The following is a 230,686-nucleotide window of genomic DNA, read 5'->3' on the forward strand; positions in this document are numbered from 1 at the left end:
AAACTGACCACCGCTGTCACTTCGCTATAAATATTTACTTACTGACACCCCAAGCTCTTCGGACAGCATCTTAATACTCTCCTCTCTATCCAAACCGGATACGACCTCCATTGCCCTTAGAATCTGCCTCTTCACTAAAGGTTCATCACTTTGACTAATCGCGATCTTTGCAGAAAGAATTATGCCCTTTAGGTTTCCTGGTTCGATTTGTAAGGCAGCCTCCACCAGCCCCTCAGCTTTATTCAAACGTCCTTCGGCGGGATTATTGAAATACATAGTCGCAATATTTAAGTAAATACTGGCCACTCTTTTATCATAGCCGCTAAAGCCTTGAACATAAAAATCCGCCATGACTATTTCATACAATTTCTCAGAAACGGCAACATCGCCTTTCTCTGCAAAGCAGCCAGCTATAGTTGTGAGCAAGGGAAGCGTGCCATTGTTGTTTTTAAAATCTGGAAAAGCTTCTCTCAAAACCACCTCACACTCTCCATGTGAGGCCAATGCCGCATAGTAATTTGTTTTAGCAGTCGCCGAGCTAGGCTTTATTGACTTAACCCAATGCCAGAATGTGTAATCGTTAACCCAGAATGGAGTAACACTCCGGGTAACAGCGATAAGGAGAAGAACAACCAGACCACTTGCAAACCACGCGCCAGGGGTAAATCGTATCGACACCTTCCCAATCACAATCGCCAGCCCCAACAATGCGACCATAAGTGGGAAATATATGAACCGGAGATGGGCAAAGTTATCCCCAATGGACATCGGCATCAGATGAAGCACAGGAAAAATTGACGCCAAGAATAGCGCAAGTGGTAGCAAGATATTCCACTTACGCTTCAAAGCCGCGAAAGTGACGGTCATTATCAAGAGAGACCCTGCCGCAAAATAAACAAAATCGGTATTACTTGAAAATACCAACTTTGAATCAACAGGGTTGACAGGCGATATATCCCAAACCGGATACAGCAAATGCAATATATAGTACCCGATCGCTTTCACAATCAACCCTACTCTAAACGCAACACCTTCAGAATAAAGATCAACCCCGCTGGGAATGTACAAATACCCGAGAGTAAAATAGCGAATTAACAGGTAGGTTATTCCCGCAAAAAAGCATGCAGTATAAGTGCAGACCAAACGCTTCCGTTCAGACAACTCTTTCCAATTTAGCAGCCCCGCTTTCATTAGAAAAAAGTGCCACACGGGAAAAATCAGGACAAAAGCCGCGGCCATTTCCTTTGTAAGCGCCGCACAAAGATATAAGAAAAATATAAGGACAAGTCTCACCGAAGTTGATCTGGCGCGAAAATCAACCAGGAAAAGTAAAATAGCAAAAGTGGCAAAAAGCCCATCAAATATTCCAGAAATCCACGCCACAACCTCTGTGGTCACAGGATTTACGGCGAAAAATAAAGCAGCAATAAGGGCAACAGGTACTCGAAAGGAGCTATTCTTTAGCAATATGAGAAGCAGAGAAAATAGTAATAAGGTGTTTGCCAAGTGTATACAAAGCAACAACCAGTGATAAGGTGAGGCACTTACAGCATCATCCCCCACCAAATACAATACAATTAGAGGTAGAGGTCGATAGTAGTTCTGCGATACAAAGAACGGGCTTTGTAAAGCCTGCAAAAACAGATCGAAATTATGGAAGTACAATTCCGATTTTAGAAATTGATTATCATCCCATACAAACCCGAACCCCGTAACCGGCAGCCATACTAAAAGGGTAATTATTGCCAGTATACTCGCAGCTATAACTGTCTTATTTTTTTCAAACACCATCCGCAAAACCTCACCGCAAACAAAAAAGGGCTCCGTAGAGCCCTTTATATCTTACAACTGCTACGTCAAAGATTAACGGCAGTTTGCCGGCAAGAACTTTTCTTCAACGGTAGAACTGTTACAGGCCCACTTAACACCAGTTGCGGCATTACCAGTACCTACCATGACCAGGTTACCACTTGCCTGACTATTGCCGATACCGGAAGTATCGATGGCATAAGTAATAGTGGCCATCGTTCCACTACCAGTGAACGCAATACTAGACACATAATTGCTCTGGGCTGCAGAGGTATTTACACCGGCAGCATCGGCATCGGTAGGCATAGTACCCATTGACACGAAATATTCAGACACAGAGGTCTTGCTTGCTGCAGCCAAGCCCATTACTTCGGACATTTTGGCTCGGGTGGTGTAATCCTGGTACGCAGGCAGTGCTACCGCGGCCAGAATACCAATGATCGCAACCACGATCATCAATTCAATAAGAGTAAAGCCCTGTTGCTTTTTCATTGTAACCGTCTCCATACAGACTGTTGTTTTAAGATGAAATCCCGTGAGGAAGTCGGCTGTTACAATACCGGCAATGTGGCAAAACGCGCAAGCGGGTAAATTGCCTACACAATGCAGTTTGAGAGGAAAGTCATATCCAGAGCGGTTAATTGTTAGACAAAACTAGCAATTATCATGCAACCCTTGAAAGCCGGTGACACAAATTGTCAGGCCAGCCTAGCGACGACCGATATTTTGCTTTCGTTTCTTTTGCTGGTCACAAAGCCACGAGGCAGATTGCCCAACCCATTGGATCAAATCTTCAGAAAAAGCTGAGCAGGTGATTTGCACATTCAGAAGATGCCCAGTTCACAGGCTACGGCAATGGCTCCTCGGGATCATTGGCTGGCGGATACTTATTCGCTATATTGGCATACCTGCCAGTGACCAGTGGCAAATTCCCTTTACTGGCCGGCACTTAAGAACAAAATTTAAACAAAGATAATACATTCGGTACTCATACTAACGGTCCCCCATGAGCAGCACTCCACTGAGCGGCCTGGCCAAGCGGCTGGTTTCTGACAATGCTATCGATGAGGCTACTGCCCAGTCGGCGATCAAGGCGGCCAAACGTGAGGGGCAGACCTTTGCCCAGCACGCGGTGGAGGCCAAACTGGTCAAGAGCCGAGATCTGGCCAATATCGCATCAACGGCATTTGGTAGCCCCCTGTTTGACCTTTCGAGCTACAACTTTGACCTCCTTCCCAAGGATGTTGTTGACGAAAAGTTGATCAGCAAGCACTTTGCGCTCCCTCTTTATAAGCGCGGCAACCGGCTTTTTGTCGCAGTAGCAGACCCCACCAATCTCGCAGGCCTGGACGAAATCAACTTCAACACCGGCCTGAACACCGATGCCATCCTGGTAGAAACGGACAAGCTGGCCAAAGCCATCGAAAGTTATCTTGCTAATAGTGGCGACATAGGCGGTGGCCTGGAAGGGTTGGACGATGAGGACCTGGACAGTCTGGATGTTGAGAGCGGGGAAAACCGGCAGGATGACGATAAGGACCCCGGAGGGGATGAGGCCCCAGTTGTACGTTTTGTAAACAAGGTGCTATTGGATGCGATCCGTACCGGGGCGTCCGACATACACTTTGAGCCCTATGAAAAGCTTTATCGGGTACGCCTGCGCACCGACGGCGTACTTCATGAAGTCGCCCGTCCACCCATCCAGTTGGCGACCCGGATCTCTGCCCGCTTGAAAGTTATGTCCAAAATGGACATTTCTGAGCGCCGGGTACCCCAGGACGGCCGTATCAAGATGAAGCTGTCCAAGACCAAGGCCATCGACTTCCGGGTAAACAGCCTCCCGACTCTTTGGGGAGAAAAGATCGTTCTGCGGATACTCGACCCCTCTTCTGCCAAGCTGGGCATCGATGCTCTCGGCTACGAAGAGAGCCAGAAAAAGATCTATATGGATGCTCTTGCGCAGCCGCAGGGCATGATCCTGGTGACCGGCCCTACCGGCTCCGGAAAAACCGTATCGCTATACACAGGCCTGAATATTCTGAACACCCCGGAGCGCAATATCTCCACGGCGGAAGACCCGGTAGAAATCAACCTGGAGGGTATTAATCAGGTAAACGTCTCCAACAAGGTGGGACTTAACTTCGCTGAGGCGCTGCGCTCCTTTCTGCGTCAGGACCCGGATATTGTGATGGTGGGGGAGATTCGGGACTTGGAAACGGCAGAAATCGCCATCAAGGCGGCACAGACCGGGCACCTTGTACTCTCTACCCTTCACACTAACTCGGCCCCGGAAACCCTGACGCGACTGATGAATATGGGGGTTCCGACTTTCAATATCGCGACGTCTGTCAGTGTCATTATCGCCCAGCGTCTTGCACGACGGCTCTGCGGCGAGTGCAAGAAGCCGGTAGAGTTACCCGAGGAGGTATTGAAGGAGGAGGGTTTCGATACGGTCACCATCCCCGAAAGCGAGTGGCATATATTCCAGCCCGTCGGTTGCGAGCACTGTTCGAAAGGCTACAAGGGGCGCGTCGGCGTGTATGAAGTGGTTCGCATCACCGACGGAATCTCGCGCATTATAATGGAGGGTGGCAACTCCATTGAGATTGCCGACCAGGCCAGGAAAGAAGGCTTCAACAACCTCCGTACTTCTGCGCTGCGGAAGGTAGTAATGGGGGTTACAAGCCTTGAGGAAGCTAACCGGGTAACGAAAGATTAAAGCGAGTAATTCGTCATCTAAGGCCTAAGCCAGTTACCACTACCACAGTCATAGAGCCGGACACCAAGGCTAGTCCGGAATGGCAACAGAACGAATAATAGAATTTAGTGCGTGGTCGAATTGACCTCGTTTCCAAGACCAACGGGAATCACACCATGGCCAAAGCCGCCACCGCAGTCGCTTATATTTATAAAGGCGTCGACGCCAAAGGCAATAAAGTTGAGGGTGAGATCAATAGTACCAACCCTGCGTTGATCAAGGCCCAGCTGCGCCGCCAGGGGATTATTGCCAACAGGGTACAAAAGAAGCCGAAGCCTTTGTTTGGTGGCAAGAAGAAAGTGAAGCCCGGCGATATTGCTATCTTCACCCGCCAAATGGCGACAATGATGCGGGCCGGTGTGCCGCTGGTGCAGAGCTTTGAAATTGTAGCCGATGGCCTGGACAACGAGGGGCTGAAAGAGCTCATTTTCAAAATCCGTGATGATGTCGCTTCCGGGACCGCCTTCGCCGACGCCCTGCGCAGGCACCCGCTCTACTTTGATGACTTGTTCTGTAACCTTGTCGCCTCGGGCGAGCAATCCGGGGCGCTGGAAACAATGCTCGATCGGATCGCAACCTACAAAGAAAAGACAGAGTCACTGAAGGCAAAAATCAAAAAGGCCATGACTTACCCTATTGCGGTGGTTGTGGTGGCGATTGTGGTAACGGCTATTCTACTCGTAAAAGTTGTGCCGCAATTCGCTGAGACTTTTTCCAGCTTTGGCGCTGATCTGCCAGCCTTCACGCTTTTCGTCCTGGGCCTTTCCGAGTGGATGCAGGCAAACTGGCTTATCGCTTTTGTAGCACTGGTAGTCGGAGTGGGTGGAACTCTCGAAGCGAAAAAGCGTAACAAGAAAGTCGCCAACTTCTTTGACAAGCTGATGCTGCGCCTGCCGATTATTGGGCAGATTACCTACAATTCGATTGCCGCTCGCTTCGCTCGAACGCTGTCAACAACCTTCGCCGCGGGCGTTCCTCTTATTGACGCACTGAAGTCCGTAGCCGGTGCAACCGGGAATGTAGTTTACGAAGTAGATACCCTCAAAATTCGTGATTCTGTTGCAACAGGTATCCCACTTAATGGCGCAATGCGAGCATCGGGTCTCTTCCCTACCATGCTGGTACAAATGGCCGCGATTGGTGAAGAGTCTGGCGCGCTGGACGAAATGCTGGCCAAGGCAGCGGACTTTTATGAAGAGGCTGTTGACAATATGGTCGACAACCTTACAACGCTGATGGAGCCCATGATCATGGCGGTCCTGGGTATTCTGGTTGGCGGCCTGATGATTGCCATGTACCTCCCCATCTTCCAACTCGGTCAGGTTGTCTAATACATAAGAATACTGAGAATGTCAGAATATCTAGTTACCCACCAAGCGCTGCTAATAAGCAGCGCTTTTATTTTAGGCCTGCTAATCGGCAGCTTCCTCAACGTAGTCATACACCGCCTGCCCATCATGATGGAGCGAGAATACCAGCGGGATTTCTACAGCTACTTTGAGAAAACACCCTCTGCCGAGGATCAAAAAGAGCTGGCACAGACCTACAACTTGATACTGCCCCACTCCCACTGCCCCAAGTGCGAGACGGTGATCAAGCCCTGGCAGAATATCCCCATCATTAGCTACCTGCTGCTGCGGGGAAAATGCGGTAACTGCGATGCGCCCATTTCCAAGCGCTACCCGCTGGTAGAACTGGCCACGGGCATTCTTACTGCCGTGGTGGTTTGGCAACTGGGCTTTACCTGGCAGGCGCTGGCGGGGGTGTTTTTTACCTGGGCGCTGGTGGCACTGACCGGGATTGATTTCGACAAGCAGCTGCTGCCGGACAATATTACCCTGCCTCTGTTGTGGGCGGGGCTACTGATCAATATCTGGGGCGTGTTTGCGCCGCTGCAGGATGCGGTGATCGGCGCTATTGCCGGATATCTGGCGCTATGGAGCGTGTTCCATATCTTCAAGCTGGTGACCGGCAAGGAAGGCATGGGGGCCGGTGATTTCAAGATTCTGGCGGCCATCGGTGCCTGGTTTGGCTGGCAAGTGCTGCCGCTGGTGATCCTGCTCTCAGCCGCGGTCGGCGCACTGGCAGGTATTCTGTGGACGCTGGTTTCCGGGCGTGACAAGAACCTGCCGATCGCTTTTGGCCCCTACCTGGCCGGCGCGGCCTGGATCGCCATGTTGTGGGGCGAGCAGATTATGGGCTGGTATTTCCGTGTTTCAGGGATGAGCAGCTAACGCCATGTTTACGGTCGGTCTCACCGGTGGTATCGGCAGCGGCAAATCCGCCGCTGCGGCGCGCTTTCGGTTTCACGGGGTCAATGTGGTGGACGCAGACCTCGCTGCGCGGGTGGTTGTGGAGCCCGGGCGCCCTGCCCTCACCGAGATCGCAAGGCATTTTGGCGAGGGGGCGATACAGGCAGACGGGTTTCTGGATCGGGCGGCTTTGCGCAGACTGGTGTTCGACAATCCGGCGGAGCGCCGCTGGCTGGAGCAGCTGACCCACCCGCTAATCCGGGAGGAGATTATCTCCTCGCTGGCGGCGAGCCCCGACACCCACGCAGCCCCCTATGCGATCCTGGAATCTCCCCTGCTGGTGGAATCCGGCCAGTCGGCCCTGGTACAGCGGGTCTGTGTGGTGGACCTCCCGGAGCTACTGCAGCTGGAGCGGGCCAGTGCGCGGGACGGAAATAGTCCCGAGCAGATCCGCAAGATTATGGCCGCACAGCTGCCCCGGGCGGAGCGGTGTGCAAAGGCGGACGATATTCTGGATAATAGTGGCTCCCTGGCGGAGCTGGAGGCGCAGGTGGACACCCTGCACCAGATGTATATCAAGCTCGCCGCACAAGCCTGAAAGTTGTATTTATCATGTCTGACTGCCCATCCGTTGCCTGCCCCACCTGCAAGAAGCCCATCGAGTGGAGCCCCGAGAATCCACATCGACCGTTCTGTTGTGAGCGGTGCAAATTGATTGATCTTGGGGAATGGGCCAGCGAGGGCCACAAGATTCCGGGACAGCCAGTATATGATGATGTGCTGAGTGACGACCTGGATCCCACCAAGACGCGACACTGATCCAGTACCGGCCCGACGCTAGTCTGCGAGCCACATTCTCGCGGTCAATCCCCAGCGAGATGTCATGCCCGATGTCACGGTACTGACCTCGCCCTGCCGATTGACGATAGCAATGGTCGGGGTAACCCGCAGGCCCCAGCGATTGCTGAGCGCACCGCTGGGATCGTTGATTGTGGGGAAATTGAGTCCATGCTTTTGCTGGTAAGCGGCCACTTCCTCTGGACTGCCCGACTGCAGGGCAACTGAGATCACCTGGTAACCGTCCGATAGATCCGAGACTGCGGGTGACACCATCCGGCAGAAACCACACCAGGTTGCCCAGAAGTAGATCAGTACCGGCCCCTCTTCCGTCATGGCCTGCAAATCGATGAACTGGCCATCAATCGTCTGCTGCAACAGTTGCGGGGCCTGCCCCTTGGGCATATTGCGACTGTGATACCAGGAGACCGCACTAACGACCAGGACAGCGAGCAACAAAAACTTCGCCAGCGACCAGGCCGCGCTTCGCAGCTTCCCCCACAGGTTAATCGAATGCGCGCTTTGCCTGTTCATCGTGTGCGCTCATATTCGAGCTTTTCCAGCGCCACTACTTCTATCTCCTCCTGCACATAGCGCCACTGCAGATTGAAGCCGCACAGTTCCATCCCGTAAATACGCTCGGGATCCGGCTGCTGATAGGCCGGCTTGGGGTCCTGTGCCAGTACTTGCCGGATAAGCGCCACAAGATCCGTACCCAGGTTATCCCGATATGCCTGTGCGCGCTCCAAAATGAATTCAGGAATATGCACGGCTGCCTGTTGCGGAGGCTGCTCTGCAAGCTGGCTACTGGCTGAGGGGACGCTGTCTGCATAAGGGATATAGGGTTTGATATCCAGGATTGGGGTGCCGTCCAGCAGGTCTGCCCCGGCAACGATGAGCTCAACCTTCGGATGCGTACGCACTTCGATCAGGCGCACCACGGAAAGGCCGATATTGTTGGGCCTGAAAGGAGAGCGGGTGGCGAACACACCGAGCTTTTTATTGCCCCCCAGCCGCGGCGGACGCACCTTGGGGGACCACTGGCCAGCGACCTGGTGAAACTGCCAGGTAAGCCATAGGTGGGTGTGCTGATCCAGGCCCGCTACGGCATCGGGATCGTTGAACGGTGCCAGTAATTCGATGGCAGCCCGGCTGGCATCCGCCAGCAACGGCTGCCGGGGGATGCCAAATTTTTCCGAAAAGCAGGAGTGAGTGGTCGCAATCGGGACAATATTCAACTGCGCGTCCACTTCGGTATTCGCCGGTGCGTTCAAATCCCACCCATGCACAGGTATTTTATTTCGAGATAATCGTCGATGCCGTACATGGAACCTTCGCGGCCGGTCCCCGATTCCTTGATGCCGCCGAAGGGGGCCATTTCGTTGGAGATGATTCCTTCATTGATGCCGACCATGCCATATTCCAGGCCTTCCGCCACCCGCCAGATACGGCCGATATCGCGGGAGTAAAAGTATGATGCCAGGCCAAACTCGGTATCGTTGGCCATGCGGATCACTTCTTCCTCACTGGAGAATTTGTACAGAGGGGCGACCGGGCCGAATATCTCTTCCTTGAAGAGTTTCATGGTGTCGTCCACACCGGTCAGCACTGTGGGGGTATAGAAGCACTCACCCATGTCACTGGGGCCACCGTCATTCAGGTTTTTTGCCCCTTTGCTGACTGCATCTTCCACCAGCGCCTTGACGTCTTCCACGGCACCGGCATTGATCATGGGGCCGACTTCCACGCCCTCTTCCGCGCCGTTGCCCATTTGCAGCGCATTGACCGCGTCGGTGAATTTTTTCGCGAAGGCATCGTAGACACCTTCCTGAACAAAGATGCGGTTGGCGCACACGCAGGTCTGCCCGGCGTTGCGGTATTTGCAGATAATCGCACCTTTCACCGCTTCATCCAGGTCTGCGTCGTCAAACACGATAAACGGCGCATTGCCGCCGAGCTCCATGGAGGTTTTCTTGATGGTGCTGGCGCACTGGGCCTGCAGCTGCTTGCCCACGGCGGTTGAGCCGGTAAAGGTGAATTTGCGCACCAGCGGGTTGCCGGTCATCTCGGCACCGATATCCCGCGAGCTTTTGCCAACCACCACATTGAATACGCCTTTGGGCACGCCGGCCTGCTCCGCCAGCACAGCCAGGGCCAGGGCGGACAGCGGGGTTTCCGATGCGGGCTTGGACACAAAGGTACAGCCGGTGGCCAGCGCGGGTGCCACTTTGCGCGCGATCATGGCACTGGGGAAGTTCCAGGGAGTGATAGAGGCGGTGACGCCCACCGGCTGTTTGACGACGACGATGCGCTTGTCTTTGCTCGGAGGCGCGATGACGTCGCCGTATACGCGCTTGGCTTCCTCGCTGAACCATTCGAGGTAATTGGCGCCGTAGGTGATTTCGGTACGCGCTTCGGAGAGCGGCTTGCCCTGCTCGGCGGTGAGGATTGCGGCCAGGTCGTCGACGTTGTCGATAATCAGGTTGTACCAGTCCCGCAGGATCTTGGCGCGCTCTTTGACGGTGAGATCTCGCCAGGCAGGCCAGGCGGCGTTGGCGGCTTCGATTGCACGACGGGTCTCGTCGGCACCGCAGCTGGCAATGGTGGCGACCACTTCGCCATTTGCGGGATTGGTAACGTCCAGGGTATTGCCGGAATCCGCATCAGACCACTGGCCATTGATATAGGACTGTTTGCGCAGCAGGTCGGGATTTTTAAGGTTAAGCATTATTTGGGTCCTTGCCTTTTAGTTGCCGGCGAGCTCCGTGGCAGCGCAGCTGGCTGGGGCAACCTTGCCAGACACGCCGTGAACCCATCCCTGGGGGCTCGGCTGCGGCCGTCCTGGCCGCAGACGGTCTGGCAAGGTTGCCCCAGCCAACTGCACCTTCAATTCGAAGTTCAGTTAACCGGCAAGTTTAGCTTTGCGCCGAATTTATCGCCTTTACCTAAAGGGTATTGCGGCGCCCCGTGCCTATTTCAACCAGAGGTTTAACCGCGCGTTTACTTTTTCTTCTTCACAAACTTCATCAGGCGGCGTTTCTTGGCTTTCTGGCGATCGCTGAGCTTGTTCTTCTTGCCCGCATAGGGGTTATCGCCAGTACGGAATTCGATCTTCACCGGCGTACCGTGCAGGTCCAGCGCCTTGCGGTAGGTCTTTTCCAGGTAGCGCACGTAGTGATTCGGCACCTGTGCGGTCTGGTTGCCGTGGATCACGATTACCGGCGGATTCTGGCCGCCGGCGTGGGCGTAGCGCAGTTTAATGCGGTGACCGTTGACCAGCGGCGGCTGGTGCTCACTTACCGCCCACTGCAGGATACGAGTGAGGTGGTTGGTGGAGAGCTTGTCGGTAGCGGACTGGTAGGCGTCCTCGATGGACTTGTACAGGTTACCGACGCCGGTGCCGTGCAGTGCGGAGATAAAGTGAATATCTGCAAAGTCCACAAAGCGCAGGCGGCGCTCCAGTTCGGTTTTGACAAAGTCGCGGTGGTCCGGGTCGAGACCGTCCCATTTGTTCAGCGCCACTACCAGCGCGCGGCCCGCCTGGATGACACTGCCCATCAGGTGCATGTCCTGGTCCACCAGGCCTTCACTGGCGTCGATCACCAGTACGACGACGTTGGCATCTTCCACTGCTTGCAGGGTTTTGACGATGGAGAACTTCTCCACCGATTCCTTGACGTTCTTGCGTCGACGGATGCCCGCGGTATCGATAATGGTGTACGGCTTTTCGTCGCGGGTGTAGTTGATATACACGCTGTCGCGGGTGGTTCCCGGTTGGTCGAACACTACCACGCGGTCTTCCCCCAGCAGGCGGTTAACCAGGGTGGACTTGCCCACGTTGGGGCGGCCGACGATACCGATCTTGATACCGGTCGCTTCTTCCTGCTCTTCTTCCGCTTCCGGCTCGGGCAGCCCCTGCACGAGGCGCTCCATCAGTGTGCGCACACCGCGGCCGTGGGTAGCGGTGGTGGGGAACAGCTCGCCGATACCGAGTTCGTAAAACGGCGCCAGGGCGATATCCGGGTTTACCCCGTCTACCTTGTTGGCCACCAGCAGTGTGGGTTTGGAGCGGGTGCGCAGGCGCTCGGCGATCATATCGTCCGCCGGGGTCAGGCCAGCGCGACAATCCACCAGGAACAGCACGAAATCCGCCTCTTCGATGGCCTGCATGGACTGCTGGGCCATGGCGGCATCGATGCCTTCTTCGTCACCGCTGATACCACCGGTGTCCACCAGGATCATCTTGTGGCCCTCGAACTCCGCTTCACCGTATTTGCGGTCGCGGGTGAGGCCGGCGTAGTTGGCCACGAGGGCATCACGGCTTTTGGTAAGCCGGTTGAACAGGGTGGATTTACCCACATTGGGGCGCCCTACCAGGGCAATTACAGGCAACATAATCGGATCTACTCAGGGCAAAACAGTTTTGCCAGAAATACGAACGCCCGCAGGAGTGCGGGCGGTTCAGGTTCGCCTGCCAGGCAGGCGCCTAAAGCGGGCCCGAAGGCCCGCCAGATATCGGTGGATCAGCGCTGCAGACGCAGTGCAACCAGCTCGCCGTCATCGGACAGCGCAAACAGCAGGTCACCATCGGCCAGCAGCGGGATGCGCACCGGATCGCGGTCGATACGGGTACGACCCACGAAGCGACCGCTGGAGGGATCCAGGGCATGCAGGTAACCGTCGAGGTCGCCCACGACCACTACGTCACCAAAATAGGCCGGGCCGCTCAGCTGTCGACGCAGCAGCTCGCTGTTAGTCCACTGAATTTGCCCATTACCCACATTGTAGGCGTGGACACTGCCATCGGCGCCGCTCAGGAAAACCTGGCCCGCACCCACGGCGACTCCGTGGTTGGTTGAGGCGTCGCGCGCCCAGAGACCGCGGCCATCTTCCCGCGACAGGGCCACCGCGCGCCCCTGATAGCTGGCGGCGAAGACCAGGTCACCGCGCACCAGCGGCGTGCCGTCGATATCCACTACCCGGTCCAGTTCCGCAGAGCCCTGTGGAATCGCTACACGCTGCTCCCAGCGGGTAATACCGTCGGCGGCACTGAGGGCAATCAGCTTGCCGTTATCCAGGCCCGCAAAAACCACACCCGCAGAAATTACCGGGCTGGCGGTACCGCGCAGAGTCAGTACCGGCAGTACCGTATTGTGGCGCCAGCGCTGCTCGCCGGTACTGGCATCCAGGCCCAGCAGTTTGCCGTCAACGGTCTGCACTACCACCATGCCGGATCCTACCGCGGGGGTTGCAACGACCTCGCCACTAAGCTGGGTTGACCAGCGCTGGCTGCCATCATTCAGGTCCAGGGCAACTATACGGCCGCGGTAATCCGCGACCACTGCGATACCGAGGCCGACACCGACACCGCCGCCGATGGACTGGTCGATATCCACTTTCCACAGGCGTTTGCCGCTGGCGCGATCAAAGGCGTAAACATCGCCATCGCTGTTGGCGGCGATCACCTTGCCGTCAATGATGCCCGGCTTGAGCATGGCATAGCGCAGGGCGTCGATATCGCCGATATTCTGCGACCAGACTTCGCGCAGCTGTACGCTTTCGCTGATTTCCGTCAGCTCCAAGGGATCTGTGTCTTCCTTTTCATCGTTGGAAGCACAGGCACTGATCACCGCGGCCAGTGCCACAGCTGCAATCCGGTTAAGCGTCTTGCCCGCTCCTGTGCGCACGCCCATGTAAGTCCCTATCATTGCGCGTCCTTCTCTGTTTCTGCTTCAGTGTCTTCCGCTGCAGGTTCGTCCTGTGCATTTTCTTCGTCAGCCTGAGGTGCTTCGCCAAGGCCTTCAATTTTCAGGTCCAGCAGGCGGGAACCGGCGGCCTGTTCCGGCAGCAGCTGCGCGCGCGCTTCCTGGTAGGCGGCGCGGGCGGCGTCTTTATCACCCTGCTGAACCAGGATATCGCCGCGGGTTTCGGCGTAGAGTGCAGCGAAAGCCGGCGGTACGTCGCCTTTCAGCAGCGCCAGCGCTTCATTGGTTTCACCGCGGGCGGCCTTGACGGAGGCCAGGCGGCGCTTGGCAACCAGCGTCAGCGCGTCGTCACTGCTGTTATCCACAACCCACTGCAGTTCTTTGGCTGCGGCTTCCAGGTCGTTTTTCTCTACGGCCAGCGCCGCCAACTGCAGGGAGGCCTGAGCGGCGTAGATACGCTTGGCGTAGTCGTCTTTCAGCTCGCGCGCCAGGGATTGGGCGGTCGTCAGCTGCTTGTTGTCCGGTTTGCCTTCATTGGCAGAAACCGCTTCGACAAAACCCTGGTAGACATTGGAGGCCGCTTCAGCGTCGCTGCGCTCCTTGCCCTGCCACCACTGCCAGCCAAAATACGCGGCCAGTGCCAGCACAATACCGGTGACGATGCCGGAACCATTTTCTTTCCACCAACGTTTGATCGTTTCAATCTGTTCTTCTTCGGTCAAATGGTCAGCCATTTCTTATTCGCCTTATTCTTAAATCCAATTCGTAAATTCAGTCGTGCAATGCGTTTCTGTGCTTCAGGCCTGAAGGACTTTTGCCAGCTCCGCCAGGGCAACCGTCTGCTGCTCTGCGTCGGCGCGCAGGGATTTAACGGTCACCTGCCCTGCCGCGGCCTCGTCTTCGCCGATGATCAACGCGAAATCCGCATTGCTCTTGTCGGCCTTCTTCATCTGGCTCTTGAAGCTGCCACCGCCGCAGTGCGTCTGCAACCGCAACCAGGGCAGCTCGCTGCGCAATTGCTCCGCTGCCGCCAGGGCCGCGGATTGTACATCACCCACTGCGACCAGATAGGCGTCGACCTGCTGATCCAGGGTGTCCGGCAGTACTTCCAGAGTTTCCAGCAACAGTACCAGGCGCTCGACACCGAGACCAAAGCCCACCGCCGGGGTGGGTTTACCGCCCATCTGTTCAACGAGGCCGTCGTAACGGCCGCCGGCACACACGGTGCCCTGGGCGCCGAGACTATCGGTCACCCATTCAAAAACGGTCTTGCCATAGTAGTCGAGGCCTCGCACCAGGCGCGGATTTACCTCGTAGGCTACACCGGCTGCGTCCAGAAATGCCCGCAGCTGGTCAAAGTGCGCACGGGATTCCTCGTCGAGGAAGTCCAGTAGACAAGGCGCCTCTGCCAGCAGTTCCTGAGTCTGGGCATTTTTGCTGTCGAGAATACGCAGCGGGTTGCGTTCCAGGCGACGCTGGCTGTCTTCATCCAGCTGATCCTTGCGCGCAGACAGGTATTCCACCAGGGCATCGCGGTAGGCCGCGCGGCTTTCGCTGTTACCCAGGGAGTTCAGCTGCAGGGAGACATGCTCGGCAACGCCCAGTTGCTTCCAGATGCGTGCGGTCATCATCAGGATCTCGGCATCGATGTCCGGTCCCTCGATACCAAACACCTCCACACCAAACTGGTGGAACTGACGCAGGCGGCCTTTCTGCGGCCGTTCGTAGCGGAACATGGGGCCGAAGTACCACAGGCGCTGGGGCTGGATCAGCAGGTTGTTCTGGATCGCTGCGCGCACGGTGCCCGCGGTGCCCTCCGGACGCAGGGTAACGCTGTCGCCACTCTTGTCGTCGAAGGTGTACATTTCCTTTTCGACGATATCGGTGGCCTCACCCACTGCGCGGGCGAACAGCTGAGTCGCCTCCAGCATCGGGGTGCGAATTTCGCTGTAGCCGTAGCGGGCAAAGAGTTCGCTGAGGGTGCTTTCCACGTATTGCCACACGGGGGATTGGGTGGGCAAGAGATCGTTCATGCCGCGGATGGCGCGAAGTTGTTTCAACGGTCGTCCTTAATAGCTGTTACATCGTGGTACCGGCAAATACCGGCATCTCGAGTTATTCGATGGTTTCTTTGGCGATAATCTGGGCTTCCTGCGCTTCTTTGGCCGCGGCTTTTTCGCGGATCAGCTGCTCCAGATCATTCACCAGATTGTCATTCTTGAATTTGCGGTCCGGCTGACCGTCCACGTAAATCGCGTGGCTCGGGGTCCCGCCGGCGAGGCCGATATCCGCCTCTTTCGCCTCGCCCGGGCCGTTCACGATACAGCCGATCACCGCCACATCCAGCGGCGTGGTGATATCTTCCAGGCGGGCTTCCAGCTCGTTCATGGTTTTCACCACATCGAAGTTCTGGCGTGAACAGCTGGGGCAGGCAATAAAATTGATGCCCTTGGTGCGCAGGCGCAGGCTCTTGAGCAGATCCCAGCCCACTTTCACCTCTTCCACCGGATCTGCGGCGAGGGACACCCGCAGGGTGTCGCCGATACCGTCCAGCAGCAATGCGCCGAGGCCGATGGCCGATTTAACGGTTCCGGAGCGCAGACCACCGGCTTCGGTGATCCCCAGGTGCAGCGGCTGTTCGATCTGGGTCGCCAGCTTGCGGTAAGCGGCGGTCGCCATAAATATATCCGACGCCTTCACGCTGACCTTGAAGTCCTGGAAGTTGAGGCTGTCGAGAATGTCCACATGGCGCAGGGCGGACTCCACCAGAGCGTCCGGGGTGGGCTCGCCGTACTTTTTCTGCAGGTCCTTTTCCAGGGAACCGGCATTCACGCCGATTCGAATCGGGATATTCAGGTCCCGCGCCTTGTCCACCACCGCACGGATGCGTTTCTCGCGGCCGATATTGCCGGGATTGATACGCAGGCAATCCACGCCCAGGTCCGCCACTCGCAGCGCAATGCGGTAGTCGAAGTGAATATCGGCCACCAGCGGCACGTTCACCTGCTTTTTGATCTCGCCAAAGGCTTCCGCAGCGTCCATGGACGGCACGGAAACCCGCACAATATCGGCACCTGCCCGCTCCAGCCGCTGGATCTGGTCCACGGTGGCGGCCACGTCGCAAGTCTCGGTGTTGGTCATGCTCTGCACCGAGATGGGGGCACCACCGCCGACCGGCACATTGCCCACCATGATCTGGCGCGAGACGCGGCGAACTATGGGTGACTCGAATTGCATAGAGAGAACCTGCGTTGGCTATTAAGCGGGTTGATACCGATGGTCAAAAACGGGGAGGATTATAGAGAGATTGGGCGCAAACCTACAGAGGCTGCGCCCATGGAAGAGAATCGCAAAATGGCGCTATCAGCCGCCCACGGTAAGCTTGCGGGTGCGGCGGTTGCCCAGGGGCGCGCTATCGACCACTTCCCCGGCGTAGCTGACGGTCGTCGCCGCCGCATTGCCCAGCATCAGGCTGAACGGGGCCTGCCCCTCGAGCTCGACAGTGGAGCCGGCTGGCTGAAGCTTGGCCAGCAGCTTGTTGCCCGCAGCATCCGTGACTTCCACCCAGGATTCCTCGCTGAAGGAGATCTCCAGCACAGCGCTGGATACGGCACCGACCGGGACCTCATCGACCATGCTCGACGTTTCCTGCTGAACCGCGGGCTCTTCCACCGCAGCCACTGGCTCGGGAACCGGCGCTGCAACGGGCTGCGCAGCCATTTCTGGTACTGCCGGCTCCTCGACAGCCCCTTCTACCTCGGCGTCTTCACTCGCCAGGTCAGCGACATCCGCCAGCTGCACGTCGGTTTCCGGCACCACCTCTTCCGCGGCGACGTCCGTATCTGCACCGGCTACAGACAATGTCTGCGCATCCAGCGCACTGTCAGACTCCGCCATATCCTGAGCGATATCATCCACTTCGGTAGTAGCGGCGGGCTGTTCAACTACCTCCTGGGATGCCTGGGTCGCGACCGCTGGCGCCGGCATGGCACCGTCGTTACCGCGCATTTCGAACCACCAGTAGCCACCGGCAACAGCAATAGCCGCCACCAGTAGCATTGGACCAGACATGGACGCCCCGCTTCCGGAAACACTGCCGCCCATGACGGAACCCTTGGGAGGCTGGGCCACGCGCGGCGCTTCAGCCGGGACCTGGCGCACAAATGCTTCCAGCGCAGCGGTTTCGTCCACCCGCAGCTCTTTACAGACATTGCGGATGTAGCCGCGGATATAGGTGGCGCCGGGGAAAGCGTCAAACGCATCCCGCTCCAGCGCTTCGAGATTTTCTGTGGTCATGCACAGGCGGCGAGCCAGCTCTTCGCTGGTCAGCCCCGCCTGCTCGCGGGCCGCGGTCAACAGGGTGCCGACGGACGCCGCGGTACTTTCTGCGTTCTGGGTTTCTTCCTGTTCGGGCATCGGATTACTGCTGCTCATTTTCGGCCATCATCTGCTGGTATTTCAGGGTCTCCGCCGAGTACGGAAAGAGATTCTTCAGCGCCAGGGCGTAGCTCCTTTCCTTGTCCCGATTGCCAAAGATTTTTTCGATGCGGATTCCCAGCCACAGGGACTGCGGAATCTGCCGATTCTTTTCGCTGAATCGGTCCAGGTAATGTTTGGCCTGGGTGTAATCCTGCTTTTCAAACTTCAGCTCAGCCAGCTCCAGCAGCGCGACAGGCAGATCGGAACTGAGCGCCAGCGCCCTCTTGAATGCGCTCTCAGCGCCATCCAGGTTGTGCAACCTCAGCTCCGCGCGACCGAGGTTGGCCAGGGCGTAGGAACGGCGGTTGTATGTCAGGTCTTCGGAGGCAACGAGAAACTGGTCGCGGGCCTCCTGATAGCGCTCCTGCTGATACAGGAATGCACCGTAGTTCACCCGCGCCATGGAGAAATTCCGGTCGTAGCGCAGGGCTTTCTTGAAGTGGGATTCGGCTACAGGGATCTCGCCATCGGCCTGATATAGCAATGCGAGACCGTGATGGGCCTGGGGATCTTTCTTACCCAGTCTCAGGGCTTCCTGGAAGTGATGACGGGCCATCTCGCGATTGTCGCCACCGCTCTGCAGGTAGCGCAGCCCCAGCTGTACGTGGGTTTCACGGGCCTTGTCGAGATCGACCTGTCTGCCACCGGGACCGGTGGTTACACACCCTCCCAGCAGCACAACGAGTAACCCGGCAACGATGGCCGGATTGGAAATTCTTGCTAACACGAGCCTCACCTTGTAGTTATCGGGTGCGTACTACCAGCGCACGCCGGGTCCGTTCGGCGAAGCGAGATGCAAAGATCAGACCTGGTTCAGGATTTTCACCGGGCGTTCGGCGTTGCGGTAGCGCTCCGAACGACGGGTGCGGTCATTCACCTGACCGGCCAACTGACCACAGGCCGCAGCGATATCGTCGCCCCGGGTGGTACGCACGGTTACGGTATAGCCTTTGTCCAACAAAATCTGTTGAAAACGTCGCAATGCGTTGTTGCTGACCCGTTGATAATCGGACAGCTCAAACGGATTGAAGGGTATCAGATTTATCTTTACTGGCACATCGCGCAGCAATTCCGCCAGCTGTTCCGCGTGTTCCGGGCGGTCGTTCACCTCCCGGATCATGGTGTACTCGATGGTCATCTTGCGATGATTGTCCGGCATGTTCTCGATATAGCGCTTGGCGCTGTCGAGCAGCATGGCGATGGGGTACTTTTTGTTGATCGGCACCAGCACGTTGCGCAGCTCATCGTTGGGCGCGTGCAGGGAAATAGCCAGGCTCACATCGGTCACCTCTGCCAGGCGATCCAGGGCCGGCACCACACCGGAAGTACTCAGAGTCACCCGACGCTTGGAAATGCCATAGGCATTGTCTTCCATCATCAGGTTCATGGAGTCGACCACATTGTCGAAGTTGAGCAGGGGTTCGCCCATGCCCATCATCACCACATTGGTCACCTTGCGCGGACCGTTGGGCTGCAGTTGCCCGAAGGACTTACACGCAATCCACACCTGGCCGATAATCTCGGCCGCAGTCAGGTCCCGGTTGAAGCCCTGCTTGCCGGTGGCACAGAAGCTGCAGTCCAGGGAGCAGCCTACCTGTGAAGAAACACACAGGGTGCCGCGGTCGCCATCGGGAATGTAGACGGTTTCGATCACATTGCCGCCGGATACCTCGATCAGCCACTTGCGGGTGCCGTCGGAGGAGTCCATCTGCTTCAGGACCTTGGGGGCGCGGACTTCGGCGATTTCACCCAGCTTGGCACGCATGGCCTTGCTGACATTGGTCATCTGCTCGAAATCGTCCACACCATTCTGGTGGATCCACTTGAGCACCTGCACAGCGCGGAAGCGCTTCTCGCCCAGACCGGCAAAAAAGTCCGTGAGCTTGTCGACGGACAGCCCCAGCAGGTTCACTTTTTCGGTCTGTACAGTTTCAGGTTGTACAGTCTGTACGTCGCTCATGGATTCACCTTGCACCGGCTTCGATGCGGAATAGAGTGCGTTGTAGGATCCTGCCCGGCAGGGCAGGATCCTACGGGATTAATTGCAGAACAGTCGCAATTAACGTGCGCAGATTTCTTCAGCAGAGAAGAAGTAGTTCACTTCGCGCTCGGCAGAAGCTGCAGAGTCAGAACCGTGTACGGCGTTGGCGTCGATGCTGTCGGCGAAGTCTGCACGGATAGTGCCAGCGTCTGCTTCTTTCGGGTTGGTAGCGCCCATCAGGTCGCGGTTAGCCAGAATGGCGTTTTCGCCTTCCAGAACCTGTACAACAACCGGACCGGAAGTCATGAACTCAACCAGATCCTTGAAGAACGGACGCTCTTTGTGCTCAGCGTAGAAGCCTTCGGCTTTTTCCTGAGACAGCTGAACCATTTTCATCGCAACGATGCGCAGGCCGGCTTTCTCGAAGCGGCTCTCGATTTCACCGATAACATTCTTGGCAACGGCGTCCGGCTTGATGATGGACAGGGTACGTTCCTGGGCCATGGTTTTCTCCATTTCTAGGTTTTGCAAAAATTTGTCTTAAGACAGATACGAAAAGAGCAACTTCCGTTGCTCTTCCCTGAATTCTCTCAACGCGCGAACTGTCGATTAATTAACCAGCACAGGTCGCGGAGCGCGGATTATACGCGTAGTCGAGTGAAGTTTGTACTGTAGATGAGACTATTCGTTCTCTTCGATCCACGCGGCCTGAATGGCCTCCAGGATCTTTTCCCCGCAGCGATCGGGGTCGTCGTCGAATCCGGGTAAATCCACCACCCACTGGCGCAGATCAACGAAGTTGACCCGCAGTGGGTCCACTTCCGGATGAGCGTCACAGAGTTCGATGGCAATATCGTGAATATCCGTCCACTTCATGGGTGCATCCTCTTGTTCTCAGGCCGGCCCAGACCGGCCAGACCAGACTGGTTAGTGGCGCTCGGACACCTGGTTGATGGTGTACTTGGGAATCTCAACTACCAGATCCTCCTCATCGACCACCGCCTGGCAGGAGAGACGTGACTCAGGCTCCAGGCCCCAGGCCTTATCCAGCAGGTCTTCTTCCAGCTCGTCCGGCTCCCCGAGGGAATCGAAGCCCTCGCGCACAATCACATGGCAAGTGGTACAGGCACAGGATTTCTCGCACGCGTGCTCGATCTCCACCCCGTGCTGAAGCGCGGCATCGCAAACCGTGACACCCGGCTCCACTTCGATGACCTTGCCCTCCGGACACAATTCTTCGTGGGGCAGGAAAACAATCTTCGGCATACTCTCTTCTCTCAGTCGGCGACCGCCCTCAGGGGGTGTCGAATGGCCCCTCAGGGCTTGTCGAATGGCCCCTCAGGGCTTGTCGAATTCATCCAGGCTGTGGCCCTGCATGGCGCGCTTGATGGATTTGTCCATACGGCGCGCAGCAAAAGGCTCGGACAAAGTGTTCAGCTCGTCGATACGGCTGCGGATCTCTTCCGCCGTGCCGCCATTGTGGGCCAGACGCAGCGCTTCCATCGCCCGCTCCAGCTCGCCCAACTCGTGCTCGCTTAGCAGTTCCGCGCCATTTTCCTGCAGGGCCACCAGCATGGCCTCCAGGGTGCGCTCCGCTTCCACCTGAGCCTCGCGCAGCGCGCGCGCGGCGATATCCTCTTCGGCATTGGCGTAGGAATCCTGCAGCATGCGGGTGATATCGGAATCCCCGAGGCCGTAGGACGGCTTGACGGTAATTTCCGCCTGCACGCCGCTACTCTTTTCCAGCGCGGTGACCGACAGCAACCCGTCAGCATCCACCTGGAAGGTCACACGAATGTGGGCGGCACCGGCCACCATGGGCGGAATACCACGCAACTCGAAGCGCGCCAGGGATCGACAATCCTGCACCAGCTCGCGCTCGCCCTGCACCACGTGAATGGCCATGGCTGTCTGGCCGTCCTTGAAGGTGGTGAACTCCTGGGCCTTGGCCACGGGAATGGTGGTATTGCGATGGATCAGCTTCTCGGTCAGGCCACCCATGGTCTCGATACCCAGAGACAACGGAATGACATCCAGTAACAGCAGGTCCTCACGGGACTTGTTGCCCACCAGCACGTCCGCCTGCAGGGCCGCACCGATGGCGACAACCTGATCCGGGTCAATATCCGCGTGGGGCTCGCGATCGAAGAACGCCTGCACCTTTTCGCGCACTCGCAGGGTTCTGGTGGAACCGCCCACCAGCACCACTTCGGCAACCTCTTCCGCCGTCAGGTCCGCATCGCGCAGGGCCCGCTTGCAGGCGCGCAGGGTCTTGGCAATCAGCGGATCCAGCAGTTCGGCAAGCTTTTCCCGGCTCAGCTCACCGGACCAGTCCCCGTAACTGACCGGCACCACAGCTTCACTCGCCAGCGCCTCTTTGGCGGCACAGGCAGTATCCAGTAAATTACGCTGGGCTGCAGCATCGTGGTCGGTGCCCAGCCCCGCCTGCACGGCGATCCACTCGGCGATCGCGCGGTCGAAATCGTCTCCACCGAGGGCGCTGTCGCCACCGGTAGACAATACCTCAAACACACCCTTGGACAGGCGCAGGATGGAAATATCAAAGGTGCCACCGCCGAGGTCGTACACGGCAATGGTCTTATCCGCCACATCACCACCGTCATCCGGCTGGTCCAGCCCGTAGGCCACGGCCGCAGCGGTGGGCTCGTTCAGCAAACGCAATACTTTCAGACCCGCCAGCTTGGCGGCGTCCTTGGTGGCCTGGCGCTGGGCCTCATCGAAATACGCAGGTACGGTAATTACCGCACCGTCCAGTGGGCCGCCCAGGGAGTCAGCACCGCGCTGTGCCAGCACCTTCAAGATTTCCGCGGAAACCTGCACCGGATTCACCGCACCGGCGACCGTTTCAATCAGCGGCATGCCGCCGCTACCCTCTGCAGACGGATCAGCAAAGTGGTACGGCAGTTGATCGCCAAAGTTTTTGATATCCGCGAGACCGCGGCCCATAAACCGTTTGATCGAAATCAGGGTGTTGTAGGGGTCTTCACCGGCGGCGGCACGCGCCCCGTACCCTACTTCCACACCGGCTTCGGTGTAGCGTACCGCGGACGGCAGAATCACCCGCCCATCTTCAGCGGGCAGCGATTCTGCAGCGCCACTGCGCACGGTCGCTACCAGTGAATTGGTGGTACCAAGGTCGATACCCACTGCGCGCTTGCGCTGGTGGGGTTCGGGGGTCTGGCCGGGTTCGGATATCTGCAGTAATGCCATAGTGCTAACAACTAATTCGGTTCAGTCCAGTAAATCTTCTTCGAGCTCTTCAATCTGCCGCTGCAATTTGGCGAGAAACTGGAGTTTGAGTAACGCGCCTTTCGCCTCTTCCAGGGCATTGCCCTGCAGAGCCGTGGAGAAAGCCACTTCTTGAGCCTTGAATAGCTGGCTCGCCTCACTGCCCAGGTCTTCCAGCTCCCCTTCGGGATCGGCAGCGCTGCGCACGTCTTCGAGACGTTCGCGCAGGATCATCTGCTGCATCAGGAACTCACCATCGGCGGTAGTCTGCTCGGGGTTGATTTCCACCCCGGCCAGCTGCAGAAGATACGCGGCGCGGGCCACCGGATCCTTGAGGGTGTTGTTCGCCTCATTGATCTGTGCGGCATATTGCATGGACAGCATCTGCTCGCGCTCGGACTTTGCTGCAAACCGGTCCGGATGGAACTCCTGCTGCAGCTCGCGATAACGCTTGGCCAGCGCCTGCCGATCTACTGCGTAGTCGACGGGCAGACCAAAAATTTCAAAGTGATTTTGTTGCAGTTCCATAGTGGTCCAATAACAAAAAGGCCGGCATGCACCAGGCATCCGGCCGTCTGCTGCCCGAAAGCCCCGGTGTTAAACGTGGAAGCTTTCGCCGCAACCGCACTCGTTTTTTACATTGGGGTTTTTGAATGCAAACCCCTCGTTCAGGCCTTCTTTCACGAAGTCCAGTTCGGTGCCATCCAGGTAGGCGAGACTTTTCGGATCTACCACCAGCTTGACGCCGCCCGCTTCGAAGACTTCGTCTTCCGCCTCGGCGTGATCGACAAATTCCAGTACGTAGGCCATACCGGAGCAGCCGGCGGTCTTTACGCCGACGCGAATACCGATCCCCTTACCGCGGCTGGCCAATTGCTTGGCAACGTGGGCCTGGGCCGATTCGGTCATGGTAATTGCCATGTCGATTGCTACTCCTTACCGATCTTCACTCTTACCGGTATTCACTGTGCTGAGCAGTCTGCTCAGCCCGCTGCTTCTTCGGTTTTTTCACCGCGCTTTTCGCGAATGTTATTTACCGCTGCCTTGATCGCATCTTCCGCGAGTACAGAACAGTGAATTTTTACCGGCGGCAGCGCCAGTTCTTCGGCAATCTCGGTGTTCTTGATCTGCGCCGCTTCATCCAGGCTCTTGCCTTTGACCCATTCGGTCAACAGGGAGCTGGAAGCGATGGCGGAGCCGCAGCCGTAGGTTTTGAACTTGGCATCTTCAATAATACCGTCGTCGTTCACCTGAATCTGCAGACGCATTACGTCACCACAAGCGGGAGCGCCGACCATGCCGGTACCCACATTTTCCGCTTTGTCGTCGAGGCGACCAACATTGCGGGGATGTTCATAGTGGTCAATTACTTTATCGCTATAGGCCATGACAATACCCTCTCAAAATTCTCGATTTCTGCGCAGTCGCGTTAGTGTGCCGCCCACTCGATGGTGCTGAGATCAACACCATCCTTGTACATGTCCCACAGAGGCGACAGTTCGCGAAGTTTTTCCACTGCCTGTCTTACTTCTTTGGCAGCTGTATCCACGTCCTGTTCCGTGGTGAAACGACCGAAGCTGAAGCGCAGGGAACTGTGCGCCAGCTCGTCGTTCACACCCAGTGCGCGCAACACATAGCTGGGCTCCAGGCTGGCAGAGGTACACGCGGAACCGGAGGAGATTGCCAGGTCTTTCAGAGACATGATCAGGCTCTCCCCTTCCACGAAGGCGAAGCTCACATTGAGGTTACCGGGCACACGCTGCTCAACAGAACCGTTGATGTGCACCTCTTCCATATCGCTGATCTGACTCCAGAAGCGATCACGCAGAGCCAGCAGGCGCTTGGCCTCTGCGGCCATTTCTTCCTTGGCGATACGGAAAGCTTCCCCCATACCAACGATCTGATGGGTGGGCAGGGTGCCGGAACGCATACCGCGCTCGTGACCGCCACCGTGCATCTGCGCTTCAATACGTACGCGCGGCTTGCGACGCACATACAGGGCGCCGACACCCTTGGGGCCGTAAATCTTGTGGGCGGAGAAGGACATCAGGTCCACTTTCATTTCCGCCAGGTCGATATCGATCTTGCCGGCACTCTGGGCGGCATCCACGTGGAAAATGATCTTGCGCTCGCGGCACAGCTCACCGATAGCGGCGATATCATTGATTACGCCGATTTCGTTATTCACGTGCATCAGGCTCACGAGGATGGTGTCATCGCGCAGCGCTTCGGCCACCTGCTCCGGATAGACGATGCCGTCTTCCTTCGGGTTCAGGTAGGTTACTTCAAAGCCTTCGCGCTCCAGCTGGCGGCAGGTGTCGAGCACGGCTTTGTGCTCGATCTTGGACGTGATGATGTGCTTGCCGCGGCCCTGGTAGAAGTGCGCTGCACCCTTGATGGCCAGGTTGTCTGACTCGGTTGCACCGCTGGTCCAGACAATCTCGCGGGGGTCGGCATTGACCAGTTCCGCCACCTGGCGACGGGCATCTTCCACCGCTTCTTCCGCTTTCCAGCCAAACAGGTGGGAGCGGGAAGCCGGGTTACCGAAGTTGCCCTCCATGGTCATCTGCTCCGCCATCTTACTGGCGACACGCGGGTCTACCGGGCAGGTTGCCGAATAATCCAGGTAAATGGGAAGCTTCATAATCTTTGGTCTCCACTCGCCGACTTCATATCGGCGCCATACTGCTTTCGCGGGTTGCGCTCAAATTTCCATTGGCCAGGCCGCTTGCCTGACCGGGCGGCCGGCACCTTACTGCAAGCCGCCGACAATCGCCACTTTCTGTTCTACCACCTGATCCAGCGGATCCCTCACTGCACGCCCGTCCTGGCGACGGGCCACTTCCTGCACTTCGGCGCGCGCGACCATATCGGCCAGGCTGATGCCATTCAGGAAACCATGTATCTGATGGCTGAGATCTGTCCACAGGTAGTGCGTCAGGCACTGCTCGCCGGCGGAGCAGTCACTGTTGCCACCACAGCTGGTGGCATCTACGGATTCGTTAACTGCATCGATAATTTCCGCCACGCAAATCTCGGCGGTCGTGCGGGCCAGTCGGTAACCGCCGCCGGGACCGCGCACACTGGACACCAGCCCGGATTGGCGCAGGCGGGAAAACAGCTGTTCCAGATAGGACAGGGAGATATCCTGGCGCTTTGATATATCCGCCAGACTGATCGGGCCGCGTTCGGCGTGCAATGCCAGGTCCAGCATGGCTGTGACCGCATACCGCCCTTTGGTTGTCAAACGCATACTCTCTCCTGGCTCTTTCCTGGAAAGTCCCCCACCCGTCGCTCCGGTTTGCGGGCCCTTTAGCCCGAACCAGCACTGCTGAATCGGGGCGCGAGTATGGAATAACCGACTAGTTCAGTCAAGTATATAGCCGAGTGCAGTACTCGGGTATTTGGCGCCGAGTTAGACCCTTTAGTTATCGACCGCTCAGCGCCGGCTATATGCCAGCACCGGTCAGTCGGGCCGCCCCTTGCCGCCAGAGCGATGGATATGGTTCTGGATCGCGGTCAACATGCCGCGCAGGATACCCAGCTCCATATCGTCCGGACGCACGCGACTGAACAGTCTCCGCAAGCGAGTCATGGTCTGACGGGGATTGTCGGGATCGATAAAACCGAGCTCTCCGAGAGCCAGCTGCAGGTGGTCGTAGTAGAGTTCCATATCCCCCGCTTTGGCCGGTGGGCGGTCCCAGTCCGAGTAGCTCAGCGCCTCTCCTTTATCCGCCTCCAGCGCGGCCATACGCGCCTCGTACACCAACACCTGTACCGCAGTCGCAAGGTTGAGGGAACTGTATTCCGGGTTGGCGGGAATATGCACATGGAAGTTACACGCCTGCAGCTCTTCATTGGTCAGCCCGCGGTCCTCGCGCCCGAACACCAGTGCCACCGGGTGCGACTTTGCTTCCACCACAGCGCGCTCGCCACATTCCCGCGGGGTCAGCAGCGGCCAGGGAATACGGCGCTCGCGGGCACTGGTTGCGACCACCAGGCCACAGTCCGCCACCGCCTCCTCAAGGGTTTCCACAACCACCGCGCTGTCGAGCAGCTCGGCGGCGCCGGCGGCGCGCCACACCGCATTCGCGGCCGGGAACTCCCGCGGCTGCACCAGATATAACTGGCTCAGCCCCATATTCTTGAGGGCGCGGGCAGCGCCACCGATGTTGCCCGGGTGGGCGCTGTTCACCAGCACCACTCGGATATTGTCCAGCGCGGCCAACGCGCTCGGGGACGCCGATTTGGATGCGGTTTCGGAAGGAGAAGTCGCCATATGATTTACCCGGTCGGAGTGACTACAAGGAGTGGCTACACTAGGGCCTGTTACAAAACGGGCGCGGAGTGTAGCAAAATTGCACAGGAATCCATACAATCGCGCCGCCGGCTCGCCCGGCACTGCTTTTTACCAACCACAACTGATCGCGGAATTCCTATGGAACCCATGCTGAATATTGCCCTGCGCGCGGCGCGCAAGGCTGGTGAACTGATCGAGCGCGCCTGGGAGCGCGGCGACCTGATGAAATTTGAAGAAAAAGGCCGCAACGATTTCGTGACGGAAGTGGATAAGGCCAGCGAGCAGGAAATCATCTATCACCTGCGCAAGGCTTACCCCAAGCACAGCATCCTCGCCGAGGAAAGCGGTATTCAGGAGGGCGCCGAGCCCGAATACGAGTGGATCATTGACCCGCTGGACGGCACCACCAACTTCATCCACGGCATGCCCCACTTCGCGATCTCCATCGCCTGCCGCTACCGCGGCCAGATCGAGCACGCCGTGGTTCTCGACCCCATCAAACGCGAAGAGTTTACCGCCAGCCGCGGCCGCGGTGCGGCGCTCAATGGACGCCGCATCCGCGTATCCAGCCGTCAGGGACTGAAAGGCGCACTCATCGGCACCGGCATCCCGTTCAACGGCGAACCTCTGGAAAATATCGACGCCTACCTGGCGGTGATGAAGGAAGTTGCCGGCCAGACTGCGGGTATCCGCCGTCCGGGCGCCGCTGCACTGGACCTGGCCTATGTGGCTGCGGGCCGCTTTGACGGCTTCTGGGAAATGTACCTGAATACCTGGGATATCGCCGCGGGCTCCCTGCTGGTCAAGGAAGCCGGCGGCCTGATCAGCGACTTCCGCGGTGGTAACGAATACCTGGAGTCCGGCAACCTGGTTTGCGCGACGCCCAAGACTTTCAAGCCGCTACTGCAAATTGTGGGCAAACACCTGGGCAAGATTCGCCAGTAATCTTACCCTCCTGCCCCTCTTTCTTACTTGCGGGCAGATACTGAACCGGCGCCGCGCGCCGGTTCAGGCTTCCAGCTCCGTGGCTGCCAACTCCACGATTTCTTCCGCAACCTCGTTGTCGCCCACCTGCGCTGACGGCTGTGATACAGCTGCCCCCGCCTTTTTGCGCCCGGAAACCGCGCTCGCCAGGACTTCGTCCAGCGGCAGCGGGTGACCGATGTGGTAACCCTGCACGAGGTCGACGCCGATATTCCGCAACCGCTCTGCGGTCGCGGCATCCTCTACAAATTCCGCGATGGTGCGAGCATTGAGGCGATGGGCCACCTGATTGATGGACTCCACAATCATCAGGTCGACAAAGTTGGACTCCACCTGCCGCACGAAGCTGCCATCGATCTTGATGTAATCGATCGAAAACGCTTTGAGATAGTTAAACGAGCTGAGGCCGTTACCAAAATCATCCAGCGCGACCTTACAGCCCATTTCCCGCAGCGCGGTGACAAACTGGCTAGCGCTCTCCATTTCATTGATCATCGCGGTTTCGGTAATTTCAATCCCCAGACGGCGGGCCGGCAGCGCGGATTCTGACAGTAGCGAGATCAGCTTTTGCTGGAATGCGCCGTCGCCAATAGCCTCGGCCGAGAGATTCATGGCAAAGCTCAGGCCGCTGTGCATGGCTGCCTGCACTTTATTGTGCAGGAATTCGTGCATCACCCAGTGGTCAATCTGCAACATCAATCCATAGCGCTCGGCGGCGGGAATAAACGCGCCGGGCGCAATCAGTGAGCCGTCCGCATCCACCATACGCACCAGCAACTCATAGTGACTGATGACCGATGGCGACACCGCGCTGGCGATAGGCTGGGCAAAAAGCTGCAGGCGATTTTCGTCCAGCGCCTCGCGAATACGCGAAGCCATATGGATTTCCCGGTGCTGGTCGGCGGCAGCACTACTGTCCGCCTCGTAAACCACCACCATTCCACGCCCGGCATGCTTGGCTGAATAGCAGGCCACGTCCGCCTGGCTCATCAGGTCCGCTACGTGATTGTTGTCGCGGCGCACCTCGGTCACCCCCACACTGGCGCCCACATCGAACACCCGCCCCGCCCAGGGAAAGCGCAACGCAATGATTTTCCGCACCAGCTGCTCGCAGCGCACTCGCGCCTGCTCCTTGTTGCAGTCACGCAACAGGATGCCAAACTCGTCGCCACCAAGGCGCGCCACGCTGTCACTTTCCCGCAACTGCCCCTTGAGAAAGCGGGCCACATTACGCAATAGCGCATCACCGGCCTGGTGCCCGGCGCTGTCATTGATCACCTTGAAGCGATCCAGATCCATATACGCCAGGACATGAACGGTTTCGTTGTTGCGCACCGATGCCACTGCTTCCAGCAGATCGCGCTTGAAGGCCTCGCGATTGGGGAGGTGGGTCAGGTCATCGTGGTGGGCCTTGTAACGCAGCTGGCGAATCAGTTGTCGGGTTTCGGTCACATCCTGGAATACCAGCACCGCGCCGAGCAGTTGACCACTGCCGGTGCGCAGTGGAGAAGCAGAACATTTGATGTCATAGCTGCGCCCGGTACGGTTATGTAGAACCGTCCCCTCCGAGGAAAACACGGGGGTCATGTTTTTCAGGCTTTCGGTAATCGGGCAGGTCACCTGCACCCCTTCCCTGGCATTGGAAATCTGGATTACCGTGCGAATATTTTGCCCCTGCACTTCAGCCAGCCTCCAGCCGGTCAACTGCTCAGCCACAGGGTTCATAAAGGTAATACGCTGCTGGCTATCGGTTGCGATAACCGCGTCGGCAATCGCATTGAGGGTGACCTGCAGATGCTCTTTCTCCTCCTCGAGAAAACGCGCCATCTGCTTGTTCTCGGTGATATCCCGCAAAATACCGATCAATCGCAAGGGCCTGCCGTCGTCGCCAGACTCCATCACCCGCGCAAGTTCATGGATCCAGCGGGTATCACCAGCATCAGTGCGCACCCGGTACTGGCAATCAATATCCCGCGCCTCGCCATTGAAATGGGCCAGTTGTGCCCGCAGCAGAAGTTCGCGATCGTCAATATGCACCCGCGACAGCCAGTCCTGACGACTGCCAAGTTCCGCAGAGTCGATACCCACACCGCTCTGCAACCATTCCGAATAGAAGGTTTTTCCACTCACCAGGTCCCAGTCGTAAACCACCTGTCCGGTTACCGTCAGAGAAAATTTCCAGCGCTCTTCAGCCTTGGCAAGCTGCACCTCGCTGCGCTTGCGCCAGTCGATGTCCTCCACCTGCACCACCGCGTACAGGGGTTCATTCCTCGCACCTCTAGCCAGGCTGCAGGACCAGTGTCCCCAGACTTGTGCGCCGTTTTTACGCAAGAAACGCCACTCTGCGTCCTGCACATATCCCAGCTCAAAATCAAACAGCAGGCGATCCCGCCCCAGACCGAGGGGTTCCTGGTGCGCACTACCGCCCTCGATACAGATAACCTCGCGGATATTCATTCCGCGCAACTCCACCTCGGAGTAACCGATAAAGCGGCAAAAACTCGGGTTCGTCTGGATTATCCGGTTGTCCAGCGAAACCAGTAACATCCCGATACGGGATGACTCCATGGCTGTGCGGAAACTACTCTCGACCTCAACGATCCGCTGGCTGCGCTTGCGCTCGACACTCGAGGCAACCGCCATCACATATGCGGGTACCACACCCGCATACAGCGGCATGAAATCCAACGGGCTGTGAATCAAATTCAGCTCCGCGGGTAACCAGTGGCTGCCATTGATAAACACCACCAGCATCGCAAGCACTGCGGTAAATATCAGAAGCAACGCCTGCGCCAGCTCAAGCCTCGATGCCGCCCAGATTAACGGCAGGGCAATAAATACAAAGGGATAGGGGAAAACCTGTAGCACCAGGAAAATACTGGCGAGAGACAGTAACAATGCCGACATTAAACGTATCAGCGGGCGAAACGAAAATATTCTTTTCGCACTCTCGACATTGACCAGATGAAGAAATGGCAGGAATACGCTGATACCGATGGTGTCAGCCAGATACCAGAACAGAAATACATCGCCAAACGGCAAACCGCGAAACATCGCCGCGATAGTCGCCCCTACGCCCGCCCCCACCAGGGTAGACAGGAACGCGCCGAAGAAAAGAAATCTCAACCAGCGCCAGGTGCTGCCAAAAAAATCTCCATCCGCGCAGAAAAAACGCAGTAGTCCTGCAGCGACCAGTGCTTCCGCCGTACCCGCCGCCGAATACATCAGTGCGACATGCACAGGCAGGCCACTGGACCAGGATGCGGCAGCGGCGCCGATATAGGCTCCGGCAAGCAGCAACGGCCAGGATTTGTACGGATAACGGTACAGGACCGCGATGGCCAGTGCATCCGCGAGCCAGATCGCAGCGATTCCACCCTCGACGGAAAGAAAGTTCTTGCACAGAAATGCCAGGCAAAACGTGCCGATCACAAGCAATAGTACGGCGGGCACAGAACTGGCCTGTGCGCGGCCTTGCATGCTCGCGGTCTCGGGCGTGTTACTGCCGCTGGATAAATGAGAGAACATCAACCATAACGTCCTTTTGGTTGCGTTTATTCTTTGCCACCATCGATGGTAGCTATTGTTATATTCCTATCAATTTATTCCGGTGCAGCACGATTATGCGCTGCAATCCCACCGGCCACCGATTTAAGGCTCAGGCAATCGCGCAAGCCCTCGGCAAGCATGGCCAGGTCATAGCTCGTGGGCAGGCACACGTGAGCAAAGTCACAACGCCGATCCACAATCGCCATTAACGGCATATGTGCCGTTGCCTTATCTCCGCACAGGATTTCAGAAAAATCCCGCAGCGAAACACCGGGTAACTCTGCATCAAATACGATGATATCCGGCGCACCGGTACGCGCAGTGAAAATACCTTTCATTGCGTCGTCGACGACCTGTACCTCAACCTGTTGCACGGCGGCCAACACCGCTTTCAGGCGGCTCGCAGAAGCAGTTCTGCTCGTCACGTACAACAGTTTACAAGGCGGCAATGAACGCGTGTAATCAGGACGTGCAGCCATTTGCAGCACTTCGTCCGGGGCATCGTGCATCATGAACTCCACCCAGAATACCGAGCCCTGCCCCTCTTCACTATCAAAACCTATCCTGCCACCCATGGCCTCAGTCAGCTGCTTGGCTATCGCGAGCCCCACACCGGTTCCCTCGATTTTCCCCTGCTCGGCCCCAAGACGATTAAACGGCTCAAACACTCTGGATTGCATAGCACTGGCAATGCCGCTACCAGTATCCAGCACACTCAGGCGCAGCCAACCTTCCGCCTGCGGCGCAAAGGTGATTACAACCCGTCCGTTTTCGCGGTTGTACTTGATTGCATTGCCCATCAGATTGAGTACCACCTGCTTGAAACGGGTGGGATCCGCAAGCACATGGGCGCGCTCCCAGCCGAGAGGCTCAAAGGTCAGGCTTACCTTGCGGGTTTCCGCGAGCGGCTCGAGCAACTGACGGCAGTCCGCTACCAGTGTGGCCGGCTGCACCCGCTCAATAGATGGCGCCAGACGCTGGCTGTCGATGCGCGCCAGATCCAGCACATCACCCGCCAGATGCAGCAGGTGCTGCCCGGCCTTGCGGATCTCTGCCAGACGTCGGCGCTGATCCGGGTTGAGACTCTGATCCAGCTCCACCAGCTGGCTGTAGCCGAGAATGGCATTGAGCGGGGTACGCAATTCGTGACTAAGACTGGAAATCAAGTCGGCCCGGTCGACACTCTCCCGCTTCAAGCGTCGCAATTCCTGTTCCAGCTTTAGCTGTTTCTTCTTGCTCGCAGTAATATCCTGCAGCGTGCCCAGTACACGTACCGGTTCACCACCACTACTGCGCTGTACATTGCCACGGCAACGCACCCATACAGTACCACCCTCCCGATGCTTCAGGCGGAACTCAACATCCAGGGGTAATTGCTCGCGAACGTTGTCTTCCAGCGCCTGTTTCACGTCGGGGTAATCGTCAGCGACCATATGGGTCTTCCAGCGCGCAAGTGCAGCCCGTGCACCGCTATCACTCTGCCCACGGGTATAGCCCAGCATGCGCCAGCAAGTCGCATCGAGCACGACTTCGTCGGCGCGCAAGTCCCACTCCCATAGTCCGTCACCGACCATATCCAGTGCGTGGTGGAAGCGCTCGCCGGAAAAATAAGAAAAAGACTTGGAGGAGAAGGATTCGCTGTAGTCGGTACATCCACCCAGGAAAAACCGCTCGCCCCCGGGCGCGGTGAGCGCACGCGCCCACAGACGCAACCACAGAGGTTGGCCATCGCGGGCAAAGGCACGAATACTGGTATCCACAAAGGTGCCCTGCTCACACAGACGGGAGCGCAGCGCAATCAGGCCATCGCGATCATCGGAGTGCACCAGCGAGAGATCACCACTCCATACACCACACAGCGCTGATTCCGGATCCCGGTGCAGTCGCTGCCAAAGGTTGCCGGTTGCACGCTGGACGCCGGTAGACGGATGCCATTCCCAAACACCGCGATTGGTACTCAATAGAAGGCTGTGCAGATACTGCACTTGGGTCAGCGCCTGCGTCGGCTGCAGACCCTCGAGCTCGTCTGGCGTAGCGAGATTCAGGCCGCCTTCTTTTTTGTTGGGGGGATATGCGTTCGACACCATCTTGCCGTCAGGACCGCAGGCCAGTACCGGCCATTGACCTCTAGTTTTCCAGAGTAATCTACAGCTAGTGAATCACTTATCGGCGGATAAAAAAAGGCCCCGCAATGCGGGGCCCAAAATAGCGATGATGAGAGAAAACGGGAAATCACGCATTATTACGATTTGCCATAACCCGTGATGGATTCCCGGAGCGCAGGCCAATTGGCCTACACAATAGATATAGCAAGCGCTGTGCCAACTTTTTAAAAAATGCCAAAAATACGCTTTCACCGCCTTTTTTGAACAAAAATCGATCGGCAATGTCCCAGCTTAGCGAGAGGGGTTGTGCTATACCCCATGGCATTACCGAAAAATGACAGCGCTTGACCCAACAATGAACGCAAAATTCCTTTTTCGCACCACAACTGTGCGCCGTACCATTCAAACGGTGATAAACTGACTATTCGTCCTCAAAATACGCATTGCGGTCCTCTCCGGCACGTGTTCGTTCGGTCCATCTGCGGTAGCATCTGCCTTATGCTCCGGGCTCTATTTGCCCGGCCGCACTGCCCCCACGGGCGGAATTATCTGAAGACTCTGACAAGGTTGTATATATGAATGCTGCTCCCGAAGCCCCGCGCATCTGGCTGACGACGATTCTGTTCGCCAGTACAGCGCTGGCGGCACTGATCCTGGTTCCGCTGTACGGCGTACTTGTGGGCTACCACTGGTACCAGTGGCTGGCATTTGCGGTACTGGGCGCTTTCTGTGGCTTCTCCATCACTGCTGGATACCACCGCCTGTGGTCACACCGCACTTATGAGGCCCACTGGTCTCTGCGCCTGTTTTATGCGCTGTTTGGCGCCGCCTCGCTACAGAACAGTGCACTGATCTGGTGTTCCGGTCACCGCCGTCACCATCGCCACTGTGACGATAATGATCACGACCCCTATTCCGCCAAGCGCGGTTTCTGGTTTTCCCACATCGGCTGGATGCTGCGAGACTACCCCAGTGGCCAGGTCGACTTCGACAACGCCAAGGACCTGCAGCGGGACAAGATTGTAATGTGGCAGCACAACCACTATGTGCCGATCACCGTGGCGATGAATGTGGGCGTGCCCCTGGTACTCGGCCTGCTTACCGGCGATGTACTCGGTATGCTTCTGCTGGCAGGTGTACTGCGTATAGTGGTCAACCACCACACCACCTTCTTCATCAATTCTCTTGCCCATATCTGGGGCCGCCGCCCTTATACGGATGAAAACACCGCACGGGACAATGATCTGTTGGCATTTTTCACCTTTGGTGAGGGATATCACAACTATCACCATATTTTCCAGACCGATTACCGCAACGGCATCCGCTGGTATCATTGGGATCCCACCAAGTGGTTGATCAAAACCGCCAGCTGGCTTGGGCTGGCCCGAAACCTGAAAACAGTCCCGGCAATGCGTATCCAGCGGGCCATGCTGACCATGCAATTCAAGCGTGCGGAGCAGCAGCTCGAGCACTCAAAACACAAAGAGAGCTGGAAGCAGTTGCTAGAGCGCGAAGCCCAGGACTTCTCGGCCGCGCTTTCCGAGTGGAAAGAACTCCAGCAGAAGCGCTATGTGAATGCCCGCGAACAGCTGGTGAGCAAATGGGAAAATGCCACCATCCGCACCCGGGTGAAAGAACTGGAATACAGCCTCAAGATGCAGCGCAAGCGCCTGCAGATCATGATGGAACAATTCCACCTGGCGCCGGCTACGGCCTGACGCCAGACACAGACAAGGCGGCCCCCAGAGGCCGCTTTTTTTATGCCCGGGATTCGACGACGGCCGCCGGATATACCGGACGAGGACTTGAACGCCCGCGGATATGCACTATAAACATAAGAGAAAGAGGCCACTTCCCCCACCAACGGCCCCATTGGGAAAACTATAATTACACCAACCACCGAGAAGGCGCAGAGATGAAGACGTTCAAACAGGCCCACGAAGTTCTCAAAAACGCCCAGAAATTCCACCTGGATATGGCCGGGGTGTATCAGCAACTGCTGGATGGCGCCCAGGATAACCGCACTCGATTGCTGCTGAAGCACCTGCACGAGCACGAGTTGCGTATGGCCAACAACCTCAAGAACTACGGTGCCGTCGCACAGCAGAAAGCCATGCAGACGTGGCTGCAATACACCAACGAGGAGACGGCTGGCGACCTGGTAAAAAACCTGTATCTGAGCGACAAGCCAAGTATTGAAGAGATAAACCAGCTGGGACAGGAGGTGGATCGCTATTTTTCCGACCTGTATCACTCCGTCTACGGTTCGATCGAGTCAGCGGAGGTGAAAGAGGTGTTTGAGAACCTCAAGCAGATCCAGGATAAGGAACGCATCACGCTGTCCATGGCCACCAACTCGCTGTGGGATATGTAGGCCCACTCACCCCCAATTCGCCCTGTATACGCCCAGAACATATACGCTGTGCCGCATAGCGGCGCCCTTGGCTCATGCCCCCTTGGATGTGACAAAACCCGCGTATAGCCGCGAAACTGGCGTAAAAACCTCCCGAATCTAGAAATTCCTGTGGCCCGGTGTTGCTTACGAAAGTCCTCGTTGCTATTTTTGACAGCGATGTCATTTCGTGGCGCCGAGGTACTAGCGTCGAATTCCTATAAAAATAATCTGCCGCAAGGTGAACATTATATGATCAGCAACAAGCTCCGCTTCGGTCTGGTGACCGCAGCAATGCTATCCGCAGGCCACGGCTACGCCGCCGTAGACTGCACCTCCCTGCCCCTGTGGGAAATGGGCCCCTCTTATTCCACCGGTGCCCAGGTTCAGCACAACGACAATGCCTACGAGGCAAAGTGGTGGACCCAAAATCAGGATCCGGAACAGTACTCCGGCCAGTATCAGGAGTGGAAACTGCTTGGCGCCTGTAACGACGGCGAGGTTCCACTACTACCACCCGAGGGCTCAATCACAGCCCCCACCGCAGGCATTACCGCAAGCGAAAATGACAGCGTTGTCTTCAGCGTTTCCGCCTCTGATCCTGACGGCCAGGTGACCCTGGTGGAATTTTTTGTCGACGGATCCCTGGTTGGTTCCGATAGTGCGGCGCCCTGGGAGGTAACCTGGACTGCCGTTGCCGGCGAACCCACCCTCACCGCTCGCATTGTGGACAACGACAATCTGTCCACAACCACTGCACCGGTATCCATTAGTGTGGAAGAAGACGTCATCATTGGCCCGGTCCCTCCCAGCGTGACATTGACCGCTCCGGCGAACGGTTCCAGCCATACCACTGGTGACAGCCTGACCATTTCCGCGAACGCCACCGACAGCGATGGCAGCATCAGCAAGGTAGAATTTTTTGTCGATGGCAGCCTGATCGCCACCGACACCAGCGCACCTTATAGCACCCAATGGACCGCGGTCCTTGGTAGTCACACCGTTTCAGCGGTAGCCACGGATAACGATGATCTGAGCGACAGTGCCGAAGCCACCATCACCGTAGAAGATGAGCAGATCGTAGTCGGCGATTATCCCTGTCGCCCGGATGGCCTCTACACCACCCCGGGCACCGCCCCCAACTACTGCGACATCTACGACGCGGAAGGCCGCGAGGATATGGGCGCAGACCATCCGCGCCGCATCATCGGCTACTTCACCAGCTGGCGAAATGGCGCCAACGGGCAGCCCAGCTACCTGGTAAAAGACATCCCCTGGGGCAAGATCACCCACATTAACTACGCCTTCGCCCACGTGGGCAGCGATTACTCCGTCTCCGTCGGCAATACCGACAACCCGGACAACCCGGCAACCGGTATGGAATGGCCCGGCATCGCTGGTGCGGAAACCGATCCGGACTACCCCTACAAAGGCCATTTCAATCAGCTGTCCAAGTTCAAGGAACAGTACCCGGAAGTGAAGACTCTGGTTTCCGTGGGTGGCTGGGCCGAGACAGGCGGCCACTTTAACGATAATGGAGATCGCGTGGCCGATGGTGGCTTCTACACCATGACCACCAATGCGGACGGCAGCATCAATCACCAGGGTATCGAGGCATTCGCCAACTCCTCCGTCGAGTTCATTCGCCAGTATGGCTTCGACGGTGTGGATATCGATTACGAGTACCCCACTTCCATGAACGACGCCGGCAACCCTATGGATTTCGGTATCGCCAACCCGCTGCGCGGCTCGCTGATGGATTCCTACGTGGAACTGATGCGGGTACTGCGGGAAAAACTGGACCAGGCAGGTGAGCAGGACGGCACGCACTATATGCTGACCATCGCCTCCCCGTCCTCCGGCTACCTGCTGCGCGGCATGGAAACCATGCAGATCACCCAGTACCTGGATTACGTCAACATCATGACCTACGACCTGCATGGGGCGTGGAATGAATACGTTGGCCACAACTCTGCGCTGTTCGACAACGGCAATGATCCCGAACTGGCTGCGGCGAGTGTGTACAGTACTTCCCAGTACGGTGGTATCGGCTACCTCAATATCGACTGGGCGGTGAAGTACTTCCGCGGCTCCATGCCCGCGGGACGTATCAATGTGGGCATCCCCTACTACACCCGCGGCTGGCAGGGTGTTAGCGGTGGTACCAACGGCCTCGGCGGCTCGGCCCCACTTCCCTCTCAGTCCGAGTGCCCTGAGGGAACCGGCGGCGCTGCCGACTGCGGCAACGGTGCCATCGGTATCGACAATATGTGGCACGACAAGGACAGCAATGGCAACGAGATGGGTGCCGGCTCCAACCCCATGTGGCACGCCATGAACCTGGAGAACGGTATTCTCGGCAGCTATGTGACCGATTACGGCCTGGACCCGGTCAACGATCCGGACGACGCCCTGACCGGCACTTATGTGCGCAACTATGACAGTGTTTCCGAGGCCCCGTGGCTGTGGAATGCGGACAAGAGCGTGTTCATCTCCACCGAAGACGCCGAGTCCATGGACGCCAAGGTGCAGTACGTGATTGACCAGGGTGTAGGCGGCATCATGTTCTGGGAGCTAGCCGGTGACTACAGCTGGGATGCGGCCAAGGGCGAGTACTACATGGGCGACACCCTCACCACCGTCGCCTATGACAAGTTTGCCAACGCCTCCAAATATCGTCACCTGCGCACCGATCGCGCAGTACCGCAAGAAGCCCTGGATATCGGCATTGAAGTCACCGAGTTCAAACTCGGCGACCAGAATTACCCGCTGAATCCGAAGCTGTACATCACCAACAACACCGGTGGCACTCTGCCCGGTGGCACCGTGTTCGAGTTCGACATGCCGACATCCACTTCCAACATCATCACCGACCAGAGCGGTGCCGGCCTGGAAGTGATCGAGGACGGAGCCAATGCCGGTGGCGGCAACGTGGGTGGCCTGGAAAATGAATTCCACCGCGTGCGCTTCAGCCTTCCCGCCTGGCAAGACCTGGCGGACGGTGAAAGCTGGGATATGACTCTGAACTACTACCTGCCGGTATCTGGTCCTCAGGCCTATACCGCAACGGTCAACGGCACCACCTATGCGCTGGCATTCGAGTATCCGGATCTTCCGGTAGCCGAGCTGAGCACCGGTGGCGGCAGCTCCTCTGGTGGCAGTTCCTCCGGTGGTGGCGGCGAAACCTGTGCCGACGCAGGTGTCAGCACCAGTGGCCTGGTGACTTACCCGGAATGGCCGCGCAGTAACCACGCTGCCGGGGGTGATCGGATCATCCACGACGGCAGTGTGTTCGAGGCCAAGTGGTGGACCCAGTCGGTACCGGGCACCGCTGACGGCAGCTGGGCTTTCGTCTGCTCGATTTAAGATATTCAGGAAAGGATCTCAACGGCCGGCAACGCAGTGCCGGCCAATCTCACAGGATGGAAGTTGGTAGCAAGATAAGTGGTAAATACAGCTCTCTCTCTGCGTTGTGACTAATAGGAAACTCCTGTACAGGAAATGCTCCTATATTCGCCCCGGCTCCGGCCGGGGCTTTTTTCGTTTCTGGACACCGTGATTTCATTGCGGCAGGTGCCCTATCATGGTGCTCACAGAAAGATTGGTTTCTTTTTTTAATTGATTAGCAGTAACAATCATGGCCAACAAAAAACAAAGACTCGCTTCGGTAGACGCCCTGCGCGGCTTCGATATGTTCTGGATCATCGGTGGTGAGGCACTGTTCCTCCCATTATTTGCGCTTACCGGCTGGTCCATTTTTCAGTTCGGGCACGGGCAGATGCAGCATACCCAGTGGCACGGGTTCAGCTTCTACGACCTGATCTTCCCGCTGTTTATTTTCCTCTCCGGGGTAACCCTGGGATTGGCCAACAAGTCTCTGCGTGGATTGCCGTTGAGCCAGCGGGCTCCGGTTTATCGGAAATCGGTGAAGCGCCTGTTCCTGCTGATACTGCTGGGGGTCGTTTACAATCACGGCTGGGGCACGGGCATTCCTGCAGATCTGGGTGAAATCCGCTACGCCAGTGTACTGGCGCGCATTGGCTTCGCCTGGTTTTTCGCGGCGATGATTGTGTGGCACTTTGGCTTGGGCACCCAGTGCGCCATTGCCGCCGCCATTCTGATCGGCTACTGCCTGCTGCAAATGACGGTCGGTACCTTGACCCCGGACGGATCGGTCAATGCGTGGGTGGACCAGCACTTCCTGCCCGGTATCACTTACCAGAACCGCGCCTACGATCCGGAGGGTGTACTCTCGACGATTCCCGCTATCATCAATGCGCTGTTTGGTGTTTTTGCCGGTCGCTGGTTGGCACGATATGCGGGGGACCACGGGGCTATCCTGAAAGGGCTTTTCAGCAGTGCCGCGATCTGTCTGCTGGCAGGTTTTTTATGGCACTGGGTTTACCCGGTGAACAAGGAGCTGTGGACTAGTTCCTTTGTCTTGATCACCTCTGGTTGCTGTCTGTTACTGCTGGGGATTTTCTATCTGGTGGTCGATATGTGGCACTGGAAAACCTTCACTTATTTTTTCGCGGTGATCGGCTGCAATGCCATTCTGGTGTATATCGGTACCAGCCTGGTGAACTGGCAATACAGCAGTAAAAGTCTGTTTGGGGGAGTTGCTTCAGCCCTGCCAGACGCGGCGGGCACGCTATTGATCGCCTGCGGAGTGATTTTGCTGCAGTGGCTGGTGCTGAGATTTCTGTACAAGCGCGGGATTTTTATCAGTCCTTGATCACGCTTTGTGGCACCAGTTAGAAGGTGCGGTGGCGGCAGAGCACCGGGTATCCATTTTCGAAACCGCTGTAAATACGTCCCTGTACGCTGCGTCGGCGACATCCCTGTCGCCGACGCTTTCGAAAATGGATACCCGGCACTCTACCTTCAAATGAAATAGTGCGCGTTGCTCTAGCAATTGGGAATAACTTACGCAGTGATGTGATTTGAAGTGAAAGGGAAGAACTGGGTGCGGGTTTGCAGGAGCGTCGCAAACAGGACGTTTGCGCCGCAGCGCCCAGGGATGGGTTAACCGCGGTCCTGAAAACCCGCACCCAGTGCTTCCCTGCCAGCAAACTAGCTATAGAACTTGGCAGGGCTGGAATTAACTTAAGCGAGCTTGTAACGCCGTTACGATCGGCTGATTGGCATCCGGGAAGCGATACTCCGAGAGCTCCGCGACCGAGACCCAAGCCAATTCCTGTCCCTCAACTCCACGCTCTATACCCTCAAATTCGGTAATGCACCAGGTATCCAGAAATACCTGCTTGTCTCCGTAATCGTGACGGACTTCGATTAACGGCTCCATCGCCTTCACATCGATATCGAGCTCTTCCTTCAGTTCCCGGGCCATGGCCTGCTGAATGGATTCATCCTCTTCGACCTTGCCGCCGGGAAACTCCCAGCGCCCGCCCATATGCAAATGCTCAGGGCGCTTGGCCAGGAGAATACGACCATCAGCGCCCAGGATTACACCTACCGCCACATGAATATGCTTGATCCCGGAGCCGCCCATCAGGTGCGGTACTCTGCATTGATGGTCACGTACTCGTGCGAGAAGTCACAAGTCCAGATATGCTCGCAGGCATCACCCCGCTGTAAATCCACGGTAATGGTAAATTCTGGCTTGTCGAATACTGCCTGCCCCGCTTCCTCCGTATAAGTATCCGCGCGACCACCCGCATCCACGATCTGTACATCATCGAGATAAATGGAGATTTTGCCGGTATCCAGATTCTCCAGCCCCGCGTTACCGATGGCCATTACCAGCCGGCCCCAGTTGGGATCTGAAGCGTAAAGTGCGGTTTTAACCAGTGGTGACTCGCCAATCTCAAATGCGGTACGCAGGGCCTCGGCGGAATTGCCCGCGTTGTTGACCTGCACTGTGACAAACTTGGTCGCACCCTCACCATCTTTCACGATGGCCTGAGCAAGCTCGATATGTACCTCGACGATCGCCGCCTTCAACTGCGCATAGGCCTCGCTGTTAGCGTCTCCGATGACCTCACCGGTAACGCCACTGGCGATCAGCACGCAAGCATCGTTGGTCGAAGTATCCCCATCCACACTGATGCGGTTGAAGGACGCAGCCACTGCCTCTTTCACCAGGTTATCCAGCATCGGCTGGGGGATTGCCGCATCGGTCGCCACATACGCCAGCATGGTGGCCATATTCGGCTGGATCATACCCGCGCCCTTGGCGATGCCGGCAACGGTGAGGGTTTCGCCGGCAATCTCGACGGTTCTGCTCGCAGTTTTCGGGCGAGTATCGGTGGTCATGATGGCCTGCGCCGCAGCCTGCCAGGCATCAAACTGCAACTGGGCAGCGGCAGTGGGGATCGCATCCAGAATTTTCTGCACCGGCAGGTGCTCACCGATCACGCCGGTGCTGAACGGCAGAACCTGAGATGGCTGAATACCCAGGGCCTCTGCCACGCCTTCACAGCAGCGATTGGCATCCGCCACACCGCGCTCACCGGTGGCCGCATTGGCATTACCCGCATTGATTAACAGCGCGCGTATATTGCCACCGGCAATGTGCTTGCGCGCCACCAGTACCGGCGCTGCACAGAATGCATTCTGGGTGAAGGTCGCGGAGACATTGGCACCTTCGGCTACTTCGATTAACAGCAGATCGTCGCGTTGCCAGTTTTTTATCTTCGCCGGCACTGCAGAAAGACGGACACCGGGAATTTGCGGCAGGGACTGCGCCATGTTCTTCACCTTGCTGGGATCATTCGAATGATTGAAAGGAACGGAATTATATAAACGGCAGGCGTAAAACAAAAAGGCCCGCAATCTATGCGGGCCTTTTTGCTCTGTCAGCCTGAGCCGATCAGGACGGAGTGGAAGAAGTCAGCTTGCCATGACACTGCTTGTACTTCTTGCCAGACCCACAGGGACAGGGATCGTTACGCCCCACTCGCGGACCGCGTCGTGCGGGCTCCTGAGCGGCCTCTGCCTGGGCCTCAGCCTCCGGAATCGCGGATGCCTGCGCATGCTGGAGCTCCAGTTGCTGGCGACGCTGGGCTTCCAGTCGGCGCTGCTCCATCTCTTCCATCTGCTCGCGGGTCATCGGTTCCACATGGGCCAATACGCGGATAACTTCGTGCTTGAGATTATCCAGCAGGCTCTGGAACAAGTGGAAGGATTCGCGCTTGAATTCCTGCTTGGGGTTTTTGTTGGCGTAGGCGCGCAAACCAATACCCGCGCGCAAGTGGTCCATGCTGGAGAGATGCTCCTTCCACAGCTGGTCCAGCACCTGCAGCATCACCTGGCGCTCGATGGTCGGCATCAGGTTCTCGTCGCCGGTGCTCTCGGCAATACGCGCCAGTTTGTTCTGGTACGCCTGCTGTGATTCTTCGACGATCTTCGCCCGCAGGCTCTCCTCGTGCAGGGTGCGGTCTTCATCCAGCCACTGCTGAACCGGCAATTGCAGGCCCAGCTCCGCCGCCAGCTGCTGTTCCAGTGTGGGAATATCCCACTGTTCTTCAACGCTCTGCGGCGGAACATGAGTGGAAATCAGCTCATTCACCACGTCGTCGCGGATGGCTGTGATGGTGTCACTGATGGAATCCGCTTCGAGCAGCTCGTTGCGCTGGGAGTAGATCACCTGACGCTGGTCGTTGGCCACATCATCGTATTCCAGCAACTGCTTGCGGATATCGAAGTTACGACCTTCTACGCGGCGCTGTGCCTTTTCAATGGCATTGGAGACCATGCGGTGCTCGATGGCCTCACCGCGCTCCATACCAAGCATCTGCATGAAATTCTTCACCCGGTCAGAGGCGAAGATACGCATCAGGTTGTCTTCCAGAGACAGGTAGAAGCGGGTCACACCCGGGTCACCCTGACGACCGGCGCGACCACGCAGCTGGTTGTCGATCCGGCGCGATTCGTGGCGCTCGGTGCCGATGATGTGCAGGCCACCAGCCTCGATCACCGTCTCATGGCGTTTCTTCCACTCATCTTTGATCGCGTCGATTTCTTCTTTGCTTGCTTCACGCCCCTCGCGCTCCTGCAGCTCTTCGACTTCCGCTTCCCAGTTGCCGCCTAGCACGATATCCGTACCGCGACCAGCCATATTGGTGGCGATGGTGACGGTACCCGGGCGGCCGGCCTGGGCGATGATCTGCGCTTCTTTTTCGTGAAACTTGGCGTTCAGTACCTGATGCTCGATCTTGGCTTTCTGCAGCATGCGCGACATCTCTTCCGAGGTCTCGATGGAAGCAGTACCCACCAGGATCGGCGCCTTCTTGTCGCGGCAGTATTTGATGTCTTCAATGATCGCTTCGAGCTTCTCCTCCTTGGTGAGGTACACCAGGTCGTTCAGGTCGTCGCGCTGCTTGGGCTTGTTGGTGGGGATTACCACCACATCCAGGCCGTAGATCTGGCGGAATTCGAACGCTTCGGTATCTGCAGTACCGGTCATACCGGACAGTTTGGGATAGAAGCGGAACAGGTTCTGGAAGGTAGTAGAAGCGAGGGTCTGGCTCTCGCTCTGAATCTGAACATTTTCCTTCGCTTCCAGCGCCTGATGCAGGCCCTCGGAGAGACGGCGGCCGGGCATGGTTCGGCCGGTGTGTTCGTCGATCAGCACCACCTGACCGTTCTGCACGATGTAATCCACATCTTTGTGGAACAGAACGTGCGCACGCAGCGCGGCATTCACATGGTGCAGCAGGCCAAGGTTACCCGGTGCGTACAGGGATTCGTCCTCTTTCAGCAGGCCGCCGCGGGTCAGCAGGTCCTCGATCAGCTGGTGACCGTCTTCGGTCATCTCTACCTGACGGGATTTCTCGTCCACGGTGTAGTGGCCTTCGCCGCCCTCTTCCCCACGCTCGAGCTGGGGAACCAGCTTGTTCATGGCCATATACAGCTGTGAGGAGTCTTCCGCGGCACCGGAAATGATCAGCGGAGTACGCGCCTCGTCGATCAGGATGGAGTCAACCTCATCCACAATGGCGAAGTTCTGCGCGCGCTGGGTACGATCTTCCTTGCGCAATACCATGTTGTCGCGCAGGTAGTCGAAGCCGAATTCGTTGTTGGTACCGTAGGTGATGTCCGCCTGATAGGCAGCTTTTTTGTCTTCCGGGTGCTGCTGGGAAACCACGATACCCACGGTGAGACCGAGAAACTCGTACACCGGACGCATCCAGTTGGCATCCCGGCTGGCGAGGTAATCGTTCACGGTAACGATATGGACACCCTTGCCCTCCAGCGCATTCAGGTAGGCTGGCAGGGTCGCCACCAGGGTTTTACCCTCACCGGTGCGCATTTCCGCAATATGCCCTTCGTGCAGGGTCATACCGCCGATCATCTGCACATCAAAGTGACGCATGCCCAGTGCGCGGTCACTGGCTTCCCGCACCGCGGCGAAGGCCTCCGGCAGAATCTGGTCTAGGGTCTCGCCCTGGGACAGGCGCTGTTTGAATTCTTCTGTCTTGGCTTTCAGCGCGGCGTCATCCAGCGCCCTGTACTCATCTTCCAGCGCGTTGATCTTGGCGACCACCTTGCGCATACGCTTGAGTTCCCGGTCATTTTTTGAACCGAAGACTGTTTTTATCAGTTTGCCAATCATTATTCAGAAACCACATTAATGCTGAGTGTGCCCCGCTCTCCCTGATTCAGGGGGCGGCGCGAAAGGGTGCAAGTAAACAGGAAGGCGCCAACGCCCGCAACCATTCAACGCCAACCACCGGGCCCTGATGAAGCACAGGGCGCCAGGCGGTGCAGCGTTTCGAGCGCTGCCGCGCAATGATAGAGGATAGTTGTTATCTGCCGGTTCGGCGGATATAGGTGGCGGGGTCTACAGGACGGTTGTTCTTGTAGACTTCAAAATGGACATGAGGACCGGTGGAGCGACCACTGGACCCCATCAGGGCAATGACCTGCCCCTTCTTCACAATATCGCCCAGCTTGACCTTGAGCTCGCTATTGTGACCGTAGCGTGTTTTGTAACCGTTTCCGTGATTGATCTCCACCAGCTGGCCGTAACCGTAGCGGTCTTCCGCCCAGGTCACCACACCCGCGGCAACAGACACCACATCGGAGCCATTCTTACCGGCGAAATCCACACCCTTGTGCCAGGAGCGACGGCCACTGAACGGATCGGTGCGGTAACCGTATCGGGACGACATCCAGCCACGGGTAATCGGACGCCCGGCAATGAACTGCTCATCCTGCAACTGGCGGCGCGCCATCAGGGAATCCAGGGTGGAGAGTTGCATCTGCCGATCTTCGATCTGATCCGACAGGTCGCCAATCACCTCGAGGAATTCCGGGGGCTGGTAAGGAAGTTCGCTGGCGCCGCTGATGCCCGGATCTTCGGGACCACCGACTGCGGGTACGGCACCGAACTGAAACTCGCCTTCGTCCAGCTTGGCAATGGTGGTGAGACGCTCACCGAGGGCATCCAGGCGGGTCAGGCGCGCCTGCATCTCCGCAAGCTTGACCGTGAGCGCGGTAAGCTGCTCCCGCGCCTGTTGATCGGCGTCGTCGATCTGTTCCTGCTGCTTGCGCAGCGCCTTGCTCCATGCCTTGACCGCACGGGCATCGAAAACGTCGGATTCGGCGGTGGGCAGATTGGCACCCAACCACAGGGCACCAACCGGCAGGCCCAACAGACAAAGGCTGAGCAGCGCTTTGCTGAGCCCTCCGAAGTTGAAGCTGCGGGAGATACCTCCACGCTCATTGACGAGAATAATTTTCATATCAGGCGTGCAAGAATTGCGACATTATTTGTTTTATTTGGTTTAGTCACCGGGCCGGCTTTTGAAGGCATCGGACCGATGCGGGACTGTCGCTTCCTGCTGTCCCAAGGCCATCCCCATGGCCAGTGGCTGCCAGTCCCTCAAGGCGGCTGGCTACCGGAACCTACTACGTACCCTATGCAGGCACGTAAAAAAGCCGGCAATTTCTGTGCCGGCTTTTCCGTCTGCGCCTCTTACACCGCCAGAATCGGCTTGACGTAAGAGATAGGCGCTTCTTGTTCGTCCTCGAAGGTCACCATTTCCCAGGCGTCTTCCTGCGCCATCAGGGTGCGCAAGGATTTGTTGTTCAGTGCATGGCCAGATTTGAACGCCTTGAACTCGCCGATCACACTGGTACCCAGCAGGTACAGGTCACCGATGGCGTCGAGAATCTTGTGCTTGACGAATTCATCTTCGTAGCGGAGACCGCCTTCGTTGAGAATCCGGTACTGGTCGATAACAATCGCGTTATCCACACTGCCACCCTGCACCAGACCTTTGGAGCGCAGGTATTCGATTTCGTGCATGAAACCGAAGGTGCGCGCGCGGCTCACTTCCTTGACGAAGGAGGTACTGGAGAAGTCCACCGAGGAGCTGAGATTGCGCCCCTGGAAAACCGGGTGATCGAAATCGATGGTGAAAGACACCTTGAAGCCATTGAAGGGCAGGAAGCTGGCAACCTTATCGCCCTCTTCTACCGTAACCGGCTTCTTGATACGCAGGAATTTCTTCGCAGCGGACTGCTCCTGAATCCCCGCGGACTGGATCAGGAATACGAATGGGCCGGCACTGCCGTCCATGATCGGAACTTCCTGGGCGGACAGTTCGACGATCGCATTGTCGATACCCAGACCAGCCATGGCAGACAGCAGGTGCTCAACGGTGGCAATACGCACATCGCCCTTCACCAGAGTGGTGGAAAGCAGGGTGTCGCCCACGTTCTCAGCACGCGCTTCAATCTCAACCACCGGATCCAGATCGACCCGACGGAATACGATACCACTGTTTACCGGCGCCGGTTTCAGGGTCAGAACGACCTTTTTACCGGTATGCAGGCCAACACCAGTGGCTCGAATGGCATTTTTGAGAGTGCGCTGTTTGATCATCTATGTCTTGGTTCCCATTCGGTGAGCTGCGCACGAACCGCAGCGAGCCGGCGATAGTAACAGAAAATAAACGCCAAAACTACAAATAACGACCCGGTCATCCTTGTAGTCCAGGGCAGAGCTATTCAGCTCTGATCCCTGTAAGCATAGCCCAGTACGAGGACTGTAACGCCAAACTAGCGCACAGGAATGCCCTTAATTGTACGACCTGACCTATCAGCCGGTGGTTAAAAAATGTTAACCCTGAAGCCAAAACCCATTAGTCAGGGTATTGGTCACGATTTCTGGCACTGTTCTGATGCCACACCGGGCTGGAACTACTCGCGCGGGAACCTGGAAAAGGTTTTCGACTGACGATTCCCTTTTTGTGTGTGCCCGTCTTTAACTGCAATGAAATGACTTGCATTGACTTGAAACAATCAGATCAGTACCCCGGATTGTGCAGCGACGGGCTGAACACATCCTGAATGGGGCACCTCTTCTGGTGGCAGCTTCCCTGCGTCCACGACTTCATCCTGGCCCGGCGATATCGCGAGACAGCCCCCTTTACAGGGGGCATGTCCGGACACCGCACACCGGAGCGGGCGGAGACCCGGCCTGAAAGGCCGGGTGTAGACATGAGCAGATGTTTCCGCCCCACGACTCCGGTGGGTGCGGGACGGAATCAGTCTGCCTGGCGACGAAGGAAAGCGGGAATATCGAGGTATTCCATATCCTGATCGGCCGGGTTCAATGGCGGCATGGAGCGTGCCGGACGCTCCTTCTCCACCCGGCCACCGCGCACTTCCTGGGTGTCACGGGTGGCATCTGCCGGCGCAGCCGGGCGTGCCGCTTCACGGCTCTCCGGACGACGGGCAGTGTTGTCCACTACCTTGGTGGGACGGGCAACCTGGGCAGTAGCCTCGCCGAGACCCGCCGCAACTACGGTGACGCGCATTTCATCGCCCAGCTTGTCGTCAACCGCGGTGCCAATCACCACGGTGGCATCATCGGAGGCGATTTCCTGAACGATCTGACCCACTTCTGAGTATTCACCCAGAGTCAGTTCCTGGCAGCCACCCTCTTCGCTACCGGTAATGATGTTCACGAGGATACCGCGGGCGCCCTGAAGGTTGACGTTGTCCAGCAGCGGGCTGCGAACGGCTTTCTCAGCCGCTTCGCGCGCTCGGTTCTCACCAATGGCCGCACCGGAGCCCATCATCGCCATGCCCATCTCGGACATCACGGTACGCACATCGGCGAAGTCCACGTTCATGATGCCCGGGCGGATCATCAGGTCGGCAATGCCCTGCACCGCGCCCAGCAACACGTTGTCCGCCTCTTTATAGGCGGCCTTCATGGTGATCTTGTTGCCGAGCACTTCCAGCAAACGATCGTTGGGGATGGTAATCAGGGAGTCGACCTTGTCGCGCAACTCGAGAATTCCGTCTTCGGCAACCGTGGCGCGTTTGCGGCCCTCGATCATGAACGGACGGGTAACTACGGCAACGGTGAGGATACCCAGATCCTTGGCGATCTCCGCCACGATCGGTGCACCGCCAGTGCCTGTGCCACCGCCCATACCCGCGGTAATGAAAACCATATCCGCACCGGTCAGTACTTCCGCGATGCGCTCGCGATCCTCCAGCGCGGACTGGCGACCCACATCGGGGTTGGCGCCCGCACCAAGGCCGCGGGTAATGGTGTTACCCAACTGCAGGATGGTCTGTGCCTCGACATCCTTCAGCGCCTGCGCGTCGGTGTTTGCGCAGATGAAATCCACACCATTCACTTCGCTGGCAATCATGTGCTTGACGGCGTTACCGCCACCGCCACCAACACCAATCACTTTAATGACAGGCTTGTCCTGTACGCTATCTACGAGTTCGAACATTGCTGTTCCCCTTTTTTGCTCATGTCCAAATTTTAATTATCGATCCCGGTAATTATTTTCTGAATCAGAGGTTGCCCCTGAACCAGTGTTTGACCTTGTCCCACCACTGGTTTTCGCTGCGCTGAACCGTGGAGCTCTTACTGCCCTTGTTGTCTTCCACCTTGATCGCATACATCAACAGACCAACGCCAGTGGAATAAATCGGATTGCTGACGATATCCGTCAAACCGGCAATTCCCTGCGGTACCGCGAGGCGCACAGGCATATGGAAAATTTCCTCGGCCAACTCTACAGCGCCTTCCATTTTTGAAGAACCGCCGGTGAGGACAATTCCCGCTGCACACAGGTCTTCGAATCCACTGCGACGCAACTCCGCCTGCACCAGGGTGAACAATTCGTCGTAACGCGGCTCAACCACTTCCGCCAACGCCTGACGGGAGAGATCCCGCGGTGCGCGGTCGCCGACGCTGGGCACCTTGATGGTTTCCCCTTCCCGCGCCAGCTTGGCCAGGGCACAGGCATATTTAATCTTCAGTTCTTCCGCGTGCGGCGTAGGCGTGCGCAACGCCATCGCGATATCGTTGGTCACCTGATCGCCGGCAATAGGAATTACCCCGGTGTGGCGAATGGAACCGCCAGTAAACACCGCGATATCAGTGGTGCCGCCACCAATATCCACCATGCACACGCCCAGCTCTTTCTCGTCGTCGGTCAGCACCGCATAGCTCGATGCCAGCTGCTCGAGAATGATGTCTTCCACTTCCAGGCCGCAGCGGCGAATACACTTTTCAATATTCTGAGCGGCATTCACCGCGCCGCTTACCAGGTGCACCTTGGCTTCCAGGCGTACACCAGACATTCCTAGAGGTTCCTTGACCCCCTCCTGACTATCGATCAGGTATTCCTGCGGCAGGGTATGCAGAATTTTCTGGTCCGCCGGAATTGCCACCGCGCGCGCGGCATCAATCACCCGATCCAGATCCTGCTGGGTAACCTCACGATCCTTGATCGCCACGATGCCGTGGGAATTCAAGCTGCGAATATGACTGCCGGCAATCCCCGCATAGACAGAGTGAATCTCACAGCCGGCCATCAGCTCCGCTTCCTCAACCGCGCGCTGAATGGACTGCACCGTGGATTCGATATTCACCACCACGCCCCGCTTCATACCCGTGGAGCGATGAGAGCCGATACCGACGATATTCAGTTCGCCATCTCCGGTCACTTCACCGACAATCGCCACGACCTTGGATGTACCGATATCCAGACCGACGATCATGCGTGGTTCAGTTGTTTGTGTCATTGGATTTTCAACCTCGCTGGACAAATGCGCCGATCCACATTGAGCATGTCAGATCAGGGCCGGGCCCAGCTTTTTATCTGCCTGTTTTGTTGTCAGTTTTCTTTTGTGTCTTTTTGTTTCCATTGCACCGCAACTGCATTGTTATAGCGGGTGTCTACGCCCACAATTTTTTGCAGATGCGGCGCCAGTACGCCGCGCGTCAGGCTGAGAAAGCGATCTACTCGCTCCAGCAGTTCATCGTGCCCCAGCTGCAAGCGGATACCACTCACCAGCTCAAGCTGCCACCCCGCCAGGTCGTCAAACGACAGCCGACGTACTTCCATATCTTTTGTCGTGAGCAGCCCGGCCAGCGCCTGGTACTGCGCCATGATCCGCTCCACCAGTTCCGCATCCCCGGCCAGCTCCGGCAGACGCAATTCCTTCAAATTTTCCGGTCGCGGCAACAATTCACCGCTGGCAATCAAAAGCTGATTGCCGCCCCAGATGGCGAGAGGTTCGGCCTCTTCCACTACCACCTCGACACCGTTGGGCCAGCTGCGGCTGACCGAAGCATTCACAATCCACGGGTTGGCCATCAATGCCGCGCGCATCTCGCCGATATCCAGCGAGAAGAACCCTTTGCGCAAATACGGCAGCAGGATGTCTTCGACCTGCGTCTCCGTTACCGCGCGAAACGGCGCTTTTACCCGTACATTTTCCAGCGCATCCACACGGCTTAGCTCTACCGCCGGAGCCTGTTGCCACAACCAGCGAGCGCTGTAACCGAGCCCCGAGCCCACCAGCAGCAGGAATGCCAATGCCAGCAGCAGCCGCAACGGGCGCAGGCCCGTGTCCTCGTTAGGGTCCGGCAGTGCACGGGCACCCCGAGGCGCCGGCTTACCACGACCTTTTTTTTGCTGCTGGGCCTTTTTCTCTCTCGCCACGTTTACGCTTCGCCAAACCGGGTCATTGAGACCGATTACTGATCCGAGCCGGACTTATCGCCAAACCGCCATTCCGACAGCTGCTGAGCGAGGCCACCAACATTACCCGCCCCCTGGGTGAGTACGATATCGCCCGGCTCCAGCAAATCCGCCAGTACCGGCGGGACCTGCTCGACCTTTTCCACAAAGATCGGGTCTATCTGGCCGCGGTTGCGGATACTGCGCGCAAGGGTACGACCATCTGCACCAGGAATTACCGCTTCACCGGCGCTATATACATCTAGAAGAACCAGTTTGTCGACCTGAGAAAGCACCTGTACAAAATCTTCGAACAAATCCCGGGTACGCGTGTAGCGATGCGGCTGATACACCATCACCAGCCGACGCTCGGGCCAGCCATCTCGCACGGTTTTGATGGTCGCCGCCACTTCCCGTGGGTGGTGACCGTAATCGTCCACCAGCATCACCGGTTCGGCATCGCTGGCATCACTCACCGGGTACTCGCCATAAATCTGGAATCGACGTCCGACGCCCTGGAAACCATTGAGCCCCTCGCGAATTGCCGCGTCGCTAACACCTTCTTCGGTTGCCACTGCGATCGCCGCCGTCGCGTTCAGCACGTTGTGGATTCCGGGGATATTCACACACACATCCAGCACGCTGCCATCCGGGCGATGCACATTAAAGAAGCTGCGCAGCGGTTCCTGGCGCACATCACTGATGCGGAAATCATTGCCCTCGTCAAAGCCGTAGGTTGTCACCGGGCGCGCCATGCGCGGGATCACTTCCTGCACATTAGCGTCATCCCCACAGACCACTGCCAGACCGTAAAACGGCAGGTTGTGGATAAAATCAATAAAGATCTGTTTGACCTTTTCAAAGTCCCCGCCGTAAGTCTCCATATGATCCGCATCGATATTGGTCACTACGGTGACCATCGGCTGCAGATGCAGGAAAGAGGCATCACTCTCGTCAGCCTCCGCAACTAGATAGCGGCTCTCACCCAGGGCCGCATTGGCACCAGCGCTATTCACCAGTCCGCCGATAACAAAGGTGGGATCCTTGCCATCGGCGGCAAAGATCGACGCGATCAGACTGGTGGTGGTTGTCTTACCGTGGGTGCCGGCAACAGCAATACCGTAGCGGTAGCGCATCAATTCACCGAGCATCTCCGCACGACGCACTACCGGAATACGGTGGTCCCGCGCCGCGATCAATTCCGGGTTATCCCCATAGATCGCAGAAGAATTGACCACGACATCCACATCGCTGACATTTTCAGCACTGTGTCCAATCAGTACCTTGATGCCCAGGCTGCGCAGTCGCTCGGTCACCTTGCTCTCGCGCAGGTCGGAACCGGAAACTTCGTAGCCCTGGTTCTGCAAAACCTCGGCGATACCGCTCATTCCCGCACCGCCCACACCGATAAAGTGGATCCGGCGAATGCGGCGCATGGCGGGCACGTGGTAGCGACGATCGCCGTTGTCAGTCATATTTTTCTCAACAGTTTCTGAATTCTTTGATTCGCGAGACATATCAACACCCCATCTCTTCGCGACATACGTCCAACACCCGGTCGGTCGCATCGGGCTTGGCGACACGGCGAGCAGCCTCGGCCATTGCCAGTAATTTCTCCGGCTCAGCGAACAGTTCCGCGAGCAGCGCGGCAAGTTGGTCTGCGTCCAGCGCATCCTGCTGGATTACCCGCGCCGCACCGGCTTTTTCCAACCACTCGCCGTTTTTGGTCTGGTGGTCATCGATGGCAAACGGAAAAGGCACCATGATGGCACCGAGCCCCGCCGCGGCGATTTCAGACACGGTCAGTGCACCGGACCGACAGATCACCAGATCCGCCTGTGCGTAAGCGCCCGCCATATCACTGATAAAGGGAACTACCTGCGCCTCAACACCCGCACGCTCGTATGCTTCCTGCGCCAGGTCCAGGTGACGCTGCCCCGCCTGGTGCACCACCTGTGGGCGCTGGTCCGCAGATAGTTTTGCCAGCGCTTGCGGCACCAGCTCATTGATCGCGACGGCGCCGAGGCTGCCACCCAGTACCAGCAAGCGCAGCGGTGAGGACTTGCCCACCCGCTCAGCTGGCGCTGGCAGCTCTGCGATCTCAGCACGTACCGGATTACCCACTTCCTGTGCTGCAGGTAATCCGCTGGGGAATGCCTCCAGTACACGGTTGGCGATTTTCGCCAGTAAACGGTTCGTGGTGCCGGCCACCGCATTCTGCTCGTGAATGATCAGCGGTATCCCCGCAAGCCGCGCTGCGACACCGCCAGGCCCAGTGGCAAACCCGCCAAATCCCAGCACCGCATCCGGCTTTACATTGTTGACGACCTCGCGTGCCTGCCAGATCGCTTTGCTGATCTGGATGGGCGCTTTCAACAAAGCTGCAGCACCCTTACCGCGAATCCCTTCCACCGTAATGAAGTGCAGCGGTATCTCCGCAGCCGGGATCAGCTGTGCTTCGATACCGCGCATAGTACCGAGCCATTCCACGCTGCCGCCCTGCGCCTGCAAAGCGCGAGCAACTGCCAAGGCCGGGAATACATGGCCGCCAGTTCCACCTGCCATCACAAGAAATTTTTTGCCGGTAAACGGCGCGTTGTCAGTCTGTGTCATCACGCCGCCTCCCCGGTTTTTCGATCACCCAGCTGCAGGGGGTTGAAAATAGGCAGCTGTCGAATCTTGGCGATACTGCCCTCCGATTCCCTTGCATCACTGTTCAGTTCTTTTTGAGCGCGCCACGCCAGGCCAAACAGGGCGAAACAAACCACCAGGCTGGATCCCCCGGAACTGACAAACGGTAAAGTCAGCCCTTTGGTCGGCAACAACCCGGAAGCCACGCCCATATTGACGAAGGCCTGCCCTGCCAGTAGTACCGCAATTCCGAAAGTCAGCAGCGCAGTAAAAAATTCCTGCTTCGCCAGCGCTTTGCGTACCAGCCGCAGCAGCGACCAGGTAAGCGCCACATACAGGCCGATCACAACCAGACCACCGAACATGCCCCACTCTTCCGCCAGAATCGCAAACACAAAATCCGTATGCGCCTCCGGCAGGTAAAACAGTTTCTGCACACTGTTACCGAGACCGACACCGAACCATTCACCGCGACCAAAAGCGATCAGTGACTGGGTCAACTGGTAGCCACCGGCATACTGTTCGCCCCAGGGATCGAGAAATGTCGTCAGGCGCTGCAGACGATAGGGACTAACCAGTGCCATCAACACCAGACCACAGGCAGCGAGCCCCACCAGCAGAAATGTGTGTGGCAGGCGCGCGCCGGCGAGAAATACCATCGCCAAAGCGGTCCCGGAGATGACCACCACAGAGCCAAAATCGGGCTCCAGCAACAACAGCACCGCCACAATACCCAGCACGGAGATCGGCACCATAAAGCTGCTCCAGTGCCGCAACTTCTCGTGGCGCCGGGTCAGAAAGCTGGCGAAAAAAATCAGACAGCAAAATTTGGCAATCTCCGCAGGCTGTACGGTAATCGGACCCAGCGCAATCCAGCGCATACTGCCGTTGACCGCACGTCCCACACCGGGAATCAAAACCACCAGCAACATGCCGCAGGCGAAAATCAACAGGGTCCAGGACATATTGGACCAGGTCGCCAGCGAGACGCGGCTCACTACCAATGCGCCAAAGGCACCCGCAGCCAGGAACACCAGATGCCGCTTTAGGAAATACCAGGCATCGTTGTATACGTCGGAGGCAAACGCGATAGAAGCCGAAGCCACCATGACCACACCGATACTGGCGAGTGCCAGCACACAGAACGGCAAGACCCAGGCGAACTCATCGACCTGCTCATTGGCCGCCGCTTTCAAATTGACCTGTTCCTTGCGGCTCACTGCACACCTCCTGCGCCCTGCGCAGTATTGGCGTCATCACTGGAGGCTGCGATCCGCTCATCGACCACACGACGAAAATCTTCGCCGCGCGCTTCAAAATTGCGGTACATGTCAAAACTGGCGCAAGCAGGCGACAGCAATACAAAATCACCGCTGCGTGCCATGGCGGTCGCTGCCGCGACCGCTTCGTCCATATTCGATGCCGCGGCATGAGTCACTTTGCCAGAGAAGGTTTCCGCGATTCTGGGGCCGTCCACACCGATGGTCACCAGTCCACGCAAGGTGTGCGCAGCAGCCGCCAGCGGGGAGAAATCAGCTCCCTTGCCATCGCCTCCGGCGATCAACACGATCTTTCGCTCACCTTCTGCGAGGCCGTCCAGCGCCGCTCGGGTAGCACCTACATTGGTCCCCTTGGAATCATTTACGAAGGTGATGCCATCGCGGTCCGCCACCCGTTCACAGCGGTGGGCCAACCCGGTAAATGTGCGCAACACCTCCAGCATGGTAACCATGGGCAAGCCAACCGCATTACCCAGTGCCAGTGCAGCCAGGGCGTTGGCCACATTGTGACTGCCCACCATGCCCAACTCGGCAGTCCGCATCAGCTTGTCGGCCCCCTGTGCCAGCCAGCTCTCACCATCGGCGTAGATAACACCAAATTGCTGCAGGTCGGGACGATCCAGCCCAAAACTCCACTCGCGGCTTTCGCGCGACAGGGGCCCACGAGTCAGCGGATCCGCGCGATTGATTACGAACTGGCGTGCGTGGCGATAAACCCGCTGCTTGGCCTGGTGATAGGCAGCCAGATTCTCATAGCGGTCCATATGGTCGGCACTGATATTCAGAATCGTCGCAACTTCGGACTGCAGCGAGTAAGTGGTCTCCAGCTGGAAGCTCGACAGCTCCAGCACAAACAGTTCCGGAAGCTTTTCTTGCGCGGCCAGCAGATCCAGTACCGGCACCCCGATATTGCCACCCACACGGACGTCCACGCCGGCTGCTTCTGCCATCATTCCCATCAGGGTTGTTACGGTGGTCTTGCCATTGGAGCCGGTAATCGCAATCACTTTTGGCGCAGGCTCGGCGTTAGCCAGCTCGCGGGCAAACAGCTCGATGTCGCCAATCACCGGAATTTCAGCTGCCACTGCCGCAGCAATCGCAGGCTCCGCCACGCCAATACCCGGGCTCGCGATAATCTCACTGGCCGCCAACAGCGTCTCGCGTTTCAGAGGGCCGCACTCGACAGGCACGCCGGGAAACTCTTCGCGGAACGCGGCCAATGCCGGCGGCGCTTCGCGACTGTCCACCACAACCGGAGAAATACCCTGGCGCAGCAGAAAGCGCACTACCGATTGCCCGGTAGCGCCCAGTCCGATCACCACTTTTTTCTCTGAGGTTGCGATGAGGCTCATTGGCTCTACATTTATCCCAGTGTGTTCAATTCAAATCAGCGCAGTTTCAGTGTCGCCAAACCGGCAAGCACCAGTACCACGGTAATAATCCAGAAGCGCACGATGACCCGCGGCTCCGGCCAGCCTTTTAATTCAAAATGGTGGTGCAGCGGCGCCATGCGGAAAATACGTTTCCCGGTCAGCTTGAATGAGGCCACCTGCAAAATCACCGACACAGTCTCCATCACGAATACCCCACCCATGATGAACAGTACGATCTCATGGCGGGTGATAACGGCGATGATGCCCAGTGCCGCACCCAGTGCCAGCGCCCCCACATCGCCCATAAATACCTGGGCCGGATAGGTGTTAAACCAGAGAAACCCCAACCCGGCCCCACCCAAAGCGGCGCAGAATACGGCGAGCTCCCCCGCTCCGGAAATTGATGGGATATGCAGGTAGGTGGCGAATTCCACGTGTCCCACCAGGTAAGCGATAACGCCCAGCGCACCGCCGACCATGACCGAAGGCATGATTGCGAGGCCATCCAGGCCATCGGTAAGGTTGACCGCATTACTCGAACCAACCACCACGAAGTAGGTCAGTAGAACAAAGGTGATGGGTCCCAAGTTGATCGCCACATCTTTGAAAAACGGCACAAACAACTGGGTCTCCGCGGGCGTAGTCGCACTCATATACAGATAAATGGCTGCGCCCAGCCCCGCCAACGACTGCCAGAAATACTTCCAGCGAGCGATCAGTCCACGGGAATTTTTTTCCACGACTTTTTTGTAGTCGTCCACAAAACCCACTGCACCAAACACAAAGGTAACCAGCAGGGTTACCCACACCAGCCGGTTGCTGAGATCAGACCACAGCAGCGAGGCAGAAAAAATTGCCGCAAGGATGAGGGTCCCCCCCATGGTTGGGGTACCGGACTTGCTCAAGTGAGACTGCGGACCATCGTCACGAACAGCCTGCCCTACCTGCAGGCGGTTAAGCCAGGTAATCATGCGCGGGCCTACCAGCAGAGAAATACCCAGTGCCGTAAGCGCACCAAGAATGGCGCGCACGGTCAGGTAATTGAAGACCGAGAAGCCCTTCTCAAACTGTTGTAAATATTCAGCCAGCCAAAGCAGCATCGTTAAAACCTTTTATTGATTCCCGTTGGTCAGTGCCTGCACAACCAGTTCCATACGCGCACTGCGGGAACCTTTCACCAGCACAGTGGTGTTTCCATCCAGCTCCGGCGCCAGCGCCCGTACCAGGGACTCGCGCTCGGAAAAATTCCTTTGTTTGTTGGGGTGCCCGGCGGCAAACTCGATGCTCGCCGCCGCACTCAGGGTTCCCAGGGTAAACAGTTGATCGATACCGCGTTCACGGGCCAGCTGCCCCATATCGCGGTGCGCACGATCCGCTTCCGGACCGAGCTCTGCCATATCCCCCAGAACCAGTATTTTCTTGCCTTCCCGTTGCGCGAGCAGCTCGATGGCGGCGCTGACGGAACCCGGGTTGGCGTTATAGCTGTCGTCAATCAGCGCCGCTCCAGATACTCCGGTAAACGACTGCATACGGCCGCCAACCCCTGTGAGCGCACTCAGGCCCGCAGCAATTTCCGCAACGGGAATACCCGCGGCGTAGGCACAGCCCGCGGCGACCAGCGCATTGTGCACATTGTGCTCGCCGAGCACCTGCAGCTGCACCGGGTGGGACACACCTTCGATGACCAGATCAAACGACGGACAGCCCAGCGTATTCAGCGCAATATTGTCCGGGTGGATCGCACATTGATGTCCAAACCCGACCTCAAGGGTACGTACGCCTTCCGGCATTCCACTGCGCCAGTAATCCGCGTAGTTATCATCCGCATTGATCACCGCGATCCCGCCATTTTCGAGACTGGTGTAGATCTGTCCCTTGGCGGTGGCGATGCCATCGACGGAACCGAAGCCCTCGACATGCGCGGGCATCACATTATTTACCGCAGTAATCTGCGGTTTTGCGATGCTGCACAGGTAGCCGATTTCATTGGGACCACTGGCTCCCATCTCGACGATCAGGACCTGATGCTCCGGTGCCAGCGAAAACAGGGTCATGGGCACACCGAAGTGGTTGTTCAGATTGCCCTGGGTTACACAGACCTTGTGGCGCTGGCCAAAAATCGCCGCCAACATTTCCTTTACGGTGGTTTTGCCGCAGGAGCCGGTTATCCCGATAACAGGTCCTTCGAACTGTTCGCGACACAAACGACCAATCTGGCCAAGCGCCACAGTGGTATCGGGTACCAGCCATTGCGGCGTCACCGAGCCTTCGATGATTTTTTCCGTCACTACCCCGCGGACCTTGCCGTCTACCTGAGCAAGGAAATCGTGGGCATCGAAGCTCTCACCGCGCAGGGCAACGAACAGAGAATCCGCATCCAGCTTACGGGTATCAGTGCAAACCGCATTGAACTCCACGGAGCCATTGACCAGTTCACCGCCGAATCGCTGTTGCAACTGTTGCAGGGAAAGCGATGCAATCATTAGCGACTACCCTCCACTTCCTGCTCGGCTCTGCGCGCGAGGGCATCGGCGGCCTGTTCGCGGTCACAGAAATGCAGTTTCTGGCCAGCAATCAGCTGGTAATCTTCGTGCCCCTTGCCCGCGATCAGAACAGTGTCACCGGCCGCCGCCTCGCCGATGGCAAAGCGGATGGCTTCGGCGCGATCGATTTTCACAGTGCTGTGATCGCCCTCAACCCCCGTCAGAATTTCATCCACAATCGCCTGCGGATCTTCCCCGCGCGGGTTGTCACTGGTAACCACCACGTGATCCGCAAGCTCTGTCGCAATACGCCCCATGGGAGCGCGCTTGCCATTGTCGCGGTCACCACCGCAACCAAAGACACACCAAAGCTTGCCACGGCAATAAGGGCGAGCAGCTTCCAGCGCTGCGCGCAACGCATCGGGAGTGTGCGCGTAATCCACCAGCACATTGATTTCATCCGCGGCCTGACCTTCGCTCGCGACACGTTCCATACGCCCGGGTACCGGTTGGATATTGGGAAACTCGGCGAGAATGTCCGCCAGCGGCATACCCGCGGCGCCCACTGCAGCAACCACGGCCAGCGCATTGTGGATATTGAAATCACCGATCAGCGGTGCGCGCAGTTCTCCTTCGCCCCAGGGGGTAATCAGATCCACGGCAAATCCATCGTCGAGACGCTTCAGATTGCGCACCTGAAGATCCCCGGACTGCAGTCCATAGGTAATCACCTTGAGCCCGCGCAGCTTGCAGCGTTCGACCATCTGCGCGCCGAACGGATCATCAATATTGATCACACCACGCTTGAGTTTGGGTAAGCCGAACAGCTTTTCTTTGGCGGCACCATAGGCAGCCATATTGCCGTGGTAGTCGAGATGATCGCGGGTCAGGTTGGTGAATACCGCGGTATCGAACACCAGTCCGTGTACACGCCCCTGGGACAGGGAGTGGGAGGAGACTTCCATGGCGGCAGCGCGCGCTCCCTGGGCATAAAACTCCGCATAATCGTGTTGCAGACGCACCGGGTCGGGCGTGGTCAGTCCCGTCTCTTGCAGGCTGATCGCGCCCTCTTTCCATACGCCATTGCCAATAGTGCCCATCACCGCCGCACTGCCGAAGTGCTTCGCCAACAATTGGGAAGCCAAGTAGGCACAGGTAGACTTGCCATTGGTTCCCGTTACACCGACGAGGTACATGGCCTCCGATGGATGTCCGTAGAAACGCGCCGCGATCTCGCCAACACGGGCGGCGAGCCCGGGGACAGTGACCACTTGCACACCCTTGCGCTCTTCGGCTCCCAACACGTCACCGTCCGCCAGTACCGCGGCGGCGCCACTGTCGATAGCAGCATCAATAAACTGACGCCCGTCTACCACGGTGCCACGCAGGGCCATAAATACGTCACCGGCTTTGACCTGTCGGCTATCCAGCGCCACGCCGGTCACCTGGATATCCGGAATCCCCGCGTAACCCGGCACCAGGGTCACCAGGGAGATCTTGCGATTCTGAAATCTATTCTGCTGGTTCACGATGCAGTACCTCTCTCGTCCAGCTGCGTCGCCAACTGCTGCTCAGCAGGGGCAACCTTTTCCGGCGGCACCTGCAACAGGCGCATGGCACCGGTCATTACTTTGCCAAATACCGGCGCGGCCACTTCACCACCGTAGTACTTGGCATTACTCGGGTCGTCGATGACAACCACCGCCGCGAGGCGCGGATTATCCGCAGGAACAAAGCCGGCAAACACCGACCGGTAGCGGTTATCGGCATAACCGCCGCTACCCACCTTGTGAACGGTGCCAGTCTTGCCCGCTACCCGGTAACCTTCCACCGCAGCCCGCTTGCCGGTCCCCTCGGAGCCGATAACAGTTTCCAGCATGGCACTGACCTGACGCGCCAGTTCAGGCTCGACCACAGGTTCACCTGCCACCGGCTTTTTACCCTGCGCCAAAATCAGCGAAACCGGGCGCTTGAGCCCGGCATTGGCGACGACACTGTAGGCTTGGGCCAATTGCACGGCGTTCACTGTTAAACCGTAGCCGAAGGCAAAGTTGGCCAATTCAATGGGATGCCAACGATCCCGGGTGGGCAGAATGCCCGGCGCCTCCCCGGGGAATCCGCTGCCAACCGCCTCTCCGAGCCCCAGGCGATAAAAAAGTTCACGTAAAGTTTCTGGCTCCAGATCCATCGCCACCTTGGTGATCCCGACCTGGCTGGACTTGGTTATCACCCGGGTCAGGTCTATCTCCCCGTAGTTCACCGGATCCAGCAGCGTCTTGCCCGGCAGGCGGATATAGCCGGGACTCGTGTTGATTCGGGTATGGGGCGTATAACGTCCGGTCTCCAGCGCCGCCAGCGCGGTCAGTGGCTTAATGGTGGAACCCGGTTCGAACTGGTCGATCAGTGCGCGGTTGCGCATCGCCGCCGCCTTTACCCCTTGACGATTATTCGGGTTAAAAGAAGGCTGATTGGCCATCGCCAGCACATCGCCACTCTGGGTATCCAGAATCACCATAAAGCCCGAGGCGGCACCGTTTTCCGCCACCGCTTTTTTCAGTTCCCGGTATGCCAGGTACTGCAGGCGCATATCGATGGTGAGCTGCAGATCGCGGCCGGGGCGTGCCTCCTGCTTTACAGCCAGATCCTGCACCGTGCGCCCTTTCAGGTCTTTCACCACCTGACGCTTGCCCGCTTCGCCCGCGAGGGACTGCTCGTAGGCAAGCTCGAGCCCCTCCTGGCCGAGGTCGTCAATATTAGTAAAGCCCAGCAACTGCGCAGTGACCTCGCCGGCCGGGTAAAAACGGCGATATTCCTTCTTGCTGTAAACACCCGCCAGATCCAGGCCCAGCACCTTGTCCGCACGCTCCGGGGTCATGTGGCGACGGAGGTACATAAAACCCTTGTTGCGATACTTTTCCAGGCGCTTGGCAAGGCGCGCCGGTGGAGTACCCAGAGCCGCCGCGAGCGCGCGCAAGTCTTCCGCGCTCGCCTCTTTCAACAGCTGAGGGTTTGCCCAGATGGTCTGCACCGGGGTACTCACCGCGAGCAGTTCGCCGTTGCGATCAACGATGGAGCCCCGGTAGGCAGCGATTTCCTCTGTGCGAATGGTACGCGCGCGCCCCTGATCCTGAAGGAAGCGGTAACCCTTATCCTGCTCCGGCAATACCTGCAGGCCCGCCAGGTGCACGATCAGCGACACAGCGAGCAGGCACAGCAAACCGGCCACCAGCGCAAAGCGCCAGCGGGCAATTCCCGGCTGTTGTTGCTGTTTTTTCACTGCACCCATGTTCGAAATATTCCCTGCGCTTTTCGCGCACCTTTTATCTACTTGGATTTACTGGCTCTACCGTCAATCTACTTATTGCTTCTTTCTATTACCTGTTGCGACTAACTATTTGACCAGCACCCGCTCTGCCGGCGTCGGAGCCCGCATCTGTAATTCCTCCCGCGCCACCTGCTCGATCCTGCTGTACGCCGACCAGGCACCGCGCTCCAGCAGCAACCGCTCCTGCTCGTAGCGCAACTCATCGCGATGGTGTTGCGCTTTTTCCAGCTGGGCGGTCAGCGCCCGGCTCTGCTGGGTGGTGTGCACCACCCCCAGGGCCGAAACCATCAGCAGCCCCCAGAGCCCAACCAGCAACCATCGGTTTCCGTTCAAACCCAACCTCAACTCGCTGCCATCAAGCCAGTCGTTCGGCCACGCGCATGACTGCACTGCGCGACCGCACGTTGTCACCAATCTCTTCGGCCTCGGCCTTCACCGCCTTGCCCAGAGAGCGCAGCGTGCGGTGAATCTGGCTATCCATTACCGGCAGACCACGCGGCAATTGCGGACCCTTTTCCTGCTCGCGGATGAATCGCTTCACCATGCGATCCTCCAGCGAGTGGAAGCTGATCACCACCAGACGACCGCCCGGCTTCAGCAACGCCAGAGATTTCTCCAGTGCGGCCTTCAGATCATCCAGCTCCCCGTTGACGTGAATCCGGATGGCCTGGAATACCCGTGTTGCCGGATGCTTCCCTTTTTCCCAGGCCGGGTTTGCAGCTTTCACCACCTCGGCCAGATCCAGGGTGCGCGCAAAAGGTGTTTCCGCCCGCCGGCGCACAATGGCTCCGGCCATACGGCGCGCAAAACGCTCCTCTCCATACTCCTTGAACACGCGAGCCAGCTCAGCCTCGGACTCGGTATTTACCCAATCCGCAGCACTTATTCCGCGGCTGGTATCCATTCGCATATCCAGCGGGCCGTCCTGCATAAAACTGAAACCGCGCTCGGCCTGGTCCAGCTGCGGTGAAGACACCCCCAGGTCCAACAGGATGCCACTCACCTGTCCAGTCATTCCGGCCGCCGCTTGATCCATATCGGCAAAGGACCCGTGCCAGATATCGAAGCGCGGCTCATCGCCAAAACGCTCGCCGGCAAACTCGATGGCCTGGGGGTCCTTATCTACTGCCAGCAGACGACCAGCCTCTCCCAGCCGCTCCAGCACCAGCGCACTGTGACCACCGCGCCCAAAAGTCCCGTCTATATAAAAGCCGTCGGGATCTACCACCAGGGCATCCACAGCCTCGCGTAACAACACACTGCGATGCAGATCTTGGGACACCCCGTTCTCCTAAATTTGTGAAAAATCGTTCGTGAAACTTGCTTCCGGAATCCAATCAGAGAGACAGAGACGCCATCTCTTCCGGCATCTCTCCGTCGCCCTCGCTGTCGTCCAGCCAGTCCATCCAGCGGTCTTCGCTCCAGAGCTCGAGCTTCTTGCCCTGCCCCACGAGCATCAGCTTTTTCTCCAGCCCGGCGTACTCACGCAGGGTCGGCGGAATCAGTACGCGACCATTGGCATCCACCTGCAGCTCGCAGGCGTAGCCGATCAACAGCCGCTGCGCGCGACGCGCAACCTTGTTGAAACTGGACAGCGCTTCAATTTTAGGGAGAATTTCGCGCCACTGCGCCTCAGGATAGACGAGCAGGCAACGCTCTTCCGTATGCGCAGTAACGACCAGCCGGCCACCGCAATCTTCCAGCAGCGAGTCCCTTACTCGCGCCGGAATGGCCAGACGCCCCTTGGCGTCCATATTGATTGCGTGACTTCCCAGATACATGGATCAGCTTCCGCGATCGCCCCTGGCTCGGTTTTGATTGTGAAAGGCGAAAAATTGCGCGATTTGCCACCGGGATGCGTGATTAACCACTCACAACCACATTCACCCCACCAAGCCCCACAAAATTCCACTTTTCTCCACTTCCGACACTATAAATCTGGGCGGCATAAAGTCAAGGAAATCGACAGTATCTCCAGAGAAAAAACCCAGTATTTTCGCGGCCTACAGGCGAAGTGTTTACATTTTGAGCGCGACTGCGGATGGGCAAATATGCAACAGAGCAAGCACTTACTCTGGCAAGCTGACAAGTTACTTTAAGTTTGGGCGGGAGCCCCCTGAAGCGGAACAAAAACCCGTTTTGCGAGTAAACACTAACCGGGATGGACACCGGACAAGGAGAAATGCGCCAGAAACGCGCAGGAAGAGAAGTGGACGCCGCGACGCCGAACCAAAGGGAGATCCGTGTCCTCGTCTCATGTTAGAACGTCAGGGCATATAAAAATCAGCTTTTATTATTTTTAATGGGAGTCGAGTCACTGTAGCTTTGCCGTATCCGAAAATTCATCAGGAATACACCGCAATGGGCTTTTCAGCAGGACTGAGCAAACAGAGCGCCACCACACGCACCTTCCATCACGGTGCGGACCTGGACGCGCTCAATCAGCGCTTCAAAGGCAGCAAGCCCAGTGAAATCATGCAGTTCACTATCGCCGAAGCGGAAAACCCGGTGGTATTCACCAATTTCCGCCCACTGGCGGTGGCATTCCTGCATCTGGTCACCCGCGCCAAACCCGACATTCCCGTGATCTGGGTGGACCATGGCTACAATACGCCGGAAACCTACCGCCATATCGAGAAGGTCATCAAACTCCTCGACCTGAACCTGTACACCTACTCCCCGAAAATGTCAGCGGCACATTACAACGCGGTCTACGGCGGCATCCCCCCGCTGGACACCCCGGAGCACGACTTTTTCTCCCGCACCGTCAAGCTGGAGCCGTTCAACCGCGCCATGCAGGAGCTGAAGCCGGACGTATGGCTGAACGGTATCCGCCACGACCAGAACGCCCACCGCCAGGGTCTCGATATCTTTACCAAGGGCAATCACGGCACCATCCGCGTGGCCCCCATGTTCCACCTCAAGGAAATTGATGTGGAAGAGTACGTGTACGAGAACGACTTGCCGGACAACGACGTTTACTTCGATCCGACCAAGGGTGAAGAGCACCGCGAGTGCGGTCTGCTGCTGCAGAAATAAGCGGGAAGCCTGAGGCCCGGAACAGGTAATCAACCAGCGGCGCGGGCGCCGCGGTCTCATACGCGTGGAATTTGGTGAGTCAGCCGATAAGCCGGGTTCTGTCGCGGACAATCATTCATCTGGGATGCCTGTCACCAGACACCTCAAGCGACCTACCCGCCCCCAGTGCGGGTCACACCTGCTAGCTTTCGCTAAAGGGGGCCTATTTGGTCTTGCTCCGAACGGGGTTTACCGTGCCACGAACTGTTACCAGTCGCGCGGTGCGCTCTTACCGCACCCTTTCACCCTTACCTGTGCTCCCGAAGAAGCCATCGGCGGTCTACTCTCTGCTGCACTTTCCGTAGGCTCGCGCCCCCCAGGCGTTACCTGGCGTCCCACCCTATGGAGCCCGGACTTTCCTCCATCCCATCGCCCGAAGGCGACAAAACAGCGATTGCCTGGCTGACTCGGCGCGAAGAGTAATGACCACTGCAGGCAGATGCAAGCAGAACCTCCGGCCCGCGCGTCAACCTCCCCAATCGCCCTACTTTTGCGCCAGCGACCAGTTATACAGCAGTTTTTTGTTCACCCCGGTAATCTCCGCCGCCAACGCAGCCGCACGCTTGGGGGGCAATTCGGCCAGTAACAGCTTCATCACCCGCTCGGCCTCTGCATCCAGCTCCGACGCCTTGCCCTCGGCCGCGCCCCGCACCAACAGCACTATCTCTCCCCGCTGCTGGTTACTGTCTGCCGCCACCCAGTCCGCCAGTTCCGCCAGCGGTAACAGATGAATGGTTTCAAATGCCTTGCTGATCTCCCGCGCAATGACCGCCTCGCGCGTACCCCCGAAAACCTGCCGCATCGCACCCAGGGTATCCAGCACCCGGTGCGGGGCCTCATAGAACACCATCGTGCGCGTTTCACCGGCGAGCGCCTGCAGGGCCTTCTCCCGCGCCAGCGGCTTGGCGGGCAGAAACCCCTCAAAGCTGAAGCGATCACTGGGCAACCCGGCGGCGGACAGGGCCGCCACAAAGGCACAGGGCCCCGGAATTGGCACCACAGTAAAACCGCGCTCGCGGGCCTCCCGCACCAGGCGGTAACCGGGGTCCGAGATCAGCGGGGTGCCCGCATCGGAAATCAGCGCTACCGTCTGCCCCTCTTCCAGACGCTGCAGAATCTTTGCGGTTCGCTGGTCATCGGAGTGATCGTGGTACGCCACCAGGGGTGTTTCGATGGAAAAGTGGGAAAAAAGTCTCTGACTGTGACGGGTGTCTTCCGCCGCCACCAGATCCGCGGATTGTAGAACTTCAACGGCTCGCGGTACCATATCCGCCAAATTGCCAATGGGCGTCGCGACGATATAAAGCACCGCTGTATCCAGCCCCATAGTTCACTCCAGAATAAGTTTTGTGGGAGAAGAATATGTCCGCCCTTAACCGGCGAATCCCCTTCGTTATCAATAGCCTGGCAGCCGCCACTCTGGCGCTGACCCTGGCCGGATGCCAGACACCGAGCACCGAGCCCGGCGCACAGATCCCGGCCAACACCGGCAGTCCCGCCGTAGCGGACCGCCAGAACGCTATCCGCCTGTTGAATAGCGCCAGCCAGTTGCCGTCCCCGGAAAAAGACCGGGCACAGCTGCAGGCGGCCGCCATTCTATACACTCTGGGCGATAACGCGACGGTCCGGCAAGCTGCCAGCACCATCGATGCTGAGCAACTGACCGATACCGAGTACGCGAAGTACGCCCAGGTATACGGCAGCGCCCTGGCTGCAGACGACGAGTTTTTCGCCGCGCTGGACCTGGTGAGTGCGCCGCGCCTCGAGCAGGCCTGGTTCCAGATCCCCGCAAACACGGCGCTGCCGCTGCGCAATCTGCGCGCAGACTTGTGGAGCCTGATGGGCGATATCGACAGCGGCATCGCCGAGCGCCGGCGCATCGCCCCGCTGGCCCTCGACGACGAAGCCATTGCCGCCAATAACGATGGCTTCTGGCAACTGCTGACCCAGCTACCCTCCAGCGAGCTTAAACAGCGCGCCGAGGAAAGCCTGGACTCGAAAATGCGCGCCTGGTACCAGCTTGCCCTGCTGGGACGCGACACCCAGGCCGATATCAGCACCCAGCTGACCGCACTCAGCCGCTGGCGCCAGCAATGGCCGTCCCACACAGCCGTCTCCCACCCGCCACAGGCGCTGCAGCTGCTGGAGCGCCTGGCCTCCCAGCGGGCACAGAACGTTGCCCTGCTGCTGCCTCTCTCCGGCCCACTGGGGAGCGCGGGACGTGCGATTCGAGACGGCTTTATGGCGGCCTACTACAGCGCCCTGGAAGCCGGTGCCCCGACACCCCAGGTGCAGGTATACGATACCGGTACCGGCCAGCAGTTTGAGGAAATCTACCAGACGGCGGTGAACAATGGCGCCCAGGCAGTAATCGGACCGCTGGACAAAAGCAGAGTCGCCAACCTGTTGGCCACCGAAACGCTGCCGGTCCCGACGCTGGCACTAAACTACGGTGATCAGGGGCGCCTTACTGACGACCTGGTCCAGTTCGGGCTTGCCATTGAGGACGAAGCCCGCCAGGTGGCACGACAGGCCTATCGCCAGGGGCACCGCCAGGCGATGATCCTGGCCCCGGAATCCAGCTGGGGACAGCGCGGTCTGGAGGCATTTACCGAAGAGTGGAACCGCCTCGGCGGTACTGTCAGCGAGAGCCGCAACTATCGCGACAACACCAACTTTTCCCAGCTGATCAGTGACTCCCTGTTGATCTCCGAGAGCAAGGAGCGCGAGCGGGAACTGCGCAGCAAACTGGCAGCACCCCTGAAATTCACACCGCGCCGTCGCGGCGACGTGGACATGCTGTTTGTACTCGCCCAGCCCCAGCAGGCGCGGCAGATCAAGCCGATGCTGTCGTTTTTCTACGCCGGTGAACTGCCCGTATTCTCCACTTCGCAGATATTCGCCGGCAACGTCGACCGCCAGCGCGATCGCGACATCAACGGTGTGCGCTTTACCGCACTGCCGTGGCTGTTTGAAGACGACAACAAGACCAAGCAGAACATCGTCAAACAGGCAGCGCCGGCGCCCGCATTTGCACGACTGTACGCGCTGGGTGCGGACGCATTCCGCCTGTACCCGCGCCTGCCGATCCTGCGTCAGTTCCCTCAGCAACAGGTGTACGGCCTGACTGGCGCGCTCAGCCTGAGTGCTGACGGACGTATCGTGCGCGAGCAGATCTGGACCAAGATCGAGAAGGGCGCACCGGTCCCGATCACCACGGGCGAAACCGGTGTAATGGCTACGGACAGCAGCGCGAGTATCGATTAAACACTGCAGACATCCATCCATAGAAAGGGAATTCCATGGATACCACCAGTATTGGCAACCGTATGGAGGCCGTCGCCGAACGGCATTTGACGCGCGCCGGCCTGCGCATTGTGGAGCGCAATTTTCGCGGTCGTTACGGAGAAATTGACCTGATCGCGCGCGACGGCAGCACGCTGGTTTTTATTGAAGTGCGCTACCGGCGCAACCGCAACTTTGGCGGAGCCGGAGTTTCAGTTGATTTCCGCAAACAGCGCAAACTGCTGGCCACCGCCAACGGTTATCTGCAATATCGTAAAATTGATTGCCCCTGTCGATTTGATGTCATCACCATCGAACGGGACGAACGAAACGAATCCCTGAATATCGATTGGATTCAAAACGCCTTCGGGCAATAGGCTCATCCAGATGGAAACCACAGAGTAAATGGAACAGAGAGTTGTAACGCTGTTTCACCACAGCATTGAAGCAACAATGAATGCTGGTGAACTTTTGGCACCGCTAATTGCCGAAGCCAGCGAAATGATCGTGCACACACTGTTGGCAGAAAACAAACTCCTGATCTGTGGCAACGGCCTCAGCGGTGCCCTCGCGCAAAGCTTTTCCGCACAATTGATGGGCGGCTTTGAGCGCGAGCGCCCAGGGCTACCCGCGCTGGCACTGAACGGAGACGCCATCACCACCGGTACGGTTGCGCGCAACCACGGTCGCGCGGAGTCTTATGCTCGCCAGATCCGTGCGCTGGGCCAGCCCGGCGATCTATTGGTGATCATCAGTACCCACGGCAGTGATTCCAATCTGGTTCAGGCAGTGCGTGCGGCACACGACCGGGACATGGGTGTGCTCGCACTCACCGGTGGCGAAACCGACGGCGACTGTACCGCCCTGCTGGATGTGCACGATATTGAACTGCGTGTGCCGTCACCGGTTGCCTCCGAGGTACACCAGGTCCACCTGCTAACTCTGTTCTGTCTGTGCGATCTTATCGACAGCAGCCTGTTTGGCGGATACGAGGAATGATCCATGCAATTGAATACAGGTAAACCATCTTTGAACCCTCTGAAGCTGACCATTGCCGCTTGCGCCCTCTCCATTTTGAGCGGCTGCGCGACCGTACTCGATGCCACACACGACGGCCCGATTCAACCGGACCCGGGTGAGCGCACTTTCGGCACCTATATCGATGACCAGCAGCTGGAAACCATCACCAAGGTCAATATCGGCAAGGCGCACCCGCAGCTGAAAGCGGCAAACATCGACGTAACCAGCTTCAATGGCGTGGTTCTGCTCACAGGCCAGGTGCCCAGCAATGAGTTGCGCAATCTGGCGGGGGGCACCGCGCAACAGGTGCACTCCGTTCGCCAGGTTTACAATGAAATCCAGGTGCGCGGCACCACGTCCATGCTCGCCCGCACCAGCGATACCTGGCTGACCACAAAAGTGAAAAGTGTGTTGGTGACCGACAAGGAAATCGACAGCGGCCGCATCAAGGTAATCACCGAGAATGGTGTGGTGTACCTGATGGGACTGCTGACCCGCCACGAAGCGGAAAATGCCGCAGAAAAGGCACGCACCGTGGGCGGGGTTCAGAAAGTCGTGAAAGCGGTGGAATATATCGACTGATCTTCCCGCCTGTTCGCACAATAAAAAACGGAGGCCCAGGCCTCCGTTTTTTATTGGTGCGGGAATAATACGGCTAGCGGCCCGCACATCCGGGGCCACTACCCGGTCGGCTTATGGACGCTCCAGAGCCACCGCCGTTGCCTCACCACCGCCGATACACAGGCTCGCCACACCCCGTTTCAGGTCGCGATTTTCCAGCGCGGCAAGCAGGGTCACAATTACCCGTGCACCACTGGCACCAAGCGGATGTCCGAGGGCACAGGCACCGCCATTGACGTTGACCTTGTCCCGCGGCAGGTCCAGCTCTTTCATTGCCGCCATGGTGACCACGGCGAAAGCTTCGTTGATCTCGAACAGATCCACATCCGCCGCACTCCAGCCAGATTTCTCCAGCAGGTTGGCCATCGCCGACACCGGTGCCGTGGTAAACCACTCCGGCTCATGGGCGAACTGGCTCTGCCCCTTCAGCACCGCCAGAATGCGGATACCGCGCGCCTTGGCTTCGCTCTCGCGCATCAGCACCAGCGCCGCCGCCCCATCGGAAATGGAACTGGCGTTGGCCGCAGTGACGGTACCATCCTTGCGGAAAGCCGGGCGCAGTTGCGGAATCTTGTCCGGACGCGCGCTGCCGGGGCCCTCGTCCACGGACACTTCTACGTCGCCCCTGCGCGAGCAGACAGTAACCGGCGTGATCTCGCGCTCGAAAGCGCCGCTCTCGATAGCCGCATTGGCGCGCGCCAGTGACTCCAGCGCGAACGCATCCTGCTCCTCGCGGGTAAATGCGTATTTGTCCGCGGTGCACTCGGCAAAATTGCCCATCAGCTGCCCGTCATAGGCGTTTTCCAGACCATCGGTAAACATGTGGTCGAGTACTTCGCCGTGTCCCAAACGCATACCGGCACGCGCCTTGGGCAGCAGGTAGGGTGCATTGCTCATGCTCTCCATACCGCCGGCAACAACCACTTTTGCGTCTCCTGAGAGCAGTGCGTTGCGGGCCATCATGACGGTTTTCATACCGGAACCGCACACCTTGTTTACAGTCGTGGTCGGGGTACCCTCGGGAATACCGGCCCCCAGGGAAGCCTGTCGTGCCGGTGCCTGGCCGAGGCCTGCTGGCAACACACACCCCATCAATACTTCATCTACATCGCCTGCCGCCACACCGGCGTCCGCGAGCGCGCCGCGGATGGCAACCGCGCCCAGCTCGGGGGCGCTCAGACCCGACAGTGCGCCCTGCATCGCGCCCATGGGTGTGCGGGATATTCCAACAATGACCACGGGGTCTGTCACTTGCTCGCTCATGCTGTAATCACTCCAGATTTAACGGCAAACGCCACAAAAAGCTGACCAGCATTGCGGCGACTCCTATTTTCGCGGCAGATTATACCCTATCCCGGGGGGCCTTCGCCTATCCACCTTTCGTTGTATTGTCCATGGTAGTATCGGGCGCAATTTAGGGATAAACCGATCCCCCCGACAAGACTGACCTTTGACTACAGGAAGACTGCACCCATGGAAGTTTCAACCATCGTCTGGCTGGTAATTCTGGCTGCGCTGGCGTTTTACATCATCAGCATTTACAACAAGCTTGTATCCCTCAAGAACCGCTATGAAAACGCGTTTGCCCAGATCGAGGTGCAACTCAAACGCCGCTACGACCTGATTCCCAACCTGGTGGAATCCGCAAAAGCCTACCTGAAGCATGAACGGGAAACCCTTGAGGCGGTGATCAGCGCGCGCAACTCGGCCCTGGCTGGCCTGAAAGCCGCCGCCAGTAACCCCGGCTCCGCCGCAGCCATGGCAGACCTCGGCAACGCCGAGGGCGTTCTGGCCAACGCTCTGGGCCGCCTGAACGTGGTCATGGAAGCCTACCCGGACCTGAAGGCCAACCAGACCGTTCAGCAGGTGATGGAGGAGCTGACCAGCACCGAAAACAAGGTTTCCTTTGCGCGCCAGGCATTCAACGACGGAGTGACCGCCTACAACACCTTCCGCCAGAGCTTTCCCCCGGTGTTCTTTGCCGGCTTCTTCGGCCACCGCGAGAACGGCAAGCTACTGGAGTTCGCCGACTCTGAGGTATTCCAGGCTGCCCCCAAGGTCCAATTCTGACGCGCTGCCATGAACTTTTTTGAATACCAGGACAAAGCCCGCCGCAACTCCACCCTGCTGGTAGCGCTGTTTGCGACGGCAGTGCTCGGGCTGATCGCCATTACTACCCTGTTTATCGCCGCGCTCACTCACTACTCCCGGGGACAGGAATCGGCGGCTTCCGTTGGCACCATGCTGGGCAATTTAGGGTGGGACACGGTGGCCGGTATTGCGGTGACCATCGCCGCGATTATTGCCGTGGCGAGCTTTTTCCGCCTGCGCCAGCTGGCAGCCGGAGGGCGTGCAGTGGCGGAATCCCTGGGCGGCAAGAAGATCAACATCTCCCCGTCAGGCCTCGCCGAACAACGCGCGCTGAATGTGGTGGAGGAAATGGCGCTCGCCTCCGGAACCCCGGTACCGGATGTCTACATCATTGAAGACGAAGCGATCAATGCCTTCGCCGCCGGCTACAAGCCCGCTGATGCGGTGGTCGGGCTCACCCGTGGCTGCATCGAACAACTCAGCCGGGACGAGCTACAGGGCGTTGTAGCGCACGAGTTCAGCCATATCTTCAATGGAGACATGCGCCTCAACATTCGTATTGTCGGGCTGTTGCACGGCATCCTGATCATAGGATTGCTGGGTACCTGGCTGCTGCGCGGCAGCTACTGGAGTGGCGGGCGCGACAATCGGGGACGCGCAGTGGCCTTCGGCATCGGCGCCGGACTGGTAGTGATCGGGTACACCGGCACTTTTTTCGGCAACCTGATCAAGTCAGCAGTAAGTCGTCAGCGGGAGTACCTGGCGGATGCCTCCGCCGTGCAGTTCACCCGCAGCAATCAGGGGATCGCCGGTGCGCTGAAAAAAATTGGCAATTACACACCCGGCTCCAACCTGAGCGCCGCCAACGCCAGCGAATTTAGCCATATGTATTTCGCCAGCAGCCTGAAACACTCGCTGCTGGGTATGTTTGCCACACACCCGCCGCTAGCTGCGCGCATCCGCCGACTGGACCCAAACTGGCAGGGCGGGAGCGCACGTGCACAAGGTCCGCAGGCGGCCCCGACTTCGGATGTCACCCAAGCGGCGCACCCCACCGCCGGTGAGCAGGTATCGCGACTGCACGAGGCGACACAGACAACCCCGACCGCACCTGCGGGCGCCGGCAACCCGTATCAGGCGCAGTTGGGCAGAGTCCTGGAAACCGTCGACAACAATATTGCCGCCCCCTCCGCCGGGCATTTGAATCTGGGGCGCGAGCTGTTGTCCCGGGTTCCGCCAGACCTCAAGGCCGCAGCCCACGACCCGTTTGCTGCCCGCGCCGTGGTATACGGCCTGCTGATGGCACCGGAACAGCAAACGCTGCAGAGCGACATTCTGGCCCGCTCAGCGCACCCGGCTGTGCTGCGGGAATACGGCAAACTGGAGCCGGCAATTAAGCAACTGCCGGTAGATTGCCGACTGCCCCTGCTCGACCTGTGTGTACCGGCACTCAAGGCGCTGGCGCCCCAGCAGTACCAGATCTTCAAACGCAACGTGATAAAACTGCTGCGAGCGGATGGCAAGGTAGAGATTTGGGAATGGGCGCTTTACCGGGTCCTGATGCACGGCCTGGAGGGCGCACCGGATTTCCAGCGCAAAGCCGGCAATGGCAGTAACAAGGCCATCGGCGATGCACATCGATTCCTGCTGGCCACGATGGCCCATGCGGGTCACGACGCCTACCTGGATGCCCGGCGCGCTTACGACGCGGGGCAGACGCACCTGGGACTATCCCCCACCACCCTGCCCGCGCGCAGTGACATCACCCTGCAGAGACTGGATAAGGCATTGGCGATCGCCGCAGACACCGCACCGCTGCAGAAGCCGCTATTCCTCAAATCCCTGGCCGTGACCCTGGCCCACGACGGTGTGGTCGAAGGCACCGAGGTGGAATTGCTGCGGGCAATTGCAGACTGCCTGGACTGCCCAATGCCACCGGTTTTGCCCGACATAGCCCGGAGCGCAACCGCCGACCCGGCGCTGGAAGCGGCACTGTAATCCCGTCCATAGCGAGCAGCTTCGTTCAAAAACGGCGCTCCCGGCAGCAAAAAAGCCAGCACTCGTGCTGGCTTTTTTGCTGCCCTGCCCAATCACTCGCGCCTGACATCTAGGCCAGCGGGAGAATACTAGGGGATATGCCGTCAGGTATTTTGGTAGACCGGCCCCACGCCCATACTCCAGAGAATGACGGTGCCGACACGCACAGTAACCAGTAGGACTAACCCCACCGTCACCACGGATGACGCGTATACGAAGGCCCGCTCCTTATCGATATTCATCAGAATCGGTATTCCCTCGTAAATGAGGTAGATGGAGTAGCAGGTGGCCAGCAGCGTGACTGCCGCATTCAGCCAGAGACTGGGATATAGCCCGACAAACCCCACCAGAAAGATCGGTGTCGTTGCAAATACGGCAAGTGCAGTACCCTCATAGTGCCGAGTCTCTTCATCACCAGGCACCCTGAACGACCTTGCCATCCAGTTAATGAATTCGCCAAAGATATACACACCAAAAAGAATGGCGAAATAGGTGATTACCGCCAGAACCAACGCGCTGGACGGCGTCAACTTTTGAAAATTGTCACCGATACTAAATCCCACCTGAGTCACCCCGATGTAGCCAGAAACCACCGGAATGAGCGCCAGAATGGGCACATGACTCAGAAATACCTGCACAAACGAGTGCTTGTCAGATCGAATTGCCTGCCACTCTTTATCCGGGTTAGTAAAAATACCGATGGTATGGCTTAGTAATCTCACGCGGGTCCCTCCTACGCATCGCTTGCTTGCAGTATCGGAAGACCAACGCGAATTCACCAATCAATAACAGGAATAAGGCGTCAATTTTTACGCCAGCACGCAAAGCGTATGCACGGAACAGGAGCAGGCAAGGAGATACGCGACCTTCAGGCCGCCCGTGGAGGGATCACATGAGCGGGAATCCGCCCGGGGCGAGCCCTGGCAGCAGCCAGGGCTAACGGAGACCACAGGAGGTTACTTGACCACCCGCAGCGAGGGCTTTTTGGAAGGCTTTTTGAGTGTGGTTGGCGGCGTCGGCTCTGGCGGCTCCGGCGTTTCTTCCGGCTCGAATACCATACCCTGCCCGTTTTCACGGGCATAAATACCAACCACCGCCCCTACCGGCACCTGAATGTCGGTAGGTACACCGCCGAAGCGCGCGTTGAAGCGGATAGCATAGTTGTCCATGGTCAGCCCCATCACCGCTGTTTCAGAGACATTCAGGACAATTTGCCCATCTTCATTCACATGCTGCTGGGGAACCAGCACACCGTTCATGTGGGTATCCACCAACAGGTACGGCGTGCACTTGTTGTCGGTAATCCACTCGTAAAACGCCCGCAACAGGTAGGGGCGATTCGGGGTCATCGGCGGTTTATTCAATCAGCACCTCAAGAGCGCATTTCGCGCTCAAATTCGGTCAGGCTCTGCTGGAATGCTTCCCGTGCGAACAGGCGATCCATGTAGTCCAGCAGCGGCTTGGCTTGCTTGGTCTTGGGCAGCGCGATTTCCAGCTGATCCAGACGCCACAGCAGGGGCGCCATACAGCAATCCACCAGGGAGAACTCCTCGTTAAAGAAGTACGGCAGGTCGGTGAACATCGGCGCAATCCCAACCAGGCTATCGCGCAGCTCTTTACGAGCCGCAGCCACGTCTTTGCCACCGGCGAGAATTTTGTCTACCAGCGGACACCAGTCACGCTCGATACGATGCATGATCTGACGACTCTGGGCACGGGCTACCGGGTAAACCGGAAGCAGTGGCGGATGCGGGAAGCGCTCGTCCAGATACTCCATCATCACCTTGGTTTCAAACAGTACCAGGTCGCGATCCACCAGGGTGGGCAAGGAGTTGTATGGGTTGAGGTCTGCGAGCTCCGACGGCTTGTCGTCTGGATCTACATCAATGATATCAACGGAAACACCTTTCTCCGCCAGGACGATACGCACCCGGTGGCTAAAGTGACAACGACCATCGGAAAAGAAGGTCATGGAGGAGCGCTTGTTGGTGGGCACACCCATTGTGGAACTACCTCAATCTACTGGCCGGTGTTAATCCGACCCTTTTCAAAACGGAAACCGGGCGGCTGGGCTGAACCGGAAAACCGGCGGCCCACCACCCGGAAAAACTGCTGGCTATCGCTTAGTGGTGAATATCTTTCCAGTATTCGCGATTCAGCAGCCAGGCAAAGATAAAGAACACCAGGATGAACGCCAGCACATAGAAACCGATGCGCTTGCGGGTTTCGGCCATGGGTTCCGCAATGTATTCCATGAAGTTAACCAGGTCGTAAACCGCCTGATCGTACTCCACATCGTCCATTGAGCCCTTCACCTTATTGACCTTCAGGCTACCGCAGTTGGCATCCATGATCGAGTTGCCCAATTCATCGCGCACTACCTTGCCGTGGTCGCGCTTGGGGCCGGGCGCGCATTCGGGCAGGCCCTGGAGCTCCATCAGCACGTGCGGCATACCTACATTGGGGAACACCTTGTTGTTCACACCGGTAGGACGGCTGTCATCCTTGTAGAAGCTCCGCAGGTAAGTGTAAAGCCATTCCGGAGAGCGTGCGCGTGCAACCAGCGTCAGGTCCGGGGGCGCGGCACCAAACCACACCTTGGAGTCATCCGGGCGCATGGAGATTTCCATCAGGTCGCCGATCTTGTCGTCGCCCAGCACCAGATTCTGCAGCATCAGCTCATTCGGGATATCCAGATCGGTAGCGACACGCTCCCAGCGGGAAAAGTTCGCACTGTGACAACCCATGCAGTAGTTGACGAAATACTTGGCGCCGCGCTGCAGGGAGGGCTTGTCCGTGAGATCAATATTGATGTGATCCAGCTCAACAGAGCTCTCCGCTCCTACCGCCTTGATCGGTACAAACGCCAGCAAAGCGACAGTGATAAAGCCACCCACCAGCAGGATGAAGGACTTGCTGCCAGACTGGCTGGTAACACGGGCCGGCTCAGGGTGCACCGCATCGCGGTTGGTCAACCACGGCAGTACCGCGAAGAAGGCCGCAAACAAGAGTGATACCGCGCAAACAAACAGGCTCGCTTTCCAGTTGACCAACGCCATCCACAGGAACATGAAGGCGAAGGCCCCACTAACGATCCAGGACGCCAGCCCTTTGCGGGTGGTCGGATTGGTCCAGATCGGCATGGTCACAAAGAACGCGAAGTAGAACAGGGTCGCTACCTGCGCCAGGAAGTTACGTCCGGGGGTCGGCGACTTCACACCCAGATAACCCAGGATGATGAACACCGCGGCAAACACCAGCAACAGGACCTTCGGCAGAATGCCCTTGTAACGGATGGACCTTACCGGGCTCTTGTCGAGCCATGGCAACACAAACAGGATCGCGATAGCTGCCCCCATGGCCACCAGGCCGAGGAACTTGGCTGTCAGCGGACCGATGTCCATGGTCACCGCACGCAGCACGGCGTAGAACGGCGTGAAGTACCAAACCGGCGCAATGTGTTCCGGCGTCTTCAGCGGGTTCGCCTCTTCGAAGTTGGCGTATTCGAGGAAGAAACCGCCCATTTCCGGGAAGAAGAACACCACCACACAGAATGCGAACAGGAATACCGCGATACCAACCAGGTCGTGCACGGTGTAGTACGGATGGAAGGCAACGCCGTCCAGCGGCACACCGTTTTCATCCTTGTTCTTTTTGATCTCGATGCCGTCCGGGTTGTTGGAACCCACTTCGTGCAGCGCCAGGATGTGCAGCACAACCAGCAGCACCAGCACCAGAGGCAGCGCGATCACGTGCAATGAGAAGAAGCGTGTCAGGGTAATACCGGAGATCAGGTAGTCACCGCGAATCCACTGCACCAGGTCTTCACCAATGCCGGGAATGGCACCGAACAGCGACACGATTACCTGTGCACCCCAGTAGGACATCTGGCCCCACGGCAGTACGTAGCCCATGAAGGCTTCCGCCATCAGGACCAGGTAAATACACATGCCGAAGATCCACACCAGCTCGCGCGGCGGCTTGTAAGAGCCGTACATCAGGCCGCGGAACATATGCAGGTAGACCACCACGAAAAACGCCGAGGCGCCGGTGGAGTGCAGGTAGCGGATAATCCACCCCATCTCGACATCGCGCATGATGTACTCGACGGAAGCGAAAGCCCCTTCAGCGGAAGGGTTGTAGCTCATGACCAGCCAGATACCGGTCAGCAGCTGGTTCACCAGTACCAGCATCGACAGTACGCCGAAGAAGTACCAGAGGTTGAAGTTCTTGGGCGCGTAGTACTTGCCCATGTGGGTATCCCACGCGCGATAGATCGGCAGGCGCTGATCGACCCAATCACCCAATGCGGTTAACCAGTTCATGCGGCGCCCTCCTGATCCACACCAATTACGATGACGTCGTCACTTTCATAGGAGTACGGCGGTACATCCAGGTTGGTCGGGGCAGGAACGCCCTTGTACACACGGCCGGCCAAATCGTATTTGGAACCGTGGCACGGGCAGAAGAAACCACCCATCCACTCGCTGCCGCCCAGGTCTGCAGCACCCACTTCCGGGCGATACATCGGCGCACAACCCAGGTGGGTACATAGACCTACCAGAACCAGGGTCTGGGCCTTGATGGCGCGATTTTCAGGATCGACGTAAGCAGGCTGGTTGGATTCAGCTGACTGGGGATCGCGCAGTAACGGATCCACTTTGACGAGGTTGTCCAGGGACTCCTGGGTCCGGCGCACCACGTACACCGGCTTGCCGCGCCACTCGACGGTGACCATCTGGCCCGGCTCCAGTTTGCTGATATTGTATTTGACTGGCGCGCCGGCAGCTTTTGCCTTGGCGCTCGGATTCCAGGAGGCGACAAAAGGTACAGCGACTCCGACCGCGCCTGCACCACCTACAACCGAGGTGGCAGCGGTCAGAAATCTGCGACGCCCCACATTTACACCGTCATCACTCATGACGTAGTTCTCCCATCACAGCGCCCCGCATAACCTGCATCAACGCAAGCCCGAGGCTGACTGGCCCAAACCCAAAAATTCCGGAAACCTTCTGCGATAAATCTGTCTGGCCAGCATGTGCGGTGACTCAGGGTAACCCGCATATGGCAGCGACGGTGCAGCCCCAACGGTTCAATACCAGAGAGAACAGAGCACCCGCACAGCGGTAATTGAACCACCACTGCAAATCAGCGACTTAAATCAGAAACTCCCCTACAACTGGCCCGCTCGCTTGACCATAGAACAAAGTAGCCAAACCCCAAGTGCAAGCGGATAGAAATTCGCGCAATGTTAAAGAAAATGCCAAACCTATACAAGGCGAAACCGGAAGGGAACATCGGTAACCCTGCGGCGAACTGGCGGAATTTTAAACAGATACAGCCTGCAACATACCGCGCGGAATGCATTGCAGACAAAAAAAAGCCCGGCATTTGCCGGGCCAAAAAATAAAGTAATTCTCGCTTAACGCTTGGAGAATTGCGGCTTCTTACGCGCTTTGCGCAGACCGACTTTCTTACGCTCAACGGCACGCGCATCGCGAGTCACGTAACCGGCTGCACGCAGCGGCTGACGCAGGGACTCGTCGTACTGCATCAGAGCGCGGGTCAGGCCGTGACGGATAGCACCCGCCTGACCGAAGGAACCGCCGCCCTTCACGGTGACATTGATGTCAAATTTTTCGACCATGTCGACCATTTCCAGCGGCTGACGCACGATCATGCGCGCCACTTCGCGGCCGAAGTATTCGTCCAGGGTACGACCGTTTACGCTAATTTTACCTTCACCCTGCTGAATGAATACACGAGCAGTTGAGGTCTTGCGACGGCCGGTACCGTAATATTGAGTAGTTGCCATGAGAATGCTTTCCGTTTAGATCGACAGTTCAATCGGCTGCTGCGCCGCATGAGGATGTTCGCTACCCTTGTACACCTTCAGTTTCTTGAACATGGCGCGACCCAGAGGGCCTTTCGGGAGCATGCCTTTAACCGCACTTTGAATAGTGCGCTCAGGCGCCTTGTCGATCAGCTTCTCAAAGCTGATGGATTTAAGACCACCAGGGTAGCCGGAGTGGCTGTGGTAGATCTTGTCTTTGGCCTTGTTGCCGGTCACGCGGACCTTCTCGGCATTGATCACAACGATGTAATCGCCGGTGTCCACGTGGGGCGTGTATTCAGGCTTGTGCTTGCCGCGCAGGCGGTGAGCAATCTCGGCGGAAATACGGCCGAGAGTCTTATCCGCAGCGTCAACAATATACCAGTCGCGAGTTACCGCTTCCGGCTTGGCACTGTAAGTCTTCATGTTATAAAACACCTGTATATGGCCCCGGGAATGGAGCCGTCCCACGAAAAGAGCGCGAATACTACATAAGCGCTCTGGGCATTTCAAGCCTAAATTTGACCATTATGTGACCAGCGGGAGCCGTCGACGCCTCACTCCCATCCCGCCCTATTCCGGTCGATGGGGCCGCGCCAGATACTCCCGCGACTGCATTTCCTGCAGGCGACTGATCGTCCGGTCAAACTCGAATCGCAACTGGCGGCCACCGTACAGGGAATCGATCGGCTCCGCCGCGGACACCACCAGCTTGACGCAGCGGTCATAGAATTCATCGATCAGATTGATGAAGCGGCGCGCCTGACTCTCCATGCGCCCATCCATATGCGGCACATTGGCCAGCAACACCGTGTGAAACTCCCGCGCCAACTCAATGTAATCGTTCTGCGAACGCGGACCGTCGCACAGCTCAGCGAACTCAAACCAGGCGACATCGTCGGCAACCCGGTTGGCCACAATCGGCCGCCCTTCGATATCCAGTGAAACCTGCTCCCGCACTTCACAGCCCTCCACCATCAGGCTGGCAAAGGATCGCTCCAGGCTCTCATCGGCCTCTTTATCCAGCGGGGCGTGGTAGAGCTCCGCCATTTCCAGCGCCCGCAAGCGGTAATCAACCCCGTTGTCCACATTGACAACTTTGGTGTGCTCCAGAAGCAGATCGATGGCGGGCAGGAACCGGGCGCGCTGCAAGCCATCCTTATATAGCCCTTCGGGAATAATGTTGGAGGTCGCCACCAGGGTAACGCCGCGATCGAACAACGCCTCTAGCAGATTGGCGAGAATCATTGCGTCGGTGATATCGGACACAAAAAACTCGTCAAAGCACAGCACTCGGGCGCGCTCGGCGATCCGATCCGCAACCTTGTCCAGCGGATTCTTTTCGCCCGCCAGAGATTTCAGCTGGCGGTGAACATCGCGCATAAACCGATGGAAGTGGGTGCGCTGCTTGCGCGCAAACGGCAGCGCCTCAAAAAAGGCATCCATCAGGTAGGTTTTACCGCGCCCTACCCCACCCCAGAAATACAATCCCTTCACCGGGCGGCTGTCGCGCTTCCACAAACGGCGCAGACGGCCGACCACACCGCCACTTTCCCCCTGAAGCGCAAGCAGGCGCTCGTACAGATCCTGCAATTCTTCTACCGCCGCGCGCTGGGCCGGATCCTCAACAAAGTCCGGCCGCTGCAGGTCGCGCTGGTAGCGATCCATGGGAGTCAGGTGCGCAGGCGCATACGGGTGCTGTTCCGTGACCATTTATTCATTCAAACCGTTCGTAGAAACTGGCAACATTGCCGGAAAGGATGCGGGGCCACACAACCCCAAAGCCGCTAGAAAGGCCGGATGCCGGCCCGATGGCGCGCACTTTACCAAATCCGTCGCGCGTTGGCACAAACCCGGACGGGGCGCGCGCTGGGTTATTGCGTATAATAGGGTCACCGTCATGGATGGCCGGTGCCACTATTTATCTTGAGGAGGAAGTAACGTGCACTCAACTTCGGTTTTAATTCTGGTCGGCGTATTCGGCCTAGCACTCGGAGCCCTGCTGGCCTTTCTGGCCACTCGCAGCCGCCAGAACATCGACCGCACCCAGGAATTGGAACTGCGCCTGAAAGAAGCGAACACCAAGCTGGAGGACTTCCAGCTGGAGGTAAATGAACACTTTGACCAGACAGCCCAACTGGTTCACAACCTGACTCAGAGCTACAAAGATGTTCACGAATATCTCGCCAACAGCGCCATGCGCCTTTCCAGCCAGGATATCGGCCGCCAGATGCTGGAGGCCGGCAGCGGTCAGCTGAGCGATAACGACGAAAACCTCAGCGTACTCCCACCTCGCGACTGGGCTCCGAAGGAGCCGGGTGCCAAAGGCACCCTGTCAGAAGACTACGGACTGGAGAAAGAGGCCCAAGCGCCGTCGCCCGCGGTTACCCCTCCACCCACAGAGGACGCGGTCAACCGCTGAGCCACAAGCTCAGGCTGCCTGCTACAGGCCGGCAGCCCAAACAGCAGACACAAAAAAGGCGGGGTTAACCCCGCCTTTTTTGTGTCTGCCGCCAGAGAATTACAGGCTCTGGTAGTAGTCCATCAGGATCTGTGCCACTTCCGGACGGGAGAATTCCGGGGGCGGCGCAATACCGTTACCCAGCATCTCGCGTACCTTGGTGCCGGACAGCAGGATAAAGTCCTCTTTGGTGTGATCCGGCACATCGCGCATCATCACAACCCGATTCAGCTTCTTCGAGTAGGCAGTGTGGTCCGCACGGAAGATCTCAATCTCCAGCGCGCCCTCGGGCACTTTCTCATCGAAAATGGTCTGGGCATCAAACGCACCGTAGTAGTCGCCAACACCGGCGTGGTCACGACCAACAATCAGGTGGCTGCAGCCGCAGTTCTGGCGGAACACCGCATGCAGCACCGCCTCACGTGGACCAGCGTACAGCATGTCAAAACCGTAACCGGTCACCATCACGGTATTTTTGGGGAAGTAGTCTTCCACCATTTTACGGATCGCCGCGTCACGCACATGCGCGGGGATATCGCCCGGCTTCAGCTGGCCCAGCAGCATGTGGATCAGCACACCATCCGCTTCTACCGCTTCCAGCGCCATTTTGCACAGCTCTTCATGTGCGCGGTGCATCGGGTTGCGGGTCTGGAAGGCAACAACCTTGCTCCAGCCATGCTCGACGAACTCATTGCGGATTTCTACTGCGGTACGGAAGGTATCCGGAAAATCCGCCTGGAAGTAGCTGAAGTTCAGCACCTCGATCGACCCGGAAATCAGCTGGCGACCGGCGCCCTTGAAGGTAGCCACACCCGGATGGGCGTCATCCAGGGTACCGAACACGTGCTCGGCAATAGTGTTCACCTGTTCGTCGCTGACGGTTTCGATGGCTTCCACATCCATTACCGCCAGTACCGGATTGCCCTCTACATTGGGGTCGCGCAGTGCGATACGCTTGGCGCCAGCGATAGCGGAAGTATCTTCCACCATGTTGACCACCGGCACCGGCCAGAAGAGGCCGTCTACCGTGCGCAGGGTCTCTGCAACACTCAGGGTGTCGGCCAGGTTCATATAACCGTGCAGCGGGTTGAAGTAACCAGCACCCAGCATCACGGCATTGGCCGCGGCGGCGGAGCTGACCACGATGGACGGCAGGGATTCCGCCTCATGCATCAGCTGATGATGGCGCTCACTGTCGTAAACAAAGCGGGGCTGCAGCTCGACACTGCCGTGTGGGCGAACCAGGGACATTCGGAACTCCTGAGATTGGTTACAGATTATTGGATCGAATTTTTGAGCGCCACATTATACGGATTCCGGCGCTGGCACCAAGTATCAACGACGCTGTAGCTTAGAACGCTTGGTGAGGACACCAGAACTCAAAGACGTATAATGACCCCAAATCAAGGAGTCCCTGTGTCATTACAACGTTTCTTGCAAGACTGGGCCATACCAGCCCTTATCGGTCTCGCGATGGCCGCAGCGCTACTGCTGCTGTTCCCCCACCTGCGGGGCCAGACCGAGAAAGTACCCACAGTGGGGAGCTTCCAGGGTCCGGTATCCTATGCCAGCGCGGTCAACCTGGCCGGCCCGGCGGTGGTCAACATTTTCACCCGCAAGGTAGTGTCCCAACGCAGACACCCACTCTATAACCACCCCCTGTACCGACGCCTGCTGGATAACATGAATCTGCCGCAACAGGAGCGAATGCAGTCCAATCTGGGCTCCGGGGTGATCGTCAATGCGCACGGCTACATTCTAACCAACTACCACGTTGTCTCCGGGGCCGAAGAAATTGCAGTGGTGCTTGCGGATGGGCGCGAGGCACAGGCAAAACTGGTGGGTTCGGATGCGGATTTCGATCTGGCAGTGCTCAGGGTCGAACTGGACAGCCTTACCGCCATTGAAGTGGGCGACCCGGATAAAGCCCAGGTGGGAGATGTGGTGCTCGCTATTGGCAACCCCTTCGGTGTGGGCCAGACGGTCACACAGGGGATCATCAGTGCGACCGGGCGCGACCTCGCGAGTACCGGTAACGGCAGCTACCTGCAGAATTTCCTGCAGACCGACGCTGCGGTTAACCCGGGCAACTCCGGCGGCGCACTGGTAGACGCCTACGGAAAGTTGCTGGGTATCAACACCTCGATCCTCAATCAAAGTGGCTCCACAGGCGGTATCAGCTTCGCGATTCCAGCCAATATCGCGCTCAAGATCATGCAGGACATCATTGAATTCGGTCGCGTGGTTCCCGGCTGGCTCGGCATCGAGGCCCAGACTCTCTCGCCACAACTGGCGCGATCATTCAATCTGGCCTCTACCAACGGCGTCATCATCACTGCCACTTACAATCAGGGACCAGCCTCCCTGGCGGGCCTCAAACCGGGCGATGTGATCACTCATATCAATGGCGATCCGATCAATGACGGCAAGCACGGTGTCGCCGCCATGGCCACCCTGAGGCCCGGGGAAGTGGTCACCATCACCTATATCCGCGACCGCGAGGTGCGCACCACCCAGGCCACGGTTTCGGAAAAGCCGCAGCCCCAAGCCAGGGACTAACCCCGGAAGTTAACGCCCGCCCGGGAAACGAAAACAAGCAACAATAAATACATGGAAGGGTTTGATCATGCTGAAATCACTGTGGTTTCCACTGCTGCTCGCACTACTCACTGGTACCGCCAACGCTGAGACCAACGACCACGCTGAACTGAAAACCCTGCTCGACCAGTTCCTGGCCGGTGCCGCGAGCGACATCCAGGTTCACCAGCGCTTCTGGGCGGAAGACCTGATTTACACCAGCTCCAGCGGACAGCGGTTCGGCAAACAGAAGATCATACAAGGCATGCGCTCAGCAAAGAGCGAAGCAAAAGACGGGGAAAAGGCCGAATCAAACAGCATTCGGTATCGCGCCGAAGATACCGATATTCGGCTGTTTGATGAAACTGCAATAGTGGCATTCAGGCTGATCGCAGAATCGAAACCCGCAGACGGCAACGCGGGCTCGAGCACTCCGGAAAGCGAATATTTCAATACCGGCACATTTATCAAGCGCGACGGCCAGTGGCGCGCGGTAGCCTGGCAGGCGACCAAAATTCCAGCCTCACCCACTCCCTGAATCGCAGACAGAGCGACAAACAAAAAAGCCGAGGTCGGAACCGCGGCTTTAGCACTTTACCTGTCTACGTCGGGCTGGCAGCCAGAAGCGGCGATCAACCGTCTTCCGCCACCCGATATTCCGCAGATCGAGCGTGCGCCTCAAGCCCCTCCCCCCGCGCCAATACTGAAGCAACGCGCCCAAGCGCGTCCGCTCCCTGTGGCGAGCAGTAGATGACCGAGCTGCGCTTCTGGAAATCGTACACCCCGAGCGGCGAGGAGAAACGCGCGGTACCACTGGTGGGCAACACGTGGTTGGGCCCCGCGCAGTAATCCCCAAGTGCCTCTGCGGTATAGCGACCGAGGAAGATAGCACCCGCGTTGCGGATACTTGGCAAATACTGCTCCGGTTGATCTACGGATACCTCAAGGTGCTCCGGCGCAACGCGATTGGCCACTTCTACGGCCTGCTCGAGATCCCGCACCAGAATCAGCGCGCCGCGATCAGCCAGGGAGCGACCAGCAATAGCCTCCCGGGAAAGCGTCGGCAGCAGTTTTTGCAGTGAGGCTTCCACCGCATCCAGGAAGGATGCATCCGGGGACAAGAGGATGGACTGCGCCTGCTCGTCATGCTCCGCCTGCGACAGCAGATCCATCGCAATCCAGTCGGGATCGGTTTTGCCGTCGCAGATCACCAGGATCTCGGAGGGACCGGCAATCATATCGATGGCCACCTGACCAAACACCGCGCGCTTGGCGGAAGCGACAAAAATATTGCCAGGCCCCACGATTTTGTCCACTCGCGCAACAGTTTCCGTTCCGTAGGCCAACGCGGCAACCGCCTGCGCTCCGCCAATGGTAAACACCCGGTCCACTCCGGCGATGGCCGCAGCGGCGAGTACCAGATCATTCAGCCGATCATCCGGCGCAGGCACCACCATCTGGATTTCATCCACCCCCGCAACTTTCGCCGGAATAGCATTCATCAGTACAGAGGATGGATAGCTGGCCTTGCCGCCCGGCACGTAGATACCCACGCGCTCCATCGGAGTAATTTGCTGACCCAGGACCGTGCCGTCGGCTTCCTGATACTGCCAGGACGACTGCAGCTGGTGCTCGTGATAATCCCGCACCCGCTTGGCCGCCAGCTCCAGCGATGCGCGACTGTCGGCCGTAATACGTTCCAGCGCAGCGTGCAGCTGGGCTTTATCCAGGCAGTAATCCGCCGCGGATTGCAGGCTGCGCCGATCAAAGCGGTTGGTATATTCGATGACTGCCGCGTCGCCGCGCACCCTTACCTGCTGCAGGATATCGGCAACCGCAGTCTCTACCTGATGGTCCGCCACTGACTCCCAGTCAAGAAGACGGTCCAACTCTGCGGAAAAGCCGGGTTTGCCGGCATCCAGCCGGCGGATGGAAAGTTCACTCATAGTCGTTCGGTCGAAGATGCGTTTGCGGAGAGGTCTCAGTCGGCTTTCTGCGCGTTTACCGCCTGCGCCAGCTGTTCGATCAGCGCGCTGATTGCACTGTATTTCATTTTCATTGAGGCCTTGTTGACGATCAGGCGGCTGCTGATATCGGCAATGTGGTCCCGGGCCTCGAGGCCATTCGCCTTGAGGGTATTCCCGGTATCCACGATATCCACGATTTCATCCGCCAGATCCATCAGCGGTGCCAGCTCCATCGCGCCGTACAGTTTGATGATATCCGCCTGACGCCCCTGGGCCGCGTAATACTGCTTGGCAGATTGCACAAACTTGGTTGCCACCTTGATACGGCCGCTGGGCAGTGCAGCCCCCTTGATACCCGCGGTCATCAGGCGACAGCGGGCAATATTCAGATCGAGCGGCTCATAGATATTGCTGTCGTCATGCTCCAGCAGGTTGTCCTTGCCGGCCACCCCCATATCCGCGGCACCGTGCTGCACATAGGTAGGCACATCCGAGCCCCGCAAAATCAGCAGGCGCACATTTTCCTGGTTGGTAGGGAAAATCAACTTGCGGCTTTTGGCAATGTCTTCCAGCGGCTCCAGGCCAGCAGCGGCCAGCAGCGGCAGCGTTTCTTTGAGAATACGCCCCTTGGTCAGGGCAATGGTGATCTGCATAACGATTATGATTATCTGATGCGCCCGGCAGGTGCCGGGCCGGAAGAAAGAGGCTAGCCCCCAATGCTCGCGGGAGCTTATCGACTCAGGGAGAGCTGCGCCAATAAAAATCTAGAATAAACCTAGACGGGAAACATATAGCCCCGCGAAACCGGCTATCAGCCAGGGACGCGACGGATATTGGCACCCAGCTGCTGCAGCTTCTCCTCGATACACTCGTAGCCGCGATCAATATGGTAAATGCGATCCACGATGGTTGTCCCCTCTGCCACCATACCGGCGATAACCAGGCTGGCGGAAGCGCGCAGGTCCGAGGCCATTACCGGAGCACCCGTCAGCTTTTCAACGCCGGTGACAATCGCGGTATTGCCCTCGAGGATAATATCCGCACCCATGCGGTTGAGCTCGTGCACCTGGATCAGGCGGTTCTCGAAGATGGTTTCCACCACCGTGCCCTTGCCTTCAGCCACCGCATTCATGGCGGTAAACTGAGATTGCATATCGGTCGGGAAGGCCGGGTATGGCGCGGTGCGGAAACTGACCGCCTTGGGTCGATTCCCCTTCATATCCAGCTCGATCCAGTTATCACCGATACTGATATGGGCCCCGGCCTCCTCAAACTTCACCAGTACCGCATCGAGGATATCCGCACGGGTATGGGTAAGGCGCACCTTGCCGCGCGCTGCCGCGGCAGCAGCCAGAAAGGTGCCGGTCTCGATCCGGTCGGGCATAACGGTGTAGGAACAGGGGGCCAGACGTGGTACCCCGTGCACACGAATGGTATCGGTGCCTGCGCCCTCGATCTGGGCCCCCATGGCAATCAGGAATTCTGCCAGGTCGACGATTTCAGGCTCCCGCGCAGCGTTGTGCAACACCGAGGTCCCCTCAGCCAGCGCCGCCGCCATCAGCAGGTTTTCGGTACCGCCGACCGTGACCTTTTCCATCACAATATTGGCGCCCTTCAGGCGGCCATTGCTGCGGGCACGGATAAATCCTTCATCAATGGTGATTTCCGCCCCCATGGCTTCGAGGCCCTTGAGGTGGATATCGACCGGACGGCTACCAATGGCACAGCCACCGGGAAAAGAGACATTTGCCACCCCGTGACGGGCCAGCAGTGGCCCAAGCACCAGGATTGAGGCGCGCATGGTCTTCACCAGCTCGTAGGGCGCCGTCAGGTCATTGACCGAGCGTGGATCGATTTCCACCCCCAGTTTTTCGTCAATCGTGACTTCAGTTCCCATGCACCGCAACAGGGTGATCATGGTGGTGATATCGTTGAGGTGTGGGAGATTGTGAATCTGCACCGGCCCATCAGCCAACAGCGTTGCTGCCAGAATCGGCAACGCAGAATTCTTGGCCCCGGAAATCTTCAGTGTTCCGGAAATGGGGCTGCCCCCTTCGATAATCAGCTTGTCCATTCGATCTGGTTTCCCATTGCGGAGCAAAAAACGGGACACAAACCAGGTTTGTGTCCGGACTACATTTATTCGCCGGCTTCTTCGGGCGTAAGGGTTTTCATCTGCACGGCGTGCAGGGTGCCATCGGCGATTTTTTCGGACAGCGCTCCATACACCAGCTGCTGCTTCTTGAGCCGGCTGAGGCCATTGAACGCTTCGCTGATGACCGTCAATTGAAGGTGGCTGCCCTCGAAGGACGCTTCAACCTGACTTCCGGGGATTTGCCCTTCAATCAGGGCTTTGATCTGATCTGGTTGCATAGGTGGGGCTTACAGTCGTGTTAAAAACGCGCAAGTGTACTGGAATAAGCAACCCGGCGCAGCCGCCATTCTCACGACGGTGCCGGGCCCTTACGAATTCTCGCGCATTCGGGCTCATCAACCCACTTTGTCCGCCGCCGACCAGCTGGCAATGACTCTGTCGATATCACCGCCATTCGTCTGCATAGACTGAGAGAACTGGCCACGGAAGGTTTTACCAAGGTTGACGCCGTTCAGAATCACGTTGATCAGTTTCCACTGTCCGCTGCGATTGCGGACCAGGGTATATGAGACCTTGGTCACACCCTCTTTGCTGCGCACTTCCTGCAATACATTGACCCGGTTACCGCTCGGGGCGGCCCCTGGATTCAGCACTTTAACGTCCATATTCCCAAAGGTCGCAACACCCCGGGCAAACGTCGCCACCAGGTCGCGGCGGAAAGTACTGGCAAACTTGGCGCGCTGCGCCGGGGTCGCCTGCTTGGCGTACTTGCCCATCACCCCGCGGGCGATAAAGTCAAAGTCCACCACCGGCGCCAATACCCGATCAACCGCCGAGTAGTAACTTTGCGGGTTGGCGTTGACGTTCTTACCCTCGCTGCGGATTACTCCGAGCAATTCGTTGGAAACCCCTTCGATCACGGTATAAGGATTCTGCGCAGCGGAGGCAAAAGGTGCCACGCAACACAGCAAGAAAACGGATAACAGTGCCCGAACGCGGGTGGTAATCCGCTGATCAGATTTTCGGGTCTGGATGGTCATGGCGGGCGCTCTCACAGAATATCTCCCATTGGCAATTCGTCCCTTGGATACTCGCCACGAGAAAAAGTGTCGTGGCGACGCCGAAATTTTTCGCTGGTGGGCTGGAGTGACCGATTTCCCGTTCGGTCTTTCTCGGTAGCTGACAATAGCGGCGGCAAACTATACCATGGCGGCGCTTCGGGCAAGCGGCACTGGGTCACTATCGCCGTGCTGACCGGTCGCGCTCCCCGCCTACAAACCGCCAGCCCGGGGGCAGCTACCGGGCCAAGCCGGCATATCGGGCGATGAGGCCAAAACCGGATTCCGCCAGCACTAGCTGAGTTTAGCTGTGCAATAGCATTTGCGGCGCGCCCCACATTAAAAGGTTAGCACGTCAGCACCCCGGACCGCGGTACAGAGCCACCGCAAGCCGGTACCCAGAAACGACAACGCTTCTCTAAACTGAACAGCAGCGGGACCAACTCTCACGGGCCCCGCCCTAGCGAACCCTGGCGAGATTTACTATGGGAACAGATCTGATCATTGAGGCCGGACGCCGTACCATTTCCATGGAGGCCGACGCGGTAGCTGCACTGGAGCCCCGCATCGGCGACGAGTTCAAACGGGCCTGCGAGCTGATTCTTTCCTGCAAGGGCCGCGTGATCGTATCCGGCATGGGCAAATCCGGTCATATAGGCCGCAAGATTGCCGCCACCCTCGCCAGCACCGGCACGCCGAGCTTCTTTGTCCATCCAGGCGAGGCAAGCCATGGGGACCTGGGCATGATCACCCGCCAGGACCTGGTAATCACCATTTCCAACTCGGGCACCTCCGCAGAGGTGCTCACCCTGCTGCCCCTGCTCAAGCGCCTCGGCATCCCCATGATCAGCATGACCGGCAAGCCGGACTCACCACTCGCGCAATCCGCCGATGTGAACCTCGACATCGCCGTAGACACCGAGGCCTGCCCGCTCAACCTGGCACCCACATCCTCAACCACGGTCACCCTGGTAATGGGTGACGCCCTCGCGGTAGCGCTGCTGGAAGCGCGCGGTTTTACCGCCGAGGACTTTGCATTTTCCCACCCGGGAGGTGCGCTGGGTCGCCAGCTGCTGCTTAAGGTGGAGGATGTCATGCACGCCGGTGATGAATTGCCCCAAGTAGCGCCGGAAACGCCGCTTTCCACCGCGCTGCTGGAGATGACCAGCAAGGGCTTTGGCATGACAACCGTAGTCGATAGCAATGGCTGCCTGCTGGGCGTATTCACCGACGGTGACCTGCGCCGGGTGATCGACCAGAAGCAGGAGCTGGATAGTGCCACCATGGACCAGGTAATGAGCCGCCGCCCCAAAACCGTCAGCGCCCACACCCTCGCCGCAGAAGCGCTGCGCATCATGGAAGACAACAAGATTACAGCACTGGTCGTCGAGGACCCCGAACACCACCCCATCGGACTCCTGCATATGCACGATATTTTGCGCGCTGGAGTCATCTGATCCGGTTCTCGCAAGCCCGGTATCCGGGCGCACAGATACCCGCCTGAAACAATAGTTATATAGATAGAAGAGAATCCCCGTGAACCAGCTGCAACCGCACACAGAACAGGACATCCGCGACAAACTGAGCCGGGTGCGCCACTTGATCCTCGACGTGGACGGAGTGCTTACCGACGGCCGGCTGTATTTCGACAACCATGGAAACGAGCTGAAAACCTTCCATACACTGGATGGTCATGGCATCAAGATGCTGCAGCAATCCGGCGTCGCCGTGGCAATCATTACTGGCCGCCGCAGCTCCCTGGTGGAAAAGCGCGCACACGACCTGGGGATTACCCGCCTGATCCAGGGCCGGGAAGACAAATACACGGCGTTTCTGGAGCTGTTCGCCAACGAGCCCTACGATATGCAGCACATCGCCTACATGGGAGACGACTATCCGGACCTGCAACTGATGACCCGGGTAGGCTGCCCGATCGCGGTCCCCAATGCCGCTCCACCGGTACTCGAACGCGCACTGTTTGTCACCGAACGCAGCGGCGGCCTGGGTGCCGTACGCGAAGTGTGCGACCGGATCATGCACGCTCAGGACACCTTCAACGCGGCACTGGCACCTTACCTCGCCCACGGTGAAAGGTAATCTGTCGCGCCATCACCTGAACCAACAGACCGCTGCGAAGACTAAAAGAGCGGCCACCTGAGATTGGCTGCCCACTCAAGGAAACCAAAACCGAATGCGCACCTGGCTCCCCCTGGTCATTGTTGTCACCCTTATCTCACTTGGGCTGTGGTTTACCGAAAGCCCACCTGAGCAGCTGATGGGCAAGCGCCCCACCCAGCAGGAACACAACAAGGCTGCGGACCTCATCATCCGGGATGCCCGGACGCGCCACTTCAGCGCTGCGGGTACGCTCGCCTATGAAGTGGACGCCGAGCGCGTGACCTTTTTCCAGTTCGCGCGCCGCGACCGCGCGGACCTCACCGAGCCGCGCATGATGTTCTATCAAGGCGAGGATTCCCGCTGGCGCACGGAGTCCCGCTCTGGGGTCGCCTACAACAACGGCCAGAAAGTGGTGCTGCGCGGGGACGTCTCGATCCGGGAACTACCGGAACCAGGCATTACCCTGCGCACCCCCAGTATTACGATCAAGCCGCGTGAAGAATTCGCCGAAACGGATAAACGCGTTACCATTACCGACGGTCCAAATCGCACCACAGGCAAAGGCCTGCGCGCCGACCTGAAAAAAGACAAAGTAGAAATCCTGTCTGACGTGGAAAGCAGCTATGAAGCCCAATGACTCGACCCGCCGACCGGCGCGCAGCATCTTCCGTGCAGCCGGCGCTACATTCCTCGCCACGCTGCTGTTCGCCGCCAACACCCTGGCCCTCCCCAATGACCGGGAACAGCCGGTCAAGGTTTCCGCTGACAAACTGGAAGCCAATCGCAGCAAAAACCTCTCGGTGTACAGCGGCAACGTGGTCATCAGTCAGGGTTCCCTGCAGATTCGCGCCGACCGCGTGGAGGTCCACGGCAACACCAAGGGTGAAATCAACAAGGTGGTTGCCACCGGCAAGCCGGCGCACTTCCAGCAACAGGTCGAGGAAAGTACCACCCCGGTCAAAGCGCGCGCCAAACGTATCGAGTTCCTGGTGAGCAGCGACGCCCTGCAACTTACCGGGGAAGCGTTTGTCGATCGCGATGGCAACACCCTGTCCGCCGAGCGCATCGACTACGACCTCAATAGCGAACAGATGCAGGCTCAGGGACAATCAGAGCAGAAGCGCGTAGAGATGATCTGGAAACCGGAATCCAAACCGGCACAAAACGACCAGTAAGCGCCCCCTGCCCGACACTCAATATTTAACAAGTGGCTGCCCGCAGCAGCCCTTCAGATACCGGATTGCAACATGCCGACGCTCCAAGCGTTACATCTCGCCAAACAGTACAAGAAACGCAAAGTCGTTCAGGACGTTTCCGTGAGCGTATCCAGCGGCCAGGTAGTTGGCCTGCTCGGCCCCAATGGTGCCGGCAAGACCACCTGTTTCTATATGATCGCCGGCCTGGTCCAGGCCGATGCCGGGCAGGTACTGATCGACAGTGAAGACATTACTGGCTATTCGATGCATGGCCGTGCACGCAAGGGAATCGGTTACCTGCCCCAGGAGGCATCGGTATTTCGTCGCCTGTCAGTGGCAGACAACATCCTCGCCATCCTCGAGACGCGCAAGGACCTGAACCGCAGCCAGCGCCAGGAGCAGCTGGAAGCACTACTGGAAGAATTCCATATCACCCACATCCGCGACAGCCTGGGCATGGCCCTGTCCGGCGGCGAGCGCCGTCGCGTTGAGATTGCGCGCGCCCTGGCTACCAACCCCGCCTTCGTCCTGCTCGACGAGCCTTTTGCCGGAGTTGACCCCATCTCGGTCAACGACATCCAGCAGATCATCCGCCACCTGAGAGATCGCGGCATCGGTGTATTGATCACCGATCACAATGTGCGCGAGACCCTGGATATCTGCGAGACCGCCTACATCGTCAGCGAAGGGCATATTATCGCCTCAGGCAACCCCAAAGACGTCGCTGCGAACAAGCAGGTAAAAGACGTCTATCTGGGACACGAGTTCACCATTTGAGCAAAAGCCGGGGGATCCATCTGCTAGATCTCCCGCAACCCTAGACGGCCATCACAAATAATACGGGCGCAACCAAGGGCAAATGTCGTTTCGGCACACTTATTGCTTAACCTGCCTCTTGTGTTCCGATTTGCCCCGGGGTAGTCTGCAGGAAATGAGCTTTACGCCGCCGTAACAGATACAGATTCTGTTCAGCGCACTAACGCCAGATAATTCTGCCGGCATACCCCTTTATGAAGCAGTCACTCCAGTTAAAACTCGGTACCCAGCTGACGATGACGCCCCAGCTGCAACAGGCCATTCGCCTGCTGCAGCTGTCGACCCTGGACCTGCAACAGGAAATCCAGTCGGCGCTCGACAGCAATCCGCTGCTGGAATCGGACTTTGACGAGCACGCCGGCGAGACACACCAGGATCAAAACACCCCCGCAAGCTCCGAAGGACAGGAGCGCGAAGCCGCCGAGCGCGAGAGCGCCCGCGAGGCCAAGAACGACTCTACTGCCGATGGCGACTGGAACAGCGAGATCCCAGATGACCTGCCGGTGGATACCCGCTGGGACGACATTTATACCGGCGGCAGCTACACCGGCGGCGAAGGGGACGACTTCGCCTTCGAACAGCGCAACGCGGTGTCCGAGAGCCTGCAGGATCACCTGCTGTGGCAGCTCAACCTCACACCACTGACCGAGGGCGACAAGCTTATCGGCGAGTCACTGATCGACGCCATTGCTCCCAACGGTTTCCTGGATTCAGACCTGGACGAAATGGCCGAGGCCCTCGAAGTCGAAATCGACGAGGTCCTCGCGGTCCTGAAGACCATCCAGCAGTTTGAGCCGGTGGGCTGCGGCGCCCGCGATCTGCGCGAGAGCCTGCTACTGCAGCTGCGCCAGCAACCGGCCGAAACACCGTGGTTGCCCCAGGCACTGATTGTGGTGGACCAGCACCTGGACCTGCTGGGGAAACGGGACTTTCGCCAGTTGAGCCGCAGAACCCGTCTCAGTGAGGCCCAGCTGGGCGAGGTTATGCGTCTGATACAGACCCTCACCCCCTACCCCGGCGAAGCTTTTGGCGGTGAAGAACCCCAGTATGTGGTCCCGGATGTCATTGTGAGCCGCAAACAGCAGCGCTGGGTGGTGGAGCTCAACCCGGAGACAACCCCCAAGCTGCGCATCAACGACGCCTATGCATCGCTAATCAAACGCGCGGACAACTCCAGCGAGAACAACTACCTGCGCGACAACTTGCAGGAAGCGCGCTGGTTCCTGAAGAGCCTGCAGAGCCGCCATGAGACCCTGCTCAAGGTCGCCAGCTGTATCGTGGAAAAGCAGCAGGGGTTTTTCGAGCTGGGACCGGAGGCCATGAAACCCATGGTACTGGCAAATATTGCCGAAACCATCGGCATGCACGAATCCACCATTTCCCGGGTGACCACCCAGAAATACATGCTCACCCCCCGCGGTGTGTTCGAGCTCAAATACTTCTTCTCCAGCCATGTCAGCACCGACTCCGGCGAGGACGCCTCATCTACGGCCATCCGCGCACTGATCCGCAAGCTGATCGACGCCGAGCAGCCACGCAAGCCCCTGTCGGACAACAAGATCACTCAGGAGCTGGATTCGCAGGGGATCAAAGTGGCCCGGCGCACCGTGGCAAAATACCGCGAATCCATGGGAATCCCCTCCTCCAGCGAGCGGAAACGACTGGTCTAGCCACCAGGGTCACAAAACAGGGGCGCTGCAACCCTCCGGCGATCATTTTCTGCGCAACCAATGCACTGACATTGAGTGTATCCTTCCATTCTGGCGCACTTCCTAGTAGGGTTGCCGCCCTGTGCGGGGGTGCTGCCAGATTGTGTTGCACCCGATGAGGAGAAATCCATGCAGATCAATATCAGTGGCCATCATGTTGACGTAACTCCGGCCATTCGCGATTACTGCCTGACCAAACTGGACAAGCTCTCCCGCCACCACGACCTGATCACCAATACACAGGTCATACTTTCCGTCGACAAACTCATCCAGAAAGCCGAAGCGCGGGTTCACGTGAATGGCAAGGATGTATTTGCAGATTCGGAATCGGAAGATATGTACGCGGCGATTGATTCTCTCGCCGACAAACTCGACCGGCAGCTGCTGAAACACAAAGAAAAGTTACGCAGTCACCGCTAGTCGTAACACCATCAGGTTACCGGCTGGCCTGTACCGCTAGATCATCAGTAAGTTATGACATTGGAAGCACTACTCTCTCCCCGCCTGAGCCTTTGCCACCTGGCGGGGAGTAGCAAGAAAAAGCTGTTACTCAACATCGCCCAGGCGATCTCAGAACAATACCCCGATCTGGACTCCGATACTGTTTTCAACCAGCTGGTAGCCCGGGAGCGCCTTGGCTCCACCGGTATTGGCGAGGGTGTCGCCATCCCACACTGCCGCCTGCCCGGCTGTGAAAAGCCCATTGGCGTGCTGTGCACGACCTCCCCTGCCGTAGACTTTGACGCCATCGACCGCCAGCCTGTCGATCTCCTGTTTGCCCTGCTGGTACCGGAGAACTCGGAGCAGGAGCACCTGGAGACCCTGGCGGAGATCGCAGCGCTGTTCAGTGACAGCCGGGTGCGCGAAAAACTGCGCGAAGCCAGCACCAGTGACGAGCTGTACGCACTGGCAATCAACAGTGCCGCCGCGGCATAATAGCCAACGCACACATCCGGCAACTTCCTGCTGCCGGATGACCAGCCCAAGTTAGCCATTCCGGTCGCGCAGCAAAGCGCCCGGAATCAGCAAGGAGTGCTTGTTCCATGCGCCTGGTCATAATCAGCGGTCGCTCCGGCTCCGGTAAAAGTTCCGCTCTGCAACTGCTGGAAGATGTGGGCTTCAACTGCATCGACAACCTCCCCGCGAGCCTGCTGCCGGAACTGATCCGCCGGGTAGCGGAACACCCCCCCCAAGAAAATACCCAGCTGGCACTCGGCATCGATGCGCGCAATTTATGGCACGACGTACGCCAGGCGCCCAAGGTCATCAACGATTTGCGCGAGAGTGGAATCGACTGCGACGTCATCTATCTGGATGCGCGCTCACCAGTACTGGTACAGCGCTTTAGCGAGACCCGCCGCAAACACCCACTGAGCGACAGTCGCACCCATTTGCTCGAAGCGCTGAACCACGAGAAGGAGTTGCTCGCGCCCCTGGCCGCCATGGCCGACCTGGTCATCGACACCAGCAGCCTCAGCCTGCACCAGCTGCGCGATCAGGTGAAATCCCGCGTTGTGGGTAAAGACTCCCCCGGCATGGCCATCCTGTTCCAATCCTTCGGCTTCAAGCACGGTGTGCCAGTGGATGCAGACCTCGTTTTCGACCTGCGCTGCCTGCCTAATCCCTACTGGGTCGCCGAGTTGCGCAATAAAACCGGTCAGGACCCGGAGGTGGCGGAATTCCTGCGTTCACACCAGGAAACCGAGGACATGCAGCGAGATATCACAAATTTTCTGGAGCGCTGGCTGCCCTCCTATCAACAGAGCAACCGCAGCTACACCTCGGTCTCCATCGGCTGTACCGGCGGCCGCCATCGCTCCGTGTATATGGTGGAACAGCTGGCCAAAACCTTTGCCAGCCAGTTTGAGAACATCCAGATTCGCCACCGCGAACAACAGAAGTAACGAGCCCCGCTCCCCGGAAGAAAACCGTCCATGCAAAAAAGCCGCATCACCATCATCAACAAGCTCGGGCTACACGCCCGCGCCGCCAGCAAGTTTGCCCAAACCAGCGCGCGCTTCTCTTCCGAAGTCAAAGTGCACTGCCAGGGCAAGGCCGTCGATGGCAAGAGTGTGATGGCGTTGATGCTTCTGGCCGCAGGCAAGGGCGTGGAACTGGAACTGGAGATTTGCGGCCGCGACGAAGATCTCGCACACGAGACTATCTGCGCCCTGATCAACGACCGGTTCGGCGAAGGGGAATAGGAGCAGTAGCCACTCTACGCCGCTCAACCGGTATAATACCGCCCCTGAAAATGCTCGCAGACAGCAGGTAACTCTGTGCCCAAACCCGTCAATGCCGACTTCAAATTCCGCGCCCAGAATCAGCTCGGCGAGCTGTATGCCGCGCTGGATAGCGGCACCGGGCGCGAAGTTCAGCGCATGCTGCACTCCCTGTCCCCTCAGAGCATTGCGCAACTGCTGGAAAGTTCTCCTCCGCGTATTCGCCGGGTTCTGTGGGAGCTGATCGACAGAGAAGTAGAAGGTGAGGTCCTGCAGGAGCTCACCGACGACGTGCAGAGCCAGATTCTCGCCACTATGGACACCGAAGAAATGGTGGCCATCATGGAGGGACTGGACGCGGACGATGTCGCCGACATTCTGCAGCAGTTACCCGAGCGGGTGATGGGGGAAGTGCTCTCCGCCATGAGCGAGCACGACCGCCAGCGGGTGGAAAGCGTACTGGCCTACGATGAGGAAACCGCCGGCGGCCTGATGGACACGGACATCGTGTCCGTCCGCCCCAATTTGCATTTGGACGTGGTGCTGCGCTATCTGCGACGTCACGAACAACTACCCGAGTCCACCGATAACCTCTTTGTGGTTAACCGGCAGGGTCGTTTTATCGGCCTGCTGCCTCTCACCAAGTTGCTCACAACCGATCCCTCGGTCACCGTGCGCGAGGTGATGATCACCGACGTGGAGCCGATACCCGCACAGATGCCGGACGACGAAGTCGCCCAGCTGTTCGCCAAGTACGACTGGATTACCGCACCTGTGGTGGACGAACACAAGCGCCTGCTGGGTCGTATCACCATTGATGACGTGGTGGACGTGATCCGCGAAGATGCCGACCACTCGCTGATGAGCCTCGCGGGCCTGGATGAGGAAGAGGACACCTTTGCGCCGGTGATCCGCACCGCGCCACGCCGTGCCGTGTGGTTGGGAATTAACCTGTTGACCGCGCTGCTGGCCTCGTGGGTCATCAATCTGTTTCAGGACACCATCGACAAGGTGGTAGCCCTGGCGGTACTGATGCCGATTGTGGCCAGCATGGGCGGCGTGGCCGGCAGCCAGACACTGACGGTAGTGATCCGTGGCATGGCCCTGGGACAGGTGGGGCGCAGCAACCTGAGCTGGCTGCTCTCCCGCGAGCTGGGTTCCGGGGCGTTGAATGCGGTTCTGTGGTCTTCGGTCATGGGCGGTATCGCCGCACTCTGGTTTGGGGATACCCGCATTGCCCTGATTATCATTGCAGCCATGGTCATCAACCTGATCACGGCAGCGCTTGCCGGCGCCATACTGCCGGTCGCCCTTCGCGCCATGCGTATCGACCCGGCTCTGGCCGGCGGCGTCGCCCTGACCACGGTGACCGACGTAGTGGGCTTTATGTCATTTCTTGGTCTCGCCACCCTCTTCTTTGCCTGATACAGGCCCGGCGAGCTAACTTTTCAGAGACAGTACATGCACAATCCCGACGATTTCGAAGAATTTGAAGACGACCTGCCGAAGAGCAAAACCCAGGTCAAGGAAGAGATGCACCAGCTGCAGGCGCTGGGCAAACAACTGACGGAACTGAATGCCGCAAAACTGGCAGAAGTCCCCATGGACGCGGTTCTGAGCGAAGCAATCGCCACCATGCACCGGATCAAGTCCCGCGAGGCGCGGCGTCGCCAGCTGCAGTACATTGGCAAACTGATGCGCAAGGCGGATGTCGAGGCCATCGAAGCGGTACTGGAAAAGCACAAGGAACAGGATCACCTGCACCTGCGCTTTGACCGCATGGCGGAGGAATGGCGGGAACGCTTGCTGACACAGGGCAAGGAAGCCCAGAGCGCATTCTTTGATGCATACCCCGGCGCAGACCATCAACAAGTGCGCACACTGATTCGCGAAGCCAACAAGGAAATCGCCAATAAAAAAGCGCCGACCAATCAGCGGAAACTCTTCCGCTATCTGCGTGACTTTTTTATGCAGGACAGTTGATCGAGCTAGCGGGATCCACCACCCTCAAGCGCCTCGGTCAGCTCCGTCCGTACGATTTTTATCACCGCCGGATTCTGTGGAACCCAGCGGTGAAGGCTGACCGGCACCTGGTAAGTACTGCCCACAGGGAGGCGGGAACTGGTGTGCGGTACGATGGTAGCGTCATAAGGTGTCCAGATGGATACCGGGGCAAGCCCTTCAAGCATTGCCGCATCCCGATTCAGGTTATCGAGGAACTCGCTGCCGATACGCAACTGGCGCCCGCCTTTGTAGGGCAGCAGATGCGCCCACAGACTGCCAAAATGCGGACTGGAGAGCGCAATAAACTTGTGCACCCTTTCCGCGCCACCCAGCCTTTGCAGGTAGTAGCGCGCCACTATTCCCCCCATGCTGAATCCCACCAGCGCGCATGTTTCCCCGCTCCCAGCAACCTCCTCCACCAGGTCGCGCAACTGCCTGGCCATGGGCTCCATCCCATACCAGCCGCTGTTGGTTTTTAGCTTGATTGTGCGCGCGACAAAACCCGCATCTCCCAGAGCATGCTGCATACGCAACATTGACTTGCCCCGGTCAAAGATACCGGGAATCAGAATCGCAACACGGCTTTTCTGCATCATCCATCCACTTCTCGGATTAATCCGGTTTGGCTATTCCATAAGACTAGAAGGCAACTGGCGCTGGAGAAAAAAATCGGGCCCGGGGATTGAATCCGCGGGCCCGATAAATCAAACGATTAATACCTGATGGGGTCGGTCAGCGCTATCAGCCCGTGCACGCCTCAGCCACCGCCGCCGGCTTTCCCGGCTGGGCTTCCTCCGCAGGTTTCGGCAGCGGCTTGATCAACACCAGCAACAGCGGCAGTAACGTCAGCGAGCCCAGCAGCGCCGCCGACATGGCCAGTGCAGTAAGCAGGCCGAAGTAGATCGAAGGTACAAACTTGGACAGGGCCAGGATCGAGAAGCCGGCAATGATCGTGATTGCGGTATAGAACATCGCGCGGCCGATGGTTGCATGGCTGCGGTGCATGGTCGCCACGTAATCGCCATCTTTGGCAAACTCTTCGCGGAAACGGTACAGGTAGTGAATCGCGTGATCCACGCCGATACCCACGGTGATCGCCGCAATGGTAATGGTCATCATGTCCAGCGGAATATTCGCCAGCCCCATACCCCCCAGCACCACACAGGCCGCCAGCATATTCGGCACCAGTGCAATTACCGCCAGCCAAAGGGAGCGGAACAGCACCAGGAACATCAACAGGATCCCCGCAAACACCGCCCCCAGGGTCAGAATCTGGGACTTGAACAGGCTCTGCAACATATTGTTGTACAGCACCAGCATACCGGTCTGTCGGATATCCTCCGCGGCGATCCCCATGTCATTTTCCGCGAACGTGTAAATACGACGGATCAACTCATCCCGACTCAGGTCCGGATCCGATTCAATCACGCGCATGGTAATTCGCGCCTGCTGATGTTCCGGAGACCAGTACGGATGAACCAGTACCTGATTGATCTCCTCCGGCAGGCTCTGGCGCGCCACGGCCAGCTCGAAATCATTCAGGCCGCCATCATTCAGATCCTGCGCCATCTTGTACAGGGTGGCGAGCGACTGCACCTTGCCGATTTCCGGCTGCGCCTCGAGGAAGTCGTGCAGCTGCTCAATCTGGTTCAGGCCGGCCACGGTAAACCAGTAGGCGTCCGGCGCCTGGCTTTCACTACTACTGGCAAAAGGATCATCTGCAGCGAACGGGTCTTCCGCGGCAAACGGGTCGGCCTCATCCTCAGCTACTTCATCCCCGCCAAAGTCCGCGGCGAATGGGTCTTCTTCCCCGTCACTCTCGCCCTCGAATGCCGGTGCGGACTGCTCGGGCTTGTTCAGCACCACGTCGAGATTGATGGTGCCGCCGAGCCGCTGGTCGATGACCAGCATGCCCTGGTGAATTTCCGTGGAGTCATCGAAGTAATCGATAAACCGGTTCTCCACTTTCAGGCGGCTGATCCCTACGGCACTGATCACTGCCGCGATCACAGCCACGCCCAGTACCACGGCCTTATGGTTATCTGCAAAGCGGGAAAACACCTGGGTAAACGCGTGGGAATTGTCTCGGCCCTGCCCTGCATCCCTCTTTTTCAGCAGCATCAGGCTTGCGGGAAGGATCAGGAACGACAGCACCAGCGCCATGGTCACACCAATACTCATCATCCAGCCAAAGTCGATTACCGGGCGGATGCCACTGACCACCAGCGAGATGAAAGCCACCATGGTGGTGAGACCGGTATAGAGACACGGCTTGGCCATGAACGCGACGGTAGCGGAAGCCAGCTGGAAGCGATCCCATTCCGGGTATTCTGCGAAATACTCCCGGTAGCGCACCGCCAGGTGGATGGTGATGGCGAGGGTAATGATCAGCAGCAGGGCCACGAAATTGGCGGAGATGACCGTCAACCGCCAGTCCAGCCAGGACAGCAGCCCCAGCATCATCACCGCCGTGGTCACACAGGTAACCAGGGGTAACAGCACCCATCGCGGCTGGCGGAAGATCAGCAGCAGGGTGATCACGATAAACGCGAGAATGCCCGTGCCAAACACCACCAGATCGCTCTCGATAAACGCGATCATGTCCGAGGTGATCATGGTGAGACCACCGAGGAACAATTCGGCGCTGTCATTGTACTGGGCGAGAATTGCGCGAACTTCTTTTACCCGATCCCGGGCTGCCGCTTCCTGGGCGGTGCGGTGCTGCAGGTATTCAGCGCTCACTACCTCAAGCCGCTGGGCCTCTTCCTCGCTGAGCCCCTCGCTATTGCGCTGGCGACGCAGTGCATCCCGCTCGCGCACCAGGTCCAGGCCCTTTTTGTCGAGATCGAGGTTGAGCATCATGGCGGTTGTCTCGCCATCGGGACTCAGAATCAGATCCTTGTAGATGGGACTTTCCAGGAACTCCTTGCGCGCAAGGTCCCGGTCAACGCCGGGGGACGACAGGGTGCGGATACCGTCGGCAACATCGGAAATCGACTGCTTGGGACTGTACAGCAGCGGCACGTTCAGGACCGACTGCACGCCGGAAACGCCCTGCACCATTGCCAGCTCGTCCTGCAGACGGCGCATGGTGGCCAGGGATTCATCGCTGAACAGGTCGCCTTCCTTGTAGCGATAAGTCACCACCAGGAAGTCGCCAGAGTTGTAGCGCTCGGAAATTTCGCGGAAGAAATCCAGCGAATCGTCGGTCTCCAGGGTCAGGGAGTCCGCGGAGGCATCCAGTTTGAATCGCGGCAGACCCGCGGCGGCGGCGATAGTGAGCAGTGCCACCAGCGCCAGCACGGTTTTCGGGTGTCCGAGTACCAGTTTCTCGTACCAGGTCTTCAAGCCCAACAGCATAATCAGTTCGCTATATTCGTAATGGGGATGTACATCTTGCTGCGCCGCACCTTAGCGGGCGCCATTCTTTGGCCAGGGCTTCTACTTATCCACGTGGCCCAGGTCGCGTTCCGGGAACAATACGTCACGCACCTTCTGTTTTAATTCCTTGGGTCCGGGGAAGCCCCCGTCGCGCTTGCGCTCCCAGATCAGCGTGTCACCTACGTGAATCTCGAAAACGCCACCGCTGCCGGGCTTGAGCGCAACCTGCTCAAGGTCGTCGGCAAAGGTGTACAGCAGTTCCTGAGCCATCCAGGTGGCACGCAACATCCAGTTGCATTGCACGCAGTAGTGAATGGTGACGGTATTTTGCATAATTTTTGATCTGGCGTCTGCGTATCAGCTCTCACCCCAGGGGGGCAACAGGCTCTGTTCGATGCCGAGCTGGCTCAGAATTCTGGCAACGACAAAGTCCACCAGGTCTTCAATGGACTGCGGCCGCTGATAGAACCCGGGGCTCGCCGGCAGGATCACCGCCCCCATGCGGGTAAGTTTCAGCATGTTCTCCAGATGGATCTCCGAGTAAGGCGCCTCGCGCGGGACCAGGATCAACTGCCGGCGCTCTTTCAGCGCAACATCCGCGGCGCGCTCGATCAGGTTATTGGAGGCACCGCAGGCGATGGCCGACAGCGTGCCGCCGCTGGCCGGACAGATCACCAGGCTGCTGGCAGCACCGGTCCCGGATGCCACCGGGGAAAACCAGTCGCGCTTGCCGAACAGGACCAGCTGCCCGGGCTCAGCACCATAAAGCTCGCGCAGGAAGTCTTCCGTGCGCGCTTCGTCCTCCGGCAGGGAAACCGGGGTTTCGGTGTCGATCACGATGCGCGCAGCATCGGACAGTAACAGCCAAACCCGCACCCGCGCCGCCAGCAGGCACTGCAGCAAGCGCAGACCATACTGGGCGCCGGAGGCACCGGTCATCGCCAGGGTGACGGTTTTGGGGAATGTCGGCTCAGCCAAAGAGGTATTCCTATTAGCCCCCTGTGCGGGACTATTTGCCGTATTTCTGTTCCAGGGCGTGTAACAACCGCTGGTGTACGCCGCCGAAGCCGCCATTGCTCATTACAATAACGTGACTGCCCGGGGCAGATAGTTCGAGCACGGATTCTACCGCAGCGTCGATACTGTGGAGAACCTTCGCCGGCACGGTTGAATGATGAACCACCTCATCCAGGGACCAGTCCATCCCCTCGGGCTGGTACCAGAGCACCAGGTCGGCCCCGGCGCAGGCGCGTGCCAGCTGGTTCTGATGGTGTCCCATACGCATGGTATTGGAGCGCGGTTCAATCAGCGCAATAACTTTGTCCCCGCCGACCTTGGCTCGCAGGCCGTTGAGTGTGGTCTCTATGGCGGTGGGATGATGGGCGAAATCATCGTACACACGGATTCCCTGGATATCCCCCAGGCACTCCATACGGCGCTTCACCCCGCCGAATTTACCCAGCGCCTCCGCAGCAACCGCCGGCTCCACGCCCACATGACGGGCAGCCGCCATCACCGCCAGACCGTTTTTCACGCTGTGCAGCCCGGTCTGCTCCCACGCCACACTGGCCACGGTACTGCCTTCCAGCTGCACATCAAACCGGCTGCCGTCGGCGGCCACATTGACCGCACACCAGTCACCGAGGCACACATCCTCATCGCTGGCCACGTCGAAGCGCTGTACTTCGCTCCAGCAGCCCTGTTCCAGCACCTGGGTGACCGCGTCTTCCTGCGCGGCAATGATCAGGCCCGAGCCGGGCACGGTGCGCACCAGGTGGTGGAACTGTCGCTGAATCGCCGCCAGGTCATCAAAGATGTCTGCGTGGTCGAATTCGAGATTATTGATAATCAGGGTGCGTGGACGGTAGTGGACAAACTTGGAGCGCTTGTCGAAAAACGCGGTGTCGTACTCATCCGCCTCCACCACGAAAAACGGGGTGCTGCCCAGGCGGGCGGAAACATCGAAATTCTGCGGCACGCCGCCGATCAGGAAGCCCGGATCCATGCCCGCATAGTCCAGCACCCAGGCCAGCATACTGGCGGTGGTGGTTTTGCCGTGGGTGCCCGACACCGCCAGCACCCAGCGCCCGCCGAGGAAGTGGTCACACAACCACTGGGCCCCGGAGGTATAGGCGAGCCCCTTCTCCAGTACCGCTTCCACCGCGGGATTTCCCCGCGACAGCGCGTTGCCAATAATCACCAGATCCGGCGCCGGGTCCAGCTGTGCGGGGTCGTAGCCCTCGGTCAGCTCGATGCCCGCGCGCTCCAACTGGGTACTCATGGGCGGGTAGACGTTGGCATCTGAACCGGTCACCCGGTGGCCTTCCGCCACCGCCAGCTGGGCGAGGCTGCCCATAAAAGTGCCACAAATACCTAAAATATGAATATGCATGCCAGATGGTTCGCTCTAATCCGTGGAAACAGGTGCCGGATGAGACTGCCGATTCGCGCAATCATTCCTGCATTTGCACCGTTTTTTTGGCGCTCTGTGCGTTCCGGCCCGGTTTTTGCTGCCAATCCTGAGGAGGAAAAGGCACTGCCCAGGTACCGCAGTACAGACGATGGCGACGGCAATTCAGATCTGCCGTCAAACCCAGTGAAATCAAGGCCGCGCAAGCTTATCACGGGTTTTTCCCGCAGTAAGTGTCGAATGCCCGCAATTCCATGCAATTGCCATATGAATACATTAGACTTCGCGCCGCGTGAGGCAGCCGACAGAAGCCGCCCGCCAGCAATCACGCCACTGCGTGGCGACTTAGACGAGAAACAGCGACTGCAGCCATAGGATAGACATGTCGAAGAAGAACGCTTTTTACGCGCAATCCGGCGGCGTTACCGCCGTCATCAACGCCTCCGCATGTGGAGTCATAGAGACTGCCCAGCAGCACGGCGATAAGATCGGCAAGGTCTACGCCGGCCTGAATGGTATTGTCGGTGCCCTCCGCGAGGAACTGATCGACGTAAGTCAGGAAAGCCGCGACACCATTGCCGCATTGCGCCACACCCCATCCGGCGCCTTTGGCTCCTGCCGCTACAAGCTGAAGAGCCTCGAGCAGAACCGCGCCGAGTACGAGCGTCTGATCGAAGTGTTCAAGGCCCACGATATCGGCTACTTCTTCTACAACGGTGGCGGTGACTCCGCCGATACCTGTCTCAAGATCTCCCAGCTATCGGAGAAGATGGGTTACCCCATCCAGGCCATCCACATTCCCAAGACCGTGGACAATGACCTGCCGTTCACCGACAACTGCCCGGGATTCGGTTCCGTCGCCAAATACGTTGCGGTATCCACCAAGGAAGCGGCGCTGGACGTGGCTTCCATGTGCGCAACTTCCACCAAGGTGTTCATTGTCGAAGTGATGGGCCGTCACGCGGGCTGGATTGCCGCCGCCGGCGCCCTCGCCCAGGAAGAGGAAGGCGATGCACCGCACATCATCCTGCTGCCCGAAGTCGCGTTTGATAAAGAAAAGTTCCTGGCCAAGGTTCAGCAGACTGTCACCGACAAGGGCTACTGCGTGATCGTTGCCTCCGAAGGCGCCCAGTACGAAGACGGCACCTTCCTCGCCGACGCCGGCAGCGTCGATGCCTTCGGCCACAAGCAGCTGGGCGGGGTAGCACCGACCCTGGCCAAGATGGTCAAGGACGAGCTGGGCTTCAAATACCACTGGGCACTGGCCGACTACCTGCAGCGCGCCGCGCGCCACATCGCGTCTGCCACCGACGTGGAGCAGGCTTACGCGGTTGGCAAGGCCGCGGTGGAGGCAGCGGTTGCCGGCAAGAACGCGATCATGCCCACCATTGAGCGCAATGGCAGCTCCGCCGCCGATTACAGCTGGAGCATTGGCGAAGCTCCGCTTTCCGAGGTGGCCAACGTCGAGAAGTTCATGCCCGAGGAATTTATTTCCGAAGACGGTTTCGGTATCACCGAGGCTGCCCGCAACTACCTGGAGCCGCTGATCCAGGGCGAAGACTACCCGCCCTACAAAAACGGCATCCCCCAGTACGCGCGCCTGAAAAAAGTCCTGGTGGACAAGAAGCTGGAACAGGGCTTTGACGTTTAATCGCAAAGCCCAATCCCGCTAGTCCATCCAGATAAAAGAAAGCCTCCATCCGCGATCGGATGGAGGCTTTTTTGTTGGCGCACAGACCACTGTCCGCGGCCCGATTGTTTATCTAAACATTCAGCAACAGATGCTGGCGCTCCCAGGGTGAAATCTCCCGGTGGAACAGGCGCATTTCCTCATACTTCACCGCGGCGTACAGCTGACAGAAGTCCTCCCCCATCGCCGCGCGCACTTCCTCGGCATCATCAAAGATCCGCAGCGCCTCATCAAAGGTCTCCGGGATATAAAAACTGGCCTCCTGGTCTTCATTCAGCTCAGATGTTGCAGGCGCGCTGGGCTCCACCCCGTTCACCATACCCAGATATCCACACACCAGGCTCGCGGCAATGGCCAGGTAGGGATTGGCATCCACACCCACCACGCGATTTTCCAGGCGGCGGTCCTGGGCACCGGAGTGCGGTACCCGCAGCCCGGTAGCGCGATTGTCATAGCCCCAACCGATATTGGTGGGGGCACTGGAATTGTCCGCCATTTCAAAGCGGCGGTAGGAATTCACGTTGGGGGCAATGAACGGCATGATTTCCCGCAGATGCTTCTGGGTACCGCCGATAAAGTAACGGAACAGGTCTGAAGCGCTGCCGTCGTCCGCGGAAAAAATATTTTCCCCGCTTTCGCAGTCCACCACACTCTGGTGAATGTGCATGGCGCTACCGGGCTGGTCGCGCATGGGCTTGGCCATAAAGGTGGCAAACATACCATTTTTCAGCGCCGCCTCACGAATGATGCGTTTGAAGTAGAAAACCTGGTCCGCCAGTAACAGCGGGTCACCATGGGTAAGGTTGAATTCCACCTGTCCGGCGCCGTCTTCCTGAATGACGGAATCGATGTGCAGGCCAGCGGCCTCGGCAAATTCGTAGATGGTATCAATCACCGGTCCGTATTCATCGATGGCGGTCATGGAGTACGACTGCAGGGAAGTCCCTGAACGCCCGTTGCGGCCCACCGGCGGCTGGATCGGCTCGTTGGGGTCCACATTCGGCCGGGTCAGGTAGAACTCCAGCTCCGGCGCCACGATCGGCTGCCAGCCTTTGTCCCGGTACATGGCGATCACCCGCTTCAACACATTGCGCGGTGCACAGGGGATGGGATTACCGTCGAGGTCGTGCAGGTCGTGGATAATCTGCAGCGCCGGTGTCTTCGCCCAGGGCACCGCCATGGCGGTGGACATATCCGCTACCAGCGCCATATCGCTTTCGGCCCACTGGTTTTCGATATCCATTTCCACATCCTGACCGGTAATCGTCTGGTAGAAAATGGATATGGGCAGGAAGATCGGGGCCTCTGGAGAAAACTTGTTCAGCGGCATCGCCTTGCCGCGCGACATGCCATTCAGATCCGGTACTATGCACTCCACCTCGTCCAGACGACGGCCGTCGAGATAGGCAAGAAAGGCTTTGGGCAGAGTATCCAGCCAGGAATTAGCGTCGGGCTGCGTCATATAGGCTCCGGTGATAGGAATTGAAGCCCGCAGTGTAAAGGAAAGTGTGCGTCACCGGAGAATTATCCGCAGGAGGCGCACTCGATCAGTCTTCCTGTGGCCCCATGAACTCAGGGCCAGTGCTCCGCACCAACGCGGTAGCGAGCACTTCGTTGGCTTTGTCAGGACTGATGGTCGCAGCGGAGAGATATTCCCTCTGCACCGCGAACACCGGAGGCACTTCAGCAGAAATTGCACACGCCCGCTGGTATTCAAGGATGGGGTCGCAAAAATAGGCGTTGCAGATATCCGCACGCATTTCTTTGGGCAGGCTGCAGCCGCCGCTGGTCTGATTGATACAGGCCCCCTCAATAGATGTCCTGGCAACACGGGACAGGTACAGGGCCGCAATCTCACCGTCGTCAAGCGCCGGGTTTTCGTCCATGGTCCGGCGCATACTCAGTGGCGAGAGGTAAGCGTGATTCTGCCCGGACGAGCAACAAGCACCTTTGCACATGCCACACAGGTGATCACTCACCAGCGCCACTTCCGGCTGATCGCGGAATGCGTTTTCATGCCGCCGGTTTTTCTCGCGAGGCGCCCAGTTCTGATCGTCCTGTGGAATATCTGACGCGCAGGCAAAGCTCCGCGCCTCTGCTATTACCTTTTGCAGGTGCGCGCGATAGCTTTCAATACGCTCGGGAGAAACCGGCATCATGCGGGTGCGTCCTGCGGGGATCACCATCAGGCTGGGGGATTGCTGTGCGAGACCGGTAAGCTCCTGCTGCGCGGCATCGAGCAGACGGGTATTTTCCTCTTCCTCCTCCGCGACACGCGCACGGATTCTGGCTTCATTTTCCGCGCGCGCGAGACGCCGTTCCCGCAACTGTTCCCGGTGAAACTGCAGCTGGGACTGGAACAGGTTAGCGGGCAGGTTGCGATGACGCTCGAGAAAGTTGCTGCATTCAAACGCTGTGCAGACCGCAAACCTGTCGTCGTCCTTGCGAGGGATAAAGCTGTCGAACAAGGGCGTTTCGCAGACCCGGCAGCGGCCGGGAGTTGAAGTTTCATCATCCATGATCAATTCCTTTTAATCCCCAGGTTCCGAGCCCTTACAAAAATCCCTGTAAAGCCGTTTAAAATCCTACGAGGCGTCAATCCACTTGTACATGACGAATACATCTACATACCCCGCAGTGGGGTGATTAAAGGCCGCTGACAAGTAGCCCATTAACGAGGTTTCTTTTTTGTCAGGAAGCGCGCCTCATCAACTGGACTGGGGACAAAACAAACCGGTTTTTTGCCGAACAGCCGATACCGATTACGCGCGATACGATCATACATCCAATCCCGTACTGATCGAGGGATCAGGCGTAAACAGATGAATACCGGCCACGGCAGGGGGAGTTGTTTGGCAATACGCAGGAGGGCATCAGACTTTACATATATCTGATTTCCTTCGACCAGAAGCATGGTTTCGTATTCATCCAGTGGCAAGCCGAAAAAAGAGAGAATCGCCTGCCCCTCTTCCGACTGCACTGTGGCGAGCTTGAAGCATCGATCGCGGTCGAATTTCATGAGAAAGCGCGCCCAGGCGGAGCACAGGCGGCAAACCCCATCAAACAGGACCACTCTGTCCCCTTCTTTCAGGTACGGAGCGGTGATGGTCCGATTTTCTTGCGACATACAGCGACGTCCCTGATCAGAAAACTCGCAACAGTCACGGGAATATAAAACAAAAAAGGCCGCTCTGGATATTCCGGAGCGGCCTTTGCCAACGGGTACACGTTTAAGACACCCGCTGTGTATCTCAGGAATCCAGTACGCTGCGCACGAAGTCGGTCAGTTCCTGATCCTGGCTGTTTTCAAAGAAACAGGCCTGGAAGCGCTCACCGGTTACGGCGGTTTTTACCAGTTCCGGATCGATGGCCTTGAGGCCGTCGAGGTAGGCTTTACCGGTGGCTTCCTTGATCTGGTTCAGGATGCCGGCGTTGGCCACCTGGGATTCTTTGCGCTCCGGCGGGTAACCCTGGCCTTTCACGCCGGTGAAGGCTTTTTCAAACATGTAGCGGATATTCAGCTCCGCACCCCAGCCAAAGCCCTTGGCAAAGGGAATCGCCAGCGCGTTGCCATTGTTGATCTGGGCAAACAGGAAGGCATCCGCCGGATCGATGCAGTAGCCACAGGTCACACCGGGATAGGCGTTCAGGGACATGAGCGCGCCCTGGCCGGTACCACAACCACTCACCACGAAGTCTACCGCCTTCGAGTTCAGCAGCAGGCTGCCCATGATGCCGAGGTGGATGTAGGTCAGGCGGTGATCGTTGTCGTCGCTCATACCGGTGTTGTACACGGTGTGGCCCAGTTCGCCGGCGACGTCCTGCAACTCTTTCAGCACGGTGGCGTTTTTAGACGCCTGGCTGAATTCGTTCATCAGTGCGATTTTCATAAATCGGTCTCCAGTTGTCCCCGCGAGCGGGGAGGAACGCGGATCGCTATCGACAACCGTACAAGAAACGAACAAAACGGGCCGATGCGGGCTTATTTTCGGTCCGGGGATTATATGTGTTTGGCCGATTAATAAAAACCGGTCAGGCAGGTTTGCAGAGTGCTTCAAGCCTGATTGCGTAATGTGACAGGCCATGCCCCGCCAATCAGGCCACCGATTGCCGCCGCTAGTACTGCAAACAGTGCTGTATACCAGGGTGCCTCAAGCACCTGCAGGGTGAACGCCGATAAAATGATCCACAGCATAGGTATCGCGCACGCAAGCCACTGCACCCAGCCGCGCAGAACAATCAGTAGCAGGCCGAGGGTAGCCACGGCCGTGGGATCCGGGTGCAGGCCGAAGACTTCCGCCTGCTGCCAGCCTATGCCGAGCACCGGCACCAGAAGGGGAAACCCCAGCAAACCCACCAGCGCGATCAACACACCGGTTGTGGCAACGCCAGGTGCAGCCGCCGGGCGGCTGTTACTGCCTGTCAGGGCAAGCACCAGCAGCGCCCCGCCTTGCAACAGCCACGCCCAGCACAGGTAGCGCCCAATCCAGTTCAGGTTGGCGTAACGCTGCTCGAAATAAGCGATAGCGACAAATACCCACAGCGGTGCCAGCAGCGCCAGCGCCGGTCGACCACGGCCGCGCAAGGCCAATATCAGGGCCACAAAGCCCGCGGCCAAGGTAAAAAGCTGCATTGGCCAGAAGCTCTCCCCCATGCGCGCGAGCAGACGGAAGTAGACGTCCGGGGCGAAGGGAATAAAGTCCCGCAGTGCGTAGCTGCTCCAGTCGCTCATGGCGCTTGCTCCCGATGATTGCCCTACAGGGACTCGATGAAGGCCGCCATTTTCTGCCGGGTTTTCTCGTCCACAAGCGGGGCCCGGCCAGCGGCCATATTTTCATTCATGTGCGCGACCAGGGAGGTGGCGGGTATCGCGCAGTTGACCGCGGGGTGGCTGACGATAAATTTCAGCAGGAAGTCCGCCCAGGTCTGGCAACCACACTCCACAAGTGCCCACTCCGGTAGTTGCTCCCGCCGTTTCAATCCCTTGATCAGACTGCCACCGTCGTAGGGTCGGTTGGCAATCACCGCGATCCCCTTTTCCCGGGCCAGAGGCAACAGACGCGCTTCGGCTTGCCGGTGGGTGATATTGTAGGTGAGCTGCGCGAAATCGATCTCGGTACCGGCCATCACCCGCTCGAATTCCTCGTGGCGGCGGCCGTGAGAGGTGGTGATGCCCAAATAGCGGATAACACCACTGGATTTGAGTTCCCGCAGCACGGGCAGGTGCTGCTGCCAGTCATCGAGGTTGTGCACCTGCACCAGATCAAACGTTTTCAAACCCCAGCGCCGCGCGAGGCTCGCCACTTGCTCACGCGTGGTGCCGCCGGCGGGACTCCAGACCTTTTCCGCACTGAACAGGGATTTCGGCACCCCCAGTTGCCGCAACGCAAAACCCAGGGTGTCCGCGGCGGAACCGTACATGGGGGAAGAATCTACCAGCCCGCCACCGCCGGCGAAAAATGCTTTCAGCACCCGGGTACGCGCCGCGAGCAACTCCGGGTCATCCCCTACATTGAAGGTGCGCCAGGTGCCCATACCGATGACCGGCAGCGGCTCACCACTCGCGGGAATCGGCTTGCGTTGCATTGCCGAGTCTTGGGCCGAAAGAAGACGGGGAAATCCCCAGGCACTGATCACACCGGCGCTCAGCATTTTGAGAAATCGGCGGCGCAAGAACTGACCTTCCATGGTTTTTCCTCTTTAGCGATAAGCCTCGAATGTCTGCGGTCGCACTATGGCGGTCGCGAGAATCAGAACGAAGCAGCCGAGCACAAAAACTTTATTCACAAACCAGTTGCTGCGCCAGATATCCCATTCCGGTTGTGCCAGAAATAACAGGAACTTGCTTACAATTATCAGGATTTCTACCACCGACATGCCAATGGCCAGGGCGCGAAGATATCCGGGTCTCTGCAACAATGCCCAGCCAAGCCACAAGTGCGCGACAGGCCACAGGTCCCAGTACACATACGTGTTCCAGGGCAATCCACTGGTCAAAGCAAAGGCCACCGGAAACAGGTATTTGATAAACAGTGTCCACGCCACCAGCACAAACAGGAAGTGCGCCAGAAACAGCCGCCAGGATGACCAGTGGTCAGCCATCGACACGCTCCCGCAGCACCTCCGCCGCCAGCTCGAAGGAACGCAGCCGCGCCGTGTGATCGTAGATAGCTCCGGTGACAATCAGCTCATCGACCGCAGTGCGCGCGACAAAACGATCAATCCATGCCGCCACCGTATCGCGTGTGCCCACCGCGCTCTCCGCCAGGGCCTGCGCCACCTGCATGCGCTCGGCGGGCGGCGCGATGGATTCCGGGTCGTCCACCGGCGGCTTGATCTTGCCGGGGGTGCCCCGGCGCAGGGCAACAAACTGCTGCTCGATGGAAGTCATCAGCTTGCGTGCCTCGTCGCCGTCATCTGCGGTAAATACATTGATCGCTGCGGCTACATAGGGGGCATCCAGGTGCTCGGAAGGCTGGAACTGCTCGCGGTACAGATGCAGCGCCTGATCCAGCATGGCCGGAGCGAAGTGCGAAGCGAAGGCAAACGGCAGCCCCATCGCCGCCGCCAACTGGGCGCTGTACAGGCTGGAGCCCAGCAGCCAGACCGGTACCTGCAACCCTGCTCCGGGCACCGCGCGCACCCGCTGCCCGGGTTTTTCAGGGGCAAAGTAGTGCAGCAGCTCGCGCACATCCTGCGGAAACTGATCCGCCGCATGCAGGGGATCCCGGCGCAACGCCGTCATGGTAGCGCCATCGGTGCCCGGCGCGCGCCCCAGCCCCAGATCCACACGATCGGGATAGAGCGCCGCCAGGGTGCCAAACTGCTCGGCGATCACCAGTGGTGCGTGATTGGGTAACATGACGCCACCGGCGGCGACGCGGATCCGCTCTGTGCCCGCCGCGATGTGCCCCAAAGCCACCGCGGTAGCCGCACTCGCCACACCGGTCATATTGTGATGCTCGGCCATCCAGTAACGGTGGTATCCGAAGCGCTCCGCATGCTGTGCCAGATCCAGAGAGTTCATCAGTGCCTGGCGGGCGTCGCTGCCCTCGGTAATCGGAGAGAGGTCCAGTAGTGAGAATGCGCGCATAGCAACTCCTTAACGCGTTTGGCCTTTCGTATCTTGTCAAATAGGCGTATCAGATATGACCATCCTATCCAACCTGTTCTCCGTGCACACCCCAGTTCCGGCGCCAATCAATATCTGATAGCATCGCGCCCGCAAACCTAAGGGGTGGCTTACGCCTGAGATGCTGCAGGATCCGCGAGGATTCCACAGCAAACCCTTGAACCTGATCCGGTTAATACCGGCGTAGGAATAGGTAGTCCTCCAGCTCCCCTCTTCACGTCGCGCACCGGGTCTCTTTCATTTCCCTATCGAGAGAGAGCCATGAATTTCAACCACGCTATCAAACCACTGACATATTCGATCGGTCTTGCGATCGCACTCACCAGCACCTCCACCACTGCGGAGAGCGCCATCGAGGAAGTGGTTGTCACCAGCCAGCTGCGAGAGGCCAGCCAGCTCGACACGCCAACCAGCGTGAGTGTGCTGAATTCCGCGGCAATTGAAACCCGCGGCGCAAGCAACCTCGAGCAGCTACTGAACCTGGCCCCCAATGTGAATTTCTCCAGTGGCGCCTCTCGCGGGCGTTTCGTACAGATCCGCGGAATCGGCGAGCGCAGCCAGTTTATTGACCCGGTGAACCCCTCCGTGGGCCTGATCGTCGACGGTATCGATTTCACCGGCCTGGGCCTCGCCGCCAGCACCCTGGATATGCAACAGGTAGAAATCCTGCGCGGCCCGCAGGGAACGGTATACGGCGCCAACGCGCTGGCGGGCCTGGTCAACATGACCAGCAATGCACCCAGCGCAACCCCGTTTGCCAAAGTGTCTGCAGAGGCCGCCCAGTATGGCGCCCATACACTGTCCGCGGTAACCAGTGGCTCGCTGTCCGAGCAGCTGAGCTACCGCTTTGCCCTGCAGAATCAGCAGTCCGACGGCTATGTGCACAACCGTTACCTGGGCCGCAAGGACACCAACAACATCGATGAGACCGTGGGCCGCGGCAAGCTGCGCTATCAGGCCAGCGATGACCTGCAGCTGGACTTCACCGTTTTCTATCTGGATGCGGACAACGGTTACGATGCCTTCACCCTGGATAATTCCCGCAATACCCTGTCCGACCAGCCCGGCTGGGACCGCCAGGAAACCCTCGCGGGCGCGATCAGCAGCCAGTGGAGCGGCAGTGATCTGTTCACTCTGAAATCTGTACTGAGCGCCGCCAGCTCCGACACCGAATACGGCTACGACGAGGACTGGACCCACGTCGGCTTCCACCCCTGGGAGTACAGCTCCACAGATAACTACCTGCGCGACCGCGACAACCTGAGCGCGGACGTGCGCCTGGTTTCCACCAATGACAGCCTGCTGTTTGGCGGCAGTACCGGCTGGGTGGCCGGGGTTTACCTGCGTAGCGAGGAAGAAGCCCTGGAGCGCAATGCCAGCTTCGCCAGTCAGTTCGACACCGACAACGCGGCGATTTACGGACAGCTGAATAGCGCAATAGGTGCGCGCTTTGAACTGATTACCGGCCTGCGCCTGGAACAGCGCAGTGCGGATTACGCGGACTCCCTCGCGGTCACCAGCGACACCCGCGAAGACCTGTGGGGAGGCAATATCACCCTGCGCTTCAGCGCCAGCGACACCACCATGGTCTACGGCACCCTATCCCGCGGATACAAGGCGGGTGGCGTTAACGGGCGTATCATCTCCGCCTCTGCCGGCAATCCGGATATCGGCAGCGACACTTTCCTATTCGATACCGAAAGCATGCTGAACTACGAGCTGGGGGTAAAAGGCGACTGGCTGGAAAACCGCCTGCAGGCCCAGGTCGCCGCCTTCTACCAGGACCGCAGCGATGTCCAGGCCAAGCAGTCCATTTTCAATCCGGAGGATTTTTCCTTCGACGATTACCTGGCAAACGCAGCCGGAGGCCACAGTACCGGTATCGAAGCTGAAGTCACCTTTCAGGCAAGCGACGCCCTGCAACTGTTCGCCACTTTCGGCTGGCTGAATGCGGAATTCGAGGACTTTATCAGCAGCACCCACGTGGATGCCCGCGATGACAACACTGGTGAAACCTCGCTGGTCAGCCTCGAAGGCCGCGATCTGGCCCACGCCCCCAACTATCAGTTCTTCACCGGTGCCGAATATGCACTGACAGCGAACCTGATGTTCCGCGTGGAAGTGGAAGGCAAGGACGACTTCTATTTCTCCAACAGCCACAACGAAAAATCCACCGCCTATGAACTGGTCAACGCGCGTCTGACCTACCGCGGCGATGACTGGGATATTTCCCTGTGGGGACGCAATCTCACCGATGAGACAATCTACACCCGCGGCTTTTATTTCAGTAACCAGTTCGGTAACAACCCGGCCAATGGCTACGCGCCGGATGCCTACTACCAGCTGGGAGAGCCACGTGTGGCGGGTGTGTCCGCGAGCTATACTTTCTGATTTCCCGAAAAGAACCGGAGCCGAACACCATGGAATCTCCTGATGAACCGTCCTTGAAGCTGTCTGTGGAAATCAGCATGTACCCGCTGCAAGACGAGTACCTGCCCGCGATCAGAGACTTTATCGAACGCCTGCACAACCACCCGGAACTGCAGGTGATCAGCAACACCATGAGCACCCAGGTGTTCGGTGACTACGATCCACTGATGGATATGCTGAAAACGGAAATCCGTACCTCCTACGAGCAGTTTGGGCGTGCGATTTTCGTGTGCAAATTTATCGACGGCGACCTGAATCCCAATCTCGGCGTGTAAACGGAAACCGCGATCATGTTCAGCCCGGAAGTGCGCGACGCCATCACCAGTTCCCTTGCCGCCATGTCCCTGTGGGAGCTGGCAGCGGTGATACTCGCGCTCGCCTATCTGCTACTGGCGATGCGGGAAAATATCCTGTGCTGGTACGCGGCTTTCGCCAGCACGGCGATTTACCTGTTCCTGTTCTGGGACGTCAGCCTGCTGATGGAGTCCGCACTGCAGGTCTTCTACCTGTTGATTGCGGTATACGGCTGGTGGCAATGGCGACATCGCAACGATGCCAGCAAGGAACGCCATATTCACCGCTGGCGGGCCCGCACCCACCTGCTCGCCTTCAGTTTTATCGGACTGCTGACCCTGTTGTTCGGCTATGTGCTGGACAACTACACCAGCGCCGCCCTGCCCTATCTGGATTCCTTCACCACCTGGGGCGCCGTAGTGACTACCTACATGGTCACGCGCAAGGTCATCGAAAACTGGCTCTACTGGATTGTGATCGACGGTGCTGCCATTTACCTGTACATCGACCGCGAGCTGTACCTTACCGCGGTGTTGTTTGCGCTCTATGTGATCCTGGTAGTGATTGGATTCTTCCAGTGGCTTTCTCTCTACCGCAAACAGCAGGGCATGCTGCACGCGGGTTCTCCCACCAACCGCGTGACACCTGCCACCGAGCCCCACCGTGACGCTCCCACCGGCTGATTTCCTGCCTGCCGACTGGCCTCTGTGGAGCACTAGCCAACCGACGCTGCTCAAGCCCCTCACCCTGGGCCTGACCAATCGCAGCTTCCTGCTGGCAGCGGGCGAGGACAGGTTGGTACTGCGGCTCAATTCCCCGATCAGTGATGCTTTGGACCTGAACCGCCCCGCGGAAGCGGAGGCATTACATCTGGCGGACACGGAAGGGCTCTGCGCGCCGCTGGTGTACTGCGACCCCGAATACCGCTACCTGGTCACCCGCTATATTTCCGGTACACCGCTGACGCTGGCGGAAAACACCGGAATTGCGCAAATTGCGCAGCTGTTGCAAGACATTCACCGGCTGCCGCCCATTGCCGCGCAGCTGGATATTGAGCAGAAAATTGCCAGCTACTGGACATCGATCAACACAGACGACGCTTTTTTCGAATCCTTGCGCACACTGCAGCGCAGGGTGCAGTCCAGTATTGTTGCGACACGAAATTGTGCATCCTCGCCTGCCCTGTGCCACAACGACCTGCTCGCCGACAACCTGCTGATTAGCGAGAGCGGGCGCCTGTACGCGATCGACTGGGAATATGCCGCGAGCGGTGATCCTTTTTACGATCTCGCGGTGATTGCCGAGGGTTACGACCTGGATTCCGCGCAGCAGTCGCACCTGCTGCAACAGTATCTGGCACAACCGGTGGATAACGAGGAAATGGCCCGACTGGACCACTGGCGAGTGATTTACCGTTACCTGTCGATACTCTGGTATGCGGTTCAGGCCTCCAATTCCGACGACCATGCGGAGAAGCAGAATTTTTCCGCCGTGCTGCGCCGTGAAATCGAAGCCATCAGGAAGGCGCTGTCCCGGTCAGGGCACTGAGAAAAATATCCCGGTAATCTTCGGCATCGAACGCAACCGGGTTGCTGGCAGCCGCCGCATCGGCCACCGCCATGCGTCCGATCCGCTCCGCCTGCTCCCCATCGATACCAATTTCCTGCAGTGTGTTTGGAATCCCCAGGTCCAAGCGCAACTGATAGACCCACTCCAGCACACCGCCAAATCCCGGATTGGGCAGATCCAGATGTCGCGCCAGCCGCTCCATGGGCTCGCCGATGGCGCTTTCATTGGCACGCAGAACATAGGGCATCAAGATCGCGTTGAGCAGGCCGTGATGCGCATCAAACAGCGCCCCCAGCGGATGCGCCATTGCGTGCATCGCGCCCAGTCCGCGCTGGAATGCGGTAGCCCCCATACTGGAAGCCACCAGCATCTGCATGCGTGCGTCCAGGTCGTTGCCATTGGCCACCACACGGGGCAAATACACACTGATCAGGCGCATTGCTTCCAGTGCGATACCCTCCGCCATGGGATGAAAGCCCGGCGCACAGAAAGCTTCCAGATTGTGGGACAAAGCATCCATTCCCGTGGCCGCGGTAATATTGGCGGGCAGGCCGCAGGTGAGCTCCGGATCCAGAATCACCTGCGCAGGTAACATTCTGGGGTGGAAGATAATCCGTTTGATCTCGGCCTCCTCATCGGTGATGACCGACGAGCGCCCCACTTCGGAACCGGTGCCCGCGGTGGTAGGCACCGCGATCACCGGCGCCATGGCATCTTCATTTACGCGCAGATAGTTGTCTTCCAGATCTTCAAAATCCCACAGCGGGCGGCTCTGACCCGCCATCAGCGCAATCGCTTTTGCCGCGTCCAGTGCGGAGCCACCGCCCACCGCGAGGACCCCGTCGTGCTCACCGGTGCGGAATACCGTCAGGCCTTCAATCACGTTCTGGCCGGTGGGGTTGCCCTTGATGTTGGCGAACATGTCGACGCGCAGCCCGTTTTCCTCGCACAGGTTGAGGATGTTGTTGATCAACGGCAGCGACGCCAGTCCCGGATCGGTCACCAGCAGCGGAGCGCGCATGCCGAACTCGAAGCAAAGGGATGGCAGCTCCCGCACACGCCCGGCACCAGCGCGAATGGCCGTGGGGTAATTCCAGTTGGCGGAGAGATGTGGGACACGAACGTCAGTCATTGCAGAGTCCACGGCCGGGAATACCCGGCTTACAAGGTTGTTTTCAGGTGGAAAGATTTCGGGCGCGTCACATGTTCAAAGCCGACACTCGACAGGGTACAGCCGCGACCGGATTTTCGGACCCCGGTCCAGGCCAGCTCCGGATCCAGATAGTCGCACCGGTTGAGAAATACCGTGCCGGTGTGCAAACGATTCCCAAGGGCAATCGCCGCTTCCGAGTCCGCGGAATAAATGGCAGCGGTGAGGCCGTATTCACTGTCGTTCATCAACGCCAGGGCCTCGTTATCATCGGCGACCGACATCACGCCCAGCACCGGCCCGAAAGACTCTTCACTCATCACGCGCATCTCGTGATTCACACCGGTGAGTAACTGCGGCGCCATATAGGCACTGCCACGTCGATCCAATGCAAAATCCCCGCCATCGATGTGAGCCAATGCCCCCTGCTGCACGGCCTCATCAATCTGGTCCCGCACAAAATCCGCGGCACCCGCCCGCACCAGCGGACCGAGGGTGGTATCCGGCTCGTCTGATCGACCGAGGCGATACTGTTGAATCAAGGGTATCGCGCGCTCGATAAATTCATCGAATAGCGAGTGATGAACGTAGGCGCGCTCGATACCACAGCAGGATTGCCCGGAATTGAAAAAAGCACCGTCCACCACCGACGCCACCGCATACTCGATATCGGCATCGGAACGGACATACGCCGGATCTTTGCCGCCGAGCTCCAGCCCCAGGGAAATAAACCGTCCCGCGGCGGCCGTTTCTACCGCAGCGCCCCCGGCCACAGAACCGGTAAACGCCACATGCTGGACGTCACTGCCAATAATGATCTGCTCGGCATCGCGGTGCCCGAGATGCAGATACTGGAACACCCCTTCCGGCAACCCCGCCTCGCTAAATGCCTCGACCATGCGCTCGGCACACAAAGGGGTTTGCGCCGAGTGTTTGAGCAGTACGCTGTTGCCGGCAAGCAATGCTGGCACCACCGCGTTGACCGCGGTCAGGTACGGGTAATTCCAGGGCGCGATAATAAAAGAGACGCCCAGAGGCACCCGCCGGATAAAACGCTGAAATCCGGTTTTCTCCGGCAGCTGGATATCTGCCAGCGCGGATTCCGCCAGCGCGGCCATGGCCAGCGCACGTTCGGCAAAGCCATCGATCTCGCCGCCGGCACACGCAATGGGGCGCCCCATCTGCCAGCAGATCTCCTCGGCCAACGCGGGCTTTTTCTGTTGCAGCACCGACACGGCCCCACGCACCAGCGCTACTTTCTGCTGCAGCGGCACCTCTGCCCAGCCTGGCTGTGCGCGCTGGGCGAGGTTCAGCGCATTCTGGATTTCATAGTCAGTCGCGAGGGGGCGCTCGATGTACAGACTGTTATCAATCGGGGAAATACAGCGAAGTTTTTCCATAGGGCTCGAGGGCTTCCTGCCGATACCGGGCACCGTGCCGGCCAGATGAATTGCTAGATGATTTCGAAGTAGCGCTGCAGTTCCCATTCGCCGATATGACGGCGGTACTCGCGCTCCTCCCATTCGCGGCTCGCCGCGAAATGATCGACAAAGGCATCGCCAAACAGATCGCGGGCGGCTGCCGATTGCTTCAGGCGTTGCGCCGCATCCCACAGGGTGCGCGGCAGCGCCAGTTGCGGCGGATGCTCCAGCGCATAGGCATTGCCATCCACCGCGTCTCCCGGTTGCCAACCCTGCTCGATACCGTAGATACCGGAGCCCAGCGCAACGGCCAGGGCCAGGTAGGGATTGGCATCGGCCGCGCCGAGCCGGTACTCCTGACGCTGTGACTTGTCACTTCCGGGAATCACCCGCAGCGCGGCGGTCCGGTTTTCGACCCCCCAGGTAGCATCGGTGGGCGCCCAGAAACCCGGGATCAGGCGGCGGTAACTGTTGATCGTGGGCGCCACCATACACAGCAGTTCCGGCATCAGGCGCTGCTGGCCGGCGAGAAACTGTCGCTGTACGTCACTCATGGTGTGGGGGGCGTCTTTGGCGAAAAAGGCGGATTTGTTGTCGCTCTTGTTGCGCAGGGACAGATGGATATGGCCACTCTGGCCGGGATAGTCATTGGACCACTTGGCCATAAAGGTGGCCATCAACCCGCGCCGCTCCGCCAGCACCTTGATGAAGGTTTTGAACAGCGCCGCCTTATCACCCGCGGCCTCCACATCATCGACGGTGATCGCCGCCTCGAGTACCCCCGGGCCCGTCTCCGTGTGCAGCCCCTCGATGGGGAAATCCATCTGCTGTGCCAACTCGAGGATCTCGTGGTAAAGGTCCGCGTGCACCGAGTTGCGGATCATCGAGTAGCCGAACCAGCCCGGAGTAAAAGGCTTGAGGTTCCGGTATCCCTTGGCACGGGCGGAGTCCGGGGTTTCATCGAACATGAAAAACTCGTACTCCAGCGCACCGTAGGGCGCAAATCCGGCTTTCTCACAGCGCTGGATCACCCGCCGCAGCAGGGCCCGTGGACATACCACCTCCGCAGAGTCGGAGAACTCCGCCAGAAATAGCAGCATCCCGTCCTCGAACGGCACCTCCCGGCAGGTGTGGGGCAGAATCCTGACCGGCGCATCCGGGTAGCCCGTGTGCCAGCCGGTGTAGCGCGTATTGTCGTAGAGCTGGTCCTGCACATCCCATCCCAGCACCACGTCACAGAAGGCAAACCCATGGTCCAGCGCGGAGAAGAACTTCTCGCGGCTCATGTACTTGCCACGCATCACCCCGTCGTTGTCAAACAGGCCCACCTTTACATGGGTGAGGCCGCGGGCCTCCACGAGGCGCTTGGCATCCGCGACACTGCGCACCTGGCGCGGACCGGGTACCGGGTTGTCGCTGACAGCGGTCGGGGAAGACAGGGAGTTCGTTGCCGCCGGGGATGATGGCAGCTCGGTGGATTCGTCCATGCTGGGCTCCGTTATTGTGACCGAGCCGTCGCCTCCGGCGACGGACGGATTCCTGCACTCAGCATAGTCGACACACGTTGAGTCTGCCGGCACAGCTCCAAACTGAACAAAATTTGAGCGGTCACGCTGACGGCTATGTTAGCGCACGCTCAGGGTATATAATCCGGCCTCCAAATTTTTGACCCACACAACATCATTCAGGACCAGCAATGAGCTTCGACAAGGTTTCCCCTGGCAAAGAACTGCCTAACGATATCAACGTAATCATCGAGATCCCGGCCAACCACGATCCGATCAAATACGAAGTCGACAAGGACGCGGACGCGGTATTCGTAGACCGTTTCGTAGCCACCCCGATGTTCTACCCGGCCAACTACGGTTACGTACCCCAGACTCTGTCTGAAGACGGTGACCCCCTGGACGTGCTGGTTGTTGCTCCGTACCCGGTAATGGTTGGCTCCGTGATCCGCTCCCGCGTGATCGGCGTGCTGAACATGACCGACGAATCCGGTGTAGACGCCAAGCTGCTGGCGGTACCGCACACCAAGCTGACCAAGCTGTACGATCACGTCAACGAAATCGGCGACCTGCCGGAACTGCTGATCAAGCAGATCGAGCACTACTTCGAAAACTACAAAGCCCTGGAAGCAGGCAAGTGGGTGAAAGTAGACGGCTGGGCCGACGCTGACGCTGCACGCAAAGAAGTTATGGCTTCCCGCGAGCGCTACCTGAAAGAAGAAGGCTAATCGCCCTACTCTTTTCGAAAAGCCGGCTTTAAGCCGGCTTTTTTGTGCCTGAAATTAACGCTCCAACTATTTCCCCAACTTCCTCAACGCTCGCGGCGAAGGTGCCGATACCGGGTACAGCCTTGTGAGACCTTCGAAAAAAGGGACTTTTTCGAAGAGCCCCCAGGGATGGGTTCACGGCGTGTCTCACAAGGCTGTACCCGGTAGCGGCACCGCCACGATCTTCCCCCTTGCTGACACTACAGCAGGGCTCCTTAAATTATTTTTCTGCCTCCCTGTCGGGATTTCTCCACCACCGGCGTTTACCCGTTTACACCCCGAAAAAACTTCGGGGCTGTGCTTTGACATAACAAAAAATGCTACACGCCAGATAACAATAGAATGGAGAAACCCATGCAAAGATCGCGCTTCCCATCCGCCCTGTTCCACAAAACACTATTGGCAGGCACCATTGCCATGATTTCCGCCGGCGCTGCCGCGCAGGAAACTGAGACTGAAGGTAAAATCGTAGAGGAAGTCGTGGTAACCGGTATTCGCGGTGCCCTGCAACAGTCGCTGGACGTTAAGCGCGACGCCACCTCCATTGTCGACGCCATCAGCTCCGAAGACATCGGCAAATTCCCGGATAAAAACGTGGCCGACTCCCTGCAGCGTGTACCAGGTATTTCCGTCGACCGTATCTGGGGCGAGGGCCGGGATATTTTCGTGCGCGGCACCGACAGTACCCTGAACCGCACCCTGATGAACGGCCAGAACGTGGCTTCCGCTTACTGGTGGGCCAACGACAACCCGAGTCGCGGTTTCAACTATTCCATTCTCGCGTCCGAGCTGGTTTCTGCGCTGGAAGTGTACAAGAGTCCGGAAGCCCGTCACGACGAGGGCAGTATTGGCGGTATGGTGAATGTCATCACACGCAAGCCGCTGGACCTGGATCCGATGACCGTAAACCTATCTACCGAGAGCGTATACAGCGAGCTGCCGGACACCAGGGATCCACAGGTGTCCGGCTTGGTCAGCTGGAAAAATGATGCAGAGACCTTTGCCGTGCTCGCCTCTTACAACAGCCAGCAGCGCACCATGCGCCGCGACGGCCTCGAGGTTTTTCCCACCAACGACCTCTATACCGTTACCGACCAGAACGGCAACGTCACCGAAGATGTCTACGTTCCCTGGGGCGGAGGCTCGGCAATTTTCCAGCAGGATCGCCAGCGCGATACCGCGAACCTCACCGTGCAGTTCCGCCCGTCTGATCGCTGGGATATGACCATGAACTATGTCGCCTCCGACATGGATATGGACAACAGCAACCAGAACTACCTGTTCGTTGCCGGCGGCTACAAGATTCCCAATGGCGATGTGGTGACCGACCCTGTGTTCATTCCCACCAGCGATGGCTACCAGGCTCTGGTGGGTGGAGTGATCGAAAATCCCGACAGCATTGGCGTGGCCGACGAGCCCATCGTGCGCGATGCCTTTGTGGAATCCGAGGTGCTGGACTTTGCCGCCGATTACACCGGCGACAGCTGGACCCTGCACCTGCAGGCCGGTACCACCAGCGCGGAGGGTGGCAGTACCAAGGACCGCAATTACTGGTTCGAAGGCAACAGTGCGGAAGACCTGAATTTCGGAACCAATACCAACGAATTCAGCTTTCCGGGCATTGATCCCCTGGATGGCAGTGCGCTGCACCTGAACGCCGCCAACCTGCGGGACTGGGTGCGTGTGATGGAAGATGACGAAAGCTACTTCCAGGCAGACGGCGTGATCGACGTGCAACTGGGGGCGATCACCGCCATCAAGACCGGCGTCAAAATGCGCAACCACACCATCGAGAACAATCGCCAGAACGGTTCCGTAGACGTAAGCAATCCGGACATTGCCGATCAGGTGGCCGCACTGAATGCGATCACCCTCGCGGATGTGTCCTCAGGTCCGAGTCCCCGCCTGCACGGCGAAGGCGCGACTAGCGGCTCACTCACCCGGTACGCGTTCCTGGATACCGGTCTCGCCCGGGAAAAGATCGACAGTATTCTGGATGCCGGCGCCATGACCTACGCGGAAGACCAGAGAGCCTATTACAAGATCAACGAGGACATTGCCGCGGCCTATGCCCAGGCAGATTTCGAAAGCGGCAATCTGCACGGTAATTTCGGCGTACGACTGGTGGAAACGGACCAGACCTCCCACGCCTATATTGATGGTGAGCGCGGCGCGGTAAGCCGCAGCTATCGCGAGGCGCTGCCGAGCGTGAACGTGATCTACGATCTCGCGGAAGACATTATTCTGCGCGGTGCCGCGTCCCGCGCCATGGCCCGCCCGACATTCCAGAACCTCAGTTCCAATATCGTGATCAACGCCACCAGTGGCACCGCCACTGCCGGCAACCCCATGCTGAAACCCATCTTCGCAGATCAGTTTGAATTGGGTGCCGAATGGTATTTCAGTGATGCGAGCCTGGTAGCCGCAACCTACTTCAACAAGGACCTGAGTACCTTCGTGTTCCAGAACACCCAGGTAGAAGAGATTGACGGCCAGAGCATTAATGTCACCCGTCCCTACAACGCCGACAAGGGTGCGGATATCCAGGGCCTGGAGATTCAGGTGCAGCATGATTTCGGGAGCGGTTTCGGGGTGCTCGGCAATTACACCTGGACCGACGCCAAGGTGCCCGGCAGCAAGCTGGAGTTACCGGGCAATTCCCGCGACCAGTTCAATGCTTCGACTTATTACGAGAATGACTTCCTGAGCCTGCGCCTGTCCTACAACCTGCGCTCCGAATCCTACGGCGGGCTCACCTCCGGATCCCAGCTGGTTACCGATCAGTACGATCAGTGGGACGCGACCGCCAACTGGATGGTGAACGAGAATGTGGATGTTTTCTTTACCGCGGTAAACCTCACCAATGAAATCATCTACATGCGCACCGCCGACGGCATCCCCGTAGGCTTCTATGAAAACGGACCGCGCTTCAGCCTGGGCGCACGTCTTTCCTTTTAAAACCCCTTACTAGCAGGCATCACCTTGTCACCGCTTGCAGGCGCCCTCCGGGCGCCTTTTTTAGTTGCGATCGATGTCTGGGCGACGCGCGCCAGGCCGGTTATAGTCGATGCTCGAACCAACCTTCAAAGAAACGGGCGGCGATATGAGCAAAACCGTAGATGGACCCGATGGCATGCCCCGCTGTGGCTGGTGCGCAGCAGCACCGGAATTTTTTGACTATCACGATAGAGAATGGGGCTTCCCGGTAGACGACGACCGGCGGCTGTTTGAAAAACTGTGCCTGGAAAGTTTCCAGTCCGGCCTGAGCTGGCGCACGATACTGGCCAAGCGCGAAAACTTCCGCAAAGCGTTCAAAAATTTTGATTTCAATAAAGTGGCACGCTTTACTGAAAAAGACGTGGAACGCCTGCTCGGGGATGAGGGTATTGTTCGCCACCGCGGCAAGATTGAAGCGGTGATCAATAACGCGCAGAGAGCGCAGGAGCTGGTCAAGCAGGAAGGTTCCATTGCCGCCTATATCTGGCGCCATGAGCCCACGCCACAAAACGGGCAAGCACCACAGAGCGCTTCCACCTCAGAAACCTCCAAAGCACTCGCCAAAGACCTTAAGAAACGCGGCTGGAAATTTGTCGGCCCCACTACCGTCTACGCCTTTATGCAGGCCATGGGGTTGATCAACGACCACCTGGAAGACTGCAAGTCCCGCAGCGAGGTGGACAAGGCGCGCAGGGCATTCAAACGGCCCAAATGAAAAAATGGGTTATTCAATCCCGCGCGGGCAATATCAGCACGCGCTGATCATTCTTGTTGATACGTGCACCGAAACTTTGCTCCAGGGCAAACGCCAGCGCATCGGCATCTCCGGTGTTGAAGACACCACTGATGCGCGCGTCCGCTAGCGCGTCGCCCACCAATACCATTTTACGTGTGGTGTAGCGGTTGTACTCGGCAATGGCATCCTCGAGACGCTCGTTGTCGAAATAAATCCGCTTGGTCTGCCAGGCGGTGACCTTTTCCAGGTCAACCGGTATCACGCCACTATTGTCCCCGGGGTTGGCTGCGCGGTAGCGCACACCCTCACCGGGGAGCATTTTGACCAGCTGCTGACGTGCGCCGTCCGCGTGTTCAGCCTGCACATCCACAACCCCCTGGGTTACGGCAACCTGAACATCCGCCCCCTTCAGTGCCACATTGAATGCGGTACCCAGCGCACGTACTTCGGAACCGCATACATTGACGACAAAGGGACGCGCAGGGTTTTTCGCCACCATAAAGAAGGCCTCGCCCCGCTCCAGCCACAACGCACGCCGCTTACCGCGATAGCGCACCCCCACCCGGCTGTCGGTGTTCAGCATCAAGGTGGAACCATCCTCCAGATGCACTACCTGCTGCTCACCGATACCGGTCTGGTAGTAATCGATGGTCTGATACTGCTTCAGCACCATGGCCGCTATCGCCACCAGTACGGTTGCCGCAACGGCACCAAACCAGCGCCAGCGATTGCGACGGCGCACGGCCTTGCGAATCTCCGGCAATTCACGGTTGAGCTCCTCATCACCGCTCAGCAACTCGCTCATCAGGCTCAGCTGCTGGCACTGACTGAAAGCCAGGCGGTGGCGCGCGTCCTGCTGCAACCAGGCTTCCAGCGCCTCGATTTCTGCGGCGCTCATAGCGGCACTCTGCTGCCGCGCAAACCAGTCTGCGGCCGCGGCCCGAATGGACTCATCAACAACTTCGGCTCGACTCATAACAACTCATTCAACTCTGTTTGCAAGTGCTTCAGGGCCGCACTCATATGGCGCTCGACACTGCGGGTACTGATGGAGAGTGCCGAGGCAATTTCCGGGTAGGTCATTTCTTCAAAGCGACTCAACAGAAACACCTTGCGGGTGACGGGTTTGAGCCGCAGCAGTGACTGCTTGAGCTGCTGCAGGCTTTGCTGCCATTCGGCGCTGCCCTGGGGGGACGGATCCGGGCTTGTGTGATTGGCATCCTCGAAGCACTCGTGATGATCCGTTTTCCGGCGTATATGGCGGCGCAGGCCATCGCGCACCAGATTGGTGGCAACCGTATACAGGTAGGCTCGCGGGCTTTCCCGCAGGGGTTGAAGATCCCGCAACCCGAGGATCTTGACGTAGGTCTCCTGCAGGACGACATCCGCCTCCTGTTGCCCTCCCGGTAACATCCGCGCCACATAATTGCGGATCGATGTGCGGTATTCGAGAAAAAGCGCCTCGATATAAGCGCGATCCGCAGAAGAGAGATCAGAAGAGTGACTAGCAGAGCCGCGATCGTCGGCAAGCTTTCCCGCTGGCGCCTCCGACCGATTCTGCACCAGGCGCAGCGCCGCCCGCGATTGGAACCTAGCCACCGCGCCCCCCGCGAATCCCGCTCAAGATTTTGTATAAACGTTTACCCATAACTCCTGTAAACGACAGTGGCGACGATAACCCGACAGTTTTTTCCAATTATTTACCAGATGCCGCCGAAAATCCCCAGCCAGCGCCGCCGCGCTGTGCACATCGCGGCTGCCGCTTGCAGGATTTATTGCGGATCAGGTATTTTGAGGCACCTGCAGTTGAGGCTCAATTCAGAAACGCCCGCTCAGTCCAGAATGACAATAATGACTAAATCGCCCCCGATGGCCCAACCGCGGCACCGCGGGCCTGTGGCGACGCTGCTGCAGGCACTATTGTTCACACTACCCGCCCAGGCGCTGTCGGCGGCGGACGTATCTGCGGGAAATGATCCGACCTCGCTGCAGACAACCTCCGCCGCCCAACCGCTTTCATTTCAACTGGCGGCACAGCCGCTCGAGCGCGCACTGACACAGTTTGCCGAACAATCCGGCATGCAGGTTTTCTACCGCCCCGAGGAGCTACCGGCACAGCTATCCACCGCGGTCTCCGGACGCTACCTTCCCGAAGCCGCCCTGCAGCAGCTCCTGAAAAATACCGGACTGACCTATCAACTCGGTCACAATGGCACCCTGGTTATCCGCGGTAATGCATCGCCCAGGGAAGCAGATCCGGAGCCGGTAACTGCCATCCCTGTGCCGCGTCCACCGCAGGCGCTGGAAGAGACCTATGTCACCGGGGTACGCACCAGCCTGCGCCAGAGCCTGGCCATGAAACAGGCCAGCAGCAACCTGATTGAGGTAACCACCTCAGAGGATATCGGCAAGTTTCCCGATCACAACGTGGCGGACGCCCTGCAGCGTATCGCCGGCGTCTCTGTGGACCGAGTGTGGGGGGAAGGCCGGGACGTGAATATTCGCGGTACCGACAAGGACATCAACCGCACCCTGCTGAATGGTCAACATGTAGCATCTGCCTACTGGTGGGCCAACGACAACCTGAGTCGCGGGTTCAACTATTCCACCCTCGCGTCGCAACTGGTGCAGTCACTGGAGGTGCACAAGACACCCCGTGCGGACCTGGACGAAGGCAGTATCGGCGGCACCGTTATCGTCCGCACCCGCAAGCCCCTGGAAATGGACAGCGGTGAACTGTATTTATCGGCTGGCCAGAATTACAGCGCACTGGCAGACCGCTGGGCAGCACGGGGGTCGGCACTGGGCAGCTGGAAGAACGCCGCACAATCCCTGGGGGTACTGGCATCGCTCAACTGGCAAAAACGGGACACGCGCCGGGACGGACTGGAGACCTTTGCCGACAATAACCTGTATACCGTGACCGACGCCCACGGCGCCGTTAGCGAAGATGTCTACGCGGTCTGGGGCGGCGGTTCCGCCCTGCTGCAACAACAGCGCAGCCACACCACCGGCAACCTCACTTTGCAGTGGGCACCGGGCGATCGCTGGGATACGACCCTCAACCTGCTGCGCTCACAAGTGGATATCGACAACACCAATCACAACTACCTGTTTGCCCCCGGCGGCTACAAGCTCAGCGAGTCGCCGCCGGCCACCGTTGCTGACCCGATATTTCTCGCGAGCGACGACGGCCGCGCAATACTGGCCGGCGGCACGCTGGGAAACCCGGACAGTCCCGGTGCGATCCTCGATGCAATACGGCGCGAGGCGTTTATCGATACACGGGTCAACGACATCGACATCCGCTACCGCGGCAACAACTGGGACCAGCACGTCCAGTTTGGCGATACGAGTGCCCGCGGCGGCACCGAGCACGATCGCCTGTACCGGTTTACCGGCAATACCCGCGTGGCCTTTCGCCTGGACCGGGATGCCGTGGAATCGACCTACCTGGACCTGAATCCCGAGGATGCAGCGGCCCTGACCCAGCTGTCTCCGCTGACGCGGGACTGGATCCGCACCATGAATAGCCGCGAACACTACGCGCAATGGGATCTCGAGCAGGCGTTTTCCAGCGGCTGGCTGCGCAAACTTCAATTTGGTGCCAAGGTCAGGAATCACCGGGTAGAAAACCACCTCACCGAAGGTGAAATCGATCTCGAATCGTCCCTGTGGCCTGCGCTGAGCACCACGGGTCTGGATCAGGTCAGCAGCGGACTGAGCCCTTTCCTGAGCAACGACAACGCCACCATCAACACCCTGACCCGCTACGCAGTCACCGATGCCGACCTTCTCGCGTCGGTCATCGATCCGGTACTGCAGGCGGGCGCCATGACCTACACCTACGACCGCAGTGCGTTTTTCCGAATCAGGGAGCAGAGCGCCGCCGCTTACGCCAGCCTGGATCTGGAAGCCGGCGCCTGGAGTGGCAATATCGGTATGCGCGGCGTGACGACCCGGCAGCGGGCCAGCGCTTATGATCGGGACCGGTTACATCATGTGGATAACCGCTATCGGGACCTTCTGCCCAGTGCCAACCTCAGCTACCACTTCGGCGATGATCTCGTTGCCAGATTGGGTGCCGCCCAGGTAATGGCCCGCCCCAACTTCAAAGACCTGACCCCGAATATCATCATCGAACCGACCAGCGGTAACGGCGCGGCGGGCAACCCGACGCTGGATCCCTATCGTGCCGACCAGCTGGACCTGGGCCTGGAGTGGTATTTCGCAGACGCCTCGCTGTTTTCCGCCACTCTGTTTTACAAGGATATTTCCACCTTTGTGTATCCCCATGTAAATCTGGAAATCGTGGACGGGGAATCGCTCTACATCACCCGCCCGCAGAACGGCCCCGGGGCAGATATTCGCGGCGCAGAATTACAGTGGCAGCAAACCCTCGGCGGGGGCTTTGGCGTATTGAGCAATTACACCTACACCGATGCCAGTGTGCCCTCTGCCGATGGCACACGTACGCTGGAGCTGCCCGGCAACTCCCGCAGCCAGTTCAATGCGTCGCTATATTTTGAAAATGCGCGGTTTAATGGACGGGTGAGCTACAACTACCGCTCGCGCTCCTACGGAGAGATTATTGCCGGGTCGCAGAGTGAAACCGATGCATACCGGCAGTGGGATGCCACCGCGGAGTGGCACTGGTCGCCGAGACTGTCCTTGTCCGCGGAGGCGATCAACCTGACAGAGGAAGTGCTGCGTATTCGCAGCGCCAGCGGTATCCCACAGGGCTTTTACGAAAACGGACGTCGCTTTGCACTGGGTGTGAAAATAGCGTTCTGATGTGAAGGGAGATTGCCGAACCGGGAAATTCAGTCCGGCACTTCGAAGGAAGCCTTGCCGCTGATGTGATTGTCCAGCTTCCAGTCCGGCACCGAAACAGCCGGCGCCACTTCCGGCTTGCGCTCACCCGCCTCAAGAAGATTGCCTTCCGCCGGCTTGAGGCTGAGATGGTTGACTTCCACCTGTACGGCTTCCACGGATTTTTTCTCGTGCGCCTTGACCAGGTTACCCTCCATGGGCGCGAGGCTCAGTGAAGAGCCGCTCACGGCGGACTGCACCGGTGCGTTCTCGCCCGCGTCTGCGACTGGCGCGGTGGCCGGTTGCGGTTCCGGGGCCCGCGGTGACGGCGCTGCGGGCTGCGGCACTGGCTGCTCCACACCTTCCGCGCGTACTGTCGACTGCGCCCCGAGTTTGGACAGGGTTGCCTGCAGTTGTTCCGCCTGCGCCTGCGCCATGCCTTTTTTGATCGCCAGCGGGCGACCACTGAAAAGTTTTTCGACGGTGTCCGGTCCGGCCTTGAACAGGCGGGCAAAATTGGCTTTCACATCGGCAACGGTGTAGCCGGGCTCAAGGTCGCCGCGAAAAATCACACTGTAGGTGGGAGCTGACATGCTGATACCTCGATCGTGTTGCCTTCAGGCCTTGTTATTCTGTTTTCAATCAGACGCTTTAAGGAAAACACTATTCAATCCGATTCAATCATCGGAATCCAGTGTCTGGTCCATGGTGTAGGCCGGGGCCCCTTCACATTTCCCCCCCACCACCCGCGCGGGCACGCCCGCCACGGTGGAATGCGGCGACACATCGCGCAGCACCAGGCTGCCTGCCGCGATCTTGACGCCCACACCGATGTCCACCGGCCCCAGGATTTTCGCGCCAGCACCGATCATCACACCGCGACCGATCTTGGGATGACGATCTCCGCCGCCACTGCCGCTGCCACCGAGGGTGACCGAGTGCAGAATGGAAACATCGTCTTCCACGACCGTGGTCTCACCCACGACTAGACCAGTGGCGTGGTCAATCATGATGCCGCAACCGAAGCGCGCCGCAGGATGAATATCCACCGCAAACTGCTCCGAAACCCGGCTCTGGAAATACAGGGCGAGTGTGTGTCGGCCTTTTTTCCACAACCAGTGGGCAATGCGGTGGGACTGCAGGGCGTGAAACCCCTTGAAGTACAGAAACGGGGTGAGGTACTGGTCACAGGCCGGGTCGCGGTCGTACCAGGCGCAGATATCCGCCTGCATACAACGGGATATTTCCGGCTCATCCGCCAGTGCCGCAGCAATCACTTCCTGCAGGGCGGTCGCCGTCAGGGCAGCATGATCCAGCACCGAGGCCAACTGATAGGCCAGTGCCCGGTCCAGTGTGCGGTGGCGCAACACTGTGTTGTGGAAATAACTGGCCAGTACCGGCTCGCCGGCGGCAGCCGCAGCAGCCTCCGCGCGCATGGCTGACCAGATATCCCGATTGTTCAATTCAGTGACGTTGATGGTCTCTCTTCCTGTCTCTGATCCAACTCTATGTTTGCCCCACCGGTCAACGGCATTCGGACGGGGACTCAGAGGCGATCCATATTGGTCGGGTAGGCGGATTCCGGCACTTCCACAAAGCGCGGGTAAATGGCTTCCATGGCACCGCACACGGTGTCCGCCAGCGCCAGGTCGCCATCCGCCTGGCACAACTGTAACTGTTCTCGCAGCGACTGGGCACAGTGCAGCTGCTGGAATTCTTTCGCGCGCGGCGCGTAACTGAGGTGCCAGCGCTCCGGCGCTACGCCGCCACGATCCGCGCCGTAGGGGCGGAACAGGCCATAGCTGTGACCCGCGGCAATCTGCTCATCCAGCCAGCAATGAAAGGGCCCAAACACCCCTTCATCTGCCACCTCTTCCGGGGTCAGCTGCACCCGGTAATCCTCTGGCACTGCCGCGGCATCGATCACATCAAAATCGGTGCCCCAATGGTGGCGCGAGCCGCCGGGCAGCGCGGACCAGCGCAATATAGCGAATACGATTTCCTCTGGCGACATGCGCGCCACATCCAGCGGCTGCCCCGCGCTGTCGAGCACTGGCCGCTGACCGCTGGCCTTGGCATTCCAGATAGTGCGCTGGCGCTCGAAATCACGGAAGCCAGACACCACTTTGGGATCAAAGCCGGCCTTTCTCGCACCCCGGCGTAACTGATCAAACGCCGTCAGGGCTTCCGGGTGCATCAGTTGTCCGGAAACGGGTTCCAGAATGACGTGTGCATCCGTCAGCCCGAACAGAATATTGCGCAGTAATTGATGCATGAATTCACTCCCGGGTCCGGAAACGCTGAAGGGGTAACCGAAACGTCATGCTGCAAAAGTCGCCGTTTCAAGCTAGGCTTTTTCTACGAACGAGTCTAAATAGTACAAGTGTGCCGTGCGACAGCAGCCGCCGCAAATAACCGTACTTTAATATGAGCCCGCCTATTCTGCCGCGGGCGATACGGTTTGGCCTTTTATTTTTTTATGCTATGTTGCACGCCTGTTGTATTTGGTTCGGGATTGAACCGAAAGGAAAGCACTTCAGAGTGTTCGAAAGGTCGTCGGGATCGACTTGCCGGGTGTGCAACGTCCCCCTGACACCTCGACCGACTGGAGTACAGGAAATCTCGCGGCGGCCCAGGGCACTCCGCGCAGATATCTCCATAGAGCATCAACAGTTCAGGGAATGAATTTTATGCACCCAAGTCAATCAGAGTTGTTGAAACTGAAAAACCTGGGACTCGCCTCCGTCAATATCCTTCATTCCATTGGCATCCGTACCCAGGCCGACCTGCACCGAGTCGGACCGGTCGAGGCATTCACCAGCATCCGCCGCCGCGGCATCAACGCATCCCGCGTACTCCTCTACGCCCTGCAGGGCGCCCTGCTCGACGTGCACTGGAACGAACTGGACCCCGACCTCAAGGCAAACCTGGTCAGTGAGGCGGAGCAGCGCCTCTCCCGCAAAGATCGCGCCTGACCCTATACTCTCCTGAAATAGTGTCGGTCTGAAATTGTGCCTGTACAGACTTGCAAACGGCACACGCAGACCCTATCTAGCCCCAGATACATCGTCCATTTACCGAGGTATCGGACGGCGAGCCTCGCGGCCCGGCGTATACCCTCCGCTGTGGGTCACTGCCACAGCGGCAAACGGGTTTCACTCGGATCACTAGTTTTTGTTTTCAAAATATCTGTCGGAGATATCTGATGTTGCGAATAGGGCTCTTTTTGCTCACCAACCTGGCGGTGATGGTGCTGGTAGGCATCATATTCAACCTGCTGGGCATTCAGGGCATTCTCGATGCCAACGGCGTCAACCTGAACCTGCCAGGCCTGCTGCTGATGTGTGCCATCTTCGGTATCGGCGGTTCACTCATTTCACTACTGCTGTCGAAAACCATCGCCCGTATGTCCACCCGCACCCAGGTGATCGAGCAGCCAAAGACTGCTGACGAGCGCTGGCTGGTGGAGACCGTGCGCGAGCTGTCGCAAAAGGCCGGTATCGGCATGCCGGATGTGGGTATTTTCCCCATGCCCCAGGCCAATGCGTTCGCCACCGGCTGGAACCGTAACAACGCACTGGTCGCGGTGAGCGCGGGCCTGCTGCAGCGCTTCAACCGCGACGAGGCGCGCGCGGTGATTGGCCATGAAATCGGTCACGTGGCCAACGGCGATATGATCACCCTGGCACTGATCCAGGGGGTGGTGAACACCTTTGTGATGTTCTTCGCGCGACTCGTGGGCTTCTTCGTGGACCGGGTACTGCTGCGCAATGAACAGGGCCTGGGTATCGGCTACTACCTGACTTCCATCATCATGGACATGGTGTTCGGTGTATTCGCCATGGTCATCGTCGCCTGGTTCAGCCGTCGCCGCGAATACCGCGCCGATGAAGCCGGCGCGCACCTGGCCAGCCCCAACGCAATGATCGCAGCGCTGGCGCGAATCAAGGCGGAGTCCGAGGCCGGACGCGAGGAGCCGCTGCCGGCCAACATGAAAGCCTTCGGCATCTACGGCAACAGCATGGCCGCCCTGCTCGCCAGCCACCCGCCCCTTGAGGATCGGATCCTGGCGCTGCAAAATTCTGCTCGTTGATCGCTAACAGTACGGGGCGTGCCCGCCTGCGGGCACGCCTGTCACTACAGCAAATCTATACGCAGGAGCCCGCCCACAGAAATGACGCCGACAAAACCCCTTTCCGCTTTCGCCCTGTCCCTGCTGATGATCTGTACCGCGCTACCTGCGCAGGCAGACTCCCGCATCCCCCAATTCGCCACAGACGATGAAACCAACACCATGCAGGTGTTCAATTTCGCCAGTCCATCGGTGGTGTATGTCACCAACGAAGCCGTGGTGCGCGACCGCTGGACCCTGAAACTGCACACCGTACCCAAGGGAGCCGGCAGCGGCTTTATCTGGGACATCCAGGGCCATGTGGTGACCAACTTCCACGTGATCGAGGAGGCCCGCAAGATCACCATCACCCTGCAGGATCGCAGTGAGTGGCCGGCCACCCTGGTGGGCTCGGCTCCGGAAAAAGATCTGGCGGTACTCAAGATCGACGCCCCCGCGGAGTTGCTCAAACCACTGCTGCCCGGGCAATCCGCCGGACTCTCAGTGGGGCGCAAGGTGCTCGCGATCGGCAACCCCTTCGGTCTCGACACCACGCTCACCACCGGTGTGGTCAGCGCCCTCGGCCGCGAGATCGAAGCCGCGGGCAACCGCACCATTCGCAACGTGATCCAGACCGACGCAGCGATCAATCCCGGCAACTCCGGCGGGCCGCTGCTGGACTCCAGTGGTCGCCTGATCGGCGTCAATACCGCGATCTACAGCCCCAGCGGCGCAAGCGTGGGCATCGGCTTTGCCATCCCGGTGGATACGGTGAAAAAGATCGTTCCGGAACTGATCGCCCACGGACGTCTGGTGCGGCCGATCCTCGGAATTGAATCCGCGCCGGACCAGTGGGCCAGTCGCTACGACTTCAAAGGGGTTGCCGTACTGCGTACCGCACCGGGGCTGCCGGCGGAGCGCGCCGGCCTGCGCGGTGTCTACCGCAGTAACCGCGGCGGCTGGCAGCTGGGCGATGTGATCATTGGAATCGATGGATTGCCCATCAGTAACTACGACGATCTGATGAACGTGCTGGAAAACCGGCGCCCCGGCGACAAGGTGAAGGTGGATTACCTGCGCGATGGGGAGACGTACCAGACCTCACTGGAACTGGCGGCGCCTTGATGACTTTGTAAGATGCCCGGTGGCAGTACCGCCACCGCAGCCAGTTAAATTCAATCGCTATTTCGGTACACTCTCACGCCAGATTGAATCAGGCCGGAACAGATCCCATGCAAAAACACTTTCTCTGCCGCTACGAAGACCTCAGCGAAGGCGACTCCAAAGGCTTCTCCCTCGGAGACAACAGCGCCGGAATGAACAATGTATTTGCGGTAAAGAAAGATGGCGAGATTTTCGCCTACAAGAACATCTGCCCGCACCGGGGCATCAACCTGGAGTGGCAGCCGGACCAGTTTCTGGATTCGGAAAAAGCGCTGATCCAGTGCGCCTCCCACGGCGCCCTGTTCGAAATCACCACCGGTGAATGTATCGCCGGCCCCTGTGCCGGGGACGCGCTGACACCAGTACCGGTGGAATACGCCCAGGAGGGACTCTACGTCCTGTTGGCAGACTGACTCCCGTCAGTCTTTCTGGGGCAGGTACGGAAGCGGCGCCTCAAGGCGAATCTCGTCCGCGCCCAGTTTCGCCCGATAGGCGATCACCTCCACCCCCGCCGCAACCGCCTCTTTCAGCGCCGCCGCATAGGCAGGGTCGATTTCTGCGGCGGCCTCCACAGTTTCTATGGCCGAGTGCTGGACGCAGTAAAAAAGCACCGCGCGCACCCCGGATTGTGCCAGCTTCTGCAATTCCCGCAGATGCTTGGCGCCACGCGCACTGACCGCATCGGGAAACAATCCGCGCGCCCCTTCCGCCAGAGTGACGTTTTTCACTTCCACATAGCAGTCGCCCTGCTCACCACTCAGCAGAAAATCGATACGGCTGTTTTCCTCGCCGTACTTCACCTCCCGGCGCAACCGGGCATAGCCCTGTAACTCTGAAACCACGCCGCTGGTGATGGCCTCCTCCACCAGATGGTTGGCGCGGCCGGTATTCACGCCCGCCAAAGCGCCTTCCGGCGTGGTGGTGATTTCCAGGGTATGGCGGTACTTGCGCTTGGGATTACCGGAGTCGGAAAACCAGCAAGGCGTGTTTTCCTCCCAACAATTTTTCATTGAGCCGGTGTTCGGGCAGTGAATGGTTATAATTTCACCAGATGAAAGTTCAATATCGGCGAGAAATCGCTTGTAGCGGCGCAATAATTTTCCCTGGGCCAGGGGCGGGTTAATTTTCACACAACAACCTGTAAAAAGTCAGAATTGGATGGACTGAACGCCAACCTGTCGAAAAAACGGTCGCCAGAATACACCATCCCGTTCATTCTTTGCCGAAGGATCGTCCTCAGTGCCGTTACAGAGCAACATTTTGTGGCGCAGCCCTGAGAGTTTTGATAGTTTCCTCGCCTTGGTCGCGCTAGCGGCCTGAGGATACAGCCGGCGGTCGCTTAGGCTTTGTGCAGCCTGCTAGGCTTGAATTTGGTTGTAGTGCCCTAATAACTCAGGGCCCGTATTACGAGAGAGGCAATGACTATGCCCAATACTGCTGCGAAATCCGATTCTCTGCACGGCTTCGAGCCCTATCAGGAACAGAAGGGCGAGGAGTACATGAATGAGAAGCAGCAGGAGCATTTCCGCAAGCTGCTGCTGGCCTGGAAGGCCGAACTCATGGCAGAAGTGGATCGCACCGTAACTCACATGAAAGATGAAGCTGCAAACTTCCCTGACCCGGCGGATCGCGCCAGCCAGGAAGAAGAGTTCAGCCTGGAACTGCGCACCCGCGATCGCGAGCGCAAACTGATCAAGAAGATCGACGCCACGATCGAACTGATCGACCAGGAAGATTACGGCTTCTGTGAAGCCTGCGGCGTCGAGATCGGCATCCGCCGCCTGGAAGCACGTCCCACCGCCACCCTGTGCGTGGACTGCAAAACCCTGGCGGAGATCAAGGAAAAGCAGATTTCCGGCTGATCTGCCGTTGCCCGGGCAGCATTTGAGCTGCCCGGCACTCCTTCCCCATCTCGACTGTTTCACCCGATTCCCCGGTTTACGGCATGCCCGAACAATACATCGGCCGCTTTGCCCCCTCGCCCACCGGCCCGCTCCATTTCGGCTCCCTGGTCTGCGCCATAGGCAGCTACCTCGATGCCATCGCCCACGGCGGCCACTGGCTCGTGCGCATGGAAGACCTGGACCCGCCACGGGAAATGCCCGGCGCCGCCGAGCGCATTCTTCACGCGCTGCACGCCCACGGCTTGCACGGCCACGGTGAAACCGTCTGGCAGAGCCACCGCCACCACCTCTACAAGAGCGCGCTGGAACAGCTACAGGCACAACAGCTGATCTACCGCTGCCACTGCACCCGCGAACAGATCCGCCGCGCCGGCGGCCACCGCCGGGAAAACTGCACCGCCACCCAATCCGGCGATGACAGTTACGCCCTGCGCTTTCGCTGCGCCGGCGCACAGGAGACCTTTCACGACCTCTGGCAGGGCGAACAGACCCAGATCGTCGACGAAGACCCGATCCTGAAACGCAAGGACGGCCTCTACGCCTACCAGCTGGCAGTGGTCGTGGACGATATCGCCCAGGGCGTGAATTGCGTGGTGCGGGGAGCCGACCTGCTGGATTGCACCGGCGTACAGAGTCAGTTATTCCGTGCACTGGGGGGCCGGGTTCCCCAGTTCGGACATCTGCCACTGGTGATGAACGAGGGTGGCCAGAAACTCAGCAAGCAGAATCACGCCGCGCCACTGGACGACAAAAAGGCTTCCGCGAATCTGGTTCAGGCACTGGGCTTCCTGGGGTTTCACCCGCTGCCGGGGCTCGAATTAGAACTTCCGGCGCAGATTCTCTCCTGGGCGAGTGCGCGCTGGCAGCGACAAGCCGTGGACCGGCGTAACCGCCTGCTAGCGCAATAGAGATTTCGACAATGCCGACTCAATAGCTTCAATGCTAAGGTGGCGATAGCGGGAACAGCTTTGCGAGACCTTCACCGCCATGGATGGCGGTGCAGAGCCCCCATGGATGGGTTTACGGCGTGTCTCGCAAAGCTGTTCGCGGTAGCGCCACCGCCACTGCGCTTCGATCAGGACCGGCACCAGTAGAACCAGCAAAGAGTTGAACTCTCCCCCAAGCGCGCATTAACATTTTGCGCCGAATTTCTCCCTTTCTGCCTCACCGCAGGACGACCCTACAGGTCCTTAATGAGCAACCGTACCCTGTTAATCCTGCTGGTACTGGTGGGCTATGTATTCAGCCCCACCGTATTCACCTGGATGATCAACCCATCCGGCGCCTGGTATCGCCCCTTCATCCTCTGGTTCGTACTGATCCTGCTGGCGATCTTTATTCAGCGGAGGCGCAAACCCGATGACCTTTGAGATCGTCAACATTGCGCTGATCGGCGTCGCCTATATTTTTGCCCTGTTTTTCGTGGCCTTCGCCACCTCCAAGGGCTGGCTGTCCAGCAACTGGGTAAGACACCCGTTCTTCTACGTGCTCTCACTGGGCGTCTCCCTCAGCGCCTGGACCTACTACGGCATCATCGACCTCGCCTGGCAACACGGCTACGGGGTACTCGCCTACTACCTCGGCACCGGCGCCATGTTCCTGTTCGCACCGGTGGCCCTGGAACCGCTCGCGCGCCTCGCCCAGCGCTACCAGCTCACCTCCCCCGCAGACCTGCTGGTATTCCGCTACCACAGCCGCGAGGCGGGCACCCTGGCCACCCTGTTCATGCTGCTGGGACTGCTGCCACTGATCGCACTGCAGATCCAGGCCGTAGCGGAAACCCTGGCACTGCTATCCCGCGACAATGTGGCGGCACTGGCACTGCCCGCCAGCGGCGTCACCAGCAAAGACCTGATCGCCTTCTTGTACTGTGTGCTGCTCGCGCTGTTTACCAGCACCTATGGTGCATCCGGTAAACGGCGCGCCGGCCTCGCCAGCGCCATGGCCCTGGAATCCCTGGTAAAACTGGTGGCCCTGCTGGCGGTGGGGCTGTACGCGGTATACGGCGTGTTCGGCGGACTCGGCGAGCTCGATCAGTGGCTCGCGCAGAACAACGACATGCAGCAACTGCTCTACTCCCCGATCAAACAGGGTTCTTCTCACACCCTGCTGCTCGTGTTTATCGCCACCGCGGTCGCAATGCCGCATATTTTTTATCTCAGTATTGCGGATCGCCCCGCCACCCAGGGGCTGCGCACTGCCAGCTGGGGCTTCCCCCTGTTCCTGCTGCTGATGGCGTTACCCATCTTCCCCATCATGTGGGCGGGCTTTGCCCTGGATGTGGCGGAACCCGTGCAGTACTTCACCCTTGCGGTGCCCCGCGCCAGCGGCTCGGCAACCCTGACCATCCTCGCCTTTATCGGCGGCCTGTCCGCGGCTACCGGCGCGCTGATCATGATCACCCTGGCGCTGTCCACCATGGTGATGAACCACTGGTTGCTGCCGGGTACCCGCTGGCAGTCCGACGACAACATGTATCGCCAGCTTCTGTGGCTGCGCCGGGCGCTGGTCGCAGCGCTGTTTCTCGCGGGCTTCGGCTTCTACCTGCTGCTCAACAATCGCCTGTCCCTCTCCGACCTGGCCATCATCGCGTTTATCGCCTCGCTGCAGTTCCTGCCTGGCATCTTCGCGGTAATTCACTGGCCTCAGGGCAATCGCCGCGGCTTTATCGGCGGACTGCTGGCGGGCATGCTGATCTGGGCCGCGGGCCTGCTGTTCCCCGCCATGGTGGGCAACAGCGGCATTGCGTTCGGCAGCTACCGGATTCCCCTGGGCATGGAAATCTGGCCGCAGATCACCACCCTGTCACTGTCAGTCAACGTGCTGCTGTTCGTGTGTCTGTCGATATTCACCCGCGCCAGCAGCCTGGAGCGCTACGCCGCGGACCTGTGCAGTGACGACTCCATCAGCCAGGCGCTGCGCCTGGAGCTGGATGTGCAATCCGCCGCCGAATTCCGTATGCGCCTGTCCGAGAGCCTCGGTGCCGCCACCGCAAGCCAGGAAGTCAGCCGCGCCCTGCGACAGCTCAACCTGCCGGAGAACGAGCGGCGGCCGTACGCCCTGCGCCAGCTGCGCGACAAGCTGGAGGCCAACCTGTCCGGTCTGCTGGGGCGGGTGCTGGCAGGGCAGATTGTGGATCGGCACCTGCCGTTCGTTACCAGCGATCAGCCGGCCAACAAAGACATCAACCTGATTGAAACCCGCCTGAGCCGGTACAAAAACCAGCTGACCGGTCTCGCCGCGGAACTGAACAACCTGCGTCTCTATCATCGGCAGATGCTGGAAGAGCTACCCATGGCCGCCTGCTCCCTCGGGCGCGATGGCGAGATCCTGCTGTGGAACTACGCCATGACCGACCTTACCGGGGTCAGCGCCAGTGAGGTTATCGGTTCCAAACCGGAGTACCTGCCGGAACCCTGGCGATCCCTGGTCACCGAATTTGCCGAATCCGCCGATGGCAGTCGTTTCAAGCAACAGGTGGAGATGGATGGCAGCAGCCGCTGGCTCAACCTGCACAAGACACGCCTCAAGCAGCGCACGGGAAAATACGGACGAGAAAATAAAGAAAGCGGTAAAGAAAACCGCAGTGACGGCCAGATGCTGCTGGTGGAAGACATCACCGAGACCCAGGTGCTCGAGCAGGAGCTGATGCACAGCGAACGCCTGGCCTCGGTAGGCCGCCTGGCCGCCGGCGTCGCCCACGAGGTAGGCAATCCGGTTACCGGCATCGCCTGTCTCGCGCAGAACCTGCAGTTTGACTCCGACAATCCCGAGGTCCTCGAGACCGCGGACCAGATCCTGAGCCAGACCCAGCGAATCAGCCGTATCGTCCACTCCCTGGTGAGCTTCTCCCACAGCGGCAACCAGGAAAGCGAAAAGGCCCCGGTAGACCTGCACGCCTGTGTGGAAGAAGCGGTACAGCTCCTGTCCCTGCAGCGAGACAAGACCGAGGTCACCTTCGCCAATCGGGTACCCGAGGATCTCTACGCGCTGGGGGACAACCAGCGACTGATTCAGGTGTTCATCAATCTGCTCAGCAACGCCCGCGATGCCAGTCCGGATGGCGGCAACATCGAAGTAGAGGGTTACATTCGTGCGGGGCTCGCCTGTATCGCGGTCACCGATGACGGACCGGGTATATCCCCCGCTCACCGCGAGCGAATCCTCGAGCCGTTCTTCACCACCAAGGAACCCGGGGAAGGCACCGGCCTGGGGCTGGCAATGGTCTACAGCATCGTGGAGGAGCACGGCGGACAACTGGAACTGGTGAGTCCCGCCCACCCGGAAACCGGACGCGGCGCGCGATTTATCGTGCAATTGCCACTGGAAAGCACCGAGAATGGGGCGATCTCGTGATCTGCCTGTTACCAGCAGACAGCGAATTTGAACATTTTTCAGCCAGATCGGGCTATTTGGGTTGCATAGAAACGCCCAAAAGGTAAAACTTAGCCTCCCCTGAACAATTTGTAACCAGGCGTAACACATGAGCCACATCCTGATCGTAGAAGATGAAGCCATTATCCGTACAGCACTGCGCAAGCTGCTGGAGAGGCACCGCTACAAGATCAGTGAAGCCGGCTCAGTTCGAGAAGCGACCACCAAGTTTCGCATCACGGACATGGACCTGATTATTTCCGACCTGCGCCTGCCCGGCGCTCCCGGCACCGATCTGCTGAAACTTGCTGGTGACGTACCGGTACTGATCATGACCAGCTATGCGAGCCTGCGCTCCGCGGTGGATTCCATGCGTATGGGCGCGGCGGACTACATCGCCAAACCCTTTGATCACGACGAGATGCTGGCCACCGTGCGCCGGGTAATCGGCAAGGCGGAGCAGAATCGTGCCGCCGGTGCCGCCGCCGCAGACAGCAAGGCCGAAGGTCGCGCCATTGCGGGCATGATCGGCGACAGCCCGGTCATGCGCGATCTTTATGCGCGTATCCACAAGGTGGCCCCCACCGACGCCACTGTACTGGTACACGGCGAGACCGGCACCGGTAAGGAACTGGTGGCGCGAGCGATTCACGAAGAGAGTAAACGCAACGGCAAGCCCCTGATCTCGGTGAACTGTGCGGCGATTCCCGAAACCCTGATTGAAGCGGAACTCTTTGGTCACGAAAAAGGCGCCTTTACCGGTGCCCAGACCGCCCGCGAGGGCCTGATTGCCGCCGCCGATGGCGGCACCCTGTTCCTGGATGAGATCGGCGAACTGCCCCTGGAAGCCCAGGCGCGACTGCTGCGGGTCCTGCAGGAGGGCGAAGTACGGCCCATCGGCGCCATCGAATCCCGCAAGGTTAACGTACGGCTGGTTGCGGCAACCCACAGGAACCTCCGCCAGCTATCCGCCGAGCGCAAGTTCCGGGAAGACCTTTATTACCGTATCAATGTGGTCCAGATGACCCTGCCGCCCCTGCGCGAGCGCGGCAAGGATGTGCTGTCCATCTCCGAAAGCCTGCTGAAGAAGTTCTGCGGCAAGATCAACCGCCCTATTTTGAAACTGTCACCGGAGGCGGTCCAGGCGGTAACAACCTACACCTGGCCGGGCAATGTGCGCGAACTGGAGAACGCTATCCAGCGCGCGGTGATTCTCACCGAGGACAGTGACGAGATCGACCATCGCACCCTGGATATCGACCTGGACCTGGTCCCCATAGAGGAAGCCGATCCAGAGCGTCGTCCGCGCAGTAACAGCCTGCACGCCGATCCCCGCGAAGACCTGTCACTGGAAGATTACTTTGCCCGCTTCGTCCTCGAACACCAGGAAACCATGAGCGAGACCGAGTTGGCCAAGAAGCTGGGTGTGAGCCGAAAATGCCTGTGGGAGCGCCGCCAGAAGCTCGGCATCCCGCGCAAGAAGGCCAAGCGCGTCGCCGAAGCCTGACCCCACGCCGAAATCTCAAAAAAAAGCCCGGACAGTAACCGCTGCCCGGGCTTTTTTATGTCCGGCACTGCCGCCCCCGCCAGACCGGCCCCTACCGCGCCCAGCACAAGCACCCGACAGGGCTTTTCGGCAAGGTAACGACACGCGGGTAGCGCCGCCCCACAAGGTTCCCACATTCCGTCACCGCCCCACGGGAAAGCAAAAATCCATTGAAAATCAACAGCTTGCATTGACATCCGGGGGTCGAAAGGTGACCTGATGTGCGTGAGCACCGGAGCGGAAATTGGTAACAAGTGAAAGTGTTACCCCCTCTCACAGTGGAGTAACAACTGCCGCGCTATGCGTAACGGAAATCTGTATTTACACGACACAAAAAAGTTCCTCAAAAAGTTAACTTATTGATTTTTAAGAACTTTTTAAAGTTGGCACGCTATCTGCTTTGTATAGGTCAAACAACAAGAACAGCCAAGAATAAAAATAAATGACTGTTTAAGCCCTAATAACAACTGACAATAAGTGGGCGCAACACAATAAGAATAATGAGAACGGGCAGATCGACAATAAAAACCAAAGTGATCGATGCCGGAGCAAAAATTGAGCAATAAAAATAATAAGGCTCAGAACAACAATAAAAATAAACAAAAAGTACTAAAAATAACGACTAATAATAAAAATAAACAATAAGAATAAAGAGAAATAACAAAAACAATAACTTGTAGAAGACAACAAAAATAACGACAAGCACGTGACAAACTGACTGATTGTGCCTGGGAAAGGGTTTGCTGAAAAGCAAATTGATAGCGCAAGGATGCCGCTGCCTTCATACCAAATAAGAATAATTCCCTTCTTTTCTTTGTTTTATTCAATGTATGCACACCGTTTGCTGGCCCCCGCAAGGAGCGGGACCGGCAGCTGTGCATTGCTGTGTGTTAGAATCCGCCTCCACAATAGTCCGGAATCACGTCCTCTCGGTGCGCCCCCGGATCAACACAGCGGCCCAATGACAATCGGGCTGCGGATAACACAGTAAGCCGTATGTTCAATTCCCTGATCAGCAGTATCAAACGCTGGCACAGCAAGCCCAAAGCCACAGACAAGGCATCCGCCAGTGAAGCCAGCTCCGGCGGGGGCAAGCCGCCGCAAAAGCGGGGCCGCAAATCGCGCCCCAGCCCGAGTAGATCCCGGGTCGTCGTTCCCCGCAGCGATCACAACCTTTCGCGACGGGACGTCAGCCGTGCAGCACTCACGGTCATGAAGCGCCTGCAGGAAGCCGGGTTCGAGGCCTATATTGTGGGCGGCGGTGTACGCGACCTGCTACTGGGTGGCCACCCCAAAGATTTTGACGTCGCCACCGACGCCACTCCGGAACAGGCCAAGCAGCTGTTCCGCGGCGCCCGTATCGTCGGCCGTCGCTTCCGCATCCTGCACGCCCGCATTGGCCGCGAGGTCATTGAGGTCACCACCTTCCGCGGCCACCACAGTGATGGCGAGGCCCATGAAGCCCAGCAATCCGAGCACGGCATGCTGCTGCGGGACAACGTCTACGGCGACCTGGAAAGTGATGCAGTGCGTCGCGACTTCACCGTCAACGCGCTCTACTACACCACCAACGGGTTCGAAATCCACGACTACACCGGCGGCATCGAAGATATCGAGCAGCGCCGGATCCGGATGATCGGCGACCCGGAGACCCGCTACAAAGAAGACCCGGTGCGCATGTTGCGCGCGGTGCGCTTTGCCGCCAAGCTGGACTTCGATATCGAGCCCGCCACGGCCGCACCACTCGAGGAGCTGGCGCCGCTGCTGCGCAACATTGCCCCCGCGCGCCTGTTTGACGAGGTGCTCAAGCTACTGATGAGCGGCCACGGTGTGCGCACCTTCGAACTGATGTGCGAGCACCACCTGTGGCCGCACCTGTTCCCGGACAATGCCAGCCAGCTGGATAACCCGGAGGCCCTCGCCCTTACCCGTTTGGCCCTGCGCAACACCGACCAGCGGATTCGCAACGACCAGCGGGTAACCCCGGCCTTCCTGTATGCAGCGTTGCTGTGGCCAGCGGTGAATTCCGAGCAAAAGTTCCTGATCGACAAAGGCATCCCGCCGGTACCGGCGCTGGCCCAGGCCGCACAGAAGATCACCAGTAACCAGCTGGTGCACACCGCTGTTCCCAAACGCTTCTCCATGCCAATGCGGGAAATCTGGGACATGCAGTCCCGCCTGCCCCGCCGCGGTGGCGAGCGCGCCTTCCGCCTGATGGAAATGCCGCGTTTCCGCGCCGCTTACGACTTCCTGTTGCTGCGTGAGGAAAGTGGCGAGATCCCCGCGGGACTCGGCCAATGGTGGACCGACTTCCAGCAGGCCGACGAAGAGCTGCGTCAAAAGATGGTCCAGGATGTTCCGCGCAACGGTCCGCGCGGAGGCAAAGGCCGCGGGCGACGCAATCGCAGCGGGCGCAACCGGAACCGCAACAAGCGCCCAAACAACGGTGCGGAACACCCATCAAATTGAGCGGAATTCACAAGTGAATCGCTGTTATATTGGCCTCGGTAGCAACCTGCAGGATCCGGCGGCACAACTGCGCAGTGCGCTGGAGCAGATGAAGGCAATCCCGGATACGACTCTGCTCGACTGCTCTGACCTGTACAGCAGTGCGCCGATCGGTCCCGGACAGCAACCGGACTATGTCAACGCCGTCGCCAGTCTGGACACCGGCCTGGCGCCTGAAGATTTGCTGGACTCGCTGCAGGCAATCGAGAACCGCCACGGCCGCGAGCGGACCCTGCGCTGGGGCGCGCGAACCCTGGACCTGGATATTCTCCTGTTCGGTACCCGACAACTGGATACCGCGCGCCTGCAAGTGCCGCACCCGCGTATGGCAGAGCGCAATTTTGTACTGGAACCACTGGCGCAACTGGCCCCGGACCTGACCATGCCCGACGGCACGCCTTTGCAGGCGCTGCTGGCCCAGTGCCCACCCAATCGATTACACCGCCTGTAATCAGGGAAAAGAAAAGGAGTATCCCCGGTGACAAGACTTCCCACATCCGACGCTACTTCTGGCGACAATTACAGTGCAGAAAATATCGCCCAGGAACTGGATCTGGAAGGCAGGACACTACCGCGTTTTATTGCTGTGGAAGGCAATATCGGTGTCGGCAAGACCACTCTCGCCAAGAAGCTCGCGGCCACCTTCAACTACGACACCCTGCTGGAACTGCCGGAAGAGAATCCGTTCCTGGAGCGCTTTTATCGCGACCCGAAGAGCGCCGCGCTACCCACCCAGCTGCACTTCCTGCTACAGCGCTCGCAACAAATTCAGGCGCTGCGCCAGGACGATATGTTCAAGCCAGTACGAGTGGCTGACTTCCTGATTGAAAAAGATCACCTGTTTGCAGAAGTCACCCTGGACAGCGATGAATTGCAGCTGTATCAGCAGGTTTACCAGCACCTCACCCTGGAGGCGCCGAAGCCGGACCTGGTGATTTACCTGCAGGCGCCACTGAATGTGCTGCAGGAGCGCATCCACAAACGCGGCATCGCGTCCGAGCGCAGCATCAGCAACGAATACCTGTCGACCCTCAACGAGGCCTATACCAATTTCTTCCACTACTACGACCAGGCCCCGCTGCTGATCGTCAACTGTGCGGAGATCGATATCGTCGACCAGCAGAAAGATTACCTGCAGCTGGTGGAGTACCTGCTGAACGTCAACAGCGGACGCCACTACTACAATCCCGGCAAGTGACCGGTTCAGTGCCAGATCCCTGCCCCCAAGAATTCCCGGGTTGAGAACCCGCAACGTGAGTCATTGCCATGCCCTACGCCCCCGTTGAGCTGACCAAACCGATTACCGTACAGACCCTGCGCAAGATGAAGGCCGATGGAGAAAAGTTTATCTGCGTCGCCCTCTACGATGCGCCCATGGCCGCTATGGCCCAGAAAACCGGTGTTGAAACCGTGCTGATCGGCGACTCCCTGGGGATGACCGTACTCGGCTATGACAGCACCATCCCCGTCACCATGGAACAGATGATCTACCACGTGGAGGCCGTGGCCCGGGGCAACAAGCGATCCCTGATCATGGGCGACCTGCCGTTTATGACCTACGCCACCCCGGAGCAGGCACTGACCAACGCCACCCGCATCATGCAGGCCGGTGCGCACATGGTGAAAATTGAGGGCGGCGCCTGGCTCGCCCCAACGGTGAAAATGCTCACCGAGCGCGGCATCCCGGTATGCGCCCACCTTGGCCTGACGCCGCAATCGGTGCACAAGCTGGGCGGTTTCCGGGTTCAAGGCCGGGACGACGACCGCGCCGGTGAAATCCTCGACGACGCCGTGCAGCTGGATGAGGCAGGTGCAGACCTGCTGGTGCTGGAGTGCGTGCCCAGCGACCTGGGTAAGCGTATTACCGACACGGTTACCATGCCCACCATCGGCATCGGCGCCGGCCCCCACACCGACGCCCAGGTACTGGTGATTAACGACATACTTGGCCTCACCGAGAAGCCGCCCAAATTCTCCAAGAACTTCCTGCAGGAAGCCGGGGACATTCCAGGCGCCCTGCGTAAATACGCGGAAGATGTGAAAAATGGCACCTTCCCGGATGATGCACACAGCTTCAGCTGAGTGTGCTCGACAAATCCCAACGACCTGGCACTCGGCACAGCAAAAGCGCCCCGGCAGTAGAGACTGAGAAGTAGGATGGAATTCAATACCCTGATCGAGAATGCGAAAGATACCGCCAAGGTAACCATTCCCGGAGGCTGGACCCAGGGGCGCGCCACCTTCGGCGGCCTCGCCGCAGCGCTGCTCTATCAGCCCATGGAAGCTGCCCTGGAAGCCGCAACCCAGGGCGCCATAGCGGAAACCCCGCTGCGCTCAATGACCATTTCATTTGTCGCGCCGGCAGCAGCTGGCGAACTGGACACACGCTCCCGCGTGCTGCGCGCAGGCCGCTCGGCGGTGCAGATCGAGGCCCACGCCAGCCAGGGCGACCAGATAGTAACCGCAGCCCTTGCCAGCTTCGGCAAACCGCGACAATCCACGATTGCGGTTTCCCCGGATGCCGCGCCACAGTTCCGCGCACCGGACGAATGTGAAGCCCTGCCCTATATCGAAGGGCTGGTGCCGGAATTTACCCAACATTTCGACTACCGCCTGGCCGCAGGTGCCTTCCCGTTCAGTGGCAGCAGTGAACCCCATCTGGGTGGCTGGATCCGCTTTCGCGAATCCGCAGGCCCGGTCACCACCGCCCACCTGCTGGCACTGATCGACGCCTGGCCCCCGGCAGTATTGTCGATGCTGAAAGACCTGGCCGCCGCCAGCTCACTCACCTGGACCCTGGAAATGATGCCCACGGCCCACCGCGTAAAAGCCGAGCGCAGCGCAGACAGCGGCGACTGGTGGCAGTATCTGGCGGAAGTGGAGCAGGCGGAAGACGGTTACGGTGCGATTCGCGCACGGCTGTGGGATGCCGATGGCCGGCTGATGGCCCTGTCCCGGCAGACGGTTACGGTATTTGGCTGACGGTCAGAGCCACTTTTTCCAGCGAAAAACCACCAGCTGGACGGCCACGGTTACCGCCAGTAACGCACAGAAAATCAGGAATGCACGGGGATTTTCCGAGCCGGGAATTCCCCCCACATTGACCCCCAGCAGGCCGGTAAAGAAACCCAGCGGCAGGAAGATCGCCGCGATAATGGAAAGCACATACATGCGACTGTTGAGCTGCTCGGAGATGCGGCTCATCAGCTCTTCCTGGGTCACCGCCGCGCGCTCCCGCACCGCATCGATATCCTCAATATGCCGCAGCAGGCGGTCGCTCACTTCCCGCAGCTGCAAGCGCTCGGGCTCGCCGATCCAGTCCAGCTTTTCCACCATCAGGCGCGCCAGCGCCTCCCGCTGTGGGGAGAGGTAACGGCGCAGGGTAATGGTCTGCTTGCGCAACAGCGCCAGGTCGAGGCGCAGGCTGCCGCTGGCTCCGGCCACCACCCGATCTTCCAGCTCGTCGATGGTGTCCTCGAAGGTATCCACGGTATCGCTCATACGCCACACCAACAGATCCGCCAATTCCACCACCAGCGCCGAACAGTTGCGCGGTCCGCGGCCACTCTCCAGTTGCTGACACAGGTCGTTCACCGACAATAACTGCCGCTTGCGGGTACTGATCACCCGGTGTTCCTCCGCCCAAAGACGGATCGAAACCATATCTTCCGGCTGAGATTCCGGATTCAGGTTGACCCCGCGCAGGGCGATCAACAGGCCGTCGCCGATACCGGTGGTACGTGGGCGAGTTTCCTCGGTAAGCAGGGCATCGGCCACCAGCGGATCCAGCTGTGCCGCGCCACCAATCCATGCCCGGGCACCGGGGTCGCTGTAGTCCAGGTGCAGCCACAGCTTTCCCTGCTCGGGTGCCCAGGCCTCCACTTCGGGCCAGCCAATACGACGCCCGCGACCGCGGCCGTCCAACAGATAGGCGTGAATCAATCCGGATTGCATGGGAACGTCTCCGCGGTCGAGGCCAGACACCGGCAGAAATAAGGAAAACTCAGCGGCTCAGGGTCAGGCTGGCACGCGCACTTTCACCGGCGCCCAGCTGCCAGCTGTTGGCGAAGGCATTGCCGTGTTCCACGCACACAAAGCCGTGGTAGTGCTCGCCGATATCGCCAATGGTGGCCGCCAACTCCGCCCCCGGATTCCAGGTGATCACCGTATGGCAATTTTCACTGTGCGCGGTGATCGGGTTGGGGGTAACAATTTTCTGACTGGCTGGCGCCTGCTCGAATACCCGATCCACTTCGCCACCAAAGGTCTGCGGGCCTTCGAGGGTATCGCGGGCAAATCCAAGGGTCTTGTCCAGGTAACTCACACCGGAAAGCCCCTCGACCTCGACCTCGGCCACGTCTGCCACCGCGAAGTAACTGTGCAACGCCCAGCTGTATTCCGCAGCCGTGTCGGCGGTATTGGTCAGCTCGAGATCAAAGGTGAGCGATTTGCCGAGGCCGACTTTCAGCAGACACTCGAAACTGGCGGCGAAAAGGTCATCCCCCGGGTGCTGGAAACGAAACGTCAGTACAACCGTGCCGTCCGCCTGCTCTTCAGTGCCGGCGATCTCCCACAATTGGGTGCGTACCAGACCGTGTTTGGGTTTGCTGGGGTCACTGCGGTTTTCTCCGAACCACGGCAGGCACAGCGGTACACCGCCGCGCACCGCGGTTCCGGCTTTGAAAGTGGCACTCGGGCTCAACCACAACAGTGGCGCGCGGCCCTGTGCGGTGAACTCCAGCACCTGCGCGCCCTGCAGGGATATCACTGCGCGACACAGACCGGTTTCCACCAGCAGTAGATCCTGACCGGGTTTGTTGTACAGGGCACCGCTGTCGGTGCGGGTGAGATATTGGGTGAGGTGGTCGAATGCTGCCACGGAACGAAACTCCCTTTCCCTGATGCCATTTTTCTTGAAATTGTTGAGAGGGTCGGCCGCGGACGCGCCCCACCCGAATGGGATACTACTCTGCCTTTTCGATCTGCAGCCAGTCAAACCCTTCCTGCTGACAGGCAAAAATACAGTTGGCAGCGCGGGCGGCGGCATCAGCGAGTGCCGCACGCGCCAGCTCCAGACTGTTGTTCTTCTCACTGATATGCGCCACGACAAGGTGCTGCAGGTGATCACTTCCCACCCGCTGCAGGAAACCAGCAGCCTGCTGGTTGCTCAGGTGTCCATAGGCACCACCGACCCGTCGCTTGAGCGAGGGCGGGTAAGGCCCCTGGGCAAGCATTTGCGGGTCGTGGTTGGCCTCAAGCACCAGAGCGTCGCAGTCGCTGTAGTGAGACTCCACATGGGGAGTGATGGTCCCCAAATCGGTCAATAACCCCAGGCTACTGCCGCGGCTGCGGAACACAAACTGCGCCGCCTCGCGGGCATCGTGCGGCACCGCCACCGGCGTCACCTGGATATCCCCCACGGCGAATGGCTGGTGCCCCTCAATCAGGTGCACCTCCGGCAACTTGCCCACATCCCGCGCACGCAGGGTGCCAGGGGTGAGGTATACCGGCAGGCGATACTTGCGCGCCAGTGGGCCGACACCGCCCAGGTGATCGCTGTGTTCGTGTGTGACGAGGATCGCGGAGAGATCCGCGGGAGAGACACCGAGCCGCGCCATGCGCCGCTCGGTTTCCTTGATGGTGAAACCGCAGTCCACCAGAAGACAGTGGTCGCCGGAGGCGACCAGAGTGCCATTGCCCTTGCTGCCACTACCCAGGGAGGCAAATCTGATCGCCATGTACGCTATCCGATACTCTACTTGCGATGCTGACCGAGAGACCCGGTCAGATCAGGTTCTGACGGATAGCCATCAGCAATTCAGATGTCTTGGCGCGAGACAGCGGCAGGCCGCGGGTATTGCGGATACGCACCTCAATGGCATCGTCTACACCGCGCAATACCACCAGGTAACCCGGAATATTGCTGTTGGGAGCGCCACCCAGGCCCTGCATATTTGCAAACAGGGCGGGCTCGACATTGGCGCTCGTATCGATATTCGCCAGTACCTGTTGCAGGCTGTAGGCATCCGCCGACTGGGCCAGTTTGTCCTCGCCTTTGCCGGAGCCCCAGCTGGAGAACCAGCCACCCTCTTCGTCTTCCGCCAGCTCGCGCTCCGGATCGTAGGTTACATAGAAGACCCGGATATCCGCGTCTTCCTTGTGCAGCCGGTAGGCACCGGTGTTCAGTGCGTGGCTCACCGTTGCCCAGGCGCGGCTCATGGACAGGCCCAGAGCGATGAACGGCTCTTTGCCCGCCGGCTCCATCACCTGCACCTTGACCTTGCCACCACCGATTGCCTGTGCCACCAGGGATGCCGCCGCACCGCTGGATTCCGCCGCCAGCGCACCGGACATCTCGTCGATCATCCAGCCCTCGCGCTCCGGGCTAGAGGACTGCGCCGGCCAGTTCACCGCACCGCCAACCTGTGCATCCAGGGGAACCGCGAGATGCCTGACGTGAATTTCAGTGGTATCTGGTTGAACTCCGGATTCCACTTGCAGGCGGTATTTGTCTTTGGTCTCGGGAGAGTCCCCGAAGGTAAGCCAGGTCGTTTCCATGGTACCGGCGCCCGCATCAGACAAGGCCAGCTGCAGTCCGGTGGTACGCAGGAAATAATGCAGCTGCGGCCAGACCTCATCCGGCGGCTGGTTCACCAGCACCCAGCGGCGATTGCCCAGCTTCTGGATCTTCACCCTATCCAGGCCGACGTTGACCGACAGCGCCTGAGGACGCGGCACCACGAATTCGCCGCGGTCCACTTCAGCGCTGACCTGCGGTACTTCGTAGAGCTCTTCCTGTTGTTTCACGGAAACACCTTCGGGCACCTGCAGCGGAGGCAGGCTGTCCGCCAGCTGATAGTCGTCACCGCGGTCGCGGAAATAACCGTCCTTGCCAAAGATGCCACAGCCACTCAGGGTGGTAACCGCAGCGCACAGCAGGGCTCCGGCGGTAAGTTTTGTCATTATTGGTACCTTGTCGAATCAATCCCGATCGCATTTGTCCTGGTACGGTAATGGCCAGTTGGCCGGGGCAAAAAGCCCATGGTTACCGCGAAGTTTTCTGCCTGTCAGAGCACACCCGCACTGCGCAGTGCGTCGCGCACTACAGCGTGGTGCTCGGGTGACAGAGCGGTGAGCGGCAGGCGAATACCGCTGTCGATGCGACCCATTTCTTTCAGCGCCCATTTCACCGGTATGGGGTTGGACTCCACAAACAGCGTTTTGTGCAATACATCGATGCGCTGGTTGATCGCGCGCGCGGTTTCCGCGTCGCCGGCCAGTGCCGCTTCGCACATCTGCGCCACCGCAGCGGGGGCGACATTGGCGGTAACACTGATATTGCCGTGGCCGCCCAGAAGCATCAGTTCTATGGCGGTAGCGTCATCTCCGGAGTAGACCGCAAAGTCTTCCGGCACCCGTTCAATGACCTCGCGCGCCCGCTCGAGGTCGCCAGTGGCTTCCTTGATGCCCACGATATTGCTCACCGCGGACAGGCGCTGCACGGTCTCCGGTAACATGTCTACCGCGGTGCGCCCCGGCACATTGTAGAGGATCTGGGGAATATCAACGGCTTTGGCCACTGCCAGGAAATGCTGGTACAGCCCTTCCTGAGTGGGCTTGTTGTAGTAGGGGGTCACCAGCAGACAAGCATCGGCGCCACATTTGGCGGCAGTTGCAGTCAGCTCGATGGCTTCGGTGGTGGAATTAGCGCCGGTACCGGCGATCACCGGGATACGTCCAGCAACCTGGTCCACCACGCGGCGAATGACTTCCAGGTGTTCATGCACGTCGAGAGTCGCCGATTCACCAGTGGTGCCTACCGCCACCAGCGCCCGGGTGCCCTGCTCTATGTGCCACTCCACCAGCTCGTGCAGCTTGTCCCAGTCGAGGCTACCATCTGCATACATGGGTGTGGCCAGCGCCACCATACTGCCGGAAATCATTGCAACTCCTTCTCCAGCCGACCCAGTCGCCGGCCTGTACCGCCAAAAATTGAATGCGGTATGTTACTGAGCGTGCCAGTTCGATGCCAGCGCAAAAAAGCCATCCCGCCACATCACATCAAACAGGCTATTTTTTGATCAAACCTTGCGCTTTTTACGGCGCTTCTTGCGCGCCGGGTAAAAACTCGCCTCGCCCTCGGGGCGCGTCTTGAAGCGACGGTGTACCCACATGTACTGCGAGGGGTTCTCGCGCATGCGCGCCTCCACAAACTGATTGACCAGCACCGCGTCTTTCAGTTCGTCGCCTGACGGAATTTCCTCGATCGGCGGATACACTTTTACGTGGTAAACGCCCTTCTCTTCCAGGCGGGTCACCGTGTAGGGCACCACCTGCGCACGCCCCACCCGCGCAAATCGCGAAGTGCCGGTAACCGTCGCCGTGGGGATGCCGAACAGGGGCGCGAACACTCCCTGCTTGATGCCGTAATCCTGGTCCGGTGCATACCACACCGCACGCCCCTTTTGCAGGGCCCGCAGCATGCCGCGCACATCTTTACGCTGCAGTACGTTGGAACTCTCCCCGTGGCGCTCGCGGCCTTTGCGCTGCATATAGTCGTAGACGGGATTCTTATGGGGCCGGTACATGCCATCCACGGGATGACTCATGCTCATAAACGCGGCACCGATTTCCAGGGTGGTGAAATGCATCGCCATCATCACCACTCCCTGTCCGCGGCTGTGCGCATCCTGCAGGTATTCCAGCCCCTCGATGGTAAAGCGTTTGCGCAGCCAGGTGCTGGAGCGAAACCAGGCCATACCGGTTTCCATCAGCGCTATGCCGTTAGAGGCAAAGTTGCGGCGCAGCAGTTGTTCGCGCTTGTGCGCAGAGAGCTCGGGGAAGCACAGTGCCAGATTGCGCGCGGCGATTTCCCGGCGACTGGAGGCAAAGCGCAGCATCAGCTTGCCGACAACGCGGCCGATTGATATTTGCCAGCGGTAAGGTAATTGCGCCACCAGATACCAGAGCCCGAACAGCGACCAGGTCAGCCAGTAACGCGGGTGTAACAGGGCGACACGAAAATGTGGTTTTTCCATAGATTGCGGACAACAGCGATCGGCGAGTGGGGATCCGGAGGCCTGGGCGCCCGGAAGAAAACGGCGCATTATAGCCGCGCCCGCCGTTCGGAGGTACTCCCCCGGCGTCCAGCTATCCACGATACCGCCGCTGTCCCTGCAAAGGCCTACTGGCCGGCAGTTCCCGTTACTGATTGACCGCAGTGCGGCTAGTGCCTCAGCAGGGCGTCCAGCTCATCCACAACCTCACACCAGTCGGAATCCTCGACAATGGCATCGTGCAGAAACTTGCGCTGACTGTCGCTCCAGAACTCGGCTTTGGCCAGCTTCTCCTCCCCGGCCAGGTGATGCCGGGAGAGGAAGTCCTCTATCGCGGTGTCATCTGATCCCAGGCCCAACTGGGCAAAAAGCTCATTCAGCGTGTGGTGACCGGTCTCCATACAACCTCCCATTTGCGCAATTTCATGCGGACTTGTGGCGGCGCCCCGTAGAACAGGCACGCCTCGGCAATCTGACGCGCCTTGTCGGCAGGGCGCGCAACACTACCTGTGAGTATAGATAGTCGTGCAGATTCCGGCGCCAGATAACGCGTAGGACGAACGGGATCAGGTCACACGACCCTTCACCACCATGCCTGACGTCACCGACTCAGATTTCAAGGGGCGGGGTTGGGGTTTTGACGATGAATATCTTCTATCGCCGCCAGTTGATCCTCACTCAACGCGATTTCGGCGCTGGCAATATTGCTCTTTAGCTGCGCCATGGTGGTAGCGCCGATGATATTGGACGTCACAAATGGCTGCTGGGTAACGAAGGCCAGGGCCATCTGCGCGGGATCGAGACCGAACTCGCGGGCAAGGTTCACATATTGCTCGGTGGCGGATACCGCGCGCTCGCCGGTGTAACGCTGGAAACGCTCGAACAGGGTCAGGCGTGCGCCCGCAGGCCGGGCACCATCAAGATATTTGCCACTGAGGGTGCCAAATGCCAGCGGTGAATAGGCCAACAGACCACACTGCTCGCGAATCGCCATCTCAGCCAATCCCACCTCGAAGGTGCGGTTCAGCAAGTTGTAGGGGTTCTGGATGGAGGCAACCCGTGGCTTGTTGCCATGGGCGGCGAGCCGCAGGTAACGGTGCATACCCCAGGGCGTTTCATTGGACAGACCGATGTGGCGCACCTTGCCGGCCGCTACCAGCTCCTGCAGGGCAGACAGGGTTTCACTGATATCCACACCGTCATCGTCGCCGTGCTGGTAGCCGAGTTTGCCGAAGAAGTTGGACTGTCGCTCGGGCCAGTGCACCTGATATAGGTCGATATAATCGGTTTTCAGTCGCGACAGGGAGTCGTCACAGGCCCTGAGGATCTGCGCGCGATCGAGACGGGGACCGCCGCGAATATGCCCCACTCCGGAATTGGCAGCACCGCGCCCCGTGACCTTGCTCGCCAAAATAACCTCTGCGCGCTTGCCCCGTTTCTGCAGCCAGTTACCGATAATTTCTTCGGTAGCACCGTAGGTCTCCGGCTTTGGCGGCACCGGATACATTTCGGCACAATCAATAAAATTGACTCCCTGTCCCAGTGCGTAATCCAACTGTTCGAACGCTTCCACCTCGCTGTTCTGCTCTCCGAACGTCATGGTGCCAAGACAGATCTTGCTGACCTCAATATCGGTTTTGCCGAGCTTGCGATACTCCATTTGAACTCCCCCTGAAAATGGTCGTGCAGATTTTGTCTCGCATTATGCAGCGCCCCTGCACACGCGCCAACCGCACCCCAACTTATTTCACGGTTAGTTTCATCCACCAAAATACCCAGGGGTTCCGTAGCGCATTGGCGTTAATACAAGGATGGCGACCGCAGATGCGACGATAAACAGGCCTGTGCCGACAATCCAGGTAGTTTCACTGCGGGAGCAGATCAGGATCAAAAGTAAAGCAGCGAGGACCAGATCTTCCACGTTGGTTGGATCGAAATAACCGATATCAAATAGAAGTACGTTGATGAAGTAGCCGATAATAAAATACACCGCGAGACAGGCAAGCGCCCAGCGGCCATTAAACAGAAATCGATGAAAGGCATCACCGCGGTTTTCCACGCGCAATCCATCCCCAGAAGTTGCGAGACTTTCTGACGAGCTTTCGGGGACTATCAGACGTCCCGCTACACACAGTACCAGAGTTAACCCGACCAACAGGCCAAATTCCAGAGCGGTCCACTCGCGCTGTATCTGATGCAACTCAAATGCGGCCCACAATAATTGATATTGCCAGGCCAGCACGAGCATCACCCAGACAAAAGTCAGCCAGTGCATTGGTCGGTATTCTCGCTGACGAAAAGCCCGCACCAGATCCCCCAGCATGGTTGTCAGTGCCAGCGCGACAACCACCAGAAGAAAGCTGATGACATACTCAAAAATGCTCATTATTGACCACCCGTTCTCTTGAAGTGATCCAGCCGGACCAATCACGGGTCCATTAAAGGGTCGCAGGGATCAAATCGCGAATAATGTTTTCCCTCACAGAAAAAAATGAGCACAAGTGGCTTGAGAAACAATCCTCGGGCCATTGCAAAACACCGTTTTGCAAATTTCACGTATAAAAAAACCGGCCATAAATGGCCGGTTTTTTAAGTACTATCAAGAATTACTGAAACTTGGCTTCCACCAGCGGACTGGTATCTGCCTCGTAATCGACACCGTCGACGCCGAAGCCAAACAGTTTCAGGAAGTCGTCACTGTAGCCCTTGTAATCGGTGAGCTGGAACAGGTTTTCCTCGGTCACTTCCGGCCAAAGTTTTTCGATCTTGGCCTGGGTTTCCGGGCGCAGCTCCTTGTCGTCCATACGGAAGCGGTTGGTATCATCCAATCGCGGCGTATCGGTGTACAGGCCTTCTGTGTAGAGTCGGTACAGCTGCTCGATACAACCCTCGTGAGTACCCTCTTCCTTCATCACCTTGTAAACAAGGGAAATGTACAGCGGCATTACCGGGATAGCAGAGCTTGACTGGGTCACCAGGGCTTTCAGTACCGCCACATTGGCGCTGGCGTTACCGCTGTCACTGATGGCCTTGGCCGCGCGGTCCAGGTCTTCTTTCGCTTTGCCGATGGTGGCGTGGCCGTAGATCGGCCAGGTCAGCTTCTCGCCGATGTAGGTGTAGGCCACGGTCTTGCAATCGTCGGCAAGTACACCGGCGTCGCCCAGGGCTTTCATCCACAGTTCCCAGTCTTCGCCACCCATGACTTTAACGGTAGCGGCGATTTCTTCTTCATTGGCCGGGTCGACACTGATGTCGGAGATTTCCAGCTTGTCGGTATTGAGGTTCTTGGCGGTGTAGGACTTGCCGATAGGCTTCAGCACGGAGCTGTACAGTTCACCGGTCTCCGGATCGGTACGACGAGGAGAGGCCAGGCTGTAGATCACCAGGTCGATTTTGCCGAGATCCTGCTTGATCAGGTCGATGGCCTTGGCCTTGATCTCATTGGAGAAGGCGTCACCGTTGATGCTTTTTGCGTACAGGCCAGCCTTGTGCGCTTCCTCTTCAAATGCTGCGGAATTGTAGTAACCGGCTGAAGCAGTGCGCTTTTCAGTGGGCGGCTTTTCAAAGAAGACACCGAGGGTTTTGGCTCCGCAACCGAAGGCGGCAGTAATACGGGAAGCCAGACCGTAACCGGTGGAAGCGCCAACCACGAGGACGTTTTTCGGGCCATCTTCAATGGCGGGCTGGGACTTGATGTATTCGATCTGCTCGCGCACGTTGGCGGCACAGCCCTGCGGGTGGGCATTGGTGCAGATGAATCCGCGTACTTTCGGCTTGATGATCATGCCGGGCTCTCTCCGTTGGGTGATTCTTCGGTCTTGTCTTGGGGCACGGTCAATCGACTGACCGGCCATTAAAGCGCCACATTCTAATGGGTGTTGGAGGTAACGCCCATAGTGACAGGTCACGGTTGAGGAGATTGGTGGCCAGAATTTCCGGGGTGGCGGCCAGTTTAGCCAAGCCGAACACTCAGCCCCTGCCCCAGGTCAGTGCAAGATGCATAAAAAACGCACATAAATGACCGAATCAATCGAAAACAGTCACCCACAAACAAGTGCCCGCCACCGCTGTAGGCAGCGGCCCAGACGTTGAATCACAAGTCACAAATCCCTAACACTCGTTGGCACACTTAATGCAAAACCCGCGGTGAGACCGCGAGGAAACGCGGCGCTCTTTAATTTTCCAGGGAAATGCAGCGAGGTAAATTCCCATGAAGTACTACTCACGTCATTTCGTTAAACCCGGCGATCTGAATCCAGCGCAACGCCTCTTCGGTGGCCAGGCACTGGCGTGGATAGATGAGGAAGCAGCTATTTTCGCGGGGTGCCAGATGGGCACCGCCAATATCGTGACCAAGCTGATGTCGGAGATCGATTTTGTCAGCTCTGCCGTCTGCGGCGACATTGTGGAATTCGGGTTTGAGGTAACGGCAATTGGCCGCACCTCCCTCACCGTGCACTGCGAAATGCGCAACAAGCAGACCCGGGAACTGATTGTGCGCGTTGAACGGATTGTCTTCGTATCTCTGGATGCAGAGGGAAAGCCCACGCCGCATAAAAAGGCGGGAATGACAGTGCCCGAAGCCGCCAACTCCTCCTCTGAGCCGAGCAAGCTGGCCAGCTAATTCACATCCAGTCCCAATAAAATAAAAAAAGCCTGTGGGGGCTCCCCACAGGCTTTTTTACTGGAACCGCTAGCTGAGCGTTATCGCAACAGCAGCAGCGGCTGGTTGGTACCCAGCAACATTTTTGCGGTCACGCTTCCCAGCAACAGATCGCGTAATTTGCTGTGACTGAAAGCGCCCATTACCGTCAGATCGATCTCGTGCTCCTGCTGGTAGGCAATCAGTGCCTCCACCGTCTTGCCCCGCAGATTCGCACTGGTCACCGAAACCCCACCGTGACTCAACGCCTCCGCGCCCTCGGCAAGCACCGACTCGGCACCGTCTCCCACGTAAACCAGGTGACACTCTGTCTCTTTCAGCAGCGGACTGGTCGCCACCATATCCAGCGCCTTGCGCGCGGCCTCACTGCCGTCGTAGGCAAGCATGATCGAACGCGGCGCCTTGAACTCCCGGTTTACCACCAGAATCGGCTTGTGCAGGGAACGCACCACTGACTCCAGCTGCGCCCCCAGACCGCGATCCGCCTCACCGTGCTCCTCCCCGCGAATCCCCAGCACCAGAACCCGGATATGATCCTCCAGCTCCACCAGAGACTCGATCAGGCTGCCGTGGCGCTGGCAGGTAACCACCCGCTCCGCCCCGGCACCAAGCGCGCGCTCCCGCGCCCCCTCCAGCATCTGCCGCCCCTGCTCCAGCAACAGCTTCGAGCGCTGCTGCTCCAGGGTAGTCAGCTCCTCCAGCAGCTCCTCCTGGCTACCCAGACCAATACTGCCGCTCAGGTCCGCCACTGCTGGTGTGGAGACGCGTTCGATATTGTGCAGAAGTTTGATGGGGGCGCCGGTGCGGCTGGCAATCCAGGCGGCGTAATCACACACCGCGCCGGTGTAGTGGGATCCGTCGATGCAGGCAAGTACTAGGGGATCTTTTTGTTCGGTCATTTATTATTTTCTCTCTGTCGCTATCCAACTTAATAAACTACGAAGCGAGGTGCTTGCTTACGGAGTGAAGGGATCAGGGAGAAGCCGAAATGCTGGGTGGAAGTTTTTGAAACCGTCGGCGACACGGAAGTCGCCGCCGGAACCCGATACGACCGCCATGGATGGCGGAAGTGCAGAAAATGCATGGATGCAATTTTCTGCCAGGGATGTACTTGTGCGCTTTCAAAAACTTCCGCCCAGTGTTTCGGCGCCAATGGAGCCAAAACAGAGCTCCTGACCGAAGCTCCGGGCTTAGTGCCCCCCGAGTACCTTCTCAATCTCTTCCGGCTTATCGTGCACACCAAAGCGGTCGACGATAGTGGAGCTGGCCTCGTTCAGGCCAATCAGCTCTACCTCTGCGCCCTCGCGGCGGAACTTCACCACCGCCTTGTCCAGCGAGTACACCGCCGACACATCCCAGAAGTGCGCGCGACTCAGGTCGATCACCACCTTGTCCAGCGCCTCCTTGAAATCAAACGCCGCTACGAATTTGTCCGCTGAGTTGAAGAACACCTGCCCCACAACCTTGTAAGTCCGGCAATTCTGCTCCTCATCCAGCTCCGAGCTCACATACATAAAGTGGCTCACCTTGTTGGCGAAGAACAGGGAAGCCAGCAGCACCCCCACAAACACGCCAAACGCCAGATTATGGGTAAACACTACCACAATCACGGTGGACAGCATCACCAGATTGGTCGACAGCGGCAGCTTCTTCAGATTGCGGATAGAGCCCCAGTCGAAGGTACCGATGGACACCATGATCATCACTGCCACCAGCGCCGCCATCGGAATCACCGCCACCCAGTCACTCAGGAACACCACCAGAGTCAGCAGGCCGACACCGGCCACCAGTGTGGACAGACGGCCACGGCCACCGGATTTCACGTTAATCACCGACTGGCCGATCATCGCACAGCCCGCCATACCGCCCAGCATGCCGGCGCCGATATTGGCAATGCCCTGGCCCTTACACTCGCGGTTCTTGTCGCTGTTGGTGTCGGTCAGGTCGTCCACGATGGTGGCGGTCATCAGGGATTCCAGCAGGCCCACCACAGCGAGGCCAGCGGAGTAAGGGAAGATGATCTTCAGGGTTTCAAAGTTGAGCGGCACATCTGGCCACAGGAAGATCGGCAGGGTGTCCGGCAGGTCGCCCATATCGCCCACGGTGCGGATATCCAGGCCCATCACCACGGCGACTGCGGTCAGCACCAGGATACAGACCAGCGGAGACGGCAGAATCTTGCCCACGACGGGAACGTAGGGGAACAGGTAGATGATACCGAGGCCGGCGGCGGTCATGGCGTAGACATGCCAGGTGACGTCGGTGAGTTCAGGCAGCTGCGCCATAAAGATGAGGATGGCCAGCGCGTTCACAAACCCCGTGACCACGGCCCTGGAGACGAAGCTCATCAGGCTGCCGAGCTTGAGGTAGCCAGCAATGATCTGCAGCACCCCGGTCAGCAACGTGGCGGCCAACAGGTATTGCAGCCCGTGCTCTTTGACCAGCGTAACCATGAGCAGTGCCATGGCACCGGTGGCGGCGGAGATCATACCGGGGCGGCCACCGACGAAGGCGATGACCACGGCGATACAGAAAGAGGCGTACAGGCCCACCCGCGGGTCGACGCCGGCGATGATGGAGAAGGCGATGGCCTCGGGAATCAGGGCCAGGGCCACGACGAGACCAGCGAGTACATCGCGGCGGATATTGCCGAACCAGTCATTCCTGGTGGACGACAACAGGGTGTTGGAGAACTGCATAATCAGATGAGCCTGTCTGGGAAGTCTTATTGATTGCTGAATTTTTCTGACGGATTGGCTGTGACACGGACGTGCCGAAAGCCTGGAAAAATGGGCGCGGATTCTAGCATGGCCGGGGTTTTGACTAAAGAACGCACAAAGCCTTAAAGCAAGTCCGGTGGCGGTGCCGCTGCCGACTACGGCTTTGCGACACACGCCGTGCACCCATCCCTGGGGGCTCGAATGCGGCCATCCAGGCCGCATACAGTCTCGCAAAGCCGTAGCCGGCACCGGCACCTTCACAATTCCCTTTCGCGACGCCCCATCATTTCACCTCCATAAGGCGCCAAAATTCACACCTGTCCGCATTAGCGGACACGACCTGTCCGGACACATTTTCCGGACACCCCGCCGCCATCCAGAAAAACGCTTAAATTTAAATTCCCCTTAATTTTCAAACACTTATATGGCAGATCAGTGTTGGCACGGCGATTGCGATAAGGCCGTTGCATCCAAAAATTTAACTGTGCATCCGCGGCGAGAAATGCCCGCGTCACAGTGACAGAACAAGACAAACTGATTCGAAGCATTTGGGAACAACATGATCAGAGATACCTCCGGGCAGGACATCCAACTCACCCCGCGGAGCCCGTGGAAGAACCCGCGCCTGTTGAAGCGCGCAGCCCTCGGCCTCGGCGCGGCGGCTTTTGTGGTTTGGGGGCTGGTGAGCTGGCAGAGCACCAACGCGGTAGACGCAAGCCTGTCGCTGTCGCGGATCAATATCGCGGCGGTGGAGCGCGGGAATCTGATCCGCGACCTGGTCGTCCAGGGCAAGGTGGTGGCGGCCAACAGCCCTACCCTGTTCAGCCCCGCCCAGGGCATCGTCAAATTTGCGGTTAAGGCCGGTGATGCGGTGGAGAAAGGTCAGCTGCTGGCGGAAGTGGACAGCCCGGAATTGCAAAACCAGCTCGCCCAGGAAAGCGCACTGTATAACAAGTTGAGCGTGGAACTGGCCCGGCAAAAGATCCAGGCCAAGCGCCAGCGTCTGGAAAATACCCAGAAAGCCGATCTGGCCAAGGTAGACCTGGTCGCAGCCGAGCGCGAGCTGAAGCGCGCAGAGCTGTCCATGGAGAAACAGATCATTTCCCAGCTGGACTTCGAAAAAGCCAGCGACGACCTCGCCCGCGCCAAGCTCGAATACAAGCAGGCAGTACAGAACTCCCAGCTGGAAAACGAAGCCCTCACCTTCGAGACTCAGACCCTGCAACTGCAGGTTGACCAACAGCAACTCCAGGTAGAAGAGCTGCAGCGCAAGGTCAATGAACTGCAGATCGTCTCTCCCGTCGACGGCACCATCGGCAGCCTCGCCGCCACCCAGCGCTCCGCTGTTGCGGCCAATGCGCCACTCTTGACCGTCGTCGACCTCACCAGCTTCGAACTGGAAGCCGCGGTGCCAGAAAACTACGCCGATGACCTGGGCCTGGCGATGGACGTGGTAATCAATATGGGCGGCAAAAAACTGCCCGGTGAAATCACAGCAATTGCTCCCGAAGTCATCGACAACCAGGTCACCGCCCGCGTCCGCTTTACCGAAGGGCAACCCGCGAATTTACGCCAGAACCTGCGACTCACCGCGCGCATCCTGCTGGAAAACCGCAGCGACGTGATCCTGGTGAAACGCGGTGCGTTCCTGGATCAGACCGGCGGTCGCTTTGCCTGGAAGCTGAACGACCAGCAGCAGGCCGTCAAAGTACCGATCACCATCGGTGCACTGGGACTGAATCAGGTGGAAATTGTTTCCGGCCTGAACGAAGGCGACCGGATTATTACTTCTTCCGCGGAAGAGCTGCACAAGGCGCAGCTGGTTGCGCTGAAAGATTAGAAAAGAACTGAAAATTTCAATGAGAAGGCGCTGATGCCGGGACTCGGTTGCGGGACTGTCGAAAAGAGGGACCTTTTCGACAAGCCCCCAGGGATGGGTTCACGGCGTGTCCCGCAACCGAGTCCCGGCAGCAGCGCCGCCACAAGAATCGAAAGAATTTCAATATCGCCAAATAAAACGACAAGGAAATCCATCATGCTGAAAATGCAGAACATCCGTAAAAGCTACCGTACAGATACCATCGAAACCCACGCGTTGCGGGATTTCAGCCTTGAAGTGAACGAAGGAGAGTTCGTATCTGTCACCGGTCCCAGTGGCTCCGGTAAAACCACCTTTTTGAATATTGCAGGCCTGCTGGAAACTCCCACCGGTGGAGAATACCTCCTCGACGGACAGGAAGTCGGCGGCCTCTCCGACCGCGATCGCTCGCGCATGCGCAACGAAAAAATTGGCTTTATTTTCCAGGGCTTCAACCTGATTCCCGATCTCAACCTATTCGACAACATCGACGTCCCCCTGCGCTACCGCGGCTTCAACGCCAAAGAACGCCGTCGTCGCATCGAAAAATCCCTCGAACAGGTCGGCCTCTCCGCCCGCGCCAAACACCTGCCCGCACAACTGTCCGGCGGTCAGCAACAGCGCGTCGCCATCGCCCGTGCACTGGCCGGCGAACCCCGCTTCCTGCTCGCGGACGAACCCACCGGTAACCTCGACTCCCTCATGGCCCGCCAGGTCATGGAACTGCTCGAATTCATCAACGAATGGGGCACCACCATCATCATGGTCACCCACGACCCGGATCTCGCGCGCCGCGCGCAGCGCAATATCCAGATCGTCGACGGCCAGGTATCCGACCTGCGCCAGAGTATCGCGCAAGAAGAAATCGCCACCGCATAAGCTGACCGCGTATTCGTTGAAAAAGAAAAGGACACCGAAATGATCGGCTACTACATCAGCCTCGCCTTGCGCAGCCTGCGGGGCACCCCCATATTGAGCGCGCTCATGGTCGCCGCCATCGCCGTCGGCGTCGGCGCATCCATGACCGTACTCACGCTCAACTACATGATGTCCCAGAACGCCCTGGCACATAAGGACGACGTACTCTACGCCGTACAGCTGGACAGCTGGGATCCGAACGACGCTTACAACCGTGGCGGCCGCGGAAATGAAATGCCCTGGCAGCTCACATACCGGGATGCAGAAGCACTGCTGCGCTCGGATATTCCCACCCGACAGGTGGCCATGCACCGCTTCGGCTTCACCGTTACCCTGGAAGACTCCGAAGTACGGCCGTTTGTCGCCGAAACACGGGTCACCACCCGCGACTTCTTCTCCATGTTCGACGTGCCCATGCTGTACGGCAACATCTGGAACGAAGATGCAGATACCTCACCGGTACAAACCGTTGTCCTGAACAAGGCCCTCAACGAAAAACTGTTCGGTGGTGAAGACAGTGTCGGCAAAACCGTAGAGCTCAACGGCGAGCCCTTCACCGTCGCAGGCGTTATCGATTACTGGAACCCCTCTCCCAAGGTGTACGACCTGAACAACAGCCCGTTCAGCGATTCGGAGGAGCTTTACATTCCATTCGGCCTGCATCGCAAATTTGAAATCTATAGCTGGGGTAACACCAACGGCTGGAACAGCCCGGATCCCGGAGTCGACGGCTTCGAAGGACACCTGCTCAGTGAAAGCGTTTGGATCCAGTATTGGGTAGAGCTCGACAACGACACGCAAAAACAGGACTACGAAAATTTCCTGACCGGCTACATCCAGCAGCAAAAAGAACAGGGCCGCTTCCAACGCCCGCTCAAATTCGGCCTTACCCATCCCTCGGAATGGCTGGTATTGAATGAAGTACTGCGCGACGACAACCGCGTTCTGGGATGGGCATCCCTGGCCTTCCTGCTGGTGTGTGTCGTGAACGCTGTGGCACTACTGCTGGCCAAATTCCTGCGCAAGGCACCGGAAGCCGGTGTCCGCCGCGCACTGGGTGCCAGCCGCAATGCGATTTTCCTCCAGCACCTGATCGAAAGCAGCTGCATCGGCGTGCTGGGTGGCCTGATCGGTATTGGCTTCGCGCTGCTAGGTTTGTCCGGTATCCGCATGCTGTCCATGGGCCAGATCGACCAGATCGCCTCCATGGACTGGCTGATGATGCTCTCCGCCGTTGGCCTCGCCATACTGGCCAGCCTGCTCGCCGGCCTGTATCCCGCATGGCGTATCAGCCGAACCAACCCATCTGTCTACTTGAAAACCCAATAAGCCGGAGAGGAAACGACCATGTTTGAATTGAAACCCATGTTGTCCGCCCTCTGGCGCAACAAAGTGTCGGCAATGCTGATCGCACTGCAACTGGCCCTGACCCTGGCCATCGTCAGCAATGCCACCGTCATCGTAAAGGACCGCCTCACCAGTATGGCGCGTCCAACCGGCATGGATGTGGAAAACATCATCGCCATCACCTTTATGCCCGTGCCAAAAGATTACGATATGGCGGGCGCAGTACGCGCCGACCTCGACATGATGCGCTCCATGCCCGGCGTGGTGGATGCCACGGTCACCAACCAGATCCCGGTATCCGGATCCGGTTCCGCCAGTAGTTTTTATCTCAAGCCCAATGCCCAGGTGGGAGACGTGGACGGCAACTACTACCAGACCGATCCGCACTTTATTAACACCCTGGGGCTCAACCTCATCGCCGGACGTAACTTTCGCGACGATGAAATGCACGTGATCGGCTCCAATGAAAACTTCATCGGTAGTGTCATTATTGTTACCCAGCAATTCGCCGATGCCGCCTTCCCCGAGGGCGACGCCCTGGGCAAATTCCTGTATCACGGCAATAAAGACAATCCCATGGAAATCATTGGTATTGTCGAGCGACACCTGGGTGCATGGCCCACCTGGTCATTGGCCGGCAATGTGGTATTCCACCCGCTACTGGTAGAAGGCAACCACAAACGCTATCTGGTCCGCGCCGAACCCGGCCAGCGCGATGCCATTTTCAAACAACTGGAAGACAAACTCGCAGAGCGGGATCCACAGCGGGTCATCCACCTGGAAACCCTGTCCGAAAACCTCGCCTCGAGCTATGTAAGCGATAACATCATGGTCAAGGTATTGTCCGCGGTAATGACCATGCTGACGTTTATCGTTGCCCTGGGCATCGTCGGTCTCACCATTTTCTGGATCAACCAGCGCGCCAAGCAGATCGGCATCCGCCGCGCACTGGGAGCGACCCGTGCCAATATCAGTCGCTACTTCCTGGTGGAAAATTCCTTGATCGCGGGTACCGGGCTGGTACTGGGGACTGCGGGAGCGCTGATCATCAATCAGTTGATGGTCAGTGAATTTTCACAACCCGCGCTATCACTAACCATACTTACCGTGTGTGCGATACTATTGCTCGCAGTCAGCCTTGCGGCGGCCCTGATGCCCGCCATGCGCGCTGCGAATATATCGCCGGCGATGGCAACACGAAGCGTTTAAAAGCCGATTGCTCAAAGCGAAGGTCCTGCGCCCGATACGGGTTTGCGGGACCGTCGAAAAGAGGGACCTTTTCGACAAGCTGCCATGGATGGGTTCACTGTGAGTCCTGCAAACCTCTATCGGGTGCAGGACCGCCACAGAGCATGTTAAAGACAACCGCAACAGGAAGCGCGAGTTGGACAAAGTACTGATCATCGACGACAACACCAGCATCATCTCTGCCCTGTCCCTGTTGTTGTCCCTGCACGATATACAAACCCTCAGCGCCATCACCCCACAGGCGGGATTACAGTTGCTGCGGGAAAACCCCGATATCGGCCTCGTCATCCAGGACATGAACTTCACCGCCGACACCACCTCTGGCGAAGAGGGGCGCGCCCTGTTTTTTGCCCTGCGCGAACTGCAACCGGATATCCCCGTGATCCTGCTCACCGCCTGGACCCAGCTGGAAATGGCCGTGGAACTAGTCAAAGCGGGCGCCGCCGATTACGTCGGCAAACCCTGGGACGATAACAAGCTCATTGCCACCATAAAAAACCTGCTGGAACTACACGACCTGCAGCAACAGCAGCGACTGGCCAAAAGCCGCGAACAACAGGCGCGTGACCAGCTGCAACAGCAGTACGACCTGCAAGGTATTGTCTACCGCAGTAACAGTCTGCAAAAACTGCTGGAAATGGCCACCCAGGTCGCCCACGCCGACGTCCCCGTACTGATCACCGGCCCCAACGGCGCCGGCAAGGAAAAGATCGCCGATATCGTACAGGCCAACTCCAGTGTCAAAGACGGCCCTTTTATCAAGGTCAACGTCGGCGCCCTGCCGGAAGACCTGATGGAAGCGGAACTGTTCGGCGCCGAGGCCGGCGCTTACACCGGTGCCGGCAACAAAGCCCGCCAGGGCCGCTTCGAGGCCGCCGATGGTGGCACCCTGTTTCTGGATGAGATCGGCGAGCTCTCCGCCAGTGGCCAGGTCAAACTTCTGCGCGTGCTGCAGACCGGTGAATTCCAGCGTCTCGGCAGCAGTCACACACGCAAAGTGCGGGTGCGGGTAATCAGCGCCACCAACAGCAACCTGCAAGAGATGATCGACCAGGGCGGGTTTCGCCAGGACCTGTTCTATCGCCTGAATGTGATCGAACTGAAATTGCCGCCGCTGTGCGACAGACCCGAAGACATACTGCCACTGGCCCGCGCCTTTCTCTCCGGCTCCGGAAAACAATTGAGCGCCGCTGCCCAGCAACAATTACTGCGCTACTCCTGGCCCGGGAACGTGCGCGAGCTGCAGAATGTTATGCAGCGGGCGGCGGTTCTCACCCGCGGTGACACCATCGAGGAAGCAACCCTGGCGCTGCCGCAGGAAGAACCGCATAAACTGCCCGAGCACAGCTTTGAGCCCAGCCGCGAACTGCTGGAACAGACCCTGGCGCAGTGCAACGGCATCATCGCCCAGGCTGCACGCGAACTCGGCCTCAGCCGACAGGCGCTGTACCGGCGCCTGGATAAATACGGTATTCCCTACTGATGCCTCACCCATCCATAGAAGGCCGCATTTTTGCCGTCGTAATGGCCGCGGTACTTGTCGGCACCGCCCTTCCATTCCTGTTACTGAAACTCGGTGCCGATCCACTACTGGCATGGAGTGGCGGACTGCTGCTGGCGCTGGTCTGCGCCCTGATTCTTATTCGCCCGGTTACCCGCAAACTGAACCGGGCACTTACCAGCCTGGAAGGCGGGTTGCTGAACTTTCGCGATGGGGACTTTTCCATTTCCTTGGCACTCGACCGCAACGACCAGCTCGGCGAGCTGGCGGCCCTGTATAACGAGGTGGGAGAAATCCTGCGGCGGGAGCGGGCGCATATTCACCAGCGGGAACTGCTGCTCGATACCGTTATCCAGAGCTCGCCACTGGCACTACTACTGATCGACCACAGCGACCACATCATCTATGCCAACACCAGCGCTCGCCATCTGGTACACGGTGGCAAACCCCTGCAGGGACATCTTCTGCAGCAGGTACTGTCCCGGTGTCCGCCGGAACTCGCGCAGGCCATAGAGCAAAAGCAGGACGGGCTCACCAGCTATCTCGATGGCGAAGACAACCACACCCTGCATATCAGCAACAGCACCTTTGTACTCAACTCGCACAAGCACCGACTGATCCTGCTGCGGGAGATGACCCGTGAACTGACCCGCGCGGAAGTACAGGTGTGGAAAAAAGTCATCCGCCTGATCAGCCATGAGCTGAACAACTCCCTGGCACCCATTTCTTCCATGGCGCACAGTGGCAAGATGCTGTCGGAAAAATTGCAGTCGACACAACTGGCGGGGGTATTTGATGTTATCGCCGATCGCTGCCGTCACCTGACCGAGTTCACCCAGGGCTACGCGCGGTTTGCCAAATTGCCGCCACCGGCCGCCGAAGAAGTGTCCTGGAGGAAACTGGTAGAGCGAATACAACCACTGCAGCCGTTCACCCTGCAGGGAGAGCTGCCATCGCGCCCGGGGTATTTCGACCCGGCGCAAATTGAGCAGGCCCTGCTGAACCTGCTCAAAAACGCCGCCGAATCCGACAGCCCCGAGCAGGACATCAGCTTGCGTATCGAGACCGACGCCCACGGCCAGCTGCTCACTATTTCGGACCGGGGTTGTGGTATGAGCGACAAGGTTTTGCAGCAGGCACTACTGCCCTTCTACTCTACCAAGCCCCAGGGAGTGGGACTGGGTCTGGCACTGTGCCGGGAAATTGCCGACGCCCACGGCGGCCAGATTCGCCTGCACAATCGCACCGGGGGCGGGCTTCAGGTCAGCCTCTGGCTGCCCTGGCCAGAAACCGTTTAAGGGAAAGCAGCACTACACCAGCAGCGGTAGTCGTATCAGGAAAGAGCGTAACCGGCTCATACGTCAACGGCGTGACAGCGCAGCCCTTCACTGTAGAGCCAGCACTTGCCACCCTCGGGACAGGGCGCATCCATTGCCATGGGGGCGGCACCCGCAGGACACTGCGGCGCGCGGCCGGCAGTACACCAGGCTCCGGTGTCCAGCTGATAACAGACGGCATCGTCCACCAGGCAGGTACTGGCCGTGGGCACCTGGTTGTCACCGGCAAAGCAGTTGCGTGGATAGGCGGGCATCAGGTTTGCCGGCATGGGGCGCTGGTAGTAGGTCGCCGGGGTGCCGGTAAGATCACACCAGAAGCCATCCAGGGCCGCAGCGTTTCCAAGTTCTCCGCGGGTGTTCGCGCAGCCAGCGGATATTGCGGCCAACAAAAGGCAAAACAGGCGCAGTTTCATATCACGTCCTCTGTGACAGAATGTTCCGGGCAGAATTTCCGGGTTTCCCTACCCGCGGCCCCGACGTGCAGAAATTACTTTTCGTAGACGATACAGCGGCGCCCGCCGGAGATTTCGTAGCACTGGGCAGTGGTCGGACAGATGGATCCGGGCGCCAGCTCTTCCGCATCGCCGGGACAGCCGTCGTAATTGGTTTTCTGCTCCGCATGTGCCGGTGCACGGGGAATAGGTGCACTGTTAGGGTAGACCACCTGATCGCGCACGCTGCTGGTACCACAGGCGGACAACAGTGTAGCTGCCGCCATCAGGGAAAAAATCGTCACTCGTTTGCGCATGGAGCCTCCTTAACAATCACTTCATTTGCCGGTTCAACCGGCGCTATGGATGCGCATCAGTAGACCCGCATCACCGGGAAAAACCAGCAGGCTGATCCCACTCGATTCCCGTCTCCGTCCATCGAGCACTGGCGGCTGGCCGCCGGTGGCACCGACGCATTCGGCAGATAATTCCCCACTTCGACAAAGTCTGCACTCTGGGTATTGTCATCGGGGTTGAAGAAAAATGGATCGTAACTGTTTTCGTTCCCGTAGGGTACGAAGATACAACCCTGCAAAGACAGCGTAACTCCCATTGCCACTGCGGCGATCCCTGTGCGGTTCATGGCTCGACTACCTCGCAACTTGATAACTGCCTGACCACCACCGGAAATTTCCATCTTCCGGCATTTACTCACTGATACTTTCAGTTTAGCGCGCAGGAAGTGTTCGACGACGCTGTTCACGTTTTAACCAGAATTAAATGCGCAGTAATCAACGCCGCCCCGATTTCGACGCCAAAGCTCCCCTGGCGACGTATTTTCCCCCTTAAAAATGTGAAGTCTGCGACGATTCAGGCCCACGAATTAAGCACAAAAAAAGCGCCGGCGGGAAAACCCACCGGCGCTTTTTTGAATCAGCTGAGAATCCGCAGATTACAGCAGCAGTCGACGCACGTCGGCCAGCACATCTGCCAGGTAGGTCAGGAAACGACCCGCATCACCGCCGTTAACGGCGCGATGATCGTAAGACAGTGCCAGCGGCAGCATCTTGCGCGGTACAAATTCCTTACCGTTCCATTCCGGACGAATCGCCAGCTTGGAGACTCCGAGGATACCCACTTCCGGGGCATTCACGATCGGGGTAAAGCCGGTGCCACCGATAGCGCCGAGACTGGAAATGGTGAAGCAGGCACCCTGCATATCGCGGGGTTTCAGCTTGCCGTCGCGGGCAGCGATCGCCATGGCGGTCGCTTCCTCTGCCAGCTCGTACAGGCCTTTCTTGTCCACATCGCGAATGACTGGAACCATCAGGCCTTTGGGGGTATCTACCGCCATACCGATGTGTACGTAGTCCTTCTTGACGATGTGCTCGCCGTCGTTGTGCAGGGAAACGTTGAAGCTCGGCACTTCGCGCAGGGCCGCAGCAGCGGCTTTCAGCAGGAAGGGTACCGGAGTGAGCTTCACACCACGCTTCTCGGCTTCTGCCTTCATCGCCTTGCGGAAATCTTCCAGCTCGGTGATGTCCGCGTCGTCGAACTGGGTAACGTGCGGCACATTCAGCCAGTTGCGCGACATATTGGCCGCGGTGAGCTTGTGGATCTTGCTCATCGGCTCGGTAGTCACCGGGCCGAACTGGCTGAAGTCGATTTCCGGCATCGGCGCAATGCCGATGTTGCCACCAACGCCACTTACAGCGCCGCTCTCGGCCTTCTTCACCTGCTCCTTGATATAGGCATGCAGGTCGTCTTTGGTCACACGACCGCGCGGACCGGTCGGCTTGACCTTGTTCAGGGTCACGCCCAGCTCACGGGCCAGCTTGCGCACGGCGGGGCCGGCGTAAACTTCTGCGGACGGGGTGTGATCGCGCTCCACGTGCGGATCTTTCTGCGGTGCCGCCGGCGGTTCCTGGCTTGCGGATGCAGCTGCAGCAGGTGCTGCCGCCGGAGCAGGCGCGGGTGCTGCAGCAGCTGGTGCCGGTGCAGCGCCGCCGCTCTCGCCACCGCCGCTCTCTCCGCCAGACAGGGTTTTGATCACCCCGATCACGTCGCCGGTGGATACCTTGTCGCCTTCCTTTACGGAGATGGAAACAATGGTACCGGAAGCGGAAGACGGTACATCCATGGAGGCCTTGTCGCCCTCCACAACGATCAGTGCATCGCCCTCTTCCACGCTGTCGCCAGCGGAGACGGAAATTTCAATCACGTCCACCGCATCGGCACCGCCGAGGTCCGGGACCTTGATTTCCTCTTCCTTCTCTTCACCTGCAGCAGCGGGCGCCGGAGTTGGCGCCTCTTCAGCGGCAGGTGCCGGCGCGGATTCTTCCGCCGGAGCCGAGGCCGCCTCTTCAGCAGCCTCGTCTGCACTGTCGCCTGCAGCCTCGGTTTCCATTTCACCGATGACGTCGCCTTCGGAGACCTTGTCACCTTCCTTGACGGAGATGCTCAGGATCTTGCCGGCAACTGGTGCGGGAACGTCCATGGAGGCTTTGTCGCCCTCCACAACAATCAGCGCATCCTCTTCCGCCACCGTGTCACCCACGGCAACGGCGATTTCAATAACATCTACCTGATCGGCGCCGCCGAGATCAGGCACTTTAATGACTTGTTTTGCCATGTCTCTACCTTCCTTAATCAGCGGGCCTTAAACCAGACGCGGATTGACTTTTTCCGGGTCGATATTGAGCTTCTTGATGGCATCCGCCACTTCACTCGCTTCGATCACGCCCTGATCGGCCAGGCCTTTCAGTGCCGCGATGGTGACGTAGTTGCGGTTAACCTCGAAGAAACGGCGCAGCTGCTCGCGACTGTCGGAGCGACCGAAGCCGTCGGTGCCCAGTGCGATCACATCGCCATCGATAAACTCACGCAGCGGCTCGACGTAGGCGCGAATGTAATCGGTGGAAATCACAACCGGGGTCTCGTTGCCTTCGAACTGCTCGCTGATCCACGCTTTGCGCGGTGCTTCGGTCGGGTGCAGCATGTTCCAGCGCGCCACGTCCTGACCTTCACGGGCCGCTTCAGTAGCAGAAGTCAGGTTCCACACGTCGGAAGTCACACCAAACTGGTCGGCGAGGATATCCGCCGCTGCGAGAACTTCGCGCAGGATGGAGCCGGCACCCACCAGCTGTACGTGCTTCTTCGCTGCCTTGCCTTTTGCCGGCTTGCGACAATTGTTTTCCAGCTTGTAGATACCGCGGATGATGCCTTCCTCGACACCTTGCGGCATTTCCGGCTGCAGGTAGTTTTCGTTCTCGATGGTGACGTAGTAGAACAGGTTCTTCTGCTCTTCGTACATCTCCTTCAGACCGTGGCGCATGATCACCGCCAGGTCGTAACCGTAAGCCGGGTCGTAGCTCTTACAGTTCGGGATGGTGGCAGACAGCACGTGGCTGTGGCCATCCTGGTGCTGCAGACCTTCGCCGTTCAGGGTGGTACGGCCAGCGGTGGCACCGATCAGGAAGCCGCGCGCCTGCATGTCGCCCGCCGCCCAGGCGAGATCGCCGATACGCTGGAAGCCGAACATGGAGTAGTAGATATAGAAAGGCACCATCGGCACGCCGTGGTTGCTGTAGGCAGTCGCCAGGGCCATCCACGCGGACATGGCGCCGGCTTCGTTGATGCCCTCTTCCAGCACCTGGCCTTTCTTGTCTTCCTTGTAATACATGATCTGGCCGTGGTCGACCGGGGTGTATTTCTGCCCTTGAGAAGAGTAGATACCCAGCTGACGGAACAGGCCTTCCATACCGAAGGTACGGGCTTCGTCCGGTACGATGGGCGCCACGTTCTGGCCCATTTTTTTGTCTTTCACCAACACGGACAGCGCGCGTACGAACGCCATGGTGGTGGAAATTTCGCGGTCACCGGAGCCCTTGGTCAGTGCGTTGAAGGCATCCAGCTCGGGAATTTCCAGCTTCGCGACTTCGGTGCTGCGGGACGGTACCGGGCCACCCAGCGCCTTGCGGCGTTCGGCCATGTACTTCATTTCCGGGCTGTCGGGAGACGGCCGGTAATAAGGAACGTCTTCGATTTCCTTATCGGTAATCGGAATCGCGAAGCGGTCGCGGAAACGCTTCAGCGCTTCGGTGTCCATCTTCTTGACGTTGTGAGTATCCATCGCCGCTTCACCGGCGGCACCCAGGCCGTAGCCTTTCACGGTCTGCGCCAGGATCACGGTGGGCTTGCCCTTGCTCGCCATGGCTTCTGCATAGGCTGCGTAGACCTTGTACGGGTCGTGGCCGCCGCGGTTCAGCTTCATGATCTCGTCGTCGGAGAAGTCCTTGACCATCTCCTCGAGCTCCGGGTATTTGCCGAAGAAATGCTCGCGGGTGTAAGCGCCACCATTGGCCTTGAAGTTCTGCATCTCGCCATCGACGGTCTCGTCCATGACTTTCTGCAGCAGGCCTTTTTCGTCTTTCTCGAACAGCGGATCCCACAGGCGGCCCCACAGAACCTTGATCACGTTCCAGCCGGCACCGCGGAATACGCCTTCCAGCTCCTGCACGATCTTGCCGTTACCGCGCACCGGGCCGTCCAGGCGCTGCAGGTTACAGTTGACCACGAATACCAGGTTTTCCAATTTCTCGCGGCCTGCCAGGGCGATGGCGCCGAGGGATTCCGGCTCATCACACTCACCGTCACCCAGGAATGCCCACACCTTGCGATCGCCGCGCGGGGACAGGCCACGAGCAGACAGGTAGCGCATGATGTGCGCCTGGTAGATCGCCTGGATCGGGCCGAGGCCCATGGACACGGTGGGGAACTGCCAGTATTCCGGCATCAGCCACGGGTGCGGGTAAGAGGAGAGGCCATTGCCGTTCACTTCGCGGCGGAAGTTGTCCAGCTGCTCTTCGTCAAAGCGGCCTTCCAGGTAGGAACGGGCGTAGATACCCGGTGCGCTGTGGCCCTGGAAGAAGATCAGGTCGCCGCGCTCTTCCCCTTCGTTACCGCGGAAGAAGTAGTTAAACGCTACGTCGTACAGGGTCGCTGCGGACGAGAAGCTGGCGATGTGGCCACCCAGGCTGTCGCTGTTGGAGTTGGCGCGAACCACCATGGCCAGCGCGTTCCAGCGGATCAGGGAGCGGATACGACGCTCCATAAACAGGTCCCCGGGCATACGCTTTTCCGCTTCCGGCGGAATGGTATTGCGGTACGGGGTGGTAATGGCCGCCGGCAACTGAACGCCAGTGTTGGTGGCGCGGTCAGACAGCTGCTTGATCAGAAACGCTGCGCGTTCCTTACCGCTGTGGCGGATGACCGCCTGCAGCGCATCCAGCCATTCCTGCGTTTCCTGAATGTCGGTTTCTTCGTGCATCAAATGCTCCTCGGCGAATATACGACGTCGAGTCGGTTTTTTTATGGTCAGAATTTTTAGCTGCGCAACAGTAACTCATCCCCGGGAAATGACGCCCGGAATTGACACCCCGTTCGCCATTTCACCACCCCTATTGGCGGAAAAGCAGCGTTCACTGCCCAGCGTGTTGGCACTGTGAGTGAAAGGAGAGGAACTGTGCGACCTGAATACCGCCGGTTTTGAAACCGGCTCGACTTTGAATTCGGCGTTGAATTCTCGACCTGCTAAATGTAAGGCGGGCGCCTTGCGGCGCACAGGATTGCCCTCAAATAACAGGCGGCAAGTGCTCAAGCGGGGGCGATTGTAGTATTACTACAAACGTTTTTCCAGACAGGACGATTAGTAACAATTAAAACCAAATTGTAAAACAAATATTTGCCATTCGGCGCAATTACCGAAACAAATATCGGCCAAAGCAGGAATTCTTATTACATAATCGAGTCCAAAAAACCGATTCTGGTCACGCTTCTCGCCTGTACCGGGACCGGGGAAGGCCCTTCACAAGACGTCAGTACCAGGCACGATTAGGACCTGTGACTACAATTCCACCAGTTCATTCGCCCCAACATAGTCCGCGTACACAAGATAGCGCAGCGGCCCACCGGCGGTGACCGCATCGAAGGGATAGCAGGTCACCAACAGCAATCCCGGCGCGTCGGTAACCGGCAGGCGCTCGGTTTCGCTGTTTACGACCTTGGCGCCCCGTACCCGGTAGACATGCCAGCGCCCGCCCCTGTCCTGCAGGTGTACGTCGGCGCCGGGCTGTAATTCCCCCAGGCTGCTGAAGTGCGTATCGCGATGGGCGGCGATCACCGTGGTGCGCGGCTCGGCCAGATTGCCCGGCTCACCGGAACCGGTCATCAGGCCGGGACCAAACGCCAACGCCTGGCCACTGGTGCCCTGCAATACCGCCAGCGGTTTTTCTCCTGCCAGCTTCAACTGTGCCACCGGCACGGTGTCCGCCCAGGGCCACGGCTTGTGCGACTCTCCGCTGGCAATCTGGCGCTGCCAGGCATCGCTGATCAGGTACTGCGCCAGTTCTGCCTTCAGCAGCAGCCAGGCGCCGCCGCCCAGCTGCCAGAGCCCTGCGGTGATCAGCAATGCCGAAAACCAGGGGGCGAGTTTTACCGCCCGGATCACAACGGCATTCCCGGCTGGTGCCGCGAACGCCGACGGCGCAAATCGGGCACCACACGGCGCAGCCAGCGGCGCACAGTCCGCTCAACTCCCGCCATCCACTTGCGCAACAGGCGCGGTTTTAGCAGAAGGCCCTTGAGTGTCGCCGGTGCGCGCCCGATTGCCCGCAGCAGTCCACCCAGCGCCAGAAGGATCGCGGCGAACATTAACTGTCCGTATACGCCGGTGGCCGTGGAGGGATAGGTAAACGACTGCATCACCTGCCCCTTGGCAACGGCATTCGGTACCGGACTCGATTTCAGGGGTTCCGACTGCGGCCGCGCCGGGGTTTCTTCCACCGCGACAAAGCTGGTGTATGGGCTGAGCAACTGATACGCCAGGGCCAGCTCAAGAATATTTTCCCGCAGCGGATCGATCGCCTCCGGATCATTGATCGGGCCGCGCTCGCGCTGCTTGTCCCGCAGTGCGGCAATTTTTTCCCGCGCCCACAAACTGCCGATGCCTTTTGCCGAGGCTTCCACGGTGAGCTGGGCGAGAGACAGGCTGCGGGTAAATCGCTTGCCCGCCAGTCGACCGCTGATTACAAGCTCGCCGCTCTGGGGTTTACCCAGTGCATCGCCATCCACCCGTGCCAGCAAGCGGACTGGTTCCCCACGGTACAGGTCGGGCAAACGCTTGGGATACGACTCCACTTTCACCCCCTGGGGCCACTGGACCTGCAGGTCGGTCACCAGCGGGCTCTCCAGCTTCTGGAACAGCGCCCCCATTTTTGACTGCACTTCTGCGAGATCACCAATCTGCACAAAACTGCCGCGGCCGTACTGCGCTGCCTTGGTCATGAAAAAGCTGTTGGGCGCGGAACCGATGCCCACGGTAAACAGTCGGGTTTCCCCAAGGCGCTGGCGGATAATCTCGAACAGTGCGCGCTCGTTGCCTACCGAGCCATCGGTAATAAACACCACCTGGCGCACCAGCTCGCCGGCCTGGTGATCCAGCTGTTGCGACAGCGCTTCTTTAAGTGCCGGCGCCATTTCGGTACCACCGTTGGCCTGCAGCGACTCCACCCAACCGCGGGCGCGGGAGATATTGTCCGGCGTGGCCGCCATCGGGCGCGGAAAGAAACTGCGGTGATTGCTGTTGAATTCAATTATGTTGAAACGATCCACAGCGGTGAGGCGCGACAGCGCCAGCAACAAGCTTTCCTTTGCCTGGCGAATGGAGTTGCCGCCCATGGAGCCGGATGTATCCACCACATACACCACTTCCCGCGGCAATTTGCGCGCGGCATGATTGCCCTGGGGAGGCAGCAGTAGCAGCTGCATATATTGTGCCGAGGACTCGGAGGCCATCGCCGACTGTTCCGCAAACAGGGCCGCGGATGGCATCGCCGAGGTTTGCGGCCGCCAGGCAAGTACAAAGTCACGATCCATAGCCACAGCACCCTGCTTAAGGCTCACCCGATAGCGGTGGTTGTCTTCACGGCGGAAGCTCACCTCGTGATACGGGCTATAAATATCCGCCAGTGGCAGTCCCATGCCCAGGTCCACGGATATTTTCATCTGGTGACTGCCATCCCGGTCCGCCAGCTCATTCACCGGCATCATCACCGGCGTGATCTGATCGGCATCGGGCACCTGGTCCGACGGCAGCGACCAGCCGTGCGCGTTCAGCGCAACTGTCTGTGTGGAGGCAGCCGGGCTGCCCGGGACATAGCGCGGGGTCAGGGTACTCGGCAGGCGCAGGCTGAACTGGCCGCTATCAAAACGCAAAGTCTGCAAATAGCGCACCTGCACCAATATTTCTTCGCCCGGTGCAATATTGGCCATGCGGCTGGTAAACAGGTTCGGGCGCTGCTGCTCCAGCAGCGCCGCACGTTTCCCCGCCTCCCGCGCCGCCTTGTATACCTTGCGCGCCTGTTCCCGCTCGCGCACCTTGCCCACAATACGCCGCTCGCCGATCACGATTTCCATACCGTTAACCGCCGCATTTTCTGGCAAAGGCAACACATAAACGGCTTCCTGCCAGTCGTTGCTGGTATTGCGGAACTGCTGCTCCAGCGTTACCTCGGCAACCAGCCCGCGCACACGGATATCCACTTCGGTGCCCAGGTGAATAGCGGGGATATAACGTCCGGGCTCGCCGCTTTTGAACAGCAGATCGCCGCTGCCCGATTCATCCATGCCGACACGTTCAAAGGTTTCAACAGTGGATTCCGCGGCTTGCGCGCGTACGCCGAGGGCGGCAACAAGCACAGCGATTGCCGTCACCAGCAACAACAGCCAGCTGCCTCCGCGACTTTTGCGATAGCGGCGGCGGTAGTACTCATCTTGGGGAAGAATTACCAGCTCACGCTGAATACGGGGCGGATGAAAAAAGGGACGATTCACGATTGCCTCCAGACAATTGGTTTCTGGAGGCAATTAAACGGGAGCAAGTTGGCGGGGGGCGGGCCGAATTCCGGCCCTGCAGAGATCAAATATGGCGAATTGTGGCAGCGCCCGATTCAGACACAACAATCATTAGATCTGGTTGCGGCGAGTCTGCCAGGTAATCGGCCGCGCGTATTGGTCGACCTTGTCGTCCACCCCCAGCAACATCGCGAACAGTGCCATACGCACCAGCAGGCCATTGTCGGTCTGGCGGAAAATAGCCAGGCTGGGGTGCTCGTTCAAATCCGAATCCAGCTCGTTGGCCTCGGCACGGGAATCCCGCGGCAGCGGATGCATGATCACCGTGTTGGGTTCCGCGTGGCGGGTAAAGATATCCCGGTTCAGGCGGAAGCGGCCGCGGTAGCGGTCGGCGTCGGCCTGGGATTCAAAACGCTCTTCCTGGATACGGGTGGAATAGACGATATCCACATGTTTGATCGACGGCTCAAGCTGATCCGTAACGGTCACCTGATGCCCGGCCTCGCGCAGCTTCTCCACCACCGCATCAGGCATTGCCAGCTCCGCCGGCGATACCAGTACCAGCTGGACGTTTTTAAACAGACACAGCAGTTTGCACAGGGAATGCACGGTACGACCATGCTTGAGGTCGCCGATCATGGCGATGCGGAAGTTATCCAGGGAGCCGCCCTTGCCTTCCAACTCTTTGCGGATGGTATACAGGTCGAGCAGCGCCTGGGTCGGATGCTCATTGGCACCGTCGCCGCCATTCACGATCGGCACCCGGCTGGCCGCGGCAAATTCTGCGACGGATCCGGACTGCGGGTGGCGCATGCAGATCACATCGGAATACCCGGACAGAACCCGCGCGGTATCGTACAGGGACTCGCCCTTCGCCAGCGAGCTGGCAGAAACACCCACCGTCTCGCGCACTGTGCCGCCAAGCAGGTTGAACGCGCAGCCGAAGCTCACCCGGGTACGGGTGCTGGGCTCGAAAAACATATTACCGAGGATCGCACCCTCAAGAACCCGGGTGACTTTTTCCCGGCGGGCATAGGGGACCATGGTGTCTGCCACGGCGAAAATGCGGTCAATGTCTCCCCGTTCGAATTGGCTGACGGAAAGGATGTTGGCACCGATAAAGTCCATTGTTTCTCCACTGTTTGCGCCGGGATCGCCGGCTGCTTTACCGGGCGCGTATTCTACGCGGGAGACTGCCCGCGGAACAGAGAGTCTTTGCCTGCAGTATTATCCCAGCAGAGCGTCAGCCCAGGCTTCCAACTGATCCAGTAGTGCCGTGCGATCCGGGTACTCCTCCCGCAGCCGCGCGATCTCCTCGAAATAGGACTCCATGGTGATGCTGGCACCGAATGCCGGGTCGGTCAGGCGCTGATAGCGCCACTCTTCCCAGCGCTCGCCCTCCTCTTCACTCAGCGTTTCGGGAAAGTTGCGCGCCCTCAGGCGAAAGAGTAGCTCCGGCAATCGGGAATCGGAAAACGGGATCTCTGACGCGAGGGCCTGCGGGCCGCGGCTCGCCAGCGCACTGTGCAGCTGGCGGCACAGGTCGCGGTCGGCGTCATTCATGAAGCCGTCGTAGAGGCGCGCTTCCACATCCCGGGCGGGGAAATCGCCATCGAGGAAAACCCCGTGCAACTTCTCGGTCAGGTCCAGATCCCGCAGGGTTGCCCAGTGGGATTCGCAGGCCGCCTTGTCGATACCCAGCTCAGCGGCGCGCTGGTCGGAGAGCATGTTGGCCGGGGCGAGCACCGGGCAGCGGTTCATATGGATCAGTTTCAGCCCAACCGGCAACGCCCCTTCCGCCAGTTTGTCGCGGGCAGTGTAGAGACGCTCGCGCAGCGCCTCCGCGTCCAGGTCTAGTATCGGCTGAGGGTCCATGGCGAGATTCGCGCAGATCACGGCATTGCGGTTGACCGGATGCATTGCCAGGGGCAGCACATAGGTCAGGTGTCCGTGGCTGGCAGGTACCTTGCCAGAGATATGCAGCAGGGGCTTGCGCTCACGCGGGTTGAGTATCTTGGCCACCGCCTGTTTGCGGCGCAGGTTGTAGACATAGTCGTAGAGCTTGGGCTGCTTTTCGCGGATCAGGCGCGCCATATCTATGGTGGCGTGCACATCGGACAGCGCATCGTGGGCGCCCTCGTGGCTGATGCCATTGGCCGCGGTCAGCTCCTCGAGGCGGAAGGATGGCACCTTCGTCACGGTCCCGTCCGCACCGGTCACCTCCCGCTCGGGCCACTCGATGCCCTCGGGGCGCAGGGCGTAGGTCAGGCGCACCATGTCGATGATGTCCCAACGGCTATTGCCGGAGCGCCATTCACGCTCGTAGGGATCCAGCAGGTTGCGGTACAGGGTGTGGCGGGTGACCTCGTCATCAAAACGCAGGCTGTTGTATCCCACACCACAGGTGCCGGGGGCACCCAGCTCGTCGAGGATGCGACGGATAAACTCAATCTCCGGCAACCCCTCGGCAAACGCCTTCTGCGGCGCCAACCCGGTCACCAGCGCCGCCATCGGCTGGGGAAGGCAATCACTGGTGGGCTTGGCATAGATCATCAGTGGCTCACCGACGATATTGAGGTCTTCATCGGTGCGGATACCGGCAAACTGGGAGGGCTTGTCTGCGCCCGGGTCCACGCCCCAGGTTTCATAGTCATGCCAGTAAAGTGTGGTGCCGGACATCTCTCCCCCCGATAATTGCCGCAAAAGGCACCATGTTAACCCAGAATCGCGTCACTCCCCGTGCAGCTTGCAATGCTAAGGGGGCACATTAAAATCCCGCCTTCCTCTATATTGTCCAAGAATCCCAATTCGGATCAGCATTCCTTTATGAATATTCGCCAGCAGCTCAACGACATTTTCCAGACCGCCATGACCGCCGCGGGCATTCCCGCGGACTGCAGCCCGGCGGTGGCCCCGGCCAAGAAGGCGGGCTTTGGTGACTACCAGGCCAACGGCGCCATGGCTGCGGCCAAGAAAGTGGGCACCAATCCCCGCGAGCTGGCGGCGAAGATTGTGGATAACCTGGGCGACCAGCCCATGATCGAGAAAGTAGAGATTGCCGGCCCCGGCTTTATCAACATCCACCTGAGCGAGGACTGGATGGGTAAAACCCTGGCCGCCGCTCGTGCCGACGATCGCCTGAATATCGCCACCATCGCCGAACCCCAGACCGTGGTGCTGGACTACTCAGCGCCCAACCTGGCCAAGGAGATGCACGTGGGCCACCTGCGCTCCACCATCATCGGCGACGCCCTGGCGCGGCTGCTGGAATTCCAGGGACACAAGGTTATTCGCCAGAACCACATGGGCGACTGGGGCACCCAGTTCGGCATGCTGCTGGCGCACCTGTCGGACCAGATTCAGAAAGAAGATGCGGAAGTCGCACTGGCGGACCTGGAAAAATTCTACCGCGAAGCCAAGATCCGCTTCGATGAAGAGGAAGGCTTTGCCGACCGCGCACGGGAATACGTGGTGAAGCTGCAGGGCGGCGACCCCGAATGCCTGAAACTGTGGCAGCGCTTTATCGATATCTCGATCAGCCACAGTGAAGAGATCTACGAAAAGCTGAACGTCACCCTGAAGCGCAGCGACGTCTACGGCGAGAGCCGCTACAACGACGACCTGCCGGTGCTGGTGAAGGAGCTACTCGACCGCGGTATCGCCGTCGAGGATCAGGGCGCGGTTGTTGTCTTCCTCGAAGAGATGGCCGACAAGGAAGGCAATCCCAGCCCGATGATCATCCGCAAGCAGGGCGGCGGGTACCTGTACGCCACCACCGACCTGGCCGGTATCCGCTACCGCGCCAACCAACTGAAAGCCGACCGCATCGTGATTGTGGTGGACGCGCGTCAGTCCCTGCACCTGAAGCAGGCATTCACCACCGCGCGCAAGGCCGGTTTCCTGCCGGAAACGGTATCCCTGGAGCACTGCGCCTTCGGCACCATGATGGGCGAGGATGGCAAGCCGTTCAAAACCCGTACCGGCGGCACCGTAAAACTGGCCGCACTGCTGGACGAAGCGGTGGAGCGCGCCACCGCACTGGTTGCACAAAAGAATCCGGACCTGAGCCAGGAAGAGCGGGACCTGATTGGACGCGTAGTGGGTATCGGCGCCGTAAAGTACGCGGATCTCAGCAAAACCCGCACCAACGATTACGTGTTCAACTGGGACTCAATGCTGGCATTTGAGGGCAACACCGCGCCCTACCTGCAATATGCCTACACCCGCGTGCGCAGCATTTTCCGTCGCGCCGGTGTGGACCCGTCTGATCTGAAAGGCGACATTATCCTCGGTACCGACGCTGAGCGTGCGCTGGCGATCAAGCTGAATCAGTTTGGTGAAGTACTGGACCAGGTGGCCAAAGACACCTTCCCGCACGTGCTGTGTACTTACCTGTACGAACTGGCGAGTGCCTACATGGGCTTCTATGAAGCCTGCCCGGTACTGAAAGAGGGGGTAAGCGAAGAAGAGAAGCTGAGCCGACTGCAGCTGTGCGATCTGGTTGCGCGCACCCTGGCCACAGGTCTGGACCTGCTGGGTATCGAAGTCCTGGAGCAGATGTAAACGCGGTAAGTGTTCAGGCGCTCTCGCCGGAGAGTGCCTGCTGTAAAACCTGCTGGGCACTGGCGAGATCCGCATCGTGGATCAGCCAGAGTTCTGAAGACCAGTCCAGGTTGCCCGGTCCGCCGGGGCCACCCTGCCCTGCAGGAGGTGCCGGCTCCACCCGGGTCTTCTGGGTCAACACGGAATAACCGGCGGACTCCAGTAGATTTCGCAGATAACTACCGAGAAGTTGATCGTTGGTGGTGTAAATTTTACTCGCCATTTTGCGACTGACTAACCTTTCTTCACCGGGCTTGTGGCCCGGACTGCCCGAATACTGCCGATGCGGCAATCACTTCATTTTCCTATCGCAAGTTCTGTAACTAGGGGGTACACCGGTGCAGAATTTACGCGCAGGACCCTTATAAACATAGATCAAATGCGACGGCTCCGCCGGTTGTGAAAGAAATTTTTCCCGGAAAAACCGGACAGACCTGCGGACAGAAAACGCGCAGTGGCGACACGGTAACGTAGCAATTGAGACGGGGAATTCAGCGCGGTTTGGTCGTCACCAGCTCCAGCGGTGTTACCGGCCCTTTACCGGGCAGCGAGTGGTTGGGGGATACCCGCACTTCATCGGCCTCCGCACGCAGATCCGGGGTGTACAGCTGGTATTTGTTTTTGCCGTGACGTTTGGCGTGGTACATGGCGATGTCCGCCTTCTGCAGAATGGCCTCCAGGGTCTCCCCTTTTTCATCCACTGCCACCACTCCCACACTCATGGTAACGGTTACTTCGCTATCCTCGATTTTTACCGGCTGCGCCACGGTATTGAGCAACTTCTCGGCGAGAACCCGGTAGGCTTCAGGCTCCTTCAGGCCCCGCACCAGCACACAGAACTCGTCGCCGCCGAGACGCGCGACAATGTCCCCGCAGCGCATCACACTCAATAGCCGCCGCGCAATCACACACAGGAGTTCATCACCGCCTTGATGGCCCAGGGTGTCATTCACCAGCTTGAAATCATCCAGGTCGATAAAGAACACATAGCCCCGCTCCGGAACCGGTTCCGGCTGGTGCTCGCTCAGCTGCAGGTGAAACTCCAGTTGCTCAAGCAGGCTGTAGCGGTTGTCCAGCCCGGTCAGACTGTCGTGCATGGCAATCTGCTCTAGCTGCGCGGTTTTGCGGGTCACCATGTCATTCATGTCTTCCAGCTGGTCGCACATCGTCAGCCCGGTGTTATCCAGTACGTCCAGCTCGTCGAATTTATCTATGGATTTGAACACCGGGCGGATCAGTCGCCGCGCCTCATCGAAACGGCCATTGGTCAGCAACGGCAGCGCCTGGGCCAGTCGCCGCAGGCGCACGATCGGGCGCCACAGGGTACCTGCCACCGCGGCACTGAAGATCAGTGCACCCAGTACCGAGAACAGGAACAGCAGCTTCACCGACTGGTCGATGTGCTCTACCTGTTCCGAGACATCCTCGATAAATACAAACTGGGCACCCTGCTCATCCACATCCACCCGCATGGTGCGAATATCGAACTCCCGATCATCCAGCTCGAAAACCCGCAATCGATGCAGCTCGGACACAGCAGGCACCTCACCCGCAACCCCGGTAAGCAGCGGTAAAACCCGCTCCTGCGACGTTAGCGACAGGACCTCGCGCCGCCAGGATGCGAGATACTTGCTGCCGGCCTCCGCAGGCACCTCCTCCCGCTCCGCGGACAGGATGGCAATATCCGAACCGGTCATTTCACGAAAACGGCGCAACTGGTTTGTCAGCGGGCGATCCACCTGCAGAACATAATCGCCACCGCGGGCTCGCATGGGCAGCGACAGGCTCTGTACGCAGGTGTGCTCGCAGTGCACCAGATCCAGCGGCTGTCCGCGCAGGAGCACCTGTTTCACCTGGTCCGGGGTCAGTGCATTGTGCGGGGAACCCCAGCTCAATACCGGTTCGCTGCCCCCGTCATATACCTTGAGCGAGTGCAGATCCCAGCTGTGCTGCAGCAGTTCCCACTGCCGGCTCATCGTCTTGCGCAATTCATCCCGTGAAGAAATCCGTCCGCGCGGGCTCAGGGCAATCAGCTCTGCCAGTCGCGACAGCTCCTGCCGCGACTCCTCTAACAAACCGGAAACCTGGAACTGAAAATTGAGATGACGGTGCTCGCGGCTTTTGGCCAGCAGGGACTGCAGGCTGCCGTTACCGAGCAGAATAAAAAACAGGCACATCGCCACCACCAGCAGCAGCGAGAAAAGACTGGCTTTGAAGCGTAGAGTGTTGAGGTTGGCCAAATGCAACACGTAGAAGCCCCGATTCCCTGGGAGTGGATGTCCTGACGCCATTCTCCACTAGGCGCGCGGTACGAGGTCTACCGCACTCGACATCGACTACATTTTTATGTCCAGCAAGTATGGCGCAAATCATCGAATTCGACGTTGGAACTGGCGCCGCACAGAATAAAATAACGCCAACTAGCTCAGAACAGGATATATGTCACAAATTCGCGACTCTTTCAGCATAGATTTGACCTCAATGAGCGCGAATTGCCCACAATCCCTGCCGTTGCTAAGATGCGCGCCGGCCGGAACCCGCAGCAATACCGGGTCACAAACTGGCCATGAATACCGGTTGGGCGAGTAGACTCTGCCACACCAGTATTACCGGATGTCGATTGCACAGGCATCCAGCCCCGGCAACGCCGGCCCCAGTCAGGCCGCGCCCCTGCCATTGGCCCACTTTGCTATTTTTTACCGGTAGCTCCCGACATCAGCGCACCGGCTGCACATTCAGTGTTTACAGGAATCCATCCACCATGACCCAGCCTTCCCTCAAGCAGTTGGAACAGCACGACGCATTTATCCGCCGCCATATCGGCCCGGATGCGGCGCAGACCCAGGCCATGCTAAAAACCCTCGGGGTTGCCAGCCTGGATGAACTGATTGAAAAGACCGTTCCCGCCGCCATCCGCAAGTCAGACGACCTGGACCTGGCGGATGCCGTGGACGAGCAGGAGGCACTGGCGGAACTGAAAGCCCTGGCCAGCCGCAACAAGATCTACCGCACCTTTATTGGTATGGGCTATCACGACACCATCACCCCCAACGTGATCCTGCGCAACGTGCTGGAAAACCCGGGCTGGTACACCGCCTATACCCCCTACCAGCCGGAAATCGCCCAGGGTCGCCTGGAAGGCCTGCTGAACTTCCAGCAGATGATCATGGACCTCACCGGCATGGAACTGGCCAATGCCTCCATGCTGGACGAAGGCACCGCCGCTGCAGAAGCCATGGCCATGTGTAAGCGCCAGGTGAAGCGCAACAAGTCCAACACCTTCTTTGTGGATGCCGACTGCCACCCGCAAACCATTGCGGTAGTCAAAACCCGTGCTGAGCACTTCGGTTTCGACGTGCTGGTAGGCAACCCGGAAACCGAGCTGCCGGAAGAGCTGTTCGGTGCCCTGTTCCAGTACCCCGGCTCCACCGGTGTGGTACGCGACCTCACCGACCTGATCAGCAAGGTGCACGATGCTGGCGCCCTGGTGACCGTAGCCGCCGACCTGATGAGCCTGGTGGCCCTGAAAGCGCCGGGTGAAATGGGCGCAGACGTGGTGGTCGGCTGTAACCAGCGCTTCGGTATCCCCATGGGTTACGGCGGCCCGCACGCCGGTTTCTTCGCCTTCCGCGAAGCTTACAAGCGCTCCGCGCCCGGCCGGATCATCGGCGTTTCCGTCGACAGCAAGGGCAAGCGCGCCCTGCGTATGGCCATGCAGACCCGCGAGCAGCACATCCGCCGCGAAAAGGCCAACTCCAACATCTGTACCTCCCAGGTGCTGCTGGCGGTGATGAGCGCCTTCTACGCGATTTACCACGGCCCCGAGGGTCTTAAGAATATTGCCGCGCGTATTCAGCGCCTCACCGATATTCTCGCCGCAGGCCTGCAGCAGCTGGGCTTCGAACTCACCCACGAGAGCTGGTTCGACACCCTGACCATCAAGGTCGGCGACAAGCAGTCCGCCATTTTTGATCGCGCCATCGCCGCCGAAATCAACCTGCGCAAAGTGGGCAGCGACGCGCTCGGCATGAGCCTGAACGAAACCACCAAGCTGGCGGATGTCTCCGAGCTACTGGCGGTCTTTGCCGATGGCGAGCACGGCCTGGACCTTGGCAAGCTCGACAGTGAACTGGTCGCCAAAGGCCCCGCCGGTGTACCGGCCAGCCTGCAGCGCAACACGGACTTCCTGACCCACCCGGTATTCAACACGCACCATTCTGAAACCGAAATGCTGCGCTACCTGAAGACCCTGGAGTCCAAGGACATCGCCCTGAACCACAGCATGATCCCGCTGGGTTCCTGCACCATGAAGCTGAACGCCACCGCGGAAATGATCCCGGTGACCTGGCCGGAATTCGGCAAACTGCACCCGTTTGCCCCCGCTGACCAGGCCGAAGGTTACCGCGAGATGTTCAAGCAGCTGGAAGCCATGCTGGCAGAATGTACCGGTTACGACGCCGTCAGCCTGCAGCCGAACGCCGGCTCCCAGGGCGAATACGCCGGCCTGGTAGCAATCAAGAAATACCTGGAAGCAAAAGGCGAAGGCCAGCGCGATATCTGCCTGATTCCCGCCTCTGCCCACGGTACCAACCCGGCTTCCGCGATGATGGTCAGCATGAAGGTGGTCGTGGTTGCCTGTGACAACAAGGGCAACGTAGACGTTGCCGACCTGAAAGCGAAGATCGAAGAGCACGGCGACCGCATCGCCGCGCTGATGGTCACCTACCCGTCCACCCACGGTGTGTTCGAGGAAGGTATTCGCGAGATCTGCGAACTTATCCACAACGCCGGTGGCCAGGTGTACATTGACGGCGCCAACATGAACGCGCTGATCGGCGTGGCTGCGCCGGGCAAGTTCGGCGGCGACGTATCCCACCTGAACCTGCACAAGACCTTCTGTATCCCCCACGGTGGCGGCGGCCCCGGTATGGGCCCGATTGCCGTTGGCGAACACTTGAAGCCCTACCTGGCCGGTCACCCGGTGACCGAAGTGCCGGGCAATGACCCGGTCAATGGCACCATTTCTGCGGCTCCCTGGGGCTCTGCCAGCATCCTGCCGATCAGCTGGATGTATATCCGCATGATGGGCAAGCAGGGCATGAAGCTGGCGACCGAGACCGCGATCCTGAATGCCAACTACGTGGCCAAGAAACTGAGCGAGCACTACCCGCTGCTGTACAAGGGCAGCAATGGCTTTATCGCCCACGAGTGCCTGATCGACCTGCGCCCGCTGAAGGAAGCCAGTGGCATCACCGAGGAAGACATCGCCAAGCGCCTGATGGACTTCGGTTTCCACGCCCCTACCATGTCCTTCCCGGTGGCCGGTACCCTGATGATCGAGCCCACCGAGTCCGAGGCCCAGGAAGAGCTGGATCGCTTCGTGGAAGCCATGGCAACCATCCGCCAGGAAGCGGAAGACGTGGCCAGCGGCAAATACACCGCGGAAGACAACCCGCTGCACAATGCACCGCATACGCAAGACGACGTGATGACCGACGAGTGGACCCACGCCTACAGCCGCGAAGTGGCCGCCCGCCCGGCCGCCTGGCTCAAGCACCACAAGGTGTGGCCGGCGTCCAACCGTATCGACAACGTCTACGGTGACCGCAACCTGATCTGCTCCTGCCCGCCGGTTGAGAGCTATATGGACTAATCCCTCCGGATTAAGCCCATAAAAAAAGGCCGCCACCTGAAACAGGTGGCGGCCTTTTTTATTGCAACAAATTATTCACACATCATGCGGGAACCGCTGGACGGTTGCGGTACCAGTGATTGACCCTAAGGGCCATCGCGATAATCGCCACACTGATCACAATGGTCACACCACCGAGATGATCTCCACTCAGGGCACCGGCAAAGCCGGATTCAGGCACCACGCCGGTATGTCGATACGTGGCCGCCGCCATACCGGTGTAATGCATTCCGCAAACGGCAACCCCCATGATCAGAGCACTTCCCAGCTTCTGCCAGATACCGTGCAAATGGAAAGCCATCCACAGTGCTGCAAAGGCGGCAACCACTGCGATTACCACAGAGATGATCAGAATATTCAGGTTGTACTCGATCGACGCCGGCATCAGCATCGCTTCCATTCCCATATAGTGCATACCGGCAACGCCAATCCCCATCAGGATAGAAGTAGGCAAAAGCTTGTCGATGGTAAAGCGCCCGCTACCTAATATTGCCAGGCCACCAGTGCAGGCAGCCACGGCAATCACTACCGAAAGCACCGTCTGCAATACGTCGTAGGACATGGGCATGTGGGACTTCAGAGCCATCATGCCCACAAAATGCATTGACCAGATGGCACCGCCTCCCATGGCAAGACCGGCGAACAATATGGCTCGCAAGCGATCAGCCTTGATAACAGCCTCTGAGATACCGGTAACCAGCTGCAATGCAGCAAAGGACCCGAGTACGGAAATGCAATAGGAAAGGATGACCAGTGGAATACTGTATTGATCGAACATAAGGGTCCCGTAGAAACTCCGCTTAACAAAAATCGCGTGACGGCACCCACAAATCTGGGCGACATGCTTCTCATACGTGGCTTTGTCAGTAGCAGATCAGTTTCAGCGAGACTCTTCGGGGTTGAGGGGAGGTCTATAGGCGCTCTGCAGGATCGCGGCACTCGCCGCGCACTTCACCACCGAGGTGGGATACCACGCGATCGATCACAAAATACCCATCCCGGCAGAACCCGGTTTCCTGCAGTTTGAGTTTCAGCGCATAGTCAAAGTCGCGCTCTTGGGTCCGGCTTCCCCTTGAGGATCGCGCCATTTCCTGTTGCCGCACCATGCCATTACGCATGTTGGGGCTCTCTGTATAGGGCCCGCGAATCATCGGCGCCGCCATTTCCAGGGAGTAGGTAAAACGCTTGGACCCGTTCGCAGAAATCTCGGTATGGAAAGATTCCTTCAGCCCAGGGTTGGGCGCCTTGGGCTCGCTGGCGCATCCAGCAAGCAGCAAGGTAGAAGCACACAAGGAATTGAAGAACAAACGGCTGAACATCGCTTTCCCCTATTTTTTAAACGCTATTTGAACACCACGGTTCGATTGCCATGGATAAAGACACGCTCTTCCAGCACAAGTTGCAGGGCTCGGCTCAACACCTGCTTTTCCACATCGCGACCGGCACTGGCCATGGACTCCGCAGAGTAGCCATGGTCCACGTGAATCACATCCTGCTCAATGATCGGACCCTCATCCAGATCGTCGGTCACAAAGTGTGCCGTAGCCCCGATGATCTTGACCCCGCGCTCGAATGCCTGCTGATAGGGTTTGGCACCGATAAAGGCTGGTAGGAAGGAGTGATGGATATTGATAATGCGCTTCCGATAATGGGCTACAAATTGTGGAGTCAGCACCCGCATATACTTGGCGAGAATCAGGTAATCCGGTTCGTAGCTGTCCACCAGCTGCATCACCTGCTCTTCGTGCTGCGCGCGCTCCAGATTGTCCGCCGGCACCCAGTGGAAAGGGATATCAAACTTCTCCACCAATGACTGCAGGTTATTGTGGTTACCGATCACCGCAGCGATCTCCACATCCAGCGCCCCGGAATAGCACTTCATCAGAATATCGCCCAGGCAGTGCGCTTCCTTGGTCACCATCAGCACCAGACGCTTGCGGCCACTGGCAACCAGCTTGCGCTCCGCCCCTTCGGGCAGCGCCAGGTCCAAGTCTTCCAGCAGGGTCGTATCATTGAAGTTGCCCTCGAGGGCGGTGCGCATAAAGAAGCGGCCCTGGGCGCGATCGACGAACTCGTCGTTCTTGGTAATGTTCAGCTGGTGCTTGTAGCAGATGTTGGTGATCTTCGCGATCAGCCCCTTGGCATCCGGGCAGTCCGTTAGCAGTATCTTCTTTTCCATGGCCCAAAATCAGACTAATTATTCAGAGAGCCGACTATACACTATGTGCATTCGTGCACCTGCCACGCAGGCTAATCTTTAACCAAATTCGGGGCAATATGGACAAGCAACTCTTCAGCGAACACCTGGCCACCCTGCGCAAACGCTACGACGATATTCTCGAACAGTGCGGCTTTGAGACCCTGAACGTCTTCAGCGGCGCGCCCTCTGTGCAGTTTCTGGACGACAACTACTACCCGTTCCGCGTGAACCCCCAGTTCAAAGCGCTGGTACCGGTTACCGACAACCCGCACAGCTGGGTGATCTACCGCCGCGGGCAGAAGCCGAAGCTGCTGTTTTACCGCCCGGTGGACTTCTGGCATTACGTGCCGCCTGCCCCCCAGACGTTCTGGAGCGATGAGTACGACATCGAGCTGCTCGCCAAACCGGATGAGGCGAAGATGTTTCTGAACGGAGAAGACGCGGCGTTTATTGGCGAGACCGCGAAACTGGAAGGCTGGGAAATTGGCGAGCGCAATCCGCAGCACCTGATCGACCGCCTGCACTGGGCGCGCGCTTACAAGACGCCTTACGAATTCGCCTGCCTGCGGGAAGCCAACCGAATCGCCGTGGGTGCCCACAAAGCTGCGGAAGAGGCATTCCGCGCGGGAGCCAGCGAATTCGAAATCAACCTGGCGTATTTGAAGGCCGCCGGCCAGGGCGAAAACCAGATGCCTTACGGCAACATTGTGGGCCTGAACGAGCACGGTGCCATCCTGCACTACACCCACTTATCCACAGAAAAGCTGCCGGAAAGCGAACGTCGCAGCTTTCTGATCGACGCCGGTGCCGACTGCAACGGCTACTGTGCCGACATTACCCGCAGCTACGCCTATCGCGAAGGCGAGTTCGCTGATCTCGTTACGGCGATGCACGAGAAAGAGCAGGAACTGGTTGCGGGCCTGACTCCGGGCGCCTCCTATATCGAGCTACACCGTGAATGCCACAACAAAATTGGTCAGCTGCTCCAGCAGTTTGGCGTGATCAAGACCTCCCCCGAAAGCGCAGTGGAATCCGGCCTCACCGGTACCTTTATGCCCCACGGCCTCGGCCATTTCCTCGGCCTGCAGGTACACGACGTGGGCGGCCACCAGACCGCGCCGGAAGGCGGCACTACCCCGCCGCCGTCGGAGTTTCCGTTCCTGCGTACCACTCGCACCATTGAGGAAAACCAGGTCTTCACCATTGAACCCGGCCTCTACTTTATCGAGAGCCTGCTGGCAGACCTGAAGGAATCCCAGCTGGCAGATGAAGTGAACTGGGACAAGGTGGAAAAACTGCGTCCGTTCGGCGGTGTGCGTATTGAGGACAATCTTATTGTGCACGCGGATCGCGTGGAGAATATGACGCGGGATTGTTATTAATTAAATACACTCCCATTCGCCTGCAGGGCAGACTCCTATACGGCACCGCGCCAAGTAGGAGCCTGCCCTGCAGGCGACCCCTGATATATCCACCACTTCGCACACAAGTACCAATTGCGCTCAAATAATAGCCAAACAAATCTCACTTAGATAAGATCAGCTCCAGGGAAATATTCAAATGGAGTTGAAGCATGTTTGCCAACAAAGGCCTCAAGCAAGATGTGATCATTGCCGGAAAATCCGCCGGCAAAAAAGTCAGCATCACCCCGCAAGCGGAACCCGTGTACAAGGAAATCCGCAATCTCGCCAAACAAGGCAACTACTGGGCCCAGATCACCGTCAACGCCCTCCACCAACTCGCCTCTGGCCGCCTCCATCAGGACAATATCTTTATCAAGCCCGGTCCTGTGCACCGTGGCGGTGAGGAAGAGTTTGTGATGATTCTGCCGGGCTGTAAGGTTACGGTGGAAAAGCAGTCCAAGGATGCATTCAAGATTGTTTATTTTGAGGCGGATGCGGGGTATGCGGAGTTACAACAAAAAGAAAACACACCCGGCATCTATGAAGCGCTCTACACCAGAGAGGAAGTATGGACTTCGGTAAAGAGCAAAGCAGGGAAAATATCTCCTCAAAAGGGACGACTTGTTGCCGTATGTAATTCAGGGTATCCAGACCCTAATAAAGCTGCTAGAGCAACAGCCCCGAAAGTCGCATCCAGCCATTACAGCACCGAAACCGGTGAATCAACCTTACGAAAAACCAATTTCGACCTGCACTTTACTCCAGGGAAAAAGAAAATCGGCGGGTTGATCAACTTAAAAGACGCACGAAACCCGAGCGCCAAATCAGACATTCATGCTTCAGCCCTTTTACTTTCCCGAGCAATGTACCAATCGAGGAAAGTGGATAACGTCAAATGGATAGCCGAATACGGCGGGTCCGCTGTACTCACACAAGCAATGAAAATTCTAGCTAGCCAGGGAGTCAAGCTGCCTAAGCACAGTATTTTCCTTTATGAACCAAAAACTTCTCAAGTTGAAGTACTGAATGCAGCGCGCGCTATTAATGTCACAATAGGTAGGAAGCTCAGCAGAATATCTCCTATCAATTTATCCGCCGTTTTTGGGCAGCCCGCCGCATCAGTCAATAGAATTTCCAATGAAAAAGACTACAAAATTCGCCGCGCTATAGGTGACAGTGTACAAATGGGAGCCTTGTTCACGGGAGGGCTCACATTCGCTGGCGCCGTTGCGGGTTATGCTGGTATTAACATTGGTGTTATTGCGGGAACGGTGGGCACTGCTGGTGCAGCTTCCATTCCAGCATTGGGAGTATTTTTAACCGCTGTAAGTAAGGCAGCTCCTTATATCAAAGAAGTAAATACATTTACTAAAACAGTTGATACTGCTGCGGCACATTGGGCGCCACGTCTGCACAATCAATTTAAGAGTAAATTCTGATGTTAGACTTTATTAAGTACAACCCTTTTGAATTAAGAGAACAAAATGGTCTGTGTATCCCAAAGGGGCCGAACTTCACACGTGCGCGTAAATATACATACGACTTACTCGGGAGCAAACTCAGTTTTAAAGCACCAAAGCAATTCTATTTATTTCGCCCAGGGTCAGAGCAGTACACACCGCGATGGTTTGAGTATGATTTAGAAAGCCTTAAACCCGGCAATGATCCAACACAAACGTGGTGGCATTCTCTATTATTCTCAAGAAAATATGCGTTTTACGGATCATGGTTTGTTGGTGAAAAAGCCGACGCAAGTTTTGCCATTTTAGCAATGGCTCCAGAGGTACCACCTGAAAATCTCAATTTTTTACACCCGAGAGCATTTGAATCAGCAATTTCAGGTTATTTGACTGCTGAGTATGGATACGATGAGTGGGGAAAGGGTGTCGCCAGATGGAGGGCCCCTTTGAAATGGAAGGCTATTGATGATTTGCCCGTTCCTGCCGCGCTGCTTCATGTCGAGAATACGATTGACATGCACAGAACGATTTACTTTTTATTTCCGATCACTAAAGATCGGATTATCAGCCTCAGCTTTTCCTATCATCTTCACGCTTCCGGAAGCTTCGAAGAAAAAGAGTCCATTGTCAGCTCTAAGCCAGTCTTAGACCTGATCAACAACATTATCAATAGCGTAGAACTGAAACCCTCTCCCGAGCTTGAGAAGGAGCTCGCTGAACTCCGCAAATCCTGCCCCGACCTAAATGTAAGTAAAAACTTCCCACCGTTAAAATGGCCAGCAACGGTGGACGAGACGGGTTTGAATATCGTTGAAATGAATGAGAAACAGCGGAAGGCGTTGGTGGGATAGCTTTCTAAAAACGCATTAGGTTGGGCGTACTTGATTTGGCTCTGTAGGAGCCTGCCCTGCAGGCGAACGGTCCGGAGATCCGGGGGTTCGCCTGCAAGGCAGGCTCCTACGTTTACGGGGTATCGGAATGCGATCGGGGCATCAGGCCACTTCGGCCCTGACGGTCCTCGCCGCTTCCACCATATTCAACAGTGCCGAACCCACTTCTGCCCAGTTGCGGGTTTTCAGGCCACAGTCGGGATTTATCCACAGTTTCTCTTGCGGAATCACTTTTAGCAGCTGGTACAGGCGATTTACCAATTCCTTTCGCTCGGGCACGTTGGGCGAGTGAATATCGTAAATGCCCGGACCGATTTCATTGGGGTACCCACCCCTCTCTCCGGCAAAAGCCTCCAGTAGACGCAGGTCTGAACGTGCGGACTCGATGGTGATAACGTCCGCATCCAGCGCCACGATGGCATCCATGATCGCATTGAAGTTGGAATAACACATGTGGGTGTGGATCTGGGTTTCCGCCTTTACTTCACTGCAGGTGTAGCGGAAGCAGCCCACCGCCCAGGCAAAGTAATCGTCGTGGCCGGACACACGCAGCGGCACCCCTTCGCGCAGTGCCGGTTCATCGATCTGGATGATACCGATGCCCGCCGCTTCCAGGTCCAGCACCTCTTCGCGCAATGCCTTGGCAATCTGCAGGCAGCTGACCGCGCGCGGAATGTCCTCGCGGGGGAAGGACCAGTTAAGGATGGTAACCGGGCCCGTGAGCATACCTTTTACCGGCTTCTTGCTCAGGCTCTGGGCGTATTCGCTCCACTGCACGGTCATTGGATTGGGCCGCGAGATATCCCCAGCGATAATCGGTGGCTTCACACAGCGGGAACCGTAACTCTGTACCCAGCCATTACCGGTGTGGATAAATCCATCCAGCTGCTCACCAAAGTACTCCACCATATCGTTGCGCTCGGCTTCGCCGTGTACCAGCACGTCGAGCCCAAGGATTTCCTGACGGCGGATGGCTTCGGCAATTTCCGCACGCAGGTGCCCGTTGTAGTCCTCGGCACTGATTTCCTGGTTGCGGAACTGCTTGCGTACCTGTCGCAGTACATCGGTCTGCGGGAAGGAGCCGATGGTTGTGGTGGGTAGTAGGGGCAGTTGCCAGCGCTCTCGCTGAACTTCCGCACGCTGTGGATACTTTTCTGCACGCCAGGTGCTATCCAGTTCCGCGCGCACGTCGGCTTCACTGGGGCTTTCGGTTTTGGAAATTGCCGGCAGCACATCGGCACCGGGTTTCAACGCCTGCTGCAGGGTGTTCAGCTCATCCAGCTTCTGGCGGCTGTAGGCCAGTTTCTGTTTATCCGCATCTGCCAGTTTGGTTTCGGTTTCCAGGTCCACCGGGCTGTGCAGGAGTGAGCAACTGGCAGATATCCACAGGCGCTCGCCAAGCTTGCTCGCAAGCGGTGACAGCTCCTGCTGCCAGCGGGTCAGATCCGTTCGCCAGACATTGCGGCCATTGATCACGCCGACGGACAGGACCTGCCCATCGCGCAGTGCGGCAGCTGCGGGAGCCACTTCTTCCGGCCCGCGCACCGCATCGATATGTACACCATCCACAGGCAGATCAAATGCCAGCTGAAGATTTTCCTGCAGCGGCGAGAAATAGCTCGCGAGCAGTAGTTTACTGCCACTGGCTTTGGACAACGCCTGATAGGTCGGTCCGAAAGCATCGCGCCACTGGGCGGGCAGGTCCAGGCCGAGGATGGGCTCGTCGATCTGAACCCACTGGGCGGCGGCGCTTGCCAGTTGCTCGAGTAACTCGACGTAACAGGGCAGCAGCTTTGGCAGCAATTCCAGGGCGTTATCCACACCGCGGCCGAGCCAGAGGTAGGTCAGCGGGCCGATCACGACCGGCTTTACATTGTGCCCCAGGCTCTGAGCTTCCTGCACTTCCGCCAGCAGCCACTCGCTGTCCAGGGAGAACTTCTGGTCGTCGGTAAATTCCGGTACCAGATAGTGGTAGTTGGTATCAAACCACTTGGTCATGGCATTGGCCGCCACAGGCTCGCCGGATGGCGCACGACCGCGGGCCAGACGGAAATACTGGTCGAGTTTGTTATCTGCCGCACCCTCGGCAAAACGCTCGGGGATCACGCCAAACATGAGCGAGTGATTCAGCACCTGGTCGTACCAGGCGAAATCGCCCACGGTCGTCAGCGCCAGGCCCGCGGCCTGCTGCGCCTGCCAGTTCTGACTGCGCACCTGGGAGCCCGCTGCCAGAAGTGCTTTCTGGTCGATGTCCCCTTTCCAGTAGGCTTCCTGCGCGCGTTTCAGCTCGCGATTCGCGCCAATACGCGGGTATCCGAGAATGTGTGTCTTTGCCATGTCCATTTCCCAATCAATGCCGCCCCGGAGGTTCCACCCGCGGGGCTGTGAATTCAGGCAAGCATTCTGCGGCGCACCCAATGTTTAATCAATTTCATAGTTTTCAACTAAAATATGAAAAAAACTAAAGTACAGAGGGAAGATATAGCCGGTGGTGCGAGAAGGCTTCCGGCCGGCAACACAAAAACTTGCTTCCCTCCCCCCAAATGAGATTCAATAATTTTCACGATCACTCAAAATAAAATGAATTTCCCTAAAGACTGTATGACATCACGATGATAGAACTCCGCCACCTCAGGGCCCTGACCATCCTGCGGGAGACTGGCAGCATGGTGCGCGCCGCCGAGCGCCTGCACCTCACCCAGTCCGCCCTGTCCCACCTGTTCCGGGAGATGGAGGAGCGCCATGAACAGAGCCTGTTTGTGCGCAAATCCCGCCCACTGCGCTTTACCAGTGCCGGATTGCGCCTGCTGCAACTGGCCGACGATGTGCTGCCGCGGGTGGCCGTCGCACAGCGGGATCTCGCGCGGCTGGCCTCCGGCAATGCGGGGCGGCTGAATATCGCCATCGAGTGCCACAGCTGCTACCAGTGGCTGATGCCCACACTCGATGCCTACCGGGACGACTGGCCGGAAGTGGAGCTGGATCTTTCCAGCGGATTCAACTTTGCTCCACTGCCGGCGCTGGTACGGGGAGACCTGGACCTGGTAGTAACCAGCAATCCGGATGAATCCCTCAAGGGGATTCACTACGAGCCCCTGTTCAGTTTCGAAATGTGCCTGGCCATCAGCAGGAAACACCCGCTGGCGGACCGGAAATGGGTAGAGCCGCAGGACCTGGCAGATGAAGTGCAGATCACCTATCCGGTGGAAAGGGAAAGGCTGGATATCTTCCAGCACTTCCTTGATCCCGCAGATGTGGAACCCGCTTCCGTGCGCACGGCAGAACTGACGGTAATGATGGTCCAACTGGTGGTGAGCGGACGCGGTGTGTGTGCGCTTCCTAACTGGGCGCTTTACGAATATTTACAGAAAGGGTTGGTCAACCAGCTTAGACTGGGCAAAAGTGGACTTTGGAGTACACTCTACGCGGCGGTTCGCGAAGAGATGCTGGAACAGGCATTTTTGCAGGACTTTTTCACCACAGCGCGGGATACCTGCTTCGCCAACCTCAACGGGGTGCGCGCCGCCGCCGAATAATCCAAATTCAAGACCGGAAACAATAAATCGACATCAAAAGAAGGAACCACTCGATGACATCCACACCCGATAGCTGGAGCAAGGCCATCAAATCCCTGCACTGGCTAATTGCATTCTTTATCCTGTTCGCCTGGGGCTCGGTAGAGCTGCATGAGTTTTACGAGCGCAGCGATCCCATGCGCGGATGGTGGATGGTGGTGCACTACTCCCTCGGCTTCTCGATTTTGTTTCTCGGCCTTTTCCGTCTCTACTGGCGCGCCACCCACGGCCGCCCCACACTGTACGGCGGCAGCTTCCAGAAGCCCGTATCCCTGCTGGTGCAGAGCCTGATGTACATCATTATCCTGGGTATGCCGATCACCGGCCTGTTGATGCGTCAGTTCGCAGGGCGTGACATCACCCTGTTCTGGATAATCGACGTGCCCTCCGTTGTGGCCAAAAACACCGATATCGCCAAACAGTTTGCGTTCCTGCACAAGGAATTCCTGTGGAATGCGCTGCTGGTACTGCTGGTACTACATATCGGTGGCGCGCTGTGGCATCACTTTATTACCAAGGACAATACCCTGCGGCAGATGCTGCCTTTTGGAAGGAAGTAAGTATTTCCTTACGGGGCTCATCCCCAAAAAAAACCGCGCAAGTGCGCGGTTTTTTTATTTGCCCCCAAGTTACATGGATGAGATAGGAGCAGGCCTCTCCGCCACGCGCTCAATGTAGGTATTGAGAATACTACCGTTACTCAAAACATGTTCCTCTGGAGCCATCGTGGAGTCATCCAAGAAGGGGTCTGCGAAGACACGGTGGTAGTGCCGCAGCGCAATACCCTCACCGTCCTGGTGCAGTACCCACTCCCGCTCGTGATATAACGCACACTCATCCCCAGGCGCCGGATCCCAGGTGGCAGGTTCACAGAATCCTGAAGTAGATGCAAAGTAACGACGGATGAGCAGGTTTCCTGCTTCGTTGATAGTCCAGAAGCCAGGCATCAAAGTAACTTCATCCGAGGTAATTTCCCCATCCCCATTCCGATCCCAGGTCGACACGGTCAGAGCCGTTCCATCCGCATTGACTTCAAACCAGAACGGCTCGTGTGGGGCGTTGAAATCCATCGGGTACGTGTAAATGCCTACCGCTCGATCTGCCGTCCAGGCTGGCGCCTCCTTAAGGTAGGCTCTTCCTGCGGTAGAAAGCTTTTCAACCCCATTACTGAGAGCAACGAATACTAGTGGAGACTTCAGGTTATCGCTTTCCAACAGTACCAGTTCCGCTTCATAGCCGAGGATATTGTCGATCAATAAATGCCCGCGGCCATTCAGCGCCCACGACGTACTCACCTGGCTCGAAGCGGGCACACCGGCACCGGAGATAGAATCTACAACCACCGTAACACTGCCACCAGTCTCAATGTTCCCGGCAAAGGTTAACTGGACGGATTGCACCAACAAAGACTGCCCTTCAAAATCCGGGGTAGGCTCGGTCACCTCGCCTTCCACAAGCGGTAGCGGAATGCTCAGCGCAAGTCCCATCTGTAAAGCCTGATCGACAGGCACTGCTCCTGCACTGCGAACTCCCATGGCTGCGTCAGTCAACTGCTCCGCCTCGGTAGGTGGATACTCACCATTTGGGTAACGGGTAAAGCGATCAGCGGTAATTAAAAACCAGTCGACTTCCTCTCCGTAATCAAGCCACTTGATTAGCTTCGGCTGTACGACGGTTTCTTGCTGGATCTGCACTCCCAGGCTCTCGTCGTATACCAGGCTTGAATCGACCACGAATTCTGCACCAGCAATCTCGAGCCCATTGGTGGTAGCCTCCCAGCTAATTTCGCTTGTGCCCTCATTACCTCCCCAGGTGCCGCTACCCTGAGCATTTAAATTCAGGTTGTTCCCCAGAGAAATACGCGTAGGCCCACTAAACGGGATCGGGTTGATTACGATTCCGTCAAAGTAATAGGTATCCTGCATTGCGGCAGGAATTGCGAGCGACGGGAAAGCCCGCTGAGCGTCTTCAGCAACTTCGTCAACTGCAGCCTGGTAAATCGACGCGTTGCTCGTTTGAATCTCGTTAATTAACCTTGAAGCCGCCTCGCGATCTGCAGCCAGTGCATAAGTGTCCGCAAAGCTATCCGGCATTACTACTTCCCCGGTACCTGCGTGATCCAGCACTAACCGAATCAAAGTCCCCAGATGAAAAATATCACTACCATTCAGCAGTTTCTTGCGTGCAGTGAGCTGTTCAGTGGTTTCGACACTGCCGGGCTCTCCCCGCTCCACCTGAGCTGCCAATGCAGTGGTTAGCGTTGATATATTGACAGCGGGGAGTTCATCGCGGACGACAACACCATCTTCGCCTGCCGCACTCACTAGTGCCGAAAAGTCCCCCATCAAAGAAACCAGCTTGAGACCAGTCGCCGGATTACGTACCTCGGCACGTACCATCTCCGAGGCCAGACTATCATCCACTGAGATTGTAGTAGAGTACTGACCAGCGCTGCCCACCACAGTAGTGAACAGCTGTTCACCCACGTTGAATGACACTTCAGAATTTTCTGCAAGGCTCTCGGTAACCACACCCGCAATACTCACGCCGACCATGCGAGCAGTAATGGACACGACCACTTCCTCCGAGGTCGTGGCACCCTCTGCGTCAGTTACGGTAACCACCAGGGTTGCCTGAGTGCTCTCGACTACTGCCGGGGCCTGGATTGAAACCGTGGCGGTATCAACATCACCAAGTGTCAGAGACGCACCGGCTTTTTGCTCCCACATATAGGAAACGGAAGAACCTTCAGGATCCGTTGCGGAAGCAGTTATTGTTGCGGACTCACCTTCCATCAGAGTGATGGGGTCGGCACTAACCGAGGGTGGCTGATTAGTGGGCTCCGAAGGTGTCCCCCCTTCATTACCGCCACCGCTACTGCCACCACCACAGGCAACCAGTACCAAACTGAGGGCACCGATAACTGCCCCGTTAAAATGCTTGTTTTTTATACTCATCAACTATTTCCCAATTACGTTGAGCGAGCGTCACTGCGGCACAGCAAGCGGACATGTAGAAGGACCACCAAAAGCAAATAGACGCCAGAGATAGACGAAGTTGAGACCAGAAACCTCAAAATATTCATTATTCAAAAACAAACACCCACAAAAAAGGGCACCCTGTGGGTGCCCTTTCTGTTTGCAGCTACAACTATTTACTCAGTCACGCGGCTGCTTCGGCTTGCGCTTTTTAGCGGCGAAAGACGGCTTGCCACCCTTGCGGCCTTCACCGCTTCCACCCTGGTCGGTGAACTTGGCGATGTTCATCGGGCGGCCGTTTACGCGCACCTTTTTCAGGTGGTTGAAGATTTCCTTGGGCATGCCTTCCGGCAGGTCCACGGTGGTGTAATCCGGGTAGATTTCGATGCGGCCGATGTAGGAGCTGTCGAGATCCACTTCGTTGGCAATGGCACCCACTACGCTGCCCGGGCGTACACCGTGGTCGCGGCCTACTTCGATGCGGAAACGCTCTTTGCCTTCATCGGGCGGACCAACGTGCTTCTGCTTATCAAAGCCTTTCTTGCCGCGCTTGCGGTCGTCGCCGTCGCGGCGGTCACTGCGCTCGTTCCGATCATTAAAGTCGCGCTGCTTCGGCTCGCGCTCGTCCAGCAGCAGCGGGCTGTCGCCCTGGGCCATGGCGGCCAGTGCAGCAGCTACATCCAGCGGGTCCATTTCGTTTTCGGCCAGGTACTGCTCCACCAGATCGCGGAACGGCGCCAGGTCTTCACGGCCCTGCAGGGTGTCGGTAATACGCTGACGGAACTTCTCCATACGCGAGGCGTTTACCGCCTTGGCAGTCGGCAGTTCGAGGCGTTCGATGGGCTTCTTGGTCGCCTTCTCGATCACACGCAGCATGCGGCGCTCGCGCGGTGCCACGAACAGGATCGCATCGCCTTCGCGACCGGCACGGCCGGTACGGCCGATACGGTGGATATAGGCTTCGGTATCGTAAGGAATATCGTAGTTGATCACGTGACTGATACGTTTCACGTCCAGACCACGGGCCGCCACATCGGTGGCTACCACGATATCCAGCTTGCCTTTCTTCAGCTTGTCGATCACCTGCTCGCGCAGGTTCTGCGCCATGTCGCCGTTCAGGGCAGAGCTGGCAAATCCGCGAGCTGCCAGCTTGTCGGCAATCTCAACGGTAGCGTTCTTGGTGCGCACAAAAATGATGGTGCCATCAACAGGCTCCGCTTCGAGGATGCGGGTCAGCGCATCCATCTTGTGCAGGCCGCCCACCGGCCAGTAGCGCTGGCGGATGGTATCGGCGGTCTCGGTCTTGACCTTGATCTTCACGTCTACCGGGTTGTTCAGGTGATCGCGCGCAATCTTGGCAATCTCCCGCGGCATGGTGGCGGAGAACAGCGCGATCTGGCGCTCAGCGGGAACCTGCTCGAGCACCCACTCCACGTCGTCGATGAAGCCCATACGCAGCATTTCGTCGGCTTCATCCAGCACCAGGGTCTTGAGACCGGACAGGTCCAAGGTGCCCTTGCGCATATGGTCCATCACTCGGCCCGGGGTACCCACAACCAGCTGCACACCGCGCTTCAGTTGCTGGATCTGGCCGCGGTAGTCGGCGCCACCGTAAATAGGGGCAACGTGAAAACCTTTGAGATTGGCGGCGTAAGACTGGCAGGCCTCGGCCACCTGGATGGCGAGTTCACGGGTCGGTGCCAGTACCAGTGCCTGGGGGCGCTTGCTCTTCAGGTCGAGCCCGGCCAGCAGCGGCAGTGCGAAGGCGGCAGTTTTGCCGGTACCGGTCTGGGCCTGGCCCAGCACGTCGCGGCCTTCCAGCAGTGACGGAATGGTCTGTGCCTGGATCGGGGATGGGGTTTCATAACCCAGTTTGGTAACGGCTTCGAGAATTTGTGTCGGCAGGCCCAGCTGGTCAAAACCAGCAGGTGCAGAATTGTCGGTCATATTGAGTTCACTTGAATGTACATAGGAGCCGAGTCGGCGCTAATCCCACTGGGATAACCATAGCGCACGACTGAAGATTGCTGGGCAAGGCGAAGAAGCCCATTAATAGCACCGGCTATTTCAAGCTCATTCAACTCAGAGACAGGGGCCTGTGGCGAGGAGGTCTGTTACCCATTTTGACAATTGTCCCGCTTGAGGCCTTACTCGGGCTCAAAGCCAGATACGGGCCGGGACAAGAGGCTGCGCAGTCTACCAGTTTGGTGGAATACTGCCAGTTTAATTTTTGATCGATAGTCATACCCCGAATATCGATGCCCTGCGCTACACAAGCACAGGGACACCGTCAGGCGGCGAGGTATTCTGCCTCTTCCTCTGTTTTGGGTAGCGGACGCTCGAGACTGGAAGCCAAAACCGGTGCCATGCGCAGCCAGGCCTGCTCCACCGCAAAGTCCACATTTTTGGCAAAGCTGCCATCCAGCTGGGTGCGCTCGTAGAGGTAAGTGCGGAAGCTGCGGAAGAACTGCGGGTCCACCGGGTCTGCGGCACTCCAGAATGCGCTTAGCGCTCCCTGATGAGTGAGTCCCGGCTGGTTATACAGGGCGCGGCCGAGGGTAATGGTCGGTACTTTATGCAGCAGGGCAGAAATACCCACGGTACTGTTGATAGTGATCAGCCCCTTGGCGTGCTTCAACAGGGTGGGCAAATGCAGATCGTGACAGTAGACCACCCGCCCACCGACTTGGTGCTCCCGCGCCAGCCGCTTGATCAAACGACCGTAATGGCAGAAACCTCGATCCATCGGGTGATGCTTGATGACCAGCAGCTCGTGTTCCGCGGCGCCTTCCGCGAAAGAGCGGATAACCTCGGCGATGGAATCATCAATACTGTCGTAATCCGAGTGCTCACGGATCTGGAAGTCATCCTGGGTCTGCAGTGCATAGAGATAAAACTCTCCACTGTGGCGTTTCACCAGTGAAGACAGATAACTGCGTTGGCTGAACTTGTACCGATACTTTCGCACCAGGCTCCTCAACCAGCAGCCCCCCTCCTGCAGCCAGGTGCGCGGGCGGTGATGACGGTATGCGGAAAATTCGCTGCGGAAAAAACGCGCGGCCAGATAATAAGTTATCGCAAACCAGGCACGCTGGCGGAAAGTAGACCCGACCTGTACGTCATTTGAACGATTGTGCGGGTGGTAGCCGCGGATAGCACTCGGCGACCAGTCGACACCGGAAAACCCGTTCACGCCCCCCTGCTCCAGAGTGACGAAGTCCGGTCTCAGATAGCCCTCTTCAAAGGCCCAGAAGGAAACGCTCTGCTCGTCGCACACGGCACGGGCTTCGCGATGGTAGTAACGGCAGTCTCCGTACACCACAACGGCACGAATGTTGTGCTGACGCAGATAACCGGCGAAGTACTCCGGCCATCCCGCAGGCCCACCAGTGTAATCCACCTGATGATCGGCCCAGCCTTGCAGACGGTCTCCGCCATTGAAATTGATTTTATGTGTTTGTAAGCCGCGCTCGGAGAAATACCGGGCGCAACGCGCAAAGAAAGGACCATGCGGCCCCTGCAAGAATACGACCCCTGACATTTATCCCCACTCAGCCCACGGCAAGTGATTGCCGCCCCCCGGGCACTACGAACCTTTGGGCGAAAACACCCCAAGCAAAAACCGGTCAAAAAATAACCGCAAGAAAACGCCAAAAAATGTGACGCAACCACCAAATATGGCACAAGACTATACATTCATGGCGTCGTATTGTCTTGTGCAAATAAGCCCCCCAGGCGAGACACTGGAAGAATTTCCCGCCAAAACTCCGCAGCTCCCCAGGCCAGCTTCAGCCGATCAAGCAATCAATATCCGCCCGGTCAGCGTGGCGCCCTCAACGAACACCCGCACCCGGCCTTTATAGAGCACTGCAATTCACGCGCCAGTTTTTTGAATTCAGCGTCAGGCAGGAAGTCGCGCTTGAGAATAAAGCCGCGCACGCGGAAATAACGCCAGTCTTCCGCTTTGGTAATCAATAGAATTTCTTGAAGAATCGGGGGTTTACGTAATCCCTGATCGTGACGGAGTGATAATTGAGATTATTTTCGAAAAAAGCGGTTGCGCACTTTGCGGTAAATAGATTGCCGCCATCTGACATGCTTGGCCGCCGCCCTTTGCGCCTGCAGTATCTGTACCGCCGTCTCTACATCCACAAGGTCCCCGCTGCGGGGATCCACATAAGACGGATACAGAATCAGTGTTGCCGCCACCAGCTCGTCCAGGGTCAGCTTGCGGCCACGGGCTCTGAGGCAACGGCGCACCACTGCCAGCTCACCCAGGCCCCGCCCCTGCTCCCCGTTGAGCAGCAGGTCTTCAGTAAGCCCCCAGCCGGCATAAAACGGCAGCCCGTAGGTCACCACCTTTACGCCCCGCAACAGCGCTTCAAACCCGCTGAGGGAACTCAATGTGTGCACTTCATCCACTTGCGCCAGCAACGCGGGCATTGGCAGTTCGCTGACCTGCAGATCAAACAGGTCGTCATCGCCGTCCGGCAACGCTCCCATTCGCCCACCGGCCAGGACGTCCGGGTGCGGCTTGTAGATGATATAGGCATCCGGATTGGCGCGGCGCACCTGTTGCAATAGCTGGCGATTGGACTTTATCCAGGGAGATCCATTGGCGATGGATGCATCGCTTTCCACCTGCCCCGGCACCAAGATTGCCACGCGATTAGCCGGCAACGTCAGGGCTGCATCTGCGGATAAACCCGCACCCACGTTGTACTTGCTCAGCTGCCGCGTCACCAGCAGTTGCCGGAGGTTGGCTCCGCGAGTACGCAATTCCGGGGTGAATATGGTTTCCCGCAGCAGCATTTCCAGACCCGATGGCCGGGAAGCATCGTAATAAATGCCCTGTTTATCCAGCACCAGCGACAACGGGCGCACCAGGTCAGACCCCAGCCCCACCGAGCGCAGAAAGCCGTCTTCCAGCCGCCAAAGAGTTAAACCGCGCTTGCTGCAGATAGAGGCAATATCTTCCGGCAAACTGCTCGCCCATATCGCCACCTGGGGCGCGTGGCCGCAGCGGGAAAATATCGCAGGCTCTTTGCTCGCGAACTGCAATTGTGCCGGCTGTGCAAGAAAGTCCGGCACAAAGCCGCGCTTCCAGGGAGAAAACCCCAGGGCCAACCAGCTGCCACGCAAACGCTCCGCCTGCCGCTTTTGTTCTGCGATTAACCGGATGGTGTCTTCCAGCGTGCAGCGCTCACCGGTATATGGATTGATATAGCGGCAATACCGCAGATAGGCCGCGGCAAAAACCTGCTCAAGGGAACGCGCTCCTGCCCGGCGCGGGCAGCTAAGCTCGTCTTCCGTCAGCCCCCAGCCGGCATAAAATGGCAACCCGAAACAGCGCACAGGCAAACCCGCGAGGAGCGCATCAAACCCAAACTGGCTGGTGACCACATACACCCTCTCTACCGCGTCCAACAGGGCCCAGGGGTTGACATCTTCCGACCATAGCTGGCACCCGCGCTGCTCCGCCGCCTGCAGCAAATAGCCGCGCTTTTTGCCGGCGATCACATCCGGGTGCACCTTGACCACAACCTGGGCATCCGGGTTTTCCGCAATGGCGGCATCCAGCATGGCAATAAAACTCGCGGCATCCGCCCCGCCGTAGGTGACCGCCGCATCGCCAAAGGTCTGATCCACCACCAACACGCGCGGCCGCGTGTCTGGCCAGGTCACCCGGTGATCCCGGGCACAGTTGTACTTGGACAGGCGGTGCTGGCGCAGCTGTTCCATACAGTAGCGCGCGCGGCTTAGCTCCTCTTGCCCGAACTCGCTATCCAGAATCAGCGATTCCAGATCACTGGGCTGCGTAGCGTCGTAATAAATCCCGGAATTATCCGCCACCAGGCTGTGCAGCGGCGCACCATTTACCCCCAAGCCAAAGGAGCGCAGAAAACCATCTTCCAGGCTGACAAACGGCAAACCGAACTGTGCCGCAAACCTGCGCGCACGCACCGCAGTGGGCTTGCGCCCCCAGCCCGCAATGTGGGTCACCGCCTTGGGCGGTCGCAAGATGAAAAAACGACTGCGCGTCTCCAACAAGGCATCAAGCCCGCGAATACGGCGCAGCCCACGGGAGCAATACCCGATTACAGACATGCGCGCGCCCCACACAACAACTGGTTACGTAGAGGCGCATCACTGGCCAGCCGCAGAATCCCCTCGACCCAGGCGGCCTGATCCATCGGCAGCAGCAGGCCGTTCTCACCATCGCGCACTACCTCACCGTACACCGGCCCGCGGGCAAAAATACCCACAGCACCAGCCAGGGTGATATCCAGAAATTTGGTATGGGAACGCGCGCGGTTAAAGGGTGAATCCAACAGTGGAGCCAGGCCGATGGTACGCCCCGGGCGCTGCAACAACGCCTGGTAACTACCCCACTTCATCGGGTGTATCACATGTGCCCGGGGCAGGCCTTTGAACAGTCGATTTACGCTGTTGTTGCCAATGACCTCAAACACCAGCCGCTTATCTGCCGCCAGCGCCTTTTCAATCACCGGGCGTAGCCAATTGAGGTCTGCACCGTGGGAGGCGGAGCCGTGGTAGAAAACGGTAATTGGCGCAGAGTCAGAGTTCTCCACATCTTCCCGCCCCAGCAACGGCAGCAGTCCCGCCGGCACCTGCGGCGCCAGTAACTGCGGCTGCCACTCGGCATAGCGCTGCTGAAGATACGGGGTAGACACCAGCAGCTTCGCGCCCATGGCACGCAGCCAGGCCTGATGACGCCAACTGAGGCGCAGTAGCTTCCATTGGTAACGCAGGGGCATACGCGCAAAGGCGGGCCAGCTGAACAGGTCGTCGTCCATAAAGAAATTCAGCTGCTGGATGACGCCTTGATGCCGCTCGATCAGCTGCCGCCACTTGCGAGGCACATAACGTACAAATGTGACGATGGCACCGTCTAGCAGATCAGCGGAGGGTAACTGGGCGAAGGAACAGCGGACAATATCAGCACCCGCTCCACTCAAGAACGGCCGCACGAAGTAGTCGGAAGACGGGTTTGCCCCCTCTTCAACCACAATATGCTTTATATTTTCGCGCTGTTTCACCTAACTCTGCCCAAAATATTTTTGCACCAGGCCACCACCGCCGTGTTGTTCAGAAAAGCGGAGCTCAGCGCCGTAGCCCCGGCAAGGCGAAACAGGCTGCCCGTCAAAGAACCATTGATCAGCCGGCCGGACACCAAGCGCAGCCAGCTGGCTTTTTCCAGGCCAATCGATGCCAGAATCAGCACGACCAGAGTGACCAGTCCGGGGGTGACCGCTTTTTGCAGTACCGATTCTGCCGGCACCAGACCGGTCAAAAAGCAGACAGCCGCACCAGAGGCAAAAACGAGAGATGGTCTAAACCGGGTGAATACAAGAAGCGCGATTACCGCTATAAAAATAACAGCTACCGCTGACTGGCTGAGTGTCATATAAGTGCCACAGATATACAGCTAGCTACTTTATTAATTTTCCTTTTGTGCGCGCGTCCCATCACGCCAAGGAAAAGTCTTCGTGGATCAGAGTAAGGTTAGGATTATACGCTGGATCTGTGTCCAACTGGTTGCCCCAGCGTCTACGCATGTAATCGGCTTCACGCTGCGCCCGGCGGCGCTTTGCGGTGGTATCGTCAGCGCCGCGGGAAACCGACTCGTGATGGTAAAGCTCTGCATATGGCGTCCACAGGTTACGATAGCCTGCCTCGCGGACTTTCAGACAGAGATCCACATCGTTATAGGCAATCGCCAGATCGGCCTCGTTGAGCCCACCGACCTGTTCAAACACTGATTTGCGCAACACCAGACAGGCACCGGTGACCGCAGACAGATTCTGCACCACCTGCAGGCGCCCCATATAGCCCGCAGCGTCGCGCAAGGCATATTTATGACTGTGGCCAGCGGTACCGCCAATCCCGAGGATTACCCCACCGTGCTGGAGGGTATCGTTACCGTAATACAGCTTGGCACCCACACAGCCGATCTCTTCCCGGCAGGCATGGCCCACCATTTCACACAACCAGCCCGGAGTAATAACCTCGATATCGTTGTTGATCAGCCCCAGCACGGAGCCCCGCGCCAGACTCGCACCAAAATTGTTGATCGCCGAATAGTTGAATGGGTGGTTCCACTGGTGAACCCGCACGCGCGAATCGCGCTGAACTTCCCGAAAATACGCAAGCGTTTTCGAGCATCGGCTCTGGTTATCGAGAATCAGGATTTCGTAATTGGGATACTCGGTTTTCTGAAGAATTGAATCCACGCACTGGCGGAGAATATCCACACCATCCCGTGTCGGCACCAGCAGGCTGACCATCGGCACCGGTTTCGGTATCGCCCAGCGAAGACGAGCCGAGGGTGTGCCCTGCCCCTCAGTCGATTGCCAACTCTCCAGCTCAGCCGGAATACCTGCTTCCGCCAGATAGTGCTTCAGTACGTTTTTCTCCGCTGACTCCAGGAGCTGCCGGTCCGCAACCGGCATCACCTTCTGGTGATATAGAACCCGAGGGATATGTTTAACATCATCCGCATTCAGCAACTCACGGCACTGCAGCAAGGCGTCGTAGATGGTGATTCCCCTGGCGGCCGGGAAGCCGCGGCCAAGGCTCTGCAATAATTCATTGTGGAAAAAACAGCACTGGCCTACATAGTTACAGGCAAGTAGCAAGTCAGGATTCCAAGCGGGCCGGAACAGCGGTGCCTCGCGACTGCCAGCACGGTTTAATGTGTCGCCGTCCGTATACAGCAGTTGCACATCAGGACTTTCTGAAATTGCCTTCGCCGCGAAATACAGTGCATGGGTATGCAGGCGGCCGACCGAAGGTAACTCGGACACAAAGTGCGCGTACACCGGCTCCCCGGATGCGCACGAGAATTGTCCAGAAATCTCCCTCCCCTCTTCCTGCAATACAATGCGCTCATCACCCAGTGCCGTCTCGTGTAAACGAGCGAGAGCAGGACCGGGAGCTGCAAGTAAGTCCCCACTGACCTCCAACAACAGACGCCAGCGGGGGTACGACTGCGACAATAAGGAGCGCATTGCCAGCCACGCAGAATCCAGCGCGTGTAAAGTCACCCGCATGCGAAGCGTGAATAGTGCCGGCGGTGGCAGACAGGCGGCGAGAGCCACAACCTCGTCAGTCCCTGGTAGCTGTTCAGTCTCTACCTGAGCCAACCACTCCGCGTACCCAGCCTGCGGGCAGCGCTTGTGAAAGGTTTCCGAATAATGCAGCAATGCTACCGAGCGCCAACTGCGACCACTTGCCTGCGCTTCCTTGCTCAAGGCTTTGCGCACCGATTGGCGGGACTCGCCCCGGTAATTACGATGCATATTGGCCAGGCGCTGACACAACCGATCGCGGGCAAAGTGAGGGGCCAGCCAGGCGAGACAACAGTGCGCAACCTCATATTCGCCTTCTCCAGCCACTCCGGAAAATTTAAGTTCCACGGCGCGTACCGGGCCGGGAAAATAACAGATTCTCTTCGCCACCTTGCCCCGACGGAGCGGCAGGGTAATCGATACCGCTGGGTCAAAACCGCTACCGCAGTCCACATGTAACAAAACATGTCGAGCCCCACAGGTTTCCCCCAGCTGAAACTCGAACATATACCAGCCCCTACCCGGCAAGCGGCCAAGCCATTGAAAGGTTTCGTTAACACCGGGCGAGAGAGAACGTACGCCTGTCTGTGGCCGTAGAAAAGTAGGTACTAAACGGACCAGAGAGCGAAAAAAACGAAAGTGAGCGCTCAAGAAAATACCTCAATGAGCCTCGGGGCCGGACTCAAGCAATGTCCGGCTGAGTTCCGACACCCGCTGATAAAGCTCCTGATCGTAGCGTATAAGTGGAGCCACTGCTGTGATCAGTTCAGGATTTGTAACATCAAACCCGTAATCAAACTTGTTTACATTCACCCGAGGAGGTTTTTCCCAATTTTTTACGATACCAGCCTTGGCACCCAGGTAGCGGATTGCGGGTTCGAAATTTTCGGTAATGCCAACAAAATCAAACCGTTTCAGGTTATTTAATGCCTGCAGGAAAGCTTCATCGTTAAAAGGCTTACTCGCTGGAATACTGTGAAAATATCGACACTGGCAATTATCAAATAGCGGTCTTTCTGCCGGACGCAATTCCGATACGAAGCGGCTCATCGCTTCCGGGCTGGAGAAATCAACTTTCTGCAGGCGCGCAGAAATCTCTCGCACGATATCAGGGTGCCCCTGCAAAAAATCAGCGCGCTCAGGCTCAGACAGATGGCGAACCCAGTTAAGGTGCGACACCAGCTGTCGTACGGGCTCACGCAACATGGTCGCTGTGTAGAATTTGTCTCTTTCGAAATCCCGTTCAAAGCGCTCCAGGCCAATGTGCCCAGAAATAAACTGATGATGCGCGAGCGATTGGAGGTCCGAGACCGATTCGATATGCATCGCTGCCCGCTCGTGCCCAAAGTGCTCGATAAAAAACTCATTTACGGAGCTGCCCGCAGTTTTGGCAATATGCATGAAAAACAGGGGCTTGTTCACAAAAGCCGGCCGGCTAGGGGCAAGATCACCAAGTGCTGAAAATACAGAAACCCTGGCCGGCGACTTCAGCCTGCGCCCTAGATTTAGTGAAAAACCACACTCCCCGGTGGGGTGCCCCCCCCGCTCCAGCAAGTCATTCCGGTATTCAGATGCCAATAAATAGTGCTGCTCTCCATCGGCATCGACCATCACTAGCGCCGGCTTGCCGCCGTCCGCAACTTTGGCCCAGCCACGGATCACCGGTCCCCACTGGTTATCCACTGCCCCATCGAACAGGGACTTCTCCTCCTCGGGACGGCATGATCCGCCATTAGCGCGATTTAAAAATTTCATGCAACAGCAGCCTCGGTTACTGCAAGCTCATCTTGCCCTGCCAAGGAAAAATCTTCCCGGGCACGGGTAAGGTTGGGGTGATAGAACGGATCGCGCTGCAACAGCGCGCCCCAACGTTCTGCCAAGCGGGCCTTTTCTTCATCAAAACGGGCGATCTTTTCCGGGGTATCTTCCTGCCCGCGGGACTTGCTCTCATGATGGTAAAGCTCGGCAAACGGTGTAAAGACGTTCAAGTAGCCAGCTGCCTGCACACGCAGACAGAAATCCACATCGTTATAGGCCACGGTATAGGCCTCATCCAGGCCGCCCACCTGTTCATAGACAGACTTGCGTACAAACAGGCAAGCACCGGTCACCGCGCTCAGGTTCTGGCGCACCTTTAAACGATTGAAATACCCCTGACTACCCCGCGGTGACCCGCGGTGGGAGTGGGCCGCGTAGCCGCCCAGTCCAAGAATGACTCCAGCATGCTGCACGGTATCATCCGGGTAATAAAGTAGAGCTCCCACACAGCCATTCTCAGGCTGCTGCGACAGTGACGCCAGCTCCTCAATCCAGCCCGGAGTGATCACTTCCACATCGTTATTGATTAGGCCGATGATTTCACCGCGGGCCTCTGTCACGCCGAAATTGTTGATGGCGGAATAATTAAAAGGATGGTCGTACGCCAATACCCGCACCCGAGAATCAAAATTCTGCACTTCTGAAAACCAAGCGAGCGTTGCTGAATCCCGGCTTTGGTTATCAAGGATCAAAATTTCAAAGTTACTGTAGGTTGAACGCGAAAGTATCGACTCCACACAAGGACGGAGGACAGACAGCATATCCCTGGTAGGTATCAACAGGCTCACCAATGGTTGACTGGCCATTTGGTAATCAACTCGATATAGATTGTCATCCTCTGTTTCAAGGGCACGCGCAGCGATACCTTGTGTGTCAAGGTAATCCTGAAGCGCCTTTCGCCCGGCCTTCGACGTATAACTTTTCTGATCTGAACTCAGTGCTGTAGAACCCTCGTGCGCTCGCCAGTGATAAAGCACCTTTGGTATATGCAAAATCTTTTCTGCTGACGATAACGCCGAACAACGTAAAATTAAATCGTAATCCTGAGCACCCTCAACACCAGCACCCTCACGGAAACCACCCGCAATATCCAGTAATGTGCGGCGATAGATTGCAAGGTGCGTCACATAATTGTGGGAAAGCAACAACGCCGGATTCCAATCAGGCTTGTAATGAGGAGAAAAGCGATTGCCGTCACCATCGATAAAATCCTCGTCCGAGTAGAAAATCTCCGCGTTTGGAGCAGATTGAATTGCTGTTGCAACCTCCAAAAGCGCATGCTCGAACAAGCAATCATCATGATCCAGAAGCGCAACATAATCGCCTTGTGCCACAGAAAGCGCTGAGTTACTTGCAGCACAAATATGTCCATTGCAAAATCGCCGAACCAAATTAATACGAGGGTCGCAGTCGGCATACTCAAGCAAGGTCTTAGTGACAAGAGGATCCGTAGACGCATCATCTGCGATACAGAGTTGCCAGTTACTGTAGGATTGCGCAAGAACAGAGTCCAAGCATGCTTTCAACATGGACAGCGGGGGATTATAAACCGGCAAAACCACAGAAATCTTAGGTTTTACAGGCATCCGACGGAGACGCTCTACAATAGTGTTAACGGAATAGCTAGCGCGTTGACGCGCTAGCTGTGTTTGATAACTGGAATGCGCTGCCGGAAAGAAAAGCTGATCGTAAGCCTGGAAGAGGCTTCGCCAACCGACAGCGCGAGCATCGCCAATTGATTCGTATTTTTGGGCGTTAACAAGCTTGCGCACCATAACCCGCACAGCAAAGCCCCGCGTAATTTTAAGCAGCTTGAAATGATCAAACCTCACCTCAGCAGGGAAATCACATGGATCAAGCCGTAGCGTGCGAGCCCGAGCAGGGAAGTAGCAGACTCGCTTGGACAACTGGCCGGGCTCCACCGTAAGTGAAAAAGATTCTACTTCCTTGTAGCCGTGCCCGTAATCAGCATAGAGGCGACAAGGAAGCGCTGGCACATTTGCTGAAAGCTCTAGCTCGAGCATATACCAGCCACGAGGATAAAGCCCCGAAGAAGGAAAAACATTTAAAGAAGGATCACCGCCGGAACACCGCCAAAATGTACCGGCAAGAACAGTATCCTCAAGTGCGGTAATCTGCAAGGGGTGGCGTCGATTCAACCAACGACGCAGCTCACCCAATAACAAGCGGAAATTAAGCATGCAAAGAAAAAGGTTTACCTATAGGGGGCAATGAGAAACTTCGTCCTTACCCAAACAAAAAAAGCGTTTCCCTCAAGCGAAAGCTATACAAGCAAGTCCAATACCGCCTGCGCCTGCCACAAATCCAGATCCGATCCCGTATAGATTTGGCCAGCGAAAATGTGTCTTGAGAAAATTCGCCACTAAGACAGCCCAATGGACAGAGCCTTGGCCAGCACCGTATCAGTGCCAGCCAAATCGAAAAGGAATGATTGCTTGACAGCAATAAGTGTCAATTCTGGCTCAATCACCGCCAAAAAGATCTCGAGTATAAACCTTATCCTCGACATCCAACAGCTCATCAACCATCCGATTTGTAATAATCACATCACAAATTTGCTTGAATGCATCAAGATTACGCATTACCGGGGATCTAAAAAACTCTTCCTCAGCTAAAGCAGGCTCATAAACCACGACATCTACACCCTTCGCCTTGATACGTTTCATCACGCCCTGTATAGATGAAGAGCGGAAATTATCTGAACCCGCCTTCATAATTAATCGGTAAACGCCCACCACTCGCGGATTTTTTTTAACAATTGAATCGGCAACAAAATCTTTACGCGTGGTATTAGCATCCACAATAGCCGAAATCAAATTGTTCGGCACATCTTGATAATTGGCGAGTAACTGCTTGGTATCTTTTGGCAAACAGTAGCCACCATAACCAAATGACGGGTTATTGTAGTGATTTCCCACCCTAGGATCCAAGCATACGCCTTCGATTATTTGCCGTGAATCAAGAGCGTGGGTTTCCGCATAGGAATCAAGTTCATTAAAATATGCCACCCGCATAGCTAAATATGTATTCGAAAATAGCTTAATAGCCTCTGCTTCTGTGCTATCGACATATAAAACAGGAACTTCTTTATCCGATGCCCCTTCAATCAAAAGCCTTGCGAAACTCTCGGCCCTGCCACTTTTTTCGCCAACAACAATTCTAGAAGGATAAAGGTTGTCGTGAAGCGCACTACCCTCTCTCAAAAACTCGGGAGAAAAAATAATATTGTCAACCCCAATACGCTGACATAAAGATTTTGTATAGCCTACAGGAACCGTTGATTTAATAACTATGACAGCATCGGGATTGACAGACAAAACATTATCTATAACCACCTCCACAGACCGGACATTGAAACGATTAGTCTCAACATCGTAATCCGTCGGCGTCGCAACAACTACAAAGTTAGCCTCTCGATATGCATCAGCCCAATCCAGTGTTGCCGTAAGATCAAGATTTTCTTCCGCAAGAAACCTCTCGATTTCCGAATCGCAAATAGGCGATCGTCTAGCATTTATGGTTTCAACTTTTTCGGGGACAACATCGACAGCTATAACTTTGTTATTCTGCGCCAACAATGCTGCGATGGACATACCCACATATCCCGTCCCGGCCACCGCGATTTTCATACAAACCTACCAACTCACTTAAAAACACTATTACAAAGAAACACGGGCAAACTTACCCAATGGTGTTCGAGTTAGCCGCTCAGATGAAACTGGATACTTAGAGAAAATCTTGTCCCAGCAATCAGCGGAATAAGAATATGCATCGTGGTAAGGAGCAAAAAACTTCACGACCTCTACCTCAACCTCTCCCCCCAAGGCCCCTAAACGATCACCCAACAAAGACCTCTGCTCCTCAGTAAGAACCACTATCAACTTGAAACTCAAGCTTGGACACTTATACTGCAAGTAATCCAAAAACCTTTGCAACGATGCAACATCTGGCTCGCTGTTACTCTTATAGAAAAATGCAATTTTTTTATTCGACGCTAGGTCCTGGTGCCATTTTTTCACAAGATGCATCAATTTATTTTTTTCTTCGATACGATACTTTTCAGCTTCAATTTCTGAGCACAAAACTTTACGCTCTCCACCCTCAAGCGCAGACTTTATCGAAGAATGCCAACTAACATTATATTTATCGCACCGAACCATATCATTAGAAACCGGTGACACACTCTCATAAACCCCATCGAAATCAGCTTCCAAAAGACGCATATTTTCTAGAAGATCTGACCTACCAAACCTAAACACGGACGAATAGTCATAGCCAATGCGCCAAAAGTTCAACCCTGCTTCACAGTTATCGCCTACAGAGATATATTCATCGAAGATCATTTTTCAAACCAAACCCGTAGCTTACTAATTAATATGTCGAAAAAACTCTTTTTGCATACTCATACCCCTCATCCGCAATTTCAGAGATACGTTCCAGGGAACCATCGGAATCTTGAGGAAAATACGCCAACTTAACTTGATGAAATCGAGTTTCAAACCACGGTCCGCGACCAATACGTTCACAATAAAATTCGAGCGCGGCACTGGCAAACACCAACCCTCCCTTCGCTGAAGAGAACAATCCACTACCGGAAGAGATGCGACTGGCCAAAGTAAAGGCTTGCTCACCATCGCCATTTAAAAACCCGATATACTTAAAAATAAATTCAAAATGACTACCTAATTTACTAGATATGAAGCTTAGCCCTCTCGCGGACAACCTATCTCGATCCAACATTCGAGCAACACGAAAACCAAACACATCCAAGTCTTCCTGACAAGCTACACGTTCACTATTCAGTGCAGACTCCATACTTACATAATCTATATCAAACCCAGAAGCTGACGAAAAAGCCGCCCCCGAAACAGCTTGATCCAGAATACCCAGGACCCTTTCACTAAACGTTACCATTCCACTATCGGGAGCCCCCGGAGCAAACGTAAACTCTCCAAAAACAGGACCATCTTTTGAGTCAAAACAATCTACACTAACAAAATTTGTACCAGTGCTCTCAGAAAGCTTGGACGCCATCAAAATCATTTCTGGCGCATTAAATGGAACCACATGCCCAGATGGCATCCATCGAGTCTCATCAAAAAAATAATCCTCTCCATATCGAAGTGGAACAAAAGAGCCATCGAATATAGCAACTCTAGCGGGAGAAACGTTTCTATCAATCTGAATTATTAGCGCTACGTTTTTACCAAAGCAGTAAAACTTGTAATCAAGGGGGATATCTCTTCCCCTAACATACGACTCTACAAAGGACTCAACCAACCAAAACGACGGAGCTTTTCCAGGCAAATCAAAACCTATTTGATGCCGTGAGACTTCGGACAGATCCAGCAAATTTATATACCGATTCCCGGATATTTTTTTTATCAAATAAACGCCAATACAAGAATGGCGATCGCCTGCCTTCACTACAAATTGATTCCCATACTCCTCAACACCGAAATCAAATGCGGCGCGTGCTGAATCAAAACGATGCGCAAATGGAGCACTGTAACCTAATCCTCTCACATGGGCATATGCACACTCCTTATCATCCAGCCTCCAAAAATCTGCAGTCTGCTTACTCTCAAATCTCTTACGCAAAAATCCCAAAAAATTCATATTCACCCCCTAATCAATCCAACTCAAAAAATCCAACTCTGAAAAGGTCAAAAATCCCACTCGGAAACTGGAAAATCTTGAGACCAACTATTCTTGACAAACATAACCTCAAACTCCTCTTTATCCTTCTTTTTTAAGCTGGATGTAGACTGCTGGTGCAAGTGATAGAGCTTGGACTTAGGCGTAAAGTATACTTTCTTGCCTCCCTGATACCTTACAGCGTAACAATACAGACGATCGGATCGGTAATGCCGCCCCAGCTTCTCATCGAGCAAACCGACCTCTCGAATTACAGAGCGGGGGATATACACACAAAAGAATGGAACGAAGTTAACTTCAAACTCGGGCGCCGAATCCAGCAAACCAGCGAGCTCCAGATTTTTATGGTGATACGACACGCTAACATCGGTCTCGCAATTCGGATCCGCATAAGGGACGTGAGTATTGAGAGTTTTGGTGTTTGGGAAAAGCACCTGCTGCGGGCAAACAATTCCCGCATCTGGGTACCTCTCCACAACATCCTGCATTGCCTGTACCCACCCCGAAGTTGCAATGGCATCGTTATTCAGCAAAATAATATCATTGGAATACTGCGCAAGTTCTATCCCCTGATTTACGGCAGCAGTAAAACCAAGGTTAAGTTCATTAAAAACCGACTTGACATTTTTGTGCGCGGAAAGCTCCCTTACAACCTCGATGGTCTCAGAATCCGAACAATTATCAATAATAATGATTTCAGTTAGCTCTGGATCTGTGGTCCTCAAGACGCTCTCAATACATGCCCGGAAAATTTTCGGAATATTGAAACTGACAACGATCACACTCACAGGACACTTTTGCGAGAGCAAGCTACTCTTGATCTGGCTGGAGGTTACCGGAGAAGAAGCCTCTTCACCGTCACCACGATAACCTATTTCATCATACTCCAGCACAAACTCTTCACGCCCGAGAGAGCGAGACTGACTCAATGCAGATTTTGCAGACGCGAGGTCTTCGGTTATGGTAATTGCGTTTCCTTCACTGTAGTAATAATAGTTGGAAACGATATTACTTATCGCAAGGGGTTTTTTATCCTCTGAGTATCTGAGCACCAAGTCCCAGTCCACCAATCGGCGCAACTTGGTATCAAAACCGCCAAGGCGGTCGAAAATAGAACGGCGATGCACAAATGCATTCATATCGATGTAATTGCGATTTTCGAGCAGTGTTCGATTAAAAGGCCCGAACCTTACGGCGCATGGCTGCGACTGCTCATTGCGGTACAAATACTGTGCAGTATAAGCACAATCGTAATCTCTCTTTTCCTCCAGGTTGCCTACCACGAGTAACAGGAAGTTTTCTCTCCAGTCGTTATCAGTGTCCAGGTAAGCGATATACTCGCCTTTCGCGATCGTCAAACCATGATTTCTTGCGTGGGAGACACCTAGATTCCCGTCCAATCTGACATACCGAATACGATCATCTCCAAAAGCGGCGATCACATCAGAAGTATTATCGGAGCTACCATCGTCAATCACGATCAATTCCCAATTGAAATATGATTGCGCAAGCACGGATTGCACCGCTCTTCCAATAATATGCGCGCGATTGTACGTCGGCATAACGATCGTCACTAACGGTGCATTTTTTCCTTCAAGTTGTCTCGAGTACCTTTTGGAATCAAATTTCTCCAGCCAGTCCATATAAGCAAAACAGCGCTTATCCTCTTCTCGAAATGGCGCAGGAACCTCACGATTAAAGAAACTCCACTTAAGATAACCCTCGAAATCGGTGTACTCCCTATCGTTTTTCAGTTCAATTTTTCTTGACGCAATAAAGAAATCGCCAGATTCATCCCGTATTTCAACTTCATGCTTCCGACCATCGATAAAATTTTGAGGCACAGAGTACTCGAACCCTGCGTATCCAGAGTTGATTCCATGCTCCTCTAGGTCTTTTCTAAAAATTTTTGCTACCGTGGTTCCTGCCCGCACTCCATCAATATAGATGGATATCTCTGAACCGTTGTCACGATACTCATCACCAATACATGCCCAACCGCGAATTACATTTGCACGGTTTGGCCTATCTACATTACCCCGGAACCCATCCTTTCTGACACGAGGTAGAATTTTCGTCGCCTCGACGGCAACTCCTGAGTGAGGAAGCTGGCTAAATTCTTTGGCATTAAAGACAAACTTGGTCTCTCCGACCACCTTGGCTGTAAGTTTGTGCTTACATCCATTAACGAACTCGAAAGGAATTGGATACTCGAAGCCACAGCGGCCATCGCCGCCAACCTTTTCTTTTACGTCAAGGCGTTCTTTATTTGCACAAACGGTTGCGAGAATATGATCATTAATTTTGATTTCGACAAAAGGTTTGACGTCAGGCCGATCTTTAACCATGACCCACCCACGAATACGCCCCGGCAGAGGGTTATCCAAACGGCCATCGAGTACTAAGCTTTCATTTACGCTAAACTTTGCATCGACAAAAATAGGTTCAAAGGAGAATCTTCTACCATCACTTGTCTCTGCTTCAACCTTGATCTGATGGCGCTTGCCATCCGTAAGGATCGCCCCCAAATCGGCACTAAAGGCGCAAAATCCATCCCCGATGCTGGCGTCTGCCAGATCCTGGCGAAATTTATCCGCTTTCAAGTTGAGAATTGATTTCTCGCCGCTAAAAATTCGCACTTGAACTTTTTCGCCATGCTGGAAGTCACACACCCAACCCCGAATAACATTTTCATCACACTGGTCTATCCTTCCGCGAACAGAAGGCAAAGCCACAATGTTAGGCTTGCGGTTTTTACTAGTGAACTTACGAATTTTAGAAAGCATAGTTACCCCAAAAAAATCTGCTATCGCACTACCCGGGATTAAAACCCGAGCTATCTCCTTAAACGTTCAAATTTTTATTCAGATTGGTAACTGCCATCCTGTATTTCACGCCACCAATTCTCATTTTCCAGGTACCAAGACACCGTTTTTCGAATGCCACTTTCGAAGTTCACATTCGGCTCATATACCAGCTCAATGCGGCTCTTTGTGGGATCAATCGCATAACGCCGATCATGGCCAGCGCGATCAGTAACATAGGTAATCAGATCCTCTGAGCAACCTTGTTGAGCTTTGGTTGCCAATGGAAATCGTTGAGACAATAGGGGGTTCTGGGAAAATGCTTGATTCATAAGTTTACAGATCAGTTTAACGATATCGATATTGGCCCACTCATTAATGCCGCCAATGTTATAGCATTCGCCCAAGCGCCCGCTCTTTACCACAAGTTCAATTCCGCGTGCATGGTCTTCTACGTACAGCCAATCGCGAATCTGCTGGCCATCACCATAAATCGGCAGCGGTTTGTCGTGCAGGATATTGGTAATCACGAGCGGAATCAGTTTTTCCGGGAAGTGGTAAGGCCCGTAGTTATTTGAACAATTGCTGGTGGTGACATTCAGCCCATAAGTGTGGTGGTAAGCACGCACCAAGTGATCCGATGCCGCCTTGCTCGCGGAATATGGGCTGTTTGGCGCGTAGGGTGTGGTCTCACTGAAGGCCGGATCATTCGGACCCAATGTGCCGTATACCTCATCGGTTGAGACATGGTGGAAGCGGTGGCTATCTTTATTGAGTCCCTCATCCAACCAGACTTTCTTTACAGCCTTGAGCAGACTGTGGGTACCGATGATATTGGTTTCGATAAATGCATCCGGCCCGGTAATGGAGCGGTCTACATGGCTCTCCGCAGCAAAATGCACCAGCGTATCGATGTGATGCTCTTTGAGCAGCGTTTCTACCAGTGCGGTATCACAGATGTTGCCGTGGCTGAAGACAAAGTTCGGATTTTCTGCCACCGGATCCAGGTTAGCTTTGTTACCGGCATAGGTGAGTGCATCCAGTACGACCACCTTGTCTTGCGGGTAAGTTTTCATCCAGTAATGGACAAAATTGGCGCCGATAAAGCCGGCACCGCCGGTTACTAGCAGGTTGCTCATTTGTTTGCAGTTCCGTTGGTCTTGGTTCCGGGGCTTACCGGAATATTCAGTTCTAGATTTTTTTGTTCGCGGGGCACTAACGTGCCCCGGTTCGCCTGCAGGCAGGCTCCTACAGGTTGTGCGAGCCGAAGACAGATCTCAGTACCTGGCGCCAGTGGCTCAGCTCCACGCCCACCTCTTTGGTCAGGCGGGTTTTGTCCAGCACACTGTAAGATGGGCGTGTTGCTGGAGTTGGGTAATCGCTGGTGGCAATGGGGCCAATCTGTACCTTTCTATCTGCAGGCAGTAGGCCGGCGGCCTTACCTTCTTCAAAAACAGCGACAGCGAAGTCGTACCAGCTGGCGGCGCCGGCGTCGGTACAATGGTAGATACCGCTTGCTTCCGGGACGTTGGCGAGCGAGTAAATCGCTTTGGCCAGGGTGCCGGCCCATGTCGGCGTACCGATCTGGTCGGCGACGATGCCGAGCTGATCGCGCTCGCCCATCAGACGCAACATGGTTGTAGCAAAGTTGCCGCCCTCACGGTCATATACCCAGGCGGTACGCACGATGATCGCTTCCGGGAGAATGGCCTCGACGGCCTCTTCGCCCCGAGCCTTACTTTCGCCGTAGACACTCACGGGCTTGCGGATATTTTCTGGCGTATAGGGTAGCGACTGTCTGCCATCAAACACGAAGTCGGTGGAGACGTGTATCAGGCGGGCACCGAGTTCGCGGCAGGCGAGCGCGAGGTTTTCCGGCCCCCGGGCATTGATGGCGTGGGCCTGCTCCACTTCGGACTCGGCTTTGTCTACGGCCGTGTAGGCAGCGGCGTTGATGACGACATCTGGCTTTGCCTCTGTCAGAACAGCAAATACCTGATCCTTGTCAGCAATATTCAAGGTTTCGCGGCCGTGGGCGATAAGTGTTATGCCGAAAGGCGCCTGCTGTTGGAGCTGCTGGCCAAGCTGGCCATTTTTACCGGTGATCAGAATTTTCATTTTATTACCCCATCAACCAAAGGCAACGGCGTCTTTAAGGAGTTTACCGTCGGCATCTTTGGCGGAGAGTTTGGGCTGCTCGCCATTGACCAGGGGCCACTCGATACCGATTTCCGGATCGTCCCAGCGCAGAGAGTGCTCGTGCTCCGGTGCGTAATAGTCGGTACATTTGTAAACGAACTCGGCGGATTCGCTAGTGACGTAAAACCCGTGAGCGAAGCCTTCCGGGACCCAGAGCTGGCGCTTGTTGTCTTCATTCAACAGTACGCCCACCCACTGGCCAAAGGTGGGAGAGCTCTTGCGCAGGTCTACGGCCACATCAAATACTTCACCGGCGGTCACGCGGACCAGCTTGCCCTGGGTGCTTTCGGTCTGGTAGTGCAGGCCACGGAGGATTCCCTGGCTGGACTTGCTGTGGTTGTCCTGCACGAATGTGCGCTCTGCGCATTCGCGGTTGAAAAAATCCTGGCGAAAGGTTTCCAGGAAGAAGCCGCGCTCGTCACCGAAGACTTTGGGCTCTATGATTTTTACGTCAGGGATTTTTGTTTCTATTAATTTCATAAAACTGTTCGCCTGCAGGCAGGCTCCTACATCGTGAACTCTGGATTTTCAGCGGGAGAAGGCGTGGTCGGTTTTGGATTCAGCGAGTATCTGCATAAGATATTCGCCGTAGCCACTCTTGATCAGCGGCTGCGCCTGCTTCTCCAGGGTTTCTGCGTCGATAAAGCCTTTGCGGAAAGCGACTTCTTCGGGGCAGGCAATCTTCAAACCCTGACGGCGTTCAATGGTCTGAACAAACTGCGCAGCTTCCAGCAGGTTATCGTGGGTACCAGTGTCCAGCCAGGCGGCGCCGCGGCCCATCAGCTCTACGTTTAAGCTGCCCTGTTCCAGATACATACGATTGAGATCGGTAATTTCCAGCTCTCCACGGTGGCTCGGCTTGATTTCTCGCGCCAGATCACAGACTTGACTGTCATAGAAGTAAAGACCTGTAACTGCGTAGTTGGACTTGGGCTGGGAAGGCTTTTCTTCGATGCTGATCACTTTGCCATCACGGTCAAATTCGGCTACGCCATATGCTCGCGGGTCGGCGACGTGGTAACCAAATACAGTGGCGCCCTCGGTGCGCTGGTCCGCATTCTTCAGTACTTCACTGAAGTGCTCGGCATAATAAATGTTGTCACCCAGTACCAGCGCGCTGGGGTTGTTGCCAACGTGCTCGCGGCCAATCAGGAACGCTTGTGCCAAGCCGTCTGGCGAAGGCTGCACCGCGTAGGTAATGTTGATGCCCCACTGGCTGCCATCTTCCAGCAGTTTCTGGAACAGGCACTGCTCTTCGGGGGTAGTGATAATGAGAATATCGCGAATGCCTGCCATCATCAGGGTAGTCAGCGGGTAGTAGATCATCGGTTTGTCGTACACCGCCATCAGCTGTTTACTGACACCTTTGGTCAATGGATACAGCCGTGTGCCTGACCCACCGGCCAGAATTATTCCCTTTCGTGATGAAGTTCCAGTTTTCATTCCTTCCCCCAAGTAAACTTTATTTAAAGTTGGCCGAACACTGCGCAGCAATTTCAGGGCCAATTTTTTTACATTCTGCGCCGCACAGTGCCTTCATTCTTCAGCCGGCCCGAACTTTCCGCGGGCCGCCTCCTATCAGCACCCAGATCCTAGAAAGACAATACCGCTGCGGTACCAACTGCAATACGGTACAGAATCTCTGTGACGTCCTTGGTGACCTGCAGCTCACTCGCCTGAATTTTTGGCATGATCATGATCTCATCACCCGGGCGCAGCACGCCCTTGAGGCGATTATCAAACTTGCTCTCTTTAATACGACTGATAGTGCCATCCATATGCAACACCACCAGCTCGTCGGTATTCGCGTTGTTTGAGAAGCCGCCAGCCAATTCGATGTAGTCTTCCAAGGTACTGCGTTCATCAAATACCAGCGATGTGGGGAAGACCACCTCCCCCACAACCGATACAGTGGACGCGCGCAAAGGAACGATCAGCGAGTCCCCATCTTCCAGTAGCATTTCCCCGGCATTGGCATTGTTGGCCAACACTACCTGCCCGCGCGGCTGGGCATTGCGCGCCTTGGAAATAAAATTCTGGATCATGGACGCGGTGTCTTTGATCGATGCCTGGTCTGCCGTGGTAGTGGGCTGGCGGGTCAGCGCCTCCATTTCCAGCGCATCCAGTGAGCGCTCCAGTGCGACTTTCTGCTTTTTCGCCACACTTTTGCGGTACAGCTGCAGGGCAAATGGATTGGCGTTATCCCGGTAGCGCAGCTTGTCCAGCAGGTCCTGCAGGGTGGCGCCGTAGGGCAACACATACGCGGCCGGCCCATTTACCTCACCACTCACGCGCACCGAGATACTGCTGACCTCACTGTCACTTACCAGCTCTACATGGGCACCGGGGTGCAGTGGTGTGCTCAGGGCTTCATCCAGCGGGAGGTAACTCGCCTGTTGCTCGTTGTCGATCACCTGGGTAATGCGCGCAAAGTTGGCTTGCGGATCAGGCTTTGCCACCAGCAGCATTTCGCCGAGGTGGGTGGACGGTCCCACAAACTCGATCTGCCCGGACTCCTGTACCGCCCCCTCGACACTGATATACCCCTGACGCGGGCCCACGACGATGGAATCACCATTTCGCAATTGCAGTGCTGGCATTTGTCCTTCAACTAGGAAGCGATACAGGTTGACACGCTGCAGCTCTTTACCCTGGCGCAGCACTTTAATATCGATGTAGCTGCCGCTCTCGCGACTGATGCCGCCGGCACTGTCGAGGTAGTACAACACGGAATCCGATGAGAACCCAGG

General features: G+C 57.9%; 196 protein-coding genes, 1 other RNA gene and 1 riboswitch (1 of these 198 running past the window's edge). Of the genes, 69 read left to right on the forward strand and 128 right to left on the reverse strand.

Going from position 1 to position 230,686, the window contains the following annotated elements:
* Positions 1-24 precede the first annotated feature (24 nt).
* On the reverse strand, positions 25-1,791 hold the full coding sequence (locus HUW35_RS00815; protein ID WP_181253842.1) for a hypothetical protein: 1,767 nt from the start codon (positions 1,789-1,791) through the stop codon (positions 25-27).
* 72 nt (positions 1,792-1,863) lie between these two features.
* Positions 1,864-2,301, reverse strand: coding sequence for a pilin (locus HUW35_RS00820; protein WP_181253843.1), 438 nt, complete (start codon positions 2,299-2,301; stop codon positions 1,864-1,866).
* A gap of 514 nt (positions 2,302-2,815) precedes the next feature.
* Between HUW35_RS00820 and pilB the strand changes: the two genes are divergently transcribed.
* The 5 genes from pilB (at position 2,816) to yacG (ending at position 7,638) form a co-directional block, all read left to right on the forward strand.
* A complete protein-coding gene (gene pilB / locus HUW35_RS00825) occupies positions 2,816-4,528 on the forward strand; it encodes a type IV-A pilus assembly ATPase PilB (protein ID WP_181253844.1) in 1,713 nt (570 codons plus the stop codon).
* A 155-nt stretch (positions 4,529-4,683) separates the two neighbouring features.
* Complete coding sequence (locus HUW35_RS00830; protein WP_181253845.1) at positions 4,684-5,898, forward strand: type II secretion system F family protein; 1,215 nt, start codon at positions 4,684-4,686, stop codon at positions 5,896-5,898.
* Between the two features lie 18 nt (positions 5,899-5,916).
* Positions 5,917-6,801, forward strand: a complete 885-nt coding sequence (locus tag HUW35_RS00835) for an A24 family peptidase (RefSeq protein ID WP_181253846.1) — start codon at positions 5,917-5,919, stop codon at positions 6,799-6,801.
* A gap of 4 nt (positions 6,802-6,805) precedes the next feature.
* Complete coding sequence (coaE, locus tag HUW35_RS00840) at positions 6,806-7,417, forward strand: dephospho-CoA kinase (RefSeq protein WP_181253847.1); 612 nt, start codon at positions 6,806-6,808, stop codon at positions 7,415-7,417.
* Positions 7,418-7,431: 14 nt separating this feature from the next.
* The gene (gene yacG, locus HUW35_RS00845) at positions 7,432-7,638 is read left to right on the forward strand and encodes a DNA gyrase inhibitor YacG (RefSeq protein ID WP_181253848.1); all 207 of its coding nucleotides are present in this window, start codon (positions 7,432-7,434) and stop codon (positions 7,636-7,638) included.
* Positions 7,639-7,656: 18 nt separating this feature from the next.
* Here the strand turns inward: yacG and HUW35_RS00850 are convergent, their stop codons facing one another.
* The 21 genes from HUW35_RS00850 to trmJ all read right to left on the reverse strand — a co-directional run bounded on the left by HUW35_RS00850 (position 7,657) and on the right by trmJ (position 27,349).
* Positions 7,657-8,190 (reverse strand): protein disulfide oxidoreductase, encoded by a 534-nt coding sequence (locus HUW35_RS00850; protein WP_181253849.1) that lies wholly within the window; start codon positions 8,188-8,190, stop codon positions 7,657-7,659.
* On the reverse strand, positions 8,187-8,930 hold the full coding sequence (gene tsaA, locus HUW35_RS00855) for a tRNA (N6-threonylcarbamoyladenosine(37)-N6)-methyltransferase TrmO (RefSeq protein ID WP_255463402.1): 744 nt from the start codon (positions 8,928-8,930) through the stop codon (positions 8,187-8,189). The genes HUW35_RS00850 and tsaA overlap by 4 nt, the downstream gene beginning before the upstream one ends.
* Positions 8,927-10,384, reverse strand: a complete 1,458-nt coding sequence (locus HUW35_RS00860; RefSeq protein WP_181253850.1) for an NAD-dependent succinate-semialdehyde dehydrogenase — start codon at positions 10,382-10,384, stop codon at positions 8,927-8,929. Before HUW35_RS00860 ends, tsaA begins: the two co-directional genes overlap by 4 nt.
* 272 nt (positions 10,385-10,656) lie before the next feature.
* On the reverse strand, positions 10,657-12,051 hold the full coding sequence (der, locus tag HUW35_RS00865; protein ID WP_181253851.1) for a ribosome biogenesis GTPase Der: 1,395 nt from the start codon (positions 12,049-12,051) through the stop codon (positions 10,657-10,659).
* Between the two features lie 128 nt (positions 12,052-12,179).
* The gene (gene bamB / locus HUW35_RS00870) at positions 12,180-13,364 is read right to left on the reverse strand and encodes an outer membrane protein assembly factor BamB (RefSeq protein WP_181253852.1); all 1,185 of its coding nucleotides are present in this window, start codon (positions 13,362-13,364) and stop codon (positions 12,180-12,182) included.
* Complete coding sequence (locus HUW35_RS00875) at positions 13,361-14,095, reverse strand: tetratricopeptide repeat protein (protein ID WP_181253853.1); 735 nt, start codon at positions 14,093-14,095, stop codon at positions 13,361-13,363. The genes bamB and HUW35_RS00875 overlap by 4 nt, the downstream gene beginning before the upstream one ends.
* Before the next feature lie 63 nt (positions 14,096-14,158).
* Positions 14,159-15,421: a histidine--tRNA ligase gene (gene hisS, locus HUW35_RS00880; protein WP_181253854.1), complete on the reverse strand. Its 1,263-nt coding sequence runs from the start codon at positions 15,419-15,421 to the stop codon at positions 14,159-14,161.
* 55 nt (positions 15,422-15,476) lie between these two features.
* A complete protein-coding gene (gene ispG, locus HUW35_RS00885) occupies positions 15,477-16,598 on the reverse strand; it encodes a flavodoxin-dependent (E)-4-hydroxy-3-methylbut-2-enyl-diphosphate synthase (RefSeq protein WP_181253855.1) in 1,122 nt (373 codons plus the stop codon).
* A 126-nt stretch (positions 16,599-16,724) separates the two neighbouring features.
* Entirely contained in the window at positions 16,725-17,795 is a 1,071-nt protein-coding gene (locus HUW35_RS00890) for a RodZ domain-containing protein (RefSeq protein WP_181253856.1), read from the reverse strand.
* The gene (gene pilW / locus HUW35_RS00895) at positions 17,782-18,567 is read right to left on the reverse strand and encodes a type IV pilus biogenesis/stability protein PilW (RefSeq protein WP_181253857.1); all 786 of its coding nucleotides are present in this window, start codon (positions 18,565-18,567) and stop codon (positions 17,782-17,784) included. The genes HUW35_RS00890 and pilW overlap by 14 nt, the downstream gene beginning before the upstream one ends.
* A gap of 75 nt (positions 18,568-18,642) precedes the next feature.
* Positions 18,643-19,800: a 23S rRNA (adenine(2503)-C(2))-methyltransferase RlmN gene (gene rlmN, locus HUW35_RS00900; RefSeq protein ID WP_181253858.1), complete on the reverse strand. Its 1,158-nt coding sequence runs from the start codon at positions 19,798-19,800 to the stop codon at positions 18,643-18,645.
* 99 nt (positions 19,801-19,899) lie between these two features.
* Complete coding sequence (gene ndk, locus HUW35_RS00905; RefSeq protein WP_181253859.1) at positions 19,900-20,325, reverse strand: nucleoside-diphosphate kinase; 426 nt, start codon at positions 20,323-20,325, stop codon at positions 19,900-19,902.
* A gap of 177 nt (positions 20,326-20,502) precedes the next feature.
* Complete coding sequence (gene iscX, locus HUW35_RS00910; protein ID WP_181253860.1) at positions 20,503-20,697, reverse strand: Fe-S cluster assembly protein IscX; 195 nt, start codon at positions 20,695-20,697, stop codon at positions 20,503-20,505.
* Between the two features lie 51 nt (positions 20,698-20,748).
* On the reverse strand, positions 20,749-21,087 hold the full coding sequence (gene fdx, locus HUW35_RS00915; RefSeq protein ID WP_078084208.1) for an ISC system 2Fe-2S type ferredoxin: 339 nt from the start codon (positions 21,085-21,087) through the stop codon (positions 20,749-20,751).
* Between the two features lie 72 nt (positions 21,088-21,159).
* Entirely contained in the window at positions 21,160-23,052 is a 1,893-nt protein-coding gene (gene hscA, locus HUW35_RS00920) for a Fe-S protein assembly chaperone HscA (protein WP_181253861.1), read from the reverse strand.
* 21 nt (positions 23,053-23,073) lie between these two features.
* Positions 23,074-23,598: a Fe-S protein assembly co-chaperone HscB gene (gene hscB / locus HUW35_RS00925; protein WP_255463403.1), complete on the reverse strand. Its 525-nt coding sequence runs from the start codon at positions 23,596-23,598 to the stop codon at positions 23,074-23,076.
* Between the two features lie 69 nt (positions 23,599-23,667).
* Positions 23,668-23,991 carry an iron-sulfur cluster assembly protein IscA gene (gene iscA / locus HUW35_RS00930; protein WP_181253862.1) on the reverse strand — a complete coding sequence of 108 codons (324 nt, stop codon included), beginning with the start codon at positions 23,989-23,991 and terminating at the stop codon, positions 23,668-23,670.
* 62 nt (positions 23,992-24,053) lie between these two features.
* Positions 24,054-24,458 carry a Fe-S cluster assembly scaffold IscU gene (iscU, locus tag HUW35_RS00935; protein WP_181253863.1) on the reverse strand — a complete coding sequence of 135 codons (405 nt, stop codon included), beginning with the start codon at positions 24,456-24,458 and terminating at the stop codon, positions 24,054-24,056.
* Between the two features lie 41 nt (positions 24,459-24,499).
* Positions 24,500-25,714, reverse strand: a complete 1,215-nt coding sequence (locus HUW35_RS00940) for an IscS subfamily cysteine desulfurase (protein ID WP_181253864.1) — start codon at positions 25,712-25,714, stop codon at positions 24,500-24,502.
* Between the two features lie 108 nt (positions 25,715-25,822).
* A complete protein-coding gene (gene iscR / locus HUW35_RS00945) occupies positions 25,823-26,323 on the reverse strand; it encodes a Fe-S cluster assembly transcriptional regulator IscR (RefSeq protein ID WP_181253865.1) in 501 nt (166 codons plus the stop codon).
* Between the two features lie 213 nt (positions 26,324-26,536).
* A complete protein-coding gene (gene trmJ / locus HUW35_RS00950) occupies positions 26,537-27,349 on the reverse strand; it encodes a tRNA (cytosine(32)/uridine(32)-2'-O)-methyltransferase TrmJ (RefSeq protein WP_255463404.1) in 813 nt (270 codons plus the stop codon).
* A gap of 159 nt (positions 27,350-27,508) precedes the next feature.
* Between trmJ and HUW35_RS00955 the strand changes: the two genes are divergently transcribed.
* Complete coding sequence (locus tag HUW35_RS00955) at positions 27,509-28,315, forward strand: inositol monophosphatase family protein (RefSeq protein WP_078084202.1); 807 nt, start codon at positions 27,509-27,511, stop codon at positions 28,313-28,315.
* Positions 28,316-28,378: 63 nt separating this feature from the next.
* On the opposite strand, the gene HUW35_RS00960 is transcribed toward HUW35_RS00955, so the two are convergent.
* Both HUW35_RS00960 and HUW35_RS00965 read right to left on the reverse strand, forming a co-directional pair.
* Positions 28,379-31,882, reverse strand: a complete 3,504-nt coding sequence (locus tag HUW35_RS00960; RefSeq protein ID WP_181253866.1) for an EAL domain-containing protein — start codon at positions 31,880-31,882, stop codon at positions 28,379-28,381.
* A 74-nt stretch (positions 31,883-31,956) separates the two neighbouring features.
* Complete coding sequence (locus HUW35_RS00965) at positions 31,957-33,987, reverse strand: ATP-binding protein (protein WP_255463405.1); 2,031 nt, start codon at positions 33,985-33,987, stop codon at positions 31,957-31,959.
* Positions 33,988-34,583: 596 nt separating this feature from the next.
* Between HUW35_RS00965 and HUW35_RS00970 the strand changes: the two genes are divergently transcribed.
* The 4 genes from HUW35_RS00970 (at position 34,584) to nagX (ending at position 41,135) form a co-directional block, all read left to right on the forward strand.
* A complete protein-coding gene (locus tag HUW35_RS00970) occupies positions 34,584-35,726 on the forward strand; it encodes a fatty acid desaturase (RefSeq protein ID WP_181253867.1) in 1,143 nt (380 codons plus the stop codon).
* 197 nt (positions 35,727-35,923) lie between these two features.
* Positions 35,924-36,382, forward strand: a complete 459-nt coding sequence (locus HUW35_RS00975) for a hypothetical protein (RefSeq protein ID WP_181253868.1) — start codon at positions 35,924-35,926, stop codon at positions 36,380-36,382.
* A gap of 270 nt (positions 36,383-36,652) precedes the next feature.
* Complete coding sequence (locus HUW35_RS00980) at positions 36,653-39,766, forward strand: glycosyl hydrolase family 18 protein (protein ID WP_181253869.1); 3,114 nt, start codon at positions 36,653-36,655, stop codon at positions 39,764-39,766.
* 271 nt (positions 39,767-40,037) lie between these two features.
* Positions 40,038-41,135 carry a transmembrane glucosamine N-acetyltransferase NagX gene (gene nagX / locus HUW35_RS00985; RefSeq protein WP_181253870.1) on the forward strand — a complete coding sequence of 366 codons (1,098 nt, stop codon included), beginning with the start codon at positions 40,038-40,040 and terminating at the stop codon, positions 41,133-41,135.
* A gap of 366 nt (positions 41,136-41,501) precedes the next feature.
* Here nagX and mutT read toward each other — a convergent pair whose 3' ends face one another.
* The 19 genes from mutT to mraZ form a co-directional block, all read right to left on the reverse strand.
* Positions 41,502-41,912: an 8-oxo-dGTP diphosphatase MutT gene (mutT, locus tag HUW35_RS00990; RefSeq protein WP_181253871.1), complete on the reverse strand. Its 411-nt coding sequence runs from the start codon at positions 41,910-41,912 to the stop codon at positions 41,502-41,504.
* The gene (gene argJ, locus HUW35_RS00995) at positions 41,912-43,111 is read right to left on the reverse strand and encodes a bifunctional glutamate N-acetyltransferase/amino-acid acetyltransferase ArgJ (protein WP_181253872.1); all 1,200 of its coding nucleotides are present in this window, start codon (positions 43,109-43,111) and stop codon (positions 41,912-41,914) included. Before argJ ends, mutT begins: the two co-directional genes overlap by 1 nt.
* Before the next feature lie 121 nt (positions 43,112-43,232).
* Positions 43,233-45,977, reverse strand: coding sequence for a preprotein translocase subunit SecA (gene secA, locus HUW35_RS01000; RefSeq protein WP_181253873.1), 2,745 nt, complete (start codon positions 45,975-45,977; stop codon positions 43,233-43,235).
* A 193-nt stretch (positions 45,978-46,170) separates the two neighbouring features.
* Positions 46,171-47,109 (reverse strand): M23 family metallopeptidase, encoded by a 939-nt coding sequence (locus tag HUW35_RS01005; RefSeq protein ID WP_181253874.1) that lies wholly within the window; start codon positions 47,107-47,109, stop codon positions 46,171-46,173.
* A gap of 233 nt (positions 47,110-47,342) precedes the next feature.
* Entirely contained in the window at positions 47,343-48,254 is a 912-nt protein-coding gene (lpxC, locus tag HUW35_RS01010; RefSeq protein WP_066966379.1) for a UDP-3-O-acyl-N-acetylglucosamine deacetylase, read from the reverse strand.
* A 664-nt stretch (positions 48,255-48,918) separates the two neighbouring features.
* Complete coding sequence (gene ftsZ / locus HUW35_RS01015; RefSeq protein ID WP_181253875.1) at positions 48,919-50,127, reverse strand: cell division protein FtsZ; 1,209 nt, start codon at positions 50,125-50,127, stop codon at positions 48,919-48,921.
* 64 nt (positions 50,128-50,191) lie between these two features.
* Positions 50,192-51,430 (reverse strand): cell division protein FtsA, encoded by a 1,239-nt coding sequence (ftsA, locus tag HUW35_RS01020; protein ID WP_181253876.1) that lies wholly within the window; start codon positions 51,428-51,430, stop codon positions 50,192-50,194.
* 92 nt (positions 51,431-51,522) lie between these two features.
* Positions 51,523-52,353, reverse strand: a complete 831-nt coding sequence (locus tag HUW35_RS01025; RefSeq protein ID WP_181253877.1) for a cell division protein FtsQ/DivIB — start codon at positions 52,351-52,353, stop codon at positions 51,523-51,525.
* 35 nt (positions 52,354-52,388) lie between these two features.
* Complete coding sequence (gene murC / locus HUW35_RS01030) at positions 52,389-53,846, reverse strand: UDP-N-acetylmuramate--L-alanine ligase (RefSeq protein WP_181253878.1); 1,458 nt, start codon at positions 53,844-53,846, stop codon at positions 52,389-52,391.
* Between the two features lie 43 nt (positions 53,847-53,889).
* Positions 53,890-54,984, reverse strand: coding sequence for an undecaprenyldiphospho-muramoylpentapeptide beta-N-acetylglucosaminyltransferase (gene murG, locus HUW35_RS01035; RefSeq protein WP_181253879.1), 1,095 nt, complete (start codon positions 54,982-54,984; stop codon positions 53,890-53,892).
* Positions 54,984-56,222, reverse strand: a complete 1,239-nt coding sequence (gene ftsW, locus HUW35_RS01040; protein WP_255463407.1) for a putative lipid II flippase FtsW — start codon at positions 56,220-56,222, stop codon at positions 54,984-54,986. The genes murG and ftsW overlap by 1 nt, the downstream gene beginning before the upstream one ends.
* A complete protein-coding gene (gene murD, locus HUW35_RS01045; RefSeq protein WP_181253880.1) occupies positions 56,219-57,634 on the reverse strand; it encodes a UDP-N-acetylmuramoyl-L-alanine--D-glutamate ligase in 1,416 nt (471 codons plus the stop codon). The genes ftsW and murD overlap by 4 nt, the downstream gene beginning before the upstream one ends.
* A gap of 35 nt (positions 57,635-57,669) precedes the next feature.
* Complete coding sequence (gene mraY, locus HUW35_RS01050; RefSeq protein WP_181253881.1) at positions 57,670-58,755, reverse strand: phospho-N-acetylmuramoyl-pentapeptide-transferase; 1,086 nt, start codon at positions 58,753-58,755, stop codon at positions 57,670-57,672.
* Positions 58,756-58,767: 12 nt separating this feature from the next.
* Positions 58,768-60,138, reverse strand: coding sequence for a UDP-N-acetylmuramoyl-tripeptide--D-alanyl-D-alanine ligase (gene murF, locus HUW35_RS01055; RefSeq protein WP_181253882.1), 1,371 nt, complete (start codon positions 60,136-60,138; stop codon positions 58,768-58,770).
* The gene (locus HUW35_RS01060) at positions 60,138-61,667 is read right to left on the reverse strand and encodes a UDP-N-acetylmuramoyl-L-alanyl-D-glutamate--2,6-diaminopimelate ligase (RefSeq protein WP_255463408.1); all 1,530 of its coding nucleotides are present in this window, start codon (positions 61,665-61,667) and stop codon (positions 60,138-60,140) included. The genes murF and HUW35_RS01060 overlap by 1 nt, the downstream gene beginning before the upstream one ends.
* On the reverse strand, positions 61,664-63,424 hold the full coding sequence (locus tag HUW35_RS01065) for a penicillin-binding protein 2 (RefSeq protein WP_181253883.1): 1,761 nt from the start codon (positions 63,422-63,424) through the stop codon (positions 61,664-61,666). The genes HUW35_RS01060 and HUW35_RS01065 overlap by 4 nt, the downstream gene beginning before the upstream one ends.
* A 105-nt stretch (positions 63,425-63,529) precedes the next feature.
* Positions 63,530-63,796, reverse strand: a complete 267-nt coding sequence (gene ftsL / locus HUW35_RS01070) for a cell division protein FtsL (RefSeq protein WP_181253884.1) — start codon at positions 63,794-63,796, stop codon at positions 63,530-63,532.
* A 22-nt stretch (positions 63,797-63,818) separates the two neighbouring features.
* Positions 63,819-64,745, reverse strand: a complete 927-nt coding sequence (gene rsmH / locus HUW35_RS01075; RefSeq protein WP_181253885.1) for a 16S rRNA (cytosine(1402)-N(4))-methyltransferase RsmH — start codon at positions 64,743-64,745, stop codon at positions 63,819-63,821.
* Between the two features lie 55 nt (positions 64,746-64,800).
* Entirely contained in the window at positions 64,801-65,244 is a 444-nt protein-coding gene (gene mraZ / locus HUW35_RS01080) for a division/cell wall cluster transcriptional repressor MraZ (RefSeq protein WP_078085699.1), read from the reverse strand.
* 580 nt (positions 65,245-65,824) lie between these two features.
* Between mraZ and HUW35_RS01085 the strand changes: the two genes are divergently transcribed.
* A complete protein-coding gene (locus tag HUW35_RS01085; RefSeq protein WP_181253886.1) occupies positions 65,825-66,502 on the forward strand; it encodes a phosphoadenosine phosphosulfate reductase family protein in 678 nt (225 codons plus the stop codon).
* A 71-nt stretch (positions 66,503-66,573) separates the two neighbouring features.
* Here HUW35_RS01085 and rnpB read toward each other — a convergent pair.
* Positions 66,574-66,951, reverse strand: an RNA gene (gene rnpB / locus HUW35_RS01090) — RNase P RNA component class A.
* Positions 66,952-67,025: 74 nt separating this feature from the next.
* Entirely contained in the window at positions 67,026-67,868 is an 843-nt protein-coding gene (gene rsmI, locus HUW35_RS01095) for a 16S rRNA (cytidine(1402)-2'-O)-methyltransferase (RefSeq protein WP_181253887.1), read from the reverse strand.
* A 35-nt stretch (positions 67,869-67,903) separates the two neighbouring features.
* On the opposite strand from rsmI, the gene HUW35_RS01100 reads away from it, so the two are divergent.
* From HUW35_RS01100 to HUW35_RS01115, 4 genes are read left to right on the forward strand one after another with little or no spacing between them, the layout of a single operon-like run.
* Positions 67,904-69,808 carry a penicillin-binding protein activator gene (locus HUW35_RS01100; protein ID WP_181253888.1) on the forward strand — a complete coding sequence of 635 codons (1,905 nt, stop codon included), beginning with the start codon at positions 67,904-67,906 and terminating at the stop codon, positions 69,806-69,808.
* A 35-nt stretch (positions 69,809-69,843) separates the two neighbouring features.
* Positions 69,844-70,203, forward strand: coding sequence for a YraN family protein (locus tag HUW35_RS01105; protein WP_181253889.1), 360 nt, complete (start codon positions 69,844-69,846; stop codon positions 70,201-70,203).
* 28 nt (positions 70,204-70,231) lie between these two features.
* A complete protein-coding gene (locus tag HUW35_RS01110; RefSeq protein ID WP_078085703.1) occupies positions 70,232-70,825 on the forward strand; it encodes an SIS domain-containing protein in 594 nt (197 codons plus the stop codon).
* Between the two features lie 3 nt (positions 70,826-70,828).
* Entirely contained in the window at positions 70,829-71,428 is a 600-nt protein-coding gene (locus HUW35_RS01115; protein ID WP_219932629.1) for a BON domain-containing protein, read from the forward strand.
* A gap of 111 nt (positions 71,429-71,539) precedes the next feature.
* On the opposite strand, the gene HUW35_RS01120 is transcribed toward HUW35_RS01115, so the two are convergent.
* Positions 71,540-72,730, reverse strand: a complete 1,191-nt coding sequence (locus HUW35_RS01120) for an acetyl-CoA C-acyltransferase (RefSeq protein WP_181253890.1) — start codon at positions 72,728-72,730, stop codon at positions 71,540-71,542.
* Between the two features lie 210 nt (positions 72,731-72,940).
* On the opposite strand from HUW35_RS01120, the gene HUW35_RS01125 reads away from it, so the two are divergent.
* The gene (locus tag HUW35_RS01125; RefSeq protein WP_078085706.1) at positions 72,941-73,537 is read left to right on the forward strand and encodes a LemA family protein; all 597 of its coding nucleotides are present in this window, start codon (positions 72,941-72,943) and stop codon (positions 73,535-73,537) included.
* A 9-nt stretch (positions 73,538-73,546) separates the two neighbouring features.
* A complete protein-coding gene (locus tag HUW35_RS01130; RefSeq protein ID WP_181253891.1) occupies positions 73,547-75,556 on the forward strand; it encodes a M48 family metallopeptidase in 2,010 nt (669 codons plus the stop codon).
* Between the two features lie 143 nt (positions 75,557-75,699).
* On the opposite strand, the gene HUW35_RS01135 is transcribed toward HUW35_RS01130, so the two are convergent.
* The 8 genes from HUW35_RS01135 to zapE all read right to left on the reverse strand — a co-directional run bounded on the left by HUW35_RS01135 (position 75,700) and on the right by zapE (position 83,105).
* A complete protein-coding gene (locus tag HUW35_RS01135) occupies positions 75,700-76,317 on the reverse strand; it encodes a Yip1 family protein (protein WP_181253892.1) in 618 nt (205 codons plus the stop codon).
* 234 nt (positions 76,318-76,551) lie between these two features.
* Complete coding sequence (locus HUW35_RS01140) at positions 76,552-76,944, reverse strand: ClpXP protease specificity-enhancing factor (RefSeq protein ID WP_078085709.1); 393 nt, start codon at positions 76,942-76,944, stop codon at positions 76,552-76,554.
* Positions 76,945-76,967: 23 nt separating this feature from the next.
* Positions 76,968-77,597, reverse strand: coding sequence for a glutathione S-transferase N-terminal domain-containing protein (locus HUW35_RS01145; RefSeq protein ID WP_078085710.1), 630 nt, complete (start codon positions 77,595-77,597; stop codon positions 76,968-76,970).
* A 121-nt stretch (positions 77,598-77,718) separates the two neighbouring features.
* Complete coding sequence (locus HUW35_RS01150; protein ID WP_181253893.1) at positions 77,719-79,920, reverse strand: ubiquinol-cytochrome c reductase; 2,202 nt, start codon at positions 79,918-79,920, stop codon at positions 77,719-77,721.
* Entirely contained in the window at positions 79,917-80,516 is a 600-nt protein-coding gene (petA, locus tag HUW35_RS01155; RefSeq protein WP_181253894.1) for a ubiquinol-cytochrome c reductase iron-sulfur subunit, read from the reverse strand. Before petA ends, HUW35_RS01150 begins: the two co-directional genes overlap by 4 nt.
* A gap of 501 nt (positions 80,517-81,017) precedes the next feature.
* Entirely contained in the window at positions 81,018-81,410 is a 393-nt protein-coding gene (gene rpsI / locus HUW35_RS01160) for a 30S ribosomal protein S9 (RefSeq protein WP_078085713.1), read from the reverse strand.
* A 15-nt stretch (positions 81,411-81,425) separates the two neighbouring features.
* Positions 81,426-81,854: a 50S ribosomal protein L13 gene (gene rplM / locus HUW35_RS01165; RefSeq protein ID WP_010132512.1), complete on the reverse strand. Its 429-nt coding sequence runs from the start codon at positions 81,852-81,854 to the stop codon at positions 81,426-81,428.
* A 147-nt stretch (positions 81,855-82,001) separates the two neighbouring features.
* Complete coding sequence (gene zapE, locus HUW35_RS01170) at positions 82,002-83,105, reverse strand: cell division protein ZapE (protein WP_181255397.1); 1,104 nt, start codon at positions 83,103-83,105, stop codon at positions 82,002-82,004.
* A 265-nt stretch (positions 83,106-83,370) separates the two neighbouring features.
* Here zapE and HUW35_RS01175 point away from each other — a divergent pair, with 265 nt between their 5' ends.
* On the forward strand, positions 83,371-83,850 hold the full coding sequence (locus tag HUW35_RS01175; RefSeq protein ID WP_181253895.1) for a YhcB family protein: 480 nt from the start codon (positions 83,371-83,373) through the stop codon (positions 83,848-83,850).
* Positions 83,851-83,949: 99 nt separating this feature from the next.
* Here HUW35_RS01175 and sat read toward each other — a convergent pair whose 3' ends face one another.
* On the reverse strand, positions 83,950-85,140 hold the full coding sequence (gene sat, locus HUW35_RS01180) for a sulfate adenylyltransferase (protein WP_219932630.1): 1,191 nt from the start codon (positions 85,138-85,140) through the stop codon (positions 83,950-83,952).
* A gap of 165 nt (positions 85,141-85,305) precedes the next feature.
* On the opposite strand from sat, the gene HUW35_RS01185 reads away from it, so the two are divergent.
* Complete coding sequence (locus HUW35_RS01185; RefSeq protein ID WP_255463411.1) at positions 85,306-86,448, forward strand: S1C family serine protease; 1,143 nt, start codon at positions 85,306-85,308, stop codon at positions 86,446-86,448.
* A 67-nt stretch (positions 86,449-86,515) separates the two neighbouring features.
* Positions 86,516-87,004, forward strand: coding sequence for a nuclear transport factor 2 family protein (locus HUW35_RS01190; RefSeq protein ID WP_181253897.1), 489 nt, complete (start codon positions 86,516-86,518; stop codon positions 87,002-87,004).
* Between the two features lie 94 nt (positions 87,005-87,098).
* Here HUW35_RS01190 and hisD read toward each other — a convergent pair whose 3' ends face one another.
* From hisD to HUW35_RS01215, 5 genes are all read right to left on the reverse strand, one after another.
* Complete coding sequence (gene hisD, locus HUW35_RS01195) at positions 87,099-88,412, reverse strand: histidinol dehydrogenase (protein ID WP_181253898.1); 1,314 nt, start codon at positions 88,410-88,412, stop codon at positions 87,099-87,101.
* A gap of 35 nt (positions 88,413-88,447) precedes the next feature.
* Positions 88,448-89,086 carry an ATP phosphoribosyltransferase gene (hisG, locus tag HUW35_RS01200; protein WP_181253899.1) on the reverse strand — a complete coding sequence of 213 codons (639 nt, stop codon included), beginning with the start codon at positions 89,084-89,086 and terminating at the stop codon, positions 88,448-88,450.
* A 158-nt stretch (positions 89,087-89,244) separates the two neighbouring features.
* Positions 89,245-90,507 carry a UDP-N-acetylglucosamine 1-carboxyvinyltransferase gene (gene murA, locus HUW35_RS01205; RefSeq protein WP_181253900.1) on the reverse strand — a complete coding sequence of 421 codons (1,263 nt, stop codon included), beginning with the start codon at positions 90,505-90,507 and terminating at the stop codon, positions 89,245-89,247.
* A gap of 65 nt (positions 90,508-90,572) precedes the next feature.
* A complete protein-coding gene (locus HUW35_RS01210; RefSeq protein ID WP_181253901.1) occupies positions 90,573-90,806 on the reverse strand; it encodes a BolA family protein in 234 nt (77 codons plus the stop codon).
* Between the two features lie 117 nt (positions 90,807-90,923).
* Positions 90,924-91,583, reverse strand: coding sequence for a phospholipid-binding protein MlaC (locus HUW35_RS01215; protein ID WP_255463412.1), 660 nt, complete (start codon positions 91,581-91,583; stop codon positions 90,924-90,926).
* 488 nt (positions 91,584-92,071) lie between these two features.
* Between HUW35_RS01215 and HUW35_RS01220 the strand changes: the two genes are divergently transcribed.
* The 12 genes from HUW35_RS01220 (at position 92,072) to yjgA (ending at position 101,630) form a co-directional block, all read left to right on the forward strand.
* Entirely contained in the window at positions 92,072-93,043 is a 972-nt protein-coding gene (locus HUW35_RS01220) for a KpsF/GutQ family sugar-phosphate isomerase (protein WP_181253902.1), read from the forward strand.
* A 79-nt stretch (positions 93,044-93,122) separates the two neighbouring features.
* Positions 93,123-93,683 carry a KdsC family phosphatase gene (locus tag HUW35_RS01225; RefSeq protein WP_370464607.1) on the forward strand — a complete coding sequence of 187 codons (561 nt, stop codon included), beginning with the start codon at positions 93,123-93,125 and terminating at the stop codon, positions 93,681-93,683.
* 94 nt (positions 93,684-93,777) lie between these two features.
* Entirely contained in the window at positions 93,778-94,341 is a 564-nt protein-coding gene (gene lptC, locus HUW35_RS01230) for an LPS export ABC transporter periplasmic protein LptC (RefSeq protein ID WP_181253903.1), read from the forward strand.
* Complete coding sequence (gene lptA / locus HUW35_RS01235; protein ID WP_181253904.1) at positions 94,328-94,879, forward strand: lipopolysaccharide transport periplasmic protein LptA; 552 nt, start codon at positions 94,328-94,330, stop codon at positions 94,877-94,879. Before lptC ends, lptA begins: the two co-directional genes overlap by 14 nt.
* Before the next feature lie 72 nt (positions 94,880-94,951).
* Positions 94,952-95,677, forward strand: coding sequence for an LPS export ABC transporter ATP-binding protein (gene lptB / locus HUW35_RS01240; RefSeq protein ID WP_181253905.1), 726 nt, complete (start codon positions 94,952-94,954; stop codon positions 95,675-95,677).
* A 233-nt stretch (positions 95,678-95,910) separates the two neighbouring features.
* Entirely contained in the window at positions 95,911-97,386 is a 1,476-nt protein-coding gene (locus HUW35_RS01245; RefSeq protein ID WP_181253906.1) for an RNA polymerase factor sigma-54, read from the forward strand.
* A gap of 168 nt (positions 97,387-97,554) precedes the next feature.
* Positions 97,555-97,845, forward strand: a complete 291-nt coding sequence (gene hpf, locus HUW35_RS01250; protein ID WP_078085758.1) for a ribosome hibernation-promoting factor, HPF/YfiA family — start codon at positions 97,555-97,557, stop codon at positions 97,843-97,845.
* 54 nt (positions 97,846-97,899) lie between these two features.
* A complete protein-coding gene (gene ptsN / locus HUW35_RS01255) occupies positions 97,900-98,361 on the forward strand; it encodes a PTS IIA-like nitrogen regulatory protein PtsN (RefSeq protein WP_181253907.1) in 462 nt (153 codons plus the stop codon).
* A gap of 107 nt (positions 98,362-98,468) precedes the next feature.
* Positions 98,469-99,329, forward strand: coding sequence for an RNase adapter RapZ (gene rapZ, locus HUW35_RS01260; protein WP_181253908.1), 861 nt, complete (start codon positions 98,469-98,471; stop codon positions 99,327-99,329).
* A 30-nt stretch (positions 99,330-99,359) separates the two neighbouring features.
* Entirely contained in the window at positions 99,360-99,629 is a 270-nt protein-coding gene (locus HUW35_RS01265; protein WP_181253909.1) for an HPr family phosphocarrier protein, read from the forward strand.
* 75 nt (positions 99,630-99,704) lie between these two features.
* The gene (gene mgtE / locus HUW35_RS01270) at positions 99,705-101,072 is read left to right on the forward strand and encodes a magnesium transporter (protein WP_181253910.1); all 1,368 of its coding nucleotides are present in this window, start codon (positions 99,705-99,707) and stop codon (positions 101,070-101,072) included.
* A gap of 36 nt (positions 101,073-101,108) precedes the next feature.
* Positions 101,109-101,630 carry a ribosome biogenesis factor YjgA gene (gene yjgA, locus HUW35_RS01275; RefSeq protein ID WP_181253911.1) on the forward strand — a complete coding sequence of 174 codons (522 nt, stop codon included), beginning with the start codon at positions 101,109-101,111 and terminating at the stop codon, positions 101,628-101,630.
* A gap of 5 nt (positions 101,631-101,635) precedes the next feature.
* On the opposite strand, the gene HUW35_RS01280 is transcribed toward yjgA, so the two are convergent.
* The 5 genes from HUW35_RS01280 to mpl all read right to left on the reverse strand — a co-directional run bounded on the left by HUW35_RS01280 (position 101,636) and on the right by mpl (position 107,424).
* Entirely contained in the window at positions 101,636-102,247 is a 612-nt protein-coding gene (locus tag HUW35_RS01280; protein ID WP_255463414.1) for a triacylglycerol lipase, read from the reverse strand.
* A gap of 145 nt (positions 102,248-102,392) precedes the next feature.
* Complete coding sequence (locus HUW35_RS01285; RefSeq protein WP_181253912.1) at positions 102,393-105,011, reverse strand: RND family transporter; 2,619 nt, start codon at positions 105,009-105,011, stop codon at positions 102,393-102,395.
* An 81-nt stretch (positions 105,012-105,092) separates the two neighbouring features.
* Positions 105,093-105,365: a SelT/SelW/SelH family protein gene (locus tag HUW35_RS01290; RefSeq protein ID WP_181253913.1), complete on the reverse strand. Its 273-nt coding sequence runs from the start codon at positions 105,363-105,365 to the stop codon at positions 105,093-105,095.
* Positions 105,366-105,389: 24 nt separating this feature from the next.
* A complete protein-coding gene (locus HUW35_RS01295) occupies positions 105,390-105,971 on the reverse strand; it encodes a flavin prenyltransferase UbiX (protein WP_370464611.1) in 582 nt (193 codons plus the stop codon).
* A 70-nt stretch (positions 105,972-106,041) separates the two neighbouring features.
* Complete coding sequence (gene mpl, locus HUW35_RS01300; RefSeq protein ID WP_181253915.1) at positions 106,042-107,424, reverse strand: UDP-N-acetylmuramate:L-alanyl-gamma-D-glutamyl-meso-diaminopimelate ligase; 1,383 nt, start codon at positions 107,422-107,424, stop codon at positions 106,042-106,044.
* Between the two features lie 400 nt (positions 107,425-107,824).
* On the opposite strand from mpl, the gene HUW35_RS01305 reads away from it, so the two are divergent.
* Positions 107,825-109,093, forward strand: a complete 1,269-nt coding sequence (locus tag HUW35_RS01305; protein ID WP_181253916.1) for a 6-phosphofructokinase — start codon at positions 107,825-107,827, stop codon at positions 109,091-109,093.
* Positions 109,094-109,205: 112 nt separating this feature from the next.
* Here the strand turns inward: HUW35_RS01305 and HUW35_RS01310 are convergent, their stop codons facing one another.
* The 8 genes from HUW35_RS01310 to HUW35_RS01345 form a co-directional block, all read right to left on the reverse strand.
* Positions 109,206-110,594 carry a glutamine synthetase family protein gene (locus tag HUW35_RS01310; RefSeq protein WP_181253917.1) on the reverse strand — a complete coding sequence of 463 codons (1,389 nt, stop codon included), beginning with the start codon at positions 110,592-110,594 and terminating at the stop codon, positions 109,206-109,208.
* An 85-nt stretch (positions 110,595-110,679) separates the two neighbouring features.
* Entirely contained in the window at positions 110,680-111,651 is a 972-nt protein-coding gene (locus HUW35_RS01315) for a hypothetical protein (protein ID WP_181253918.1), read from the reverse strand.
* A 152-nt stretch (positions 111,652-111,803) separates the two neighbouring features.
* Entirely contained in the window at positions 111,804-112,259 is a 456-nt protein-coding gene (locus HUW35_RS01320; protein ID WP_181253919.1) for a thiol-disulfide oxidoreductase DCC family protein, read from the reverse strand.
* Between the two features lie 124 nt (positions 112,260-112,383).
* On the reverse strand, positions 112,384-113,022 hold the full coding sequence (locus HUW35_RS01325; RefSeq protein ID WP_181253920.1) for an RpiB/LacA/LacB family sugar-phosphate isomerase: 639 nt from the start codon (positions 113,020-113,022) through the stop codon (positions 112,384-112,386).
* 164 nt (positions 113,023-113,186) lie between these two features.
* Positions 113,187-113,864: a DUF6064 family protein gene (locus tag HUW35_RS01330; RefSeq protein ID WP_181253921.1), complete on the reverse strand. Its 678-nt coding sequence runs from the start codon at positions 113,862-113,864 to the stop codon at positions 113,187-113,189.
* A 23-nt stretch (positions 113,865-113,887) separates the two neighbouring features.
* The gene (locus HUW35_RS01335) at positions 113,888-114,820 is read right to left on the reverse strand and encodes an aldo/keto reductase (protein ID WP_181253922.1); all 933 of its coding nucleotides are present in this window, start codon (positions 114,818-114,820) and stop codon (positions 113,888-113,890) included.
* A gap of 12 nt (positions 114,821-114,832) precedes the next feature.
* Entirely contained in the window at positions 114,833-115,234 is a 402-nt protein-coding gene (locus HUW35_RS01340) for a hypothetical protein (RefSeq protein ID WP_181253923.1), read from the reverse strand.
* Positions 115,227-116,225 carry an LLM class flavin-dependent oxidoreductase gene (locus HUW35_RS01345; RefSeq protein WP_181253924.1) on the reverse strand — a complete coding sequence of 333 codons (999 nt, stop codon included), beginning with the start codon at positions 116,223-116,225 and terminating at the stop codon, positions 115,227-115,229. The genes HUW35_RS01340 and HUW35_RS01345 overlap by 8 nt, the downstream gene beginning before the upstream one ends.
* Before the next feature lie 130 nt (positions 116,226-116,355).
* Positions 116,356-116,471: riboswitch (TPP riboswitch) on the forward strand.
* A gap of 54 nt (positions 116,472-116,525) precedes the next feature.
* On the opposite strand from HUW35_RS01345, the gene HUW35_RS01350 reads away from it, so the two are divergent.
* Genes HUW35_RS01350 through HUW35_RS01365 form a run of 4 tightly spaced genes read left to right on the forward strand, consistent with a single transcriptional unit; the run spans position 116,526 to position 120,536 of the window.
* Positions 116,526-118,655, forward strand: coding sequence for a TonB-dependent receptor (locus HUW35_RS01350; protein ID WP_181253925.1), 2,130 nt, complete (start codon positions 116,526-116,528; stop codon positions 118,653-118,655).
* 29 nt (positions 118,656-118,684) lie between these two features.
* Complete coding sequence (locus tag HUW35_RS01355; protein WP_255463415.1) at positions 118,685-118,969, forward strand: hypothetical protein; 285 nt, start codon at positions 118,685-118,687, stop codon at positions 118,967-118,969.
* Between the two features lie 15 nt (positions 118,970-118,984).
* Positions 118,985-119,671: a nicotinamide riboside transporter PnuC gene (pnuC, locus tag HUW35_RS01360; RefSeq protein ID WP_181253926.1), complete on the forward strand. Its 687-nt coding sequence runs from the start codon at positions 118,985-118,987 to the stop codon at positions 119,669-119,671.
* On the forward strand, positions 119,652-120,536 hold the full coding sequence (locus tag HUW35_RS01365) for a choline/ethanolamine kinase family protein (protein WP_181253927.1): 885 nt from the start codon (positions 119,652-119,654) through the stop codon (positions 120,534-120,536). Before pnuC ends, HUW35_RS01365 begins: the two co-directional genes overlap by 20 nt.
* Here the strand turns inward: HUW35_RS01365 and HUW35_RS01370 are convergent.
* The 3 genes from HUW35_RS01370 to HUW35_RS01380 are packed head-to-tail and all read right to left on the reverse strand — an operon-like array spanning position 120,505 to position 124,615.
* A complete protein-coding gene (locus HUW35_RS01370) occupies positions 120,505-121,689 on the reverse strand; it encodes an iron-containing alcohol dehydrogenase (protein WP_181253928.1) in 1,185 nt (394 codons plus the stop codon). The two genes, HUW35_RS01365 and HUW35_RS01370, sit on opposite strands and share 32 nt — an antisense overlap.
* A gap of 29 nt (positions 121,690-121,718) precedes the next feature.
* The gene (locus HUW35_RS01375; protein WP_181253929.1) at positions 121,719-123,107 is read right to left on the reverse strand and encodes an aldehyde dehydrogenase family protein; all 1,389 of its coding nucleotides are present in this window, start codon (positions 123,105-123,107) and stop codon (positions 121,719-121,721) included.
* A gap of 53 nt (positions 123,108-123,160) precedes the next feature.
* Positions 123,161-124,615: a glutamine synthetase family protein gene (locus HUW35_RS01380; RefSeq protein WP_181253930.1), complete on the reverse strand. Its 1,455-nt coding sequence runs from the start codon at positions 124,613-124,615 to the stop codon at positions 123,161-123,163.
* Between the two features lie 209 nt (positions 124,616-124,824).
* On the opposite strand from HUW35_RS01380, the gene ppa reads away from it, so the two are divergent.
* From ppa to HUW35_RS01395, 3 genes are all read left to right on the forward strand, one after another.
* Entirely contained in the window at positions 124,825-125,361 is a 537-nt protein-coding gene (ppa, locus tag HUW35_RS01385) for an inorganic diphosphatase (protein WP_078085749.1), read from the forward strand.
* Between the two features lie 393 nt (positions 125,362-125,754).
* Positions 125,755-128,358, forward strand: coding sequence for a TonB-dependent receptor (locus tag HUW35_RS01390; protein ID WP_181253931.1), 2,604 nt, complete (start codon positions 125,755-125,757; stop codon positions 128,356-128,358).
* A 145-nt stretch (positions 128,359-128,503) separates the two neighbouring features.
* Positions 128,504-129,112: a DNA-3-methyladenine glycosylase I gene (locus tag HUW35_RS01395; RefSeq protein WP_181255408.1), complete on the forward strand. Its 609-nt coding sequence runs from the start codon at positions 128,504-128,506 to the stop codon at positions 129,110-129,112.
* A gap of 13 nt (positions 129,113-129,125) precedes the next feature.
* Here the strand turns inward: HUW35_RS01395 and HUW35_RS01400 are convergent, their stop codons facing one another.
* Positions 129,126-130,109: a FecR domain-containing protein gene (locus HUW35_RS01400; protein ID WP_181253932.1), complete on the reverse strand. Its 984-nt coding sequence runs from the start codon at positions 130,107-130,109 to the stop codon at positions 129,126-129,128.
* The gene (locus tag HUW35_RS01405; RefSeq protein ID WP_181253933.1) at positions 130,106-130,732 is read right to left on the reverse strand and encodes an RNA polymerase sigma factor; all 627 of its coding nucleotides are present in this window, start codon (positions 130,730-130,732) and stop codon (positions 130,106-130,108) included. Before HUW35_RS01405 ends, HUW35_RS01400 begins: the two co-directional genes overlap by 4 nt.
* A gap of 252 nt (positions 130,733-130,984) precedes the next feature.
* Between HUW35_RS01405 and HUW35_RS01410 the strand changes: the two genes are divergently transcribed.
* Positions 130,985-133,927, forward strand: a complete 2,943-nt coding sequence (locus HUW35_RS01410; protein WP_181253934.1) for a TonB-dependent receptor — start codon at positions 130,985-130,987, stop codon at positions 133,925-133,927.
* Between the two features lie 29 nt (positions 133,928-133,956).
* Here the strand turns inward: HUW35_RS01410 and HUW35_RS01415 are convergent, their stop codons facing one another.
* The 3 genes from HUW35_RS01415 to HUW35_RS01425 form a co-directional block, all read right to left on the reverse strand.
* Positions 133,957-134,538: a hypothetical protein gene (locus HUW35_RS01415; protein ID WP_181253935.1), complete on the reverse strand. Its 582-nt coding sequence runs from the start codon at positions 134,536-134,538 to the stop codon at positions 133,957-133,959.
* Between the two features lie 84 nt (positions 134,539-134,622).
* Positions 134,623-135,381: a serine O-acetyltransferase gene (gene cysE / locus HUW35_RS01420; RefSeq protein ID WP_181253936.1), complete on the reverse strand. Its 759-nt coding sequence runs from the start codon at positions 135,379-135,381 to the stop codon at positions 134,623-134,625.
* A 110-nt stretch (positions 135,382-135,491) separates the two neighbouring features.
* On the reverse strand, positions 135,492-136,220 hold the full coding sequence (locus HUW35_RS01425; protein ID WP_181253937.1) for a M15 family metallopeptidase: 729 nt from the start codon (positions 136,218-136,220) through the stop codon (positions 135,492-135,494).
* A 415-nt stretch (positions 136,221-136,635) separates the two neighbouring features.
* Between HUW35_RS01425 and HUW35_RS01430 the strand changes: the two genes are divergently transcribed.
* From HUW35_RS01430 to HUW35_RS01445, 4 genes are all read left to right on the forward strand, one after another.
* Positions 136,636-136,920, forward strand: coding sequence for a TfoX/Sxy family protein (locus HUW35_RS01430; RefSeq protein WP_181253938.1), 285 nt, complete (start codon positions 136,636-136,638; stop codon positions 136,918-136,920).
* Positions 136,921-137,150: 230 nt separating this feature from the next.
* Positions 137,151-138,038 (forward strand): protease HtpX, encoded by an 888-nt coding sequence (gene htpX / locus HUW35_RS01435; protein ID WP_181253939.1) that lies wholly within the window; start codon positions 137,151-137,153, stop codon positions 138,036-138,038.
* An 81-nt stretch (positions 138,039-138,119) separates the two neighbouring features.
* Complete coding sequence (locus HUW35_RS01440; RefSeq protein WP_181253940.1) at positions 138,120-139,181, forward strand: S1C family serine protease; 1,062 nt, start codon at positions 138,120-138,122, stop codon at positions 139,179-139,181.
* A 107-nt stretch (positions 139,182-139,288) separates the two neighbouring features.
* Positions 139,289-139,633: a Rieske (2Fe-2S) protein gene (locus tag HUW35_RS01445; RefSeq protein WP_181253941.1), complete on the forward strand. Its 345-nt coding sequence runs from the start codon at positions 139,289-139,291 to the stop codon at positions 139,631-139,633.
* Between the two features lie 6 nt (positions 139,634-139,639).
* Here the strand turns inward: HUW35_RS01445 and sfsA are convergent, their stop codons facing one another.
* Positions 139,640-140,350 (reverse strand): DNA/RNA nuclease SfsA, encoded by a 711-nt coding sequence (gene sfsA / locus HUW35_RS01450; RefSeq protein ID WP_181253942.1) that lies wholly within the window; start codon positions 140,348-140,350, stop codon positions 139,640-139,642.
* A 294-nt stretch (positions 140,351-140,644) separates the two neighbouring features.
* Between sfsA and dksA the strand changes: the two genes are divergently transcribed.
* The 10 genes from dksA (at position 140,645) to HUW35_RS01500 (ending at position 152,534) form a co-directional block, all read left to right on the forward strand.
* Entirely contained in the window at positions 140,645-141,082 is a 438-nt protein-coding gene (dksA, locus tag HUW35_RS01455; protein WP_078083412.1) for an RNA polymerase-binding protein DksA, read from the forward strand.
* Between the two features lie 83 nt (positions 141,083-141,165).
* Positions 141,166-142,032, forward strand: a complete 867-nt coding sequence (gene gluQRS, locus HUW35_RS01460; RefSeq protein WP_181253943.1) for a tRNA glutamyl-Q(34) synthetase GluQRS — start codon at positions 141,166-141,168, stop codon at positions 142,030-142,032.
* Between the two features lie 285 nt (positions 142,033-142,317).
* Complete coding sequence (locus tag HUW35_RS01465; RefSeq protein WP_010130964.1) at positions 142,318-142,494, forward strand: hypothetical protein; 177 nt, start codon at positions 142,318-142,320, stop codon at positions 142,492-142,494.
* On the forward strand, positions 142,484-145,480 hold the full coding sequence (locus HUW35_RS01470; RefSeq protein ID WP_181253944.1) for an ATP-binding protein: 2,997 nt from the start codon (positions 142,484-142,486) through the stop codon (positions 145,478-145,480). Before HUW35_RS01465 ends, HUW35_RS01470 begins: the two co-directional genes overlap by 11 nt.
* A 127-nt stretch (positions 145,481-145,607) precedes the next feature.
* A complete protein-coding gene (locus tag HUW35_RS01475) occupies positions 145,608-147,005 on the forward strand; it encodes a sigma-54 dependent transcriptional regulator (protein WP_181253945.1) in 1,398 nt (465 codons plus the stop codon).
* A 1,035-nt stretch (positions 147,006-148,040) separates the two neighbouring features.
* Complete coding sequence (pcnB, locus tag HUW35_RS01480) at positions 148,041-149,513, forward strand: polynucleotide adenylyltransferase PcnB (protein ID WP_181253946.1); 1,473 nt, start codon at positions 148,041-148,043, stop codon at positions 149,511-149,513.
* Positions 149,514-149,526: 13 nt separating this feature from the next.
* A complete protein-coding gene (gene folK, locus HUW35_RS01485) occupies positions 149,527-150,003 on the forward strand; it encodes a 2-amino-4-hydroxy-6-hydroxymethyldihydropteridine diphosphokinase (RefSeq protein WP_181253947.1) in 477 nt (158 codons plus the stop codon).
* Between the two features lie 84 nt (positions 150,004-150,087).
* Positions 150,088-150,750 (forward strand): deoxynucleoside kinase, encoded by a 663-nt coding sequence (locus HUW35_RS01490; RefSeq protein ID WP_181255410.1) that lies wholly within the window; start codon positions 150,088-150,090, stop codon positions 150,748-150,750.
* Between the two features lie 68 nt (positions 150,751-150,818).
* A complete protein-coding gene (gene panB / locus HUW35_RS01495; RefSeq protein ID WP_181253948.1) occupies positions 150,819-151,634 on the forward strand; it encodes a 3-methyl-2-oxobutanoate hydroxymethyltransferase in 816 nt (271 codons plus the stop codon).
* A gap of 75 nt (positions 151,635-151,709) precedes the next feature.
* Complete coding sequence (locus HUW35_RS01500; RefSeq protein ID WP_181253949.1) at positions 151,710-152,534, forward strand: thioesterase family protein; 825 nt, start codon at positions 151,710-151,712, stop codon at positions 152,532-152,534.
* Positions 152,535-152,537: 3 nt separating this feature from the next.
* Here the strand turns inward: HUW35_RS01500 and zntB are convergent, their stop codons facing one another.
* From zntB to fabV, 10 genes are all read right to left on the reverse strand, one after another.
* Entirely contained in the window at positions 152,538-153,506 is a 969-nt protein-coding gene (gene zntB, locus HUW35_RS01505; RefSeq protein ID WP_181253950.1) for a zinc transporter ZntB, read from the reverse strand.
* A 49-nt stretch (positions 153,507-153,555) separates the two neighbouring features.
* Positions 153,556-154,431, reverse strand: coding sequence for a D-hexose-6-phosphate mutarotase (locus HUW35_RS01510; protein WP_181253951.1), 876 nt, complete (start codon positions 154,429-154,431; stop codon positions 153,556-153,558).
* A gap of 85 nt (positions 154,432-154,516) precedes the next feature.
* Positions 154,517-155,290, reverse strand: coding sequence for an MBL fold metallo-hydrolase (locus HUW35_RS01515; RefSeq protein WP_181253952.1), 774 nt, complete (start codon positions 155,288-155,290; stop codon positions 154,517-154,519).
* Between the two features lie 46 nt (positions 155,291-155,336).
* Positions 155,337-156,515, reverse strand: coding sequence for an outer membrane protein assembly factor BamC (gene bamC / locus HUW35_RS01520; protein WP_181253953.1), 1,179 nt, complete (start codon positions 156,513-156,515; stop codon positions 155,337-155,339).
* Between the two features lie 104 nt (positions 156,516-156,619).
* Positions 156,620-157,495 (reverse strand): 4-hydroxy-tetrahydrodipicolinate synthase, encoded by an 876-nt coding sequence (dapA, locus tag HUW35_RS01525; protein WP_181253954.1) that lies wholly within the window; start codon positions 157,493-157,495, stop codon positions 156,620-156,622.
* 138 nt (positions 157,496-157,633) lie between these two features.
* Complete coding sequence (lpxL, locus tag HUW35_RS01530) at positions 157,634-158,590, reverse strand: LpxL/LpxP family Kdo(2)-lipid IV(A) lauroyl/palmitoleoyl acyltransferase (RefSeq protein ID WP_181253955.1); 957 nt, start codon at positions 158,588-158,590, stop codon at positions 157,634-157,636.
* A gap of 188 nt (positions 158,591-158,778) precedes the next feature.
* A complete protein-coding gene (locus HUW35_RS01535) occupies positions 158,779-159,009 on the reverse strand; it encodes a DUF2789 domain-containing protein (protein ID WP_181253956.1) in 231 nt (76 codons plus the stop codon).
* A gap of 215 nt (positions 159,010-159,224) precedes the next feature.
* Positions 159,225-160,268, reverse strand: coding sequence for an NADP(H)-dependent aldo-keto reductase (locus HUW35_RS01540; RefSeq protein WP_181253957.1), 1,044 nt, complete (start codon positions 160,266-160,268; stop codon positions 159,225-159,227).
* Between the two features lie 99 nt (positions 160,269-160,367).
* Positions 160,368-160,994, reverse strand: a complete 627-nt coding sequence (locus HUW35_RS01545; RefSeq protein WP_181253958.1) for a hypothetical protein — start codon at positions 160,992-160,994, stop codon at positions 160,368-160,370.
* 220 nt (positions 160,995-161,214) lie between these two features.
* Complete coding sequence (fabV, locus tag HUW35_RS01550) at positions 161,215-162,393, reverse strand: enoyl-ACP reductase FabV (RefSeq protein ID WP_181253959.1); 1,179 nt, start codon at positions 162,391-162,393, stop codon at positions 161,215-161,217.
* A 425-nt stretch (positions 162,394-162,818) separates the two neighbouring features.
* Here fabV and HUW35_RS01555 point away from each other — a divergent pair, with 425 nt between their 5' ends.
* The gene (locus HUW35_RS01555; protein ID WP_078083907.1) at positions 162,819-163,232 is read left to right on the forward strand and encodes an acyl-CoA thioesterase; all 414 of its coding nucleotides are present in this window, start codon (positions 162,819-162,821) and stop codon (positions 163,230-163,232) included.
* 80 nt (positions 163,233-163,312) lie between these two features.
* Here HUW35_RS01555 and HUW35_RS01560 read toward each other — a convergent pair whose 3' ends face one another.
* Positions 163,313-164,170, reverse strand: coding sequence for a universal stress protein (locus tag HUW35_RS01560; protein ID WP_181253960.1), 858 nt, complete (start codon positions 164,168-164,170; stop codon positions 163,313-163,315).
* Positions 164,171-164,461: 291 nt separating this feature from the next.
* A complete protein-coding gene (locus HUW35_RS01565) occupies positions 164,462-165,970 on the reverse strand; it encodes a SulP family inorganic anion transporter (protein ID WP_181253961.1) in 1,509 nt (502 codons plus the stop codon).
* A gap of 580 nt (positions 165,971-166,550) precedes the next feature.
* Here HUW35_RS01565 and HUW35_RS01570 point away from each other — a divergent pair.
* From HUW35_RS01570 to HUW35_RS01595, 6 genes are all read left to right on the forward strand, one after another.
* Positions 166,551-167,831, forward strand: coding sequence for an efflux RND transporter periplasmic adaptor subunit (locus HUW35_RS01570; RefSeq protein ID WP_181253962.1), 1,281 nt, complete (start codon positions 166,551-166,553; stop codon positions 167,829-167,831).
* Positions 167,832-168,026: 195 nt separating this feature from the next.
* Positions 168,027-168,728 (forward strand): ABC transporter ATP-binding protein, encoded by a 702-nt coding sequence (locus HUW35_RS01575; RefSeq protein ID WP_181253963.1) that lies wholly within the window; start codon positions 168,027-168,029, stop codon positions 168,726-168,728.
* Positions 168,729-168,767: 39 nt separating this feature from the next.
* Positions 168,768-170,096 (forward strand): ABC transporter permease, encoded by a 1,329-nt coding sequence (locus tag HUW35_RS01580; RefSeq protein WP_181253964.1) that lies wholly within the window; start codon positions 168,768-168,770, stop codon positions 170,094-170,096.
* An 18-nt stretch (positions 170,097-170,114) separates the two neighbouring features.
* Positions 170,115-171,323: an ABC transporter permease gene (locus tag HUW35_RS01585; RefSeq protein WP_181253965.1), complete on the forward strand. Its 1,209-nt coding sequence runs from the start codon at positions 170,115-170,117 to the stop codon at positions 171,321-171,323.
* Positions 171,324-171,498: 175 nt separating this feature from the next.
* Entirely contained in the window at positions 171,499-172,845 is a 1,347-nt protein-coding gene (locus HUW35_RS01590) for a sigma-54 dependent transcriptional regulator (RefSeq protein WP_181253966.1), read from the forward strand.
* Complete coding sequence (locus HUW35_RS01595; protein ID WP_181253967.1) at positions 172,845-174,161, forward strand: PAS domain-containing sensor histidine kinase; 1,317 nt, start codon at positions 172,845-172,847, stop codon at positions 174,159-174,161. The genes HUW35_RS01590 and HUW35_RS01595 overlap by 1 nt, the downstream gene beginning before the upstream one ends.
* 56 nt (positions 174,162-174,217) lie before the next feature.
* Here the strand turns inward: HUW35_RS01595 and HUW35_RS01600 are convergent, their stop codons facing one another.
* The 9 genes from HUW35_RS01600 to sbcB form a co-directional block, all read right to left on the reverse strand.
* Entirely contained in the window at positions 174,218-174,613 is a 396-nt protein-coding gene (locus tag HUW35_RS01600; RefSeq protein WP_181253968.1) for a hypothetical protein, read from the reverse strand.
* A gap of 74 nt (positions 174,614-174,687) precedes the next feature.
* On the reverse strand, positions 174,688-174,948 hold the full coding sequence (locus HUW35_RS01605) for a hypothetical protein (protein WP_181253969.1): 261 nt from the start codon (positions 174,946-174,948) through the stop codon (positions 174,688-174,690).
* Positions 174,949-175,004: 56 nt separating this feature from the next.
* On the reverse strand, positions 175,005-175,394 hold the full coding sequence (locus tag HUW35_RS01610) for a hypothetical protein (RefSeq protein WP_181253970.1): 390 nt from the start codon (positions 175,392-175,394) through the stop codon (positions 175,005-175,007).
* A gap of 189 nt (positions 175,395-175,583) precedes the next feature.
* Complete coding sequence (gene aceF, locus HUW35_RS01615; RefSeq protein ID WP_181253971.1) at positions 175,584-177,263, reverse strand: dihydrolipoyllysine-residue acetyltransferase; 1,680 nt, start codon at positions 177,261-177,263, stop codon at positions 175,584-175,586.
* A 27-nt stretch (positions 177,264-177,290) separates the two neighbouring features.
* Positions 177,291-179,960: a pyruvate dehydrogenase (acetyl-transferring), homodimeric type gene (aceE, locus tag HUW35_RS01620; RefSeq protein ID WP_181253972.1), complete on the reverse strand. Its 2,670-nt coding sequence runs from the start codon at positions 179,958-179,960 to the stop codon at positions 177,291-177,293.
* A gap of 576 nt (positions 179,961-180,536) precedes the next feature.
* A complete protein-coding gene (locus HUW35_RS01625) occupies positions 180,537-181,139 on the reverse strand; it encodes a class GN sortase (RefSeq protein WP_255463416.1) in 603 nt (200 codons plus the stop codon).
* Positions 181,136-183,523 (reverse strand): marine proteobacterial sortase target protein, encoded by a 2,388-nt coding sequence (locus tag HUW35_RS01630; RefSeq protein ID WP_181253973.1) that lies wholly within the window; start codon positions 183,521-183,523, stop codon positions 181,136-181,138. Before HUW35_RS01630 ends, HUW35_RS01625 begins: the two co-directional genes overlap by 4 nt.
* A gap of 132 nt (positions 183,524-183,655) precedes the next feature.
* The gene (locus tag HUW35_RS01635) at positions 183,656-184,672 is read right to left on the reverse strand and encodes an aspartate carbamoyltransferase (RefSeq protein WP_181253974.1); all 1,017 of its coding nucleotides are present in this window, start codon (positions 184,670-184,672) and stop codon (positions 183,656-183,658) included.
* Positions 184,673-184,771: 99 nt separating this feature from the next.
* Positions 184,772-186,223 (reverse strand): exodeoxyribonuclease I, encoded by a 1,452-nt coding sequence (gene sbcB / locus HUW35_RS01640; protein ID WP_181253975.1) that lies wholly within the window; start codon positions 186,221-186,223, stop codon positions 184,772-184,774.
* Positions 186,224-186,370: 147 nt separating this feature from the next.
* Here sbcB and argS point away from each other — a divergent pair, with 147 nt between their 5' ends.
* Positions 186,371-188,107 carry an arginine--tRNA ligase gene (argS, locus tag HUW35_RS01645; RefSeq protein ID WP_181253976.1) on the forward strand — a complete coding sequence of 579 codons (1,737 nt, stop codon included), beginning with the start codon at positions 186,371-186,373 and terminating at the stop codon, positions 188,105-188,107.
* Between the two features lie 13 nt (positions 188,108-188,120).
* On the opposite strand, the gene HUW35_RS01650 is transcribed toward argS, so the two are convergent.
* Positions 188,121-188,369: a hypothetical protein gene (locus tag HUW35_RS01650; protein WP_181253977.1), complete on the reverse strand. Its 249-nt coding sequence runs from the start codon at positions 188,367-188,369 to the stop codon at positions 188,121-188,123.
* 268 nt (positions 188,370-188,637) lie between these two features.
* On the reverse strand, positions 188,638-190,395 hold the full coding sequence (locus HUW35_RS01655; protein WP_181253978.1) for a diguanylate cyclase domain-containing protein: 1,758 nt from the start codon (positions 190,393-190,395) through the stop codon (positions 188,638-188,640).
* Positions 190,396-190,907: 512 nt separating this feature from the next.
* On the opposite strand from HUW35_RS01655, the gene gcvP reads away from it, so the two are divergent.
* On the forward strand, positions 190,908-193,799 hold the full coding sequence (gene gcvP / locus HUW35_RS01660) for an aminomethyl-transferring glycine dehydrogenase (RefSeq protein ID WP_181253979.1): 2,892 nt from the start codon (positions 190,908-190,910) through the stop codon (positions 193,797-193,799).
* An 82-nt stretch (positions 193,800-193,881) separates the two neighbouring features.
* Here the strand turns inward: gcvP and HUW35_RS01665 are convergent, their stop codons facing one another.
* The 3 genes from HUW35_RS01665 to purU all read right to left on the reverse strand — a co-directional run bounded on the left by HUW35_RS01665 (position 193,882) and on the right by purU (position 196,017).
* Complete coding sequence (locus tag HUW35_RS01665; protein WP_181253980.1) at positions 193,882-194,616, reverse strand: MHYT domain-containing protein; 735 nt, start codon at positions 194,614-194,616, stop codon at positions 193,882-193,884.
* Between the two features lie 133 nt (positions 194,617-194,749).
* Positions 194,750-195,157 (reverse strand): hypothetical protein, encoded by a 408-nt coding sequence (locus HUW35_RS01670; RefSeq protein ID WP_181253981.1) that lies wholly within the window; start codon positions 195,155-195,157, stop codon positions 194,750-194,752.
* Positions 195,158-195,180: 23 nt separating this feature from the next.
* Positions 195,181-196,017 (reverse strand): formyltetrahydrofolate deformylase, encoded by an 837-nt coding sequence (gene purU, locus HUW35_RS01675; protein ID WP_181253982.1) that lies wholly within the window; start codon positions 196,015-196,017, stop codon positions 195,181-195,183.
* Positions 196,018-196,115: 98 nt separating this feature from the next.
* Here purU and pepQ point away from each other — a divergent pair, with 98 nt between their 5' ends.
* From pepQ to HUW35_RS01690, 3 genes are all read left to right on the forward strand, one after another.
* Positions 196,116-197,420: a Xaa-Pro dipeptidase gene (gene pepQ, locus HUW35_RS01680; RefSeq protein ID WP_181253983.1), complete on the forward strand. Its 1,305-nt coding sequence runs from the start codon at positions 196,116-196,118 to the stop codon at positions 197,418-197,420.
* A 191-nt stretch (positions 197,421-197,611) separates the two neighbouring features.
* Positions 197,612-198,880, forward strand: coding sequence for a hypothetical protein (locus tag HUW35_RS01685; RefSeq protein ID WP_181253984.1), 1,269 nt, complete (start codon positions 197,612-197,614; stop codon positions 198,878-198,880).
* Positions 198,880-199,752: a hypothetical protein gene (locus HUW35_RS01690; RefSeq protein WP_181253985.1), complete on the forward strand. Its 873-nt coding sequence runs from the start codon at positions 198,880-198,882 to the stop codon at positions 199,750-199,752. The genes HUW35_RS01685 and HUW35_RS01690 overlap by 1 nt, the downstream gene beginning before the upstream one ends.
* Before the next feature lie 141 nt (positions 199,753-199,893).
* Here the strand turns inward: HUW35_RS01690 and metE are convergent, their stop codons facing one another.
* Entirely contained in the window at positions 199,894-202,128 is a 2,235-nt protein-coding gene (gene metE, locus HUW35_RS01695; protein WP_181253986.1) for a 5-methyltetrahydropteroyltriglutamate--homocysteine S-methyltransferase, read from the reverse strand.
* A 275-nt stretch (positions 202,129-202,403) separates the two neighbouring features.
* Here metE and HUW35_RS01700 point away from each other — a divergent pair, with 275 nt between their 5' ends.
* Together HUW35_RS01700 and HUW35_RS01705 are read left to right on the forward strand one after the other, a co-directional pair.
* Positions 202,404-203,327 (forward strand): LysR family transcriptional regulator, encoded by a 924-nt coding sequence (locus tag HUW35_RS01700; protein WP_181253987.1) that lies wholly within the window; start codon positions 202,404-202,406, stop codon positions 203,325-203,327.
* 53 nt (positions 203,328-203,380) lie between these two features.
* A complete protein-coding gene (locus HUW35_RS01705; protein ID WP_181253988.1) occupies positions 203,381-203,926 on the forward strand; it encodes a cytochrome b in 546 nt (181 codons plus the stop codon).
* A 69-nt stretch (positions 203,927-203,995) separates the two neighbouring features.
* Here HUW35_RS01705 and HUW35_RS01710 read toward each other — a convergent pair whose 3' ends face one another.
* The 18 genes from HUW35_RS01710 to HUW35_RS01795 all read right to left on the reverse strand — a co-directional run.
* The gene (locus tag HUW35_RS01710) at positions 203,996-206,323 is read right to left on the reverse strand and encodes an Ig-like domain-containing protein (RefSeq protein WP_181253989.1); all 2,328 of its coding nucleotides are present in this window, start codon (positions 206,321-206,323) and stop codon (positions 203,996-203,998) included.
* 201 nt (positions 206,324-206,524) lie between these two features.
* Positions 206,525-208,291, reverse strand: coding sequence for a DEAD/DEAH box helicase (locus tag HUW35_RS01715; protein ID WP_181253990.1), 1,767 nt, complete (start codon positions 208,289-208,291; stop codon positions 206,525-206,527).
* Positions 208,292-208,634: 343 nt separating this feature from the next.
* Complete coding sequence (locus HUW35_RS01720; RefSeq protein ID WP_181253991.1) at positions 208,635-209,744, reverse strand: capsule biosynthesis protein; 1,110 nt, start codon at positions 209,742-209,744, stop codon at positions 208,635-208,637.
* Between the two features lie 638 nt (positions 209,745-210,382).
* Entirely contained in the window at positions 210,383-212,452 is a 2,070-nt protein-coding gene (locus tag HUW35_RS01725) for a capsular polysaccharide biosynthesis protein (RefSeq protein WP_181253992.1), read from the reverse strand.
* Entirely contained in the window at positions 212,443-213,405 is a 963-nt protein-coding gene (locus HUW35_RS01730; protein WP_181253993.1) for a glycosyltransferase family 1 protein, read from the reverse strand. The genes HUW35_RS01725 and HUW35_RS01730 overlap by 10 nt, the downstream gene beginning before the upstream one ends.
* A complete protein-coding gene (locus tag HUW35_RS01735; protein WP_181253994.1) occupies positions 213,402-213,773 on the reverse strand; it encodes a hypothetical protein in 372 nt (123 codons plus the stop codon). Before HUW35_RS01735 ends, HUW35_RS01730 begins: the two co-directional genes overlap by 4 nt.
* Positions 213,774-213,834: 61 nt before the next feature.
* Positions 213,835-215,943 (reverse strand): glycosyltransferase, encoded by a 2,109-nt coding sequence (locus HUW35_RS01740; protein WP_181253995.1) that lies wholly within the window; start codon positions 215,941-215,943, stop codon positions 213,835-213,837.
* 153 nt (positions 215,944-216,096) lie between these two features.
* A complete protein-coding gene (locus HUW35_RS01745) occupies positions 216,097-217,191 on the reverse strand; it encodes a sulfotransferase family 2 domain-containing protein (protein WP_181253996.1) in 1,095 nt (364 codons plus the stop codon).
* Entirely contained in the window at positions 217,188-219,455 is a 2,268-nt protein-coding gene (locus HUW35_RS01750) for a glycosyltransferase (RefSeq protein ID WP_181253997.1), read from the reverse strand. The genes HUW35_RS01745 and HUW35_RS01750 overlap by 4 nt, the downstream gene beginning before the upstream one ends.
* Before the next feature lie 282 nt (positions 219,456-219,737).
* Positions 219,738-220,904: a nucleotide sugar dehydrogenase gene (locus tag HUW35_RS01755; RefSeq protein WP_181253998.1), complete on the reverse strand. Its 1,167-nt coding sequence runs from the start codon at positions 220,902-220,904 to the stop codon at positions 219,738-219,740.
* Between the two features lie 30 nt (positions 220,905-220,934).
* A complete protein-coding gene (locus tag HUW35_RS01760) occupies positions 220,935-221,618 on the reverse strand; it encodes a hypothetical protein (protein ID WP_181253999.1) in 684 nt (227 codons plus the stop codon).
* A 28-nt stretch (positions 221,619-221,646) separates the two neighbouring features.
* Complete coding sequence (locus HUW35_RS01765) at positions 221,647-222,894, reverse strand: ATP-grasp fold amidoligase family protein (protein WP_181254000.1); 1,248 nt, start codon at positions 222,892-222,894, stop codon at positions 221,647-221,649.
* Between the two features lie 47 nt (positions 222,895-222,941).
* Complete coding sequence (locus HUW35_RS01770) at positions 222,942-225,719, reverse strand: glycosyltransferase (RefSeq protein WP_181254001.1); 2,778 nt, start codon at positions 225,717-225,719, stop codon at positions 222,942-222,944.
* A 74-nt stretch (positions 225,720-225,793) separates the two neighbouring features.
* Positions 225,794-226,876 (reverse strand): dTDP-glucose 4,6-dehydratase, encoded by a 1,083-nt coding sequence (gene rfbB, locus HUW35_RS01775; RefSeq protein ID WP_181254002.1) that lies wholly within the window; start codon positions 226,874-226,876, stop codon positions 225,794-225,796.
* A gap of 109 nt (positions 226,877-226,985) precedes the next feature.
* Positions 226,986-227,855 (reverse strand): dTDP-4-dehydrorhamnose reductase, encoded by an 870-nt coding sequence (gene rfbD / locus HUW35_RS01780; protein WP_181254003.1) that lies wholly within the window; start codon positions 227,853-227,855, stop codon positions 226,986-226,988.
* A gap of 12 nt (positions 227,856-227,867) precedes the next feature.
* A complete protein-coding gene (gene rfbC, locus HUW35_RS01785) occupies positions 227,868-228,416 on the reverse strand; it encodes a dTDP-4-dehydrorhamnose 3,5-epimerase (protein WP_181254004.1) in 549 nt (182 codons plus the stop codon).
* A 48-nt stretch (positions 228,417-228,464) separates the two neighbouring features.
* On the reverse strand, positions 228,465-229,379 hold the full coding sequence (gene rfbA, locus HUW35_RS01790; RefSeq protein WP_181254005.1) for a glucose-1-phosphate thymidylyltransferase RfbA: 915 nt from the start codon (positions 229,377-229,379) through the stop codon (positions 228,465-228,467).
* 149 nt (positions 229,380-229,528) lie between these two features.
* Positions 229,529-230,686, reverse strand: partial view of an SLBB domain-containing protein gene (locus HUW35_RS01795; RefSeq protein WP_181254006.1) — the 3' portion only. 474 nt of this gene lie beyond the right edge of the window; 1,158 of the gene's 1,632 nt are visible here — the last part of the coding sequence; the start codon falls outside the window, past its right edge; its stop codon occupies positions 229,529-229,531.

Origin of the sequence: Microbulbifer sp. YPW1, assembly GCF_013367775.1 — a bacterium.
Classification (GTDB): Bacteria; Pseudomonadota; Gammaproteobacteria; order Pseudomonadales; family Cellvibrionaceae; genus Microbulbifer.

Excerpts from the sequence above, each read along its gene's own strand:
- HUW35_RS00815 (WP_181253842.1), bottom strand. The coding sequence starts at position 1,791 with ATGGTGTTTGAAAAAAATAAGACAGTTATAGCTGCGAGTATACTGGCA.
- HUW35_RS00820 (WP_181253843.1), bottom strand. The coding sequence starts at position 2,301 with ATGAAAAAGCAACAGGGCTTTACTCTTATTGAATTGATGATCGTGGTT.
- pilB (WP_181253844.1), top strand. The coding sequence starts at position 2,816 with ATGAGCAGCACTCCACTGAGCGGCCTGGCCAAGCGGCTGGTTTCTGAC.
- HUW35_RS00830 (WP_181253845.1), top strand. The coding sequence starts at position 4,684 with ATGGCCAAAGCCGCCACCGCAGTCGCTTATATTTATAAAGGCGTCGAC.
- HUW35_RS00835 (WP_181253846.1), top strand. The coding sequence starts at position 5,917 with ATGTCAGAATATCTAGTTACCCACCAAGCGCTGCTAATAAGCAGCGCT.
- coaE (WP_181253847.1), top strand. The coding sequence starts at position 6,806 with ATGTTTACGGTCGGTCTCACCGGTGGTATCGGCAGCGGCAAATCCGCC.
- yacG (WP_181253848.1), top strand. The coding sequence starts at position 7,432 with ATGTCTGACTGCCCATCCGTTGCCTGCCCCACCTGCAAGAAGCCCATC.
- HUW35_RS00850 (WP_181253849.1), bottom strand. The coding sequence starts at position 8,190 with ATGAACAGGCAAAGCGCGCATTCGATTAACCTGTGGGGGAAGCTGCGA.
- HUW35_RS00860 (WP_181253850.1), bottom strand. The coding sequence starts at position 10,384 with ATGCTTAACCTTAAAAATCCCGACCTGCTGCGCAAACAGTCCTATATC.
- der (WP_181253851.1), bottom strand. The coding sequence starts at position 12,051 with ATGTTGCCTGTAATTGCCCTGGTAGGGCGCCCCAATGTGGGTAAATCC.
- bamB (WP_181253852.1), bottom strand. The coding sequence starts at position 13,364 with ATGATAGGGACTTACATGGGCGTGCGCACAGGAGCGGGCAAGACGCTT.
- HUW35_RS00875 (WP_181253853.1), bottom strand. The coding sequence starts at position 14,095 with ATGGCTGACCATTTGACCGAAGAAGAACAGATTGAAACGATCAAACGT.
- ispG (WP_181253855.1), bottom strand. The coding sequence starts at position 16,598 with ATGCAATTCGAGTCACCCATAGTTCGCCGCGTCTCGCGCCAGATCATG.
- HUW35_RS00890 (WP_181253856.1), bottom strand. The coding sequence starts at position 17,795 with ATGAGCAGCAGTAATCCGATGCCCGAACAGGAAGAAACCCAGAACGCA.
- rlmN (WP_181253858.1), bottom strand. The coding sequence starts at position 19,800 with ATGAGCGACGTACAGACTGTACAACCTGAAACTGTACAGACCGAAAAA.
- ndk (WP_181253859.1), bottom strand. The coding sequence starts at position 20,325 with ATGGCCCAGGAACGTACCCTGTCCATCATCAAGCCGGACGCCGTTGCC.
- iscX (WP_181253860.1), bottom strand. The coding sequence starts at position 20,697 with ATGAAGTGGACGGATATTCACGATATTGCCATCGAACTCTGTGACGCT.
- fdx (WP_078084208.1), bottom strand. The coding sequence starts at position 21,087 with ATGCCGAAGATTGTTTTCCTGCCCCACGAAGAATTGTGTCCGGAGGGC.
- hscA (WP_181253861.1), bottom strand. The coding sequence starts at position 23,052 with ATGGCATTACTGCAGATATCCGAACCCGGCCAGACCCCCGAACCCCAC.
- hscB (WP_255463403.1), bottom strand. The coding sequence starts at position 23,598 with ATGGAACTGCAACAAAATCACTTTGAAATTTTTGGTCTGCCCGTCGAC.
- iscA (WP_181253862.1), bottom strand. The coding sequence starts at position 23,991 with ATGGCAATTACCATGACCGAATCGGCCCAGGCCCACGTTGCCAAGCAA.
- iscU (WP_181253863.1), bottom strand. The coding sequence starts at position 24,458 with ATGGCCTATAGCGATAAAGTAATTGACCACTATGAACATCCCCGCAAT.
- HUW35_RS00940 (WP_181253864.1), bottom strand. The coding sequence starts at position 25,714 with ATGAAGCTTCCCATTTACCTGGATTATTCGGCAACCTGCCCGGTAGAC.
- iscR (WP_181253865.1), bottom strand. The coding sequence starts at position 26,323 with ATGCGTTTGACAACCAAAGGGCGGTATGCGGTCACAGCCATGCTGGAC.
- trmJ (WP_255463404.1), bottom strand. The coding sequence starts at position 27,349 with ATGGCGACTTCTCCTTCCGAAACCGCATCCAAATCGGCGTCCCCGAGC.
- HUW35_RS00955 (WP_078084202.1), top strand. The coding sequence starts at position 27,509 with ATGGAACCCATGCTGAATATTGCCCTGCGCGCGGCGCGCAAGGCTGGT.
- HUW35_RS00960 (WP_181253866.1), bottom strand. The coding sequence starts at position 31,882 with ATGTTCTCTCATTTATCCAGCGGCAGTAACACGCCCGAGACCGCGAGC.
- HUW35_RS00970 (WP_181253867.1), top strand. The coding sequence starts at position 34,584 with ATGAATGCTGCTCCCGAAGCCCCGCGCATCTGGCTGACGACGATTCTG.
- HUW35_RS00975 (WP_181253868.1), top strand. The coding sequence starts at position 35,924 with ATGAAGACGTTCAAACAGGCCCACGAAGTTCTCAAAAACGCCCAGAAA.
- HUW35_RS00980 (WP_181253869.1), top strand. The coding sequence starts at position 36,653 with ATGATCAGCAACAAGCTCCGCTTCGGTCTGGTGACCGCAGCAATGCTA.
- nagX (WP_181253870.1), top strand. The coding sequence starts at position 40,038 with ATGGCCAACAAAAAACAAAGACTCGCTTCGGTAGACGCCCTGCGCGGC.
- mutT (WP_181253871.1), bottom strand. The coding sequence starts at position 41,912 with ATGGGCGGCTCCGGGATCAAGCATATTCATGTGGCGGTAGGTGTAATC.
- argJ (WP_181253872.1), bottom strand. The coding sequence starts at position 43,111 with ATGGCGCAGTCCCTGCCGCAAATTCCCGGTGTCCGTCTTTCTGCAGTG.
- secA (WP_181253873.1), bottom strand. The coding sequence starts at position 45,977 with ATGATTGGCAAACTGATAAAAACAGTCTTCGGTTCAAAAAATGACCGG.
- HUW35_RS01005 (WP_181253874.1), bottom strand. The coding sequence starts at position 47,109 with ATGAAAATTATTCTCGTCAATGAGCGTGGAGGTATCTCCCGCAGCTTC.
- lpxC (WP_066966379.1), bottom strand. The coding sequence starts at position 48,254 with ATGATCAAACAGCGCACTCTCAAAAATGCCATTCGAGCCACTGGTGTT.
- ftsZ (WP_181253875.1), bottom strand. The coding sequence starts at position 50,127 with ATGTTCGAACTCGTAGATAGCGTACAGGACAAGCCTGTCATTAAAGTG.
- ftsA (WP_181253876.1), bottom strand. The coding sequence starts at position 51,430 with ATGACACAAACAACTGAACCACGCATGATCGTCGGTCTGGATATCGGT.
- murC (WP_181253878.1), bottom strand. The coding sequence starts at position 53,846 with ATGACTGACAACGGCGATCGTCGCTACCACGTGCCCGCCATGCGCCGC.
- murG (WP_181253879.1), bottom strand. The coding sequence starts at position 54,984 with ATGACACAGACTGACAACGCGCCGTTTACCGGCAAAAAATTTCTTGTG.
- murD (WP_181253880.1), bottom strand. The coding sequence starts at position 57,634 with ATGAGCCTCATCGCAACCTCAGAGAAAAAAGTGGTGATCGGACTGGGC.
- mraY (WP_181253881.1), bottom strand. The coding sequence starts at position 58,755 with ATGCTGCTTTGGCTGGCTGAATATTTACAACAGTTTGAGAAGGGCTTC.
- murF (WP_181253882.1), bottom strand. The coding sequence starts at position 60,138 with ATGATTGCATCGCTTTCCCTGCAACAGTTGCAACAGCGATTCGGCGGT.
- HUW35_RS01065 (WP_181253883.1), bottom strand. The coding sequence starts at position 63,424 with ATGGGTGCAGTGAAAAAACAGCAACAACAGCCGGGAATTGCCCGCTGG.
- mraZ (WP_078085699.1), bottom strand. The coding sequence starts at position 65,244 with ATGTATCTGGGAAGTCACGCAATCAATATGGACGCCAAGGGGCGTCTG.
- HUW35_RS01085 (WP_181253886.1), top strand. The coding sequence starts at position 65,825 with ATGGGCTTTTCAGCAGGACTGAGCAAACAGAGCGCCACCACACGCACC.
- rsmI (WP_181253887.1), bottom strand. The coding sequence starts at position 67,868 with ATGGGGCTGGATACAGCGGTGCTTTATATCGTCGCGACGCCCATTGGC.
- HUW35_RS01100 (WP_181253888.1), top strand. The coding sequence starts at position 67,904 with ATGTCCGCCCTTAACCGGCGAATCCCCTTCGTTATCAATAGCCTGGCA.
- HUW35_RS01105 (WP_181253889.1), top strand. The coding sequence starts at position 69,844 with ATGGATACCACCAGTATTGGCAACCGTATGGAGGCCGTCGCCGAACGG.
- HUW35_RS01110 (WP_078085703.1), top strand. The coding sequence starts at position 70,232 with ATGGAACAGAGAGTTGTAACGCTGTTTCACCACAGCATTGAAGCAACA.
- HUW35_RS01115 (WP_219932629.1), top strand. The coding sequence starts at position 70,829 with ATGCAATTGAATACAGGTAAACCATCTTTGAACCCTCTGAAGCTGACC.
- HUW35_RS01120 (WP_181253890.1), bottom strand. The coding sequence starts at position 72,730 with ATGAGCGAGCAAGTGACAGACCCCGTGGTCATTGTTGGAATATCCCGC.
- HUW35_RS01125 (WP_078085706.1), top strand. The coding sequence starts at position 72,941 with ATGGAAGTTTCAACCATCGTCTGGCTGGTAATTCTGGCTGCGCTGGCG.
- HUW35_RS01130 (WP_181253891.1), top strand. The coding sequence starts at position 73,547 with ATGAACTTTTTTGAATACCAGGACAAAGCCCGCCGCAACTCCACCCTG.
- HUW35_RS01140 (WP_078085709.1), bottom strand. The coding sequence starts at position 76,944 with ATGACCCCGAATCGCCCCTACCTGTTGCGGGCGTTTTACGAGTGGATT.
- HUW35_RS01145 (WP_078085710.1), bottom strand. The coding sequence starts at position 77,597 with ATGGGTGTGCCCACCAACAAGCGCTCCTCCATGACCTTCTTTTCCGAT.
- HUW35_RS01150 (WP_181253893.1), bottom strand. The coding sequence starts at position 79,920 with ATGAACTGGTTAACCGCATTGGGTGATTGGGTCGATCAGCGCCTGCCG.
- petA (WP_181253894.1), bottom strand. The coding sequence starts at position 80,516 with ATGAGTGATGACGGTGTAAATGTGGGGCGTCGCAGATTTCTGACCGCT.
- rpsI (WP_078085713.1), bottom strand. The coding sequence starts at position 81,410 with ATGGCAACTACTCAATATTACGGTACCGGCCGTCGCAAGACCTCAACT.
- rplM (WP_010132512.1), bottom strand. The coding sequence starts at position 81,854 with ATGAAGACTTACAGTGCCAAGCCGGAAGCGGTAACTCGCGACTGGTAT.
- sat (WP_219932630.1), bottom strand. The coding sequence starts at position 85,140 with ATGTCCCTGGTTCGCCCACACGGCAGTGTCGAGCTGCAGCCCCGCTTT.
- HUW35_RS01190 (WP_181253897.1), top strand. The coding sequence starts at position 86,516 with ATGCTGAAATCACTGTGGTTTCCACTGCTGCTCGCACTACTCACTGGT.
- hisD (WP_181253898.1), bottom strand. The coding sequence starts at position 88,412 with ATGAGTGAACTTTCCATCCGCCGGCTGGATGCCGGCAAACCCGGCTTT.
- hisG (WP_181253899.1), bottom strand. The coding sequence starts at position 89,086 with ATGCAGATCACCATTGCCCTGACCAAGGGGCGTATTCTCAAAGAAACG.
- murA (WP_181253900.1), bottom strand. The coding sequence starts at position 90,507 with ATGGACAAGCTGATTATCGAAGGGGGCAGCCCCATTTCCGGAACACTG.
- HUW35_RS01210 (WP_181253901.1), bottom strand. The coding sequence starts at position 90,806 with ATGCAACCAGATCAGATCAAAGCCCTGATTGAAGGGCAAATCCCCGGA.
- HUW35_RS01220 (WP_181253902.1), top strand. The coding sequence starts at position 92,072 with ATGGGAACAGATCTGATCATTGAGGCCGGACGCCGTACCATTTCCATG.
- lptC (WP_181253903.1), top strand. The coding sequence starts at position 93,778 with ATGCGCACCTGGCTCCCCCTGGTCATTGTTGTCACCCTTATCTCACTT.
- lptA (WP_181253904.1), top strand. The coding sequence starts at position 94,328 with ATGAAGCCCAATGACTCGACCCGCCGACCGGCGCGCAGCATCTTCCGT.
- lptB (WP_181253905.1), top strand. The coding sequence starts at position 94,952 with ATGCCGACGCTCCAAGCGTTACATCTCGCCAAACAGTACAAGAAACGC.
- HUW35_RS01245 (WP_181253906.1), top strand. The coding sequence starts at position 95,911 with ATGAAGCAGTCACTCCAGTTAAAACTCGGTACCCAGCTGACGATGACG.
- hpf (WP_078085758.1), top strand. The coding sequence starts at position 97,555 with ATGCAGATCAATATCAGTGGCCATCATGTTGACGTAACTCCGGCCATT.
- ptsN (WP_181253907.1), top strand. The coding sequence starts at position 97,900 with ATGACATTGGAAGCACTACTCTCTCCCCGCCTGAGCCTTTGCCACCTG.
- rapZ (WP_181253908.1), top strand. The coding sequence starts at position 98,469 with ATGCGCCTGGTCATAATCAGCGGTCGCTCCGGCTCCGGTAAAAGTTCC.
- HUW35_RS01265 (WP_181253909.1), top strand. The coding sequence starts at position 99,360 with ATGCAAAAAAGCCGCATCACCATCATCAACAAGCTCGGGCTACACGCC.
- yjgA (WP_181253911.1), top strand. The coding sequence starts at position 101,109 with ATGCACAATCCCGACGATTTCGAAGAATTTGAAGACGACCTGCCGAAG.
- HUW35_RS01280 (WP_255463414.1), bottom strand. The coding sequence starts at position 102,247 with ATGATGCAGAAAAGCCGTGTTGCGATTCTGATTCCCGGTATCTTTGAC.
- HUW35_RS01285 (WP_181253912.1), bottom strand. The coding sequence starts at position 105,011 with ATGCTGTTGGGCTTGAAGACCTGGTACGAGAAACTGGTACTCGGACAC.
- HUW35_RS01290 (WP_181253913.1), bottom strand. The coding sequence starts at position 105,365 with ATGCAAAATACCGTCACCATTCACTACTGCGTGCAATGCAACTGGATG.
- HUW35_RS01295 (WP_370464611.1), bottom strand. The coding sequence starts at position 105,971 with ATGACCGGTGCCTCCGGCGCCCAGTATGGTCTGCGCTTGCTGCAGTGC.
- mpl (WP_181253915.1), bottom strand. The coding sequence starts at position 107,424 with ATGCATATTCATATTTTAGGTATTTGTGGCACTTTTATGGGCAGCCTC.
- HUW35_RS01305 (WP_181253916.1), top strand. The coding sequence starts at position 107,825 with ATGTCGAAGAAGAACGCTTTTTACGCGCAATCCGGCGGCGTTACCGCC.
- HUW35_RS01310 (WP_181253917.1), bottom strand. The coding sequence starts at position 110,594 with ATGACGCAGCCCGACGCTAATTCCTGGCTGGATACTCTGCCCAAAGCC.
- HUW35_RS01315 (WP_181253918.1), bottom strand. The coding sequence starts at position 111,651 with ATGGATGATGAAACTTCAACTCCCGGCCGCTGCCGGGTCTGCGAAACG.
- HUW35_RS01320 (WP_181253919.1), bottom strand. The coding sequence starts at position 112,259 with ATGTCGCAAGAAAATCGGACCATCACCGCTCCGTACCTGAAAGAAGGG.
- HUW35_RS01325 (WP_181253920.1), bottom strand. The coding sequence starts at position 113,022 with ATGAAAATCGCACTGATGAACGAATTCAGCCAGGCGTCTAAAAACGCC.
- HUW35_RS01330 (WP_181253921.1), bottom strand. The coding sequence starts at position 113,864 with ATGAGCGACTGGAGCAGCTACGCACTGCGGGACTTTATTCCCTTCGCC.
- HUW35_RS01335 (WP_181253922.1), bottom strand. The coding sequence starts at position 114,820 with ATGGAAGGTCAGTTCTTGCGCCGCCGATTTCTCAAAATGCTGAGCGCC.
- HUW35_RS01340 (WP_181253923.1), bottom strand. The coding sequence starts at position 115,234 with ATGGCTGACCACTGGTCATCCTGGCGGCTGTTTCTGGCGCACTTCCTG.
- HUW35_RS01345 (WP_181253924.1), bottom strand. The coding sequence starts at position 116,225 with ATGCGCGCATTCTCACTACTGGACCTCTCTCCGATTACCGAGGGCAGC.
- HUW35_RS01350 (WP_181253925.1), top strand. The coding sequence starts at position 116,526 with ATGAATTTCAACCACGCTATCAAACCACTGACATATTCGATCGGTCTT.
- HUW35_RS01355 (WP_255463415.1), top strand. The coding sequence starts at position 118,685 with ATGGAATCTCCTGATGAACCGTCCTTGAAGCTGTCTGTGGAAATCAGC.
- pnuC (WP_181253926.1), top strand. The coding sequence starts at position 118,985 with ATGTTCAGCCCGGAAGTGCGCGACGCCATCACCAGTTCCCTTGCCGCC.
- HUW35_RS01370 (WP_181253928.1), bottom strand. The coding sequence starts at position 121,689 with ATGACTGACGTTCGTGTCCCACATCTCTCCGCCAACTGGAATTACCCC.
- HUW35_RS01375 (WP_181253929.1), bottom strand. The coding sequence starts at position 123,107 with ATGGAAAAACTTCGCTGTATTTCCCCGATTGATAACAGTCTGTACATC.
- HUW35_RS01380 (WP_181253930.1), bottom strand. The coding sequence starts at position 124,615 with ATGGACGAATCCACCGAGCTGCCATCATCCCCGGCGGCAACGAACTCC.
- ppa (WP_078085749.1), top strand. The coding sequence starts at position 124,825 with ATGAGCTTCGACAAGGTTTCCCCTGGCAAAGAACTGCCTAACGATATC.
- HUW35_RS01390 (WP_181253931.1), top strand. The coding sequence starts at position 125,755 with ATGCAAAGATCGCGCTTCCCATCCGCCCTGTTCCACAAAACACTATTG.
- HUW35_RS01395 (WP_181255408.1), top strand. The coding sequence starts at position 128,504 with ATGAGCAAAACCGTAGATGGACCCGATGGCATGCCCCGCTGTGGCTGG.
- HUW35_RS01400 (WP_181253932.1), bottom strand. The coding sequence starts at position 130,109 with ATGAGTCGAGCCGAAGTTGTTGATGAGTCCATTCGGGCCGCGGCCGCA.
- HUW35_RS01410 (WP_181253934.1), top strand. The coding sequence starts at position 130,985 with ATGACTAAATCGCCCCCGATGGCCCAACCGCGGCACCGCGGGCCTGTG.
- HUW35_RS01415 (WP_181253935.1), bottom strand. The coding sequence starts at position 134,538 with ATGTCAGCTCCCACCTACAGTGTGATTTTTCGCGGCGACCTTGAGCCC.
- cysE (WP_181253936.1), bottom strand. The coding sequence starts at position 135,381 with ATGCGCGCGGAGGCTGCTGCGGCTGCCGCCGGCGAGCCGGTACTGGCC.
- HUW35_RS01425 (WP_181253937.1), bottom strand. The coding sequence starts at position 136,220 with ATGCATCAATTACTGCGCAATATTCTGTTCGGGCTGACGGATGCACAC.
- HUW35_RS01430 (WP_181253938.1), top strand. The coding sequence starts at position 136,636 with ATGCACCCAAGTCAATCAGAGTTGTTGAAACTGAAAAACCTGGGACTC.
- htpX (WP_181253939.1), top strand. The coding sequence starts at position 137,151 with ATGTTGCGAATAGGGCTCTTTTTGCTCACCAACCTGGCGGTGATGGTG.
- HUW35_RS01440 (WP_181253940.1), top strand. The coding sequence starts at position 138,120 with ATGACGCCGACAAAACCCCTTTCCGCTTTCGCCCTGTCCCTGCTGATG.
- HUW35_RS01445 (WP_181253941.1), top strand. The coding sequence starts at position 139,289 with ATGCAAAAACACTTTCTCTGCCGCTACGAAGACCTCAGCGAAGGCGAC.
- dksA (WP_078083412.1), top strand. The coding sequence starts at position 140,645 with ATGCCCAATACTGCTGCGAAATCCGATTCTCTGCACGGCTTCGAGCCC.
- gluQRS (WP_181253943.1), top strand. The coding sequence starts at position 141,166 with ATGCCCGAACAATACATCGGCCGCTTTGCCCCCTCGCCCACCGGCCCG.
- HUW35_RS01465 (WP_010130964.1), top strand. The coding sequence starts at position 142,318 with ATGAGCAACCGTACCCTGTTAATCCTGCTGGTACTGGTGGGCTATGTA.
- HUW35_RS01470 (WP_181253944.1), top strand. The coding sequence starts at position 142,484 with ATGACCTTTGAGATCGTCAACATTGCGCTGATCGGCGTCGCCTATATT.
- HUW35_RS01475 (WP_181253945.1), top strand. The coding sequence starts at position 145,608 with ATGAGCCACATCCTGATCGTAGAAGATGAAGCCATTATCCGTACAGCA.
- pcnB (WP_181253946.1), top strand. The coding sequence starts at position 148,041 with ATGTTCAATTCCCTGATCAGCAGTATCAAACGCTGGCACAGCAAGCCC.
- panB (WP_181253948.1), top strand. The coding sequence starts at position 150,819 with ATGCCCTACGCCCCCGTTGAGCTGACCAAACCGATTACCGTACAGACC.
- HUW35_RS01500 (WP_181253949.1), top strand. The coding sequence starts at position 151,710 with ATGGAATTCAATACCCTGATCGAGAATGCGAAAGATACCGCCAAGGTA.
- zntB (WP_181253950.1), bottom strand. The coding sequence starts at position 153,506 with ATGCAATCCGGATTGATTCACGCCTATCTGTTGGACGGCCGCGGTCGC.
- HUW35_RS01515 (WP_181253952.1), bottom strand. The coding sequence starts at position 155,290 with ATGGCGATCAGATTTGCCTCCCTGGGTAGTGGCAGCAAGGGCAATGGC.
- bamC (WP_181253953.1), bottom strand. The coding sequence starts at position 156,515 with ATGACAAAACTTACCGCCGGAGCCCTGCTGTGCGCTGCGGTTACCACC.
- dapA (WP_181253954.1), bottom strand. The coding sequence starts at position 157,495 with ATGATTTCCGGCAGTATGGTGGCGCTGGCCACACCCATGTATGCAGAT.
- lpxL (WP_181253955.1), bottom strand. The coding sequence starts at position 158,590 with ATGGAAAAACCACATTTTCGTGTCGCCCTGTTACACCCGCGTTACTGG.
- HUW35_RS01535 (WP_181253956.1), bottom strand. The coding sequence starts at position 159,009 with ATGGAGACCGGTCACCACACGCTGAATGAGCTTTTTGCCCAGTTGGGC.
- HUW35_RS01540 (WP_181253957.1), bottom strand. The coding sequence starts at position 160,268 with ATGGAGTATCGCAAGCTCGGCAAAACCGATATTGAGGTCAGCAAGATC.
- HUW35_RS01545 (WP_181253958.1), bottom strand. The coding sequence starts at position 160,994 with ATGAGCATTTTTGAGTATGTCATCAGCTTTCTTCTGGTGGTTGTCGCG.
- fabV (WP_181253959.1), bottom strand. The coding sequence starts at position 162,393 with ATGATCATCAAGCCGAAAGTACGCGGATTCATCTGCACCAATGCCCAC.
- HUW35_RS01555 (WP_078083907.1), top strand. The coding sequence starts at position 162,819 with ATGAAGTACTACTCACGTCATTTCGTTAAACCCGGCGATCTGAATCCA.
- HUW35_RS01560 (WP_181253960.1), bottom strand. The coding sequence starts at position 164,170 with ATGACCGAACAAAAAGATCCCCTAGTACTTGCCTGCATCGACGGATCC.
- HUW35_RS01565 (WP_181253961.1), bottom strand. The coding sequence starts at position 165,970 with ATGCAGTTCTCCAACACCCTGTTGTCGTCCACCAGGAATGACTGGTTC.
- HUW35_RS01570 (WP_181253962.1), top strand. The coding sequence starts at position 166,551 with ATGATCAGAGATACCTCCGGGCAGGACATCCAACTCACCCCGCGGAGC.
- HUW35_RS01575 (WP_181253963.1), top strand. The coding sequence starts at position 168,027 with ATGCTGAAAATGCAGAACATCCGTAAAAGCTACCGTACAGATACCATC.
- HUW35_RS01580 (WP_181253964.1), top strand. The coding sequence starts at position 168,768 with ATGATCGGCTACTACATCAGCCTCGCCTTGCGCAGCCTGCGGGGCACC.
- HUW35_RS01585 (WP_181253965.1), top strand. The coding sequence starts at position 170,115 with ATGTTTGAATTGAAACCCATGTTGTCCGCCCTCTGGCGCAACAAAGTG.
- HUW35_RS01595 (WP_181253967.1), top strand. The coding sequence starts at position 172,845 with ATGCCTCACCCATCCATAGAAGGCCGCATTTTTGCCGTCGTAATGGCC.
- HUW35_RS01600 (WP_181253968.1), bottom strand. The coding sequence starts at position 174,613 with ATGAAACTGCGCCTGTTTTGCCTTTTGTTGGCCGCAATATCCGCTGGC.
- HUW35_RS01605 (WP_181253969.1), bottom strand. The coding sequence starts at position 174,948 with ATGCGCAAACGAGTGACGATTTTTTCCCTGATGGCGGCAGCTACACTG.
- aceF (WP_181253971.1), bottom strand. The coding sequence starts at position 177,263 with ATGGCAAAACAAGTCATTAAAGTGCCTGATCTCGGCGGCGCCGATCAG.
- aceE (WP_181253972.1), bottom strand. The coding sequence starts at position 179,960 with ATGCACGAAGAAACCGACATTCAGGAAACGCAGGAATGGCTGGATGCG.
- HUW35_RS01635 (WP_181253974.1), bottom strand. The coding sequence starts at position 184,672 with ATGGACTTTATCGGTGCCAACATCCTTTCCGTCAGCCAATTCGAACGG.
- sbcB (WP_181253975.1), bottom strand. The coding sequence starts at position 186,223 with ATGTCCGGCACCACACTTTACTGGCATGACTATGAAACCTGGGGCGTG.
- argS (WP_181253976.1), top strand. The coding sequence starts at position 186,371 with ATGAATATTCGCCAGCAGCTCAACGACATTTTCCAGACCGCCATGACC.
- HUW35_RS01650 (WP_181253977.1), bottom strand. The coding sequence starts at position 188,369 with ATGGCGAGTAAAATTTACACCACCAACGATCAACTTCTCGGTAGTTAT.
- gcvP (WP_181253979.1), top strand. The coding sequence starts at position 190,908 with ATGACCCAGCCTTCCCTCAAGCAGTTGGAACAGCACGACGCATTTATC.
- HUW35_RS01665 (WP_181253980.1), bottom strand. The coding sequence starts at position 194,616 with ATGTTCGATCAATACAGTATTCCACTGGTCATCCTTTCCTATTGCATT.
- HUW35_RS01670 (WP_181253981.1), bottom strand. The coding sequence starts at position 195,157 with ATGTTCAGCCGTTTGTTCTTCAATTCCTTGTGTGCTTCTACCTTGCTG.
- purU (WP_181253982.1), bottom strand. The coding sequence starts at position 196,017 with ATGGAAAAGAAGATACTGCTAACGGACTGCCCGGATGCCAAGGGGCTG.
- pepQ (WP_181253983.1), top strand. The coding sequence starts at position 196,116 with ATGGACAAGCAACTCTTCAGCGAACACCTGGCCACCCTGCGCAAACGC.
- HUW35_RS01685 (WP_181253984.1), top strand. The coding sequence starts at position 197,612 with ATGTTTGCCAACAAAGGCCTCAAGCAAGATGTGATCATTGCCGGAAAA.
- HUW35_RS01690 (WP_181253985.1), top strand. The coding sequence starts at position 198,880 with ATGTTAGACTTTATTAAGTACAACCCTTTTGAATTAAGAGAACAAAAT.
- metE (WP_181253986.1), bottom strand. The coding sequence starts at position 202,128 with ATGGCAAAGACACACATTCTCGGATACCCGCGTATTGGCGCGAATCGC.
- HUW35_RS01700 (WP_181253987.1), top strand. The coding sequence starts at position 202,404 with ATGATAGAACTCCGCCACCTCAGGGCCCTGACCATCCTGCGGGAGACT.
- HUW35_RS01705 (WP_181253988.1), top strand. The coding sequence starts at position 203,381 with ATGACATCCACACCCGATAGCTGGAGCAAGGCCATCAAATCCCTGCAC.
- HUW35_RS01710 (WP_181253989.1), bottom strand. The coding sequence starts at position 206,323 with ATGAGTATAAAAAACAAGCATTTTAACGGGGCAGTTATCGGTGCCCTC.
- HUW35_RS01715 (WP_181253990.1), bottom strand. The coding sequence starts at position 208,291 with ATGACCGACAATTCTGCACCTGCTGGTTTTGACCAGCTGGGCCTGCCG.
- HUW35_RS01725 (WP_181253992.1), bottom strand. The coding sequence starts at position 212,452 with ATGTCTGTAATCGGGTATTGCTCCCGTGGGCTGCGCCGTATTCGCGGG.
- HUW35_RS01735 (WP_181253994.1), bottom strand. The coding sequence starts at position 213,773 with ATGACACTCAGCCAGTCAGCGGTAGCTGTTATTTTTATAGCGGTAATC.
- HUW35_RS01740 (WP_181253995.1), bottom strand. The coding sequence starts at position 215,943 with ATGTTCGAGTTTCAGCTGGGGGAAACCTGTGGGGCTCGACATGTTTTG.
- HUW35_RS01745 (WP_181253996.1), bottom strand. The coding sequence starts at position 217,191 with ATGAAATTTTTAAATCGCGCTAATGGCGGATCATGCCGTCCCGAGGAG.
- HUW35_RS01750 (WP_181253997.1), bottom strand. The coding sequence starts at position 219,455 with ATGCTTAATTTCCGCTTGTTATTGGGTGAGCTGCGTCGTTGGTTGAAT.
- HUW35_RS01755 (WP_181253998.1), bottom strand. The coding sequence starts at position 220,904 with ATGAAAATCGCGGTGGCCGGGACGGGATATGTGGGTATGTCCATCGCA.
- HUW35_RS01760 (WP_181253999.1), bottom strand. The coding sequence starts at position 221,618 with ATGATCTTCGATGAATATATCTCTGTAGGCGATAACTGTGAAGCAGGG.
- HUW35_RS01765 (WP_181254000.1), bottom strand. The coding sequence starts at position 222,894 with ATGAATTTTTTGGGATTTTTGCGTAAGAGATTTGAGAGTAAGCAGACT.
- HUW35_RS01770 (WP_181254001.1), bottom strand. The coding sequence starts at position 225,719 with ATGCTTTCTAAAATTCGTAAGTTCACTAGTAAAAACCGCAAGCCTAAC.
- rfbB (WP_181254002.1), bottom strand. The coding sequence starts at position 226,876 with ATGAGCAACCTGCTAGTAACCGGCGGTGCCGGCTTTATCGGCGCCAAT.
- rfbD (WP_181254003.1), bottom strand. The coding sequence starts at position 227,855 with ATGAAAATTCTGATCACCGGTAAAAATGGCCAGCTTGGCCAGCAGCTC.
- rfbC (WP_181254004.1), bottom strand. The coding sequence starts at position 228,416 with ATGAAATTAATAGAAACAAAAATCCCTGACGTAAAAATCATAGAGCCC.
- rfbA (WP_181254005.1), bottom strand. The coding sequence starts at position 229,379 with ATGAAAACTGGAACTTCATCACGAAAGGGAATAATTCTGGCCGGTGGG.